The sequence below is a fragment of the Micromonospora sp. NPDC048839 genome (assembly GCF_040649915.1).
Taxonomy (GTDB): domain Bacteria; phylum Actinomycetota; class Actinomycetes; order Mycobacteriales; family Micromonosporaceae; genus Micromonospora.
Genome location: NZ_JBEZGL010000003.1, coordinates 1 through 226,492, shown reverse-complemented (window position 1 = coordinate 226,492; position 226,492 = coordinate 1). Strand labels below are relative to the sequence as shown.

Annotated in this window: 216 protein-coding genes, 4 tRNA genes, 3 pseudogenes and 1 riboswitch (1 of these 224 cut by a window edge); of the genes and pseudogenes, 160 read left to right on the top strand and 63 right to left on the bottom strand. The window is 70.6% G+C overall.

The window, feature by feature from the left end:
- Together AB0C25_RS07060 and AB0C25_RS07055 are read right to left on the bottom strand one after the other, a co-directional pair.
- Positions 1 to 196, bottom strand: partial view of an MFS transporter gene (locus AB0C25_RS07060; RefSeq protein WP_357370443.1) — the beginning only. The gene continues 1,079 nt to the left of window position 1, outside the view; the window shows 196 of its 1,275 coding nt (coding positions 1-196); the start codon lies at positions 194 to 196; its stop codon lies off the left edge, out of view.
- A gap of 75 nt (positions 197 to 271) precedes the next feature.
- The gene (locus AB0C25_RS07055; RefSeq protein WP_357370441.1) at positions 272 to 1,555 is read right to left on the bottom strand and encodes an MFS transporter; all 1,284 of its coding nucleotides are present in this window, start codon (positions 1,553 to 1,555) and stop codon (positions 272 to 274) included.
- A 153-nt stretch (positions 1,556 to 1,708) separates the two neighbouring features.
- Between AB0C25_RS07055 and AB0C25_RS07050 the strand changes: the two genes are divergently transcribed.
- Positions 1,709 to 2,476: a phosphoglyceromutase gene (locus AB0C25_RS07050; RefSeq protein ID WP_357253834.1), complete on the top strand. Its 768-nt coding sequence runs from the start codon at positions 1,709 to 1,711 to the stop codon at positions 2,474 to 2,476.
- Between the two features lie 49 nt (positions 2,477 to 2,525).
- Here the strand turns inward: AB0C25_RS07050 and phoU are convergent, their stop codons facing one another.
- Positions 2,526 to 3,179: a phosphate signaling complex protein PhoU gene (gene phoU, locus AB0C25_RS07045; RefSeq protein WP_357253836.1), complete on the bottom strand. Its 654-nt coding sequence runs from the start codon at positions 3,177 to 3,179 to the stop codon at positions 2,526 to 2,528.
- 204 nt (positions 3,180 to 3,383) lie between these two features.
- Between phoU and AB0C25_RS07040 the strand changes: the two genes are divergently transcribed.
- Both AB0C25_RS07040 and AB0C25_RS07035 read left to right on the top strand, forming a co-directional pair.
- A complete protein-coding gene (locus AB0C25_RS07040) occupies positions 3,384 to 4,667 on the top strand; it encodes an ATP-binding protein (RefSeq protein ID WP_357370439.1) in 1,284 nt (427 codons plus the stop codon).
- A 22-nt stretch (positions 4,668 to 4,689) separates the two neighbouring features.
- Positions 4,690 to 5,373: a response regulator transcription factor gene (locus AB0C25_RS07035; protein WP_039906992.1), complete on the top strand. Its 684-nt coding sequence runs from the start codon at positions 4,690 to 4,692 to the stop codon at positions 5,371 to 5,373.
- A 284-nt stretch (positions 5,374 to 5,657) separates the two neighbouring features.
- Here AB0C25_RS07035 and AB0C25_RS07030 read toward each other — a convergent pair whose 3' ends face one another.
- The 3 genes from AB0C25_RS07030 to AB0C25_RS07020 are packed head-to-tail and all read right to left on the bottom strand — an operon-like array spanning position 5,658 to position 7,074.
- Positions 5,658 to 6,041 carry a type II toxin-antitoxin system death-on-curing family toxin gene (locus tag AB0C25_RS07030; protein WP_357370437.1) on the bottom strand — a complete coding sequence of 128 codons (384 nt, stop codon included), beginning with the start codon at positions 6,039 to 6,041 and terminating at the stop codon, positions 5,658 to 5,660.
- A complete protein-coding gene (locus AB0C25_RS07025) occupies positions 6,041 to 6,241 on the bottom strand; it encodes a CopG family transcriptional regulator (RefSeq protein ID WP_145790112.1) in 201 nt (66 codons plus the stop codon). Before AB0C25_RS07025 ends, AB0C25_RS07030 begins: the two co-directional genes overlap by 1 nt.
- A 35-nt stretch (positions 6,242 to 6,276) precedes the next feature.
- Positions 6,277 to 7,074 (bottom strand): hypothetical protein, encoded by a 798-nt coding sequence (locus tag AB0C25_RS07020; RefSeq protein WP_357371054.1) that lies wholly within the window; start codon positions 7,072 to 7,074, stop codon positions 6,277 to 6,279.
- Between the two features lie 80 nt (positions 7,075 to 7,154).
- Here AB0C25_RS07020 and AB0C25_RS07015 point away from each other — a divergent pair, with 80 nt between their 5' ends.
- Entirely contained in the window at positions 7,155 to 8,099 is a 945-nt protein-coding gene (locus tag AB0C25_RS07015) for a Ppx/GppA phosphatase family protein (RefSeq protein WP_357370434.1), read from the top strand.
- 75 nt (positions 8,100 to 8,174) lie between these two features.
- Positions 8,175 to 8,981, top strand: a complete 807-nt coding sequence (locus tag AB0C25_RS07010; RefSeq protein ID WP_357370432.1) for a sugar phosphate isomerase/epimerase — start codon at positions 8,175 to 8,177, stop codon at positions 8,979 to 8,981.
- Between the two features lie 31 nt (positions 8,982 to 9,012).
- Here AB0C25_RS07010 and AB0C25_RS07005 read toward each other — a convergent pair whose 3' ends face one another.
- From AB0C25_RS07005 to AB0C25_RS06995, 3 genes are read right to left on the bottom strand one after another with little or no spacing between them, the layout of a single operon-like run.
- A complete protein-coding gene (locus AB0C25_RS07005) occupies positions 9,013 to 9,600 on the bottom strand; it encodes a CGNR zinc finger domain-containing protein (protein WP_357370430.1) in 588 nt (195 codons plus the stop codon).
- A 19-nt stretch (positions 9,601 to 9,619) separates the two neighbouring features.
- Positions 9,620 to 10,786, bottom strand: coding sequence for a glutathionylspermidine synthase family protein (locus AB0C25_RS07000; protein WP_357370428.1), 1,167 nt, complete (start codon positions 10,784 to 10,786; stop codon positions 9,620 to 9,622).
- Between the two features lies 1 nt (position 10,787).
- Complete coding sequence (locus AB0C25_RS06995) at positions 10,788 to 11,168, bottom strand: hypothetical protein (RefSeq protein WP_357370426.1); 381 nt, start codon at positions 11,166 to 11,168, stop codon at positions 10,788 to 10,790.
- Here AB0C25_RS06995 and AB0C25_RS06990 point away from each other — a divergent pair.
- The 9 genes from AB0C25_RS06990 (at position 11,167) to AB0C25_RS06950 (ending at position 20,123) form a co-directional block, all read left to right on the top strand.
- On the top strand, positions 11,167 to 12,087 hold the full coding sequence (locus AB0C25_RS06990; RefSeq protein WP_357253855.1) for a proline dehydrogenase family protein: 921 nt from the start codon (positions 11,167 to 11,169) through the stop codon (positions 12,085 to 12,087). The genes AB0C25_RS06995 and AB0C25_RS06990 overlap by 2 nt on opposite strands.
- A gap of 82 nt (positions 12,088 to 12,169) precedes the next feature.
- Positions 12,170 to 13,459, top strand: coding sequence for a hypothetical protein (locus AB0C25_RS06985; RefSeq protein ID WP_357370424.1), 1,290 nt, complete (start codon positions 12,170 to 12,172; stop codon positions 13,457 to 13,459).
- 42 nt (positions 13,460 to 13,501) lie between these two features.
- On the top strand, positions 13,502 to 14,893 hold the full coding sequence (locus tag AB0C25_RS06980) for an efflux RND transporter periplasmic adaptor subunit (protein WP_357370422.1): 1,392 nt from the start codon (positions 13,502 to 13,504) through the stop codon (positions 14,891 to 14,893).
- Positions 14,890 to 15,786, top strand: a complete 897-nt coding sequence (locus AB0C25_RS06975; protein ID WP_357370420.1) for an ABC transporter ATP-binding protein — start codon at positions 14,890 to 14,892, stop codon at positions 15,784 to 15,786. The genes AB0C25_RS06980 and AB0C25_RS06975 overlap by 4 nt, the downstream gene beginning before the upstream one ends.
- Positions 15,783 to 16,967: an ABC transporter permease gene (locus AB0C25_RS06970; RefSeq protein ID WP_357253861.1), complete on the top strand. Its 1,185-nt coding sequence runs from the start codon at positions 15,783 to 15,785 to the stop codon at positions 16,965 to 16,967. The genes AB0C25_RS06975 and AB0C25_RS06970 overlap by 4 nt, the downstream gene beginning before the upstream one ends.
- Positions 16,968 to 17,207: 240 nt before the next feature.
- Positions 17,208 to 17,417 carry a helix-turn-helix domain-containing protein gene (locus AB0C25_RS06965; RefSeq protein WP_110563213.1) on the top strand — a complete coding sequence of 70 codons (210 nt, stop codon included), beginning with the start codon at positions 17,208 to 17,210 and terminating at the stop codon, positions 17,415 to 17,417.
- A gap of 214 nt (positions 17,418 to 17,631) precedes the next feature.
- A complete protein-coding gene (locus AB0C25_RS06960; RefSeq protein ID WP_007465623.1) occupies positions 17,632 to 17,733 on the top strand; it encodes an AURKAIP1/COX24 domain-containing protein in 102 nt (33 codons plus the stop codon).
- Between the two features lie 122 nt (positions 17,734 to 17,855).
- On the top strand, positions 17,856 to 18,929 hold the full coding sequence (locus tag AB0C25_RS06955; protein WP_357370418.1) for an NAD-dependent epimerase/dehydratase family protein: 1,074 nt from the start codon (positions 17,856 to 17,858) through the stop codon (positions 18,927 to 18,929).
- A 114-nt stretch (positions 18,930 to 19,043) separates the two neighbouring features.
- The gene (locus AB0C25_RS06950; protein WP_357370416.1) at positions 19,044 to 20,123 is read left to right on the top strand and encodes a lysophospholipid acyltransferase family protein; all 1,080 of its coding nucleotides are present in this window, start codon (positions 19,044 to 19,046) and stop codon (positions 20,121 to 20,123) included.
- A gap of 5 nt (positions 20,124 to 20,128) precedes the next feature.
- Here the strand turns inward: AB0C25_RS06950 and AB0C25_RS06945 are convergent, their stop codons facing one another.
- From AB0C25_RS06945 to AB0C25_RS06935, 3 genes are all read right to left on the bottom strand, one after another.
- Positions 20,129 to 21,004, bottom strand: a complete 876-nt coding sequence (locus AB0C25_RS06945; RefSeq protein ID WP_357370414.1) for an HAD-IB family hydrolase — start codon at positions 21,002 to 21,004, stop codon at positions 20,129 to 20,131.
- Positions 21,005 to 21,133: 129 nt separating this feature from the next.
- Positions 21,134 to 22,024 carry a DUF5667 domain-containing protein gene (locus AB0C25_RS06940; protein ID WP_357370412.1) on the bottom strand — a complete coding sequence of 297 codons (891 nt, stop codon included), beginning with the start codon at positions 22,022 to 22,024 and terminating at the stop codon, positions 21,134 to 21,136.
- A gap of 279 nt (positions 22,025 to 22,303) precedes the next feature.
- The gene (locus AB0C25_RS06935) at positions 22,304 to 23,260 is read right to left on the bottom strand and encodes an ECF subfamily RNA polymerase sigma factor, BldN family (RefSeq protein WP_357370410.1); all 957 of its coding nucleotides are present in this window, start codon (positions 23,258 to 23,260) and stop codon (positions 22,304 to 22,306) included.
- A gap of 733 nt (positions 23,261 to 23,993) precedes the next feature.
- Here AB0C25_RS06935 and AB0C25_RS06930 point away from each other — a divergent pair.
- Positions 23,994 to 24,248, top strand: a complete 255-nt coding sequence (locus AB0C25_RS06930) for a glutaredoxin family protein (protein ID WP_357253871.1) — start codon at positions 23,994 to 23,996, stop codon at positions 24,246 to 24,248.
- 20 nt (positions 24,249 to 24,268) lie between these two features.
- Positions 24,269 to 24,931: an HAD hydrolase-like protein gene (locus AB0C25_RS06925; RefSeq protein ID WP_357370407.1), complete on the top strand. Its 663-nt coding sequence runs from the start codon at positions 24,269 to 24,271 to the stop codon at positions 24,929 to 24,931.
- On the opposite strand, the gene AB0C25_RS06920 is transcribed toward AB0C25_RS06925, so the two are convergent.
- Positions 24,912 to 25,565, bottom strand: coding sequence for a response regulator transcription factor (locus tag AB0C25_RS06920; protein ID WP_357370405.1), 654 nt, complete (start codon positions 25,563 to 25,565; stop codon positions 24,912 to 24,914). The genes AB0C25_RS06925 and AB0C25_RS06920 overlap by 20 nt on opposite strands.
- 53 nt (positions 25,566 to 25,618) lie before the next feature.
- Complete coding sequence (locus AB0C25_RS06915; RefSeq protein WP_357370403.1) at positions 25,619 to 26,923, bottom strand: sensor histidine kinase; 1,305 nt, start codon at positions 26,921 to 26,923, stop codon at positions 25,619 to 25,621.
- Positions 26,924 to 27,292: 369 nt separating this feature from the next.
- On the opposite strand from AB0C25_RS06915, the gene AB0C25_RS06910 reads away from it, so the two are divergent.
- The 5 genes from AB0C25_RS06910 to hemB are packed head-to-tail and all read left to right on the top strand — an operon-like array spanning position 27,293 to position 33,002.
- A complete protein-coding gene (locus tag AB0C25_RS06910) occupies positions 27,293 to 28,063 on the top strand; it encodes a redox-sensing transcriptional repressor Rex (RefSeq protein WP_357253879.1) in 771 nt (256 codons plus the stop codon).
- Positions 28,060 to 29,457, top strand: coding sequence for a glutamyl-tRNA reductase (locus AB0C25_RS06905; protein WP_357370401.1), 1,398 nt, complete (start codon positions 28,060 to 28,062; stop codon positions 29,455 to 29,457). Before AB0C25_RS06910 ends, AB0C25_RS06905 begins: the two co-directional genes overlap by 4 nt.
- Positions 29,454 to 30,422, top strand: coding sequence for a hydroxymethylbilane synthase (gene hemC, locus AB0C25_RS06900; RefSeq protein ID WP_357370399.1), 969 nt, complete (start codon positions 29,454 to 29,456; stop codon positions 30,420 to 30,422). The genes AB0C25_RS06905 and hemC overlap by 4 nt, the downstream gene beginning before the upstream one ends.
- The gene (locus tag AB0C25_RS06895) at positions 30,419 to 31,999 is read left to right on the top strand and encodes a uroporphyrinogen-III synthase (RefSeq protein ID WP_357253884.1); all 1,581 of its coding nucleotides are present in this window, start codon (positions 30,419 to 30,421) and stop codon (positions 31,997 to 31,999) included. Before hemC ends, AB0C25_RS06895 begins: the two co-directional genes overlap by 4 nt.
- A gap of 19 nt (positions 32,000 to 32,018) precedes the next feature.
- Positions 32,019 to 33,002 carry a porphobilinogen synthase gene (gene hemB, locus AB0C25_RS06890; RefSeq protein WP_357370397.1) on the top strand — a complete coding sequence of 328 codons (984 nt, stop codon included), beginning with the start codon at positions 32,019 to 32,021 and terminating at the stop codon, positions 33,000 to 33,002.
- Between the two features lie 18 nt (positions 33,003 to 33,020).
- Here hemB and AB0C25_RS06885 read toward each other — a convergent pair whose 3' ends face one another.
- Together AB0C25_RS06885 and AB0C25_RS06880 are read right to left on the bottom strand one after the other, a co-directional pair.
- Positions 33,021 to 33,962: a CU044_5270 family protein gene (locus AB0C25_RS06885; protein WP_357370395.1), complete on the bottom strand. Its 942-nt coding sequence runs from the start codon at positions 33,960 to 33,962 to the stop codon at positions 33,021 to 33,023.
- 17 nt (positions 33,963 to 33,979) lie between these two features.
- The gene (locus AB0C25_RS06880) at positions 33,980 to 34,549 is read right to left on the bottom strand and encodes a sigma-70 family RNA polymerase sigma factor (RefSeq protein WP_357370393.1); all 570 of its coding nucleotides are present in this window, start codon (positions 34,547 to 34,549) and stop codon (positions 33,980 to 33,982) included.
- 387 nt (positions 34,550 to 34,936) lie between these two features.
- Between AB0C25_RS06880 and AB0C25_RS06875 the strand changes: the two genes are divergently transcribed.
- Positions 34,937 to 35,440, top strand: coding sequence for a helix-turn-helix transcriptional regulator (locus AB0C25_RS06875; RefSeq protein WP_357370391.1), 504 nt, complete (start codon positions 34,937 to 34,939; stop codon positions 35,438 to 35,440).
- Between the two features lie 88 nt (positions 35,441 to 35,528).
- Here the strand turns inward: AB0C25_RS06875 and AB0C25_RS06870 are convergent, their stop codons facing one another.
- The 3 genes from AB0C25_RS06870 to AB0C25_RS06860 form a co-directional block, all read right to left on the bottom strand.
- Positions 35,529 to 38,807, bottom strand: coding sequence for a lamin tail domain-containing protein (locus AB0C25_RS06870; protein ID WP_357370389.1), 3,279 nt, complete (start codon positions 38,805 to 38,807; stop codon positions 35,529 to 35,531).
- A gap of 93 nt (positions 38,808 to 38,900) precedes the next feature.
- On the bottom strand, positions 38,901 to 39,917 hold the full coding sequence (locus AB0C25_RS06865) for a GNAT family N-acetyltransferase (RefSeq protein ID WP_357371052.1): 1,017 nt from the start codon (positions 39,915 to 39,917) through the stop codon (positions 38,901 to 38,903).
- Between the two features lie 72 nt (positions 39,918 to 39,989).
- Positions 39,990 to 41,498 carry a lytic murein transglycosylase gene (locus AB0C25_RS06860; RefSeq protein WP_357370387.1) on the bottom strand — a complete coding sequence of 503 codons (1,509 nt, stop codon included), beginning with the start codon at positions 41,496 to 41,498 and terminating at the stop codon, positions 39,990 to 39,992.
- Between the two features lie 35 nt (positions 41,499 to 41,533).
- Here AB0C25_RS06860 and AB0C25_RS06855 point away from each other — a divergent pair, with 35 nt between their 5' ends.
- Both AB0C25_RS06855 and AB0C25_RS06850 read left to right on the top strand, forming a co-directional pair.
- A complete protein-coding gene (locus tag AB0C25_RS06855) occupies positions 41,534 to 41,749 on the top strand; it encodes a zinc ribbon domain-containing protein (RefSeq protein WP_357370385.1) in 216 nt (71 codons plus the stop codon).
- 152 nt (positions 41,750 to 41,901) lie between these two features.
- Positions 41,902 to 44,742 (top strand): adenylate/guanylate cyclase domain-containing protein, encoded by a 2,841-nt coding sequence (locus AB0C25_RS06850; RefSeq protein WP_357370383.1) that lies wholly within the window; start codon positions 41,902 to 41,904, stop codon positions 44,740 to 44,742.
- Positions 44,743 to 44,970: 228 nt separating this feature from the next.
- On the opposite strand, the gene AB0C25_RS06845 is transcribed toward AB0C25_RS06850, so the two are convergent.
- Together AB0C25_RS06845 and AB0C25_RS06840 are read right to left on the bottom strand one after the other, a co-directional pair.
- Positions 44,971 to 45,504, bottom strand: a complete 534-nt coding sequence (locus AB0C25_RS06845) for a phospholipase (RefSeq protein WP_357370381.1) — start codon at positions 45,502 to 45,504, stop codon at positions 44,971 to 44,973.
- 181 nt (positions 45,505 to 45,685) lie between these two features.
- Complete coding sequence (locus tag AB0C25_RS06840; RefSeq protein WP_357370380.1) at positions 45,686 to 47,347, bottom strand: family 10 glycosylhydrolase; 1,662 nt, start codon at positions 47,345 to 47,347, stop codon at positions 45,686 to 45,688.
- Positions 47,348 to 47,548: 201 nt separating this feature from the next.
- On the opposite strand from AB0C25_RS06840, the gene AB0C25_RS06835 reads away from it, so the two are divergent.
- Positions 47,549 to 49,045 (top strand): amino acid permease, encoded by a 1,497-nt coding sequence (locus AB0C25_RS06835; RefSeq protein ID WP_357370378.1) that lies wholly within the window; start codon positions 47,549 to 47,551, stop codon positions 49,043 to 49,045.
- A 42-nt stretch (positions 49,046 to 49,087) separates the two neighbouring features.
- Here AB0C25_RS06835 and AB0C25_RS06830 read toward each other — a convergent pair whose 3' ends face one another.
- The 5 genes from AB0C25_RS06830 to AB0C25_RS06810 are packed head-to-tail and all read right to left on the bottom strand — an operon-like array spanning position 49,088 to position 54,859.
- A complete protein-coding gene (locus tag AB0C25_RS06830) occupies positions 49,088 to 50,107 on the bottom strand; it encodes a glycoside hydrolase family 43 protein (protein ID WP_357370376.1) in 1,020 nt (339 codons plus the stop codon).
- A 5-nt stretch (positions 50,108 to 50,112) separates the two neighbouring features.
- The gene (locus AB0C25_RS06825) at positions 50,113 to 50,970 is read right to left on the bottom strand and encodes a carbohydrate ABC transporter permease (RefSeq protein WP_357370374.1); all 858 of its coding nucleotides are present in this window, start codon (positions 50,968 to 50,970) and stop codon (positions 50,113 to 50,115) included.
- Positions 50,971 to 50,980: 10 nt separating this feature from the next.
- Positions 50,981 to 51,946: a sugar ABC transporter permease gene (locus AB0C25_RS06820; protein WP_357253908.1), complete on the bottom strand. Its 966-nt coding sequence runs from the start codon at positions 51,944 to 51,946 to the stop codon at positions 50,981 to 50,983.
- Positions 51,947 to 51,952: 6 nt separating this feature from the next.
- Positions 51,953 to 53,284: an ABC transporter substrate-binding protein gene (locus AB0C25_RS06815; RefSeq protein ID WP_357370372.1), complete on the bottom strand. Its 1,332-nt coding sequence runs from the start codon at positions 53,282 to 53,284 to the stop codon at positions 51,953 to 51,955.
- Between the two features lie 60 nt (positions 53,285 to 53,344).
- Positions 53,345 to 54,859 (bottom strand): alpha-N-arabinofuranosidase, encoded by a 1,515-nt coding sequence (locus AB0C25_RS06810; RefSeq protein ID WP_357370370.1) that lies wholly within the window; start codon positions 54,857 to 54,859, stop codon positions 53,345 to 53,347.
- 147 nt (positions 54,860 to 55,006) lie between these two features.
- Here AB0C25_RS06810 and AB0C25_RS06805 point away from each other — a divergent pair, with 147 nt between their 5' ends.
- Positions 55,007 to 56,014 (top strand): LacI family DNA-binding transcriptional regulator, encoded by a 1,008-nt coding sequence (locus tag AB0C25_RS06805; protein WP_357370368.1) that lies wholly within the window; start codon positions 55,007 to 55,009, stop codon positions 56,012 to 56,014.
- 16 nt (positions 56,015 to 56,030) lie between these two features.
- Here AB0C25_RS06805 and AB0C25_RS06800 read toward each other — a convergent pair whose 3' ends face one another.
- The 3 genes from AB0C25_RS06800 to AB0C25_RS06790 all read right to left on the bottom strand — a co-directional run bounded on the left by AB0C25_RS06800 (position 56,031) and on the right by AB0C25_RS06790 (position 59,057).
- A complete protein-coding gene (locus AB0C25_RS06800) occupies positions 56,031 to 56,756 on the bottom strand; it encodes a methyltransferase domain-containing protein (protein WP_357370366.1) in 726 nt (241 codons plus the stop codon).
- Positions 56,757 to 57,072: 316 nt separating this feature from the next.
- The gene (locus AB0C25_RS06795) at positions 57,073 to 57,381 is read right to left on the bottom strand and encodes a hypothetical protein (RefSeq protein WP_357253917.1); all 309 of its coding nucleotides are present in this window, start codon (positions 57,379 to 57,381) and stop codon (positions 57,073 to 57,075) included.
- Positions 57,382 to 57,419: 38 nt separating this feature from the next.
- Entirely contained in the window at positions 57,420 to 59,057 is a 1,638-nt protein-coding gene (locus AB0C25_RS06790; protein WP_357370364.1) for an ABC-F family ATP-binding cassette domain-containing protein, read from the bottom strand.
- 62 nt (positions 59,058 to 59,119) lie between these two features.
- Here AB0C25_RS06790 and AB0C25_RS06785 point away from each other — a divergent pair, with 62 nt between their 5' ends.
- The 3 genes from AB0C25_RS06785 to AB0C25_RS06775 all read left to right on the top strand — a co-directional run bounded on the left by AB0C25_RS06785 (position 59,120) and on the right by AB0C25_RS06775 (position 60,749).
- Entirely contained in the window at positions 59,120 to 59,890 is a 771-nt protein-coding gene (locus AB0C25_RS06785) for an ROK family protein (protein ID WP_357370361.1), read from the top strand.
- A gap of 99 nt (positions 59,891 to 59,989) precedes the next feature.
- On the top strand, positions 59,990 to 60,358 hold the full coding sequence (locus AB0C25_RS06780) for a tetratricopeptide repeat protein (protein WP_357370359.1): 369 nt from the start codon (positions 59,990 to 59,992) through the stop codon (positions 60,356 to 60,358).
- A 136-nt stretch (positions 60,359 to 60,494) separates the two neighbouring features.
- Positions 60,495 to 60,749 carry a Smr/MutS family protein gene (locus AB0C25_RS06775; RefSeq protein WP_007465523.1) on the top strand — a complete coding sequence of 85 codons (255 nt, stop codon included), beginning with the start codon at positions 60,495 to 60,497 and terminating at the stop codon, positions 60,747 to 60,749.
- A gap of 351 nt (positions 60,750 to 61,100) precedes the next feature.
- On the opposite strand, the gene AB0C25_RS06770 is transcribed toward AB0C25_RS06775, so the two are convergent.
- A complete protein-coding gene (locus AB0C25_RS06770) occupies positions 61,101 to 61,364 on the bottom strand; it encodes a hypothetical protein (RefSeq protein WP_357370357.1) in 264 nt (87 codons plus the stop codon).
- A gap of 372 nt (positions 61,365 to 61,736) precedes the next feature.
- On the opposite strand from AB0C25_RS06770, the gene AB0C25_RS06765 reads away from it, so the two are divergent.
- The 5 genes from AB0C25_RS06765 to AB0C25_RS06745 all read left to right on the top strand — a co-directional run bounded on the left by AB0C25_RS06765 (position 61,737) and on the right by AB0C25_RS06745 (position 65,986).
- On the top strand, positions 61,737 to 62,120 hold the full coding sequence (locus AB0C25_RS06765) for a WXG100 family type VII secretion target (RefSeq protein WP_357371050.1): 384 nt from the start codon (positions 61,737 to 61,739) through the stop codon (positions 62,118 to 62,120).
- Positions 62,121 to 62,131: 11 nt separating this feature from the next.
- The gene (locus AB0C25_RS06760) at positions 62,132 to 63,745 is read left to right on the top strand and encodes an alpha/beta hydrolase (RefSeq protein WP_357370355.1); all 1,614 of its coding nucleotides are present in this window, start codon (positions 62,132 to 62,134) and stop codon (positions 63,743 to 63,745) included.
- Positions 63,746 to 63,837: 92 nt separating this feature from the next.
- Positions 63,838 to 64,263, top strand: coding sequence for a hypothetical protein (locus AB0C25_RS06755; protein ID WP_357370353.1), 426 nt, complete (start codon positions 63,838 to 63,840; stop codon positions 64,261 to 64,263).
- 293 nt (positions 64,264 to 64,556) lie between these two features.
- Positions 64,557 to 65,099, top strand: coding sequence for a hypothetical protein (locus tag AB0C25_RS06750; RefSeq protein WP_357370351.1), 543 nt, complete (start codon positions 64,557 to 64,559; stop codon positions 65,097 to 65,099).
- A 353-nt stretch (positions 65,100 to 65,452) separates the two neighbouring features.
- Positions 65,453 to 65,986 (top strand): SUKH-4 family immunity protein, encoded by a 534-nt coding sequence (locus AB0C25_RS06745; RefSeq protein WP_357370349.1) that lies wholly within the window; start codon positions 65,453 to 65,455, stop codon positions 65,984 to 65,986.
- 106 nt (positions 65,987 to 66,092) lie between these two features.
- On the opposite strand, the gene AB0C25_RS06740 is transcribed toward AB0C25_RS06745, so the two are convergent.
- On the bottom strand, positions 66,093 to 66,425 hold the full coding sequence (locus AB0C25_RS06740; protein WP_357370347.1) for a hypothetical protein: 333 nt from the start codon (positions 66,423 to 66,425) through the stop codon (positions 66,093 to 66,095).
- A gap of 162 nt (positions 66,426 to 66,587) precedes the next feature.
- On the opposite strand from AB0C25_RS06740, the gene AB0C25_RS06735 reads away from it, so the two are divergent.
- Both AB0C25_RS06735 and AB0C25_RS06730 read left to right on the top strand, forming a co-directional pair.
- Positions 66,588 to 66,908, top strand: coding sequence for a metalloregulator ArsR/SmtB family transcription factor (locus tag AB0C25_RS06735; RefSeq protein WP_357370345.1), 321 nt, complete (start codon positions 66,588 to 66,590; stop codon positions 66,906 to 66,908).
- Entirely contained in the window at positions 66,905 to 67,387 is a 483-nt protein-coding gene (locus AB0C25_RS06730; protein WP_357370343.1) for an SRPBCC family protein, read from the top strand. Before AB0C25_RS06735 ends, AB0C25_RS06730 begins: the two co-directional genes overlap by 4 nt.
- A 176-nt stretch (positions 67,388 to 67,563) precedes the next feature.
- Here AB0C25_RS06730 and AB0C25_RS06725 read toward each other — a convergent pair whose 3' ends face one another.
- Positions 67,564 to 69,882: a M28 family peptidase gene (locus tag AB0C25_RS06725; protein WP_357371048.1), complete on the bottom strand. Its 2,319-nt coding sequence runs from the start codon at positions 69,880 to 69,882 to the stop codon at positions 67,564 to 67,566.
- Positions 69,883 to 70,275: 393 nt separating this feature from the next.
- On the opposite strand from AB0C25_RS06725, the gene AB0C25_RS06720 reads away from it, so the two are divergent.
- The 7 genes from AB0C25_RS06720 to AB0C25_RS06690 all read left to right on the top strand — a co-directional run bounded on the left by AB0C25_RS06720 (position 70,276) and on the right by AB0C25_RS06690 (position 79,003).
- Positions 70,276 to 71,475 (top strand): fused response regulator/phosphatase, encoded by a 1,200-nt coding sequence (locus AB0C25_RS06720; RefSeq protein WP_357370341.1) that lies wholly within the window; start codon positions 70,276 to 70,278, stop codon positions 71,473 to 71,475.
- A complete protein-coding gene (locus tag AB0C25_RS06715) occupies positions 71,472 to 73,205 on the top strand; it encodes an ATP-binding protein (RefSeq protein WP_357370339.1) in 1,734 nt (577 codons plus the stop codon). The genes AB0C25_RS06720 and AB0C25_RS06715 overlap by 4 nt, the downstream gene beginning before the upstream one ends.
- Complete coding sequence (locus AB0C25_RS06710) at positions 73,202 to 73,654, top strand: response regulator (RefSeq protein ID WP_007465485.1); 453 nt, start codon at positions 73,202 to 73,204, stop codon at positions 73,652 to 73,654. Before AB0C25_RS06715 ends, AB0C25_RS06710 begins: the two co-directional genes overlap by 4 nt.
- On the top strand, positions 73,647 to 74,456 hold the full coding sequence (locus tag AB0C25_RS06705) for an inositol monophosphatase (protein ID WP_357370337.1): 810 nt from the start codon (positions 73,647 to 73,649) through the stop codon (positions 74,454 to 74,456). The genes AB0C25_RS06710 and AB0C25_RS06705 overlap by 8 nt, the downstream gene beginning before the upstream one ends.
- A 192-nt stretch (positions 74,457 to 74,648) precedes the next feature.
- Positions 74,649 to 75,665: a hypothetical protein gene (locus AB0C25_RS06700; protein ID WP_357370335.1), complete on the top strand. Its 1,017-nt coding sequence runs from the start codon at positions 74,649 to 74,651 to the stop codon at positions 75,663 to 75,665.
- Positions 75,666 to 75,701: 36 nt separating this feature from the next.
- Positions 75,702 to 77,264 (top strand): fused MFS/spermidine synthase, encoded by a 1,563-nt coding sequence (locus tag AB0C25_RS06695; RefSeq protein ID WP_357370333.1) that lies wholly within the window; start codon positions 75,702 to 75,704, stop codon positions 77,262 to 77,264.
- Positions 77,265 to 77,335: 71 nt separating this feature from the next.
- Entirely contained in the window at positions 77,336 to 79,003 is a 1,668-nt protein-coding gene (locus AB0C25_RS06690; protein ID WP_357370331.1) for a serine/threonine-protein kinase, read from the top strand.
- Positions 79,004 to 79,050: 47 nt separating this feature from the next.
- Here AB0C25_RS06690 and AB0C25_RS06685 read toward each other — a convergent pair whose 3' ends face one another.
- Together AB0C25_RS06685 and AB0C25_RS06680 are read right to left on the bottom strand one after the other, a co-directional pair.
- A complete protein-coding gene (locus AB0C25_RS06685) occupies positions 79,051 to 79,683 on the bottom strand; it encodes a TrkA family potassium uptake protein (RefSeq protein WP_357371047.1) in 633 nt (210 codons plus the stop codon).
- Between the two features lie 50 nt (positions 79,684 to 79,733).
- Entirely contained in the window at positions 79,734 to 81,068 is a 1,335-nt protein-coding gene (locus AB0C25_RS06680; protein WP_357370329.1) for a potassium transporter TrkG, read from the bottom strand.
- A gap of 140 nt (positions 81,069 to 81,208) precedes the next feature.
- Here AB0C25_RS06680 and AB0C25_RS06675 point away from each other — a divergent pair, with 140 nt between their 5' ends.
- Positions 81,209 to 82,321 carry a glycerophosphodiester phosphodiesterase gene (locus tag AB0C25_RS06675; RefSeq protein WP_357370327.1) on the top strand — a complete coding sequence of 371 codons (1,113 nt, stop codon included), beginning with the start codon at positions 81,209 to 81,211 and terminating at the stop codon, positions 82,319 to 82,321.
- A gap of 568 nt (positions 82,322 to 82,889) precedes the next feature.
- Here the strand turns inward: AB0C25_RS06675 and AB0C25_RS06670 are convergent.
- Positions 82,890 to 83,120, bottom strand: coding sequence for a winged helix-turn-helix domain-containing protein (locus AB0C25_RS06670; protein WP_139586398.1), 231 nt, complete (start codon positions 83,118 to 83,120; stop codon positions 82,890 to 82,892).
- 747 nt (positions 83,121 to 83,867) lie between these two features.
- On the opposite strand from AB0C25_RS06670, the gene AB0C25_RS06665 reads away from it, so the two are divergent.
- The 6 genes from AB0C25_RS06665 to AB0C25_RS06640 all read left to right on the top strand — a co-directional run bounded on the left by AB0C25_RS06665 (position 83,868) and on the right by AB0C25_RS06640 (position 89,459).
- The gene (locus tag AB0C25_RS06665) at positions 83,868 to 85,067 is read left to right on the top strand and encodes a substrate-binding domain-containing protein (RefSeq protein ID WP_357370325.1); all 1,200 of its coding nucleotides are present in this window, start codon (positions 83,868 to 83,870) and stop codon (positions 85,065 to 85,067) included.
- A gap of 3 nt (positions 85,068 to 85,070) precedes the next feature.
- Entirely contained in the window at positions 85,071 to 85,814 is a 744-nt protein-coding gene (locus AB0C25_RS06660; protein WP_357253952.1) for an ABC transporter ATP-binding protein, read from the top strand.
- Positions 85,814 to 86,539: an ABC transporter ATP-binding protein gene (locus tag AB0C25_RS06655; RefSeq protein ID WP_357370323.1), complete on the top strand. Its 726-nt coding sequence runs from the start codon at positions 85,814 to 85,816 to the stop codon at positions 86,537 to 86,539. The genes AB0C25_RS06660 and AB0C25_RS06655 overlap by 1 nt, the downstream gene beginning before the upstream one ends.
- Positions 86,539 to 87,429 carry a branched-chain amino acid ABC transporter permease gene (locus AB0C25_RS06650; RefSeq protein WP_357370321.1) on the top strand — a complete coding sequence of 297 codons (891 nt, stop codon included), beginning with the start codon at positions 86,539 to 86,541 and terminating at the stop codon, positions 87,427 to 87,429. The genes AB0C25_RS06655 and AB0C25_RS06650 overlap by 1 nt, the downstream gene beginning before the upstream one ends.
- Positions 87,426 to 88,529, top strand: coding sequence for a branched-chain amino acid ABC transporter permease (locus tag AB0C25_RS06645; RefSeq protein ID WP_357370319.1), 1,104 nt, complete (start codon positions 87,426 to 87,428; stop codon positions 88,527 to 88,529). The genes AB0C25_RS06650 and AB0C25_RS06645 overlap by 4 nt, the downstream gene beginning before the upstream one ends.
- A gap of 183 nt (positions 88,530 to 88,712) precedes the next feature.
- Positions 88,713 to 89,459, top strand: a complete 747-nt coding sequence (locus AB0C25_RS06640; protein ID WP_357370317.1) for an SDR family oxidoreductase — start codon at positions 88,713 to 88,715, stop codon at positions 89,457 to 89,459.
- Between the two features lie 58 nt (positions 89,460 to 89,517).
- Here the strand turns inward: AB0C25_RS06640 and AB0C25_RS06635 are convergent, their stop codons facing one another.
- On the bottom strand, positions 89,518 to 90,351 hold the full coding sequence (locus AB0C25_RS06635) for a hypothetical protein (protein ID WP_357370315.1): 834 nt from the start codon (positions 90,349 to 90,351) through the stop codon (positions 89,518 to 89,520).
- A gap of 141 nt (positions 90,352 to 90,492) precedes the next feature.
- Between AB0C25_RS06635 and AB0C25_RS06630 the strand changes: the two genes are divergently transcribed.
- From AB0C25_RS06630 to AB0C25_RS06620, 3 genes are all read left to right on the top strand, one after another.
- A complete protein-coding gene (locus AB0C25_RS06630) occupies positions 90,493 to 92,214 on the top strand; it encodes a BTAD domain-containing putative transcriptional regulator (protein WP_357370313.1) in 1,722 nt (573 codons plus the stop codon).
- A gap of 59 nt (positions 92,215 to 92,273) precedes the next feature.
- Positions 92,274 to 94,394 carry a RecQ family ATP-dependent DNA helicase gene (locus AB0C25_RS06625; RefSeq protein WP_357370311.1) on the top strand — a complete coding sequence of 707 codons (2,121 nt, stop codon included), beginning with the start codon at positions 92,274 to 92,276 and terminating at the stop codon, positions 94,392 to 94,394.
- A 122-nt stretch (positions 94,395 to 94,516) separates the two neighbouring features.
- Positions 94,517 to 95,536 (top strand): hypothetical protein, encoded by a 1,020-nt coding sequence (locus tag AB0C25_RS06620; RefSeq protein ID WP_357370309.1) that lies wholly within the window; start codon positions 94,517 to 94,519, stop codon positions 95,534 to 95,536.
- A gap of 180 nt (positions 95,537 to 95,716) precedes the next feature.
- On the opposite strand, the gene AB0C25_RS06615 is transcribed toward AB0C25_RS06620, so the two are convergent.
- Complete coding sequence (locus tag AB0C25_RS06615; RefSeq protein ID WP_357253694.1) at positions 95,717 to 96,133, bottom strand: helix-turn-helix domain-containing protein; 417 nt, start codon at positions 96,131 to 96,133, stop codon at positions 95,717 to 95,719.
- A 248-nt stretch (positions 96,134 to 96,381) separates the two neighbouring features.
- On the opposite strand from AB0C25_RS06615, the gene AB0C25_RS06610 reads away from it, so the two are divergent.
- Positions 96,382 to 96,840, top strand: a complete 459-nt coding sequence (locus tag AB0C25_RS06610; protein ID WP_357370307.1) for a hypothetical protein — start codon at positions 96,382 to 96,384, stop codon at positions 96,838 to 96,840.
- Between the two features lie 10 nt (positions 96,841 to 96,850).
- Here AB0C25_RS06610 and AB0C25_RS06605 read toward each other — a convergent pair whose 3' ends face one another.
- The 4 genes from AB0C25_RS06605 to AB0C25_RS06590 form a co-directional block, all read right to left on the bottom strand.
- On the bottom strand, positions 96,851 to 98,029 hold the full coding sequence (locus AB0C25_RS06605) for an SAM-dependent methyltransferase (protein WP_357370305.1): 1,179 nt from the start codon (positions 98,027 to 98,029) through the stop codon (positions 96,851 to 96,853).
- Positions 98,030 to 98,117: 88 nt separating this feature from the next.
- Positions 98,118 to 99,824, bottom strand: a complete 1,707-nt coding sequence (locus AB0C25_RS06600) for a DEAD/DEAH box helicase (RefSeq protein WP_357370303.1) — start codon at positions 99,822 to 99,824, stop codon at positions 98,118 to 98,120.
- Positions 99,825 to 100,299: 475 nt separating this feature from the next.
- Positions 100,300 to 100,527 carry a DUF3107 domain-containing protein gene (locus AB0C25_RS06595; protein ID WP_124822399.1) on the bottom strand — a complete coding sequence of 76 codons (228 nt, stop codon included), beginning with the start codon at positions 100,525 to 100,527 and terminating at the stop codon, positions 100,300 to 100,302.
- A 64-nt stretch (positions 100,528 to 100,591) separates the two neighbouring features.
- Positions 100,592 to 101,230, bottom strand: coding sequence for a TetR/AcrR family transcriptional regulator (locus AB0C25_RS06590; protein WP_110563158.1), 639 nt, complete (start codon positions 101,228 to 101,230; stop codon positions 100,592 to 100,594).
- 1,352 nt (positions 101,231 to 102,582) lie between these two features.
- Here AB0C25_RS06590 and AB0C25_RS06585 point away from each other — a divergent pair.
- The 6 genes and pseudogenes from AB0C25_RS06585 (at position 102,583) to AB0C25_RS06560 (ending at position 109,728) form a co-directional block, all read left to right on the top strand.
- Positions 102,583 to 104,703, top strand: coding sequence for a hypothetical protein (locus AB0C25_RS06585; RefSeq protein WP_357371044.1), 2,121 nt, complete (start codon positions 102,583 to 102,585; stop codon positions 104,701 to 104,703).
- A gap of 23 nt (positions 104,704 to 104,726) precedes the next feature.
- Entirely contained in the window at positions 104,727 to 105,701 is a 975-nt protein-coding gene (locus tag AB0C25_RS06580; RefSeq protein WP_357370301.1) for an alpha/beta hydrolase, read from the top strand.
- 5 nt (positions 105,702 to 105,706) lie between these two features.
- Positions 105,707 to 106,561, top strand: a complete 855-nt coding sequence (locus AB0C25_RS06575) for a DUF3152 domain-containing protein (RefSeq protein WP_357370299.1) — start codon at positions 105,707 to 105,709, stop codon at positions 106,559 to 106,561.
- 92 nt (positions 106,562 to 106,653) lie between these two features.
- Positions 106,654 to 107,490, top strand: coding sequence for a DUF3152 domain-containing protein (locus AB0C25_RS06570; RefSeq protein ID WP_357370297.1), 837 nt, complete (start codon positions 106,654 to 106,656; stop codon positions 107,488 to 107,490).
- Between the two features lie 55 nt (positions 107,491 to 107,545).
- Positions 107,546 to 108,794 (top strand): annotated as a pseudogene (gene moeZ / locus AB0C25_RS06565) (adenylyltransferase/sulfurtransferase MoeZ).
- 85 nt (positions 108,795 to 108,879) lie between these two features.
- Positions 108,880 to 109,728, top strand: a complete 849-nt coding sequence (locus tag AB0C25_RS06560) for a squalene--hopene cyclase (RefSeq protein WP_357370295.1) — start codon at positions 108,880 to 108,882, stop codon at positions 109,726 to 109,728.
- Positions 109,729 to 109,744: 16 nt separating this feature from the next.
- Here AB0C25_RS06560 and AB0C25_RS06555 read toward each other — a convergent pair whose 3' ends face one another.
- From AB0C25_RS06555 to proB, 3 genes are all read right to left on the bottom strand, one after another.
- Positions 109,745 to 109,888 carry a hypothetical protein gene (locus AB0C25_RS06555; RefSeq protein ID WP_357370293.1) on the bottom strand — a complete coding sequence of 48 codons (144 nt, stop codon included), beginning with the start codon at positions 109,886 to 109,888 and terminating at the stop codon, positions 109,745 to 109,747.
- 41 nt (positions 109,889 to 109,929) lie between these two features.
- A complete protein-coding gene (locus AB0C25_RS06550) occupies positions 109,930 to 111,174 on the bottom strand; it encodes a glutamate-5-semialdehyde dehydrogenase (RefSeq protein WP_357370291.1) in 1,245 nt (414 codons plus the stop codon).
- A gap of 169 nt (positions 111,175 to 111,343) precedes the next feature.
- Complete coding sequence (proB, locus tag AB0C25_RS06545) at positions 111,344 to 112,453, bottom strand: glutamate 5-kinase (protein WP_357370289.1); 1,110 nt, start codon at positions 112,451 to 112,453, stop codon at positions 111,344 to 111,346.
- Positions 112,454 to 112,514: 61 nt separating this feature from the next.
- Between proB and AB0C25_RS06540 the strand changes: the two genes are divergently transcribed.
- Entirely contained in the window at positions 112,515 to 112,829 is a 315-nt protein-coding gene (locus AB0C25_RS06540; protein ID WP_357370287.1) for an MGMT family protein, read from the top strand.
- Positions 112,830 to 112,874: 45 nt separating this feature from the next.
- On the opposite strand, the gene AB0C25_RS06535 is transcribed toward AB0C25_RS06540, so the two are convergent.
- Together AB0C25_RS06535 and AB0C25_RS06530 are read right to left on the bottom strand one after the other, a co-directional pair.
- Positions 112,875 to 114,089 (bottom strand): hypothetical protein, encoded by a 1,215-nt coding sequence (locus AB0C25_RS06535; RefSeq protein ID WP_357370285.1) that lies wholly within the window; start codon positions 114,087 to 114,089, stop codon positions 112,875 to 112,877.
- Positions 114,082 to 114,645, bottom strand: a complete 564-nt coding sequence (locus tag AB0C25_RS06530; RefSeq protein ID WP_357370283.1) for a SigE family RNA polymerase sigma factor — start codon at positions 114,643 to 114,645, stop codon at positions 114,082 to 114,084. Before AB0C25_RS06530 ends, AB0C25_RS06535 begins: the two co-directional genes overlap by 8 nt.
- 182 nt (positions 114,646 to 114,827) lie before the next feature.
- Between AB0C25_RS06530 and AB0C25_RS06525 the strand changes: the two genes are divergently transcribed.
- Together AB0C25_RS06525 and AB0C25_RS06520 are read left to right on the top strand one after the other, a co-directional pair.
- A complete protein-coding gene (locus tag AB0C25_RS06525; RefSeq protein ID WP_357370281.1) occupies positions 114,828 to 116,219 on the top strand; it encodes an MFS transporter in 1,392 nt (463 codons plus the stop codon).
- Between the two features lie 27 nt (positions 116,220 to 116,246).
- Positions 116,247 to 117,716 carry an aminotransferase class V-fold PLP-dependent enzyme gene (locus tag AB0C25_RS06520; RefSeq protein ID WP_357370279.1) on the top strand — a complete coding sequence of 490 codons (1,470 nt, stop codon included), beginning with the start codon at positions 116,247 to 116,249 and terminating at the stop codon, positions 117,714 to 117,716.
- Positions 117,717 to 117,774: 58 nt separating this feature from the next.
- Here AB0C25_RS06520 and AB0C25_RS06515 read toward each other — a convergent pair whose 3' ends face one another.
- Positions 117,775 to 118,977 carry a hypothetical protein gene (locus AB0C25_RS06515; RefSeq protein WP_357370277.1) on the bottom strand — a complete coding sequence of 401 codons (1,203 nt, stop codon included), beginning with the start codon at positions 118,975 to 118,977 and terminating at the stop codon, positions 117,775 to 117,777.
- A complete protein-coding gene (locus tag AB0C25_RS06510) occupies positions 118,970 to 119,506 on the bottom strand; it encodes a SigE family RNA polymerase sigma factor (protein WP_357371042.1) in 537 nt (178 codons plus the stop codon). Before AB0C25_RS06510 ends, AB0C25_RS06515 begins: the two co-directional genes overlap by 8 nt.
- Positions 119,507 to 119,726: 220 nt before the next feature.
- Here AB0C25_RS06510 and AB0C25_RS06505 point away from each other — a divergent pair, with 220 nt between their 5' ends.
- Positions 119,727 to 120,308: an NADH-quinone oxidoreductase subunit B family protein gene (locus AB0C25_RS06505; protein WP_357370275.1), complete on the top strand. Its 582-nt coding sequence runs from the start codon at positions 119,727 to 119,729 to the stop codon at positions 120,306 to 120,308.
- A gap of 304 nt (positions 120,309 to 120,612) precedes the next feature.
- Entirely contained in the window at positions 120,613 to 121,929 is a 1,317-nt protein-coding gene (locus AB0C25_RS06500; protein ID WP_357370273.1) for a DUF2252 domain-containing protein, read from the top strand.
- A 16-nt stretch (positions 121,930 to 121,945) separates the two neighbouring features.
- Here AB0C25_RS06500 and AB0C25_RS06495 read toward each other — a convergent pair whose 3' ends face one another.
- The gene (locus tag AB0C25_RS06495) at positions 121,946 to 122,992 is read right to left on the bottom strand and encodes a glucose 1-dehydrogenase (protein WP_357370271.1); all 1,047 of its coding nucleotides are present in this window, start codon (positions 122,990 to 122,992) and stop codon (positions 121,946 to 121,948) included.
- A 105-nt stretch (positions 122,993 to 123,097) separates the two neighbouring features.
- On the opposite strand from AB0C25_RS06495, the gene AB0C25_RS06490 reads away from it, so the two are divergent.
- Positions 123,098 to 123,889 carry an NADH-quinone oxidoreductase subunit C gene (locus AB0C25_RS06490; protein ID WP_357370269.1) on the top strand — a complete coding sequence of 264 codons (792 nt, stop codon included), beginning with the start codon at positions 123,098 to 123,100 and terminating at the stop codon, positions 123,887 to 123,889.
- The gene (locus tag AB0C25_RS06485; RefSeq protein WP_357370267.1) at positions 123,889 to 124,851 is read left to right on the top strand and encodes a complex I subunit 1 family protein; all 963 of its coding nucleotides are present in this window, start codon (positions 123,889 to 123,891) and stop codon (positions 124,849 to 124,851) included. The genes AB0C25_RS06490 and AB0C25_RS06485 overlap by 1 nt, the downstream gene beginning before the upstream one ends.
- 244 nt (positions 124,852 to 125,095) lie before the next feature.
- Here the strand turns inward: AB0C25_RS06485 and AB0C25_RS06480 are convergent, their stop codons facing one another.
- Positions 125,096 to 126,115, bottom strand: a complete 1,020-nt coding sequence (locus tag AB0C25_RS06480; RefSeq protein ID WP_357370265.1) for a glutathione S-transferase C-terminal domain-containing protein — start codon at positions 126,113 to 126,115, stop codon at positions 125,096 to 125,098.
- A gap of 116 nt (positions 126,116 to 126,231) precedes the next feature.
- Here AB0C25_RS06480 and AB0C25_RS06475 point away from each other — a divergent pair, with 116 nt between their 5' ends.
- Positions 126,232 to 126,660, top strand: a complete 429-nt coding sequence (locus AB0C25_RS06475) for an ester cyclase (RefSeq protein WP_357370263.1) — start codon at positions 126,232 to 126,234, stop codon at positions 126,658 to 126,660.
- On the opposite strand, the gene AB0C25_RS06470 is transcribed toward AB0C25_RS06475, so the two are convergent.
- Positions 126,641 to 126,886: a hypothetical protein gene (locus AB0C25_RS06470; RefSeq protein ID WP_357370261.1), complete on the bottom strand. Its 246-nt coding sequence runs from the start codon at positions 126,884 to 126,886 to the stop codon at positions 126,641 to 126,643. The genes AB0C25_RS06475 and AB0C25_RS06470 overlap by 20 nt on opposite strands.
- Before the next feature lie 290 nt (positions 126,887 to 127,176).
- On the opposite strand from AB0C25_RS06470, the gene AB0C25_RS06465 reads away from it, so the two are divergent.
- The 8 genes from AB0C25_RS06465 to AB0C25_RS06430 all read left to right on the top strand — a co-directional run bounded on the left by AB0C25_RS06465 (position 127,177) and on the right by AB0C25_RS06430 (position 136,155).
- Positions 127,177 to 127,791, top strand: a complete 615-nt coding sequence (locus tag AB0C25_RS06465; protein WP_357370259.1) for an NADH-quinone oxidoreductase subunit I — start codon at positions 127,177 to 127,179, stop codon at positions 127,789 to 127,791.
- 25 nt (positions 127,792 to 127,816) lie between these two features.
- Complete coding sequence (locus AB0C25_RS06460) at positions 127,817 to 128,377, top strand: NADH-quinone oxidoreductase subunit J (protein ID WP_357370257.1); 561 nt, start codon at positions 127,817 to 127,819, stop codon at positions 128,375 to 128,377.
- Entirely contained in the window at positions 128,374 to 128,736 is a 363-nt protein-coding gene (nuoK, locus tag AB0C25_RS06455; protein WP_357253629.1) for an NADH-quinone oxidoreductase subunit NuoK, read from the top strand. Before AB0C25_RS06460 ends, nuoK begins: the two co-directional genes overlap by 4 nt.
- The gene (locus AB0C25_RS06450) at positions 128,733 to 130,664 is read left to right on the top strand and encodes an NADH-quinone oxidoreductase subunit L (protein ID WP_357370255.1); all 1,932 of its coding nucleotides are present in this window, start codon (positions 128,733 to 128,735) and stop codon (positions 130,662 to 130,664) included. The genes nuoK and AB0C25_RS06450 overlap by 4 nt, the downstream gene beginning before the upstream one ends.
- A gap of 114 nt (positions 130,665 to 130,778) precedes the next feature.
- Positions 130,779 to 132,287: an NADH-quinone oxidoreductase subunit M gene (locus tag AB0C25_RS06445; protein ID WP_357370253.1), complete on the top strand. Its 1,509-nt coding sequence runs from the start codon at positions 130,779 to 130,781 to the stop codon at positions 132,285 to 132,287.
- Complete coding sequence (locus AB0C25_RS06440) at positions 132,284 to 133,771, top strand: NADH-quinone oxidoreductase subunit N (protein WP_357370251.1); 1,488 nt, start codon at positions 132,284 to 132,286, stop codon at positions 133,769 to 133,771. The genes AB0C25_RS06445 and AB0C25_RS06440 overlap by 4 nt, the downstream gene beginning before the upstream one ends.
- 112 nt (positions 133,772 to 133,883) lie before the next feature.
- Positions 133,884 to 134,759 (top strand): zinc metalloprotease HtpX, encoded by an 876-nt coding sequence (htpX, locus tag AB0C25_RS06435; RefSeq protein ID WP_357253621.1) that lies wholly within the window; start codon positions 133,884 to 133,886, stop codon positions 134,757 to 134,759.
- Positions 134,760 to 134,895: 136 nt separating this feature from the next.
- Positions 134,896 to 136,155 (top strand): MFS transporter, encoded by a 1,260-nt coding sequence (locus tag AB0C25_RS06430; protein WP_357370249.1) that lies wholly within the window; start codon positions 134,896 to 134,898, stop codon positions 136,153 to 136,155.
- 297 nt (positions 136,156 to 136,452) lie between these two features.
- Here AB0C25_RS06430 and AB0C25_RS06425 read toward each other — a convergent pair whose 3' ends face one another.
- On the bottom strand, positions 136,453 to 136,947 hold the full coding sequence (locus AB0C25_RS06425; protein WP_357253617.1) for a YajQ family cyclic di-GMP-binding protein: 495 nt from the start codon (positions 136,945 to 136,947) through the stop codon (positions 136,453 to 136,455).
- Positions 136,948 to 137,094: 147 nt separating this feature from the next.
- On the opposite strand from AB0C25_RS06425, the gene AB0C25_RS06420 reads away from it, so the two are divergent.
- Both AB0C25_RS06420 and AB0C25_RS06415 read left to right on the top strand, forming a co-directional pair.
- A tRNA-Tyr gene (locus AB0C25_RS06420) sits at positions 137,095 to 137,178 on the top strand.
- Between the two features lie 873 nt (positions 137,179 to 138,051).
- Positions 138,052 to 139,203 (top strand): AAA family ATPase, encoded by a 1,152-nt coding sequence (locus tag AB0C25_RS06415; RefSeq protein WP_357370247.1) that lies wholly within the window; start codon positions 138,052 to 138,054, stop codon positions 139,201 to 139,203.
- Positions 139,204 to 140,226: 1,023 nt separating this feature from the next.
- On the opposite strand, the gene AB0C25_RS06410 is transcribed toward AB0C25_RS06415, so the two are convergent.
- Entirely contained in the window at positions 140,227 to 140,919 is a 693-nt protein-coding gene (locus tag AB0C25_RS06410) for a GntR family transcriptional regulator (protein ID WP_357370245.1), read from the bottom strand.
- A gap of 272 nt (positions 140,920 to 141,191) precedes the next feature.
- Between AB0C25_RS06410 and AB0C25_RS06405 the strand changes: the two genes are divergently transcribed.
- The 4 genes from AB0C25_RS06405 (at position 141,192) to AB0C25_RS06390 (ending at position 143,599) form a co-directional block, all read left to right on the top strand.
- On the top strand, positions 141,192 to 141,527 hold the full coding sequence (locus tag AB0C25_RS06405; protein ID WP_357370243.1) for a hypothetical protein: 336 nt from the start codon (positions 141,192 to 141,194) through the stop codon (positions 141,525 to 141,527).
- A gap of 91 nt (positions 141,528 to 141,618) precedes the next feature.
- On the top strand, positions 141,619 to 141,864 hold the full coding sequence (locus AB0C25_RS06400) for a precorrin-4 C11-methyltransferase (RefSeq protein WP_357370241.1): 246 nt from the start codon (positions 141,619 to 141,621) through the stop codon (positions 141,862 to 141,864).
- 149 nt (positions 141,865 to 142,013) lie between these two features.
- On the top strand, positions 142,014 to 142,835 hold the full coding sequence (locus tag AB0C25_RS06395) for a GntR family transcriptional regulator (protein ID WP_357370239.1): 822 nt from the start codon (positions 142,014 to 142,016) through the stop codon (positions 142,833 to 142,835).
- Positions 142,823 to 143,599, top strand: a complete 777-nt coding sequence (locus AB0C25_RS06390) for a glycosyltransferase (protein WP_357370237.1) — start codon at positions 142,823 to 142,825, stop codon at positions 143,597 to 143,599. The genes AB0C25_RS06395 and AB0C25_RS06390 overlap by 13 nt, the downstream gene beginning before the upstream one ends.
- Here AB0C25_RS06390 and AB0C25_RS06385 read toward each other — a convergent pair.
- Both AB0C25_RS06385 and AB0C25_RS06380 read right to left on the bottom strand, forming a co-directional pair.
- Positions 143,589 to 144,026, bottom strand: a complete 438-nt coding sequence (locus AB0C25_RS06385; RefSeq protein ID WP_357370235.1) for a hypothetical protein — start codon at positions 144,024 to 144,026, stop codon at positions 143,589 to 143,591. The genes AB0C25_RS06390 and AB0C25_RS06385 overlap by 11 nt on opposite strands.
- A 114-nt stretch (positions 144,027 to 144,140) precedes the next feature.
- The gene (locus AB0C25_RS06380; protein WP_357370233.1) at positions 144,141 to 144,533 is read right to left on the bottom strand and encodes a hypothetical protein; all 393 of its coding nucleotides are present in this window, start codon (positions 144,531 to 144,533) and stop codon (positions 144,141 to 144,143) included.
- A 311-nt stretch (positions 144,534 to 144,844) separates the two neighbouring features.
- On the opposite strand from AB0C25_RS06380, the gene AB0C25_RS06375 reads away from it, so the two are divergent.
- From AB0C25_RS06375 to truA, 62 genes are all read left to right on the top strand, one after another.
- A complete protein-coding gene (locus tag AB0C25_RS06375) occupies positions 144,845 to 145,612 on the top strand; it encodes a tyrosine-type recombinase/integrase (RefSeq protein WP_357370231.1) in 768 nt (255 codons plus the stop codon).
- Between the two features lie 130 nt (positions 145,613 to 145,742).
- Positions 145,743 to 146,456: a DUF6518 family protein gene (locus AB0C25_RS06370; RefSeq protein WP_357370229.1), complete on the top strand. Its 714-nt coding sequence runs from the start codon at positions 145,743 to 145,745 to the stop codon at positions 146,454 to 146,456.
- A 541-nt stretch (positions 146,457 to 146,997) separates the two neighbouring features.
- Entirely contained in the window at positions 146,998 to 147,354 is a 357-nt protein-coding gene (locus AB0C25_RS06365) for a PadR family transcriptional regulator (protein WP_357370227.1), read from the top strand.
- Positions 147,351 to 148,307 carry a hypothetical protein gene (locus AB0C25_RS06360; protein ID WP_357370225.1) on the top strand — a complete coding sequence of 319 codons (957 nt, stop codon included), beginning with the start codon at positions 147,351 to 147,353 and terminating at the stop codon, positions 148,305 to 148,307. Before AB0C25_RS06365 ends, AB0C25_RS06360 begins: the two co-directional genes overlap by 4 nt.
- A 73-nt stretch (positions 148,308 to 148,380) precedes the next feature.
- The gene (locus AB0C25_RS06355; protein ID WP_357370223.1) at positions 148,381 to 148,992 is read left to right on the top strand and encodes a hypothetical protein; all 612 of its coding nucleotides are present in this window, start codon (positions 148,381 to 148,383) and stop codon (positions 148,990 to 148,992) included.
- Between the two features lie 132 nt (positions 148,993 to 149,124).
- Positions 149,125 to 150,318: an epoxide hydrolase gene (locus AB0C25_RS06350; RefSeq protein WP_357370221.1), complete on the top strand. Its 1,194-nt coding sequence runs from the start codon at positions 149,125 to 149,127 to the stop codon at positions 150,316 to 150,318.
- Positions 150,319 to 150,935: 617 nt separating this feature from the next.
- A complete protein-coding gene (locus tag AB0C25_RS06345; RefSeq protein WP_357370219.1) occupies positions 150,936 to 153,392 on the top strand; it encodes a bifunctional diguanylate cyclase/phosphodiesterase in 2,457 nt (818 codons plus the stop codon).
- 93 nt (positions 153,393 to 153,485) lie between these two features.
- Positions 153,486 to 153,558 (top strand) — tRNA-Thr (locus AB0C25_RS06340).
- 24 nt (positions 153,559 to 153,582) lie between these two features.
- A tRNA-Met gene (locus AB0C25_RS06335) sits at positions 153,583 to 153,655 on the top strand.
- Between the two features lie 133 nt (positions 153,656 to 153,788).
- Positions 153,789 to 153,956, top strand: coding sequence for a 50S ribosomal protein L33 (gene rpmG, locus AB0C25_RS06330; protein ID WP_007073056.1), 168 nt, complete (start codon positions 153,789 to 153,791; stop codon positions 153,954 to 153,956).
- Positions 153,957 to 154,080: 124 nt separating this feature from the next.
- A complete protein-coding gene (locus AB0C25_RS06325) occupies positions 154,081 to 154,527 on the top strand; it encodes a MaoC family dehydratase N-terminal domain-containing protein (protein WP_357370217.1) in 447 nt (148 codons plus the stop codon).
- A gap of 1 nt (position 154,528) precedes the next feature.
- Complete coding sequence (locus AB0C25_RS06320) at positions 154,529 to 154,921, top strand: MaoC family dehydratase (protein WP_357370215.1); 393 nt, start codon at positions 154,529 to 154,531, stop codon at positions 154,919 to 154,921.
- A 129-nt stretch (positions 154,922 to 155,050) separates the two neighbouring features.
- Positions 155,051 to 155,123 (top strand) — tRNA-Trp (locus AB0C25_RS06315).
- Positions 155,124 to 155,336: 213 nt separating this feature from the next.
- A complete protein-coding gene (gene secE, locus AB0C25_RS06310; RefSeq protein ID WP_357370213.1) occupies positions 155,337 to 155,729 on the top strand; it encodes a preprotein translocase subunit SecE in 393 nt (130 codons plus the stop codon).
- 39 nt (positions 155,730 to 155,768) lie between these two features.
- Positions 155,769 to 156,491 (top strand): transcription termination/antitermination protein NusG, encoded by a 723-nt coding sequence (gene nusG / locus AB0C25_RS06305; protein ID WP_357370211.1) that lies wholly within the window; start codon positions 155,769 to 155,771, stop codon positions 156,489 to 156,491.
- A 187-nt stretch (positions 156,492 to 156,678) separates the two neighbouring features.
- Complete coding sequence (rplK, locus tag AB0C25_RS06300; RefSeq protein ID WP_088950247.1) at positions 156,679 to 157,110, top strand: 50S ribosomal protein L11; 432 nt, start codon at positions 156,679 to 156,681, stop codon at positions 157,108 to 157,110.
- Positions 157,111 to 157,188: 78 nt separating this feature from the next.
- A complete protein-coding gene (gene rplA / locus AB0C25_RS06295) occupies positions 157,189 to 157,905 on the top strand; it encodes a 50S ribosomal protein L1 (RefSeq protein WP_357370209.1) in 717 nt (238 codons plus the stop codon).
- Positions 157,906 to 157,993: 88 nt separating this feature from the next.
- Positions 157,994 to 158,857, top strand: coding sequence for an ATP-binding cassette domain-containing protein (locus AB0C25_RS06290; RefSeq protein ID WP_357370207.1), 864 nt, complete (start codon positions 157,994 to 157,996; stop codon positions 158,855 to 158,857).
- Entirely contained in the window at positions 158,854 to 159,543 is a 690-nt protein-coding gene (locus tag AB0C25_RS06285; RefSeq protein WP_357370205.1) for a hypothetical protein, read from the top strand. Before AB0C25_RS06290 ends, AB0C25_RS06285 begins: the two co-directional genes overlap by 4 nt.
- Before the next feature lie 342 nt (positions 159,544 to 159,885).
- Positions 159,886 to 160,431, top strand: coding sequence for a 50S ribosomal protein L10 (gene rplJ / locus AB0C25_RS06280; protein ID WP_357370203.1), 546 nt, complete (start codon positions 159,886 to 159,888; stop codon positions 160,429 to 160,431).
- Positions 160,432 to 160,485: 54 nt separating this feature from the next.
- Complete coding sequence (gene rplL / locus AB0C25_RS06275) at positions 160,486 to 160,869, top strand: 50S ribosomal protein L7/L12 (protein ID WP_357370201.1); 384 nt, start codon at positions 160,486 to 160,488, stop codon at positions 160,867 to 160,869.
- Between the two features lie 570 nt (positions 160,870 to 161,439).
- Positions 161,440 to 164,871 carry a DNA-directed RNA polymerase subunit beta gene (locus AB0C25_RS06270; RefSeq protein WP_357370199.1) on the top strand — a complete coding sequence of 1,144 codons (3,432 nt, stop codon included), beginning with the start codon at positions 161,440 to 161,442 and terminating at the stop codon, positions 164,869 to 164,871.
- Positions 164,872 to 164,951: 80 nt separating this feature from the next.
- Positions 164,952 to 168,839, top strand: a complete 3,888-nt coding sequence (locus AB0C25_RS06265) for a DNA-directed RNA polymerase subunit beta' (RefSeq protein WP_357253581.1) — start codon at positions 164,952 to 164,954, stop codon at positions 168,837 to 168,839.
- Between the two features lie 94 nt (positions 168,840 to 168,933).
- Positions 168,934 to 169,302 (top strand): hypothetical protein, encoded by a 369-nt coding sequence (locus AB0C25_RS06260; protein ID WP_357253579.1) that lies wholly within the window; start codon positions 168,934 to 168,936, stop codon positions 169,300 to 169,302.
- A 636-nt stretch (positions 169,303 to 169,938) separates the two neighbouring features.
- Positions 169,939 to 170,310, top strand: coding sequence for a hypothetical protein (locus tag AB0C25_RS06255; RefSeq protein WP_357371040.1), 372 nt, complete (start codon positions 169,939 to 169,941; stop codon positions 170,308 to 170,310).
- Positions 170,311 to 170,806: 496 nt separating this feature from the next.
- Positions 170,807 to 171,181, top strand: a complete 375-nt coding sequence (rpsL, locus tag AB0C25_RS06250; protein ID WP_007465318.1) for a 30S ribosomal protein S12 — start codon at positions 170,807 to 170,809, stop codon at positions 171,179 to 171,181.
- Between the two features lies 1 nt (position 171,182).
- Positions 171,183 to 171,653 (top strand): 30S ribosomal protein S7, encoded by a 471-nt coding sequence (rpsG, locus tag AB0C25_RS06245; protein ID WP_030489583.1) that lies wholly within the window; start codon positions 171,183 to 171,185, stop codon positions 171,651 to 171,653.
- 74 nt (positions 171,654 to 171,727) lie between these two features.
- Complete coding sequence (fusA, locus tag AB0C25_RS06240; protein ID WP_357370197.1) at positions 171,728 to 173,824, top strand: elongation factor G; 2,097 nt, start codon at positions 171,728 to 171,730, stop codon at positions 173,822 to 173,824.
- A gap of 212 nt (positions 173,825 to 174,036) precedes the next feature.
- Positions 174,037 to 175,230 carry an elongation factor Tu gene (gene tuf, locus AB0C25_RS06235; RefSeq protein ID WP_357253575.1) on the top strand — a complete coding sequence of 398 codons (1,194 nt, stop codon included), beginning with the start codon at positions 174,037 to 174,039 and terminating at the stop codon, positions 175,228 to 175,230.
- 350 nt (positions 175,231 to 175,580) lie between these two features.
- The gene (gene rpsJ, locus AB0C25_RS06230) at positions 175,581 to 175,889 is read left to right on the top strand and encodes a 30S ribosomal protein S10 (RefSeq protein ID WP_007073037.1); all 309 of its coding nucleotides are present in this window, start codon (positions 175,581 to 175,583) and stop codon (positions 175,887 to 175,889) included.
- 11 nt (positions 175,890 to 175,900) lie between these two features.
- Positions 175,901 to 176,566 (top strand): 50S ribosomal protein L3, encoded by a 666-nt coding sequence (rplC, locus tag AB0C25_RS06225; protein WP_184178725.1) that lies wholly within the window; start codon positions 175,901 to 175,903, stop codon positions 176,564 to 176,566.
- Positions 176,563 to 177,213 carry a 50S ribosomal protein L4 gene (rplD, locus tag AB0C25_RS06220; RefSeq protein WP_110563096.1) on the top strand — a complete coding sequence of 217 codons (651 nt, stop codon included), beginning with the start codon at positions 176,563 to 176,565 and terminating at the stop codon, positions 177,211 to 177,213. Before rplC ends, rplD begins: the two co-directional genes overlap by 4 nt.
- Positions 177,210 to 177,512, top strand: coding sequence for a 50S ribosomal protein L23 (gene rplW, locus AB0C25_RS06215; RefSeq protein ID WP_007465304.1), 303 nt, complete (start codon positions 177,210 to 177,212; stop codon positions 177,510 to 177,512). Before rplD ends, rplW begins: the two co-directional genes overlap by 4 nt.
- A 12-nt stretch (positions 177,513 to 177,524) precedes the next feature.
- Entirely contained in the window at positions 177,525 to 178,364 is an 840-nt protein-coding gene (gene rplB, locus AB0C25_RS06210; protein ID WP_357253573.1) for a 50S ribosomal protein L2, read from the top strand.
- A 12-nt stretch (positions 178,365 to 178,376) separates the two neighbouring features.
- Positions 178,377 to 178,658, top strand: a complete 282-nt coding sequence (gene rpsS / locus AB0C25_RS06205) for a 30S ribosomal protein S19 (RefSeq protein ID WP_007465299.1) — start codon at positions 178,377 to 178,379, stop codon at positions 178,656 to 178,658.
- Positions 178,659 to 178,699: 41 nt separating this feature from the next.
- Entirely contained in the window at positions 178,700 to 179,158 is a 459-nt protein-coding gene (gene rplV, locus AB0C25_RS06200) for a 50S ribosomal protein L22 (protein ID WP_007465297.1), read from the top strand.
- On the top strand, positions 179,158 to 180,027 hold the full coding sequence (gene rpsC, locus AB0C25_RS06195; protein ID WP_007465294.1) for a 30S ribosomal protein S3: 870 nt from the start codon (positions 179,158 to 179,160) through the stop codon (positions 180,025 to 180,027). Before rplV ends, rpsC begins: the two co-directional genes overlap by 1 nt.
- 3 nt (positions 180,028 to 180,030) lie before the next feature.
- The gene (rplP, locus tag AB0C25_RS06190) at positions 180,031 to 180,456 is read left to right on the top strand and encodes a 50S ribosomal protein L16 (RefSeq protein ID WP_053653940.1); all 426 of its coding nucleotides are present in this window, start codon (positions 180,031 to 180,033) and stop codon (positions 180,454 to 180,456) included.
- Positions 180,456 to 180,692: a 50S ribosomal protein L29 gene (rpmC, locus tag AB0C25_RS06185; RefSeq protein WP_007465283.1), complete on the top strand. Its 237-nt coding sequence runs from the start codon at positions 180,456 to 180,458 to the stop codon at positions 180,690 to 180,692. Before rplP ends, rpmC begins: the two co-directional genes overlap by 1 nt.
- Entirely contained in the window at positions 180,689 to 180,967 is a 279-nt protein-coding gene (gene rpsQ / locus AB0C25_RS06180; protein ID WP_030489590.1) for a 30S ribosomal protein S17, read from the top strand. The genes rpmC and rpsQ overlap by 4 nt, the downstream gene beginning before the upstream one ends.
- Positions 180,968 to 181,064: 97 nt before the next feature.
- Positions 181,065 to 181,433 carry a 50S ribosomal protein L14 gene (rplN, locus tag AB0C25_RS06175; RefSeq protein WP_357253571.1) on the top strand — a complete coding sequence of 123 codons (369 nt, stop codon included), beginning with the start codon at positions 181,065 to 181,067 and terminating at the stop codon, positions 181,431 to 181,433.
- Positions 181,430 to 181,750: a 50S ribosomal protein L24 gene (rplX, locus tag AB0C25_RS06170; RefSeq protein WP_172899047.1), complete on the top strand. Its 321-nt coding sequence runs from the start codon at positions 181,430 to 181,432 to the stop codon at positions 181,748 to 181,750. Before rplN ends, rplX begins: the two co-directional genes overlap by 4 nt.
- Positions 181,750 to 182,316, top strand: a complete 567-nt coding sequence (rplE, locus tag AB0C25_RS06165) for a 50S ribosomal protein L5 (RefSeq protein WP_354944330.1) — start codon at positions 181,750 to 181,752, stop codon at positions 182,314 to 182,316. Before rplX ends, rplE begins: the two co-directional genes overlap by 1 nt.
- A 1-nt stretch (position 182,317) precedes the next feature.
- Positions 182,318 to 182,503 carry a type Z 30S ribosomal protein S14 gene (locus AB0C25_RS06160; protein ID WP_007465272.1) on the top strand — a complete coding sequence of 62 codons (186 nt, stop codon included), beginning with the start codon at positions 182,318 to 182,320 and terminating at the stop codon, positions 182,501 to 182,503.
- Between the two features lie 116 nt (positions 182,504 to 182,619).
- Complete coding sequence (gene rpsH / locus AB0C25_RS06155) at positions 182,620 to 183,027, top strand: 30S ribosomal protein S8 (RefSeq protein ID WP_272613586.1); 408 nt, start codon at positions 182,620 to 182,622, stop codon at positions 183,025 to 183,027.
- A 16-nt stretch (positions 183,028 to 183,043) separates the two neighbouring features.
- Positions 183,044 to 183,586 (top strand): 50S ribosomal protein L6, encoded by a 543-nt coding sequence (gene rplF / locus AB0C25_RS06150; RefSeq protein ID WP_357370194.1) that lies wholly within the window; start codon positions 183,044 to 183,046, stop codon positions 183,584 to 183,586.
- The gene (rplR, locus tag AB0C25_RS06145) at positions 183,583 to 183,972 is read left to right on the top strand and encodes a 50S ribosomal protein L18 (protein ID WP_357080808.1); all 390 of its coding nucleotides are present in this window, start codon (positions 183,583 to 183,585) and stop codon (positions 183,970 to 183,972) included. The genes rplF and rplR overlap by 4 nt, the downstream gene beginning before the upstream one ends.
- A gap of 33 nt (positions 183,973 to 184,005) precedes the next feature.
- A complete protein-coding gene (gene rpsE / locus AB0C25_RS06140; protein WP_007465263.1) occupies positions 184,006 to 184,620 on the top strand; it encodes a 30S ribosomal protein S5 in 615 nt (204 codons plus the stop codon).
- Positions 184,620 to 184,802 (top strand): 50S ribosomal protein L30, encoded by a 183-nt coding sequence (rpmD, locus tag AB0C25_RS06135; protein ID WP_007465262.1) that lies wholly within the window; start codon positions 184,620 to 184,622, stop codon positions 184,800 to 184,802. Before rpsE ends, rpmD begins: the two co-directional genes overlap by 1 nt.
- The gene (gene rplO / locus AB0C25_RS06130) at positions 184,802 to 185,245 is read left to right on the top strand and encodes a 50S ribosomal protein L15 (RefSeq protein WP_357253568.1); all 444 of its coding nucleotides are present in this window, start codon (positions 184,802 to 184,804) and stop codon (positions 185,243 to 185,245) included. The genes rpmD and rplO overlap by 1 nt, the downstream gene beginning before the upstream one ends.
- Positions 185,246 to 185,479: 234 nt before the next feature.
- Positions 185,480 to 186,808: a preprotein translocase subunit SecY gene (gene secY / locus AB0C25_RS06125; RefSeq protein WP_357370192.1), complete on the top strand. Its 1,329-nt coding sequence runs from the start codon at positions 185,480 to 185,482 to the stop codon at positions 186,806 to 186,808.
- Positions 186,809 to 187,462 (top strand): adenylate kinase, encoded by a 654-nt coding sequence (locus tag AB0C25_RS06120; protein WP_007465256.1) that lies wholly within the window; start codon positions 186,809 to 186,811, stop codon positions 187,460 to 187,462.
- An 87-nt stretch (positions 187,463 to 187,549) separates the two neighbouring features.
- The gene (gene map / locus AB0C25_RS06115; protein ID WP_357370190.1) at positions 187,550 to 188,401 is read left to right on the top strand and encodes a type I methionyl aminopeptidase; all 852 of its coding nucleotides are present in this window, start codon (positions 187,550 to 187,552) and stop codon (positions 188,399 to 188,401) included.
- 369 nt (positions 188,402 to 188,770) lie between these two features.
- Positions 188,771 to 189,358, top strand: a complete 588-nt coding sequence (locus AB0C25_RS06110; protein ID WP_357370188.1) for a DUF1707 domain-containing protein — start codon at positions 188,771 to 188,773, stop codon at positions 189,356 to 189,358.
- Between the two features lie 309 nt (positions 189,359 to 189,667).
- Entirely contained in the window at positions 189,668 to 189,889 is a 222-nt protein-coding gene (gene infA / locus AB0C25_RS06105) for a translation initiation factor IF-1 (protein ID WP_007073013.1), read from the top strand.
- Between the two features lie 91 nt (positions 189,890 to 189,980).
- The gene (gene rpmJ / locus AB0C25_RS06100; protein WP_357253706.1) at positions 189,981 to 190,094 is read left to right on the top strand and encodes a 50S ribosomal protein L36; all 114 of its coding nucleotides are present in this window, start codon (positions 189,981 to 189,983) and stop codon (positions 190,092 to 190,094) included.
- Between the two features lie 264 nt (positions 190,095 to 190,358).
- Complete coding sequence (gene rpsM, locus AB0C25_RS06095; RefSeq protein WP_030329917.1) at positions 190,359 to 190,739, top strand: 30S ribosomal protein S13; 381 nt, start codon at positions 190,359 to 190,361, stop codon at positions 190,737 to 190,739.
- Positions 190,740 to 190,826: 87 nt separating this feature from the next.
- Positions 190,827 to 191,234: a 30S ribosomal protein S11 gene (rpsK, locus tag AB0C25_RS06090; RefSeq protein ID WP_030329919.1), complete on the top strand. Its 408-nt coding sequence runs from the start codon at positions 190,827 to 190,829 to the stop codon at positions 191,232 to 191,234.
- A gap of 13 nt (positions 191,235 to 191,247) precedes the next feature.
- Positions 191,248 to 191,874 carry a 30S ribosomal protein S4 gene (gene rpsD, locus AB0C25_RS06085; protein ID WP_357370186.1) on the top strand — a complete coding sequence of 209 codons (627 nt, stop codon included), beginning with the start codon at positions 191,248 to 191,250 and terminating at the stop codon, positions 191,872 to 191,874.
- 98 nt (positions 191,875 to 191,972) lie between these two features.
- On the top strand, positions 191,973 to 192,995 hold the full coding sequence (locus tag AB0C25_RS06080; protein ID WP_007465227.1) for a DNA-directed RNA polymerase subunit alpha: 1,023 nt from the start codon (positions 191,973 to 191,975) through the stop codon (positions 192,993 to 192,995).
- Positions 192,996 to 193,029: 34 nt separating this feature from the next.
- The gene (gene rplQ / locus AB0C25_RS06075; protein ID WP_357370184.1) at positions 193,030 to 193,587 is read left to right on the top strand and encodes a 50S ribosomal protein L17; all 558 of its coding nucleotides are present in this window, start codon (positions 193,030 to 193,032) and stop codon (positions 193,585 to 193,587) included.
- A 67-nt stretch (positions 193,588 to 193,654) separates the two neighbouring features.
- On the top strand, positions 193,655 to 194,485 hold the full coding sequence (gene truA, locus AB0C25_RS06070; protein ID WP_357370182.1) for a tRNA pseudouridine(38-40) synthase TruA: 831 nt from the start codon (positions 193,655 to 193,657) through the stop codon (positions 194,483 to 194,485).
- Between the two features lie 19 nt (positions 194,486 to 194,504).
- Here truA and AB0C25_RS06065 read toward each other — a convergent pair whose 3' ends face one another.
- The gene (locus AB0C25_RS06065) at positions 194,505 to 195,629 is read right to left on the bottom strand and encodes a hypothetical protein (protein ID WP_357370180.1); all 1,125 of its coding nucleotides are present in this window, start codon (positions 195,627 to 195,629) and stop codon (positions 194,505 to 194,507) included.
- A gap of 103 nt (positions 195,630 to 195,732) precedes the next feature.
- Here AB0C25_RS06065 and AB0C25_RS06060 point away from each other — a divergent pair, with 103 nt between their 5' ends.
- The 3 genes from AB0C25_RS06060 to AB0C25_RS06050 are packed head-to-tail and all read left to right on the top strand — an operon-like array spanning position 195,733 to position 199,057.
- Complete coding sequence (locus AB0C25_RS06060; protein WP_357253554.1) at positions 195,733 to 196,338, top strand: methyltransferase; 606 nt, start codon at positions 195,733 to 195,735, stop codon at positions 196,336 to 196,338.
- A 40-nt stretch (positions 196,339 to 196,378) separates the two neighbouring features.
- Positions 196,379 to 198,058, top strand: coding sequence for an ATP-binding cassette domain-containing protein (locus tag AB0C25_RS06055; RefSeq protein WP_357370178.1), 1,680 nt, complete (start codon positions 196,379 to 196,381; stop codon positions 198,056 to 198,058).
- A gap of 54 nt (positions 198,059 to 198,112) precedes the next feature.
- Positions 198,113 to 199,057: an aldo/keto reductase gene (locus AB0C25_RS06050; protein ID WP_357371038.1), complete on the top strand. Its 945-nt coding sequence runs from the start codon at positions 198,113 to 198,115 to the stop codon at positions 199,055 to 199,057.
- A gap of 282 nt (positions 199,058 to 199,339) precedes the next feature.
- On the opposite strand, the gene AB0C25_RS06045 is transcribed toward AB0C25_RS06050, so the two are convergent.
- A complete protein-coding gene (locus tag AB0C25_RS06045; protein ID WP_357370176.1) occupies positions 199,340 to 199,885 on the bottom strand; it encodes a hypothetical protein in 546 nt (181 codons plus the stop codon).
- A 66-nt stretch (positions 199,886 to 199,951) separates the two neighbouring features.
- On the bottom strand, positions 199,952 to 205,795 hold the full coding sequence (locus AB0C25_RS06040; protein WP_357370174.1) for a ThuA domain-containing protein: 5,844 nt from the start codon (positions 205,793 to 205,795) through the stop codon (positions 199,952 to 199,954).
- 311 nt (positions 205,796 to 206,106) lie between these two features.
- Positions 206,107 to 206,216, top strand: a riboswitch (TPP riboswitch).
- On the opposite strand from AB0C25_RS06040, the gene thiE reads away from it, so the two are divergent.
- From thiE to thiC, 7 genes and pseudogenes are all read left to right on the top strand, one after another.
- A complete protein-coding gene (thiE, locus tag AB0C25_RS06035; RefSeq protein WP_357370171.1) occupies positions 206,211 to 206,837 on the top strand; it encodes a thiamine phosphate synthase in 627 nt (208 codons plus the stop codon). It overlaps the preceding riboswitch by 6 nt.
- Positions 206,834 to 208,045 (top strand): glycine oxidase ThiO, encoded by a 1,212-nt coding sequence (thiO, locus tag AB0C25_RS06030; RefSeq protein ID WP_357371036.1) that lies wholly within the window; start codon positions 206,834 to 206,836, stop codon positions 208,043 to 208,045. The genes thiE and thiO overlap by 4 nt, the downstream gene beginning before the upstream one ends.
- Positions 208,036 to 208,236 (top strand): sulfur carrier protein ThiS, encoded by a 201-nt coding sequence (gene thiS, locus AB0C25_RS06025; protein ID WP_357370169.1) that lies wholly within the window; start codon positions 208,036 to 208,038, stop codon positions 208,234 to 208,236. Before thiO ends, thiS begins: the two co-directional genes overlap by 10 nt.
- The gene (locus tag AB0C25_RS06020; RefSeq protein ID WP_357370167.1) at positions 208,233 to 209,012 is read left to right on the top strand and encodes a thiazole synthase; all 780 of its coding nucleotides are present in this window, start codon (positions 208,233 to 208,235) and stop codon (positions 209,010 to 209,012) included. Before thiS ends, AB0C25_RS06020 begins: the two co-directional genes overlap by 4 nt.
- A gap of 143 nt (positions 209,013 to 209,155) precedes the next feature.
- Positions 209,156 to 209,740, top strand: a pseudogene (locus AB0C25_RS06015) (thiamine phosphate synthase); the annotation flags it as partial.
- Positions 209,741 to 209,982: 242 nt separating this feature from the next.
- Positions 209,983 to 210,768 carry a bifunctional hydroxymethylpyrimidine kinase/phosphomethylpyrimidine kinase gene (gene thiD / locus AB0C25_RS06010; protein ID WP_357370165.1) on the top strand — a complete coding sequence of 262 codons (786 nt, stop codon included), beginning with the start codon at positions 209,983 to 209,985 and terminating at the stop codon, positions 210,766 to 210,768.
- Between the two features lie 17 nt (positions 210,769 to 210,785).
- Positions 210,786 to 212,378, top strand: a complete 1,593-nt coding sequence (gene thiC, locus AB0C25_RS06005) for a phosphomethylpyrimidine synthase ThiC (RefSeq protein WP_357370163.1) — start codon at positions 210,786 to 210,788, stop codon at positions 212,376 to 212,378.
- 157 nt (positions 212,379 to 212,535) lie between these two features.
- Here the strand turns inward: thiC and AB0C25_RS06000 are convergent, their stop codons facing one another.
- The 4 genes and pseudogenes from AB0C25_RS06000 to AB0C25_RS05985 form a co-directional block, all read right to left on the bottom strand.
- Complete coding sequence (locus AB0C25_RS06000) at positions 212,536 to 215,874, bottom strand: hypothetical protein (RefSeq protein WP_357370161.1); 3,339 nt, start codon at positions 215,872 to 215,874, stop codon at positions 212,536 to 212,538.
- 77 nt (positions 215,875 to 215,951) lie between these two features.
- Positions 215,952 to 216,260, bottom strand: a complete 309-nt coding sequence (locus AB0C25_RS05995) for a cupin (protein ID WP_007465195.1) — start codon at positions 216,258 to 216,260, stop codon at positions 215,952 to 215,954.
- The gene (locus tag AB0C25_RS05990; protein WP_357371034.1) at positions 216,257 to 217,207 is read right to left on the bottom strand and encodes an LLM class F420-dependent oxidoreductase; all 951 of its coding nucleotides are present in this window, start codon (positions 217,205 to 217,207) and stop codon (positions 216,257 to 216,259) included. Before AB0C25_RS05990 ends, AB0C25_RS05995 begins: the two co-directional genes overlap by 4 nt.
- Positions 217,208 to 217,305: 98 nt before the next feature.
- Positions 217,306 to 217,659 (bottom strand): annotated as a pseudogene (locus AB0C25_RS05985) (ATP-binding cassette domain-containing protein); the annotation flags it as partial.
- A 276-nt stretch (positions 217,660 to 217,935) separates the two neighbouring features.
- On the opposite strand from AB0C25_RS05985, the gene AB0C25_RS05980 reads away from it, so the two are divergent.
- The gene (locus AB0C25_RS05980) at positions 217,936 to 218,967 is read left to right on the top strand and encodes an ABC transporter substrate-binding protein (protein WP_357370159.1); all 1,032 of its coding nucleotides are present in this window, start codon (positions 217,936 to 217,938) and stop codon (positions 218,965 to 218,967) included.
- 97 nt (positions 218,968 to 219,064) lie between these two features.
- Positions 219,065 to 219,913: an ABC transporter permease gene (locus AB0C25_RS05975; RefSeq protein WP_357370157.1), complete on the top strand. Its 849-nt coding sequence runs from the start codon at positions 219,065 to 219,067 to the stop codon at positions 219,911 to 219,913.
- A gap of 226 nt (positions 219,914 to 220,139) precedes the next feature.
- Here AB0C25_RS05975 and AB0C25_RS05970 read toward each other — a convergent pair whose 3' ends face one another.
- A complete protein-coding gene (locus tag AB0C25_RS05970; RefSeq protein WP_357370155.1) occupies positions 220,140 to 221,318 on the bottom strand; it encodes an ABC transporter substrate-binding protein in 1,179 nt (392 codons plus the stop codon).
- A 444-nt stretch (positions 221,319 to 221,762) separates the two neighbouring features.
- Between AB0C25_RS05970 and AB0C25_RS05965 the strand changes: the two genes are divergently transcribed.
- The 4 genes from AB0C25_RS05965 to AB0C25_RS05950 all read left to right on the top strand — a co-directional run bounded on the left by AB0C25_RS05965 (position 221,763) and on the right by AB0C25_RS05950 (position 226,350).
- Positions 221,763 to 224,888 carry a sensor histidine kinase gene (locus AB0C25_RS05965; protein WP_357370153.1) on the top strand — a complete coding sequence of 1,042 codons (3,126 nt, stop codon included), beginning with the start codon at positions 221,763 to 221,765 and terminating at the stop codon, positions 224,886 to 224,888.
- The gene (locus tag AB0C25_RS05960) at positions 224,885 to 225,292 is read left to right on the top strand and encodes a roadblock/LC7 domain-containing protein (RefSeq protein ID WP_007465177.1); all 408 of its coding nucleotides are present in this window, start codon (positions 224,885 to 224,887) and stop codon (positions 225,290 to 225,292) included. The genes AB0C25_RS05965 and AB0C25_RS05960 overlap by 4 nt, the downstream gene beginning before the upstream one ends.
- 88 nt (positions 225,293 to 225,380) lie before the next feature.
- The gene (locus tag AB0C25_RS05955) at positions 225,381 to 225,746 is read left to right on the top strand and encodes a DUF742 domain-containing protein (RefSeq protein WP_088950207.1); all 366 of its coding nucleotides are present in this window, start codon (positions 225,381 to 225,383) and stop codon (positions 225,744 to 225,746) included.
- Positions 225,727 to 226,350 carry an ATP/GTP-binding protein gene (locus tag AB0C25_RS05950; protein ID WP_357112465.1) on the top strand — a complete coding sequence of 208 codons (624 nt, stop codon included), beginning with the start codon at positions 225,727 to 225,729 and terminating at the stop codon, positions 226,348 to 226,350. The genes AB0C25_RS05955 and AB0C25_RS05950 overlap by 20 nt, the downstream gene beginning before the upstream one ends.
- The last annotated feature ends 142 nt before the right edge of the window (positions 226,351 to 226,492 follow it).

The following is a 226,492-nucleotide window of genomic DNA, read 5'->3' as shown; positions in this document are numbered from 1 at the left end:
CACCACCGGCCCCGTACGCGCCGACCACGGTGCCGGCCAGCCCGATGCTCGCTCCGCGTACGTCGGTGAGGTAGAGCGAGAGGAACAGCATGGCGAACGCGCCGGCCCGGTTGATCAGCAGTCCGGCCCAGAGGTACCAGAAGGTGGCGGGAAGCCCGCCCGCGGTGTCGTGCCACCAGCGCCGCAGGGCGTGCACCCGACCTCCATACAGTTCGCTTTCTTAACTGTTCCGAGTGCAGGGTAGGAAATCGGGCCGCCCCGGCGCCAGTCGTCAGGCGGCTGCCTCGGCGGGTTGCGGCGCCCGGCTGGTGTCGACGGGCGCCAGGGCCTCGCCGGATCGGCGCAGCGCGGAGGCCCGCCGCTCCCGTGCCGGTCCCGAGATCAGGTGGGCCACGGCGGTCAGGACGCCGAGCGCAGCGCAGCCGTACCAGAGCGCGTCGTTGCCGACGTGCTCGCGTACCAGGCCGCCGAGGATCGGCGCGCTGGCCCCGGCGATCTGCCAGGACAGGGAGAAGACGCCCTGGTAGCGGCCGCGCAGCTCGGCCGGGGAGAGTTCGGCGATGAGCGTGGAGTTGGACGGCGAGTTGAGCATCTCGCCGACCGTCCAGATCAGCACGGTCAGCCCGTAGAACCAGGGGGTGCCGGCGAACGCGGTCAGCCCGAACCCGACGCCCATCACCACGGACGCCAGCGCGAGCACGTGGGAGCGGCTCCGACCCCGGATCAACCGGGGTACGAAGAGTTGGCCGACCACGATGAGGACCCCGTTGAGCGCGATCACCGAGCCGTAGGTGGCCGGGCTCAGACCGTCGTCGCCCATGGCGATCGGCAGCATCGAGATGTGCTGGAGGAAGACCAGCGCGGCGAACAGGTTGAGAGCCACGAAGCCGAGGTAGACGCGGTCGGTGAGGATCGTGCGTAGGGCGCCGCGCGGGGCGCTCGCCGCGGCGGTGGCGGCGCTGCCGGACTGCCGGGTCTCCGGCACCTTGATGAAGATGATCAGCGCGGTGATCAGCATCGTGCCGGCGTCGACCACGAAGAGCAGCAGGTAGTCGGCCTGCGCGGCAAGGCCGGCGAGGACGGCGGCGCAGGCGAAGCCCAGGTTGATCGCCCAGTAGTTGAGCGAGAAGGCGCGCAGCCGGTCCTTCGCCGGCACCACGTCGATCATCATGGCCCCGAACGCGGGCCGGGCCGCCTCGGCGAACATGCCGAGCAGCAGGGCACCCAGCGCGACAGCCCAGAGGTCGCGGGCCAGGCCGAGGCCGAGCATCATCGCGGCCGCGCCCACGTGGGCGGTGAGCAGTGTCGGCCGGCGACCCCACCGGTCCGCGAGGGTGCCGCCGGCGGTGGTGCCGAATGCCCCGCCGACGCCCCACAGGCCGATCACCAGCCCGGCCTGGGAGGCCGAGAAGCCGCGTTCCTGGGTCAGGTAGATGGCGAGGAACACGAGGACGAACGAGCCGAGCCGGTTGATCAGGGTGCCCGACCACAGGTACCAGAAGGTGGTCGGTAAGCCGCCGGTGGTGTCCCGGAACCAGCTCCGCATCGTCCGCATATGGCGCCCCGCTTGCAAAGTAATGACCGATGTGACTGTCGTGCCTTACAACCCTAGCGGCGGCCGCAGCCGCAGGTCATCCGTGTTTTCACGTGGTGGTCGTCACGACGGCTGCCCGCGTGTCCCCTCGGCGGTTGAGGCAGGATGATCCGCATGACTGCGAGCGAAGGGCCCACCGTCGGGACGCTGGTCCTGCTGCGACACGGTGAGAGCGACTGGAATGCCAAGAACCTCTTCACCGGCTGGGTGGACGTCGACCTGACCGAGAAGGGCGAGCGCGAGGCACGGCGCGGCGGCGAGCTGATGCGCGAGCACAGCCTGCTGCCGGACGTCGTGCACACAAGCGTGATGCGCCGTGCGATCCGCACCGCCGAACTGGCGCTCAACGCCGCCGACCGGCACTGGATCGCGGTGCGCCGGTCGTGGCGGCTCAACGAGCGCCACTACGGCGCCCTGCAGGGCAAGAACAAGAAGCAGACCCTCGACGAGTACGGCGAGGAGCAGTTCATGCTCTGGCGCCGGTCGTACGACACGCCACCGCCGCCGATCGACGACAACGACGAGTGGTCGCAGGTGGGTGACCCCCGCTACGCGCTGCTGCCGACCGAGCTGATGCCGCGTACCGAGTGCCTCAAGGACGTCGTCGAGCGGATGCTGCCCTACTGGTACGACTCGATCGTGCCGGACATCCTGGCCGGCCGGACGGTGCTGGTGGCCGCGCACGGCAACTCGCTGCGCGCCCTGGTCAAGCACCTCGACCAGATCTCCGACGAGGCGATCGCCAAGCTGAACATCCCGACCGGCATCCCGCTGCGCTACGACCTCGACCCGCAGTTGCGCCCACTCACCCTGGGCGGCACCTACCTCGACCCCACGGCAGCTAAGGAAGCCGCCGCCGCGGTCGCCAACCAGGGCCGCTGAGCCGACGACGAAGGCCCCCGGGATTCCGGGGGCCTTCGTTCTGCCTGGTTCAGCTCGCGGAGGGCCCGCTCTGCCCGGTGATCAGGTAGATCACGTGCTCGCCGGCGTTGACCGCGTGGTCGGCGAAGCGCTCGTAGAAGCGGCCCAACAGGGTGGCGTCGATCGCGGTCTCCACCCCGTACGGCCAGTCGTCGCCGAGCAGCACCGCGAAAAGGTTCTTGTGCAGCTCGTCCATGGCGTCGTCATCGCGGTCCAGTTCGCCGGCCAGGTCGGCGTCGGGCTTCGCCAGCACCGAGCCGATCTTCACGGCCATCCGGTCGGCGATCTCGGACATCTCGGTGAAGACCGTCCGCAGTTCGGCCGGGACGGCGGGGGAGGGGTGCCGGCGTAGCGCCGTCTTGGCCACGTGCTCGGCGAGGTCGCCCATCCGCTCCAGATCAGCGGCCACGTGCAGCGCGGTGATCATCGCCCGGAGGTCGGAGGCGACCGGCGCCTGTCGGGCCAGCAGGTCACAGACCCGCTCCTCGACGTGTCGGTAGAGGTCGTCGATCTCGCCGTCCCGCTCGATGACCGTCTCGGCGGCCTGCCGGTCGGCGGTGAGCAGGGCCCGGGTGGCCTGGCGCATGGCGGCGCGGACGCCCTCCGCCATGTCCACCAGCAGTTGGCTGACGATCTGGAGGTCGGCCCGAAACTCGTCGCGCATCATCACGTCCTGTGGTCGGTCGCCGCCGACGGGTGCCGGCGCAGGGGGTTGAGCAGGTGCGACGCCAACGGTATGGGGCGTGGGCGGACCTCGGATGAACCACGGTGAACGACGCCGGACGTGGGGGTGAACACTTCTGGAAGTGAGGGTGGTTCGTCCCGTTCTGTGTGGTAGCCAGGTTAACAATGACCCTACGATCGCCGGGTGGAGTGGACGGTGGCGGTCGTGGTGGCCGTGGCATTGGTGGCCGGATTGGCCGCCGGTCTCCTGCTGCCCCGGTTCCTGCCCTCGCGGGACGGTCGCTCCACGTCGACGGGGAGTGTCAACTCCCGCTCAAGCAGGGGGAGGCCCGCGATAGCCGACGAGCAGCAGGCCGGGCTCGGCCGCCGGACGATCGACTCTCTCCGGGCCGGTGTCGTGGTACTGGACAACGACGACGTCCCTGTGTTGATCAACCCGGCCGCCCGCGCGATGGGGCTTCTGCGTACCGGCAGCACCCCCGGCTCGATCGCCGCGCACCCGCTGATCCGTACCCTTGCCGGCCAGGTGCGACGCACCGGGGTGCGGCGCGAGATCGAGCTGGACCTGCCCCGGGGTCGCGACAGCGCGGGGGAGAACCCGCTCGGCGTGCACCTGCGGGCGATGGGTCTGGGCAACGGCTTCATCGCGGTGGAAGCGGTCGACGTGACCGAGTCGCACCGGCTGACCCGCGTACGACGCGACTTCGTGGCCAATGTGAGTCACGAGTTGAAGACTCCGATCGGGGCGCTCCAACTGCTCGCCGAGGCGTTGCTCGACGCCACCGAGCCGGCCGACGCGGCGGCGCCCGATCTCTCCGAGGACCTGGTGGCCGCGCGCCGGTTCGCCGAGCGGATCCAGCACGAGTCGACCCGGCTGGGTCGGCTGGTGCAGGAGTTGCTGGAGTTGACCCGGTTGCAGGGCGCCGAACCGCAACCGCCACCCGAGCCGGTCGCGCTGGACTGGGTGATCGCCGAGGTGGTCGACCGCACCCGCACCACGGCTTCCGCCCGAGGGGTCGAGGTGACAGTCGACGGTCAGCGGGGCCTCACCGCGTACGGCAGCGACTCCCAACTCGCCACGGCGGTGGCGAATCTGGTGGAGAACGCCATCAACTACTCGGGTGAGGACACAGCGGTACGGGTAACCCTGCGCGGCGACGACGAGCACGTCGAGATCGCCGTCGCCGACCAGGGTATCGGGATAGCCCCCACCGACGTGGCCCGGATCTTCGAGCGGTTCTACCGGGCCGACCAGGCCCGTTCGCGGGCCACCGGCGGCACCGGACTCGGCCTGGCAATCGTGAAACACATCGCGAGCAACCATGGCGGACGGGTCGAGGTGTCGAGCACTCTTGGTGGTGGATCGACGTTCACCCTCCGGCTGCCCGCCAGCCCACCGGACGACCTGCTGGCGACACTGCCGCCGGTTGGGATCGAGTCCGGTCCGGCTGGGCTACGGCAGGTCTGACAGCAATGAAAGGAAATCCCCGTTGAGCCGCGTTCTGGTGGTCGAGGACGAGGAGTCGTTCTCCGACGCCTTGTCGTACATGCTCCGTAAGGAGGGCTTCGAGGTCTCGGTCGCTGCGACCGGCACCGACGCCCTCACCGAGTTCGACCGGACCGGCGCCGACATCGTGCTGCTCGACCTGATGTTGCCCGAGATGTCGGGGACCGAGGTCTGCCGGCAACTGCGGCAGCGGTCGGCCGTGCCGATCATCATGGTCACCGCTCGGGACAGCGAGATCGACAAGGTGGTCGGGCTGGAGATCGGCGCCGACGACTACGTCACCAAGCCGTACTCGCCGCGGGAACTGGTTGCCCGGATCAGGGCGGTCCTGCGCCGGCAGAGCCCGGAGGTGGCCGAGGCGGGGGCGCCGACGCTGGCCGCCGGCCCGGTGCGCATGGACATCGAACGGCACGTGGTGACCGTCGAGGGCGGTGCCGTGCAACTGCCGCTGAAGGAATTCGAGTTGCTGGAGCTGCTGCTGCGTAACGCGGGCCGGGTGCTCACCCGCGGCCAGCTCATCGACCGGGTCTGGGGCGCCGACTACGTCGGTGACACCAAGACGTTGGACGTGCACGTGAAGCGGCTGCGTTCCAAGATCGAGCCGGAGCCGTCCGCGCCTCGTTTCATCGTCACCGTCCGGGGCCTGGGCTACAAGTTCGAGCCGTGATCGGCGTACCCGAAGGGGGTCCGCGCTCGACGCAGGCCCCCTTCGGCGTGTCCGGCTGGCCCGGCCTGTCCGGCTGGCCCGGCCTGTCCAATAAGATTGATATTGCCCGCCCTGCACCATCTTCGAGTGGCTGCTGGGCTCGTGATCGACTCGGGCTCTTTGATGTCGGGGCGTCCGGGCATACCGGATGCCCCGACTTTCATGAACGCGAGTGGATCATGCACGTTGCCCCGCTCGGTCTGGTTCTCCCGCGAAGCACCCAGGTGGACGCGGTCGGGAGCCCCTCAGAACAACTTCTGCAAGGCGGCCGCGATGTCGGCCACCTCCGTCAGCCGGCTCTCCGTCACGCTGATCACCAGGTCGTACGCGAGGTCCTGGTCGACCTCGTCGAGCTGAGCGACGGTCACGGCGTGATTCTGGAGCAGGAAGGCGATCGCCGCGATCCAGCCGATCCGCTTGTTGCCGTCCACGAACGGGTGGTTGTTGACCAACGAGTGCAGCAGCGCCGCGGCCTTGGTCCACAGGTCGGGGTAGGCGTCTTCGCCGAACACGCTCGTCTGCGGCCGGGCCACGGCCGACTCCACCAGGCCGGCGTCCCTGATCCCCACGCCGATCTTGCGGGCGATACTGGCCACGTCGGCGAGCGTGGGGTAGCGGACCTCCGTCATCACTCCGCCAAGCGAGCGAGAAGGGTGGCGTGGCGTTCGATGATCTCGTCGGCGAGGTCGCCGAACTCCTTGGCGTTCCGCCGAGCCAGGTAGTCGTCGATCGCGGTGACGACGACGGCGTGCATCGACCGTGCCTCTTCGTCCGCAACGAGACGGAGTCGCCGTTCACGGTCGTCGTCAAGTCGCAGCGTCATGGCCATGCCGCAAATGGTAGCAAGATTGCTACCAAGATCGGTTAAACCTCGTCGGCGGGGTGGGGGGCGACCATGCCCTGCTTCGTCCGCGCCGCGCACAGCTCGGCCAGCCGCTCGTACGCGGCAGCGCCGATCAGTGCGGTCAGCTCCGGGGCGTACGACAGGTACATCGGCTCGGTGCCGACGTGCGCGTCCGTCGAAGAGGTGCACCACCAGTCCAGGTCGTGCCCACCGGCGCCCCAACCGCGCCGATCGAACTCGGACAGGGTGGAGACCAGCACCTTGGAGTTGTCCGGCCGCTTGACCCAGTCCTGATCGCGGCGGATCGGTAGCTGCCAGCACACGTCCGGCTTGTATTCCAACGGGTGCACCCCGTCGCGCAACGCCTGGCCGTGCAGAGCGCAGCCCCCACCGCCGGCGAAGTCGGCGTCGTTGAGAAACACGCAGGGGCCGTCGGCGCCCTGGGTGGCGGTGCGGCGGGCCGGGTTCTTGCCGTCGATGGTGTCCTCGTCGGTCCAGCTTTTGAACCCGCGCCGGAAGTGCTGCCAGGTCGCCGGGGTGAGCCGCTTGACGGCGTTGCGGACCCGCTTCTCGTCGTCCGAGTCGGTGAAGAACGCCCCGTGCGAGCAGCAGCCGTCGGCGGCCCGCCCGGCGATGATGCCGTGGCAGCCCTTGCCGAAGATGCAGGTCCAGCGGGACAGCAGCCAGGTCAGGTCGGCGCGGATCAGGTGCGTCTCGTCAGCCGGATCGGTGAACTCGATCCACTCCCGCGGGAAGTCCAGTGGCACCTCGCGGCTGCGCGGGTCGCCTGGGTCGTCCACCAGCACACGGAGCTCCATCGTCACCCGGCCCAGCGTACGCGCGGTGTGCGGCGCAGGTCGGCGAGCCGCGCAAACGTGTTGCACCTAGGGTCTTCACCATGCGACTGGGTGTTCTCGACGTCGGATCCAACACGGTGCACCTCCTGGTGGTGGACGCGCACCACGGCGCGCACCCGTGGCCGGCGCACTCCGAGAAGGTGGTGCTCCGGCTGGCCGAGCAGATCGGCCCCGACGGCGCGCTGACCGAGGCGGGTGCCGACGGCCTGGTCAAGGCCGTGGGCATGGCCAAGGCGGCGGCCACCGGCCTGGCGGCCGACGACCTGATCGCCTTCGCCACGTCCGCGGTGCGCGACGCCACCAACGCGGCCGAGGTGCTGACCCGGGTCCGGGACCAGACCGGCGTACGACTCGCGGTGCTCTCCGGCGCGGACGAGGCACGGTCGACGTTCCTGGCCGTCCGGCGGTGGTTCGGCTGGTCGGCTGGTCGGCTGCTGGTGCTGGACATCGGCGGCGGCTCGCTGGAGATCGCCGCCGGCATCGACGAGGACCCGGACGTCGCGGTCTCGCTGCCGCTCGGGGCCGGCCGGCTGACCCGGGAGCGGCTGCGGGTCGACCCGACCAGCGCGGCCCCGCCGTCGGCGGAGACCGTCGAGAAGCTCCGGGAGTACGTGGACGGGCGGCTGGACAAGGTCGTCGACCAGATGACCGAGGTGGGCTGGGACCGGGCGGTCGCCACCTCGAAGACGTTCCGCACCCTGGCCCGACTGGCCGGGGCCGCGCCCTCCGGTGCCGGGCTCTGGGTGCGGCGCAGCCTGACCCGGGCGGGCCTGCGGCAGGTCATCGGGTTCATCCGGCACATCCCACCGGCCCAGTTGATGGAGCTGGAGGGGGTCAGCGCGGGTCGTGCGCACCAGTTGCTGGCGGGCGCCGTGGTCGCCGAGGCGGTGATGCGCCGCCTGGATCTGGACTCGCTCGACATCTGCCCGTGGGCGCTGCGCGAGGGCGTCATCCTCCGTCGACTCGATCAACTCGAACCGATCTGACCCGGCAGCCGGTTTCGGCCGATTTGCCGACGCTCGTCGCAATGACGACAGCGCTGCCGGGCTACGCTGGCTGATGTGACCTCCCGCGTTCCCGTGCTCCTGTCCAGCTCCTCGGTCTTCCCCGAGCCGACCGCCGCGGCGTTCCAACTGGCCGCGGCACTCGGCTACGACGGGGTGGAGGTGATGGTCTGGACCGACGTGGTCAGCCAGGACGCGGGCGCGCTGCGCGGCCTCTCCACGCACTACGGCATGCCGGTGCTCTCGGTGCACGCGCCCTGCCTGCTGGTCACCCAGCGGGTGTGGAGCCCGGACCCGTGGGAGCGGCTGCGCAGGGCCGCCGAGCTGGCCGAGACGCTGGGGGCGCCGACGGTGGTGGTGCACCCACCGTTCACCTGGCAGCGTGACTACGCGCGTAACTTCACCGAGGGGTTGGCCACCGTCGCGGACCGGTTCAACGGGCTGCGGTTCGCGGTGGAGAACATGTACCCGGTCCGGATGGCGGGTCGGCAGTTCGTCCCGTACGTGCCGGGGTGGGATCCCACCGACACCGGCTACCCGTCGTACACCCTTGATCTGTCGCACTGCGCGGCGTCGCACAGCGACCCCCTCGAGATGGCCGACCGGATGGGCGCCGGGCTGGCGCACGTGCACCTGGGTGACGGCACCGGCGAGGGCCGCGACGAGCACCTGGTGCCCGGGCGCGGCACCCAGCCCTGCGGTGAGCTGCTCTCCTCGCTGGCCGGTCGGGGTTTCACCGGGGCGGTGGCGGTGGAGGTCGCCACCCGGGGCGCGAAGAGCCGCGCGGTACGCGAGGCGGACCTGCGTGCCGCGCTGGAGTTTGCCCGTCAGCACCTGACCGCGTCGTCCCCGGTCGACGCCTGACCACGTCCGCCCGCGACGGGCGGCAGCGGGGTCAGCTGACCGGTGAGAGCGAGTCCGCGGCGCTCGTCGGCTGCGGGGCGACAGTCACCTGCTCACCGACCGCCGCCCGCTTGCGGGCCCGGTGCGCCGCCACGTGTGAACGGGTGGCACAGCGCTCCGAGCAGAACCGCCGGCAGCAGTTGGACGACGTGTCCAGGTAGACGTTGCCGCACCGCTCGTCGGCGCAGACCCCGAACCGGGCGCTGCCGTACTCGCAGAGCCAGACCGACAGGCCCCAGACCGCGCCGGCCAGGTATTCGGCACTGACCGAGGCGCCCCGGCTGGTCACGTGCATGTGCCAGTCACTCGAGTCGTGCCCCGAGATGCGCGGCTGCACCGGGAACGCCTCGAGCAGCGCGTTCAGCTCGGTGACCGCCTGGCCGTCCCGCCCCGAGGTGCCGTACTCGAAGACGTCGCGCAACCGTTTCTGGGCCCGCCGGAAGATCGCGACGTCCCGGTCCGCGACCTCGTTGCGCATCCAGGCGTTGTCGTCGGGGAAGAGGGCCCGCAGGTCGTCGAGGTCGTCCAGGCGGGCGTTGACCAGGTCAACGCCGGTCCGGGCGTACGCGTCGAAGTTCACGCCCCCAACGGTAGACGACTCATGCGGTACGCGGCGCGTCGATGTAGTGCGGCAGGAACCGCGCGTAGCCATCGGTGATCAGACTGGCGCTCTCCCGCACACCCACGCCGGCCGACTCACCGTCGACGATCCAGCTGCCCAGCACCATCCGGTTGCCGTCGAACTGCGGCAACGCCCGGAACTCCTGGTACCACCAGCCCTCGTCGCCGTAGATCCCCGGGTTGGTGATCTCCTGCTCGGCGGTGACGATGCGTACCGAGCCGCCCTCCCGACCGAGCAGGGGCTTGGCGACGTACTCCGTCATGCCGCGCGGCGAGTCGAGATACGCCGGCAGCAGATAGTCGTGGTCGGGGTACAGCTCCCACAGGACGGCGAGCAGCGCCTTGTTCGACAGCAGCAGCTTCCACGCCGGCTCGATCCAGGTGGTCGGGGTGCCCGGGGCCAGCGCCGCCGGCCCGTACGGCTCCGCCAGCATCCACTCCCACGGGTAGAGCTTGAAGCAGGTGGTCACCGGGCGGTCGTCGGCGTCGACGAAGCGCCGGCCGTCCCAGCCGATCTTCTGGATGGGCTGCAACTCGACGTCCAGGCCGGCCTGACGGGCGGTCTCGGCGAGGTAGCCGGCGGTCATGTGGTCCTCGCCGGACTCCTCCTCGTTCGACCACAGCACGTGCACCCGGCGTTCGTGCAGCCCGGCCCCGATCTTGGCCCAGGCGCCGACCAGCCGCTCGTGCAGGCTGTTCCACTGGTCCAGCTCCGGTCGGGTCTGCTCCAGCCAGTACCACTGGATGATGCTCGCCTCGACGAGCGCGGTGGGGGTGTCCGCGTTGTACTCAAGCATCTTCGGCGGCCAGGTGCCGTCGTACGCCAGGTCGAAGCGCCCGTAGAGGGTGGGTGGGGCCTCCCGCAGCGACCGGGCGACGGCTTCGGCCGCCCACTCCGGGATGCCGAACTCGGCGTACCGGCGGGTGGCCACCACGTGCTCGGCGGCGGCCACCGACATCCGGTGCAGCTCCTCGGTGGCCTCCTCCAGCCGCAGCACCTCGTCGAGGTCGAAGGCGTACGCGCCGGTTTCGTCCCAGTACGACATCATGTCGCCATCGGGCAGCTCGGTGTCGACGTACACCAGTCCCTGCGCCCGGATCGTGGTGTCCCAGTCGGGTCGGGGCGTGACCCTCTCGCGGCGCACCTCAGCCGCCGCAGGAGGCGAGGTGGGTGCCGAACCCGCCTCGGTCGGGCACGGCGGCAGTGGTCGGCTCCGGGGCGGCCCGGCCGGTGGCCGGGTCGGGGACCCGCATCGCCAACGCGACAGTGTCGCCGCCGCCGACCGGGCCGAGGGCGCAGTCGTCGTCATCGTCGTCGTCAGAGGTCATGTTGCAGCCGGAGAGGGCGAGCGCGAGAGCGGTGAGCGCGCCGAGCTGCACGGAGGCCGACCGTAGCCGGCGGCGGGGGCGTTGGTCCACGGCATCGTTGTAGCCGATGGGCGCCACCGCCGCCGCCCCGCCCCCACCCGGGGCGGCTCTCCCCGCCCCCCGGCGGGGCTCCTGGCAGGGGCGATACGCTCGGCTCATGCTCCGTTCCGTCATCCTCGCCGCCTCCCGGTCATCCCAGGTCGAGCGGCTCGTCGCGACCGCCCCGTACACCCGGGACGTCGTTCGCCGGTTCGTCGCCGGCGCCACCACCGACGACGCGTTGCGCGCGACCCGCGGGCTCGTCGACGACGGTCTCGCGGTCACCCTCGACCACCTCGGTGAGGACACCGTCACCCCCGAGCAGGCCATCGCCACCCGCGACGAATACCTGAAGTTGCTGAAGATGCTCGGTGGCGCCGGGCTCACCCCGCCCGCCGAGGTGAGCGTGAAGCTCTCCGCTCTCGGCCAGATGTTCGACGAGCAGTTGGCGTACGACAACGCGCGGGCGATCTGCGCGGCTGCGGACGCGGCGGGCACCACCGTCACCCTGGACATGGAGGACCACACCACCACCGACTCGACGTTGGAGGTGCTGAGCCGGCTGCGCAAGGACTTCCCGTCCACGGGTGCCGTGCTCCAGGCGTACCTGCGCCGGACCGAGTCGGACTGCCGGGAGCTGTCCTCGGCCGGTTCGCGGGTGCGGCTCTGCAAGGGCGCGTACAAGGAGCCGGAGTCGGTGGCGTACCAGTCGGCCCGTGAGGTGGACAAGTCGTACGTGCGCTGCATGAACATCCTGATGTCCGGCGACGGGTACCCGATGCTGGCCACCCACGACCCGCGGATGATCGCCATCGGCGAGGACCGGGCCCGGTGGTTCGACCGGGGACCGGAGCGCTTCGAGTTCCAGATGCTCTACGGCATCCGCCCCGAGGAGCAGGCCCGGCTGGCCGGCGAGGGCTACACCGTGCGCACCTACGTCCCGTACGGCGACGAGTGGTACGGCTACCTGATGCGCCGGCTCGCCGAGCGCCCGGCCAACCTGGTCTTCTTCGGCCGCGCCCTGATCTCCAAGAAGTAGTTCCTCCGCCCCGGCCGACGGGCCGGACCGATCGGCCGGGGCGGCTTCGCCCCGGCCGGCGAATGGTCGTACCCTTCGGCGGGTGACTGACGGGGTGCAGCAGCCAGCACCACGGCGGCTCTGGCCGCTGTGGACGGTGCTCGTGGTGGTCGTCCTGCTGCTGGGCTGTGGCCTGCCGGCCCTGCTCGTCGCGGGTGTGATCCGGGAGAGTGGCGCGCGGTCCACGATCAGCCGGGCCGGTGCGGCGACGGCCGACGACCCCGCCACCGCGGCGGCCCGCGAGCTGACCGACCGGATGACCGCCCAGCTCGACCGGCAGTCCACGGCGCTGCTCGGCGGCGACCGCGCCGGTTTCCTCGCGATCGCCGAACCCGCCGTGCACGCCGACCTGCGCCGACGCTTCGCGGCACTACGCGGGCTGAAGGTGACCGTCTGGCGGGCCGAACCGAGCGGCCTGCCCGCGCCGATCGTCGGCAAGCCGGGGGAGTGGCGGCTCCTGGTGCGCTTCCAGTACTGCTTCGTCGCCCCGAACTGCCGGCCCAGCCCGGTGCTGATCGGCACCCGGTGGCGGGAGTCCGGCGACCAGCCCCGGTTGGTCGCCATGGAGGAATCCAAATCGGTGGAGACCGGCACCCGACCGTGGGAGATCAGCGACCTGGCCGTGGCGATCGGCGCGCGGACCATCGTCGCCACCACCCCGGCGCTGCGCGGCAAGCTGCCCGGCCTGCTCGCCCAGGCCGAGGCGGCTGCCAAGGTCGCCGACGGGTACACGGTCGCCGGCTCGCCGCCGGACCGCTACCGGATCTTCTACGCCGGCCGTGCCGAGTGGAAACGCTGGTACGGCGGCGACCGGCCAGGGTGGACCGGCGGTTACGCGGTGACCGTGGGCGGTGGCCATCACGAGGTGGTGCTCAACGCCGACGGGCTCTCCAGCAGCGGCACCGACGACCTGCTCCGGCACGAGTTGACCCACGCGGCCTCGCTCCCGGAACGCGGCTACCCGGGCAAGACCACCTGGTGGCTGGTGGAGGGACTGGCCGAGTTCGCGGGCGCCGGCGGGCAGGCGGTCGACAGGTACGAAGGGCTCGCCGAGGTACGCAAACTGGTCCGGGCCGGCTGGGATGGCAAGTTGGCGGGCGTCAACCCGGCCGACGACGCCTCCGCCGACCAGGTCGCCGGCAGCTACGGCGTCGGCTACCTGGCCGTCCGGCACCTCGTCGACAGGTACGGGCCGCAGCGGTTGCTCACCTTCTTCAAGGCCGTGGTGCACGAGCGCAAGACCCTCGAGGTGGCTGCCGAGGAGGCGTTCGGCGAGCAGTGGTCCACGCTGCACGACGAGTGCGTCGCGTACGTCCGCGCCGCCACCGCCTGACGTGCTCGCGGGTGCCGGGACGGCCCGCCGTACCATCGATGCGTGCGCCGCCCTCAGTCAGCTCGGCCGGGCAGCACCGTCCGGCCCCGCCTGCTCGTCGCCCTGACCGCCGCCGCCGTCCTCACCGCCACCACCGCCGCCTCGTGCGGCGATGACGGCCCCGACCTCGCGCTGGCGTCGGCGGCCCGCAACCCGGTCAGCGAGCTGATCGACGCCCCGGCGACCGTCACCGCCCGCGCCGCCGCGACCCTCACCGCCCCCGCCGACGGCTCGCTGGCGAGCCTGCGTGTCCAGCCCGGACAGCGGGTCAAAGCAGGCCAGGTCCTCGCCGTGGTCGACTCGCCCTCGTCCCGACAGCGGCTGCGCCAGGCGAAGGAGGCGTTGGACGCGGCCAAGCGCGCCGGTCGGGGTGTCTCCACGGGCAACCTGACAAGCAGTCGACGGGGCACCGACAAGGCGGCCGACGAGGCGTTCGACGCCGCCCGCAAGGCCGCCGAGAAGATCGCCGACCCGCAGTTGCGAGACGCCCTGCTGACCCAGGTGACGTCCGCGCAGCGGCAGTACGCCGCCGCCGCGCGCAGCGCGGACCAGGCCGTCCGCGCGGTGCAGCGGGGGATCAACGGGCTGAGCTCGGCCGTCGGCGCGCTCTCCGCGGCGCAACGGCTCCAGGCTCAGCAGGCGTACGACCTGGCGAAGGCGACAGTCGACGCGCTGACCCTGCGCGCCCCGATCGCCGGCATCGTGCAGCCGGGCGGCACCCGGGCCGGCGGTGGCGCGACCGGTGGCCTCGCGGGGCTGTTGGAGCAGGCCGGTGGCGCCCAGGCCGCCGGTCTCGACCCGTCCGCGCTGACGTCCAGCCAGGGCGGACCGCCCCCCGGGGTGGACGACGCGGTCGCGGTCGGCGGCCAGGTCACCGCCGGCACACCGGTGCTGACCGTGGTGGACACCGGGCAGTTGGGGCTGCTCGCCGAGGTGGACGAGACCGACGTGCTGCTGGTCAAGGCCGGGGTGACCGCCACCGTCGAGTTGGACGCCGTCAGCGGCGCCAGCTACGACGCGACGGTGCGCTCGGTGGACGTGCTGCCCACCAACTCCGCCCAGGGCGGGGTGACCTACCGGGTGCGCCTCGCGCTGGGCGCCGGAAAGCTGGCCGAGGACGAGCCGGCCCCGACGCCCCGCCCGGGCATGAACGCGATCGTCCACCTGCGGGTGCGTGAGGCCGCCGACGCGGTGACCGTACCCGCTTCGGCGGTGTTCTCCGCCGACGGCCGGGACGCGGTCTGGGTGGTCCGCGACGGCAGGGCCGGGCGGGCGGCGGTCACCGTGGGCGTCCAGGGGTCGGATCTGGTGCAGATCCTCAACGGCGTGCAGCCCGGCGACCGGATCGTGGTGCGCGGCACCGACCAGGTGCGCGACGGCCAGGAGGTGCGGTGACCGACGCCCCGCCGGCGATCGAGGCGGTGGAGGTGTCCCGGACGTACCAACTGGATGGTGTGTCCGTCGAGGCCCTGCGTGGGGTGTCGCTGGTCGTGCGAGCGGGGGACTACGTGGCCCTGGTCGGTCCGTCCGGCTCGGGCAAGTCCACCCTCATGCACCTCCTCGGAGGGCTGGACCGGCCGACCGGTGGCCGCCTGGTGATCGGTGGTCGGGACGTCAACGCGCTCACGCCGCCGGAGATGGCCGCCCTGCGCAACGAGACGATCGGCTTCGTCTTCCAGGCGTTCCACCTGTTGCCGCGCACCTCGGCGGTGGAGAACGTGGCCCTCCCGCTCGTCTACCGGGGCGTGCCGGCGCGGCAGCGTCGGGAGCGGGCGGCGGCGATGCTCGGCCGGGTCGGCCTCGGGCACCGCCTGGACCACCGGCCCAACCAGATGTCCGGTGGGGAGCAGCAGCGGGTGGCGATCGCCCGCGCGCTGGTCACCGAGCCGACCGTGCTGCTGGCCGACGAACCGACGGGCAACCTGGACAGCGTCACCGGTGCGGCGGTGCTGGAGCTGTTGGAACAGTTGAACGTGGAGTCCGGGGTGGCGCTGGTGATGGTCACCCACGACCAGGAGGTGGCGGCCCGGGCCCAGCGGCGGATCACGATGCGCGACGGAGTGGTCGTGGCGGACAGCGACGACCCTCATGATCGACCGCCGTCCGTCGATCCCGGTCGACCTGCGACACTGGTCTCCGCTCCCAGCGCGGAGCCCCGGTCCGCGTCCGGAAGCGGTCCGGGGCACCCGTCCGGTGGCTCCGGTGGCGCCGCCGGAGCCACCGGACGCCTTCCGCAGGAGGTAGACCCGGGCCGGCCTGAGGTCGAGCGGCCGGGGGGCGCGCCGTGAGGGTCGCCGAGGCGTGGCGGGTGGCGCTGGACGCCCTGCGGGCCAACCGGCTGCGCAGCGCGCTGACCATGCTCGGGGTGATCATCGGAGTCGCCTCGGTGGTCCTGCTGGTGGCCATCGGCACCGGCACCAAACAGAAGGTCGAGCAGCAGGTCGAGGGCCTCGGCTCCAACCTGCTGCTGGTCGTGCCCGGCCGGATCGAGGTGGGCAACGCGCCGGTGGTCTCGCCGCTGACCCTGAAGGACGTCGACGCCGTCACCCGGGTGGTCGGCGACCCCGATCGGGTGGCGGTCACCGTCGCCTCCGGGGCGACCGCGCGAGCCGGCGCCCGCTCCGACTTCACCACCGTGCAGGGGGTGCTGGAGACCACCCCGACGGTGTTCACGCGGTCGCTGGCCCGGGGCCGCTACCTCACCGGCACCGACGTGGACACCAGCCGACGGGTGGCGGTGCTCGGCGACTCGGTGGCCCGCACGCTCTTCCCCGACCGGGACCCGCTCGGCCAGCAGGTGACGCTGGCCGGGGTGCGGTTCCGGGTGATCGGCGTCTTCGCGCCGCTCGGGCAGAGCCTGGGCGTCGACCGGGACGACGAGGTGCACGTGCCGGTGACCGCCGCGCAGCGGCTCTGGGGCACCCAGCGGGTGGACGGCATCGCCGTGAAGGCCCCGGACCGGGAACGGATCGACGAACTGGGCGAACGGATCGTCGCGGAGCTGAACCGCCGGCACCCGGACACCGAGTTCAGTGCGGTCACCCAGCAGCAGATCCTCGGTGTGCTCGGCGACATCCTCGGCGTTCTCACCGGCGTACTGGCGGCCATCGCCGGCATTTCCCTGCTCGTCGGCGGTGTCGGAGTCTCCAACATCATGCTGGTGAGCGTTCGGGAGAGGACCCGGGAGATCGGGCTGCGCAAGGCCGTCGGGGCCCGCCCCCGCGACATCGGTGTGCAGTTCCTGCTGGAGGCGGTGCTGCTCACCACGATCGGTGGGGTGACCGGAATGGCGTTGGGCGTGGGCACCGCCCTGCTGATCAACGGGCTGTCACCGATCCCGGCCGCGATCACCTGGTGGTCGTTGGCGCTCGCCTTCGGCGTGTCCGCGGTGGTGGGCATCGTCTTCGGGGTCGTCCCCGCGCAGCGCGCCGGCCGACTCGACCCGGTGGTCGCGCTACGCGCCGAGTGAACAGCGTCGGAGCAACCCGGGACGCCGGGCGGCGTCGGAGCAACCGGGACGCCGGGCGCGGGCGGGGAGGTTCCGGGAGTGTGGATCGGGTGAACGGCGAGAAGAAACATGATCAGTTGTACGAAGGGATCGCGCCGGTCACAGCCGCCCCGCTACCGTACTGGTAACACGCGCGTCGCCGCCCGGCCCGGAGCATCCGTCGGGTTGGCACGCGCCGGGCATGGGATGGGTTGGTGAGCCATGGCCGGGTCACAGTCCGACGGGCGACTGTCGGAGGTCAGGTTCCTGACCGTCGCGGAGGTGGCGACGGTCATGCGGGTCTCCAAGATGACGGTCTATCGCCTGGTGCACAGCGGTGAGCTCACCGCCGTCCGGGTCGGCCGGTCGTTCCGGGTGCCCGAGCACGCGGTGCACGAATATCTCCGGGGCGCTTTCCAAGAGACCGCCTGAGCCGTCGTTCGGCTTCCCGGGTGCCGTCCAACCGGCATCGACGGGGGCGCGTTGGTCCGGCTGAGGCCCTCCGGCTACCCTGGAGCCCGACCGAGACCCCACCGGTGCGCCCCGCCGCCCAGACTGGTCCGGTCCGTTGTCCGCAAGCGGTCGCCGTCGCCACCTGCGTGGTGTCATCCGGTCCGCCCCGCACGTTGTATCGAAAGGCTGTCGTATGGGCTCGGTGGTCAAGAAGCGCCGTAAGCGCATGGCTAAGAAGAAGCACCGCAAGCTGCTGCGTAAGACCCGCGTCCAGCGTCGCCGTCTCGGCAAGTGATCGCCGCCGGGCGCTGAGCCCGGCACTCGGCGGCACTTGCCAAACTGTCGACCCCCGGAGGCTCAGGTGATCAGGCCGTGGTCGTCCCGGCTCGGTCCTTCCTGCCGGGGTAGGTGCGTCAGATGACCCTCGGTGGCACCTCAGGTGCCCCGGGGGTCGTCCTCGTCACCGGGGTGGGTCGCTACCTGGGTGCGCACGTGGCGGCCCGACTGGCCGCCGACCCGCGTATCGAGCGGGTCATCGGGGTCGACGCACCGGACTCCGGCACCGAGTTCACCGATCTGCTGGACCGGGTCGAACGGATCCGCGTCGACCCGGCTTCGCTCGGTGGCCTCCTCGCCGACCTGGACGTCGACGCCGTCGTGCACCTCGCCCTGGTCAGCTCCCCCGACAAGCAGCACGGTGGCCGTTCCGCGATGAAGGACCAGAACGTCATCGGGACGATGCAGCTGCTCGCCGCCTGCCAACGGGCACCCCGGCTGCGCAAGCTCGTGGTCCGCTCGTCGACCGCCGCGTACGGGGTGTCGTTCCGGGACCCGGCGGTCTTCACCGAGGAGACCGAGCCCCGCGAGGTGCCGCGTGGCGGTTTCGGCCGCGACATTCTCGACCTCGAGGGGTACGTCCGGGGTTTCCGCCGCCGCCGGTCCGACGTCACCGCGACGGTGCTGCGTTTCGCCCCGTTCATCGGCTCGACCGCCGACACCACGTTGACCCGCTACTTCGCGCAGCCGTTCGTGCCCACCGTCTTCGGCCGGGACCCCCGTCTGCAGTTCCTGCACTTCGACGACGCGTTGGAGGTGCTGCACCTCTCGATCGTGGAGGACCATCCCGGCACCTACAACGTCGCCGGTCCGGGGGTGTTGTCGCTGTCGCAGGCGATCCGGCGGGCCGGTCGGGTCGCCGTACCGGTGCTGGAGCCGGGTCTCTCCGGTGCCGCCGCGCTGGCCCGCACCATGGGGTTCGGCCGCTACGGCCTGGACCAGGTCGACCTCTTCGTGCACGGCCGGGTGGTCGACACCAGCCAGCTTGAGCAGGAGTACGGCTTCACACCCCGATCGACCGCCGAGGCGTTCGACGACTTCATTCGCGCCCACCACGGTGGGGTGGTGGTCACCCGGGGGCAGTTGGCGGCCGCCGAGCAACTCGTCCTGGACGGCATCCGACAGGTCCGCTCCGCAGTTCGGGAGCGGTCGTGAGCGCGAGGAGTGAGCCGGTTTTGCGAGCCCCGCAGTCGCGAACCGAGGTGGCGTCGTGAGCGCGAGGAGTGAGCCGGTCTTGCGAGCCCCGCAGTCGCGAACCGAGGTGTCAGCATGACCGGGCCGGGGGAGGGGCGCGATCCGCGGGGGGTCGGGCGTTTCGACGTACCGCAGCCGCCGGCGGCGGACGTGGAGCCGGCGCGGCGGAACGGGCATCGACCGGCCGCTCAGGTCGCGCCGACCCCGACGCCGACCGACGAGATCGACACCGCGGCCACCGACGAGCCCGCCAGGGACCCGGTCGACGTTCCGGCGTCGGGTGGCACCGAACCGGCGGTTTCGGACCGGCCGGGGGACCACTGGGACCGCAGGGTCGCGAACGGCCTGGCCTTCCTGCGCCGGCGTCTCTCCGGCGACTACGAGGTCGACGAGTTCGGGTTCGACTCGGAGTTGACCGACGCGGTCTTCCACCCCCTGCTGCGGCTGCTCTACCGGGACTGGTTCCGCACCGAGGTCAGCGGCGTCGAGCACGTGCCCGTCGACGGACCAGCCCTGGTGGTCGGCAACCATTCGGGGACGGTGGCGCTGGACGCGTTGATCCTCTCGGCGGCGTTGCACGACAAGCATCCCGCCCATCGCTACCTTCGGCTGCTCGGCGCCGATCTGGTCTTCCGGATGCCGGTGGTCTCCGAGCTGGCCCGCAAGACCGGTGGCACGGTGGCCTGCAACCCGGACGCCGAGCGGCTGCTCAGCGGTGGCGACCTGGTCGGGGTGTTCCCCGAGGGGTTCAAGGGCATCGGCAAGCTGTACGCCGACCGGTACAAGCTGCAACGGTTCGGGCGGGGCGGTTTCGTCTCGGCGGCGCTGCGCACCGGCACCCCGATCGTGCCGGTTGCCATCGTCGGCGGCGAGGAGATCTACCCGATGCTCGCCGACATCAAGCCCCTGGCACGGCTGCTCAAGCTGCCCTACTTCCCGGTCACGCCGACCTTCCCGTGGCTCGGGCCGCTGGGCATGGTGCCGCTGCCCAGCAAGTGGCTCATCGAGTTCTGTCCGCCGATCCCCACCGCGCACCTGACCGACTCGGCGGACGACCCGCTGGTGGTCTTCAACCTCGCCGACCAGGTGCGGGAGACCATCCAGCAGACCCTGCACACACTGCTGGAGCGTCGACCCGATCCGTTCGGTCCCTGACACACCTAGCCGGCGCGGCGGCGGCGCTGCAACGCCAGCCCGGCGGTGACCGCGCCGACGACCAGCCCGGCTGCCGCGGTGGACGGTACGGCGATCTTGACCGCCCGCCGACCGGTGCGGAAGTCCCGTACCTCCCAGCCGTGCTGGCGGGCCTGCCGCAGCAGGGCGCCGTCCGGGTTGACCGCCACCGCCCGGCCCACGGCGGAGAGCAGCGGCAGGTCGTTGGCCGAGTCGCTGTACGCCGCGCAGCGGGCCAGGTCGAGCCCTTCCACCGCGGCGAGCTGGGTGACCGCCTCGGCCTTCGCCGGCCCGTGCATCAGGTCACCCACCAACCGCCCGGTGTACGCCCCGTCCACCACCTCGGCCACCGTGCCGATGGCACCGGTCAGGCCGAGCCGGGCGGCGATCACGCGGCCGATCTCCACCGGGGCGGCGCTGACCAGCCAGACCCGTTGGCCGGCCGCCAGGTGCCGTTGTGCGAGTTGGTGGGTGCCGGCCCAGATCCGGGGCGCCATCATCTCGTCGAAGATCTCCTCGGCGAGGTGCTCCACGTCGTCGACGCGCCAGCCCTCGACGAAGGCCAGCGCGGCCTCCTTGGCCAGCGACATGTCACCGGCGTGCTCGCGGGCCAACAACCGGAACCGGAGTTGCTGCCAGGCGAAGCGGGCCAGGTCGGCGGAGGTGAAATAGTTGCGGGAGGCGAGCCCACGGGCGAACCAGTAGATCGACGCGCCCTGCATCATCGTGTTGTCCACGTCGAAGAAGGCCGCAGCGGTCGGGTCCGGTGCGGAGGCGACGACCGGGGTCAGGTCGGTCTCGGCCCAGCCCGCGGTGTGCCCCTCGGCGTCGGTGCTGACCGTCACCTTACGGCTGCGCGCCACGCGACTCCCTCCCTCACCGATACGACGGGATACCCCCCAGCGAGGGTAGCCGCCGCCCGCGGTCGACCGGCCGGGCACAGAACGAACTGTGGCGAGGCCGGTCGGACGTGCGGTATAGGGGGTGGGAGGTCAGCGAGCCCCGGGGCAGGTGCTCGGGTCGGGGCCGAGGGTGTCGCTGGCGGTCGGGGCCGGCAGGCCGCAGGCGATCGCCGCGCGCAGCGAGTCCGAGCGCTCCCGGATGCTGTCCAGTAGGCGCAAGGACCGCTGGGTCCGTTCCCGGTCGACGCGGGTGCTCCCGTCGAGCAGACCGCTCACCGCCCGGCGCTGCCCGGTGACGAACGCGTTGAGCGTGTCCAGGCTGCCCGGCTCCGCCCGTTGTGCGGCGGCGGTGGTCAGCAGGCGAACACCCTGCCGGGTGTCGGCGTCCATGTCGTCGAGGACGGCGCTGTAGCCGATCCGGTCGCCGCGCAGCTCGGCGGCCTCGCCGAGTCTGGTCCGGGCGAAGTCCAGGAAGAGTTGACCGCGGCTGATGTCGGAGCTGGCCAGGGCGAGCTGAGCCCGTTCGGTGGAGCGCTTCATGCCGTACAGCGCGTCACCGGGCACCGCGTTCTCGCTGGCGGCGGAGATGCCGGAGACGGCGATGGCGCCGGCGGCGATGCCGACCAGGATCGCGCCCCGGGCTCGGGCCCGCCGGGCGGTGACCGCCGGCAGTAGCCGCCCGCGGGTGGTCGTGGCCGGACGCTTGGTGGCGGCCGGTTCGCTGGCCGCCGGTGTGGTGCCCAGCCCTTCCCGTTCGGCGGTGGCGAGCAGCATCGCCCGCAGGCCGGTCCGGAAGTCCTGGTCCACCTCGACAGTCGGGGGGTCGGTGCTGATCCGTTGGCCCACCGCGACGAGGGGCGCGAGTTGACCGTCCACCCGGGCTCGTACGTGGTGTCGCCGAGCGCCGTTGGCCTCGTCGAGAAGCTGCGCGAAGCGCTCGGCGCGCCGGCGGGAGATGAGGATGTCGTCCACCGCAGGCACCTCCTCTCGCTGGTCACGGCCGGTCGGCCGCCGTCCTTACCGGAGACCGGGCGGCAGTGTGACACCACGGAGGTGAGGCGCCGCCGGCTTGCCGGTCGGACCTCGGTGACCCGGCCTGCCGGGACAACCACCGGTCGCACCCGGAGAAACGCGGCGGACCGTTCACGGGTTACGGGCCTGGCGGGGCGGAAATTACAGAAAGTGATCGTCGTCACCGGGCGGGACCGACCCTGAGCTGCACGGACGTCGATCGACGCCCATCGGTCCCGCCGTCACAAACTACGGCTGGAAGCCGTCCGGGAGCAGCCGGGCCAGGGCGCGTACGGCCCGGTACTGGAGGGCCTTGATGGCGCCCTCGTTCTTGCCCATCGCACGGGCCGTCTCGGCGACCGAGAAGCCCTGGAGGAAGCGGAGCACGATGCACTCCTGCTGCTCCGGGTTGAGCTGCTTCACGGCGGTGAGCAGCGCGACGTTCGTGATGTGCTCCACCACCGCCGCCTCCGGGCTGCCCTCCGGGCCCCGGTCCTCCCGATCGGCGTCGAGCACGTCACCGGTGGTGACCTCCAGTCGGTACCGGCCCGACTTGAAGTGGTCCGCGACCAGGTTGCGGGCGATCGTCACCAGCCAGGCCCCGAGGTCGCGGCCCTGCCAGGTGAAGCTGCCGATCCGCTTGAGCGCACGCAGGAAGGTGTCCGAGGTGAGATCCTCGGCGAGTTGGCGGTTGCCGACCCGGAAGTAGATGAACCGGAAGACGGTGTCCACGTACCGGTCGTAGATCAGGCCGAACGCCTCGGACTCGCCAGCCTGGGCGCGCTCGATCAGCGTCCAGACCTCGGTGGCCGGGTCGGACGGGTCGGGGCGGCTCGGAAAGCCGGTCGGGGTCGTGGCGGTGGCGGCCGGTACCGCCGGGATCACCGCCGTCTCGCCCGCCGCCGGATCGGTGGTCACCGTCGGTGTGTCGCTGACCCGTCGACCCTGCGCCGGCATCGTCGGTCGGGCCGGAACGGCGACCCGGCCGCCGGTCGGCCGTGCGTTCCCGCCGGGCACCACGGGCCGCGGCGGCGGCTCGTTGTGGTGTGGCCGGCTGCGGGTGCGTGGGGCTGTGCCGTCGCCGAGCACGGCGGCGCCGTGTGGTTCGTCGAGTGGGGCACGGGCCGTCGGTCTCTCGTTGACGTGCGAGCGTGCCGGCTGGCCGGTCAGGCCGACTGGACGTTCCGCGTAACCGAAGGTGGTCACCGGGTTACCCCCGTCCCGTCGGTCGCCGGATGGGCCGGTCTGTGCGTCGTCGGGGCGGACCGACCGGGGAGTCGGCCGGGCAGGACGGTCACGGGGGTTGCCGATGGGCGGCAAATCCCCTGGAGGTGCTGGTCCAATGCGCTAACAGGCACGGGGGCCTCCTCGGGCTGAGGGGTGTCGACTCACGGCAAATGGGGTGAGCCGACCCGAGTGATAATAGGGCCAACGTCACCCGCGCGTGGCAAGTCCGTTACACAAGGCGGAAGTATTTCCCGCTCTCTCGGTGCAGTGCCGGACCGGTTGTCCGTCGTGTGCGATTGACTTTCCGTCGCCCCGGTGTTCCTCGGTGGATGCCCTGGTGGGGCGGGTCGGCCGTTCGGTCGAAGCGGTCGCTGCGGGTGGCCGCGCGGGCGTGGCCGAAACGTCTGTGGACGACGCCGACCATCCCATCGGCGGGACTTGATCGGATCACCGATGGCACACCTGATAGTCCCGTGTACGGGACGGTCCCCCCGCGCCGCCCGGGCACCCGTTCGCACCGTCGGTCGTGCCCGGGTCGTCGGCCGCTGTGCCAGACTTGATCACCGCGCCGGCCGAGTCGGCGGTACCGGGTGTGCCGCACCCACGAACCGGCGAGACTGTGCGGGCGTACGTGGTGGCGGCGTCGGCGCGACCGGTGACGATGCCGACCCAACTGCCGGCGAGCGCCGAAAACCCCATACGGAGGTAACCGATGTCCAGTGACGCCCGGCTCGCCCTGATCACCCGACCCGGCTGCCACCTGTGCGACGACGCCAAGGCGGCACTCGACCGGGTGGTGGCGGTGACCGGCGACAAGTGGGTCGAGTGGGACGTCACCGACGACGAGGGGCTGGAGCGGGAGTACGGAGACCGACTGCCGGTGGTGCTGCTCGACGGCAAGGAGCACGGCTACTGGCGGGTCGAGGAGGACCGGCTGCTGCGGGACCTGACCACACCTCAGCTCTGAGCGGTACCTATGGTGCTCTGATGACCTCCGCACCCCCACACCTCGTCTGGGACTGGAACGGCACCCTGCTCAACGACCTCAGCCTGGTGGTGTCCGCCACCAACGTCGTGTTCACGAGCCTTGGTGGGCCGACGGTCACCCTGGACGAGCACCGGGTGCGGTTCCGGCGGCCGATCGCCGAGTACTACGCCGAGGTGCTCGGGCAGGCCGTCGACGACGACGAGTTCGGCCGGCTGGACCGGATCTTCCACGAGGCGTACCGCACCGGGCTGACCACCTGTGAGCTGGCCGCCGACGCGCGCGACGCGATGGCCTCCTGGCCGGGCAGTCAGAGTCTGCTCTCCATGTGGTTCCACGAGGAGTTGGTGCCGACCGTGCACACGTACGGGTTGACCGGCCACTTCACCCGGGTCGACGGCCTGCGGGCCACCGTCGGCGGCGGCCGTAAGGCCGAGTCGCTCCAGTCGCACCTGGCGGAGCTGGGCGTGGACGGCGCCTCGGTGGTGCTGATCGGGGACTCCATCGACGACGCGGACGCCGCGCTCGCGGTGGGCGGTCGTGCGGTGCTCTACACCGGCGGGTTCACGGACCCGGCCCGGCTGCGCGCCGCCGGTCACCCGGTGGCCGACACCCTCCTCGACGCGGTCAACCTGGCGCGGGAGGTCAGTTCCGCAGGTAGGTGAGGACGGCCAGCACCCGCCGGTGCTGCTCGGTGTCCGGCGGAAGCGTGAGTTTGGTGAAGATGTTGCGCACGTGCTTCTCCACCGCGCCGTCGCTGACCACCAGGGCACGGGCGATGGCGGTGTTCGAGCGTCCCTCGGCCATCAGCGCGAGCACCTCACGTTCGCGGGGGGTCAGCTCGCGCAGCGGGTCGTCGCGGCGGCGTCGGGCGAAGAGCTGGCCGACCACCTCCGGGTCGAGCACCGTGCCGCCGGCCGCCACCCGGCGCAGGGCGTCCAGGAACTCGTCGATCGCGGCGACCCGATCCTTGAGCAGGTAGCCGATGCCGCCGCCGGCGCCGCCGGTGGTGGCCAGCAGATCATCGGCGTACGAGACCTCGACGTACTGGGAGAGCACCAGGATCGGGGTACGCGGCACCAGCCGGCGTGCCTCCACCGCCGCCCGCAGCCCCTCGTCGGTGTGCGACGGCGGCATCCGCACGTCGACGATCGACACGTCCGGCTGGTGCTCCACCACCGCCTCGACGAGCGCGTCACCGTCCCCGACGGCGGCCACCACCTGGTGGCCACTCTCGGTCAGCAGCCGGACCAGTCCCTCGCGGAGCAGGACGCCGTCGTCGGCGATCACGATGCGCATGGCTGTGTTGTCTACCACGTCCGGCCCGTCGTGCGGGGGCGGCGCGGGACTGCTCACAGCGGTAGCTCGGCGCGGATCTCGGTGGGGCCGCCGATCGGGCTCACCACCGCCAGTTCACCGCCGGCGGCCCGGACCCGGTCGGCGATGCCGGCCAGCCCGTGGCCCTTGGCCAGGTGTGCGCCGCCCTGACCGTCGTCGCCCACCCGTACCTGGAGGTGGGCGCCCTGCCGGGCGACGGCCACCACGGCCTCGGTGGCCCGCGCGTGCTTGGCGACGTTCGTCAACGCCTCGGACACCACGAAGTAGGCGGTGTTCTCCACCGCCGGGTCGAGCCGCCCGCCGGGAGTGCCGAGCTGCGGATCCACCTGGAGCTCGATCGGGATCAGCCCGCGACCCGCGATCGCGGCCAGGGCGCTGGGCAGGCCCCGGTCGACGAGGATCGGCGGGGCGATGCCCCGGGACAGTGCCCGCAGCTCGGCGAGCGTGTCCCGGGTCTGGGTGACCGCCTCGTCGATGGTCCGGCCGGCGGCCTCCGGGTCGGAGGCGAGCTGCATCCGGGCGCGACTGAGGTCCATGGCCAGGCGGACCAGGCGCTGCTGGGGGCCGTCGTGGATGTCGCGTTCCAGCCGGCGCAGCGCGGACGCCTCGGCGGACACGGCGGCCCGTTTCTGCTCCTCCAGCACGGTGATCCGGTCGCGCATCTCGGCCACCCCGGTCAGCATGGCCTTGGCGAAGCTGGCCTGCAGCAGGGCGCATCCCCGGACCACGATCGGCAGGGTGATCAGGAAGAACACCCCGATCGCGGTGTTCAGGCCGATTCGGGCGGTGGTCGAGTCGCCGAGGCCGAGCAGTTGGGCGAGGTCCTGGTCACCCTCACCGCTGGGGCGGGGCAGGGCCCAGTCGTAGACCCAGTACAGCGAACCGGCGATTGCTCCGGCCCACCAGACCACGGCGACCACGAAGGTGCCGGCCGCCGCGATGAGCCGCAGGATGCCGTGCGCCAGGTCGAGCCAGGACTGGGCGTCCCGCATCGGCACGAAGATCCTTCGCCAGGCGTTCGCGCCCGCCTCGGGCAGTCGGTAGTGCGGCCGGATCCGGGGCTGCCGGAGCACCGCGGGCAGCCGTAGCCGTTCGATGTCGGCCAGCCCGCGGGCGGCGTACAGGGTGCCGCTGAGGATCGGCAGACCGATCACCGTGACCACCAGGCCGATGCCGACCGCGGTGCCGACGATGAGGACGACGAAACTGGCCACCGCCAGAGGCAGACCGAGCAGCACGTAGCCGGAGTCGACGAAGAGTTGGCGGGGAATGCTCGGTGCCAGCGTCGGTGGGTCGCTGGTGGCGGCAACGGCGGTCATGGGCAAAGGCTAGGCATTCCGGCTTCCGGTCCCCATCCCGAAGCCCTGCCTCTCCCCCGTAGTGCTGCCCCTACCACCTGCGGAACGGCCCCGGTGAGGCTCAGCGCGGGATTGGTCAGAGAAGTCGGTATTGAGCAATAATTGCCCGGGCGGCGCGGACGAAAGTCGCTAAATCGATCTTGCGGAATGGAGCTGTTGGTGGAGTCGCGGCACGCAGCGACAAGATCGCGATTTGTGCACGTCTTCACAAGCGCCTACTCTGTGACTCCGACGCGCCCTGCTAGCACAGCCGGCAACCTCGGTCGCCAGCGGGAGTCCATAAGCGGCCGACCAGCGGAGTTGGCCGAGGATCGCACCGCACGGAGTCTCATGAGTCAGCACCGTCACCCAGGCGCGCCCGGCCGCGCCGGTGCCGTACCAGCGCTCCCGGATCTGCCCGAGGCCACCGTCGCTCGGCTCCCGGAATACCTGCGCGCGCTGCACAACCTCGCCGACACCGGGCACGAGACGGTCTCCAGCGAGGAGCTGTCCGCAGCCGCCGGCGTCAACTCCGCCAAGCTACGCAAGGACCTCTCGCACCTCGGCTCGTACGGCACCCGGGGCGTCGGCTACGACGTCACGCTGCTGATCGAGCAGATCGAGAATGTGCTCGGGCTCACCCAACGCCGGGCGGTCGCCCTGGTCGGCGTGGGTAATCTCGGTCACGCTCTGGCCGGCTACGACGGCTTCGCCGGCCGAGGCTTCCGGATCGCCGCACTTCTCGACGCCGATCCCTCCCGGGTCGGCGAAGAGATCAATGGCCTGGTGGTCCGGCATGTCGACGACCTGGCGACGGTCGCCGCGGAGGAATCCCTCGCGATCGGCGTGATCGCCACCCCGGCCGCAGCCGCCCAGCAGGTCGCCGACCAGCTGGTCGCCGTCGGCGTGACGAGCATCCTCAACTTCGCGCCGTGCGTACTCTCGGTTCCGGAGGGGGTCGACGTGCGCAAGGTCGATCTCGCCATCGAGCTGCAGATTCTGTCCTTCCACGAGCACCGCAAGGCGTCGCTGACCGCGCTGCCCGCCACCGGCGGGTCCGCTCTCACGGCCCTGCCGGGCGGGTTCGCGGCCACCGACACCCAGGAGGCGATCGGCACGTGAAACTGCTCGTCGTCGGCGCGTCCTATCGGACCGCCCCGGTCGCCACGCTGGAACAACTGGCCGTGCCTCCCGCCGACCTCACCCGCACCCTGGACCGCCTGGTCGCCCAGCCCTACGTGGCCGAGGCGGTGATCGTCTCCACCTGCAACCGGGTGGAGGTGTACGCCGCGGTGTCCGGTTTCCACGGTGGGCTCGGCGACGTGTGCGCCGTCCTGGCGGAGCAGGCCGGCAGCTCGCCTGCGGCGCTCGCCAGCCACCTGTACGTGCACTACGACACCGCTGCCGTGGAGCACGTCTTCCGGGTCGCCACCGGTCTGGACTCGATGGTGGTCGGCGAGGCGCAGATCCTCGGCCAGCTGCGTGACGCGTACCACTGGGCCACCGGCGCCGACTCGGCCGGCCGCCTGCTGCACGAGTTGATGCAGCAGGCCCTGCGGGTCGGCAAGCGCGCCCACGCCGAGACCGGCATCGACCGTGCCGGCCAGAGCGTCGTCACCGCCGCGCTCGAGCTGGCCGCCGGGCACCTCGACGGCGATCTCGCCGGCCACCCGGCCCTGGTGGTCGGCGCCGGCGCGATGGGCTCGCTGGGGGTGGCCACGCTGTCCCGGCTGGGCGCCGGCCCGCTCACCGTCAGCAACCGGGGCGCCGATCGGGCCGTCCGGCTCGCCGAGTCGTACGGGGCGAGTGCCGCGCCGATGACCGAGCTGGCCGACACCCTCTCCACAGTGGACATCGTAGTGGCCGCCACCGCGTCCACCGAACCGGTCCTCACCCGGGCGGTGGTCAGCGCGGCGCTCGCCGAACGGGACCCGGTCCGGGGTCCGCTGGTCCTGCTCGACCTTGCCGTCCCGCGTGACGTCGAGGACGGTGTCGCCGAGCTGGCCGGCGTCGAGGTGATCGACATCGACCGGATGGCGGCGCTGCTCGCCGACGGTCCGGCCGCCGCGGACGCCGCCGCCGTCGAACGGATCGTGCGCGGCGAGGTGGAGAGCTTCCTCACCTGGCTGCGCGGCGCCGACGTGGCGCCCACCGTGGCCGCGCTGCGCGGCCGGGCCGACGACGTGGTCACCGCCGAGCTGCGCCGACTCGCCCAACGTCGTCCCGACCTCGGCGACGACCTGCGCGCCGAGGTCGCCCGCACCGTGCACCGGGTCGTGCAGCGGCTGCTGCACCAGCCCACCGTCAAGGTCCGCCAGCTGGCCGCGGAGCCCGGTGGCGACCAGTACGCGGCCCTGCTGCGCGAACTGTTCGACCTCGAGGTGCCGCAGACCTCTCCGGTGGACACCGTGCCGGACGTGCTGACCCCCGACCTCGGCATGGCGCTGCCCGGTGTCGACCCGGTGTCCGGGGCCGACGCCACCGAGCCCACCCCACCCACCGGAGGTGTGCGATGACCGCCCCCCTACGCCTCGGCACGCGTGGCAGCGCCCTGGCGATGGCCCAGTCCGGTCAGGTCGCCGAGGCGGTGACCGCCGCCACCGGCCGCCCGGTCGAGCTGGTCGAGGTGGTCACCGCGGGCGATCGCTCCAACGCGCCGGTGCACCGGCTCGGCGTCGGGGTGTTCGTCTCCGCGCTGCGCGACGCACTGACCGCCGGGACGATCGACTTCGCGGTGCACTCCTACAAGGATCTGCCCACGGCTGCCGCCGCCGGGCTGCACATCGCGGCGGTGCCGGCCCGACTGGACCCGCGCGACGCGCTGATCGCCCGGGGCGGCCGGACGCTCGCCGAACTACCGCCCGGGGCAACCGTGGGCACCGGCGCGCTGCGCCGGATCGCCCAACTGCACGCGCTCGGCCTGCAACTCGAGGTCACCCCGATCCGCGGCAACATCGACACCCGCCTGGCGCGGGTGGTCGGCCCCGAGGCCGACCTCGACGCCGTCGTCCTGGCCCGGGCCGGGTTGGCCCGGATCGGTCGGGCCGACGAGATCACCGAGACGCTGGATCCGATGCTGATGCTGCCCGCCCCCGCCCAGGGAGCGTTGGCGGTGGAGTGCCGGGTCGACGACCAGAGCCTGGTCGAGCTCCTCGCGGTGCTCGACCACGCACCGTCGCGAGCCGCGGTCACCGCGGAACGCGCGTTTCTGGCAACCCTGGAGGCTGGGTGCAGCGCACCCGTCGCCGCCTACGCGGAACTCGCCGAGGGCGATACCGGCGATGAGATCTACCTGCGCGGGGCGGTGATCAGCCCGGACGGCACTCGTGACCTCCGGCTGTCCCGCACCGGAACGCCCGCCGACGCGACGGAGATCGGTAAGGCACTCGCCGCCGAACTCCTCGACCTCGGCGCCGACTCGATCCTCGGCCACGATGGACACACCGGCCCGGGGACCCAGCAATTTGGGAGCACAGAATGACCCGCACCCGTAAGCCCGTCGGCCGTATCGCGTTCGTCGGGGCTGGCCCCGGTGACCCTGGGCTGCTGACCCGTCGGGCCCACGACGCCCTGGTCGACGCTGACCAGGTGATCTACGACCGGGGAGTCCCGGAGTCGTTGCTCGCCGTCGTTCGCGCCGAGGCCAGGGACGATGCCGAGTTCACCCCCGCCGAAGGCGCGCCGGGGGACGTGGCGAAGGTGCTGATCTCCGCGGCCCGATCCGGGTTGAACGCGGTGCACCTGGTCGCCGGCGACCCGTTCGGCCACGACTCGGTGGTGAAGGAGGTGCAGGCGGTGGCCCGCACCGCCGCCCACTTCGAGGTGGTGCCCGGTGTCGGCCAGGCCGAGGGTGTGGCCACCTACGCGGGTGTTCCGCTGCCCGGTGTGCGTACCGCCGCCGACGTCGAGGACGTCAGCGCACTGGACTTCGAGGCGCTGGCCGCAGCCGTCGGCCGGGGTTCGCTCGCGCTCGCCGTGGACGCCGGTGACCTCGCCGCCGTCCGGGACGGGCTGCTCTCCGCCGGGGTCGACGGCACCACCGGCGTCGGGGTGACCGGCGACGGCACCGGCGAGACCCAGTACACGACCACGTCGACGGTGGACAGCTTCGTGGCTGCCGCGCTCGGCTTCACCGGCCGGGTGGTGCTCACCGTCGGTGTCGGGGTGGGCCAGCGCGACAAGCTGAGCTGGTGGGAGAACCGCCCGCTGTACGGCTGGAAGGTGCTCGTACCCCGGACCAAGGAGCAGGCCGGCGCGATGAGCGCGCGGCTGCGCGCGTACGGGGCGATCCCGTGTGAGGTGCCGACCATCGCGGTCGAGCCGCCGCGTACTCCGGCGCAGATGGAGCGGGCGGTCAAGGGCCTGGTCGACGGCCGGTACGCCTGGGTGATCTTCACGTCGGTGAACGCGGTCCGCGCGGTGTGGGAGAAGTTCGCCGAGCACGGGCTGGACGCCCGGCACTTCGGCGGCGTCAAGATCGCCTGCATCGGTGAGGCGACGGCCGACGCGGTGCGCGCGTTCGGTATCCAGCCGGAGCTGATCCCCGCCGGGGAGCAGTCCTCCGAGGGGCTGCTCGCCGAGTTCTCCCCGCACGACGAGATCCTCGACCCGGTGGGCCGGGTGCTGCTGCCGCGTGCCGACATCGCCACCGAGACGCTCGCCGCCGGGCTCACCGAGCGCGGCTGGGAGGTCGACGACGTGACCGCGTACCGGACGGTGCGGGCCGCGCCGCCGCCCGCCGAGATCCGGGACGCGATCAAGTCGGGCGGGTTCGACGCTGTCTTGTTCACGTCATCCTCCACCGTGCGGAACCTGGTCGGTATCGCCGGGAAGCCGCACGCGCGTACCGTGGTTGCGGTTATTGGGCCCAAGACGGCGGAGACCGCGACGGAGTTCGGCCTGCGGGTCGACGTCCAGCCACCGCACGCCTCGGTGCCCGACCTGGTGGAGGCGCTTGCCGCCTACGCCGTCGAGCTGCGCGAGAAGCTGGCCGCCATGCCGGCCAAGCAGCGCCGCGGCTCGAAGGTGCAGGGCCCGACCGCTCTGCGCTTCCGGTAGTCGTTCGAGGAGGCCTGCCATGTCGTACCCCGAGATCCGGCCCCGCCGGCTGCGCCGCAACCCGGCGATCCGCCGGCTGGTGTCCGAGACCCGGGTCGACCCGGCCGAGCTGGTCGTGCCGATGTTCGTCAAGGAGGGGCTGAGCGAGCCCCGTGCCATCGGGTCGCTCCCGGGGGTGCTCCAGCACTCCCGGGACTCGCTGCGCAAGGCGGCGGCCGAGGCGGTCCAGGCCGGCGTCGGCGGGATCATGCTCTTCGGCGTGCCGGAACGGCGGGACCCGACCGGCTCCGGCGGCATCGACCCGAACGGCATCCTCAACGTCGCCATCCGCGACGTGGTGGCCGAGGTCGGCGACGCCGCGGTGGTGATGAGCGACCTGTGCCTGGACGAGTTCACCTCGCACGGGCACTGCGGGCTGCTCACCGGAGACGGTGAGGTCGACAACGACTCCACCCTGGCCGCGTACGCCGAGATGGCGGTGGCCCAGGCCGCCGCCGGGGTCGGCATGGTCGGGCCGTCCGGGATGATGGACGGCCAGGTCGGCGTGGTCCGCAAGGCGCTCGACGCCGCCGGGCACCAGGACGTGGCCGTGCTGGCGTACGCCGTGAAGTACGCCTCGGCGTTCTACGGTCCGTTCCGCGAGGCGGTGGAGTCGGCGCTGGAGGGCGACCGGCGCACCTACCAGCAGGACCCGGCCAATCTGCGGGAGTCCCTGCGCGAGGTGGCGCTCGACGTCGCCGAGGGCGCCGACCTGGTGATGGTCAAGCCGGCGCTGCCCTACCTCGACGTGGTGGCGGCGGTACGGGCCGCGGTGGACGTCCCGGTCGCCGCCTACCAGGTCTCCGGCGAGTACGCGATGGTCGAGGCGGCCGCCGCGAACGGCTGGATCGACCGGGAGCGGGTGATGCTGGAGACGCTCACCTCGATCAAGCGGGCCGGCGCGCAGGTCATCCTCACCTACTGGGCTGTGGAGGCCGCCGGCCTGCTGCGCCAGCGCTACTGACCGACCCGCGCCGATCGGTCAGGGCAGTTGCCCCGACCGATCGACGATCGCCATCCGCATGATGGCGGTGCTCGTGTACGGCGACTCCTTGCCATCCCGCACCGTGAGTTGGCGAGTGCCGAGGTAGACGTGGGTCTCCCGGTCGAAGATCAGGTCGACGTGGGCGGCGAACACGCCGGGAGTCCGCAGCGCCACGCCCCGTCGGCCGGCGGCGTCCCGCACCTCGCCGGGCAACACGCTCGCCCCCGGCACTCGGGCCATCGCCTGGAACAGCGCGCCGAGCGACTGCGGCGGCACGTAGCCCTGCAGCATCCACATCCCGTCGCCGAAGATCGTGGTCGGGTCGTTCCGGATGGCCTCCAGGTCCGCGCCGGCGGGTAGATCCAGGGGGATCGGGTGATCCCGCAGGTGCTGCGCCATCTGCTCCGGCTCGGTGGGCAGGCCCTGGAAATAGCCGGGCGGCGGCGGCAGGTGCGAGACGTGGTCGGTTCGCCACTCGTCCGGGCGGCTCTCCAACCGCCGCCGCTGCTGCCAGGTCGGATCGTCGCCGACCGGCACCCAGCGTTGGAGCCGCTCATCGACGTACGGGCCGGCCGCTGGCTCCTCCCGGGAGGTCAGCCGCAGTTCGACGAAGAGGAACTGGCCGGGACGCGCCACCAGGTCGGGCTGCTGCCGGGCCGTGTCCGCGGCTTCGGTCAGGATCTCGGCCGCGCTCGCCGTCGGTGGGGTGTCGCCGACCGTCTGGGTCACCAGTCCGGCGGCGGTCAGCAGGACGACAAGCCCACCGACCCCGGCCAGCCGCCAGCCCGGCCTACGCCACCGTGCGCCCCGTGTCGCACGGACGGTCGTCGGGGCTGCGTCGGCGGCCGGGGCGCTTTCGGTGGTTCGGGCGCCGAGGTGTTCCTTCAGCTCGGCGAGAAGCCGTGCCTCGAAGTTGCCCAGTTGCGGGGTTCTGCTCATGGTGACCTTCCCTCCGATCAGACGAGCGCGGATTCGGACTGTGCGAGAGCGAGGCGTACTGCCCGGCGGGCCCGGTGCACTCGGACCCGCGCGGCGACCGGGGAGATCCCGAGCGCGGCGGCCGCGTCCGTCAGGGACAGGCCGTCGACGGCGACGAGTTCGAGCAGGGCGCGCGTGTGCTCCGGCAGACCGCCGAGAGCGCGATAGGTGCGGCGCGCCAGCGATTCCGCGTCGATGCGCTCCTCGATCCGGGCGATGTCGTCGGCGTCCAACAGCCGTCGTCCCGCCACGAGACCGCTGGCCCGCAGATGACGGGTCGCCCGGCGGTGTTCGGCCGCGATGACGTTGCGGGCCACGCCGAAGAGCCAGGCCAGCTCGTTACCGCGCTCCGGCTGGTAACCGGCTGCGGAGTTGATCACAGCCAGGAACACCTCGGCCGTGAGGTCGGCGGCGGTGTGTGGGTCGTCGACGCGGCGGGCGACGAACCGCCCGATCGTCTCGACGTGTCGGCGGTAGAACCGCTCGAACGCCGCGGGGTCCGTACCGATGGCGGCTAGGTCGTCCCCGCCTGGGCTCGGGCTGCTCACGGGCCGTCCTCTCGTTGGCCGTCCTTACACCCCTTCCTTGGTTCGGCGGCGATACGGCGTTACATCCGCGAGCGCCGCCACCAGTGCTCGGCGAGCGGCCCCCGGGGTAGGGCGGTGCGATGGGGTCGGGGGCGAGGGTAGCCACTGACGACAGCCCAATCAGGGCGTCCCATCTGGGCGACCCGCCCGAGGAGGTCCGGTCCGGCGCCCCCCTCCGCGCCCTTTGCTCTGCTTCAGCGGGCGCAACATTTTTGGCTTCAACTGTTGCGCCCGCTGCAGCAGAGCAAAGGGCGGCCAACTATGTCCCGCCCTGCTTGACTCTCGTGTTATCCACAGCTTTATCCACAGGGGTTGAGTCCAGGTGCTGGCACGGGTGACGGTGGGGGAATGGCGTCGGCGCTTGAATCTCCTCCTCCTCCTGGCCCTACCGTCGGGCGGTTTCCCATCGCCGGTCTGGTTCGCCGCGCACGCCGGATCGTCGGGCTGAGCCAACATCGGATGGCCCGCTTCGCCAAGGTGGCGCCCTCGACGGTGGGACGGGTCGAAGCGGGCAGCCTGACACCAAGCCTGGCGGTACTGCAACGCCTGCTCGGCGCTGGCGGCCTCTACCTGGTAGTGGTGGATCAGGAAGGCCGGATCGTCCAGCCGATGGGCGACTGGGACGACGTCTACGACGGCGCGGGCCGGCGTTACCCCTCGCACCTCGACACCATCCTCGACCCTGAGTCGGGGGAGTGGTGGGGGGACCGCTACGGGCTGGCCCGGCCTCCGGAGACCTACCATCGCAGCTCCGCCGATCGGGAGGCGCGACGGCGGCGCAGCCAGTGGGAGGTGCGAGTGGCGCAGCACCGCAACGTCCCGCCCCCGCCAATGGTCCACGAGTACTACTGACCTCCCGCGTTGACCGGACGGGCGAACGAGGAGCGGCCCGCCGCCCGGGGGAAACCCGGACGGCGGGCCGCCGACGGCACCTGGCGGATCAGTCGTCGTTGGTGATCGTGCCAACCGCGAGCGGGTCGGCCAACCGCAGGCCGGGCACGCCGGCCACCAGCAGCGTCAGCCTCTCGTCCGATTCCCGCCTCCGGTCGCCGCGCACGGTCACCGGGAACGCCACCGACGTCTGCCCGGCGGCCAACACCTTGCACCCGGCGTACGGGTCGAAGTCCGAACCCGACTGCGCGGTGAGGCCGACGGTGGTGGCACAGAGCAGCACCGGCTGGGACAACGGCCGGGACACGGTCGCGGTGAAGGTGAGCTGCCGGGTGCCCTGGTTGCCCTCGACCACCGTCGTGTCGGCGACGGTCAGCGAGGCGCGGGACCGGAACCGGGCCACCTGCGGGTCGTGGTCACTGGAACCCCGTGACCCGTCGCCGGTGAACTCCGCCGGCCAGTCGGCGTTGACGTGCGCCGCGCGCACCTGCACCAGGTCACCGTAGAACGCGTCGTTGACGAACAGGTGGTCGAGGGTCTGCGCGTGCCCCTCGAAGCTGTACGAGTACGCCGACGCCGGCACGTCCGCGACCAGGTTGTCCCACAGGTTGTGCAGACCCACCTCGTACAGCGGCGCGAGCTGGTCCGACGGTGTGGGCTCGCTGCCCGTCGCAATGGGGTCGTCCGGGCGGGGGAAGACGTTCAGGTCCCCGCCGTAGACCACCCGGGCGCTCTGGTCGGCCGCCTCGATCGCGGTGACGATCGCCGCGCCGTAACGCGCCTGCTCCCGCCGCTGCCCGACCCGGCTGTCCGGGCCGGAGGAGTAGTGGTTGCTGAGCGCGTACAGGGTGAACCGCTCGGTCGAACCGGGCGACGCGGCCACGCTGAACTTGCCGAGCTGAGGGGCGCGGGTGAAGACGTTGGTGCCGTCCCGACCGGTCGAGGTGTCCACATCCGCCGGCAGCACCGCGTTGAGGGCCTTCGGGTTCTGCACGTCGGCGTTGGCCGGCAGACCGGCAGCGCGGTACTGGACGGACGGTGCCGAGCCCAGCAGCGGGTCGTCGGCCGTCGCGGCCGTCAGCGACAACCGGTCGGTGCGGTACAGGAACGCTGCGGTGATCCCACGGGCGTCCGCGCCGGTCCGGTCATAGGCCGCGGCGTACGCCGGTCCGCCGGCCGCCGCCACCCCGAGCGCCAACTCCTGGATGCTGTCCGGAGCGCCGTCCGCGTTGTTGGTGTCGCCGCAGCTCAGCGCCGCACCGGAGACCGTGCAGATGTCCTGGTCCTCGGCCTCCTGCACCAGGATCAGGTCCGGCGCGTGCAGGTCCTTGACGATCTGGTCGGCGAGCGCGGCCAGTTGCTCGCGGTACTCCGCCTCGCTGCCCGGCACGTAGTCGAACGGCGGGTCGACACCTGGGCAGCCGGTGTTACCGGTGAAGTCGCAGCCGTCGAACGGGTCGTCGCGGTGGTCGTACAGGTTCTCCACGTTGTAGGTGGCGACGGCCACCTCCTGCGACCGGTCGGCCGGCTTCGGCGGGTTGTTCTTCGACGGGTCGGCCCCGGCGGCGAACTCCGCCCGCTCGACCTGGACGCCGTACTTCTCGAACGAGTAGTAGACCCCGCCCACCGCGTCCGCCCGCAGCGTGTCGAAGGTGTGCGCCGGCGGGAGCAGCGCGGCGCTGTCCCCGGCGGTGGCCTTCACGCCCATACTGCCGAGCAGCGTCCGCTGACCGTTGCCGTCGTCGAAGCGGCGGGTCGGGTCGTTGTCCAGCGGGTGCGAGTCCCGGAAGACCCGCCGGGAGTACGGGTCGGCGCGGTCCAGCAGCGGGTCGTCGCGGTCGACCACCCACAGCTCCGCGTCGGCCGTGGAGGAGAAGACGTCCCGGCCGCTCACCGCGCCGCTGCCCGCGCGAACCCGCATCCGGGAGCCCTCGTGCCGCTCCCAGAAGCGCTGCGCGTCGGTCAGCACGGCCGGCGGCACCGCGTCGGCCACCGCGACCGCGGTGTCCACGGCCAGCCCACCGCCGATCCGGCGGACCAGCGACGCGCCGGAGAGCTGGGTGAAGTTGTAGTACTCCGACACCCGGGCCCGCAGCACGACCTCGTCGCCGACCGCCGGCACGTAACCGCCGATCAGCGAGGTGAACGCGCCCATGAACACGAAGATGCCGTCGGAACTGCTCGGGTCGCCGTCGGTGTCGCCGGTACGGCTCTGCAGGAAGAAGCCGTGCTGCTCCGCGCCGGCCGACGTGCGGGCCAGGGTCAACTGGGTGATGACGCCGCGTACGTCGTACAGCGTGCTGCTCGTGCCGTTGCCGCTCGCCGGTGCGAGCGGCGACCGGTCGGCGGGGCCGGACTCGGTGTCGGTGGTCGGGCCCTGCACCTCACCGACGGTCAACTCCCGGGTCACCTGCACGGCCAGCGCGCAGCTCGCGGTGCCGCCGTCCGCGTCGGTCGCGGTGAGGGTGACGGTGTACGCCCCGGCGGCCAGGTCGGCGCTCGCGTCGATCGTGGCACGGGCGGTGCCGCCGACGCCCCCGGCGGGAGTGAGCGCGGTGCGGGTGATCGAGCCCGCGGACGGGGTCGGGCTGACCGAGGTCACCACCAGGTCGACGATCGTGTCATCGGGGTCGGTGGCGGTGACCTCCCGGCTCGCCGCCGTACCCGCGCTGGTGACCAGTGGGCCGCCGCAGGTCAGCGTGGCCGGGACGTCGACCGGTCCGCCGCCGTCCGCGGTGTGCGCGCCGAGGCCGTCGAAGGTGTCCACCGGGAAGCCGGCCCACTGGGCCGCGGGGTCGAACGCGTCCGTCGGTTCGGTGTCCCCGCTGGTCACGGTCGGCAGTCGGCGCAGGGTGTCGTCCGCGGTGCTGGTGGCGCCCGCACCCCACTCGGTGCCCGGGTCGACGCCCACCTGCCCGATCGAGTCGAGCACGGTGGTGCCCCGGAGCAGTACGACCGCGTCGTCACCGTTGAACAGACTGGCCCCGGTGGTCTGGTCGGCCTGGGCGAGGATGGCGGCCCCGGCCGACGCGCTGGCGAACACGAACACGTCGCCGGCGGCCACGTTCCCGGTCAACGCGATCGTGGTGGCCGTGGTGGAGCCGTTGAAGTAGAGCTGGAGCCGGTAGCCGCCGGCGGCGAGGTCGACGGGGACGCCGGTGCCGTTGAACAGCTCGATCGCCTTGTTGTTCGACGAACCCTCGACGTACTCCGAGATGAACAGATCGGTGGGCGCGGCGCTGGCCGCGGTGGGTGCGACGCCGAGCGCCGTGATGGTCACGGCGGCGGTGGCGGTCGCGAGCGCGGCGAATGAGCGGCGCGGGCGCATAGGGCCTCCACGATGGGTGGATGGGGGTCAACGCACGTTAAGGTGCGCGGTGGTCCACCGTCCATCCCCTAGTGGACAGTTGCGTGAATTCCCTCAGCGTGGGGGATCGAGCCGGTGCACCAGCTCAGCGACGTCGACGCTGTATTCGCACCAGTCGCGGTCCGGCTGGTAGCCCAGCTCGGCGTTGACCTTCAGCATCGCCTCGTTGGCCTGCGCGTTCCAGGTCTGCACCTCGATCAGCTCCGGCTCGGCGGAGCGCAGCTCCAACAGCATCCGGGCCTTGATCGCCCGGTCGATGCCGTAGCCCCGGTGGTCCTGCGCGACGATCGTGTCGTACTGGTCGGCGCGGGTCGGGTGCTGCGCGGGCACCACCACCTCGGTCAGGCCGGCCACCTCGCCGCTCTGCTCGTGTCGGGCGAGCACGATGTACGGTTTCATGCCCCGCCGGTGCAGGGTGTCGAGGCTGTCGCGCAGCCGCTCCGGCTCGTAGGAGCTGGGGCGCAGCTCACCGTCGTCGACGTCGCGCACCTCGGCCTTCGCCCGCGCGTACGCCTCGATCAGGTCGTCCGGTGGCCCACCCGGGAAGAACTCCAGGTGGTAGCCCGCCGCGATGCCGGTGGCCATCTGCGTCAGCTCGGCCCAGTCGACCGCGGTGAGGTCGAGCACGCTGCGCGTCTCCACGTACTCCCGGGTGAAGCCGAGCGACTCGTAGAACCCGACCGCGGGCGTGTCGCCGACCACCTCGACCCCGATCGAACGGAAGCCCTCCTGGTAGACCCGGCGGGCGGCACGCAACACCAGGTCACGACCGAGACCGCTGCGCCGCACCGACGGGTGCACCAGCACCTCGAGCACGCCGATGTCACCGAGGAGCAGCACGTGCACCTGGCCGAGTACCGCGCCCGGGTCGCCGGGGTCGGTCGCCTCGGCCTGGGCGATCCAGGAGATCCGCCGCTCGCCGGGCATCACCTCGGCGAGGTATTCGCGCAATGAGGTCTCCCGCCACGGCGGATCCTGCGGCAGGTCGGCCGCCAGCACCGCGTTCAGCGTGACCAGCAGCGACGCGATCTCGGCGGACGACGCGGTCCTCGGGTCCCACTCGCGCACCATCACCCGTCTAGCTTGCCGCTAACAGAGGCCGGGGGGAAGTGTCCAGTTCTCCAACGTATCGAGACGATCACGTCACGGGCGGCTGGCCCGTCCGTACCGGTTGGCGGTGTCGTAGACGTCCTGGGCGTACCGGCGTACATCGTTGTAGGACAGGATCGCGTTCCACCAGTCGCCCGGGATGCTCAGGTTCCGACCACCCTTGCAGAGGTAGTTACCCGCCGCCAGTGCTGCGTCGTCCAGGTCGTGCGGGTCCTTGAGCCCGTCATTGTCGGCGTCCGCGCCGATCTCCTGCCAGGTGGTCGGGATGAACTGCATCGGCCCGATCGCCCGGTCGAGGGTCAGGTCCCCGTCGAGCACCCCACGGTCGGTGTCGATGATCCGCATCCGGCCGCCGTTGCCGTCCAACGGCAGTCCGATGATCTTCGGTAGCGCCTTGCCGTCCTGCCCCAACCGCGCGCCGTTGGCCGACCCGTGCCCCGACTCGACCTGCCCGATCGCGGCCAGCGTGGTCCAGCTCAGCGCGCAACTGCGGTTCGTCTGGGCGAGCATCAGCTCGGCATAGCCGTACGCCTGCACGGCGACGGCCGGAATATTCACCTTGGCACCGACCTGTTGAGCCCAGCCAGCCAGGGCGTCCGACGGCCGCCCGCCGATGCCGGGTCCGCTGGTGGGCAGTCCACCGCTCGGCATCCCGCCGGTGGGTGGTCCGCCGCTGGGTAGTCCATTGCTCGGTAGTCCACCGCTGGGTAGTCCGCCACCCGGTAGGCCACCTCCGGGCACCGGGCCGGTGGGCAGGCGGGCAGGCGCTCCCGGCGGCACGGTGGGCGTACCGGAGGCGTCGGCCGCGACCGGGCGGGGCGCGCGGATCGTGGCCGGCACGAGCAGGGCGCCCGCCGCCGCGGTCGCGGACACAAGCGCCAGCAGGAAGAGGCCGGGCAGGGTGAGCCGACCACTCGGTCGACGAGCCCAGGCCCGGGTCGCACGGGCGGCCGAGGCTGCCACCTGGCGCGGCGGCAGCCGTACCGCGTGCGCGAACGGCACCCGCCGTCGCCGGGCGGCGCCGGACGCCGGTACGACGGGAATTTCGTCCACACTGGTCTTAGCCACATCCGCGGTGACCTTGGTGACGGGCTTCGTCTCGTCAGCGGACACATCGGGCTTCGCGTCGTCGGCCGGTGCGTCGGTCTTCGTGTCGTCGGTCTTCGGGCTGTCGGTCTTCGTGTCGTCGGTCTTCGGGTCTTCGGTCCTGGGGGCCGCTGCCCGCGTGTCAGCGCTGTCGGCGGCGACCGGAGCGGGCTCGACCGGGTCCTCAGATCCGGCGCCGGCCGCGCCCGGCCCGGTCCTGGGGGCGCCGGTCGGACTGGCCGAGGGGGCGTCGGTCGCTCCGGAGGTGGTGGCAGGTGTGGCCGGCGTACTCGCGGTCCGGCCGCTCAGCCAGGGCCGGCGGGGCCGGGGCACCGCGCGTACCGGGTCGGGCGCGGCCCCCGAGCCTTCGAGTGGCCCGTCCAGCGGCGCGGCCGGTCGTAACGGTTGCACACGCGTGTCGTCCTCGCCGTCCACCACCCGTCGAGTATCACCCATCCTCCGCCGGACGTCAGTTCCCGTACCCTGGGCGCATGCCCCGGTACGAGTTCCGTTGCCGCGCCTGCGGCGACACTTTCGAGGTCAACCGTCCGATGGCGGCTGCCGCTGACCCGGCCGCCTGCCCGCAGGGTCACGCCGACACGGTGAAGCTGCTCTCCGCGGTCGCGGTCACCGGCCGGGGTGGGGCCGTTGGTGGCGCCCCGGCGTCCTCCGGTGGTGGGTGCTGCGGAGGCGCCTGCGGCTGCTGATCGGACCAATTCCCCGCCACCTGGTGGGCTGGTCTTGCCGTGACCGGGTCCGAGTGGCACTTTGAGGCGGCATCTGCCCGACCGTTCTCACGATGCGTTACCGCTCGGACTCAGGCAGCATGAACCCGACGTCACGGGCGGAGGTTCCACGCATGTCGCCACGGATCCAGCTCCCGAGCGGTTGGGTGACCTTCGTGTTCACCGATATCGAGGGCTCGACCCGGCTGGCCCAGTTGCTCGGCCCCGACTACCGTCCGGTGCTCGCCGAGCACCGACGGCTGTTGCGCCGGACGCTGGCCAGCACGGGCGGCGCGGAGCTGCTGACCGAGGGCGACTCGTTCTTCCTGGCCTTCGAGGACGCGGCATTGGCGCTCACCGCCTGCCTGACCGCTCAGCGGGCGCTGTCCAACCACGACTGGCCGACCGCCGAAGCCGCACCCCGGGTGCGGATGGGCCTGCACACCGGTTACGCCGAGCCGCGCGACGGCGACTACGCCAGCCCCGAGGTGCACCGGGCCGCCCGGGTGGCCGCCGCGGCGCACGGCGGGCAGGTGCTCTGTTCGGCGCCCACCGCCCGTCGGGCCGAACCGTTGCCGCCCGGTGCGACCCTGCTCGACCTCGGCCTGCACCGGCTGCGCGGCTTCGACGACCGGGAGCGGCTCTTCCAACTGGTCGCGCCGGGCTTGGAGCGGCAGTTCCCGCGGCCCCGCACCGCCGACGCGGTGGCGCACAATCTGCCGACCCAGGTGACGTCGTTCGTCGGTCGGCAGGCCGAGCGCGTCGAGTTGGGCCTGCTGGTGAAGCAGCACCGCCTGATCACCGTGCTCGGCGCGGGCGGGGCGGGCAAGACCCGGCTCGCGGTGGAGTTGGCCAGCGGGGTCGTCGAGGCGTACCCGGACGGGGTGTGGTTCGTCGACATCGCCGCGGTGACCGACCCGGGGTTGGTGGCGTTCGCGATCGCCGCGGTGCTCGGCCTGCGACCCGAGCCGGGCCGGCCGATGCTGGACACCCTTGTCGAGTACGCGGCCGCCCGCCGCATGCTTGTCGTCCTGGACACCTGTGACACCCAGCCGGCCGCCTGTGCGGAGGTGATCGCGCGGTTGTTGTCCGGCGGCGGTGGTGTGCGGGTGCTGGCGACCAGCCGGGAGTCGTTCAGTCTGCCGGGTGAGGTGGTGTGGCGGATCCCGCCGCTCTCGGTCGACCCCCGCGCGGACGGTGCGGAGAGCGATGCGGTGGCGCTCCTGCTGGACCGTACGGCGGCGGCGCGTGGCGGCCGGCGGCCGGACCCGGCCGAGTCGGCCGATCTCCGCCGGGTGGTGCAGCGGCTGGACGGGTTGCCGCTCGCCATCGAGCTGGCCGCCGCTCGGCTGCGGGTGCTCTCGGTGGGCCAGCTCGCGGAGCGCCTCGACGATGTTCTCGGCACTCTGGACGCCGGTCGGGAGGACCCGGATCCGCCCCCGGTGGAGCGCGGCTGGTCCGGCAACCAGCAGGACACCGTGGACCTGGTCGCCGCGGCGTCCGGGGCGTCGCCACCCACCGCGGCGAGCAGGGCGGTGCAGCGGTCGGCCACGGAACGGCACCTGACGATGCAGGCCACCGTCACCTGGTCGTACCGGACGCTCGGGCCTCGGGCCGCCCGCCTGCTGCGGTGGCTGTCGGTCTTCGCCGGGCCGGTGGACCTGGCGACGGTGGAGTGGCTGCTGGGTGACGACCCGCTGGATCCACTGTCGGTGCTGGTGGACAAATCGATGGTGTTGGCCGAGCCGCGGGCCACCGGCAGCACCTACCGGATGCTCGACCCGATCCGGGCGTACGCGGCGCGGCGGCTGGCCGAGGCGGGTGAGGAACAGGCCGCCCGGAATCGGCATGTGGCCTGGTCGGCCCATGCGGTGGACCGGGCACACCTGGGTCAGGACGGCCGTCCCGTGACGCTGTCGCTGTACGCCCTCGACCCGTTGGCCGGGGAGGTACGCGCCGCGTTGCGGTGGTGCGCCACGGGCGGCAGCGCCCGTGCCGGTCTCGGTCTGGCTGGTGGGCTGGACCAGTGGTGGCTTGAGCGGGGCCTGGCCCGGGAGGGGCGGCTGTGGCTGTTCCGGTTGTACGGGCGGATCGCCGAGACGGGTGAGCGGATCCCGGAGGCGGAGCTGGCGGCGGTTTACCACATGCATTCGCTGCACGCCGGCGCGGACGGTGAGTTCGCCGAGGAGTTGCGCTACTCCCAGCGGGCGGAGGCGGCCGCCCGGCAGGCCGGTGATGCCGGGCTGCTGGCCCGGGTGCTCGCCGGCCGGGCCGCGCCGTTGGTGGACATGGGGCAGCTCGTCGAGGCCGAGCGGGTGTGCCGGGAGGTCATCGACTGGGCGCACGGGCAGGACGTGGTCGGCGAGGCGCTGTTGGCGGTGTTCAGCCTGGCTGAGCTGCTCTGGCGGCGGGGCGCCCTGGGGGAGGCGGCGGATCTGCTCGGGGCGGTCCGGCCGGTGGAGGCGGCCCGCCCGGTGGAGCGGGGTCGGCGGTCGGTGGACATGCTGCTCGGGATGGTCGCGTTGGCCCGGGGCGATGTGATCGCCGCGCACGAGCACCTGCTGGTGGCGCTGCGTTCGCGGATGGGCCACGGCTACCACGGTCGGGCGTGTGACACGTTGAACGCGGTCGCGGTGCGCTGCGCGATCGGCGGGGACCGGTTGACCGCGGCTCGCCTGTTCGGGGCGGCGCAGGCCACCCGGGCGAGCATGCGCGCGACCCCGGGCATCTACGGCGGCTACTGGGCCGAACAGCAGGCCGAGCTGCGCGCGCAGTTGGGCGACGCGGTGTTCGACGACGCGTACGGCGAGGGTGCCGAGTTGGGGCTGGACGAGGCCGCCGCGCTGGCACTGGACGTGGAACACCCGGACCTGGCGGCCGACTCGACCCGCTTCAGCACCGGCCTGTCCCAGCCCCTTCCCCGCCGCCCCGCCGACCCCGACCGCCACCCGGCAACCCGCACCGAACGCGCCTAACCCAACCCCTGCCCAGACCACCCCCACCCCCGCCGTGGTTGATCATGAGGTTATTGCTGCGACACGCCGATGGGACGGGCAATAACTCCATGATCAACGGACGGATCCGGGGTCGGGGGGCGGGGTCGGGGGCGGGACAGGGCCGGGTGGGGGCGGGGGTGGGGTTAGTCGCTGTCGCTCCGCTGCGCGAAGCGGCCCTAATCGGGAGGAAGTGGGTCTACTTCCGAGTTAGGCGCGGGCGGCGGCTTCGGCTTCGGCCTTCATCTTGGCAGCGCGGTCGATGTCGGCCTGCTGGACCGCTGCCACCGAGCCGAAGGTCTTGACCGCCTGGTAGTAGGTCCAGGCCAGGCTGTAGCAGGCCGGTCGGACGACCGTGTTGTACGTGGTGCAGACGCGCTTCAGGTCCGCGTAGAAGGCGCTGTCCAGTCGGGACTTGTTGGCGGGGAACTGGCTGACCGCCTTGTAGTTGCGGTAGCCGAAGTCGTGCCGGTAGCAGCTGAGGCTGAAGGTGAAGCCGAGCGGGTTGTCCGGGCTGGATGAGCAGTAGTCGGTGGACCAGGTGAAGTTGTACTCGGCCCAGGGTGCCCGGTTGACCCGGGCGCTGTTCCAGGAGTTGTAGCTGGAGGCGCTGGTCTGCGTCCAACTCGACAGCACGGACAGCTTCTGGGCGGGGGTGACTGCGGCGGCGGGGGAGGCGATGGCGAGGGTGGCGAGCAGCGCGAGCGCGCCCGAGGCGAACAGGGTGGTGAGACGTCGGGGCACTTGTTACCTCCGCGGGGGTGGGCGGGTGGGACGGGAAGTTACCGGCGGGTCACCGGATGTCGACAAGTTTCGATCAACTGATCAACTGCTCGGTATGTGCCGCGCCAACAATTGGTGACAGGGGCTCAAACAGACGAATGCCCCGGCCACTTGGGGCGACCGGGGCATTCGGGGGAGCGGGTCAGCGCCTGACGAATGCCGGCAGGCTGGTCGGGCTCTCGTTGGCCGACCGGTCCAGCGCGGTCAGCTGGTAGGTGTAGCGCTCACCGGGCACGGCCGAGGCGTCCACCCAGGACTGCGCGTCGCCGGGTGTGGCGCGGACGGTGTCGACCAGGTGCGCGGCGTCCGCCGTGCCGCACCGACCGGGCAGGGTGGTGCCGTCGAACCGGTAGATCGCGTACGAGGTGGCGGTGCCGAGTGGCCGGACACCGTCGGCCGGCTGACGCCAGGTCAGCCGTACTCCGTCGGCCTGTCGGACCGCCCTGGTGACCACCGGGAAGAGCAGTGGTCTGGCCGGCAGGTGCGGCATGGCCGGCACCAGCGCGGGCCGGGAGTAGTGCTCGGCGGCGTAGATGTCGGTGGCGCCGAGCCGGTTGGCCCGCACCTGGACGGCCGAGAAGTGCACGTTGCCCTGCACCTCCGGGTACGACCGGTTGAGCGTCAGGTGGTCGGACAGCTCACGCGGGTTCTGCCAGTACGGCCCGTACGTCGGGTCGCCGCTCTTGTAGTCGGCCTGGCCGATGTAGAGCTGCACGCGGGTGCCGCGCACCGTCTCGGCCCACCACGGGACGAGTCGCGCGTAGTCGGCGGCCGGGTACTGGCCGATGTACCAGTAGAGCTGCGGGACCACGTAGTCGATCCACTCGTGCTTGATCCACGTGCGGGTGTCGGCGGAGATGATGTCGTACGACTGGCTGCCGGTGGTGTCCGAGCCGAGCGGGTCGGCGGCCTTGTTGCGCCAGATGCCGAACGGGCTGACGCCGAACTTCACCCACGGCTTCGCCGCCTTGATCTTGCCGTTCATCTCCTGGATCAGCAGGTTGATGTTGTCCCGCCGCCAGTCCGCCCGGTCGGTGAAGCCCCGGTTGTGCGCGGCGAAGGTGGCGTCGTCGGGCACCTGGTAGGTGCCGCTGGGGTAGGGGTAGAAGTAGTCGTCGAAGTGGACGCCGTCGATGTCGTACCGCTTGACCGCGTCCATCATCGCGGTCTGCACGAACTCGCGTACCTCGGGAATGCCGGGGTTGTAGTAGAGCCGGCTGCCGGCCACGCCGGCCGGCGGGTAGGCGAAGGTCCAGTCCGGGTGCTGCCGCGCCGGGTGGCCGGGCGCGAGTTGGGTGAGGTCGGCGCCGGCGCCGCCGGGGGCCGGCATGGAGACGCGGTACGGGTTGAACCAGGCGTGGAACTCCAGGTTGCGCTTGTGTGACTCGTCGACGAGGAAGGCCAGCGGGTCCCAACCAGGGTCCTGCCCACGGCTGCCGGTCAGGTACTCGGACCACGGCTCGTACGGCGAGGGCCAGAGCGCGTCGGCGGTGGGCCGGACCTGCACCACGACGGCGTTGTGGTGCAGTCGCTGGGCGAGGTCGAGCAGTTCCCGATATTCGGCCTGCTGGGTGGCGACCCGGTCCGGGCTGGTCTGGGACGCCTTGCTGGGCCAGTCGATGTTGACGACGGACGAGATCCACATGGCCCGGAACTGCCGTTTCGGGGTGGCCGGGTCGGTGGCGCAGGTGGCGGTGCTGGTGGTGGCGGCCGCGCTGGGTGCGGCGCTCGCGGGGGTGGCGCTGACGAATGTGCCAAGCAGGGCTGCGACCAGCCCGGCGGCTCCGAGTCGGGTGGCTTTCATGCGGTGTGTCCCTTCGTTGGGGCTCCCGGATGTTTCCGCGGCCTGCGGCAAGATTCGCCGTCGATGTCCGCGTTGCTGGTAGGAAATTTTCACAGTCTGGCCATCGCCGCAAGAGTTCGTGGTTGACCAATCGCGCCGCTGGGTAGCAACGCCGGTCACCGGCCGCCACGGAGGTGGTCGCACGGTGGGAGGGGTGACCAGGTGTCCGTGCTGCGTACGAAACCAATCAAGGACGTGATAGCCCAAGGTGAGGCGGACGGCAGCGACGGCAAGCTCGGCCTGAAGAGACGACTCGGCGCGCTCGACCTCACCGGCTTCGGCATCGGCATCGTGATCGGCACCGGCATCTTCACCCTCACCGGCATCGAAGCCCGGGACAGCGCCGGACCGGGCGTGGTGATCTCCTTCGCCATCGCCGGCGTGGTCGCCCTGCTCGCCGCCCTCTGCTACGCCGAGTTGGCCTCCAGCGTGCCGACGGCAGGCAGCGCCTACACCTACGCGTACGCCACGATGGGCGAGATCGTCGCCTGGATCATCGGCTGGGACCTGCTGCTGGAGTTCGCGCTCGGCGCGGCGGTGGTGGCCCGAGGTTGGTCCGGCTACCTCGCGGAGCTGCTCGACCTGCCGACCCGATGGTTCGGCGAGGAGGGCAGCACGGTGAACGTCGGCGCCATCGCCATCGTGCTGATCCTCGGCATCGTGGCGATCGTCGGCATCCGGGAATCGTCCCGGATCACCAACCTGCTGGTGCTGGTCAAGGTGGCGATCTGCGTGTTCGTGGTGGTGGCCGGTCTGTTCTTCGTCAAGGCCGCGAACCTCAGCCCGTTCATCCCACCGGCCGAGCCCGCCGGGAGCGGCGACGACGGCATCAAGCAACCGGTGACGCAGGCGCTCTTCGGGCTGGAACCGTCCGTCTTCGGCTTCGTCGGGGTGCTCAGCGCCGCCGCCGTGGTGTTCTTCGCGTACACCGGCTTCGAGGCCGTCGCCAACCTGGGCGAGGAGACGAAGAAGCCCAAGCGGGACCTCACCCTGGGTCTGCTCGGCACGCTGCTGATCTCCACCGTGCTCTACATCGGCGTCTCGCTGGTGGTGGTCGGGATGGTGCCGTACACCGAGATCGACCGGGGCGCCCCGATCGCGTCGGCGTTCGAGTCGGTCGGCGCGGGCTGGGCGGCCGTGCTGGTCTCCATCGCCGCGGTCGCCGGCCTGACCAGCGTCATCCTGGTCGACCTGGTGGCGATGGGCCGGATCGGCTTCGCGATCGCGCGGGACGGGCTGATCCCGCCGTCGATCGCGAAGGTGCACCCGCGCTGGGGCACCCCGTACCGGATCTCCGCGATCATGACGGTGGCGGTCGCGCTGCTGGCCGGCTTCCTACCGCTGTCCGCGTTGGCCGACCTGGTCAGCATCGGCGCGCTCTGCGCGTTCGTGCTGGTCTCGATCGCGGTGCCGATCCTGCGTCGCAAGCGCCCGGACCTGGAGCGGCCGTTCCGGGTGCCGTTCTCCCCGGTGCTGCCGATCGTCTCCGCGCTGGCCTGCTTCTACCTGATGCTCAACCTGTCGGTGGAGACCTGGCTGCGGTTCCTGGCCTGGATGCTGCTCGGCGCGCTGATCTACTTCGGTTACGGCTACCGCCGCAACCGGCTGGCCCAGCACGAACCGGCGGTCGCCCCGGCGCCGCGCGAGCCGAGCGCCTGACCGAGGTGCGGAGGGGCCGCGTGGCCCCTCCGCACGATCAGCTCAGGGGCGGGGTTGCGGCGTGGCGGTCGGACCCTTGACCACCGGCTTGCCGTCGACCCAGGTCACCTCGTCGAGCCAGACCTGCCGACCGGGGTCGGTGCTGCCCTCCTGGCCGGGCGGCCAGGCGTGGTAGAGCAGCCAGGTCCGGCCGTCCTTCACGACCATCGAGGCGTGACCGGGACCCGAGGCGGCCTCGGTGCTCCTCAGGATCGGGTTCTCGGCGGCCTTCACGCACGGGCCGGTCGGGCTCTCGCAGACCGCGTACCCCTCCGCGTACTCGGCCCGGTCGTAGGCGTTGGCGGCGAAGAAGAGCAGCAGCCGACCGTCCTGGCGGTGGAAGAACGGCCCCTCGATCAGGGTGCCCTCCCACGCCTCGGTCTGCTTCAGCAGCTTCGTCGGCTCACCGACGAGGGTCAGACCGTCGTCGGCGAGGCGCTGCGACCAGAGCCAGGTGTCCACCCCGATCGCGTTGCCGTCGTTCTTCCACAGCAACCACAGGCTGCCGTCGGTGTCCCGGAACGGGCTGGCGTCGATCGCCCCGCCCAGGTCGGCCTGGCAGATCAGCGGGCCGGCCGCGTCGTCGGAGTACGGCCCCTGCGGCGCGCTGGCCACCGCCCGTCCGACGCACTGCCGGCCCGACTCCCGACCGGCGACCGTGTAATAGAGGGCGAACCGGTCCGGCGCCAACTGGATGACCTCCGGCGCCCAGGTCTTGCCGGCGTCCGCCCAGTCCGGCAACGTCGGCAGCGCGTCCCCGGCCTCGGTCCAGTCGACCAGGTCCGTCGAGGTGAGCACCGGGACGTTGCGGCCGCCGGAGTTGGTGTGGAACAGGTACCAGGTGTCGCCCACCTGGATCGCCTGCGGATCCGGGGCGTCGGTCTTCACGACCGGGTTCGTGAACATGCTGGGGTCGCTCCCGCTGCTCGTGGTGGGGGTGGGCTCGGTGTCGTCGGCGCAGCCCGAAACGAGCAGCGCGGCGGCGAGAACGATCGCCGCCGCGCCACGTCGCCGGGCGGTCATGCGCGTCATCCCTTCAGACCGCTGCGGGAGACGCCCTGGATGATGTGCCGCTGAGCGAGCACGAAGAGGATCAGCACCGGCAGGCTGGCCAGCACCGCACCCGCCATGATCACCGGGTAGTCGGTGACGTACGAGCCCTGGAGCAGGCCCAGGCCCGGCGGCAGGGTGAGCTTCTCCGGGCTGAACAGCACGAAGATCGGCCAGAGGAAGTCGTTCCAGTTGGTGAGGAACGACAGCACGGCCAGGGTGGCCAGGGCCGGCTTGGACAGCGGCAGCACCACCTTGTAGAAGATCTGCCACTGGTTGGCACCGTCCAGCGTGGCGGCCTCCTCCAACTCGTTCGGCAGGGAGAGGAAGAACTGCCGCAGGAAGAAGACCCCGAACGCGCTGGCCGCGCCGGGCACCACCACCACGGCGAGGGTGTCGATCCAGTTGAGCTGGTCGACGATCAGGAAGTTCGGAATGATCAGCGAGGTCGGTGGAATGAACAGCGTCCCGACGATCAGGGCGAAGGTCACCCCACGCCCCCGGAACTTCAGCCGGGCCAGGGAGTACGCGGCCATCGAGGCGGTCACCAGCACCAGCAGCGAGTGCAGCGTGGCGGCCACCATGCTGTTGAGGAACCACCGCAGCACCGGGTTCGCCGAGTTGTTGAGGATCTGCTCGTAGCCGTAACCCGCGAGCGGATTCGGCAGCCAACTCGGCGGGATCTCCTGGGCGGCCGTGTAGGTCTTCAACGAGGTGATGACCATCCACACCAGCGGAACGAGGAAGACCAGGGTCAGCGCGACCAGGATGGCGTAGAGCCCGACCCGGCGCGGCCCCGATCCGGAGCCGTTGGTGGTCGGCGTGGGCGTCGTCATGGCGGTCCCCTCAGTCTTCCTTGTAGCGGAAGAGGCGGAAGTTGGCGATGCTCACGACCGCCAGCAGCAGGGCGAACACGATGCTCATCGCGGCGGCGCGACCGGCGTTGTTGTTGCGCAGGCCCTCCTCGACGATGAACCACACCACCGTGCGGGTCTCCGTGCCGGGCGTCCCCTGGGTGATCAGGAACGACTGGCCGAACATGTTCGCCGAGGCGAGCACGGTCGTCGTGATCACGAAGAGCAGCACCGGACGCAACCCGGGCAGGGTGACGTTGCGGAACCGCTGCCACGCGCTGGCCCCGTCCATCCGGGCCGCCTCGTACAACTCCGGCGAGATGTCCTGCAACCCGGCCAGGTAGATCACCGCGTTGAAACCGGAGGTCCACCACACGGTCACGCCGACCAGCGAGATCCACGCCCACGGCATGTTCGTCACCCAGGGCGTGTCCGACGGCAACCCGACCACGCCGAGGAGCCGGTTGACCAGGCCCAGGTTGGCGTCGAGCAGGAACCGCCAGAGCAGGCCGATCACCGCGACACCCAGCACGTACGGCGCGAAGTACACCGCCCGGAAGAACGTCCGGCCCGGGAAGGAGCGGTTGAGCAGCAGGGCCAACCCCAGCGGTACGACCACCAGCAGCGGCACCGACAGCACCGTGAAGATCGCGGTGGCGCGGATGCTCTGCCACCAGTCGCCGTACACGGCGGAGTCGCTGGAGAAGAGCTGCTTGTAGTTGTCCAACCCGACGAACGGCCGGTTGGGCAGCTGGAAGTCCCACTGGTGCACGCTCAGCCAGAGGCCGAGGATGATCGGCAACAGGCCGAAGACCCCGAACAGGACCAGGTAGGGGGCAAGGAACAGGTATGGCGTCGCCCGTCTGGTCCGACCCGCCGAAGCGGTCCGGCGGGCTTCGTTGGCCGCCGGGGGCGGCGCGTCACCGCGCGCCGCCCCGACCTCGATCACGTCCGCCACTGGTTATCAGCTCCCGTACTTCTTGCGGTTTTCCTCGAGCTGCTTGTTGGCCTTGGCCACGCCCTCGTCGAGCGCCTGCTGCGGCGTCTTCTTGCCGAGCGCGGCCACGTTGAACGAGTCGTAGAAGGTCTTGATGACCTCGCCGAGGCCCGGGGTCGCGGGCGGGAACGCCGCGTACTCCAGCTCGGGGGCGAGTGCCGAGATCTCCGGCAGCGCCTTGAAGTCGGCGCTCTCCCGGACGTCCTTACGGGCCGGGATCTGGCCGCCCTTGGCCCAGTCCAGCGAGTGCTGGCTCAGCCAGTTGATGAAGACCTTCGCGCCGGAGACCTTGTTGGCGTTGTTCGCCCGCTGCTTCACGATCGTGAAGTTGTGCGAGTTGGCCCAGGCTGCCGGCTTGCTGCCGAGCTGGGGGAGCGGGGCTACGCCCCACTGCACCTCGGGGCTCTTCTTCAGATCGTTGATCTGCCAGATGCCGTTGAAGGTGAAGGCGTTCTTGCCACTCTTGAACGCCAGGTACTCGGCGTCCTGCCCGACGTTGGCCGGCGAGTGGCCCTGCTTGACCATGTCGACCAGCCAGGTGCACGCCTCGATCGCCGGGTCGGAGTTGAACGTGGCCTTGGCCACCTCGGCGTCGAAGAGGCTGCCACCCCACTGGTTGAGCAGGGAGTAGAACGTCATGCCGCCGGTGAACTGGAACGGGCTGAGCCAGAAGCCCTGCACGCCCGACTTCTTGAACTCGGCGAGCGCCGCCGTGAAGTCGTCCTTGGTGGTCGGCGGCTTGTTCGGGTCCAGGCCGGCCTTCTGCATGACGGCCTTGTTGTAGTAGAAGCCCAGCGGGTGCATGTCCAGCGGGATGCCGTACCGCTTGTTGTTGTAGAGCCCGCCCTGCCACACGGTGGGCGCGAAGTCCGCCTCGGAGAGCTCCAGGTTCTTGGCCACGTCGTCCAGCTCGCTGATCACGCCGCGGGCGGCGAAGGTGGCGAGCTGGTCCATGTGCATGACCGCGATGTCCGGCCCGTTGCCGGTGGAGGCCGCGCCGGGGAGCTTGTTGTAGTAGTCCTCCCACTGGTACGTGGCCACCGACACCGCGATGTTCTGGTGCTCGGCGTTGAACTGGTTGACGAGCGCCTTGAAGATGTCCCCGTCGCCGCCGGTGAAGCCGTTCCACAGCTTCAGGTCCACCTTGGGGCCGGTGTACTCCTTGCCGCCGTTGCCGGCGGCCGGCCCGGAGGCGTTGTCATCGCCGCCGCCGCAACCCGCGAGGGTCAGCGAGGCCGCAGCGCCGAGTCCGAGACCGAGGCCGAGCAGGCGCCGCCGGCTCATGTCGTTCTGGATCATGCTTTATCTCTCCTTGAGGGGGGACGGTATGAATTGTGCCTGCTCAGCCAGGGGTCACAGCTAGGCGCTGGCCGGGCCGAAGCGGAGCACGCTCCAGGACACGGCGGGCAGGAGCACGGTGCACCGGCCGCCGTCGGGGGTGGGGATCGGTAGGTCCCGAGGCGTCACCCGGTCTGGCTCGGCCTCGGTGTTCGTCGCTGACGGGTCAGAGCCGGCAGCGATGCACTCGAACGACAGACCGGACATACCCGGCATGCCGCGCAGGTCGATCTCCAGCGGGAGATCGGTGGAGTCCCGGTTGACCGCGAACACGGTCAGCTCACCGGTCTCCTCGTCGTGCACGGCGACGGTGTCGAGCACCGGCACGTCCCCGTACTTCTTCGTGTCGTAGTGCGGCGACACCGGCTCGGTGCGCAGCACGGTGCCCCGCGCGTAGCGGGCGGTCAGCGCGAACGGGTGGAAGATGCTCTGCCGCCAGGCCGGGCCACCGGTGCGGGTGCGGATCGGCGCGATCACATTCGCCAGCTGGGCCTGCGCGGCCACCCCGACCCGGTCGGCGTGCCGGAGCAGCGTGATCAGCAGGTCACCGACGACCACCGCGTCGACGGCGGTGAAGGTGTCCTCGATCAGCGCCGGGGCCTCCACCCAGCCGCGCCGGTCCAGGTCGGCCTGGAGGCGGGACTCGTACCAGACGTTCCACTCGTCGAAGGAGATCTTCAGCTTGCGCCGGTGCCGCTGCTTGGCGGCCACGTGGTCGGCGGTCGCGACGACCTCGGTGATGAAGTTGTCCATGTCGACGGCCGAGGCCAGGATGCTGGCCTGGTCACCGTCGGACGGGTCGTAGTAGGTGTGCGCCGAGATGTAGTCGACGTGCTCGTAGGTGTGCTCCAGCACCGTCGCCTCCCACGAGGCGAAGGTGGGCATCCGCCGGTTGGAGCTGCCGCAGGCGATCAGGCTGATCGACGGGTCGATCATCTTCATCGCGCGGGCGGCCTCGGCGGCGACGCGACCGTACTCGTCGGCGGTCTTGTGGCCGACCTGCCACGGACCGTCCATCTCGTTGCCGAGGCACCACAGTCGCACCCCGTACGGATCCTCGGCGCCGTGCTTGCGCCGCAGGTCGGAGAGCTCCGTGCCACCCGGGTGGTTGGTGTACTCCAGCAGGTCCAGGGCCTCCTGCACCCCGCGGGTGCCGAGGTTGACCGCCATCATCGGCTCGACGCCGGCCTCGGCGGCCCAGGTCATGAACTCGTCCAACCCGAACGCGTTGGTCTCGATCGTCTTCCAGGCCAGGTCGAGCCGGCGCGGCCGGTTGCCGACCGGGCCGACCCCGTCCTCCCAGCGGTAGCCGGAGACGAAGTTGCCGCCCGGGTAGCGGACCACCGAGACGCCCAGCTCGCGGGTCAGGTCAAGCACGTCGCGGCGCAGGCCACGGGTGTCGGCGCTGGGGTGGCCGGGCTCGTAGATGCCGCCGTAGACGCACCGCCCCATGTGCTCGACGAAGGAGCCGAAGAGGCGTCGGTCGGCCGGGCCGATGGAGAAGGCCGGATCGACCGTCAGCTGCGCGGTCCGCAAGGGGGTGCCACCTTTCCTCGTGCCGATGCCCGGGTGAGCGCAGTCACCGTTCACCCGGTGTCCACCGTTTCTACAACGTTGTAGGCAACGTTGTAAAGAGCAGGTGACAAGGTAGGGTGCGCTGGGTTACCTCGGGGAGGTTGCGGAGTGCGACACAGACTCAAGGACGTGGCCGAACGGGCCGGAGTGTCGGTGAAGACCGTCTCCAACGTCGTCAACGGCTACGTGCACGTTCGGCCGGACACCCGTGCCCGCGTCGAGGAGGCCATCGCCGAACTCAACTACCGGCCCAACCTCTCGGCCCGCCACCTGCGCAAGGGCCGCACCGGTGTGATCGCGCTGGCGGTCCCGGAACTGGACATCCCGTACTTCGCCGAGTTGGCCCGCTACGTGGTCACCGCCGCCGCCGCTTACGGCTGGACGGTGCTCATCGACCAGACCGGCGGTCGACGCGAACAGGAACGGGTCGTCGCCTCCGGCATCACCGACCACCTGATCGACGGGCTCATCTTCAGCCCGTTGGCACTCACCGCCGAGGACCTGGCCGGCCTGGACGGCACCCCGATGGTGCTGCTCGGTGAGCGGGTCGAGCACGGCCCCGCGGATCGCGTGGTGATCGACAACGTGACCGCCGCCCGGCAGATCACCGAGCACCTGATCGAGCTCGGCCACCGCCGGATCGCGGCCATCGGCTCCCAGCGCACCGACGAGGGCGCGAGCGCCCGGCTGCGCCTGGCCGGCTACGCCGACGCGCTACGCGCCGCCGGACTCGACTACGACGAAACCCTGGTGGCGCCCGCGTCGGCCTGGCACCGCGCCGACGGCGCGGCCGCCATGCGGGGCCTGCTCACCTCCGGCGTACGCCCCGACGCCGTCTTCTGCTTCAACGACACGCTCGCCCTGGGTGCCCTGCGCGCTCTGCACGAGGCCGGCCTGCGGGTGCCCGAGGACGTGGCGGTGGTCGGCTTCGACGACATCGAGGACGGCAGGTTCTCCATCCCCACGCTCAGCACCGTCGCCCCGGACAAGGAGCGGATCGCCGAGCTGGCCGTCGAACTCCTGGCCAACCGGCTGGACGGTGACCGTGCCGCCCCGACGAGAGAGCTCTCCGCCCCCTACCGCCTGGAACTCCGCGAATCCACCCGGACCCCCTGACGTCGGGCCGGGTGGGTCAGTCGAAGAAGCGGGCCAGGTGGGATTTCGCGGCGGTCTCGGCGTCCGGGGGGAGCGGGGTCAGGTCGGCGAAGATCGAGGCGCCGTCGCAGCCGGCGTGCAGGGGATACCAGCGCGGGGTGCCGGGTGGTCGGCCCTGGCAGATCCCCTTGAACGTCTGGACGTCCATCAGCCGGACGTGAGTCGGGTCGGCCACCGCGTTCACGTGCCCCCACCAGGGACTCATCACGTGCAGCACGCCACCTGGACGGAGTACCCGGTGGCACTCGTCCACCAGCGGCAGGAAGTCGATCAGGTGCTCCAGGATGTGCACCGCGAACAGGACGTCCACCGAGTCGTCGGCGAGCGGTAGCGAGCCGGACAGGTCCGCGACGGCGTTCACCCCCGGCGCCGGGTAGATGTCCAGCCCCAGGTTGCTCGACCACTGCTTGGTCGGACCGCACCCGAGGTCCACCACCACGGGCGCCCGCCCGCCGACGCCGACCCGGCACCAGACGCCGTAGACGCCGGCCAGTCGCCCCACCAGGTCCCGCACCAGCCGCAGCTCGGAGGGCTCGGCCACGTCGCCGGTGAGGTGGGCCACCCCCCGGTCGAACCGCACCTCGACCGCCAGGCCCCGCAGCCGGTCGTCGTGCCGAGCCTGGTCCGCCCACGCCTGAGCGAGGGAATCGTCGATCGCCCGCAGCCGGTCGGCCGAGGGTGGAGTCTGTGCCAAAGCGACCATGCGGGCCACCTCCCGCCGCGCGTTACCCGCATTCCCGCCCGATATGCCCCGCTCGTCGGCTCTGGCCCGCTGCGACCGCACGACGCCGACGGGCGGGTCGCAGCCTTGTTGCTGCGGGAGCCCGGCGCGCCGGCCACCACTGTCGCCGCGCCGAGACGATGCCGCATTGAGCGATATACCTGTGAGTCATATTTATGCGCCACAGGTATATCGCTCAACTGGACAACAGGCCCGGACCCCGGTCCGGACGTCGGCCCGGACCCCGGCCCGGACAAGCCGCGTCGACCCGCAGGAGGGCCGGAGTTGGCTGCGAGGGTCAGCCCGAGAGGGTCCGCCGGCCCCCGCGCACCCGCTGGCGGGGTTGCGGGGCGGCGGGCTTCGGCCGCTTCAGGTGGTAGCGGTGCAACTCGTGGTGGCCGGGCAGGGACGGGTCCTCGCTCATCGCGACCAACTCCCAGCCCTGGTCACCAGCCCGGTTCAGGTGGGCCAGCGAGGTGTCGCCGTACGGCGTCACGTCGACCATGGAGCCGTCCGGGCCGTACCAGACGAAGACGACCTCCCAGCCGAGGTCGTTGCTCGCCGCCTGGCGGCGGCGGACCAGCAGGGCGTACTCCCACTTGAGCATGGCGTCATTGTCACCCCGCGCGGCCGCGCGGGCAGGGATCAATCCTCGGCGATCCGCCCGCCGTCCACCCGGAGCCGACGGTTCGTCTCGATGGCGGCCAACATTCGCCGGTCGTGCGTGACGAGCAGCAACGTTCCGGGGTAGGTGGCCAGCGCCGACTCAAGCTGCTCGATGGCGGGCAGGTCCAGGTGGTTGGTGGGTTCGTCGAGCACCAGCAGGTTGACCCCGCGGCCCTGGAGCAGCGCCAGCGCCGCCCGGGTCCGCTCGCCCGGGGACAGGGTGGCCGCCGGTCGCGGCACGTGCGCCGACCGCAGGCCGAACTTGGCCAGCAGGGTCCGCGCGTCCGCCGGCGACATGTGCGGTACGGCCGTATGGAACGCGTCGATCAACGGCGCGTCGCCGAGGAACAGCCCCCGTGCCTGGTCCACCTCGCCGACCACCACCCCGGGTCCGAGCGAGGCGGTGCCGGCGTCCAGCGGAAGCCGCCCCAGCAGCGCGGCCAGCAGGGTGGACTTGCCCGAGCCGTTCGCCCCGGTCACCGCCACCCGGTCCGCCCAGTCGATCTGGAGGTCGACCGGGCCGAGGGTGAAGCCTCCCCGGCGTACCACCGCACCTCGTAGCGTGGCCACGACGGCGCCGGCACGGGGTGCGGCGGCGATCTCCATCCGCAGCTCCCACTCCTTGCGGGGCTCCTCGACCACGTCGAGCCGTTCGATCAGCCGTTCGGTCTGCTTGGCCTTGGCGGCCTGCTTCTCGCTGGCCTCGGCGCGGAACTTGCGGCCGATCTTGTCGTTGTCGGTGGCCTTGCGCCGGGCGTTCTTCACGCCCTTCTCCATCCACCCGCGCTGGGTGCGCGCCCGAGCCTCCAGCCCGGCCTTGGTGTCGGCGTACTCCTCGAAGTCGGCGCGGGCGTGCCGCCGCGCGACCTCGCGCTCCTCCAGATAGGCGGCGTAACCGCCGCCGTAGTGGTTGACCTGCTGCTGCGCCAGGTCCAACTCCAGCACCCGGGTCACCGTGCGGAGGAGGAACTCGCGGTCGTGGCTGACCAGCACCGTGCCGGCGCGCAGCCCGGTGACGAACTCCTCCAACCGCTCCAACCCGGCCAGGTCCAGGTCGTTCGTCGGCTCGTCGAGCAGGAACACGTCGTACCGGCTGAGCAGCAACGACGCCAGCCCGGCGCGGGCCGCCTGACCGCCGGAGAGCCCGGTCGTCGGGTGGTCCAGGTCGACCGCGAGCCCCAGGTCCGCGCTCACCTGCTCGGCGCGTTCGTCCAGGTCCGCGCCGCCGAGGGCGAGCCAGCGCTCCAGCGCGTCGCCGTACGCGTCGTCGGCGCCCACCACCCCGGCGGTGAGCGCCTCGGTCGCCGCGTCCAACGCCGCCTGCGCGGCGGTCACCCCGGTCCGCCGGGCCAGGAAGTCCCGCACCGTCTCGCCCGGCCGCCGGTCCGGCTCCTGCGGCAGGTGCCCGACGCTCGCCGTGGGCGGGCTGAGTCGCACGGTGCCGGCCTCGACCGGCAACAAACCGGCGAGGGTACGCAGCAGCGTCGACTTGCCGGCACCGTTCGGCCCCACCAGGCCGACCACGTCACCGGGGGCCACCACCAGGTCCAGCCCGGCGAAGAGTGGGCGGTCGCCGTGCCCGGCGGCCAGGTCCTTGACGATCATCGTGGCGCTCATCAGAACGGGAGCCTATCCGGCTGCCGGCATACGATCCGACGGGAGCGGGCAGACTCAACGGCGTGGTGACCACACTGGCGATCGACTGTGGCGGCGGGGGCATCAAGGCGTCCGTGCTCGACGAGGCGGGGACGATGCGAGCGCGACCCCTGCGCGTGCCGACCCCGTACCCGTTGCCGCCCGCGCTCTTCGTCCGGACCCTGCTGGATCTCGGTGGGCGCCTGCCAACGGCGGACCGGCTGACGGTCGGCGTACCGGGGATGATCCGGCACGGGGTGGTGGTGACCACACCGCACTACGTGACCCGCAGCGGCCCGCGCACCCGGGTCGACCCGGACCTGCTCGCCGAGTGGTCCGGCTGGGACGCGCGCGGCGCGCTTGCCGACGCGTTCGGGGTGCCGGCGCTGGTGCTCAACGACGCCGAGGTGCACGGCGCCGGGGTGGTCGCCGGCACCGGCTGCGAGCTGGTGCTGACCCTGGGGACGGGGCTGGGCAGCGCGCTCTACGACGGCGGGGTGCTCGCACCGCACCTGGAGCTGTCGCACGCACCGGTGCGGTGGGGCACCACCTACGACACGTACGTGGGTGAGCCGGAACGGCGGCGGCTCGGCGACGCCTTCTGGTCCCGGCGGATCCGGCAGGTGGTGGACGGGCTCCGCCCGGTGTTCCGCTGGGACCGGCTCTACCTGGGCGGGGGCAACTCCCGACTGATCCGGCCCGAGCAACTGGCCCGGATGGGCGACGACGTGGTGGTGGTGCCGAACACGGCGGGGATCGTCGGTGGCGTCCGCGCCTGGGAACTGGCCGCAGGCCGCCGGGACGCGCGAACCTGACGTGATCTCGCCGGATCTCGGCCTCGGGAACAGTCGCCAAACGCCTGACGTTGTGCCAGCGTCGGAACAGGTGACGGTGCGACCCGAGGAGGTGGGCAGATGGATCTTCTGGCGGACTACCGGCGGGCGACCATGTTCTTCGAAACCGGTGACCCGAGCGGGGCGGCCCGACTGCTGGAGCCGATCGTCGACGCCGAACCCGGCAACGCGGCGGTTCGGCAGTTGCTGGCTCGGGCGTACTTCCAGTCGGCCCAGCTCAACCGGGCCGAGGAGCACCTGCGCGAGCTTGTCGAGCGGGACCCGAGCGACCACTACGCGCACCACGTGCTCGGTCGGACGCTGGAGCGGCTGAACCGACACACCGACGCGCTGCGGCACCTGCGGATCGCCGCCGCCATGTACGCGACGAACGACGACTACCGGATCGCGCTGGAGCGGGTGGAAACCCGGGTGGGCGGCACGCGCTGAGCGTGGACGTGCGGGGGCGGTCCTTCGGGGTCGCCCCTTCGTCGTCCAGCGGCCGTACCCTTCCTCGTCCGGCGGGCCGGCCGCCGGGCGTGCCTAGGATGGCGGACATGGGACCTGACCGGGCGGGGGCCGCGGCATGAAGCTCAAGCTGGACCTGCACGAGATCTTCAACAAGGGGCAGGACATCGACCGCGCGTTGCGCGGGATCATGGACGAGGCGGTGGCGAAGAAGGCCACCCTCGTCGAGATCATCCCCGGCAAGGGATCGGGTCAGCTCAAGAAGCGGGTGCTGCGGTTCCTCGACCAGAAGGACGTCAAGCAGCTCTACCACCGCGTGGAAAAGGACTCCAAGAACTTCGGCCGCCTCTTCGTGCACTTCCGCTGGAAATAGCGGCCGCATAGCCTCTGAGCTGCATGGCAGGCCGCTGCGAGGGCCGTTGAACCATGCTTATGCCGTGTCCAGGAGTCCGCGCGGCAGTTGCGGTGGCGAGCTGGTCGCGGTTACCGCGCCTCCGGCGGGGGCGCAACGACTCCGAGATGGTCGGGGGTCCGTCGGCGGGTCGCGGTCCGTGGGTGGTTGCGCTGGCCCATCCCGCCAGCCGGCGACCCGGGCGAGCCGAGCAGACCGCCGACCGGCCCGCCAGCGTCCGTACGTGCGTCAAGGTCCGCTTGACGTGGCGGGCCGGTCGGCGGCCCGCTCCCCAGGAGGGCGGGTCGGCGGCAGACGGGATGGCGCTCAAGGCTAGGGCGACGGGGAGGCGTTGTCTTCGTCTTGCTGATGGACCTTAAGGAGCGCACCTTCCGCCGGGTTTTCCATTTCCGTAGGGTGCCCCCGCGCTTTGTGGGGCAGCGGTTTCCTCAGCGCCTTATTTAGCAGCAACTTATACAGCGGCGTGAGATGGGCGTATATGAGTAAGTTGTCATAATCCGCCTCCTTGTTCATTTCGGTTGCAAGTAACTCGTACTGCTGCTGGTAGAAAGCGTATGCGGCAAGGCATTCAGGCATTCGATACACAATAGCGTGATTGAAGCACTCCGTGAGGGACTCCATGCATGCTCGCGCGGGGATTTGGACCTGTGCCACAGTTATCGATACGAGCAGCGTAGAGCCACAACTCCTTTCGGAATGCAGTCATCACCTCGCGCCGCTTATCAAGCTCCCGGAACATGCGCTCTCGGTTGAAGGAGTCGAGGGTCGATCGCCGACTTAGCCCGGCACCTATCCAAACGCCAGCCAAACCTACGAGACGACGGGCGCGGGCAAGGCCGGACGTCCGTGGACTGCGGTGGACGGTTCGGACTGCTCAGCCCTGCGGCTGGCGCAGCTCAAAGTCGGCTGGTGGTTCTTTCGGGACGAAGAGGTCGTCGTCTGCCGGCAATGCTGCCTTCCCGGTGCTGGGTGCCCCCTGAGGCTGTACTCGCGCTGTTACTTTGTGTCGCGGGGAGGTGGACCGTGGTCGATGAGGTGCGGGTGGACCCAGCCGTCTTGGATGCCCAGGCGCGAGTAGCGCGAGACCTCGGGGAGGCGCTGCGTGGGGACTTGGCGGACGTGGAGCCGGAGTCTGCGCAGGCGGCACGTGATTTGTCGGGATGGCTGACTGGCCAAGCAGTGGCGGATTTGGTGTGGCGCTGGCGCGATGACCTGACGAAGCTCACTGATCAGATGAACGGGATGTCGGAGGGTCTGCGGAGCTGCGCAATGGACTACCGGCACACGGACCGGGCCAGCGCCGAGCACTTCCGAGGGGTGGCCGGGTGGTGACCTTCCGAGTGGTGACCTTCATCGAGCTGCGTGATGCCCAACTGGGCTCGGTGGGCGAGGCGGCGCTGGCATGGCGGTTGTTGGCGCGCCAGGTTGGTGAGCTGGAACGCCGGGTGGTGCATGAGTTGGACGGGCCGTTGAGGGCGTCGGGGTGGTCGGGCGTGGCTGCGGAGGCAGCGTTTCGGCGCCTCAGCGGGGTCGGCGACCAGGTCGAGTTGTCGGCTTTGCAGTCAAGGTTGGTCGCTGCGGTGTTGGGCCGCGCCGCGTCCGAGTTCGTGGATGTGCAGCGGCAGTTGCACGGGGCGTTGGACGCGGTGGCGCTATTGCGCTTGCAGGTAGATGAGACGGGCCGGGTGAGCCCGGGTCTGATCGAAGACTGGCAGCGCCACTCGGAGGAAGGCCAGGCGGACTGGCGGCGCCAGTGTGAGAACGCCCGGATCTACGACGACCTGATCGGCAAGATCCTGGACGAGGCGAACGACCGGGACGCCGAGATTCAGCGAGCACTGCTGCGGCTGCAACCGGACGGCCCGGGTGCGATGGACGTCTACGAGTGGAAGGACGCTGTCAACGACGCGCGCAACATGGCAGCGACGTTCGGCGTCACCGAAGCCGCGATTCCCCGCCCCGGATCGGATCCCGTTAAGGCCAGTGAGTGGTGGCGGGGTCTGACCGAGGATGAGCGGCAGCTGTATCTGACGGCCTACCCCGAACAGGTCGGAGCTGTGGACGGGTTGCCGGCATCGGCGAGGGACGAGGCCAATCGGCTCGGGTTGCGCGCCCACCTCGGCGAGTTGGCGATGGCATCGGCCTACAGCGAACAGGATGAACGCGAAAAGGATCGGCTGAGCAACCTATTGGGTCGGTTGGAGGGCGCGGAGTACGGACCGCCGGGGCAGCAGTTGTTCCTGATCGGCCTCGACAACGCGAACGACGGCAAAGCCATCGTGGCGGTCGGCAACCCGGACGACTCCCGGCACACAGCCGTCGTCGTTCCCGGTACGGGGACGAAGCTGGATGGTATGCGCGGTCAGATTGACCGTGCCCTCGACATCCAAGGCGCCGCAGCGCGATACGCGGGGCCGACCGGCGGACCGGTGTCGGTCGTCGCCTGGCTCGGCTACGACACCCCAGGAATCGACGGCAGCGCGGTGAGCTACCGGCTGTCCAAGGAAGGGGGGCAGGCCCTGGACGGCTTCGTCAATGGCCTGCACGCCGCGCATACCGCCGACAGCAGCCATGTGACCGCGCTGGGGCACAGCTACGGCAGCGCCGTGGTGGGCGAAGCGGCCAGCCGCGGCGATGGACTGGCTGTGAACGACATCATCACCGCGGGCAGCCCCGGCATGCATGTCGACTCCGCCTCCCAACTCCACCTCGACCCGCGCCACGTCTGGGCCGGAGGGGCTGCCGACGACCCGATGACCGGCGCAGCGGGCAGCATTTGGGGCATCCACGACGACGAACCAACCGATCCGAGCTTCGGTGCCAACCGGTACCACGTCGACACGACAGGACACAGCGGCTACTGGAAACCTGAAAGTACAAGCCTCAACAACCAAGCCCGCATCATTGTGGGTATGTATCCCGACGTGACCCTTGACCACGGGAAGGCACCCCAGTGAAGCGGCTTCCTTCCGTCCTGGCAGCCGTCGGGCTCCTCCTCCTGGCCGCCGGCTGCACAGACGAAGAACCCAAAAGCGAGAAGAGCCCTATCTTGCAGACCCGACCGAAAGCCGACGTCGAGCAGGCCACCCGAAGGCACATCGCCGCGATCATCCAGGCGGTCGGCGAAGGTAAGCCGGATCCCAACCCGCCTCAGATCCTGCACGCGCCCTGCGACGGTCCGAACGGGGAGACGGCCAGCGACGGTCGCTACTACGTCAGCGGATTAAGCCACATCACCCTCCCGGGCGAGCAGCACCGGGCGGTGGTCACTCAGGCACGCGACAAGCTCCAGGCTCAGGGCTACCAGGTCGACGAGTACCGCGACCTGCCCACCCCCACTGGCGCCGAACTGCGCCTGTCCGACCCGCAGGACGGCTCCTCGGTCACACTGGCCAGCTCCGGCGATCGGATCTGGCTCGCACTGATCGTCCGGTCGGCCTGCATCCTGCCCCCCGACGGGAACTACCCCGACTGAGGACGGCGTTATGACCTCGTCGGTTGACACCAGCCGACAGCCATCCCCGGGCGGAGGTCGCTCCGGGTCGCCTGTGGGATGGCCATCGACAGCAACGCTGACAGCAACCGCGCCGGACGCCAGCGTGTCGACGAGTGCGGGCATGGACGAAGCTCCGAGCGTGCAGCCGTTCCCGGACCAGCGCAGACGAGGTGTACAGAGCTTGTAAGCGCGACGTCAGGCGGAGAAGCGCCGCGTCGGACAGATGGAAGCTCCCCCCTGTCGACTCGATGGCAGTGGCATCATGTCGATCCATGACAGTGGATTGGGTCGGTGTGGTCAGCACAGGTGCAGTTGGTCTCGCAGGCATCGCCGGCACGGCCTGGGCCGCCGGCCAGCAGAGGAAGTCGACGCGCGAGCTAGCTGTGCAGGCGGTGGCTGTAGAACGTCGACGCTTGCAATCACAGATGCGTCGCGAGGAGTACCTTTCCTACCTGCGCGCACTTGAGTCGGCCTTCGATCTTCAAAATAAGCTCCGGCACGAGTATGCCGCTGGCGGTCTTACGCAGGCCAGTCGTTTGGCAACCGACGCCAAGCTTGTGGAGCTAATCGAGCATGTCGTACGGCTCCGACTTTGTGCCCCCACCCTGATCATCGATATGGCGGACCATCTGCGCAAGGTGGTCGCAACCATGTTCGAGGAGACCATGGTCGACGGCGGTGCGTTGCTGGACACGTATGCGGAGGCGCAGCAGGAATTGACGGACGCGATGCGTACCGACCTCGACCGTCTTGAGCGAGCCATCAGTGAGGTGTCGGGCGACGGTGAGGCATCGAGGAGGCAGCAGGAGCCTTGATCGAGGTTGATGCCGAACGGCGAGCGACGACACAACCGATCTGCTCCCCGACGCGAACCGTTGACGATCGGCAGAGGCCGACAGGTTGAGTCCGCATCCCCCCGGCGGGGGTCGGAGCCTTTGGAGGCACCAAGATCAGGCCGTTTTCCAAGCCGTCTGAGGTGAACCAGCGGCGATCACGGATGACCGTCGATGACCTGTCCAAGCCCAGGTCACAGGGCGTCTCGTCCAGTTTGATCGGCTACCCACGCGCGTTAGATCAATACCGCTGGAAGTAGCGGCGACACTGCGGAAACGGTCTCCCCGAGTCAGCAAGCCACCCGACCAACCGGTATCGGACTACCCTCATCGGCGTGCCCGCTGATGATCTTCCGCTGCCTCCCGCGTTCGACGCGATTACGGCCTGGGCTGGTACAGGGCGGGTGGTGCGTGCCACCGAGCAGGACGTGGCGACGTGGCGGCTTCCCGAGCCGCAGAAGGCCGCGCTGATCTCCTCTGGCGTACCGCTGATCGATGGGCTGGTCGGTGCGGTGTCATTCTCCGCGGAGCCGACGAGGTGCCGGTTGGCGTACGACGACGATCCGCTCTGGGTGTACGGCGCCGCGCCGAGGACCGGTGAGGTGCACCTGTGGTCGTCGGACGGCAGCGCCACGTTCGTCAACTCGACGATCATCCACTGGCTGTGTTCGCTGCACATGGTTGGTAGCTGGCTGACCAGCTCAACCGTCATCGACCGCTGGGACGAAGACGAACAGGCCGAGGGGCAGGCGCTCGCAGAGATCGCCGACCTGTTGGAACGCATCAGGGACCTGGACCCACCCGCGTTCGGGGACGGGGACCACACAGCCCAATTCTGGCCCGGAGTGCTCGACCGGTGGCTCTACTGATCGAGGCGGACGTCTACTGTCGATGATGTGTCGTGACATGCTGCCAGCACATCGCCGATCCCGTCGGCGCGCATCCGTCCCGGTACTCAGCGCGGACCGCTGCTCGTCAGTTCTCCAGAATCGTGGCCACCAGGACGAGGCCGGCCAGTCCGATCACCACGAGCGCGCTCGAAGTCATCAACAGTCTGATGGCGATCTTCCACTGCTGGCGGAAGGGGTAGTAGGCGACTCCGACCGGTCCGGCGAGGACAAGGACGACCATGGGGATCAGGCGTAGCCCGTCAACCGCCCCGGCAACGATCCCGAACACGCCGACAAAGCCGAAGAAGATCGCGGCGTTGGCGACCGCGGAGCGGAAGTTGGCGTAAGCACTTTCCTGTAGGTCGGCGATCGCACCTCGGATGTCCCGCTCCGCCTGCGCCCGCTCCTGAACAGACATCGGTCTGCGTGGTTTGCCTCGGCCCTTGTTGCTCCCCGCGACCATCCGGCGACGATAACAACCACCCGTCGTTCCGGGCTGTCCCCAATCGAGCGCCTCAGGCGGCGTAGCCGATCGGTGATTCGCCTTGACGACGGCATCGGTAAGTCGTAGCTTACGTTCGTGGCTACTTACGGAGTGCACCCGGGCTGGGAGGCCCTGGGCGACCCAAGCCGGCTCGCCATCGTTCAGCGGCTGGCTGAGCGTCCGCGCGCCGTCGGGGAACTGGCAGACGACCTGCCGATCAGCCGGCCGGCCGTGTCGCAGCACCTCAAGGTGCTCAAGGGCGCGGGCCTGGTCGTCGACCAGTCGGTGGGGACCCGTCGCGTCTACCGGCTCAGTCCGGTCGGGTTGGCCGCTCTGCGGGACCAGCTCGACACCTTCTGGCGCCGGGCGTTGGACGGTTATCAGGACGTCGTTGAATCGACCGAGGAGAGTTCATGACGCAAGCAGCTACGGCGGTGGTCCGCCGACAGATCGTCGTCAACGCACCGATCGAGCGGGCCTTCACCGTGTTCACCGAGCGGTTCGGCGACTTCAAGCCGCGCGAACACAACCTGCTTCAGACCCCGATCGCCGAGACCGTGTTCGAGCCGAGGGTTGGCGGTCACATCTACGACCGGGGTAACGACGGCAGTGAATGCCGATGGGCGCGCGTCCTCGCGTACGAACCGCCGACCCGGGTCCTCTTCAGCTGGGACATCGGGCCGACCTGGCAGGTCGAAACCGACCCGGACCTCACCAGCGAGGTCGAAGTCATCTTCGTCGCCGAGACTCCCGACCGGACCCGGATCGAACTGGAACACCGGCACCTCGACCGGCACGGCCCCGGCTGGGAGTCGGTCCGGGACGGGGTCGACAGCGATACCGGATGGCCCCTCTACCTCAGCCGCTACCACTCCCTCTTCGGTGGCGAAAGCTAACGGTGCGACCAAGCCGCCGCAGGAGATGCAGCAAGCAACGGAAGCGGGTGCATGATCGTGCTCGATCCAGGAAAGAGTCCCCTCGCTCGTGGTCGAGGGCACTCTTTCCTGGATCGAGCACGATCTTGGGTGGTCCGGCCGGCCGAGCGCAGCCGGCCGGACCACCGTGTCGTCCGTCAGAAGGGGTACGTGCGGGCGACCGCCAGCATCTCGGAGCTGTGCGACCCGACGACGCCGACCGCCGGCGGCCGGGGGCGGAAGCCGGGCAGCGCGTCCAACCCGTCACTGGCGTCCATGGCCCGCAACGCCACCTGCCCGGCGATGGGCCGCAGGGTCAACGCGACCTCGATGCCCTCGGTGGGCGGGGCGTGGAACACCAGCCCGAAGCCCCACCTGCCCGCGCGGGGTTCCACCGGCACCGCCCGCCCGGCCACCTCGGCCCGCAGGACGGTGGCCGTCGACGTGTCGACGTGCAGGGTGGCGAGCCGGGCGGCCCGCTGCGGGGTGAGCCGCAGACGCAGCGTGCGTTCTCCACCAGACGTGGTGTCGGCCAGCACGTCCAGCTTCGGCGCCGGCAGGTTCGCCGGCTGTGCCGGCCCGGCCCGCAGCTCACCGTCGCCGAGCCCGGGGAAGTCGTCGCCGACGTCCGCCGTCCCGTCCACGTAGCCGTCCGTCCAGGACTGCGGATCACTCTCGTGGCTGAGCCAGCGGGCCTGGCCGGTGCCGGCGTCCATCGCGTACATCAGGTGGGTCGGCGCGGGATGCGCGGCGTCGAACCGGTCGACGCCCAGCCCGACCCCGGCGAGCACCACCGTCGCCACGGCGGCGGCCGTGGCCGGCAGCAGGCCGAACCGGCGGGCCCGCAACGCCCGCAGGCCGCGCTGGCCGCCGGCCTGCGGGTGCAGCAGGTCGACCACCGGCAGGGCGGCCAGGCCGAGCAGCACCGCGACCAGCGCGGCCACCCCGCCCATGCCCATTCCCAGCGCGGGGAAGAGCAGCACCACGGTGGGCAGCAGGATGACCACGCCGACGGCCGCGGCGGCGGTCACCGCCACCACCGGCCACGGCCCGGTCTGCCGGGTACGCAGCGCCACCAGCCCGCCGAGGGCGCCGGCCAGCGCCGGCAGGGTGGTGAGGTACGCCCCGCCGGGCACCGCCACGGCGAGCAGCACCCCGAGCAGGGCCAGCCAGGCCAGCCCGCCCACGGCAAGCGCGGCCGGGCCGATCCGGCGGCGCAGCAGCGCGTACCAGGCGAACAGGATGGCGGCGGCGAGCGCCACGACGGCCAGGCGGTACCAGACCGGGCGGTACGGGTCGAGCAGCTCCGCGTACCCAGGTCGGATCGTGGTGATCGCCAGCCAGAGCAGTTGGGCGGCGACCGGCGCGACCACGATCGGTGCCAGGGCCAGCCCGAAGCCGGCGGCGAGCCGGCCGGTGCTGGCCCGGCCCCGCCGACGGACCAGCCAGCCCAGCGCGACCACCGCGGCCACCGCGAGCAGGGCCAGCGGCAGGGTGAACGTGCCCGGGTAGTGGACCAGCCCGCCGGGGACCGGGAAGTAGGTCGCGTCGTGCCCGGAGCGCAGCTCGGTCAGGTCGGTGCGGCCGAACTCCCGGGCCAGGCCCAGCGCGTTGTCCCCGTGCTGTTGGAGGCTGCCCCGGTCCATGGCTGCCGGCGTGTCCAGCGGCGTGTGGTAGATCGCGCCGCCGTCGATGTACGCCGAGTTCAACCCGACGAACTTCTGGTCCAGGAACGCGGTGAAGTCGGTGTCGTTGGGCAGCGCCCGGTAGATCTCCACCGCGAACGAGGTGCCGACCGGGTGCGGGGCGGCCCGGCCGAAGACGTCCACAAGTTTCGCGTTGTTCCGGGACGTCTCGAACATGATCACCGGGCCGGTGGAGCCCCGCGCCTCCAGGTTGAGCACGACCCCGCCGTCGGCGGCCAGCGGGTGGCTGGCGGCGAACGCGGACGCGCCGCAGAGGCACGCCTCCTCCGCGTCGGTGAACACGAAGACGATGTCGTTGCGGGGCCGCGGACCGGTGCTCAGCGCACGGGCCACCTCGAGGATGGTCGAGGTGCCGGCCGCGTCGTCGTTGCCGCCCGGCCCGGTCTGCACCGAGTCGTAGTGGGCGACCAGGAAGACCCGGCCGGTCGAGTCGGTGCCGGGCAGCCGGGCCACCACGTTGCGGACTCGGGCCAGGGTCGCCCCGCCCGCCGCGCCGCTGAGCTGCCCGGCCTCCGGGGCCACGGTGTCCTGCACCTCGGTCTCCAGGCCCAACCCGCGCAACTGCTGCTCAAGGTGCGCCCGGACCTGGTCGTTGGCCGGGCTGCCGGCGACGTGCGACCGGGCGGCGATCACCTGGACGTCCTCGTACGCCCGGCCGGCGCTGAACTCGCCCACCGGCGCGTCCGCCGGCTTCGGCGTCGGCGTGCGCAGGTCGAGCAGGCTGCCGGCGCCGACGGCGGCCAACGCCACGAGCGCCGCCGCGGCGGCCACGAGCCGCCGGTGCGGCCTGGTCAGCGCACGATCCGCAGGGGGTACGCCCGGAGCAGGACGGGCCGGTGTGCCAGTCGGGGCCGGGGTGGGGGGTGCGCCCACGGAAACTCCTCGGGGGGTGGTGGGGCCTGGGGTGGCACCATCCTGCCCCCCGGCGGTCCCGGATGGCATGGCCGGTACGGCCCCGCACCGATCACCCGCGAGGTTTGTCCGTCGCCGGGCAGTGATGCGCCCCATCCCCGCCCGTGCCGTGGGCATCGTGTTGTGTGCGACCGTTGTCTAATACAGGATCAGCAGGGCACTCGGAAGGAGCCCGACATCACCAGCGAACTCCCGCGTCTCGCGGCGGTGACCCGGCCGCACCGGGGGTCCGGCTCGGCCGGGTCCCCAGTCGTGCCGTACCCGCATGGTGGCCTGGCGCGGCACGCCAACCTGCCGCCGGGTGAACGGTTGCGGGTGCTGCTGGTGGAGGACGACGAGGGCGACGCCTTCCTGGTCGGTGAGCTGCTCGCCGAGACCAACTCGATGATCGACCTGCTGGTCGCCACCAGCCTGCGAGAGGCGCGGCAGCGGATCAACGACGTCGACTGCGTCCTGCTCGACCTGGGCCTGCCCGACGCGCAGGGGCTGGACGGGCTGCGTCAGGTGCTGGAGATGTCCAGCGGCGCCGCGGTCTGCGTGCTGACCGGCCGCTCGGACGAGCACCTGGGCGTCGTGGCGGTCGCCGAGGGCGCACAGGACTACCTGGTCAAGGGCCAGGTCGACGGGGTGCTGCTGACCCGGGCGCTGCGCTACGCCGTGGAACGCAAGCGCGCCGACGAGAACGCCCGCCGGCTGCGGGAGGTCGAGCTGCGGCAGGCCGAGTCGGCCCGCCTCGAACGCGGCCTGCTGCCCCAGCCGCTGATGACGACCGACCAGGTGGCGGTGCACACCTTCTACCGGCCCGGCCGGCACGCCGCCCTGATCGGCGGGGATTTCTTCGACGTGGTGCAGACCCGTCCGGACCGTCTCGACCTGATCGTCGGTGACGTCTGTGGGCACGGGGTGGACGAGGCCGCGCTCGGCGTCGAGCTGCGGGTGGCCTGGCGGGCGCTCGTGCTCGCCGGAGTGCCGGACGACGAGGTGCTGCCCGCGCTGGAGCAGGTGCTGATGAGTGAGCGCCGCCTTCAGGAGATCTTCGCGACGGTGGCCACCACCAGGCTGGACCTGGACGCCAACCGCGCGACAGTCCGACTCGCCGGGCACCCGCCGCCGCTGCTGCTCGCCGGCGGCCGGGTCGTCCCGGTGCCCGCGCCCGGTGGCCGACTGCTGGGCGTACGACCCCGCCGGCCGATCGCCTACGACCTGGAGTTCGACACCGATGACTGGTCCCTGCTGATGTACACCGACGGGCTCATCGAGGGGCGGGTGGGAACGGGCAACGATCGCCTCGACGTGTTGGGGCTGAGTGGGCTGCTCGGCGAGCCGGCCAACCGTTCGGTGTCGCTGCCCGAGCTGCCCGCCTGGCTGGTCGGCCGGGCCGAGCGGCTCAACGGCGGCGCGCTCGCCGACGATGTGGCCATGCTGCTGGTGAGCCGCGGTGGTGGCCGGTGAAGCCGGTGGTCGGCGGCTGGAGTCTGCGCCGCCGGGTCATCACGCTGCTCACCGTCGTGGGGGTGCTGCTGATTGCCCTGGCCGGCGCGGAGGCCGCGATGGCCGCCCGCAACCGCACCCAGATCGACGCCGTCCTGAACGAGACCGGCCCACTTCGGGTCCAGTCCCAGGAGTTGCTCAACGCGCTGCTCGACCAGGAGACGGCGATCCGTGGGTACGCGGTCAGCGGTGACCCGGACGACCTGAACCCCTACCGGGAGGGTCTCGCCCAGGAGCAGAGCGTCACCGTCTCGATGCGGGCGCTGCTCGACGACTACCCGCAGATCAGCCAGGAGCTGCGCACCGTCGAGGAGCGCATCACGCAGTGGCGGCAGTCGGTGGCCGAGCCGGTGATCGCCACCACCGAGCGGAGCGGCACCAGCGCGGGCCAGGCACTTGTCACCGAGCAGGCCCGGCAGCAGTTCGACGAGGTGCGCACGGCGGTCAACGACCTCCAGGGGGAGGTCCTGGCCGCCCGGGAGCAGACCGCCGACAACGTACGGACCAGCAGCAACGTGCTTGTCGTGCTGCTGATCGTCGCCGCCCTGGTGGTGGTCGTGGCCGGCGCGGTGCTGCTGCTCTCGCTGGACCGGATGGTGATCCGGCCCCTGACCGGCCTGGCCACCCAGGTCCGCGAGGTCGCCGAGGGCGACTACCAGCACCGCATCGCCACCACCGGCCCGCCGGAGTTCATCCAGCTCGGCGACGACGTGGACGCGATGCGTCAGAAGATCGCCGCCGACCTGGCCGAGGTGCGGGCTGCCCGCGAGCGGATCGAGTGGGTCAACAGCCAGCTTCAGAAGCAGGCCGAGGAGTTGACCCGGTCCAACCGTGACCTGGAGCAGTTCGCGTACGTGGCCTCGCACGACCTGCAGGAGCCGCTGCGCAAGGTGGCCAGTTTCTGCCAGTTGCTCCAGCGTCGCTACGCCGGGCAGCTCGACGAACGGGCCGACCAGTACATCGCCTTCGCGGTGGACGGCGCCCAGCGGATGCAGCGCCTGATCAACGACCTGCTCGCGTTCTCCCGGATCGGCCGGCTCACCACCGGCTTCGTCGAGGTCGACCTCAACAAGGTGATGGGCGACGTGGCCGGCCAGACCGAGGCCGCGCGGCAGTACGCCGACGCGGAGCTGACCTGGACCGACCTGCCGGTGATCTCCGGTGAGGAACCGCTGCTCACCAACCTGCTGGCCAACCTGGTCAGCAACTCGATCAAGTTCCGCCGGGCGGATGTGCCGCCCAGGGTGCACGTCTCGGCGCGGCTGGTGGACGCCGAGTGGGAGATCACCTGTCAGGACAACGGCATCGGGATCGAGCCGGAGTTCGCCGACAAGATCTTCGTGATCTTCCAGCGGCTGCACTCGAAGGACGCGTACCCGGGCACCGGCATCGGGTTGGCCATCGTCAAGAAGATCGTCGAATATCACGGGGGTCGGGTCTGGGTGGACACCGACGTGCCGGAGGGCACGGCGATCCGGTTCACCCTGCCGGCGCTTCCGGCGGACCTGGAGGCGGCTGCCGCCGCCGACTCGTCGGAGCAGCCGCAGGCCCTGCCGGCGGGCGACGCCACGCCCTCGAACGAGACTCCGGCAGCGCCGACCGAGCAGTCCGACTCCTCGGACCGGCCGGACCGGGCCGACGAGCCGCCGGAAAGCGGTAGAACGGGTGACATGAGGGAGACGGTGGGATGACCGCGCCGGCGGATGGCAAGAGCCCGATCGAGGTCCTGCTGGTCGAGGACGATCCGGGTGATGTGCTGATGACCCAGGAGGCGTTCGAGGAGCACAAGCTGCGCAACCGGCTGACCGTCGTCTCCGACGGCGCCGAGGCGCTGGCCTACCTGCGCCGGGAGGGCCAGTACGCGGACGCGGTGGCGCCCGACCTGATCCTGCTCGACCTCAACCTGCCCCGGCGCGACGGCCGGGAGGTGCTGGAAGAGATCAAGAACGATCCGGAACTACGTCGGATCCCGGTGGTGGTGCTCACCACCTCGCAGGCCGACGAGGACATCCTGCGCAGCTACCAGCTGCACGCCAACGCCTACGTGACCAAGCCGGTGGACTTCGAGCGCTTCATCTCGGTGGTCCGCCAGATCGACGAGTTCTTCGTCAGCGTGGTCAAGTTGCCGCCGCGTGGCTGACACCCTGCTCGACGACGTCGGCGACCTCCTGCGGGAGGCCGCCGACCAGGTCGTGCTGCCGTTGTTCCGCAAACTCGACGACGCCGACGTGTCGGAGAAGGCGCCTGGCGAGGTGGTCACCGTCGCCGACCGCCGGGCCGAGGAGCTGCTCTCGGCGGGCTTGCGCCGACTGCGGCCCGGCTCGACGGTGGTCGGTGAGGAGGGTGTCGCCGACGACCCGGGGTTGCTGCGGCACCTGCGTGACGCCGGTGACGTCTGGCTGGTCGACCCGGTCGACGGCACCGCCAACTTCGCTGCCGGTCGCCGGCCCTTCGCCCTGATGGTGTCGTTGCTGAGCGACGGGCAGCCGGTCGCCGGCTGGATCCTCGACCCGCTCGCCGACACCCTCGCCGCGGGCTGGGCGGACGACGGCACCCTGCTCAACGGCCGGCCGGTGGCGGGCACCATCCCGGTGCCGCCGCTCGGCGAGCTACGCGGTGCGGCGATGACCCGGTTCCTGCCGCCGGAGACCCGCGACCGGGTCCGGGCCGGCGGTCGGCGGCTCGGCGAGCTGCTGCCCGGCCAGCACTGCGCCGGCCGGGAATACCTGGACATCCTCACCGGCGAACAGCAGTTCGTCCTCTTCTGGCGCACCCTGCCCTGGGATCACGCCCCGGGCACCGTGCTGGTCCGCGCGGCGGGTGGCGTCGCCCGCCGGTTCGACGGCGTCGACTACCACCCCGCCGACGACGGCCACGGTCTGCTCGTCGCGGCCAACGAGCAGGTCTGGACCGAGGTGCGCGACGCCCTTCTCGCCCCCTGACCCGGGCACTGCGCGACGGTGCCGGAACGCTCCGTCGACATCGGGGCGTTCCCGGCGTCGGGGGGCTGGTCAGCGGCTCACCGTCCGGTATCGTGACGGCGGTCTCCGCCAGCAGGCCGCCGACCGGCGCCGGCGGGGACGCCGCCGCGCAGTTGTTCACCGGGGGCCGGCGGTCGACGGAAGGACGCTTTCGTGCCCAGGACCAGGCTCGACCCGCGGCTCGGTCGCCGCACCCTGCTCACCCTGCTCGCCGCCGTCGCCCTGGTGCTCGGCGGTGCCGCCGTGCCGGCGTACGCCGAGCCCGGTGAGGGTGGCAGCAAGAAGCTGCAGGACGCGTTGGAGTTGACCGCCAAGGGGCACATCGAGGCCAAGGCCAAGCTCGACAACTCCAAGCGCCGCCAGACGGCGTTGACCGGCGAGTTGACGGCGATCGAGGGTCGCATGGGTGGGCTCACCGCCCAGGTGGGCGAGGTCGCCGCACAGTCCTACCGGATCGGTCGGCTCGGGCCGGCGTCGATGCTGCTCAACACCGCCACGCCGCAGGCATTCCTGGAACGCGCGAGCGATCTCGACCTGATGGCCCAGCGGGACAGCAAGCGGCTGCGTGCTCTCGTCGCAGCCCGGCAGCAGGCGCAACAGGCCAAGGTCGCCATCGACGCCGAGGTCCGCGAGCAGCAGAAGCAGCTCGCCGTGATGGCGAAGAAGAAGAAGGAGGCCGAGGCGGCGCTCGCCGAGGTCAGCTCGGGCAGCAGCAACGGTTTCAGCGGAGGCAGTTCCGCCTCCGCAAAGCCCGCCCCGCGTAACTCCGACGGGTCCTGGCCGTCGGAGTCCTGCTCCGTGAAGGACCCGACCACCTCCGGCTGCATCACCCCGCGCACCCTCAACGCGCTCAAGCAGACCCAGGCGGCCGGCTACAAGCGGCACGTCTCCTGTAAGCGCAGCGGTGGCGGCGGCGAGCACCCGAAGGGACGGGCCTGCGACTTCGCCGCGGCCACCAACGGCTTCGAGGACCGCAACGCGACAGGCGGCGACAAGGCGTACGGCGACAGCCTGGCCGCCTGGCACGTGCGCAACGCCGACCGGCTGGGCGTGCTCTACGTGATCTGGTACCGGCAGATCTGGCATCCCGGCACCGGGTGGCGTTCGTACAGTGGCAGCGGCAGTCCCGCCGCGTCCCACACGAACCATGTTCATCTCTCGATGTACTGACCACAAGCACCAGCTTCGCTGCGTACCATCGCGACGATGAGTTCCCCAACGCCCGACGTCGCGGCCCCGCCGGCCGCCGCGGCCCCGTCCGAGCCGATCACCGGCCGGGCGCTGCCTAACGGCCTGGCCGCCTTCCTGGTCTTCTTCTCCAGCGGTGCCGTGCTGGTGCTGGAGACCGTCGCGCTGCGCCTGGTCGGCCCGTACGTCGGGGTGACCCTCCAGGTGACCAGCTCGGTGATCGGTGTCGCGCTGGCCGCGATCGCCTACGGGGCGTGGACCGGCGGCTGGCTGGCCGACCGGCGCAACCCGCGCGGCCTGCTGGCCCCGGCGCTCGTGCTGGCTGGCATCGCCACCGCCGTCACCCTGCCCGTCGTCCGGTACGCCGGGGAGGTGCTGCGCGGTGGCGCGGCCAGTGGCATCCTGCTCCTCGTCTCGCTTGCCGTGTTCGTGCCGGCCGCGCTGTTGGCGGCGGTCACCCCGCTGGTCGTGAAACTCCAGTTGGCCGACCTGCGCCGCACCGGCCAGGTGGTCGGTCGACTCTCCGGGATCGGCACCCTGGGCGGCATCACCGCCACCCTGCTCACCGGCTTCGTGCTGGTCGCCGCCCTGCGCAGCACTGTCATCCTGGTGACCCTGGCGGTCGCCCTCGGGTTGGCCGGCATCGGCCTCGGCTGGTATCTGCGCCGGCAGGAGCCCACCGAACTGCCCGGTCCGGCCCGGACCCGGGCCGCGCTGGCCGTGCTCGGCCTGGCCGGGGCGGGCCTCGCCACCGTGGCACCGAACCCGTGCGACATCGAGACGGCGTACCACTGCGCCCGGGTCACCACCGACCCGAACCGGCCCACCGGCCGGACGCTGCTGCTCAACTCGGCCCACCACTCGTACGTGGACCTCGCGGACCCGAAACACCTGGAGTACGCGTACACGAAGTGGATCGGCGCCGTCGCGGACGTCGCCGCGCCGGCCGGTCAGCGGCTGGACGCGCTGCACCTGGGCGGCGGCGGATTCACCGTGCCGCGCTACCTGACCGCGACCCGACCGGGCACCGGGAACGTGGTGTTCGAGATCGACGGTGGGCTGGTCGAGCTGGGCGAGCAGGAGCTGGGCGTACGGACCGGGCCGGAGCTGCGGGCGGTGGTGGGCGACGCCCGGATGCTCGTCGGCGACGAGCCGACGGACAGCCGTGACCTGGTGGTCGGTGACGCGTTCGGTCACCTGGTGGTGCCCTGGCACCTGGCCACCCGGGAGATGGCGGCCGAGGTCCGGCGGGTCACCCGCCCCGGCGGTGTGTACGTGCAGAACGTCATCGACTACCCGCCGCTGCGGTTCATCCGCGCCGAACTGGCCACGGTGGCCGCCGAGTTCCGGCACGTCGCGCTGATCGCGCCGCCGGAGGCGCTCGCCGAGGAGCAGGGCGCCAACTTCCTCATCGTCGGCTCCGACGCGCCGCTGCCGCTGGAGGCCGTGCGGGCTCGACTGGCCGAGGTGGACCCGAAGGTCAGCCTGCTCTCCGGCACCGAGCTGACGGACTTCGTCGGCGGGGCGCTGGTGTTGACCGACGACTACGCCCCGGTGGACCAACTGCTGGCCACCGCCTGATCGAGTGACAACTCTGACCGATTCCGACACTGCAGGTGTAGGACGTTTGATCCTGGGCAACAACGGTCACCATGGGTGGTGGGGACCGAAACGGCGCGCAGCTCCTCGATGAGCGGTACCGACTGATCGAGCAGCTCGGCGCGGGCGGCATGTCGGTGGTGTGGCGCGGCTACGACGAGGTGCTCGGCCGTCAGGTCGCGGTGAAGGTGCTGGCCTCCAGGCTGGCCAGCGACCGCGCGTTCCGCCACCGGATCCGGATCGAGGCGCAGGCCGCCGCACGCCTCTGCCACCCCAACATCACGAACGTGTACGACTACGGCGAGTCCGAGCAGGTCGGTCTGACCGTGCCGTACGTGGTGATGGAACTGGTCGACGGCGCCTCGCTGGCCAGTCGACTGGGCCGGGAGACCCAACTGCCCTGGCGGGAGGCGGTCACGATCGGCGCGGAGGTCAGCTCGGCGCTGACCACCGCGCACGCCCGCGGCGTGGTGCACCGCGACGTCACCCCGGGCAACGTCATGCTCACGTCGACCGGGGTCAAGGTGGTCGACTTCGGCATCTCCGCGCTGGTGGGGGAGAGCGAGAAGGGACCGGACGGCGCGCTGCTGGGCACTCCCGCGTACCTCGCCCCGGAACGGCTGGACAACGGCCAGGTGTCCCCGGCCACCGACGTGTACGCCGTCGGGCTGCTGCTCTACCGGATGCTCACCGGCCGGCTGCCGTGGCGCGCCACCACGACCACCCAGATGTTGCGCGCACACATGTACAACGAACCGGAACCGATGCCCGCCGTCGAGGGGCTGCCCGACGAGGTGACCGAGCTGGTACGGCGCTGCCTGGCGAAGCGGCCCGCCGACCGACCGGCCACCGCCGAGGTGACCCGGATCCTCGCCGACGCGGCCGGGATGCTCGCGGCGGTGCCGGTCTCCCCGGCCGGCGGACCCCTGGACCCGGCCCTGCTGAGCACTGCGCGTACCACGATCCTGCCCTGGTCGGCGGCAACCGACGCGTTGCCGCTGTCGCGTACCCGCAATCGGGACCGGCGAGTCCGGCAGCGGGTGACCCGGCGTCGACGGGTGGAGGCCGGGGTGGCCGCCGTCGGGCTGATCGCGGTCACCGGGGCGATGTGGGGCTTCACCTCACGCAGTCCGGCCAGCGGCGAGGGGCGGCCGACGACCGAGGCGCGGATGGGTCTGCCGGCGAAGGTGCCGTGCGAGGTGGCGTACGCGCTGCGCACGGACTCCGGCACCGACTTCGCCGCGGACCTGACGCTCACCAACACCGGCGACCAGGAGTTGCGGGACTGGGCGATGAGCTTCAGCTTCCCCGGCCAGCAGACGGTGACGAAGTCGGAACCCGCACCCGTGTACCAGCAGGGGAGCACCGTGGTGGTCCGGCCGGCGGAGCAGCGCACCACGTTGGCACCCGGTGCCGCCGAGAAGCTCACCCTCACCGGGACGTACAGCGGGGCGAACCCGCTGCCGGTGGAGTTCCGACTCGGAGAGGTGGCCTGCGGGGTACGCGTTTCCGGGGTCGCCGGCAGTGCCCCGTCCACGGGGGTCGCCGGCAGTGCCCCGTCTGCGGCCCCGCCGAGCCAGGCGGTCACCCCGGCTAAGGCCCCGCCGAAGAAGGCGACGGCACCCAGCGGCTCCGGCGGTGGCGCCGCTAAGGCGAAGCCTCCGAAGGGTCCCGCCAAGCCTGGCCACGGCAAGGGGCCGGGTGGTCCGGGAAAAGGGTGACAGCCCCGGAGGGGCGCCACGGCGGGCCGCCGCACCGGAGATGACGGTCAGCGGCGTCCCGCGAACCGTTGCACCTGGTCGATGCCACCCTCCACCACCAGCACCCCACCCTGGGCCAGCGCCGTGTCGTCCGAGGCGTACCGGAAGCGCTCGCCGGGCGCCTTCGCGCCGATCACCCGGACCCCGGATCGCTCCTCCGGACGCAGGTCGAGCAGGGTACGCCCGACCAGCGACTCCGGCACCCGGACGGTGGCGATCGCGAAGTCGTCGTCGAACTCGATGAAGTCGAGCAGCCGGCTGACGATCAGATGCGCCACCCGGTCGCCGGTCTCCGCCTCCGGGAAGATCACGTGATGCGCGCCCACCGACGACAGGATCTTGGCGTGTTTCTGCGAGGTGGCACGTGCCCAGATCTGCGGCACACCCAACTCGACCAACGCCAGCACGGTGAGGACGCTCGCCTCCACCGACGCCCCGATGGCCACCACGGCCCGGCCGAAGCTGGTGACGCCGAGCTGCCGCAGTGCCCCATCCTCGGTCGCGTCGGCCTGGACCACCCGGTCGAGCTGGTCCGAGAAGCGCTGCACCTGGTCCGGGTTACGGTCGACGGCCAGCACCTCGCGGTCCATCCGGGTGAGCGACGCGGCCAGATGGCAGCCGAATCGACCCAACCCGATCACCACGATGCCGCCGCCGTCCGATCGTCTCGACACCTCGACCCTCCTCGCTCCTAGCCGACAATTGGTTGTTCCTGGGGGTAGCGGTAGAGCCTGCGCCGGGTGTTCAGGGCGATTGCCGACCCGAGGGTGAGCGGCCCGACCCGGCCGATGAACATCAGCACGGTCAGCACCAGTTGACCGCTGGCCGGCAGTTCACTGGCGAGACCTACGGTGAGCCCGGTGGTGCTGAACGCGGAGGTGACCTCGAACAGGGCGGCGACGAACCGCACGCCCTCGGTGAGCAGCAGCAGGAGCATGGTCCCGGCCGTGACCAGCGCGACGCTGAGCAGGGCCACGGTCACCGCCTGCCGCTGGCTCGCGGTGGCCACCCGGCGGTGCCCGACCGTCACGTCGGGCTCGCCGCGCAACTCCGCCCAGATGGTGAACGCGAGCAGGAAGAACGTGGACACCTTGATGCCGCCGGCAGTGCTGGCGCTGCCGCCGCCGATGAACATCAGCACGATCAGCAGCGGATAGCTCTCCTCCTGTAGGGCGGCGATGTCCATGACGCTGTAGCCGCCGGTGCGGCTCAACGCGATCTGGGTGAACGACGCGAGCACCTTGCCTCCGGCGTCGTACGAGCCGATGGTGCTGGCGTTTGTCCACTCGGCGGCGAGCAGGCCGGCGAAACCGAGCAGCAGCAGGGCGATGCTGCCCCAGATGGTCAGCTTGGTGGCCACCGCCCAACCCGCCGGCTTGCGCCACTCTCGGACGGCCTCGAACAGGGCGGGAAACCCCAGCCCGCCGACGATGGCCCCGAACGCCAACGGCAGTGACACCCACGGATCGCGGTCGAAGGCCAGCAGGCCGTCGGTGTAGAGCGCGAAACCGCCGTTGTTGAAGGCCTGGATGGCGTGGAATACGCCCGACCAGAGCGCCCGCCCGGGCGGGTAGTCGTACGCCCACCAGAGCCGACCGGCGACCAGAGCGGTCAGCACGGCCTCGCAGGCGAAGACGGTGATCGCGATCCGGCGCAGCAGCCGGCCCACGTCACCGATGCCGAACTCCGCCGTCTCAGCCTGCACCAGCAGCCGGTTGCGCAGGCCGAGCTGACGCGAGACCACCAGGATGACGAGCGCCGCCGCGGTGAGGATGCCGAGACCGCCGAGCTGGGTGAGCAGGGTGATCACCAGCAGTCCCCAACCGGACCAGTAGTTGGGGGTGTCGGTGACCGCCATGCCGGTGACGGACACGGCCGAGGTGGCGGTGAAGAGCGCCGTGACCAGTGGCGGGCGCTGGTGATCGATGGTCGCCCACCGTGCCATGAGCAGCCCGGCACCGAGCAGGATCGGCACCAGGAAGGCGAACGGCACCAGCCGCACGGGGTTGCGGAAAAACCGGCGCACCAGACAATCTTCCTTTTCCGCCCGTCGCCTGGCGCGGGAACGCGCATTCCGGAGATTCACCTTCCGGCCAGCCATCGACCAACTGCCGGTCAACCCGGGGCGGTCTGCTGAAGCGGCTTCCCCCGACGACAGGAGCCGCGATGCGACGTACCCTTCCGACCCTCGGCCTGGCCGGCGTGCTGCTCGCGGCCGCCGTGGCCGTGCCCACCATGGCCGAGGCCGGCCCGGCGACCGACGCCGACCGCTCCCGGGCGAACGACCGGCCGATTGTGATCGCTCACCGGGGCGCCAGCGGCTATCGGCCGGAGCACACGGTGGAGGCGTACCGGTTGGCGATCCGGATGGGCGCCGACTACATCGAGCCGGACCTGGTATCCACCTCCGACGGGGTGCTGGTCGCCCGGCACGAGAACGAGATCTCCGGTACCACCGACGTGTCGACGCACCCGGAATTCGCGGCCCGCAAGGCGACGAAGACCATCGACGGTGTCGCCGTGACCGGCTGGTTCACCGAGGACTTCACCCTCGCCGAGTTGAAGACGCTGCGAGCCAAGGAGCGGCTGCCGCAGGTCCGCGTGGCGAACACCGCGTTCGACGGCCGCTTCGAGGTGCCCACCCTCCAGGAGGTCATCGATCTGGCCCGGACCGAGGGGCGGGCACGGGGCCGCACCATCGGCATCTACCCGGAGACCAAGCACCCCACCTACTTCGCCTCGATCGGCCTGCCGCTGGAGGAGCCGCTGCTGCGGGTGCTGCGGCAGAACAAGCTGGACCGGAAGAACTCGCCGGTCTTCATCCAGTCGTTCGAGACGGCCAACCTGCGCCGCCTGAGCAAGCTGACCGACGTCAAGCTGGTTCAACTGCTCGACGCGACCGGCCGCCCGTACGACTTCACCGCCGCCGGCGACACCCGCAGCTACCAGGACCTGGCCACGCCGGCCGGGCTGAAGTGGATCGCCGGGTACGCCGACGGCATCGGCGCGAACAAGAACCTGATCGTGCCCCGCGACGCCACCGGCGCCCTGCTCGCCCCCACCAACGTGGTGCGCGACGCGCACCGGGAGCGGCTGCTCGTGCACTCCTGGACGTTCCGCGCGGAGAACCAGTTCCTCCCGGTCGACTTCCGGATCGGCACCGACCCGAACGGACGCGGCGACATCACGGCCGAGTACGAACTCTTCCTCGGCCTGGGCCTGGACGGCGTCTTCAGCGACCACCCGGACACCGCCGTCGCCGCCCGCGCCGGCCTCTGACCCGCCCGCGCCGGCCTCTGACCTCTTCCGCGCCGGCGCCTGACCTGTTCCGCGCCGGCGCCTGATCCATTTCGAACGTCGGCTCGGAGCTGATCCGCTCCGAGTCGACCACCGGGCCGACCACGCCCGGCCCGACCGCTGGCCCGTCGTCCGCCACCCGGACGACGGGCCAGCGGCACGTCCGGGACACCGCTCGCAGATCGCGTTGTATCGGGGTTGGCGCAGGGCTGCGACTGCTCTTGGCGATGTTGCGCCCGGGATCGTGTTGTGTCGAGGGTTGGCGCAGGGCGAGGTCCGCTCCTGACGGTCTCACTCGCAAGATCGTGCTCGATCCTGGATTGAGTGGTGTCCCCGCGCGTCCGGGGCCACTAGATCCATGATCGAGCACGATCTTGAGGGGCGAGTCGGGCTTCGAGAGCCGCAAACTTCGCTGATGTTGCTGTGTCGGGGCGGGCTGAGGCAGCAACTTCACCGATGTTGCTGCCTCGCCGCCGGTTGAGGCAGCAGCATCGGGCAAGTTGCGCAGATCTTGACCGCTGGGCGTCCCGGGATGCGCTCGGGTGGAGTGCTAACGGCCGGGGTGCTCGGCGACGTAGGTGCCGCGGCCGGGCTGACCGGTGATCAGCTCGCGGTCGTGGAGCAGTGAGAGCGCCCGCGAGGCGGTGTTCATGTGCACTGCGTAGCTCTCGGCGAGTTCCCGAGTGGACGGCAGCTTGTCGCCCGGCTTCAGCTCGCCGCTCTTGATCTTCGCGGCGATCTCGTTGGCGATGCGACGATATGGGGCTTCTGCGGTGGGCATGGTGAAGACTCCGGTCGGTTCGGCGTCTTCGATCATGCCGGCCTGCACCAGTTACTGCAACAGGTTGTGGTGTTGCTGCTTCACATCGTCGACCTACACAAGTAATTGGTGTAGGTTGCTGGTGTCCGGCTCCGGTTGGTTCGGCAAACCCTCGGGGTGTGGGCGTGAGATGGGTTCCGCGTTCGTACTGCCGACGAGGGCTGCGGGTGTGGGGCCGGGCGGTCCGGTGTGCGTCCCCTACCCGCACACCGGACCGCCCACCAGGCCAACGCAAGGTGGTGATTGTGGGCGCGACGCGGGAACGGTTCGTTGTGCATCTGCCGGTGGTCGCGGAGGACCTGTCGGGAGCGCTGCGGTTCGCTCGGGCGATCACGCGGGCGCTGGGTTTCCTCGCCGACGTGGACCGGGCTGAGACGACGGTGTCGGAGGAGGATGCTCAGTGCGTACGGCATCGGGTTTTCTGTGACAGCTTGCTCGGTGGTCGTCGGCGGTGTCCGCGCCCGGCCGACCACGACGGGCCCTGCGGTTGACCGGGCGGGCGGGTGGCGCGAGGCGACACATCCGTCGGGTGGTCCGTAGGGGTTTGGGCCATCGGGAGGGTGGGGCTCCCGAGTGGCGGTGCGGCCCGTTGTAACCCCCGGCCACCTCATTCCCGTTACTTGTGTGTTTCCGCCACATAGCTCGTGGGTGACGTCACTTCTAGCGTGAGCCGACAACACAGCATCCTGTCCTCACCCTGGAGTCGCGATGACGGTCCGGCACACGCGGCGGGCGTTCCTCTCCGCCGCCACGATGATGGCTGCGGCACTGGCCGCCACGGCCTGTGGTAGCCCGCAGGACACCGCCACCGGCGGCGGCGACAACGCCGCGCCGGTCAAGGTCGGTCTGGTGTACTCCCAGTCGGGAGCCCTGGCCAGCTACGGAAAGCAGTACATCGAGGGGTTCAAGGCGGGGTTGGACTTCGCCACGAAGGGCACCGGCAAGGTCGGTGACCGGCAGATCGAGCTGACCGAGGTCGACGACGCGGGTGACCCGGCCAAGGCGGTCTCCGCCGCGAAGGACCTGATCGGCAAGGGCACGAAGATCATTGCTGGTTCCACCGCCTCCGGCGTGGCGCTTCAGGTCGCGCCGATCGCGGCGCAGAACAAGGTCCTGTTCATCTCCGGCCCGGCCGCCACCGACGCGGTGACCGGCGCGAACAAGTACACGTTCCGTTCCGGGCGGCAGTCCTACCAGGACGTGGTGACCGCCAAGTCGTTCATCGGGGACCCGACCGGCAAGAAGGTCGTGGTCTTCGCCCAGGACGGCGCGTTCGGCGACGCCAACGAGGCGGCCGTCAAGGCCGTCATCGGCAGCGCGGGTGCCAGCGTGAGCAGCGTCCGGGCGCCGGCCAGCGCCACCGAGTTCACGCCGTTCGCCAGCCAGATCAAGGCGGCCAAGCCGGACCTGCTCTTCGTGGCCTGGGCCGGCACCACCGCCCCGGCGATGTGGCAGAGCCTCGACCAGCAGGGCGTGCTCTCGTCCACCACTGTCGTCACCGGCCTGGACATCCGCTCGTCCTGGCCCACCTTCGGCGCGGCCGGCACGAAGATCTCCTTCCTGTCGCACTACTTCGACGGTGCCAGCGACACCGAGGCCAGCAAGGCGCTGAAGGCCAAGGTCAGCACCATCGACCTGTTCCACCCGGACGGCTTCGCCGCCGCCCAGATGGTGGTCCGTGCGGTGCAGGAGGGCGGGGACGACGTCGACAAGATGGTCACCGCCCTGGAGGACTGGAGCTTCGACGGGGTCAAGGGCAAGATGACCATCCGGGCCGCCGACCACGCGCTGCTCCAGCCGATGTTCCAGGCCAAGCTGACCGGCAGCGGCACCGAGTTCACGGCGACCGCGCAGAAGAGCCTCACCGGTGACGAGACCGCGCCGCCGGCCGTGGCCATGAAGGGCTGAGCCATGCTCGCCACCCGCGGTCTGACCTGGCGGATCGGTGAGGTCGCCATCGTCGACAGCGTCTACCTCGACCTCGCGCCCGGGGAGTTCCTGGGCGTGATCGGGCCGAACGGCGCCGGCAAGACCTCACTGTTCAACCTGATCACCGGCCTGCGCCGGGCCACGGAGGGCCGGGTCGTCCTGGACGGGCAGGACATCGGGGAACTCCCGCCGCACCGGCGGGCACGCCTCGGGCTGGGCCGTACCTTCCAGGCGTCCTCGGTCTTCGGCTCGCTCAGCGTGCGGGAGAACGTCCGGCTCGCCGTGCAGGCGCACCGCGGGGGCTCGATGGCACTGTGGCGGCGGGCGGCGGCCGACCGGGAGGTCGCCGCCGCCGCCGACACGGCACTCGACCGGGTCGGCCTCGCCCACCGGGGTACGGCCCTCGCCGGCACCCTGGCCCACGGCGAGAAACGCAAGCTGGAGATCGCCCTGCTGCTCGCCGGCGAACCGCGGGTGATGCTGCTGGACGAGCCGATGGCCGGGGTCAGCGCCGAGGACGTACCCGAGCTGGTGGCCGTGATCAAGTCGTTGACCGGCGACAGCGGCCGGGCGGTGCTGATGGTCGAGCACCACATGGACGTCATCCTGGAGTTGGCCGACCGGATCGCCGTCATGCACCACGGCGCGCTGCTGGCCTGCGACACCCCGGAGACGGTGATGGCGAACCCCACGGTGCAAGAGGCCTACCTGGGGGAGTCGCTCTGATGGAACCAGTTCTCACGGTAGAGGACCTGTCGGTCCGGATCTCCGGGCTGCACATCCTGCAGGGGGTGTCGTTCACGGTCGCGCCGACCGGGGTGACCGTCCTGCTCGGCCGCAACGGTGTCGGCAAGACCACCACGCTGCGCGCGATCGTCGGCCTCACCCCACCCGCCGGAGAGGTCCGCGGCACTGTCCGGATGGGCGCGCAGAGCCTGCTGGCCCAACCCACCCACCGGCTGGTCCGCGGTGGGCTCGGCTACGTGCCCGAGGACCGGTGCGTGTTCGCCGGCCTCACCGTCGCGGAGAACCTGCGGCTCGCCGAGCGGCGCGGCACCACCCCGGCGTACGACAAGGTCTTCGCGCTCTTCCCGGAGCTGGACCGGCGCGGACGGCAACGGGCGGGTTCGCTCTCCGGTGGGCAGCAGCAGATGCTCGCGATCGGGCGGGTGCTGCTCAACGACAACCGGCTGCTGCTGGTCGACGAGCCGACCAAGGGGTTGGCGCCGAAGGTGGTGACCGAGGTGGCCGAGGTGTTGGAACGGGTCGCGGAGTCGGTGCCGGTGCTGCTCGTCGAGCAGAACCTGGCGGTCGTACGCCGGCTGGCCCGCGACGCGGTGGTGCTGGCCGCCGGCAAGGTGGCCTGGACCGGCGACGCCCACGAGCTGCTGGTGGAGACGGCGCTGACCAAGTCGCTGCTCGGGGTGGGCTCGGCGGAGGTGAGTCACTGATGGGCACCGTGATCCTGTTGGCGTTGACCGGGCTCGGCCTGGCGGCGCTGTACTTCCTCGTCGCGTCCGGCCTGTCGCTGGTCTTCGGCCTGGCCGACGTGCTCAACTTCGCGCACGGGTTGTTCCTGGGTGTCGGCGCGTACGGCACCTGGTGGGCGGCGGGCAACCTGCCGGGCGCGGGTGCCGACGGGTTCGGCTTCGTGTTCGCGGTCGCCTTCGGGGTGGCCGCCGGCACGCTGGTGGCGATCCTGGTCGAGTTGGTGCTGATCCGCCCGCTCTACTCCCGCACCATCGAACAGGTGCTCGTCACCGTCGGCCTGTCCCTGGCCGGGGTGGCGTTGTTGCAGGCCACCTGGGGTGCGGATGCCCGGCCGTTCCCGCGTCCGGACTGGACCCGGCAGGTGACCGGCATCCTCGGCGCGCAGGTGCCCAACGGTGGCCTGCTGCTGATCATCGCGGCGGTGCTGGTGCTCGGCGCGATCCTGGCGTTCCTGCGCTGGACCCGGTACGGGCTGGTGATCCGGGCCGGCGTGGAGAACCGGGAGATGGTGACCGCGCTGGGCATCGACGTGCGCAAGGCGTTCACCCTGGTCTTCGCGATCGGTGGGGCGGCCGCCGCGCTCGCCGGGGCGCTCGGTGGGGTCTACTTCGGCACCGTCTCGCCCGGCCAGGGCAGCTCGCTGCTGATCTTCGCGTTCATCGTGGTGGTGATCGGTGGGATGGGCTCGGTGGTCGGCTCCGCGTACGCGGCGGTCGTGGTCGGGCTGGTGCAGCAGTTCGTCAACTACTACGGCACGTCCGGGCTCGGCGACATCTGCGTGGTCGGGCTGCTGGCCGTGGTGCTGCTGCTGCGCCCGCAGGGCATCGCCGGAAAGGTGGCAACGGCATGACGGTGATCGACGCGCCTCCCGCGCAGGTGCCCGACGAGTTGACCCCGCAGCGGGGGCGGTGGCACCGAGTGCGCCCGTTTTTGCCGCTGGTCGCGGTGGTGGTGCTGGCGATCCTGCCGTACTCGACGATCTCCCTGCCGGGGATCTTCGAGGGGCCGGTCAACTCGCCCGGCACCCTGCAACTGCTCGCCATCTGCCTGATCTTCGGCGGGTTGGCCGCCGGGTACGACCTGCTCTTCGGGCGGACCGGCATGCTCTCCTTCGGGCACGCGCTGTACTTCGCCGCCGGCGTGTACGGCACCGACATCCTCATCACCCGGGCCGGTCTGCCGCTGTGGCAGGCGGCGCTGTTGACGATCACCGGCGGGACGATCCTCGCCGCTCTGCTCGGCGCGGTGGCGCTGCGGACCGTGGGCATCGCGTTCGCCATGGTCACCTTGGCCTTCGCCCAGGTCGGCGCGATCCTGGTGGCCCGGGACTTCGGCGGGCTCACCGGCGGCGAGGAGGGTCTGCCGCTGGACGTGTCCGGGCTGCCGGCCGGCCTGGTCGGGGTGACGAACACCGTCAACCTGTACTGGCTGGCGCTCGCGTACCTCACGCTTGTGGTCTTCGTGGTGCACCGGGTGAGCGGGTCGCCGACCGGTCGGGTGCTCGCCGGGCTGCGTGACGACGAGCGGCGGATCGGTGTGCTGGGGCTGGACCCGTACCGCTACAAGCTGGTGGCGTTCACCCTCGCCGGCGGACTGGCGTCGGCGGGCGGGGTGGTCTACGTCCTGATCGTCGGCGGCGCGTCCCCGCACATCACCTCGTCCGAGCTGACCCTGTCGCTGCTGGTCATGGTGGTGCTCGGCGGGCCGGGCACCCGGTGGGGGCCGGTGCTCGGCGGCGTCCTCTACATGTACCTGGACCACCGGCTCACCGCGTTCGGCACGAGCGACGCGGTGGACAACCTGCCGGCCGTCCTCAGCCGTCCGCTGAGCCAGCCGCTGTTCGTCCTGGGCACGGTCTTCATTCTGGCCGTCTACTTCTTCCCAGGAGGCCTGACCAGCCTGGCCCCCCGCCTGTCCCACCTGACCAAATCCCTCCGCCCCCCGCGCTAACTCGGAAGTAGACCCACTTCCTCCCGATTAGGGCCGCTTCGCGCAGCGGAGCGACAGCGACTAACCCCACCCCCTTCGAGCCCGCCTGCACCCCGTCGATCATGGAGTTATCGCCACGACACGCCGTGGCGGATGGCGATAACGTCATGATCGACGGGGCTCTGTGAATGGGGAGGCACTGAGATGGGACAGCGGGTTGCTGTTGTCAGCGGGGGTGGGACCGGGATCGGGGCGGCCGTTGCCGGTTCACTTGTCCGGGACGGGTACGACGTTGTGATCGTCGGGCGGCGCGCGGACGTGTTGTCGGCCGCCGCCTCGCAGATCTCGGTCGACTGCGGGCGGCCCGACGCCGTGACCGCCGTGACCGCGGACCTGACCGAGCCGGAGCACCTCGACCGGGTACTCGCGGCGGTCGCCGGCCGGCCGGTCGACGTGGTGGTCAACAACGCCGGCGGCTACCTGGGCGGGGACACCTCCACGTTGGAGGGGACCGCCGCGCACTGGCGGGCCAACCTGGACGCCAACGTGCTCACCGCCGTGCTGCTGACCGAGGCACTGCGGCCGGTCCTGCGTCGGCCCGGCGGGCGGGTGATCCTGGTCAGCTCGATCGCCGCCCAGCGGGGCGGCGGTGGGGCGTACTCGGCCGCGAAGGCGGCCCTGCACGGTTGGGCGTACGACCTGGCCGCGAAGCTCGGCCCGGATCAGATCACGGTAAACGTGGTGAGCCCCGGTTATGTCGCCGAAACCGAGTTCTTCGGCGACCGGATGACCGCCGAGGGGCACGCGCAGCGGGTGGCGGCGACCCTGGTCGGACGGGCCGGGCTGCCGGACGACATCGCCGAGGCCGTCCGCTATCTCGCGAGCCCGGCCGCCGGATACGTCACCGGCCAGGTCCTCGGCGTCAACGGGGGCTCGGTCCTCGGCCGCTGACCACACGAACGCAGGAGGGCGGCGACCCCCGTTGGTCGCCGCCCTCCTACGTCGTGGGTCAGCCGTTCAGCAACTCGTACGCCATCGGTGGCGCCTTCGTCGCGGCGGCGCCGGTCGGCACGCTGATCTTCGGAGTGGAGCCGTAGTCGGCGTAGTTGACGACGTAGTCGTACGCCTTCGCCTTGCCGGCGGCCGGGATCTTCAGCGTCAGCGAGGTCAGGTTCTTGTCCGCGCCGACGACCGCCGTGAACGGCACCTTCTTGCCGGCTTCGCCCAGCGCCACCGCCTCGCCGTCGTCGAACGCCTTCGCCGCCTCCCCGGCGCTCACGTCGATGAACCCGACGTACGTACCGGGGCTCTGCTCCTCGACCGAGGTGGCCGCCTCGATGAGCGGACCGGCGTTGCCCTGGTCCGCACCGTCGTAGGTCGGGATGCCAGCGCTGTCGGAAAGCTTGGTGCGGTCCAGCTTCATCCACTTGTCCGGGAACTTCGGCAGCCCCGCCTGCCCGGTCAGCTTCGCCTTCATCCACAGCTCGTCGGCGATGATCAGCACCGACATCTTGACGGTGATGCCCTCCGAGCCGGGCGCGATCGTGCTGTTCACCTCGATGCCCTTCGCGTCCGGGTCGACCCGCCCGCTCAGCGTGCTGGACGAGTCCTTGCCGGTGAACCGGAACGCCCCCTCGGTGCCCTCCGGAACGGATTCCAGGAGCACCTGCTTCGGGTCGGCGGTCGGGCTGGCGCTCGGGCTGTCGCTCGGGTTGCTCCGCGGTGCCGAGGCCGGTCCGCCCGTGGGTCCGCACCCCCCGAGCAGGGTGGTCGTGGCCAGCATGGCGGCGATCACGCCGACCGTGCGGCGGGTGGTGCTCGCGGTGCCCGTTGCCTGTGTCATCACATTCTCTTTCTCGCTGCGTGGCTGGTGCCGATGACCATGTTGTCGGCAGGCACGGCGGTGCGGCTGCCGATATGCTGCCGTCCGGCTGCCGGGCACTGCCGTCCGGCGCTGCCGGAGGTGTCAGGAGCGGGAATACGCATGTCAGCAACGCTGCGTTTCGAGATCCTCGGGCTTCAGCGGGCCTGGTACGCCGACCGCGAGATCGACCTCGGTCCCGGCAAACAGCGTGCTGTGCTGACCGTGCTGCTGCTCTCCGCGGGCCGTCCGGTGTCCACCGGGCAGATCGTCGAGGCGGTCTGGCCGGAGGATCCACCCGCTAACGGCCCCAACGTGGTGCAGAAGTACGTCGCCGGGTTGCGCCGGGTGCTGGAGCCGGAGCGGTCGCCGCGTACGCCGGGCCAGGTGTTGAGCCTGACCGATGCCGGGTACCTGCTCCGCGTCGATCCGGACGCGGTCGACGCGGTCCGCTTCCAGCGGGGGATCCACCGCGCCCGGCAGCGACGGGCCGAGGGCCGTGCCGCCGAGGCGTTGACCGAACTGGCCACCGCCCTGGCGCTCTGGCAGGGCGAGCCGTTCACGGGCTTCACCGGGCCGTTCCTGGAGGCGGCCCGGCAACGGTTGATCGAACTGCGGGCAGTGGCATTGGAGACCCGCGCCGACCTGATGCTGGACCTCGGCCGGCACCGGGAGATGGTCGGGGAGCTGGTGGAGTTGGTGGCGGAGTTCCCGGTCCGGGAACGACCGCGGCACCAACTCATGCTGGCGCTCTATCGCAGTGGGCGGCAGGCGGAGGCGCTCGCGGCCTACCGGGAGTTCGGCGACCTGCTCCGGGAGGAGTACGGCATCGGGCCGGGCGAGGGGCTGCAGGCACTGCACCGGCGCATCCTCTGCTCCGACCCGACCCTCACGGTGGCGAAGCCGTCGAGCGAGCCGGAACTGCGCCGACCCACGCCGGCTCCCAGCCCTCGCCAACCAGCCGACCCACCCGCGCCGCCGGCGGTGTCACCGCCGCCCGTGTCACCGCCGCCCGTGTCACCGCCGCCCGCGCCAACGCCGCCCAGCCCGCCCGGGTCGCCGGGTGTCGCGGTCACCCCGCAGCCCGTTCCGTACCCGGTCGCGGTGCCCCCGGGCGGGCATCCGTCCCGGACCACCCGGGGGCAGTCGGCCCCGAGCTGGCTGAGTGTCAGCGTGACGATCGTCGGCACGCTGACCGCGGTGTTCTCCTTCGGTCTGCTCACCTGGCTGGTGGTGCTGTTCTACGCCAGTTGGCGGCGAAGCTGGCGCAACGGGCTCATCGGTGTGGGTTATCTGTCGCTGACCGCCACGATCATCGCGATATTCGGCAACAGCGACTCGGAGGAGATGAGCGACACCGAGGGTCTCCTGATCGTGGCCTGGTTGCTCGTCTGGCTAATCGGGGTCGTGCACACGATCCTGCTCAACGGCGCGCTCTGGTCGGCCCTCACCAGTCGGATCGCGGGGTCGCCTCCGCCGGTGGTCGACGACCGTCGGGTCCGTCGTGAGCAGGCCCGCTACCTGCTCTACCACTACCCGGCGGCGCGGCAGGAGCTGCACATCGGCCGGCCCGACCTGTACCGCACCTTCGACGACGGCGGCCTGGTGGACGTCAACGCGGTCGGGGAGCCGACGATCGCCGAGCTGCCCGGAATCACCCCCGGGCAGGCGCGGCAGGTGGTGATGGACCGTTGGCTCCGTGGCCCGTTCGGCTCGATGGAGGACCTGGCCGGCCGGTGCCTCCTCCCGCCGGTGCTCACTGACTCCCTGCGCGAGCTGCTCATCTTCTTCCCCCCGCCGGCCGTGCCCGCCCCGCCCGCGGCAGCGCCCGGCCGGATCGAGTGAGGCGACCCGCACAGCGCGCGACGGGCAGGGACGTCTCCCGTTGCTGGTAGAAATGCCGGATGGGCGACGAGTGGGCGGCGGTACGGGAACGGGCCGAGGCGGTGCTGCGTCGGCTGGCCGGCGACCACGCCCGGCTGCGCGAAGATCAGTGGCGGGCGATCGAGGCACTGGTTGTCGACCGGCGGCGGGTGCTCTGTGTGCAGCGCACCGGTTGGGGCAAGTCGGCTGTCTACTTCGTGGCCACCGCCCTGCTGCGAGAGGGCGGCGAGCACGGCCCGACCGTCATCGTGTCGCCGCTGCTGGCGTTGATGCGCAACCAGGTCGAGGCCGCCGCGCGGGCCGGCATCCGGGCCCGCACGATCAACTCGGCGAACCTCGACGAGTGGGACGAGATCACCGCCGAGATCCAGACCGGTGCGGTGGACGTGCTGCTGATCAGCCCGGAGCGGCTCAACAATCCGGACTTCCGCGACGGCGTGCTGCCGAAGCTGGCCGCGACCACCGGGCTGCTGGTGGTCGACGAGGCGCACTGCGTCTCCGACTGGGGGCACGATTTCCGCCCCGACTACCGGCGGCTGCGCACGTTCCTCGCCGAGCTGCCCGAGCGCACGCCCGTGCTGGCCACCACCGCCACCGCCAACACCCGGGTCACCCAGGACGTGGCGGAGCAGTTGGGTGACGCCCTCGTCCTGCGCGGCACCCTGGACCGCGAGTCGCTACGCCTCGGTGTGCTCGACCTGCCCAGCCCGGCGCACCGGTTGGCCTGGCTCGCCGACCACCTGGACCAGCTGCCCGGCTCGGGCATCGTCTACACGCTGACCGTGGCGGCAGCGGGGGAGACGGCCGAGTTCCTGCGCTCCCGCGGCTACCCGGTGTCCTCGTACACGGGGCAGGTCGAGGACGCCGACCGGCGAGCCGCCGAGCAGGACCTGCTCGACAACAAGATCAAGGCGTTGGTCGCCACCAGCGCGCTCGGCATGGGCTTCGACAAACCCGACCTGGGCTTCGTCGTCCACCTCGGCGCACCCCCCTCACCGATCGCGTACTACCAGCAGGTCGGCCGCGCCGGCCGCGCCGTCGAGCACGCCGAGGTGCTGCTGCTGCCCGGTGCCGAGGACGCGGCCATCTGGCGCTACTTCGCCTCGCTGGCGTTCCCGCCGGAGCAGCAGGTGCGTGCCGTGCTGGCCGCGCTGCACACCGACCGCCCGCTCAGCACCCAGGCCCTCGAACCCCTCGTCGACCTGCGCCGGACCAGGTTGGAGTTGATGCTCAAGGTGCTCGACGTGGACGGCGCGGTCCGCCGGGTGCGCGGCGGCTGGCTCTCCACCGGAGAGCCCTGGGTCTACGACGAGGCCCGGTTGCGCCGCGTCGCCGAGGCACGCACCGTCGAGCAACAGGCCATGCGGGAGTACGCGACCACGCCCAACTGCCGGATGCGGTATCTGCGGGAGTGCCTGGACGACGCCGGGGCGGCCGACTGCGGGCGGTGCGACAGGTGCGCCGATCCGATCTTCGTCGCCGACGTGTCGACGGCCGCGCTCGCCGCCGCGCAGACGTTCCTGGGTCGACCTGGCGTGGAGATCGCCCCCAAGAAGCTCTGGCCGACCGGCTTGGACGCGGTGGGCGTACCCCTCAAGGGCCGGATCGCCCCCGCGGAGCAGGCGCTGCCGGGGCGGGCCGTCGGGCGTCTCTCGGACCTCGGCTGGGGTGGCCGGCTGCGCGACCTCGTCGGCCCGGAGGCGCCGGACGCGCCGGTGCCCGACGACGTCGTCGGGGCCGTGGTGGAGGTGTTGAAGGCGTGGGCGCACGGCGACGACCCGTGGCCGCGCCGGCCGGTGGGTGTGGTCGCGGTGGGTTCCCGGCGACGGCCCCGGCTGGTCGGCTCGCTGGCCGAGCGGATCGCCGCCGTGGGCCGGCTGCCGCTGCTCGGCGAGGTCACCCCGGCCGGTCCGGGTGGGCCGGCCGGTCCGCGCGGCAACAGTGCCCAACGGGTACGCGCGCTGCACGACACGTTCACCGTGCCGGCCGACCTGGCCGACGCCGTGGCCGGCCTGGACGGCCCGGTGCTGCTCGTCGACGACCTGGTCGACTCGGGCTGGACGATGACCCTGGTGGCTCGGGCACTGCGCCGGGCGGGCGCGCCCGACGTGCTCCCGCTTGCCCTCGCCGTGGCCGGCTGACCTGCTGGACCGCTGCGCGCACGTCGGTGCGGGATAGTTCCCGGGCGGCGGCGAATGCGACGGTCGCCACGCCGTCCGGGCGTCGGCCTGGGGTGGTCCGTCGCGGCGGTACGGTGGGCGGCATGACCGACCAGCGCCCCGTCGCCGTGCCGGTGGTGCCTGACCAGGTCCCCGACGCGGTGGTGGTCTCTGCCCGGGCCTCCGATCCGGCGGTGGTGTCTGACTACGTCTCCGCCGCACCGGATCGGAGCACACTCCGGCTGGCGTTGGTGGTCGGCGGGCTGGTGCTGGCGGTGCTGCTCGGCTTCGGCCTCGGCCGGCTGAACACCAACGGTGCCGCCACCGGCAGCCCGTCGTTGGCCGCCGAGCACACCGACCCGCCGGGCGTCGCACCGCACAACCACGGCTCCGCCACGACCACCGATCAGGGCGCGGCCACCGAGCCGGGCGGGCTGGCGGTCAGCGCGGCCGGGTTCACCCTGGCCCCGCTGGTCACCGAGTTCGCGGCGGGTCGCCCCGATCAACTCCGCTTCCAGGTGCGCGACGCGCAGCGCCGGCCGGTCACCCGGTTCGCCATCGTGCACGACAAGCCGCTGCACCTCATCGTCGTCCGGCGGGACCTGACCGGTTACCAGCACCTGCACCCGACGATGGCGGCGGACGGCACCTGGTCGGTGCCGTTGACCCTCGCGCAGCCCGGCGTCTGGCGCGCGTACGCCGACTTCACCGTGGTCGCCGACAACGGCGCGCAGACCGCGGTGACCCTCGGCGCGGACCTGGTCGCGCCCGGCGACTACCAGCCCCGGTCGCTGCCCGCCCCGGCCACCTCGACGACGGTGGACGGCTTCACCGTCGGCTACCAGGGGACTCCGCAGGCCGGGGCGACGGTGCCGGTGACCTTCCGGATCGAGGGCGCCGGCGGTGCCGCCCCGCTGGAGCGGTACCTCGGGGCGTACGGGCACCTGGTGGCGTTGCGCGAGGGCGACCTCGGCTACCTGCACGTGCACCCGGAGCCGGATCTGGTGGACGGCCAGGTCAAGTTCTGGTTGACCACCCCCGGTCCAGGCCGCTACCGCCTCTACCTGGATTTCCAGGTGAACGCCGAGGTCAAAACCGCCGAATTCACCCTAACCGTCCCCTGAGCGCGCCCCCACGGCCCCCACGGCCCCCACGGCCCCCGCCCCGGCTCCTGGTGATCACGAGGTTATTGCTCCGACACGCCGTGGTGGGTGGCAATAACCTCATGATCAACGGCCCGAGCGCGAGGGTGGGGGAGCGCGGGCGAGGGGGCGGGTGCGGAGCGGCGCGGGGTGCGGAGTGGGTTAGCCGGCTCGGCGGATTGGGCGGCGGGCCAGGTAGCGCAGCAGGTCGCGGATGTGGTGCTTCTCCTCGGCGGGGACCGTCGGGTCGGCCAGCCGGTCGAGGATGGCTCGGACGTCGGCCTCTACCGGGCCGTCGTCGTGACGTCGGCGGGGAGTGGGGCCGGCGTCGGGCAGGCCGAGCGCGCGGAACGCGGCGGCGACCGGCAGGTCCAGTGCGGCACAGAAGCCGCGCACCTTGGCCAGCTCGGGGTAGTCCTGCCAGTCACCGGCCAGCCAGCGGAACACGGTGGAGCGACCCACACCGGTGTGCGCGGCAAGATCGGTCACGGTCCAGCCACGGTCGTCGCGGGCGTCGTCGATGGCGCGCCGGACGAAGCGGGCGAAGGCCATTTGCGGTGTTACGTCGGCTGATCCCATCCCTGCGTGTCTTCCCCCCTGCCGGAGCACCGGGACGATGCGCCTTCCGAGGGTAGTACGCCCGGGGCGCGAAACAATTGACTGAGCGCACAAACTGTCCCGTGGACGAGACTTTTCTCTGGAAGCCTCTGTGCAGAACGAAAATTGCATCGAGCGATCACTGTCGTTCTTCCATTAGGCTCGGTGCCCGCCCCGGCCTGGCGTCTGAACGCCAGCCATGTTCGACCGGACCACCGCCGAGGAGCACCATGGCCGAATCGAGCCGCCCCCAGCCGTACCAGCCCGGTGCGGTAAGCCTCTTCTTCGTCGCCAAGGCTGGCGTCTTCGCCGCCGGGTTCTGGATCTGGCTGCTGGTCCTGGTGCTCCGCACCGACTCCGTGACCGGCCAACACGTGCTGGCGGCCACCGGTGCGATCACCACCACGCTCGTCGGCGTGATGCTGGGCGCCCGGATGGCGTTGCAACACAACGCCGCCATCCGGCACGCGGAGATGAAGAAACTGCTTGTCGACATCTCCTGGAACGCCTTCGCGGCCGCCGGCAACGCCGAGAGCACGGGCAAGGTGGTGCCGTTCCCCACCGTCCCGGCCGACGGCGGATGGGCCGGTCAGCGGAGCGGTGGCGAGCGGGTGACGGTCCTCGACCGTGGCGCCGGCGAGCGCACCGGTGGCCGGGATCGCGGCGGCAACGGCGAACGGCGTCGTTAGGGCGTGTCGACTACGTCGTCGCCGGCTGCCGGTCGGTCGGCTGCCGGTCGGCGGCCAGCAGGGTCTCCAGCCGGGGTGTGACCCGCCACTGGTCCACCAGCTCGCGGTACTCCTCGCGCTGCGGTCCGGTCGCCTCGGCACCGGTGCGTCGGGCGCGGATCAGCAGGTTGCGGGGCGTGTGCTGGGAGTCCACGAACTCCACCACCTCGGTCCGGTAGCCGTGCACCCGCAGCAGTCCGGCCCGCAGCGCGTCGGTGAGCACGTCGGCGAAGCGCTCCCGCAGGATGCCCTGCCGGGTCAGCAGCTCGTACGGTGTCGGGGTCGGATGGGCGCGGAGCTGCTTGGCCAGGTCGTGGTGGCAGCACGGTGCGGCCAGCACCCAGCGGGCCCCCCAGCGCACCGCGCGGGCCAGCGCCTCGTCGGTGGCGGTGTCGCAGGCGTGCAGCGCCAGCACCAGGTCGGGGGCGGGGTCGACGACGGCGTCGGCGATCGTGCCGGCCACGAAGCTGATCCGGTCGGCCCAGCCCAACCGTTGCGCCAGCTCGGTGTTGCGCCGCCGCTGGTCCTCCCGGACGTCCACACCGACCAACTGCACGTCGAGCCCACGAGTCGTCAGGTAGCGGTACGCGGCGAACGTCAGGTAGGCGTTGCCGCAGCCCAGGTCGACCACCCGGAGCGGACCGGTCAGGTCGTCGGGCAGGGTCGCGGCCAGCGCGCGCAGGAACGCGTCCACCTGACGGCGCTTGGCCGCCGAGCCGCCGATCTCGGAAAAGATCGGGTCCCCGGGGTCGAGCAGGTACTCCTTCGCCCGATCATTTCCCGCGGGTGCCGCTGCCGGACGGGCGGCCGCGGCCCGGTGCACCTGCGCCTCACCGGACTTGGTCACCCGTAGTTGCAGCGTCGCCACGGTCGTCTCCACGTGCCAGTTGCCGAACGGCTCGGCCAGCAGTTCGTCGACCGCCGCAGCGGCCTCCGGGCCGGAGGCGAGGTTGCGGGTGTACGGGCGAGCACCGTCGGACGTGGTGATCTGCATGCGCGGCCCGGCCTTGAGCGTTACCGGCCGTAGTTCCGCCCGCTCGACGGTGGGACGGCGCCCGCGGCGGCGTCCGGCGGCAACCGCCCGGGTCAGCGCGGGGTCGAGCAGCAAGGCTCGAACCTCGGTCAGGGCGGCTTCCAGTGATTCCGGCATCGTTCCATTCCCGGCAGGTGGGGTGGGAGAAGGGAACATCCCCCGCACCGCGCGAGGCGGTGCGGGGGATGTCAGGTGTTGCTGGTGGTCAGTCGGCTGTCGCTTCGGCCGGCGTACCCGCATCGGAACCGCCACCACGGCGGCGCCGACGGCGGCGCGGCTTCGACGGCTCGCCGTCGGACGCGGCGGCTGGCTCGGTGGGGCCGGCGTCGGCGGTGATCACCGCGGTCGGCTCGCCCACGACCGCCTCGCCGGCCCGGCGGCGACGCCGACGGCGGGGGGTACGGGTGCCTTCCTCAGCCGCGTCGCCGACGGGCGCGTCGGCAACGGGCGCGTCGGCGACGGCCGGCGTGCCGGCGTCGGAGCGGTCCCGACGACCGTCTCCCCGACCACGGCGCTCGCCTCGCCCCTCACCACGGCTCTCGCCGCGTCGCGGGCTCCGGCCGCCACCGCTGTCGCCCCGGCGGGAGCGGGTCGTGCCACCCAGATCTTCTTCGATCTCGGCGGACAGCCCGGCCCGGGTGCGCTCGGCCGTCGGCAGGGTGCCGCTGACCTCGGTCGGGATGTGCAGGTCGGTGTAGAGGTGCGGCGACGTGTGGTACGTCTCCGGAGGCTCTGGCATCTCCAGACCGAGGGTCTTGTCGATGATCCGCCAGCGCGGCATGTCGTCCCAGTCGACGAAGGTCACCGCGACGCCCGTCGCGCCGGCCCGGCCGGTACGACCGATCCGGTGGGTGTAGGTGTCCTGGTCTTCCGGGCAGTCGTAGTTGATGACGTGGGTGACGCCTGTGACGTCCAGCCCGCGGGCCGCCACGTCGGTGGCGACCAGGATGTCGATCTTGCCGGCCCGGAAGGCGCGCAGTGCCCGCTCGCGAGCACCCTGGCCGAGGTCACCGTGCACCGCGGCGACCGCGAAGCCGCGGAAGTCGAGGTCCTCGGCGACCCGGTCGGCGGCCCGCTTGGTACGCGTGAAGATCATGGTCAGCCCACGCCCCTCCGCCTGGAGGATGCGCGCCACCACCTCGACCTTGTTCATCGAGTGGGTGCGGTAGACCAGCTGCTGGGTCTGCGGCGACGGACCGGTCTCGGCGGTGTGCCCGGCGTGGATCGTCATCGGCTGGCGCAGGAAACGCCGCGACAGGGTGACGATCGGGTCCGGCATGGTGGCCGAGAAGAGCATCGTCTGGCGGTCTTCCGGGAGCATCGCCAGGATCTTCTCGACGTCGTCGAGGAAGCCCAGGTCGAGCATCCGGTCGGCCTCGTCGAGGACGAGTGCGTGCACCCGGTCCAGTCGGAGGTGCTTCTGCTTCTGCAGGTCCATCAGCCGACCGGGGGTGCCGACCAGGATCTCGACGCCCTTGCGCAGCGCGTCGATCTGCGGCTCGTACGCCACGCCGCCGTAGATCGGCAGCACCCGGACGCCACGCGTCCGGCCGGCGGCGGCCAGGTCCTTGGCGACCTGGATGCCCAGCTCACGGGTGGGGACGACGACCAGCGCCTGGGGGACGCCGTCGCTGCCCTCGCCCGGGGCGAAGACCCGGTCCAGCAGCGGTACGCCGAAACCGAGGGTCTTGCCGGTGCCGGTGGGCGCCTGACCGATCAGGTCGACGCCGCGCAGCGCGATCGGGATCGCGTACTCCTGGATGGCGAAGGCGCGGGTGATGCCGGCCGAGGCCAGGGCCTCGACGGTCTCGGCGCGGGCGCCGAGGGCGGCGAACGTGGGGGCCTCCGGTCGGACCGGGGCGGTGGGGGCCAGTTCCTGGCCGTCCAGCAAATCTTGAGTCAGGTCGCTCATGTGGATGTGGGGGTGCCCTCTCGTGGGTGCGCCCGTCATGTCCTCAGGGCGCGTTCGGTATGACGCGGGCCACACGGTCGGCGGCAGATTGCCGAGCCGGACCGGGCCGCACGCGCGCCGCGGGCTGAGCTTCGATCAGATCGGCGCCCACGGCAACTGCTCCATGCTACCTGAACAGGCATGGCTTCGTCCCGATTCCCGGTCGGCCAGGCGACACGCGGGGGCAATGATTGTGACCTGCGTCATAGATGCGTCGGCGGGACGTACCCCGCGCGAGTCACCGACGCGGCGCGGGCGTCCGGGCCGGGGTCGTGCGACGTCATCCGAGAGAGGTGCGGCAAACCCGAACAGGTCGCCGCATCCAGTCAGGCCCGGCGCGGCACCGCGCGGCGGGTACGCCGGCCGGAACCGCCGAGCACCGATGCCGGCCCGCGGCAGGTGGCCCCACGCCTACCTGCCGCGATGGCCGGCCCGGTCAGCGGACGGTGAAACCGACCGCCCGGGACGACGCCTCGGCGATCTCGACGTAGGCGACCTTCTCGATCGGCACGATGACCCGTCGGCCCTTCTCGTCGGTCAGGGAGAGCGTGCCGCCGTTGCCAGCGAAGGCGTCGGTCACGATCTGCTCGATCTCGGCCGGCGACTGCGCGCTGTCTACTACCAGCTCACGCGGCGCGTACTGCACGCCGATCTTGACCTCCACTGTGCCTCCTCAACTGGGGCGAAAGAACCGCCCTGCGAAGGCTATCCGATCACGGGGTCGGCGGTCAGGCTGACTCACCTTGCAGCGGGAAGCTCGCGATGCCCCGCCAGGACAGCGCGGCCACCAACGCCTCGGCCTCGGCCTTCGGCACCTGCCGGCCGCCGGCCAGCCAGAACTGTGCGGCCGTCTCCGCCGCGCCGACCAGCCCGGAGGCGAGCAGCTCGGCGTGGGCCCGGCTCACCCCGGTGTCCGAGATGATGGTGTCGGTGATCGCCGCGATGCAGCCCTGTTCGACCCGCTCCACCCGCTGTCGCACCGCCGGGTCGTTGCGCAGGTCCGACTCGAAGACGAGGCGGAAGGCTTCGCTCTCGTGGTCGACGAAGTCGAAGTACGCGCGTACCGACGCGCCGACCCGCTCCTTGTTGTCGCTGGTGCCGCGCATCGCATCCTGCACCTGAGCGACGATGGCGTCACAGTGCGTGTCGAGCAGCGCCAGGTAGAGATCCATCTTTCCGGGAAAGTGTTGGTAGAGCACCGGCTTGGAGACCCCGGCCCGCTCGGCGATGTCGTCCATCGCGGCGGCGTGGTAGCCCTGCGCGACGAACACCTCCTGCGCCGCAGCGAGAAGCTGCTTACGGCGCGCGGAGCGGGGCAGGCGGGTGGGCCGGCCGGCGGTCTGTGCACCGTTCCCCGCAGCGGTCATGGGATCCTCCGAGTTCTCCGTACGAGCCGGCATTTTCCCCCCAGACCGGGCGAAGCCCGTGACCCCCGTCGTGGAAATGGCCCGCCGCTGTAACTTATCGCCACTCTCGGCACACGGTAGCCTCAGCGGGGGCGACCAAGGAGCGCGCGGTGAGTGAAACAGGGCAACCCGGAGCCGCCACCCCGGGAGAGCACGGTGACGGAACGGGTCAGCACGACGACCCGGGCCGTCCCGTCAGCGGGTGGGCGCCAGCGACGGGCGGGTGGTCCCGAGCCGCCGATCGCGAGGATGCCCGGGACGAGGCGCCGCGCTGGCAATCCGATCCCGCCGCTGGCTGGCGCGCCTCGTCCAGCCGACACGGCGACCTGCCAGCGCCCCTGGTGGGGCTGCCGGGTGACCTCGATCCGCCGACCCGCGCCAACGGCCACCACGCCAATGGCGTGCACCATCCGGACGACGCCAACGGCGTCCACCCTCCCGGTCTCGAACCACCCGCCGGCCGCCCCGCGCCGGTGAGCGCTCCGCCGGGGTTGCCCGACGAGGGTCGGCCCGAGGCGACCGGCGACCGGCTGGTGGTGCCCGCCCAACGCCCCGCTCCGCCACGGGAGCAGGGTGCCGGCGAGCCCGACAAGGGCACCGCCGCACGCTCCACCGTCGATCCGGCCGCCGCGCACCGGGCTCGCTGGGCCGAGCCCGGCCTGCCGACCTCCGCGCCGCCGGCCGTCCAGGTGCCGCCCGTCGGCACCGCCGCGTCGGGTTTCGAGGTGCCGCCCGGCTTCCGCGCGCCGACCAGCGAGCGGCTGGCCGCCGACGAACCGGCCGCGCCACGAGACTGGCGGGACCCGCTCGCACCCGGGCGGCAGGCAGCGCCGGGGCCGGCCGGGCACGCCGACGCGGCCGAGCCGGGTCGGACCGCTGGCGTCCCCCGACCAGGCGAAACACACCGAGCCGGCGAGTCGCCGGCCATCGAGCCGGACTGGTCCGGACCGAACTGGAACCGTCCGAGCTCCGGCGGCGGATGGGCTCCGCCCTGGTCCCGCTCCGACGACGAGCCGGCCGCTCCCAAGGCCCGGGACGAGCCCGCGCCGAGTTGGGTCGCCGAGCCGCACCTGCCGTACGAGCCGCTGCGCGCCGAGTCGCCCCGCCCGTACGAGCCGGTGCGTGCCGATCCGCCCCGCGCGTACGACGTCCCCGGCGGTGGGTCCGGGTCCGACGCCGCGCCGGCGCACCCCAGCGGGCAGAGCACCCCGCCGCCGTCCGAGCGCCCGTCCTGGGTCGCACCGCCCACCGTTCCGCCCCGGGCTGTCGACGCGGACGCGTCCCCCACCAGCGGACCACCGGTGTCGTCAGGCATGGCACCACCGGTCGTCGATCGCCTCTCCTGGGCCGACGGTCCCACGCCGACCAGCGGTCCGCCCGCCGATCGCCCCTCCTGGGCGGGGTCCGGCGCACCTCGCACGGACCGCCCGTCCTGGGCCGGCGGCTCCGACCCCGCGCCCACCAGCCCGGCGCCGGCGCGGCCGTCCTGGGCTGGCGGCTCCGAGGCGGCGACGAGCGTCCCGCCGGTACGGCCGTCCTGGGCTGGCGGCTCCGAGGCGGCGACGAGCGTCCCGCCGGTACGGCCGTCCTGGGCTGGCGGGTCCGACCCCGCGCCCAGCAGCCCGACGTCAGCGCGGCCGTCCTGGGCCGGAGAGGCCGATCCGACACCGCCCAGCGCCCCGCCGACGCGGCCGTCCTGGGCCTCCGGAGCCGTGCCGGCCGACGCGCCACCTCCGGCCCCGGCCGGGCCGCCTCCCACGCTTACCGACCCACCCCCGGCCCCGGCAGGCCCGCCCCTGGTGGCGGAGCGTCCCTCCTGGGTCGGCGGTTCGCCGACGGCGAGCAGTTCCCCGACCGAGCGGCCGGACTGGTCCGAGGGCCGGATCCCCGCCACCCCCGCCGAGCGCCCGTCCTGGCCAGCCAGCCATTCGCCAAGCGCTGCCGGCGGCGGCGAGGTGGGCGAGACGTCCCGCCCGCCACGGCCCGAGCCCCGGCCGGTCGCGCCGTTCCGGCTCCGGCCGGCGGCACCCGAACCGCCCGGGCCGTCTCCCGTCGAGCCACCCCGGGCGAACGCCCCGTCGGCCGCCGACACCACGTCGGCCTCCACCAGCGCGGCTCCGCCCTCCGCCACGAGCGGGGCCGAGCGCCGTGACCGGTCCCCAGCCGTTCCCACCTCGCCCTACGCGGCTCGCCGATCCGCCCCCGACCCGACGTCGTCGACCGAGCCGGCCGACAACGGCCGGCAACCAGACCCGAGGGCGGTGGTGCTGCCGCAGCGCGTCCCCGCGGAACCGGACGTGCCCGTCGTGCCGGAGCCGCCAGCCGTGGAGCCACCCGCCGAAACCCCGGAGGTCGCCCGCATCGCCACCCACCTTCGCCGTGACGACGAACCAGCCCCACTCCGGGAGCGCCCCGAGGGGTTTGACGTCAACGCCATCCTGGACGCCGTTCGGGAGGTCGCCGGTGTCCGCGACGCGGCGCTGCGCCGTACCCCGGCCGGGGCGCACAGCCTGCGCCTGGACCTGGCCGACGGTGCCGATCCGGCCGAGGTGAGCCGACAGGTGGCCCGGCTGCTCCAGGAACGGATGGGACTGGCCGCCGCCCCGCAGAACGTGCCCGGCGTGCCCAGTACGCCACCCCCGCCGGTTCGCCGACGTCTGGCCGAACCGCGACCTGCCGAACGGCGTACGGCGGAACCCCCCGGCGCGGCCCCGCGCGACGCAGGTCCGGACGCCCGTACCGGTGAGGTCCGGGTGGCCGAGACGACCGCACCGCAACGTCCGTCGGGCGCCTCGGGAGAGGCCACACCGGCAGGCCCGGAGCAGTGGACCGGTACGGACACCTCGCGCCGCCGCCGGCCGAACGCGCCGCACCGGGGTCGCGCCACCGTCGAGGAGCCCGGATCGGTCTCGGCCGCGCCGGCCGGTGCCGCGACCGGCAGCCCGGCCACGCTCGGCACGTCGTACTCCGGTGGTCAGGTGACCACGACGGAGTCGGCGCCGTCCCGACCGCTGGACACCGGCGGCGTGCCGGGGCCGCGGGTGGTGATCGACCACGTGCAGGTGAGCACGTTCGGCCTGGACGCGAACGTGGAGGTCCGGCTGCTGGCCGACGACGACAGCGCCTCCGGGTACGCCACCGGGCCGGCGGTGGACGGCTACGTGCTGCGGCTCTGCGCGGTGGCGGCTGCCGCCGCGGTGGACGAGTTGCTGCGGGGCACCGACAACGCCGAGCGGGGGCGCTGCTTCGTCGAGCACGCGGCGGTGGTGCCGTTCGGCAACTGCGAGGTGGCCACGGTCGTGGTGCTGCTCGTCTGTGCGGGCTGGGTCGAGCAGCTGGCCGGCTCGGCGCTGGTCGCCGGTGATCCCCGGCAGGCGGTGGTCCGGGCGACGTTGGCGGCGGTGAACCGTCGACTGGAGGCGCTGCTGTCCTGAGTGGTCCGAGGCAGACTGGACCGATGAGACGCGCCACCCTCTGGCCCGACCATCTGCTCCCCGATCATCACGTTCCACCGCCCTGGCCGGGCCGGGAGGTCCGCCTCGACGGCCGGGTCACGTACGTGCGGGACACCCCGGCCACCGCCGCCGGAGCGGAACCGGCGCTGTACGTGCACGGGCTGGGCGGGTCGTCCCAGAACTGGACCGACCTGGCCGGGCTGCTCGCCGACCGGCTGGACGGTCAGGCCATCGACCTGCCCGGCTTCGGCCGCAGTGAGCCGGGTCCCCGCTACACCATCCCGGCCTTCGCGGATCTGGTCGTCCGCTGGATCGAGCACTCCGGTCGCGGCCCGGTGCACCTGTTCGGCAACTCGCTGGGCGGCGCGGTCGCGGTTCAGGTCGCCGGGCTCCGGCCGGACCTGGTACGTACCCTCACCCTGATCTCCCCGGCCCTGCCGTTTCTGGACTTCCGCCGCTCGTTGCAGGGGCGGATGCTGCCGGTGCTCGCCATCCCGCGGGGCGAACGGCTGGTCGCCCGGCACCTCACCCAGCTCGCTCCCGAGGTGATGGCCCAGCAGGTGCTGGAGGCGTGCGTCGCCGACCTGAGCCGGATCTGCGACCAGCGTCGGGCCGAGGCGTTGGAGGAGATCCGGGTGCGGTACGAGGCGGAGCACTACGCCGCCGCGTACGTCCGGACGTTCCGCGGACTGGTCTCCAGCTTCCTGCGGGCGTACCTGCCGGGGTCGGGTTCGCTGTGGCGTCTCGCCGAGGCGGTACGCGCACCGACCCTGGTGGTGGGTGGCCGTCAGGACCGCCTGGTCGACGTGCGGGTCGCGCCGCAGACCGCCCGGGTCATCCGGGACAGCCGGTTGATGATGCTCGACGGCGTCGGTCACGTGGCGCAGTTGGAGGTGCCCCGCCTGGTTGCCCGGGCGGTGGTCGGCCTGCTCGCCGAAACGGAGGACACCGCGGGGCGGCCTGATCTGGCAGGCTGACCTGGATGCCCAGCTCAGCCCACCTCCCCGGTCGCCGTCAGCGACGCCTCGCGCTGCTCGCCCAACTGGTGGCGGTGGTGTTGGCGGTCGGCGCGGCGGTGACCGTGATCGCCGAGGGGCCGGGTGGGCATCCGCGCGCCGGTCGGCTGGCCGCCGACGAGGTCGTCACTCTGCCGCCGCTGGTGGCCGCGCCGCTGCCGCCGTCGGTCGACCCGTCGCCCTCCGCCGCTGTCGCGTCGAGTCCGTCCCCGGTGCTGCGGGCGCCCGGCGCGGTCCCGAGCGCCGGCACCGGGAGGTTCGGCTACGACGCCCGTTCCGGCCCGGTGCTGGGTCGCGCGGGTGAGCTGCGGCGGTACCGGGTCGCGGTGGAGTCGGGCAGCGACGAGACCGCCGGGGACTTCGCGCAGGCGGTTCAGGTGGCGCTCGCCGGGCCGGGCAGCTGGGTCGACAGCGGCAGGCTACGGATGCAGCAGGTCCCGGGGGACGCGCCTCGCGACTTCACCATCTACCTGGCCACCGCCCGCACGGCGGGTCGGATGTGTGCCGACGGCGGGGTGGACATCCGGATCGGGGGTCGGCCGTACACGTCCTGCCGGGCACCCGGCCAGGTGATCATCAATCTGGATCGGTGGCGGCTGTCCGTGCCGCACTTCGTGTCGGCCCGCGTGCCGCTGGACGTCTACCGGACGTACGTGGTCAACCACGAGGTCGGTCACCAGTTGGGGCACCGGCACGAGCGCTGCCCGGGTGCGGGTCGGCCAGCGCCGGTGATGATGCAGCAGACGCTCTTCCTCAACGGGTGCCGGGTCAACCCGTGGCCGTACCTCGACGGACGCCGCTACGCCGGCCCCGCCCTCTGAGTGAGCGGCCGACCGACGTACACCATCAGGCGTCTTGCGTGAATAGCGGCAAAAACGGAGATATGCCCGAATAATCTGGCAGGCTCAACGTCATGACGCCGTCGTCCCCTTACGGCCCGCCCTCGTCGCCGCCCGACCGGCCCGGCCGGTCGGCGTACGAAGGCGCACGTCCCACGCTCACCCGGATGCGCCGGCGACGTCGCCGCACCCTGCTGCTCGGGATGCTCGCACTCGTGCTCGCCGGCGGCATCGGCACGACACTCGACCGGGGCGACGAACGGCCGGCCGACACTCCCACCAACACCCAGGGCGAGATGGGCCACGGGGGTGGGGCACCCGTGCACCCGGCGCCCACCAGCTACCCCTCGGTCGGAGCCGGACGCTTCACGGCGGCCGACGGTGCGACACCGGTGCACGGCACGGACGGGCCGCTGCGCCGTTACCGGGTCGTGGTCGAACGCGGCACCGGCCAGGACGCCGCCGCGTTCGCCGCCAAGGTGGACGAGGTGCTGGCGGACCCGCGCAGTTGGATCGCCTCCGACGAGTTGCGGGTGCAGCGGGTGGCCGACGCCGGGGCGGCGGACTTCACCATCTACCTCGCCACCCCGGTCACGTCGGAGCGGATGTGCGCCGAGGGCGGGTTGACCACCGAGCGTTACACCTCCTGCCGCCTGCCCGGCCAGGTCATCATCAACCTGGCGCGCTGGATGGAGGCGGTCCCCGACTACGGCGCTCCGCTGGACACCTACCGCACCTACGTGATCAACCACGAGGTGGGCCACGAGTTCGGCGAGGAGCACGAGGCCTGCCCCGGCCCGGGGGAGCCCGCGCCGGTGATGCAGCAGCAGACGTACGGCCTGCACGGCTGCGTCGCGAACGCCTGGCCCTACCTCGACGGCCGTCGCTACGCGGGTGACATCGTCCCCTGATCGGCCGGGTCGTCGGTTATTCCCGCTCCCGCATCGCGGACCAGTGTCGTCCCTCATGGCCGAGCGGGGCTCCCGCGAGCAACAATGGCGCGGTTCACACCGCCGATCCCGGGGAGTCCACCGTGTCGTTGCCCCCGCTCGTCGAGCCCGCCGCCGAGCTGACAGTTGACGAGATCCGCCGCTACTCACGCCACCTGATCATCCCGGACGTCGGGGTGACCGGGCAGAAGCGGCTGAAGAACGCCCGGGTGCTCTGTGTCGGCGCTGGTGGCCTCGGGTCGCCCGCCCTCATGTACCTCGCCGCGGCCGGGGTCGGCACGCTCGGCATCATCGACTTCGACACCGTCGACGAGTCCAACCTCCAGCGTCAGATCATCCACGGCGTGTCCGACATCGGCCGGTCCAAGGCCGAGTCCGCCGCCGCGTCGATCCGCGAGATCAACCCCCTGGTCCAGGTGGAGATCCACAACACCGCGCTGGACCGGGAGAACGTCCGGGAGATCTTCGCCCAGTACGACCTGATCGTCGACGGCACCGACAACTTCGCCACCCGTTACATGGTCAACGACGCGGCCGTGCTGCTCGGCAAGCCGTACGTTTGGGGCTCGATCTACCGCTTCGACGGCCAGGCGTCGGTGTTCTGGGCCGAGCACGGCCCGTGCTACCGCTGCCTCTACCCGGAGCCGCCGCCGCCCGGCATGGTCCCCTCCTGCGCCGAGGGTGGCGTGCTCGGCGTGCTCTGCGCGTCGATCGGCTCCATCCAGGTGAACGAGGCGATCAAGCTGCTGACCGGTATCGGTGAGCCGCTGGTCGGTCGCCTGATGGTCTACGACGCCCTGGAGATGGAATACCGCAAGATCAAGGTCCGGAAGGACCCGAACTGCGCGCTCTGCGGCGACAACCCGACGGTCACCGACCTGCTGGAAGACTACGAGGACTTCTGCGGCGCGGTCTCCGAGGAGGCCCAGGAGGCGACGCTCGACGCGACGATCACCGCGCTGGAGCTCAAGGAGTGGCAGGACGCCGGCAAGGACATCTTCCTGGTCGACGTACGGGAGCCCGCCGAGTACGAGATCGTCCGCATCCCGGGTGCCACCCTGATCCCCAAGGGCGACATCATCTCCGGCGAGGCGCTGGCGAAGCTCCCGCAGGACAAGCAGATCGTGCTGCACTGCAAGTCCGGCGTCCGTTCCGCCGAGGCGCTCGCCGCGCTCAAGGCGGCCGGTTTCCGCGACGCCGTGCACGTCCAGGGCGGTGTGCTCTCCTGGATCAAGCAGATCGATCCGTCGCTGCCCGCGTACTGAGCGACGACCGGGGCCGGCGGCGGGCCACTCACCCGCCCCGGCCTCGGCCGATTCTCCGAGGCGCGACGACCTTTACGCAGGTAGCGTGACCGCCGTGGTGGATATGGACGCCGCTATCGGCTTCGTCGTGGCGCACGGGGACGCGGTCGACCGCGCGCGTCTCTCCCGGCTGCGCACCGGTGCCGGTGTGCCGGACGCGGTGCTCGACGCCGCCGAGGCCGGGCAGACGCCCGACGGCGGCTGGCCCGCCATCCTCGACGGCGCGGTCGGGTCCGTCGACGCGACCTGCTTCCGCCTGGCCGAGCTGGACGACCTCGGTGCCCTCGGCCGCCCGGCGGCCCGGCACGCGCTGGACTGGCTCGCCGCCTCCCAGTTGCCCGACGGCGGCTGGGACGAGGACCCGTCGCTGGCCGACCTCGCCCCGGAGTGGGCGCGGCCCGGCGACCCGGAGGCCCGTCTCTACCTCACCGCCAACGCCGCCTTCTGGCTCAGCGTGGGCGGGCTGGACGCCCGGTCCGCCGGGCCGCTGGACCACCGGGTCGGCGGGTCGTACGCCCGGGTGGTGCAGGCCGCCGCGCAGGCGCTCGCCGCGCAGCTCGCCCCGGACGGCCGTTGGCCCTCCTTCGTGCCGGCCGGTTGGCTCAGCGCGGCCGTGCTGCACCGGCAGGAGATGTACTACGAGTCCGCGTTGATCCAGTCGGTGCTCGCCGAGCGGATCCCGCAGCTGTCCCCGGCGGACGTGGCCTGGCTGGCCGGGACACTGCGCCGGGTCGACATGGGCGAGGAGCACTGGTTGCTGGTCGCGGCCCGTGAGCGGCTCACCAGGACCCAGCGCAGCGACGGCGGCTGGGACAGCGACGACGGTCACCAGTTCGACGTGCACACCACACTGCGGGCGATCCGGGCCTGCCGGGCGGTCGCGCCGACCGGCTGATCACCTGCGGCGTCGGTCAGGACGACAGGCCGGCGGTGATCAGCAGACGTCGCCAGTTGTCGGCGTACTCGCCGGCCTGCCTGCCCCTGGTGAGCCGCCGGTCGCGGATGCCGGGGCCGAGGACGGTCGCGACCAGGTCGGGGTAGCCCGGACCGAACACCCGCTCGTTGCAGAACGTGGCGAGGTCGGGAGCGAGGACGGTCAGCCGCGCAGGTGCCCGTCTCCGGTGACCACGTACTTCGTCGAGGTCAGCTCGGGCAGGCCCATCGGGCCGCGGGCGTGCAGTTTCTGGGTGGAGATGCCGATCTCCGCGCCGAAGCCGAACTCGCCGCCGTCGGTGAAGCGGGTGGACGCGTTCACCATCACCGCGGCCGAGTCCACCCGCGCGACGAATTCGCGGGCCGCGCTCGCCGAGTCGGTGAGGATCGCCTCGGTGTGCCCGGTGCCGTAGCGGCGGATGTGCGCGACGGCCGCGTCCAGCGACTCGACCACCGCGACCGCGATGTCGGCGGACAGGTATTCGGTGGCGAAGTCCTCCTCGGTGGCGGGGACCACTGCGGCGGAGTACGCGGCCACCTCGGGGGAGCCGTGCACGGTCACCCCGGCCTCGGCGAGAGCGGCCAGCATCGGCGGCAGGAACGCGTCGGCGACGCTGGCGTGCACCAGCAGCGACTCGGCGGTGTTGCAGGTGGACAGGCGCTGCGTCTTGGAGTTCAAGGTCACCGCGACGGCCCGCGAGATGTCGGCGGCGGCGTCCACGTAGACGTGGCAGTTACCCACCCCGGTCTCGATCACCGGCACCGTCGACTCCTCGACGACGGTGCGGATCAGCGACGCGCCACCGCGCGGGATGAGCACGTCGACGAGCCCTCGGGCGCGCATCAGCTCCTTGACCGAGTCGCGGGAGCTGGCGTCGAGCAACTGCACCGCGTCGGCCGGGAGCCCGGCGCCGCCGACCGCGTCGCGCAGCACCGCGACCAGCGCCGCGTTGGAGTGCGCGGCCGAGGACGACCCGCGCAGCAGGGCCGCGTTGCCAGACTTCAGGCAGATCCCGGCGGCGTCCACCGTCACGTTCGGCCGCGCCTCGTAGATGATGCCGACCACCCCGAACGGCACCCGGACCTGGCGCAGCTCCAGGCCGTTGGGCAGGGTGGACCCGCGCACCACCTCACCGACCGGGTCGGGCAGCGCGGCCATCTCACGTAGCGCGTCGGCGATGCCGGTCACCCGACCCGCGTCGAGCGCGAGCCGGTCCAGCACGGCCGCGCTCAGCCCGGCCTCCCGGCCGGCCGCCAGGTCCGTCTCGTTCGCGGTCAGGATCTCCGGGGTACGCACCACGAGCGCGTCGGCCATCGCCACCAGGGCGGCGTCCTTGACCGTACGCGTGGCCACCGCCAACTCGGCGGCGGCGTCCCTCGCCCGTCGCGCCTGCTCGACGACACTCATGCCACCACTCCGCTGCGCTCCGTGCCGCCCTGAGTCACCAACGCCCTGCGTCGATGATTCGCTCGCTGACGCTCACTCATGCCACCACTCCGCTGCGCTCCGTGCCGCCCTGAGGCACCAACGCCCTGCGTCGATGATTCGCTCGCTGACGCTCACTCATGGTTGCCCCCTAGAGCAGGACGAGGTCGTCACGGTGGACGACCTCTCGTTCGTACGCCGGGCCCAGCGCCGCGGCGAGTTCGGACGTGGAGCGGCCGAGCAGCCCCGGCAGCTCCACCGCGTCGTAGTTGACCAACCCACGGGCGACCGACGCGCCGGCGGTGTCGACCAGGTCCACCGGGTCGCCCGCGGTGAAGGTGCCGTCCACGGCGGTGATGCCGGCGGGGAGCAGCGACTTGCGCCGCCCGACGACGGCCGCCACCGCGCCCGGGTCGAGGTGCAGCCGCCCCCGGGGTGACGTGGCGTGGGCCAGCCAGAACAGGCGGGCTGTCGGGCGTTGCCGCTGCGGGTGGAACAGGGTGCCGACCGGTTCGCCGGCCAGCGCCTGCGTGGCCAGGTCGGCGGCGGTGAGCACCACCGGGATGCCGAAACCGGTGGCGATCCGGGCGGCCTCGACCTTTGTCACCATGCCGCCGGTGCCGACACCGGACCGGCCGGCCCCGCCGATGGTGATCCCGGCGAGGTCCGCGTCGCCGTGGACCTCGGTGATCCGGGTCGACTGCGACTTGGTGGGGTCGCCGGTCCAGAGCGCGTCGACGTCGGAGAGGAGCACCAGCAGGTCGGCGTGCACCAGCGCGGCGACCAGGGCGGCCAGTCGATCGTTGTCGCCGAACCGGATCTCCTGGGTGGCCACCGTGTCGTTCTCGTTGACGATCGGCACCGCCCCCAGGTCGAGCAGCTTGCGCAGTGTCCGGTACGCGTTGCGGTAGTGCGCCCGCCTGGTCACGTCGTCGACGGTGAGCAGCACCTGCCCGACGGTGCGGCCGTGCCGGGCGAAGCTGGTCGCGTACCGGCCGATCAGGAGGCCCTGCCCGACGCTGGCGGCGGCCTGCTGGGTGGCCAGGTCGCGCGGGCGTCGGGGCAGCCCGAGCGGGGCGAGGCCGGCGGCGATCGCGCCGGAGGAGACCAGCACCACCTCGCGGCCCTCGCTGGTCAGCCGGCCGAGGGTGTCGACGAGCGTGTCGACGCGCTCGTCGGCCAGCCCGCCGGTCGCGGTGGTCAACGAGGAAGATCCGATCTTGACGACGACCCGCCGGGCCGCCGTGACTGCGTCGCGCACGCGACCATTCTGCGTGGTCACGGCCGCACCGCCCGGCGGCCTTCCCATATGGTGGCGGATTGTGACTCCTGACGAGTACGTCGAGGCGGTGCTCGACCTGGTCGAACGGATCCCGGAGGGCCGGGTGATGTCCTACGGCGCGGTGGCCGACGCGCTCGCCGAGCGTTCGGGTCGCGCCTCGGCGCGGCTGGTGGGCAACATCATGGCCCGCCACGGCGGCTCGGTGCCCTGGCACCGGGTGGTGACCTCCGCCGGCCGGCTGCCGCCGGGGCACGAGCGGGAGGCGCGGTCCCGGCTGCGCGCCGAGGGGGCGCCGCTGCGCGGCGAGGGCGTGGACATCGCGGCGGCCGGATGGTCGCCGCAGGAGAGGCCGTGACGACGGGCGGAACGTGATCGGCGTCCGGCGGAACGTGGTCGCTGTTCAGAACTGGATGGGGGACGGCACCGTGTTGTCGTCTGGTTTGAGGTCGGGCCACGTGCGGTCCTGGGCGTCGCCGTGCAGGACGAGGAAACTCCGGGTGGAGGCGTCGGCACCCGGCTGGACAGGTATCAGTTGGACGAACGTGTAGCGGCGCGACTCACCCGCCGGTACGCCGGGTAGCAGACACCCCAGTTCATCCGTGTCCGACAGCTTTGCCGGTTTGCATCGGGCCCAGTCTCCGCCCGCCCGTTCACCACGTTCGATGTTGTGAAACGCGACCTGCGGCGCGTCGACCGGGCCGGCGTTGGTGACCGTGAACACCAGGGTGAGTTCACGTCGGGTGTCCGCACCGGGGACCTCGGCCAGTTCGTGGGTCATGCTCACCCTCAGGTCGGTGAGCCGGGGATCCGGGCCGAATTTGGTGGGGCCGTCGGTCTGCTCGAACCGTTGCCCGTTCCACTCGTACGTCCGCACCTGTTCGCGCCGGATATAGTCGGGGATCTCGCAACACGGCACGATGTCGGCCACCGTCACCTGCACCGAACCAGTCGAGGTGATCTCCGCCGCGAGGATGTCCTTGAACTCGTCGTCGGTCCGGACCACTCGGCCCACCGTCACGATCCGGTCGTCGGAGTTCCGCTCGAAGGCCACCACCTGCTTCGCCGACGCTTCGCCGTACCGGCAGGCGACGATGGCGATGGTCTCGTCGGCTCCGTCGCCATCGACGTCGCCGTACTCGAACTCGTTGTCGGCCAGCTCCGACACGTAGGTCTTCTTCGTGTTGGTCTTCAGTCGGACGTCCGAGATGGTGCAGCCGCCCTCCGCCATGCCCGACGGCCAGTTCGGCAGGTCGACAGTTGTGGCGAGCAGTTGCGCCCGACTTATTCGTCCATTCGGGCCGGTCGGGGCGGTCGGTGTCGGCGTCTGCGTCGGCGACCCGGTCGGCGTGGGCGTCGGCGGCGCCGACGTGGACGGGGTCGGCGGTGGGACGGACTCCACCGGCACCGGCGGAGTCCGGTCGGCGTGCAGCGCGGCGTTGACGACGACGGGGGTCACCCCCAGGACGACGGCAGCCGCCGCGGCGGCTGCCGTCATCCGTCGCCGTCGGCGCAGGAGCTGCCGGGCCTTGTCGGGACCAGGACCGGCGACCTGGCTGATCACGTCGTTGCGGTACGCGCCGAGCCGCTCGCGTAGCAGCGGGTCGAGGTCAGACATCGCGTACCCCCTCGGTGTTCTCGTCGAGCAGCGCGGCCAGGGCGTTCCGGCCTCGGTGCAACCACGACTTGACGGTGCCCTCGGCCACCCCCTCCTGCGCGGCGATCTGGCTGACCGACAGGTCGGCCAGATAGTGCAGGATGACCGCGCGGCGATGGTTGGGCGGCAGTTGCGCCAGCGCCGCGTCGATGGCGACCCGGTCGGGTGTCGGCCCGGCCACCTCGGCCTCGGTGCGTCGTTGTCGCAGCAGGTGGTCCCGGGCGGTACGCAGGCGTCGCCAGCGGCTGTGTGCCAGGTTCCAGGCGACCTTGCGAACCCAGGCCACCGGGTCGTCGTAGCGGACCAGACGGTCCCAGCGGGCCAGCGCTCGGTAGAACGCCTCCTGGGCCAGGTCCTGGGCGTGGCCCAGATCCCCCGTGTACGCCGACAGTTGGGCGGTCACGCTGCCGAAGTGCGCGTGGTAGAAGTCGTCGAAGGTGATCGTCGTCTCGACCGCCGAACCGGCCGTTCGTACCGCCGGTGGCCGATTGGCGCGGGAGCCCATCGTTGACGTCACTGTCCCTCCCCCGTGACCGCCAGGCTGATCTGCCCTCGGCGGTGGTAACACTCCAGAACTGCGGATGCGGTTGCGGCTTCACTGCCGGCAACCTGACTTGTTAGATGCCTGCGGCGGGCCGGCAGTTCATGACCGCAGGAGGGGATGTGTCCGCCACCGTAACGTGAGTAATATTCGGCCCCATGAAAACGCCGCCGGGCGCCGGCTCGCTGCCTCGACGGGTGCACGCCGGCTATGCGCTCGGCTCCCTGGCCACCGGTGCGTTCGGCACCGTGCCCGGTCTGCTGCTGCTGCCGTACCTGACCGACACGCTCGGTGTGGCCGCCGGGCTGGCCGCTCTGCTGGTGCTCCTGCCGAAGGCGTGGGACGTGCTGGTCAACCCGGTCGCCGGTCGGATCTCCGACCGCACCCGGTCGCCCTGGGGCGCGCGCCGGCCGTACCTGCTCGTCGGCGGCCTCGCGCTCGCCGTGCTGTTCGCGTCGATCTTCGCGGCGCCGTTCGGCAACGGCTCGGCCGCCGCCGCGTACGTGGCGTTCGCCTTCCTGCTCACCGCCACCGCGTTCGCCTTCTTCCAGGTGCCGTACGTGGCGATGCCGGCGGAGTTGACCGACGACTACGCCGAGCGCACCAGGTTGATGACCTGGCGGATCGCCGTGCTGGCGCTGGCCATCCTGGTCTCCGGCGCGATCGCTCCGCTGGTGGTGACCGCCGGCGGGGACGGTGTGGCCGGACACCGGTGGATGGGCCTGTTCGTGGCGGTGCTGATCGCCCTCGGTGCCCTGGGCGCGTTCTTCGGCACCCGGTCCGCGCCGACCGGCGCGGTGGGCGGCAGCGAGCCCACACTGCGCGCCCAGCTCGCCGTGGCCGGGGCCAACCGCCCGTTCCGGGCGCTGCTGATCTGCTTCGTGGTGCAGTCCGCCGGGGTGGCGACGATTCTGGCCGGGGTCAACTACTTCGCGGCGCAGATCCTGCGCGACGAGCAGAGCGGGCCGACCCTGCTCTTCGTCTGCTTCGTCGGGCCGGCGCTGCTGGTGATGCCACTCTGGACCCGGGTCGGTGCCCGGCTGGGTAAGCGGACCGCCCTGGTCGTCGGCTCGCTGATCCTCGCCGCCGGGGCGCTCGCCCTGGCCGCCGCGCCGGTGCTGCCGCCGGTCGCGGTCTACCTGGTGGTCGCGGTCATCGGCGTGGGGTACGCCGGACAGCAGGTCTTCGCGTTGGCGATGCTGCCGGACTGCATCGCGTACGACACGGCGCGCACCGGCCGACGGCAGGCGGGTGTCTTCACCGGCCTGTGGACCGCCGGGGAGACCTTCGGCCTGGCGCTCGGCCCGGGCATCTACGGGCTGGTGCTCCAGCTTGGCGGCTACGTCTCCTCCGACACCGGCTCGGCGGCGGCCCAGTCCGACACGGCGAGACTGGGCGTGCTGCTCGGCTTCACGATCATCCCGGCGCTGCTGGTGGCTCCGCCCGTCCTCCTCCTGCGCCGCTACACCCTGACCCCCGCCGCGCTGGCCGCCGCCACCCGCGCCGGACGGGTCGATCATGGAGTTGGCGTGGGGGACGAAAGCCGTTGACCGTCACGAGAAGGGCACGATGACTCCATGATCGACGAGAGTAGGGTCTTGCCTCCCGGGATTGCCGCTGACGTCGCGCTCTCCGAGGTACGCCAGTTGCGCGCCGGCGACCGGCCGACCCACGGAGGGCAGCTGTTCGCGTACGTCTACGACCCGGCGGTGCCGGGGCTGGACGAGTTGGCTGCTGCCGCGCACCGCGAGAGCGCACACGTCAACGGGCTGGACCCGACCGCCTTCCCCTCGCTGCTGGCCATGGAGAACGCCCTGGTCGGCGCCGCTGGCCGGGTGCTCGGCGCCGGTCCGGGCACCACTGCCCCGGACGTCGTCGGCAGTGTCACCAGCGGCGGCACCGAGTCGCTGATCCTCGCCGTCAAGACGGCCCGGGACGCGCACCCGGAGATCGCCGCGCCCCGGATCGTGGTGCCGTCGACCGCGCACGCCGCGTTCGCCAAGGCGGCGCACTACCTGCGGGTGGCGCTGGACGTCGTGCCGGTGTCCCCGGACAGGCTGCGTCCCGATCCGAGCGCGATGGCCGCCGCGATCCGCCCGGAGACGGTGCTTGTCGCCTGCTCCGCGCCGTCGTACGCGCACGGCGTGGTGGACCCGGTCGCCGAGATCGCCGCCGCGGCGGCCGCCGCCGGGGTGCGCTGCCACGTGGACGCCTGCTTCGGCGGCTGGACCCTGCCCTACCTGCGCCGCCTCGGCGAGCCGGTGCCGGCGTTCGACTTCGCGGTTCCCGGGGTCACCTCCATCTCGGTGGACCTGCACAAGTACGCGTACGCGCCGAAGGGGGTGTCAGTGCTGCTGCACCGCGACGCCCGACTGCGTGCCCCGCAGTACTTCGCGTACGCCGACTGGCCCGGCTACACCATGATCAACCCGGTGATCGCGTCCACCCGTTCGGGCGGACCGATCGCCGCCGCGTACGCGACGCTGCGGCACCTCGGCGACGACGGCTACCTGCGGCTCGCTGACGTCACCCGGGACGCGGTCGCCGGACTGGCCGACGCGGTCCGCGCCGTCGACGGGCTGCGGCTGATGGCCGAACCCGAGTCCACGGTGGTCTGCTTCACCGCCACCGAGGGTGGTCCCGACCTGTTCGTGCTCGTCGACGAGCTGACCGCGCGCGGCTGGCACACCCAACCCCAGCTGTCGTACGCGGGACTCCCGGCCAGCGTGCACCTCACGGTGACCGCCTCGGTGGCGCCCCGGGTGGCCGAGTTCGGGCCGGACCTGGCCGACGCGGTGGCCGCCGCGCGCGCGGCCGGTCCGGTGGCCCTCCCGCCCGAGTTGGTGGCATTGGCGACGTCGCTGACGCCGGACGCGCTCACACCCGAACTGGTCGCCGGGCTCGCCGGCGGGCTCGGGCTCGGTGGTGGCGACGCGCCGACGGACCGGATGGCGGTGGTGAACACGCTGCTGGACGCCGCCCCGCCGGCGCTGCGGGAGCGGCTGCTCGTCGAGTTCGTCGGGCTGCTGCAACGTCCCACCTGGTGACACCGCTCGGTCCGGTCTGCGCCCCGGATGGCGGCAGACCGGACCGGACCGGGCCGGCTCAACGGTAGGTGATTTCTACAGAGTTGTCCGGCTCGTAGACCTCCTCCACGAAGTCGAAGTTCGCATCCATCGGCCGCACGTCCACCTCGGCCTTGCCCGTACCGACCGTGGTGTCCGCCGCAACGCGGAAGCCCAGCGTCAGCAGAACCTCCTTGCCGTTGCCGAGCCCGTTGAGGTCGCAGGTCACCGGCTCCCGCGTCGTCTCCGGGTCGTTGCGGCAGGCCGCCCAGCCAGCGCCATCCGGGCGGACCGCCGTCGGCAGGCCGAGCCGCAGGGCCACGTAGGCGGCCAGCCCGGTCGTGTTGCGGACGCGCACGGTCACCGTGCCGACCCGGGAGCCGTCCGGCGCGTCGGCCAGCACCAGGTTCGTGGCGGTGACGACAAGGTTGACGTCGTGTCGGTTCGGACCAAAGGTCGTCGGCCCGGAGACCTGGGCGAAGGCGTCACCCCTCCAGCGGTACCCCCGCCACTGCCGTTGCGACCACTCGGCGTTCCAGCCGCCCCCGGGCGCGATGTCACCGACCTGTACGCGGACCGTGCCGTCGCCCACCACGTCGAGTGCGAACAGCCACTGCGGCTTGTCGATGGTGGTCGCGACCACCCGGCCGAGCGTCACCACCTTTCCCTCCTCGTCCCGGTCGAAGGCGACCACCTGCATCGGCCCCCTGGTGCCGAGCACGCACTGCACGAGCGCCACCGTCTCCACCGCCCCGTCCCCGTCGACGTCGCCGTGGTCGAGCGCCACGAGCCGGTTGACGCCCTCGCGATCGTCGCCGCTGAGCCGCGTCTGCGACGTCGGGCAGCCCGGTCCGGCCCGCCACGCCGGCAGGGTCACCGACGCGCCGAGCAACTGGGTCCGGCTGATCCGGCCGTCCGGCACGGGCGTCGTCGGGCTGGCGCTGGTCGCGGAAGGGCTGGGAGTGGAGGTGGTCGAGCCGTTCGGCGTGGGCGACGCCGAGATGCTCGGCGTCGGCTCGACCGGACCGGGCCGGTGATCCGGTCCGTTCAACGCCGCGTACCCGAGGGCCGACCCCCCGAACAGCGCGAGCGCCGCCCCGGTGGTGGCCACCAACCGCCGACGGCCGCGGCCTCGCACCGTCCGCCGGACGGCGGCCGGCCCGGGCACCTCGACCTCTTCCAGCACGGTACGGCGGTAGCGGGTGAACTCTTCGCCCAGGCCGAGGGCCTCCTGCTCAGACATCCCGCACCTCCTCGTTGCTGTCGCGTAGCTGGGTGGCGAGTGCGGCCCGACCCCGGTGCAGCCAGGACTTGACCGTCCCCTCGGCGACCTGTTCCTGAACGGCGATCTCCGCGACCGTCAGATCGGCGAGGTAGTGCAGCACGACGGCCCGCCGCTGCTTCGGCGGCAACGTCGCCAGCGCGGATTCGAGGGCCACCCGGTCCGGACTGGGTTCCGGGGCATGGGTCTCCCGCTGCCGCAGCAGCCACGTCTGGGCGGTGCGCAGCCGCCGCCAGCGGTTGTGGCCGAGGTTCCAGGCGACCTTGCGTACCCAGGCCAGCGGGTCCTCGTATCCGACGATCCGGTCCCAGCGAGCGTACGCCCGGCAGAACGCCTCCTGGACCAGGTCCTGCGCCTGCCCACGGTCACCCGTGTACGCGGTCAGCTGCACCACCAGGGCCCGGAAGTGGGCGTGGTAGAAGTCGTCGAAGACCAGCTCTGCCGGCGTGGAGGTTGTGCCTTCCGCTGGGTCCGGTGGGCGTCCACCCACCCGCACGTCTCTCGTCACAAGCACTCGTCCTCCCCGTGGTGGCCACCGGCGGTGCGTTCGCCAGCACCAGTCACACCAGCGGGTGTGACGGCGGGTTGCACGTCGGTTGGCGTCGATTCGCTGTCTGGTCCGGGACATCGGGCCGCGCGCTCGGGCTGGTCACCGCCGGACCGCGAGGACGTCGCCTGTGATTCACTGTCGATGAGGAGAGGGGGCGCTCGTGCAGCTACCGGGAGTGCTCGGTGAGCCGATCCGGTTCGTGCTGAACTGGGGCCGCCGCTACTCGCTCTGGGTGTTCAACTTCGGCCTGGCCTGCTGCGCGATCGAGTTCATCGCCACCAGCATGGGTCGGCACGACTTCATCCGGCTCGGGGTGATCCCGTTCGCCCACGGCCCCCGCCAGGCCGACCTGATGGTGGTGTCCGGCACGGTGACCGACAAGATGGCTCCGGCGATCAAGCGGCTCTACGACCAGATGCCCGAGCCGAAGTACGTCATCTCGTTCGGCGCCTGCTCCAACTGCGGCGGCCCCTACTGGGACTCGTACTCGGTGACCAAGGGCGTCGACCAGCTCATCCCCGTCGACGTCTACGTGCCCGGCTGCCCGCCCCGGCCGGAGGCTCTGCTGCACGGCATCCTGCGTCTGCAGGAGAAGATCGCCGCCGAGCAGTCCGGCATCGGCGGTGTGCCACAACGGGATCTGCTGGCCGCCCCGCTGGACGCCCCGCCCCGCGAGGCCGCCGCCCCGCGCTCCGTCGACTCCCTCACCGCCCCACCGGTACGCCCACCCACCGCGACCTGACGACGTCGACCGCACGCTCGTCAGCTGTCGCCCAGCGACAGCGTGCCGCCGGCGGTGAACAGGGTCCCCGTTTTCTTGAGCATGAAAATCTGGTCCTCCCGTGAAGGCAGCCGGAGCGGAACGCGCCCGCTACCAGATAGACGTCAGCGAACCCACGGTTTGGTTGCCCTGGCACGACCGTCAATTCGCGTTGATCCAGAATCGGCGATGCGATACCCCGTCGCCCCTCGCCTCAACCCGCCGGCGGTGGGGCAATGCGGTTGTCCGACGTACGGGGTGGCCGGGCAGGGCTAGCCTGCGCAGCATGACCAGCTCAGTGGACCAGCGGTCCACCCACATCGTCGACGTGCTCACCGAGGAGTTCGGCGCGTCCATGGCGATCGACCCGGCCGCCTTCCGCCGCAAGTTCCGCAAGATGGCTGCGTCTCCGTTCGCCTTCTACCGGGGCAGCGCCGCGCTGTTCTACGCCGACCAGCTCGGCGACTTCGCCGACGACCGGTTCCTCGACGAGCGGACCAGCCGGGTGTGGATCCACGGTGACCTGCACGCGGAGAACTTCGGCACCTACATGAACGCCTCCGGGCAACTCGTGTTCAACGTCAACGACTTCGACGAGGCGTACGTCGGGCCGTTCACCTGGGACCTGCGCCGGCTCGCGGCGAGCGTGGCGCTGCTCGGCTACGGCAAGGCGCTCTCCGACTCGTCGATCGGCGAACTGGTCGCCGGCTTCGCCCGGTCGTACCTGACCGAGTTGCGGGCGATCGCCGCCGGCGGCGACGACGCGATCGGCTCGATCACCCTGGAGAACGCCGACGGGGTGCTGCGGCGGGTGCTCCAGCAGGCCCGGCTCAACACCCGCGTGGACCTGCTCGCCACGCAGACCACCATCGACAACTACGAGCGGCGGTTCTCCATCGGTGACGGGGTGTTCGAGGTCGACGACGCCACCCGGGACCGGGTGCGCGCCGCCTTCCAGGACTACCTGGGCACCCTGCCGTCCGCCTCGACGCAGCTCCGGCCGGTGGCGGCGCGGATCAAGGACGTGGTGCTGCGCAAGGGGGTGGGCATCGGGTCGGCCGGGCTGCCGTCGTACAACCTGCTGCTGGAGGGGCACACCCAGGCCCTGGAGAACGACGTCGTCATCTACATGAAGCAGGCGCAGGTGCCGGCCGTGGCGCGGTACGTCACCGACGAGTCGGTCCGCGGCTACTTCCAGCACCAGGGGCACCGGACCGCCGAGTCCCAGCGGGCGTTGCAGGCGCACGCCGACCCGTGGCTGGGCTTCACCCAGTTGGACGGGGCCGGCCAGCTCGTCGCCGAGGTCTCCCCGTACGCCGCGGACCTGGACTGGTCGGACGTGAACGAGCCGGAGGAGTTGACCGGGGTGCTCGTCGACCTCGGCCGGGCGGTGGCCCGGATGCACTCGGTCGCCGACGACGAGTCCAGTCACGACCTGGTGGACTACTCCACCGAGGAGGCGATCGTCGCCGCGGTGAACGCCGACGAGTCGGGCTTCGTCACCCACCTGGTGGATTTCGCGCACGCGTACGGGGTGCGTGCCCGGCAGGACCACCAGCTCTTCGTCGACCTGTTCCGCAACGGCCGGCTGCCGGGCATCTGAGTGGGCGGGGCGGCGCTCAGGACGCGAACTCCAGCACCACCTTGATGTCGTCCGGCCCGGGGGTGTACGCGTCGGCGTACCGGTTCACCGGCACCCGGCGGGTGATCAGCGACTCCAACCAGACCTGGTCGGCGCGGGCCAGCGCCTGCGCGGCCATGTTCCAGTGCCTCCGGTTGGCGTTCACCGAGCCGAAGACCACGTTGTTCTCCAGCACCAACGCCCGGTTGAGCGCACCGGCGTCGAAGTCGATGCTCCGACCACCGCTGGACACCCCGGCCAGGCAGACGATCCCGGTGGGGGCCGCCTTGCACATGACGTCGAGGACCACGGTGGGAGCGCCGGTGCACTCGATCACCACGTCGGGTTCGAAGGGCAGATCATTGACCGGCACCGTGTGGTAGGTGGCACCGAGCCCGGCGACCAGCTCCGGCTTCGGCCCGTCGGTGTTCCGGTCCAGCACGTGGACGGTCAGGCCACGCTGGGTGCCGAGCAGGGCGGCCAGCAGCCCGATCGGCCCGGCCCCGGTCACCAGGACCGTCTGCGGCTGCCACTCGGCCCGGTGCCCGATCCGCTCGATGTGGTCCCAGGCCTTCGCCACCACACTTGTCGGCTCCAGCAGCACGCCCACCTGGGCCAGCGCCGGGTCGAGCGCGACCGCGAACCGCGGTTCGACCCGCCAGCGGTCCCGGGCGAACCCGGCCAGTGCCTTGATGCCGTGCTCGGTGTACTGACCGTTACGGCACATGTCCCACTCGCCGACCGCGCAGTTCGAGCAGGGCACCGGGTCGGGATACCGGACGATCCCAGCCACCAGGTCACCGGGTTGCAGGGTGCCGCTGGAGTCCTCGATCACCCGGCCCAGTGACTCGTGCCCGATGACCAGGCGGTCGGCGCCCGGCGGCGCCTCGCCGTACTCCCCGGCGATGATCTCGTGGTCGGTGCCGCAGATCCCCACCGCCAGCGCCTCGACCAGGACAGAGCCCTCCTCGGCAGCCGGCTCCGGCTGATCCTCAACGAGGCTCAGCGAGTTGGCGACCCCGGGTTTCACAGTCACAGCGCGCACGTCCTCATCTTTCCCCGCCGAGGGCCGCGCCGCTCCCGAAGCCGGCAGATCACCGGGCCTCGGCGGCGGCCAGGCGCGGACCCGACCGGCACTAGGATCAGCGACATGACTCCCGAAGCCCTCGGCGCTCGGCTGGTCGCGCTGCTCGCGCCGGTTGCGGCGACCCCGTCGGTCTCCGGCGGGCAACGGTTCGCCCGCGCCACCGTGGACGTCCCTCCGGACAGCTGGCTCACCGCGGTCCGTGCCGCCCGCGACGACGACACGTTGGCGTGTGACTTCTTCGACTGGCTCTCTGCGGTCGACGAGCTGACCGACGGCTTCGACGTGGTGGCGCACCTCTGGTCGACGCGGCTGCGGCACGGCGTGCTGCTGCGTACCCGGCTGCCGCGCGACGCGCCCACCGTCGCCTCGGTGGTCGACGTCTACCCGGGCGCCGCCTGGCACGAGCGGGAGACACACGAGATGTTCGGCATCGACTTCGCCGGCCACGGGGACCTGCTGCCGCTGCTGCTGCCGCCGGAGTTCGAGGGCCACCCGCTGCGCAAGGAGTTCGTGCTCGCCTCCCGGGTTGCCAAGCCCTGGCCGGGCGCGAAGGAGCCGGGCGAGTCCGAGGCCGGTGGCGGACGCCGGCCGATCCGCCCGCCGGGCGTACCCGCTCCGGGCGAGTGGGGGACCACGCCCACCCCGGCCGGCGCCGGTGGCGTGGGGGAGGGTCCGCGCGGCGGCACCCCGGCCCGCCCGGCCGGTGAGCGTCCGGCGCGGCCCGCCCCGGGGACCCGTCCGGCGCGTACTCCCCGGTCTGCCCCGCCCGCCGACGGCCCGGCCGCCGACGGGGCGGGCGCAGCCGACCCGCCGGCCCGCGACGGCCGCACCGACGACGACGGGGGTACGACCTGATGCCGCTCTGGGTGGAGCTGGTGCTGCGGGTGGGTGGCGTGCTCGTCGCGTTCCTCACCCTGCCGTTGCTTGTCGGCCAGGCCGAACACAAGGTGATGGCGCACATGCAGGGCCGGCTCGGTCCGATGTACGCGGGTGGCTTCCACGGCTGGGCCCAGTTGGTCGCGGACGGGGTCAAGTTCGTGCAGAAGGAGGACGTGACCCCGCGCGACGCCGATCGGGCGGTGTTCCGGCTCGCCCCGGCGGTGGCCCTGGTGCCCTACCTGCTGGTGCTGCTGGTCATCCCGCTCGGCCCGAACGACCTGGTCGGGCAACCGCTGGACATCGGCCTGTTCTTCGTGCTGGCCGTGGTCGGTGTCGGCGTGGTGGCGGTGCTGATGTCGGCGTGGGCGTCGGCCAACAAGTACAGCCTGCTGGGCGGGCTGCGCGGGGCGGCGCAGTTGCTCGGCTACGAGTTGCCGCTGGTGCTGGCCGCCGCTTCGGTGGCGATGGCGGCGGGCACGCTCAGCCTGTCGGGCATCGTCGAGGCGTGGCAGCCGTGGTGGCTGCTCTGGCAGGCACCCGCGATGATCGTCTTCTTCGTCGCCGGGCTGGCCGAGATCCGCCGGCCACCGTTCGACATGCCGGTGGCCGACTCGGAGTTGGTCTTCGGCTACATGACCGAATACACAGGTCTGCGTTTCGCGTTCTTCCTGCTCGCCGAGTACGTCGGCATCGTGGTGATCGCCGCGCTGACCACTGTGCTGTTCCTCGGTGGGTGGCAGGGTCCGTTCGCCGACGATCAGCTGGGCTGGCTCTGGACGCTGCTCAAGATCTTCGCGGTGTCCTTCGTGATCATCTGGCTGCGGGTGTCCTACCCCCGGCTACGTGAGGACCAGCTCCAGCGCCTCTGCTGGCTTGTGCTGGTGCCGGCCTCCCTGGCGCAGTTGGTCCTCACGGCAGCCGTCCGCATCGCCCTGTGAGGCTGCGGGATCACCCTCGCGGACCCCATCGCGGCGTCGATCGCGACACGAGGTTCTGACGCTGACGCCTGACGTCCGACGCCCGACGCCCGACTGGGGACCACCCCGTGTCGACGCCCTTTGCTCTGCTTCAACCCACGCAACACTTCTGCCACGAAAGTGTTGCCTGGGTTGAAGCAGAGCAAAGGCGACTCGAGCATCCCCACCACCCGGCCGCCTCGCCTGAGCAGCGAGGGTCGCTGGCTCAGCGCAGCGGGGTGTGGGCCGGGTCGACCGGCTCGGCCGGGGGCGGGGGCGGGGTGCCGTCGCCGAAGGGGCGGCCACCCAGGGCCTCCCGACCGTGCGGGGTGATCCAGTTGGACAGGTCGGGGCCGAGCGGCACGATCCCGGTCGGGTTGATGTCGCGGTGCACCTCGTAGTAGTGCCGCTTGATGTGGTCGAAGTCGATGGTGTCGCCGAAGCCGGGGGTCTGGAACAGATCCCGCGCGTACGCCCACAGCACCGGCATCTCGCTCAGCTTCTGCCTGTTGCACTTGAAGTGGCCGTGATACACCGGGTCGAAGCGGACCAGCGTGGTGAACAGCCGCACGTCGGCCTCGGTGATGGTGTCGCCGACCAGGAAGCGCTGGTCGGTCAGCCGCTCGGTCAGCCAGTCCAGCCGGTCGAAGAGCCGGTGGTACGCCTTGTCGTACGCCTCCTGGCTGCCCGCGAAGCCGCACCGGTAGACACCGTTGTTGACGTCCCGGAACACCACCGCGTTGACCTCGTCGATCTGCGCCCGCAGGTGTTCGGGGTAGAGCTGCGGGGCGCCCTCGCGGTGGTACGCGCCCCACTGCGTGGACAGGTCGAGGCTCATCTGCGCGTAGTCGTTGGTCACCACCTGCCCGGTCGACACGTCGACGATCGCCGGCACGGTGATGCCACGCTCGTACCCGGGGAAGCGCTTGAAGTACGCCTCCTGGATGCGCTCGATGCCGAGCACCGGGTCCCGGCCGCCCGGGTCGAGGTCGAAGGTCCAGCTCCGGGCGTCGTGGGTCGGCCCGGCCACCGCCATCGAGATGGCGTCCTCCAGGCCGAGCAGCCGGCGCACGATGATCAGACGGTTGGCCCACGGGCAGGCCCGGCTGACCGCCAACCGGTAGCGGCCGGGCTCCACCGGGTACCCGTCGCGCCCGTCCTCGGTGACCCGAGTGGCGATGTACCGCTGGTCGCGGGTGAACTCAGCACCCGGCTCGACGTACTTCCCGCCTGTTTCCTCGCCCACGTCACCCTCCGGTTCGTCGCCGCCTCCGTCCCATCCTCGCGGATCTTCCGCCGGACCGTGCGGTGCGGCGCAACCTGGCCCGTTCCGGGGCCGGACGGCCCGGTTACCCTGCCGGGATGACGGATGTGGAGGCGGCGGCCCGGCGGTTCATCGCCGATGTGTGGAACGCGCGCCGGGAGGAGTCCGCGTACGAGTTGATCGCCGAGGAGTGCCCGGGGCTGGGCGGCACCGGGCCGGAGGCGACGCTGGCCTGGCACCGGGAGCGGCGGACGGCCTTCCCGGACCTGCGCTACAAGATCGTGGACGTGGTGGCGGCCGGCGAGCGGGTGGCAGTGCACTGGCGGGCCGCCGGTACGCATGCCGGGCAGTTCGGGCCGGTGCCGCCGACCGGGCAGGTGGTCAGCTACTCCGGCGCGACGTTCCTGCGCTTCGACGCGGTGGGCCGGATCGTCGAGGTGTGGAGCAGCACCGAGCTGTTCCAGTTGCTGCAACAGCTCGGCGTCGAGATGCTCCCCCCGACAGTCGTCAGCGGACCCGGGGCGTGATCCGCTCCAGCGAGATGTCCATCTCCCACGGCTCCGGCACGAGGATGCCATCGGTGAGTCGGGCCTGCTCGACGTAGACCTGCTTCATCGGGTCGAGCTTGTGGCTGTGCACGACGATGCCGGACTCGGTCTCAATGCGCCAGAAGTAGGGGATGTCAGCCTCGGCGTAGAGAGCGGGCTTGAGTACCCGATCGATGCTGCGAGATGCCTCCGAGACGATCTCCACTACCAGCAGCTCTCCAGCATGGCCGAGCCCAGCATGAGCGCGAGGGACTGATGGAGTCGCGTGGGGGAGGGCGACATGAGTAGGTTTCCGTCCAGGATCTCGGGGCGAGGGCGGCCGTCACCGGGCAGGGCGTCCAAGGCGTCGGTCGTCCACTCGCCCGGCGGCGGAACATCGTCGTGCAGCGCGGCGGTCATCGACGGGCCCTTTCCGGTGCGTTCGTTCTCCCCACGACCACGGTACCGCCGTCGACCTGTGGGTGGTGGTCGCGCGCGCCGGGGCCACAGGGCAGGATGGTCGACATGACCCACCCCAGCGAGCACGGCGACCCGGCCGGCGCCAGCGGCGCGCGCGGCCTGCCCGGCGCGGGCCTGGTAAAGGGGCTGGCGGTCACGCTCAAGACGATGACCAGCCGCTCGACCACCCAGCAGTACCCGGACGTGGCCCCCGACCTGCCGCCACGCTCGCGTGGCGTGATCGCGCTGTCGGAGGAGAACTGCACGGTCTGCATGCTCTGTGCCCGGGAGTGTCCGGACTGGTGCATCTACATCGACTCGCACAAGGAGGAAGTGGTGGTGCCCGGCGCCGCCCGCCCCCGCCAGCGCAACGTGCTCGACAAGTTCGACATCGACTTCTCGCTCTGCATGTACTGCGGCATCTGCATCGAGGTCTGCCCGTTCGACGCGCTCTACTGGTCACCCGAGTTCGAGTACGCCGAGTACGACATCAAAGACCTGCTGCACGACAAGGAACACCTCGGCCAGTGGATGGCCACCGTCCCGGCGCCACCCGCGCACGACCCGAACGGGGAGCCGGCCAAGGAGGAGACCGCGGCCGCCCGCAAGGCCGTCGCCGCACGTCCGGCCCCATCGGTACGCCCCGACGCCGACCAGGACCCCGCGACGTGACCGCCCGAGCCGGAGAGGCCGCCCGGTGACCGGCGCGGACGTGCTGCTGCTCGCCCTCGGCGCGGTGGCGGTCGGCGCGGGCGTGCTGGTGGTGACCACGAAACACCTGGTCCGGGCGGGGCTCTACCTGGTGGTGTGCCTGGGCGCGTTGGCCGGTGACTTCCTGGTGCTCAGCGCCGAGCTGGTGGCCTGGGTGCAGGTGCTGATCTACGTGGGCGCGGTGGTGGTCCTGCTGCTGTTCGCGGTGATGCTGACCCGGGCGCCGATCGGCGCGTCCGACGACCTGGATCGGCCCGGCTGGCCGGCCGCCCTGATCGGTGGTGGCGCCGGGCTGGGGCTGACCGTCCTGCTCGTCGACGCGTACCGCTGGAGCACCGTCGCGCTGCCCGCCGCGGGCACCGCCGAGCGGCTGGGTGAGCAGATCTTCCAGTCCTGGGTGCTGCCCTTCGAGGTGCTCTCGGTGCTGCTGCTGTCCGCCCTGGTGGGCGCGATCGTGCTGTCCCGGCCGGACATCGGCCGAGCTGGCCCGCAACGCGACGGCGGGACAGCCGACCTGGTCGACAGGTTGCCCGGGGGACGCCGGTGAGGCCGGTCATCCCGTACGTCACCGCCGCGCTGCTGTTCGGCCTGGGCGTCTACGGCGTGCTGCGCCGTCGCAACGCGGTGCTGGTGCTGATGTCTGTCGAGTTGATGCTCAACGCGGTCAACCTGATCCTGGTCACCGCGGACACCACCGCGCGCGCCGTGCTGCCGCACTCCGGGCAGGTCTTCGCGCTGTTCGTGATCGTCCTCGCCGCCGCCGAGATCGGGGTGGGGCTGGCGATCGTCCTCCAGCTCTACCGGCTGCGGGCCACCGTCGCCGTCGATGACGTGCCGCTGACCGAGCCGGCGCAGACCGTCGGCGGGCGCGAGCCAGCCGTCCTGGACACGGAGGGGGGCCGGTGACCGGGCTGCTCGGGGCACTGCTGCCCGCCGTACCGCTGGTCGCCGGCCTGGCCGGTCTGCTGTTGCCGCCGGCCCCGCGCCACAACGACACGACAGGCGGCGGCCGGGCCCGACAGGTGGCCGTGGCGCTCGGCGTCGCCGGGGCGGCCGGTGCGTTGGCGCTGGCCGTCGCGCTGCTGCTCACCGTCGACGGGCCGACGGAGACGTCGACCACCTGGGTCGACGTCGGCGGGCTGGTGGTGACGCTTGGCGTACGGCTGGATGGTGCCGCCGCGCTTGTCGCGGTGGCGGTCACCGTGGTCGCCCTGGCCGTGCAGGTCTACTCGATCGGCTACCTGAGGCGCGGTCCGCACGACGACGTCGACGTCGATCACCGCTACCCGCCGTACGCCGCGCAGATCAGCATCTTCACCGGCGCCATGCTGCTGGTGGTGGTCGCCGGCGACCTGATCATGCTGCTGGTCGGCTGGGAGGTGATGGGCCTCTGCTCGTACCTGCTCATTGCCCACGACCGCCGACTGGCCGGCGCCCCCGCCGCCGCGATGAAGGCCTTCCTGGTGACCCGGGTCGGTGACGTCGGGTTCCTGCTCGGCATCGCGTTGCTGGGCGTGTCGACGGGCAGTTTCCGGATCGCCGACGTGCTCGCCCACGACCACTCCAGCGCGACGTTGACCGCCGCGGGCCTGCTGCTGCTTGCCGGAGTGGCGGGCAAGAGTGCACAGTTCCCGCTGCACACCTGGCTGCCGGACGCGATGGCCGGCCCGACGCCGATCTCCGCGCTGATCCACGCCGCGACGATGGTCGCCGCCGGGGTGTACGCCGTGACCCGGCTCTACCCGCTGTTCACGGCCGCGCCGGTGACGCTGACGGTGCTGGGGGTGCTCGGCGCGATCACTCTCCTGCTCGGCGCGCTCGCCGCCACCGCCCAGGACGACATCAAGCGGGTGCTGGCCTGGTCGACGGTGTCCCAGTTGGGCTACCTGACCGGCGCGCTGGCGGTCGGCTCACCGGCGGCGGCGCTGTTCCACCTGCTCACCCACGCCGCGTTCAAGGCGTTGCTGTTCCTCGCCGCGGGCGCGGTGATCCACGCCGTGGGCACCACCCTGATGTCGGAGATGGGCGGGCTGCGGCGCAGCATGCCTGTGACGTTCTGGTGCACGGTGGTGGGCCTGGGCGCACTGGCCGGGGTGCCGCCGCTGGCGGGCTTCTGGAGCAAGGACGGCGTGCTCACGGTGGCCGAGTCCGCCGCGCTGGAGGGCACCGGCCCGACCCCGTCGTGGGTGGGCTGGATCGTCTGGATCGTCGGGCTGGTCGGCGTCGCCGTCACCGCCTGGTACGCCGGCCGGCTGCTGCTGCGTGCCTTCTTCGGCACGCCACGCCTGCCGCTGGTCCGGCCGCACGACCCGCCCGCGTTGCTGCGCTGGCCGGTGCTGCTGCTGGCCGTGCCGGCCGCGTTGCTCGGTCTGGTGGGGTTCGTCGGGGCGTTCACCGATCGGCTCCGGTTCCCCACCGTCCCGGTGGCGGGCTCCGAGGACGGCCTGGTCCACCTGGGGCCGGAGGTGCTGCTTCCGCTCGCGTTTTTGCTGGTCGGGGCGGCCCTGGTCACCCTGGGGTGGCGTCGGAACCCGGCCGCCGACCCGGCGGCCGCGCTGGGTCCGCTGCGGCCGGTCTTCGCCCGCGCGTTCCGGCTCGACGACGTCCAGCACACCCTCGTCGTACGCCCGGTCCGCGCGCTGGCCCGCGTCACCCGCGCGGGTGACGAGGTGGTGGTGGACGGTGCCGTCGAGGGCAGCGGGCGAGCCGCGACCGGTCTGGGCGCGGGGCTGGCCGCGCTGCACCGGGCGGCGCTGCCCCGGGCCGCCGCCGGCGTGCTGGCCGGTGCGCTGCTGATCGGGCTGGCCGCCACCCTGATCGGAGTTATCCAGTGAGCGCGAGGAGTGAGCCGGGTTTGCGAGCCCCGCAGTCGCGATCGAAGGCGGTCCAGTGAGCGCGAGGAGTGAGCCGAGTTTGCGAGCCCCGCAGTCGCGATCGAAGGCGGTCCAGTGAGCTTTGGGCAGGTGTTGCTGGTTGCCGTGCTGGCGGTGCCGGCGTTGGGTGCGGTCGCGGTGGCGGCGACGCCCCGGGATCGGGCGGCCCGGCTGGTCGGGACTGTCGCGGCGGCGTTGACCCTGCTGGCGGCGGTGCCGCTGGTGTTCGACCGTCGTAACTGGCTGGTCTGGTCGGGTGACGAGCCGGCGGTGCTCCCGTGGCATCACCTGGACCTGCCCTGGGTGCCCGGTCTGGAGTTGCGCTTCCACCTCGGCGTCGACGGCATCTCCTGGCCGCTCGTGGTGTTGACCGCGCTGCTCACGCTGCTCTGCTGCGCGTACACGATGTGGCGGGTGCCGGACGGCGGCAGCGGCCGGGCGTTGGTCGCGCTGCTGTTGGTGGTCGAGGTGGGCATCCTGGGTACCTTCCTCGCCCTGGACCTGGTGCTGTTCTTCCTCTTCTTCGAGGTCGTCCTGCTGCCGATGTACGCGATCATCGCCGGTTGGGGCGGCGCGGACCGGCGTCGGGCGGCCCGCAAGTTCGCGCTCTACACGCTCTTCGGTTCGGTGTTGCTGCTGGTCGGCGTGTACGTCGTGGTCGCGGCCACCGGCACCGCCGACGTGCTGGCGTTGACCGGCGGCGCGGGGATGTCCAGGGGCACCCAGTTGGCCGCGTTCACCCTGTTCGCGGTGGCGTTCGCGGTGAAGAGTCCGCTGTGGCCGCTGCACTCCTGGCTGCCCGACGCGCACACCCAGGCCCCCACGGTGGGCAGTGTCGTGTTGGCCGGGGTGCTGCTGAAGATGGGCACCTACGGTCTGATCCGGGTGGCCGTGGGGGTGGCGCCGGAGGGTGCCCGCTGGGCGGCGCCGGTGCTCGGCGTGTTGGCCGTCGCCGCGATCCTGGTCGGTTCGCTCGTCTGTCTGGCCCAGACCGACGTGAAACGGCTGATCGCGTACTCCAGCGTGGGGCACATGGGCTTCGTGCTGCTGGGCGTCGCCACGCTGACCACCGTCGGCATCCAGGCGGCGTTGATCGGCAACGTCGCTCACGGCGTGATCACCGGCCTGCTGTTCTTCCTGGCCGGTGCGGTGAAGGATCGTACCGGCACGGGCACCCTCGCCGAGTTGTCCGGGCTGCGGGAGACCGCGCCCCGGCTGGCGGGCCTGCTCGCGTTCGCGGCGATCGCGTCGCTGGGCCTGCCCGGGCTGGCCGGCTTCTGGGGCGAGGCGTTCGCGGTGATCGCCGCCGTCCAGGTAGGTGGCCCGCTCTGGACCACCCTCGGGGTGCTGGCGGCGGTCGGTGCGGCGCTCACCGCCGCGTACTTTCTGCGCCTGCTGCGCCAGGTCACCCACAATCGGCCGAGTGTCGCCGTCGGTCGGGTCGGCCCCGGCCTGGCCGGTGCGGAGCTGACCGCGTGGGTGCCGCTGGTGCTGCTCGCGTTGGCGATCGGGCTGGCCCCGACGTTGGTCCTGGGCGTCGCCGAGGCTCCCGTCGACGCCCTGATCGAGGTGGTCAAACCATGACCGGCGTGCAGAGCGTGGACAGCGTCGCGCTGTTGCCGGCCTACCTGGCCGCCGGCACCGCCGTGCTCGTGCTCGTCACCGACCTGCTCCTGGCCCGGCCTCGGGCCACCATCGCGGTGGCGGCGCTCGGCGCGCTCGGCACCGCCGTCGGCGCCGCCCTGGTCGGCGCGGCCGGGGAGCGGCGGACGTTCTGTGTCGGCGCCGACTGCTCCTGGATCTTCGGCGGCCGGGCCGCGCTGGTCGGCGCGGTGGTGGCGCTGCTCACCCTGGGCGTGCTCGGGCTGTCCGTGCCGGCGCTGCGGGCTGGGCGGTCGCCGGTGGGGGAGTACTGCTTCCTGCTGGCCTGCTCGATGACCGGTGGCGTGGTGCTCGGCGCGGCGGGCGACCTGATCACGTTGATCGTGGCCCTGGAGACGCTGACCCTGCCGCTGTACGTGCTTGTCGGCCTGCGGCGGGGCAGCCTCGCCAGCGCCGAGGCGGCACTCACCTTCTTCGTGGTCAGCGTGGTCGCGACCACCATCACGCTGCTCGGCGCGGCGCTGCTGTACGCGGTGACCGGCGGGCTGCACCTGGATCGGCTCGGCGCGCTGCTCGCCGAGCGGCCGGAGCTGCGGGACCTGCCGCTGACCACCGCGGCGGTGGCGTTGCTGCTTGTCGGGTTGGCGTTCAAGGTGGCGGCGGTGCCGTTCCACGCCTGGGCGCCGGCCACCTACGACGGGGCGCCGCTGCCGGTGGCCGCGTACCTGTCCACGGCGTCGAAGCTGGGTGGCCTCGTCGCGCTGCTCGCCGTCGTGCAGCGAGCGCTCCCACCGGAGCAGACCGGCCCGGTGCTCGCGCTGCTCGCGGTGCTCACCATGACCGTCGGCAACCTGGTCGCGCTGCGCCAGCGGCGTACCGTCCGGCTGCTCGCCTGGTCGTCCGTCGCGCAGGCCGGCTACATCCTCGCCCCGCTGGGAGCGTTGGCGCTGGCCGCCGGCCGCACCGACGAGGCACGCTCCGCCGCGTACGCCGCCGCAGTGGCGTACGTCGTCTTCTTCGTGGTGTTGGAGCTGGCCGCGTTCGCCGGGGTCACCGCGTTGCGGCCGGCCGGTGCGGACGGCGGCACGCTTGACGACCTGCGCGGGGCGGCCCGCCGGCACCCGTGGCGGGCTGCGGCGCTCGGTCTCGCGCTGGTGGGCCTGGCTGGCCTGCCGCCCGGGCTGGCCGGCCTGTTCGCGAAGGTGACAGTGGTGCGGGCGTTGCTCGACGGTGGGGCGGCCTGGCTGGCGCTGGTGGTGGCGCTGAACGCGGTGATCGGGCTGGCGTACTACCTGCGGGTCACCGCCGCCCTCTGGACGCCCACGCTCCGCTCTGCCCCGAATGGCGGCGGCATTGCTGCCGTACCCCTGGTGGGTGTGGTGGCCGTGGTGCTGGCGGTGACGACGGTGGCCGCCGTGGTGCTGGGTTTCGCCCCGCAGTTGGTGCTCGACCTTGCCGGCCGCTGACCTGCGAATTCCGGTCTCAGTGAACTCTCAGCGTTGAGACGGATGGTTGGCGGGTACCGGGTTGTTGCACCGGTCAGCGGATCCCGGCGATCCGTGCACCGAAGGAGAGATCGTGCACCACAACCGTCTGAAGACCGCCGCACTGCTCGGCCTGCTCTCCGCGCTGATCCTCGCGGTGGGCTACGGGTTCGGTGGCAGTGGCGGCCTGGTCATCGCCGTCCTCATTTCACTCGTCATGAACGGCGTCACCTACTTCTACTCCGACAAGCTCGCACTGCGCTCGATGGGTGCGCAACCGGTCACCGAGGCACAGTTCCCCGAGTTGTACCGGATGGTGCGGGAGTTGGCGACCGACGCCCGGCAGCCGATGCCGCGCCTGTACGTCAGCCCGACCGCGCAGCCCAACGCGTTCGCGACGGGTCGTAACCCGCAGCACGCGGCCGTCTGCGTGACCCAGGGCATCACCGAGATCCTCGACTACCGCGAGCTGCGTGGTGTGATCGGGCACGAGTTGTCCCACGTCTACAACCGGGACATCCTGATCTCCAGCGTGGCGGCCGGTCTGGCCAGCATCATCACCCTGCTGGCGAACCTGGCCTTCTTCATCCCGCTGGGCGGCGGGGACGACGAGGATCGGCCGAACCCGGCCGTGCTGCTGCTCACCCTGATCCTCGGCCCGATCGCGGCCACGGTCATCCAGTTGGCGATCAGCCGGAGTCGCGAGTTCCAGGCGGACGCCTCGGGCGCCGAGTTGAGCCGTGACCCGCTGGCCCTGGCCAGCGCGCTCCGCAAGATCGACGCGGTGGCCCGCCGCCGGCCGTTGCCGGCTCAGGGCCAGCTCACCAGCACCGCGCACCTGATGATCGCCAACCCGTTCCGGGGTGGCGGCATGGCCGCGCTCTTCTCCACCCACCCGAAGATGGAAGACCGCGTCGCCCGGCTGGAGCAGATGGCCGCCAACGCGGGGCCTGTGCAGTTCCAACGCTGACCCGCTGATTCACCGCCTCCGCCCGTACCCGCGCACGCCGGGTACGGGCGGAGTGCCGTATTTCGGTTGTCTGCCGGCACAGCGGTCGCGTTAGGGTCGTAACGGCTCACGCTCATTACATCTCTGGAGGTTTCCGGTGGCCGCGCTGCGTCAGTACCTCGGTGTCTGGCGGATTCCCGGCGCCCCGATGCTGCTGATCCTCGGCATCGTCGGGCGGCTCGGTATCGGCATGACCCCGCTGGCGCTGCTGCTGGTGGTCGAACAGGTGACCGGGCGATACGCGCTGGCCGCCATCGCGGGCGGAATCTACGCAGTCGCCGGTGCCGCCCTCAGCCCGGTGGCCGGGCGGATCGCCGACCGGGTCGGCCCCAGCCCCGTCCTGCTGGTCACGGCCGTGGCTCACCCGCTGGCGCTCATCGGGCTGCTGCTGGCCAGCCGCTCGGGCGACGACGCGCTCCCCGCCATCTACCTCGCCGCAGGCGTGGCCGGCGCCACCTACCCGCCGCTCACCGCCGCCATCCGCGGCGCCTGGAACGACCTGACCGGCCCAGGGTCCGGCCGCTACCCCCTGCGCAACACGGCGCTCGCCGCCGAGACCTCACTGTTCGAAATCGTCTTCGTACTCGGCCCGCTGCTCGTCGCCGGCTTCGTGCTCATCGCCGACGCGGCGGCAGCGCTGATCGGAGCGGCAGTGGTCACCCTGGTCGGCACCACCGCCGTGGCCCTCGGCCGGGTGATGCGCGGTTGGCGTCCGCACCCGCGCGAGCACCATGCCCGAGGGCTCGGCCCGCTGCGGGTCGCCGGCTTCCCCGCCCTGCTGGTCTGCGTGGCCGGCCTGGGCATCGCCTTCGGCGCCGCTGGGGTGATCGTCCCCGCGTACGCGAGCGGCCACACCACCGGCGACCCGGAGAGCCTGGCCGGCCTTCTCCTGGCCGTGTGGGGAATCGGCAGCGCCATCGGCGGATTCTGGTTCGGCGTCCGCAAGCCGGCGAAGAACATGACCCGGCAGTTCGCCCTGCTGCTCGCCGCGCTGGCCGCCACCTTCGCCGTGTTCGCGGTGATGCCCACCCCGCTGGCGCTGGGCGTCGCCCTGATCGTCGGCGGAGCGACAATCGCGCCCGCGCTGACCCTGGAGAACACCCTGGTCGGCCGGATCGCCCCAGCCGGCATGCTGAACGAGGCGTACACCTGGGTGGTCACCGTCGCGGTCGCGGCGAGCGCGGCCGGCGGCTCGGTGGCCGGCCTGATCGTGGATCACGCCGGTGGCGTCCGGTGGGCGTTCCTGTTCGCCGGGGCGGCCGTCGCCGTCGGGGCCGCGGTCGCCGCCCTGCCCGCCGGGCCCATCGCCCGCGCCGAAACCACAGCGGTACGCGCCGAAGACCTCGTCCCGGTCTGACCCGCCCCGACCCGGAGGCGCGGGTCGTTCTTGACCCTGGCCTTTGCTCGCGCGCTGCTCGGCGGCAGAGATGGCGTCACCCCACCGTCGGACTTGAGTGCGGCGGTCGCGGTCGAAGAGGGCCGCGAGGCGTGGCGCGGTCACGCCTGCTGCGCCGCGCGCCCCTCGGCCCGCCTCAACCGCCCACGGCGACCCGGTCACACCCGCGGGTGCCGACTCGGCCGCTCGTGCTGTCCGCGAGGGAAACAGGCGCGGACGTACGCCTGCACGTCCGCAGGGTTTCTGCGGTCGGGCCGCCTACCGGTAGTTGTCGAACTGGAGGGCGACGCCGAAATCCTCGCCCTTGAGCAGCGCGATGACGGCCTGGAGGTCGTCCCTCTTCTTACCGGTGACGCGCAGCTGGTCGCCCTGGATCTGCGCCTGTACGCCCTTGGGGCCCTCGTCGCGGATCTTCTTGCTGATGGCCTTGGCCTTGTCCTGCTCGATGCCCTCGACAACCTTGCAGTCGATCTTGAAAATCTTGCCCGACTGGCGCGGCTCGCCGGCGTCCAGCGCCTTCAGCGAGATGTTCCGCTTGATGAGCTTCTCCTTGAACACGTCCAGTACGGCACGAACGCGCTCCTCGGTCTCCGCCTGAAGGCCGATCGCCTCCTTGCTGGACCAGGAGATCTCCGCCCCGGTGCCGCGGAAGTCGAACCGAGTCGTGAGCTCCTTCGCCGCCTGCCGGACGGCGTTGTCGACCTCCTGGTGGTCAACCTTGCTCACAATGTCAAACGACGGGTTCGCTGCCATGTTTCTGCTCCTGCTGTCCGGCGGTCTGGGCCTGCCGTCGGCCACCGACCAGCGGCACGACCCCCTGACCGTACCCGGTTGCGTCGGCACCGGGGGGAGCCGCTATCCTTGCTTCCGCCGCCGCGTTACGACGCGGTGGGGTGCCCTGGCGGGTTGCCCGAGCGGCCAATGGGAGCGGACTGTAAATCCGTCGCGAAAGCTTCAGAGGTTCGAATCCTCTACCCGCCACCAGGTGCAGACACGGCCCCTGACCAGCAGGAATGCTGATCGGGGGCCGTTGTCGTTTGTCTGACGGGGTCCGGCTGAGTCCAGCCGATGATGACTGGTTGTGGGCAGATGGTGGGCAGGTCGATCTTGCCCCTCAGGGCTCCTCCGGCCTGCGGACGCTCGCGCTCTGGGGTAGTTGCCGGCTCGGCGCGAACCGTGCCTGGAGCGACCGGCTGAGGGCTGCTGGTGGGGTTCGCTGGCTGCGGGGCTAGGCCGGGGGCAAGCCAGTCCCGGGGTTGGACTGGCGCGGCAGTCGGAAGCCTCGGCCCTCGATCAGGTTGACCTGCCGGCTTCCGTGCCGCCTGGCCGTGGTCATGGCGCGTCTGGATCCGTCGACTTCGGGGCGGCGGTCCGGCGGCAGTCGGTGGCTCTCCGCCCCGGCGCCGGAGGCGACCGGGGCGGCTTGCCGCCGGCCGGCTCACCGCCCGCGCCGCGCGGAGCGCGGCGCCTTGATACAGAAGAGAGCATTTCGGCAGTAATTGAGTCGACTCTCCCCCTCTCAAGATCGGGCCATATCGGAGAAGGCCGCTTGAGCTGAGTCTCCTGAGTGAGTGGGTTGGGTACCTTGGCCCCGCAGTGGCATATTGACGACACAGCTACACCTTTTCGGTTGGTGTCTTCTCATGTAAAGTCACCCCAAAAATCTGAAGGGTGCGAGGAACTATGCGGCAGATCCGCCGATTTTCGGTCGAAGGACTTTTCGATAGCTCGCTTGCGCATGAGATCACCTTCTCGAAAGAGGGCCGCGTAACAATTATCTCCGGACCGAACGGTGTTGGTAAGACGCACACCCTAAGGCTAATTCACGCTATTCTGAGTCTGAATACCAACAGTCTCATGAGGATTCCCTTTGAAGTGGCCCGGATTAGATTCGCGGATGGGCGCTCGTTGTCCGCATTCCGCCACCCTCAGGAACGTGGTCGAGGAATTCGCCTAATCCTCGAGGGTGAGGGCCCGCGCGGTGGCAGGCTGGGGAGGGCTGAACTCCTCTCTGATCCGGTTTACGAGATAGCGCTCGATCGCTTTGTGCCCGACGGTGACGGGAAATTTCTAGATCGAAGAACCGGCCGCATTGTCACAGCCGCATTCTTGGACGATTATGTTCAGCACATGCGAATGAGGCAGAGGCGGGGTGCAATAAACGAGCAGCCTGCACTGTTCGGTGAGGATGTCCTAGCGGACCACGGGTGGCTTGGCGATCTGATCGAAAACCGCAACCCAATCTTTATCGACACCAAGCGGCTGGATACCCCTCAGGCGAAAGGGGGATCCGACGGTCCTCCTACCTCTCGGTCTCGCATTGACGAATACATCGAACAGGTTAAGGTTCAAGTAGCAGACGCTAGGCGGGCCTCTCTGGCGGTTACTCAGGAGTCAGATCAGACCTTTGCAAAAAGAGTCCTGAACCGATCAAAGAAAGTGATTCGCGGAGAAGACCTTAAGAGGCGATATGAGGACATCGCCGAACGAAGTGCGGAATTGTATAGAAGTGGCCTTTCGCAAACCTTGGTTGATGTGCAGTTTCCATCGAGTGCGGTCGACGAGACCGAGACACGAGTACTTTCGATTTTCATCGATGACTGGCAAAGTAAGTTGGAGCCACTGCTGCCTGTCAATGAAAAGCTCAAAGCGTTGCAGCGGATCGTTAACGATAAGTTCATTGGGAAGAGGCTCAGGCTCGACAAGACTGGGGCCTTGATCTTCGTTGCGACTAGTGATGAATCTGTCATCCCTGTAACGCTACTCTCCTCAGGGGAGCAGCATATTCTCGCGCTTTTTACAATGTTGCTTTTCTCGGCCCAGCCCGCCTCGGTTGTCCTCATTGATGAGCCAGAAATATCCCTTCATGCCGCTTGGAAGCACGCATTTCTAGACGACATTACCGAGGTCGCGAACATTGCTGACTTGCAGATTATCCTAGCAACACATTCAAGCGGGATAATTAACGGGCGTTGGGACTTGGTTCAAGAGCTCGGATCGAGTAGGTGAATCATGGTCTCATCGATTAGGTATTACGACCGAGTCGCCGATCGAATCAGGCAGCACCGACAGGCGGATGCGCGGCCTGTGGTCGTCGTGGAAGGGCCCACCGACGCGCGCTTTCTCCGGGCAGGATTCGATGACATGTATGTCATTTTTCCTACGGGCACTCGCAGTAGTGCTCTAGAGACGACAGAGCAGTTGGTCGCGTGGGGGATTCAAGGTGCCGCTTGTGTAGTGGATCGCGACTTTGACGGCACTGTAGCCGAGAAAGAAGGAAGTGATCTACCAGTATTCACTTACGAGAATGCAGATCTTGAGGCGATGATTTCTCATACGGACGCCTTTAGTGTCATGATCTACGAAATTGGTAGCGAGAAGAAGATTAAAGACTTGGGTGGGCCGGGCATTTTGGCAGGCTTGGTTCAAGAGGTGGCAGTGCCGGTGGCCCGACTACGTGCAGCGAACTGCAGGAATGGGTGGGGGTTGGCCTTTGACCAAGTTGATTTGGCCAGCAAGGTGGCGTTAAGGACCCTTATCTTCAATCTGAACGGTTACTGCACGGCTCTGCATCAAGCGAGTCAAGATCCGCCACCCATCGCAACGCTAATTTCAGTTGCGGATGGCTCTACTCCACTCGGGCCGGAACCTTTGTGTCCTCGCGGTTCTTCGCCGTACTACCGCGGACGGGACTTCCTGACCGTTGCGGGAGTCGGTCTGAGACACCAGTTTGGCTCTTGCCAAAAGGCTGCTACTGACGGCGAGCATTTGGCTGGTGTGATTAGGGCGATTGCGTGCAAGGCAGTCGGGAGCTCATCCTGGGGTAAAGATTTGCGGCATTTCATCGATGGCTTACAGCAGACGCGGACTTCCCGAGTTCCGAGGCCCCGGTAATAAACCGCTGCGGTTCGTGCTGCTTCTCCCTGTCGGGCGGGGCGGCATTCCGCCCGCCGCGTCATGCGGGCGACCTTGATGGTTCGTCTGCCGGCCGGCGGGCGCGGCAGCCTGCGGGTTGCGGCCCAATGAAGCATCTCACTGCTCCGTCCAGTATCGCCTTGTGACGGTTTGAACGATTCCGTGTCGTCGGGAAACGCTTTCTTGTTCAATCAATGAGGCCCCGACCTCTATTCCGAACAGTGCAGCAAGATCGTGGTCGGCAGGGACCACGCGTCGTCGGGTGTCCGATTCAGTGCCGTCTTCTGGCCCGTCTGTGCGATGGGCTGGCATTGCCGACGTCCCTCGGCCGTGTTCGGTAACCACCAAGCCTGCCTGGCGTAGTGCAGCTATTGCCTGACGAATCGTGCCACGTGCTGCCCTGAACTCGCCGGTGAGTGCGCCCTCGGTCGGTAGCAGAGCTCCGGCCGGGATGACGCCGCTCTCGATGCGTTTCCTCAGCTCGTTGGCGATGACGCGGTAGCGGGGCTGTCCGTAGTGCGGGGTGGGCACCTGCTCACCGTACCTGGCACTTGTCTTACCAAGTGCCAACCAAGTGACCTGTTTCGACGTATAGACAACTCGTCCACTTGTAGATACGTTTCCTGGTGTGCGGCTGGGGTGACGGCTCGTATCAGGGGTGGTCTCGCGTCGGCCCTGGTCGCACCTGATGCGCGGCGTCCTGTCGGACCGGTTGCGGTAGCCGCGCGTACAAGTTGGCTCGGCGATACCCGACCCGTCCGGCGTCGGACGGTGCGCCGTGCCTTCATCCGGGCCGGTGGCCGGCTGCATTCCCCCGTGGCTGGCCACCGGTCCCCGTCTACCTGTGGAGGTGCGATGTCTGGCTCTCATCGTCGGCACCATTGGCTCTCGTCCTGGTGGTCTCGGAGGCGCCCAACCGCCCGGCGTGCCAGCAGCATCGGTCGGTCGAGTTCTCGCGCGCCTTCTACGACCTCCTCGCCGCGGTGGTCAGCGGGCGCCACCCAGCAATTGCCTGTGCTCCGGTATGCGCCCCTAATGACACGGGCCCAGCTCTTCCGAGGCAACGGCGGGCGGTGGCTGCGATGAGTCGTGCGAACAAGCCGGCTGCGGTCACCAGCCATCCGGACTGGTGCGCCCCGGAGCGCTGCGGCTACCTGGTGCCGCCCGTGATGACGCACATGGCCCGCCGTCATCGCGGCCCCATGCAACGGGTCGGCGAGAGCCGGGCGGGCGGGCTCGTCGTCACGTACCTCATCAGCAGTGAGGCTCTGGGTGGCCCCACGGTCGGTGTCCACGTGACGTGCCGAGCCGGGAACGCCTGGGCGGAGCTGTCCTTGCCGCAGGCAGCCCAACTGGTTGAGCAACTTCGCGGATCCCTGGCCCAGGCCACTGGGCAGCAGGGGGCCAGCGATGAGTGAGGGTGCCGCCAGCCCAGAGAGGCCGTCGCCGTCGTCGGTCGCGCCGGTCGTGTGCCCGGTCTGGTGTCGAGGCTGTGGACCGAACGACCCGATGCACCGCGGGCTTCTCTCCACCATCGGACGGGAGCGGACCGGCTGGGTCACCGTCCAACTGATCGTCGACCGGTTCGCCCGCCGGGACCTGGCCGTGAAGCTCGATGCGACCCGATACGGCGGGACGCAGACCGTGCTTCTTTCGCCCGCGCAGGTGGACCGGCTCATCGACGAGCTGGTGTACGCCCAGCTGGAGATGCTGACACCGGCAGATGGCGGCGAGCGGGCCGGAGAGACGGGGTAGACGCCAACACCCGTCGGGGCTCAGCCGTTCCTCGTACTCCTGGCCTGCGTCCCGCGCGGCCACCGCGAGCAGCGGTAGCAGTGCCGCCGGTTCCTGAGCGGCCTGCCGGCGGGACCACCTGGCAGACGTTGGAACGTCTAGGGGGTACGGTGACCGGTGTGCAAGGCCGGGACTGGCGCCCTCGCTACCTGCAACTCGCCGAAGAGTTGCGGGCGAAGATCGTGAGCGGCGAACTGGCCCCCGGCACCCTGATGCCCAGCGAGACCGAGTTGGCCGACACCTCGGGCCTGTCGCGCACGAGCGTCCGCAACGCCATTCGGCAGCTTCGGGAATGGGGCCTGGTCCGGGCGGAGCAGGGGCGCGGCACCTACGTGCGGGCCCCCCGCCAGCGGGTGCGCCGTCGCAACACCGAGCGGTACCAGTGGGAGAAGGATCGCGTCCTGCTCGACGAAGACGAGCGGCTGAAGACTGGCGCCACCGAGCATGACACCGGCCTGACCGTCGACGACCTGAAGTTCCACGCCGAATATTCGCGGGTGGAAGCGGATGCGGAGATGGCAGCGGCCTTGCAAGTCGAGCCGGGCACTTCGCTGCTACGCCGGGTCTACTGGACGTCCTCGCGGCATGAGAACGCGCCGCTGACCGTGTCGTACTCCTACCTGCCGTACGACCTGGTGGCCGCGAACCCGGACCTGCTCGATGCGGGCAAGGAGCCGTGGCCGGGCGGCACGCAGCACCAGCTCTACACGCTGGGCGTCGAGTTGGACAGGATCGACGACGAGATCCGCGCTCGCCCTCCGTCGCCCGACGAGGCCGAGTTGCTGGACATCGACCCCGGCGTCTCCGTGCTCACCGTCCGGAAGACCTCGATCGACACCACGGGTCGCGTCGTTGAGGTCGCCGACGTGGTGATGCCGGGCGACCGCACCGAGCTTGTCTACTCCCACAAACTCCAGCGGTGGAGAACTTGACCCAGCTCGTCTCGGTCATCACCCCGGTCCACGCGCCCAGCATCGAGCACCTGCCTGGCGCCTACGAGTCGTTGGCCAAGCAGGAGATGCCTGATGGTTGGGACTGGGAATGGCTCGTCCAGGAGGACGGGCAGACCGGCGCCCTGGTCGACGCGCTGCCTGACGATCCCCGGATCAGTCTGGGCACAGGCCGACCCGGTGGGCCTGGTGTTGCCCGTACCCTCGCGCTTTCCCGAGTCTCCGGGGCACTCATCAAGGTGCTGGACGCCGACGACCAGTTGACTCCCGGCGCGCTCGCCCGGGACATCGCCGCGTTCGACGCGCACCCGCAGATCGGCTGGACCACCTCGCGGGTACTCGACCTGCTGCCCGACGGCTCGACCGCCGGATGGGACAAGGACCCGGCCGGCGGGGTCATCGACCGCGGTTCGGTCCTAGCGTTCTGGAAGGCCAACGACTACCGGGCATCGGTACACCCGGCGACCCTTTGCCTGCGCCGGGATCTCGTCCTTGCCCTGGGCGGCTGGATGGCGCTGCCCGCCTCCGAGGACACCGGCCTCCTGCTCGCCGCGAACGCGGTCACTGCGGGCTACTTCACCCGGGAGTACGGCCTGCTCTACCGCAAGTGGCCCGGCCAGGTGACCAGCCAGGCCGCGCACCGGGAACCGGCCGAGTACCGGGCGCGGATGAGGATCATCGAGGCCCGAGCCAACGCCCTGGCCTCGATGATCCCGAACGGCTTCGGCGGCAGCGCTACGGCGTAGCCTCGTGCCCCGGCATCCCGTGGGTACGCCGCCGCTCCTTCATCTCCGCCTCGAAGATGTGCCGCCGACCGCCGGCCAGCTTCTCCCGCGCGTCCCGCTCGATTTCCTGGAACGTGGCGTAGTAGCCGTCGTCGAACTCCTCCACGATCTGGAACGTCCAGCGGCCAGGTAGCACGTTTCGCCCCAACAGCTCGTGCTCGACCCGGTCGGCCGTCTCGTCGTGCCCGGCCTCGCGAAGCAGATTTACCATCCGGTCAAGGGTGAGATCAGCGCCGCCGACGAGTTGGTGCGCCGAGTAGAGGTGCCCTCGCACCCGATGGATCGTCTCCAGAGCCTTGTTCAACTCGCCCAACGCTTCGACGGTCGCGTCGTCGACACCCGCCGGCCGTGAGTCTTCCTTATCCATTGAATGCGCATGGCGATGCATTGGCTTAGCCTGTCCAGTAAGCCTGTTATTGCGCGCTTGCCCCACGCAGGCAGTGCAGCTGCAATGAAGTCTGGAGCTGCAGATGCTCGCGCCAAGGTGTCGAGTGCCGGTACCTCACTCCCAAATCAAAAAACTGACCTCAAGCACGCATATCTCCCCCGTGAATCGCTCGCGTTCCCGCTCGCTAGTGAGATACTTTTCGCACATGCTTATCTTTGATACCACCAGCTTGCCGTAGCGGCCCTCGCTGGTTCGTGCGCAGAACGAGGATTCCGGCTTCATTTGAGAAGTCGCAACTAGCGATGACCAGGCGGCCTCGGGGATTTGGGTGCAGCCATGCAGGGATGGTGGGCCATTCGTCAAGGAAGCAAAAGTTGCTCCATTGGCCCCGCCTAAGGAGTTGGCGGTAAGCACGAGATCTGTATCGTCTTTAAGATCGTAATGCAACTGGTTTTCATCCATCTCCCAGTAGTTATGTTTTATAAAATTGTTACCATGTTCATCCATGTTTTGGAGCCGAGGACTACCGCTGCTATGTGTTACTTCCCGCCTCGGCGCTCCCGATGGATCGGCGGGCGCATTATCGCTGCTTGAAATCACAGAAGGTGCGGGTGGGCTCGTGTCTGTGCTCTGAGGGAAAGAGGGGTTCGACCCTACGGTTGTCGCGGTGGTCGGTTGAAGTGACGGAGGGGGCGCTGGGTCAGGCTTGACCGGAAAGAGCCACGCAATCAAGGCGACAAGAGCACTGAAAAGCCCTACCACGGCCCCGATGCCGGCCCACTCGCCTCTCCCTAGATGCTGGCGGAAGCGCCCGCTCTGTGGCGGTTCGCGACTATCGCTCACGATCAACCTCACTCCACACGCGACAGACTCACAACTTAGCGTCGCGTGATCGCCCCTGGCGCCCCGGCAAACGGGCCGACAAGGTCACCGCGTTCTTCGGCTGCCTCTACTACGCGGGGATGCGGCCCTCGGAAGCCGCGGACCTACGGCGGGAGGACTGCGATCTTGCCGGCGGGTGCGCCGACTGCGGGGCCGACTTCGACGACCTGGCGGCGGTCAAGCCTTCCCGGTCCTGCGACCACGAGAAGATCGAATATCGCTGGGGCCGCCTGGTGCTCGCCGGCACCTCGCCGCGCGCCGGGTCGCACTGGACCGATGACGGCGGTTCGCACGAGCGGCGCGGACTCAAGCACCGGGGGAGGGCGGAGACTCGTACGGTCCCGATCCCGCCCCGGCTCGTCGAGCTGCTGTGCGCGCACGTCGAGAATCACGGAGTCGGCCCGGACGGTCGGTTCTTCCGGGGCCTGCACGGTGGGCCGCTGTCGGAGTCGGTCTACGACCGGTGGTGGAAGCTCGCCCGCGAGAAGGCGTTGACGGAATCGCAGGTCGCCTCGCCGCTCGTCCGCCGGCCCTACGACCTGCGGCACGCGGCGGCCTCGCTCTGGCTGAATGCCGGCGTCCCGCCGACGGAGGTCGCCCGGCGTTTGGGCCACGGTGTCGCCGTCCTGCTCCGCGTCTACGCCAACTGCATCGACGGGGGAGACGACACGATGAACGACAAGATCGGCGACGCGCTCGGATGACTCGCCCGCCCGCCAATCTGACTGGCACTGCGGTGTCGGGCCAGAATGTCCGAGTGATCGTCACAGGAGCGTTGCCTTACGCGACGCCGTCGGCGTTGGGTCTGGTCGCAGTCCTACTGGTGGTTATCAAGTGACGGAGCTGGTGGCCCAGGGCAGACGGTCGGTGCAGCGTAAGGTGACTCCCCCGGTTCTGGCTGGGTCCGCAATGGGGATGGCGGCCTTCATCGCCGACCTCGTGCCGGAAACCGTGGGTAGGTTTCTCGTGCCAGCCTTCAGCTCGGGATTCGCCTGGGGCATGGTGGCCCTCGTCGTGAGCTACTACGTCCCGACTCTGAGGTCCGCCCTCGCCGCTGGGGTGGGCACACTCGCCCTGGCAACCCTGACCTACTACGGCCTCATCGCCTCACTGAGCCGGCAGTGGCTCAGCGGTTCGGCGCCACCACCGGACGGGTTCGGCTCCATCATGCGCGCGTCGGCCCTCTGGCTGGCTGGTTCGTTGTTTGGCGGATTGGTGCTTGGGTACCTCGCCCACGTCTTCAGGACGGGCACTACCCGCAACGCCGGGATTGCTCTCGGCGTAGCGCTTGGGCTGCTTGCCGGGGAGGCGGCCTACACCGTCCTGCACATGGCGTTCGTCTGGGTCGGTCCCATGGATTCCTTCGTCTGGACGAGGCTGGGGACGGCAATGGTGCAACTTCTCCTTGCGGCAGTAGCCGCGCTCGTTGCGTTACGGCTCCGCCGGCCACCGGTCTCACTGCGGGTCTTCTTGATGGCCGCCGCGGTGTCGACGGTGGCGAGCATCGCGAGTTGGCATCTCATCGACTCGGTTCGGATGACGCTGTAGCCGCGAGCGGCGTCCTGGGAGCAAAGCTCCATCCGTGGGCAGATGGTGGGCGGCTCTCCCTTGGACGGGCGATTGGAAGGCAGAAACGGCAGCTCAGTGACTGTGCCCCAGCCAAGATCACGGACGCCCTGCAAATCCGTCGCAAAAGCTTCAGAGGTTCGAATCCTCTACCCGCCACCAGGTGCAGACGCGGCCCCTGACCAGCAGAGATGCTGATCGGGGGCCCTTGTCGTTGATCTAGTCTGGGGCGCACTTCGCTGATGTAGGTACGCCGTGGGCAAGCGAGTCCCACGGTTGGACTGGCGCGGCGGCCGTAAGCCCAGACCCTCGGCCCCAGTTCACCCGTCCTGCTTCCGCACCGCCTGCCGCGATCGTGTCGCCTGGCTGACACGCCGGCCAGGCCCGTGGCGCAGACAAGTGTGGCCCTGGGCGCGGGACGATGCAGGCGACAATGACGATCTCAACGAGCAGTGATGCTCCGTGTGCCGAGCGATGAGTTCCATCTTGACCTATACGTCGATGATCTGCTTATGTTGATGTCATGACTAAGCCATCCGCGCCGATGCGTGAACCCACCTATTTCATCCTCGCCGCGTTGCAGGACGAGCCGTTGCACGGCTACGCCATCGTCAAGCGCGCGCTGGAGTTGTCCGACGGGCGAGTGCGGTTGACGACCGGCACGCTGTACGCCGCGCTGGACCGGCTCACCGGCGAGGAGATGGTGCGGGTGGCCGAGGAGACGGTGGTCAACGGTCGCGCCCGTCGCACGTACGAGTTGACGGAGCGCGGGTTGTCCGCGCTGCACGAGGAGGCCGCGCGGCTGATCGCCGCGGCTCGGGTCGTTCGAGACCGTTCCGTACGGTCGGCGGCCGCGACTGTTCGGACGGCGCCGGCATGACCGGCCTGGAGCGCCGCTACCGGTGGCTGCTGCGCGCGTACCCGCGGGCCTACCGGCAGTACCGCGCCGACGAGATGCTGGAAACGCTGCTGGTCGCGGGCGAGACGGACCGGAGGCACCCGAGGCTCCGGGAGTCCCTCGCGCTCGTGGTGGGAGGTCTGCGGGTCCGCTCCGGTGTGGACCGGCTCGGCTCCGGGGAGGCCCTGCGGTACTCCGCGCTGCGACTGACCACGCTGTCGCTGCTCGTGTGCGGCGTTGCACTCGCGGCTCTGCCTCTCCTGTGGCGCTTGTGGATGCTGGTGCCGGGTGAATCCGCCAGCTTCGAGTATGAGGGGAGTCTGGTCACGCCCGCATTGCTGCTTCTCGCTCTGGCGGCTGCGGCCTGGGCTCGTTACCGTCTCGCGCTCGCCATGACGATCGGCGCCTTCGGCGCGGAGATCTGGTACGCCGTGGCGAATGAGCCGTGGTATCTGGAGCCGTGGGCGGGGCTTGACACTCTGCTGGGGGTTCGGACGGGTCTCTACCTGCCCATGCAACCCTCGATGTGGGCGTGCGAGATGGCCGCACTGACGATGGTGCCGCTGCTTCGGGCGCGCCAGTCACGGGCGGCGCGGCCATGGATCTGGCTTGTCGTCGTGGCAATGACCACCGCCGTCGTGACGCCTAATCCGCTCAATGGCTGGGTCAACCAGTTGACCCTGCCGGTCATCGTCGCCGCGGGGCTGGTGGCGGCTCTCGTGGGCGCGGCGCTCGATGTGCGGATATCGATCGCTGCCAGCGCAGTCCTCCTGGCGCTACTCCTGCCCATGGTGGCCGACAAGCAAAACCATTGGGTGCTTTACGGTCTGGAGGAGTTCGGGCCGCGAGACGTTCTTCTCGGAGCCGTGCTCGGTGTTTTGGCAATCAACATCGCGGTCAGCCGATTGGCCGCCCGGCGGCAAGTCGCCCTCTGAGCAGCGTGGCATCCGATGATCGCGGAACGCAGGAGGGGCGGGCCGACGGGAGAGTGAGCCATAAGCTGGCGCGATGGTGGCGGAGCGTGCAGTGATCGACCTGGATGACCACGAGCGCCAGCCGGCGGCGTACGATCCGGGCCGCTTCATGCCCAGGTCGAAGGTGGTTGTGCGGCTGGTCGCCGTCTTCCTGGTCGGCGCTGTGCTCGGTGGTGTCGGTGTGAACGAGCTGCGAGCCTCGCAGGCAGAGCGGGAACGTGCCGCTTCGGTCTCACTCGTGGCCCTCGCTGCGTCTGCCGGAGGCGGAGGCTTGGACGTCGAGGGCGTCCTGCGGTTGGAGGGGCAGCTCGCGGTGATCAACACCGGTCCGGCGCCGATCACGGTCGTCGCGGTAGTCGGGCAACGACCCGGCGCTGAGGTGCATGGCACCGGCAGGTCTGTGGTGTTACGTCCCGGTGGCACCGGCTGGGTCGAGGTCAAGCTCCGCTTCGAATGCGCGACCGCGTTCGGCAGCGAGCCGCTGTCGGTGCGATTGTCGGTCGAGACCGCCGACCGGCAGGCGAGAGAGGTCACCTATCCCGTCGCTCTGGCCGGAAGCGTCTGGCACCTCAATGCTGAACGACCGTGCGAGTACCTCGCGCGGGAGGGTTCAGCGCGCCAGCAGGTGGACAGCCCCGGCAGCTAGGCCACCGGAGTCCGTCCGACGGTGCCTGAATTGTCGTTTCTGTCCGCTCCCGGTTGGCCCGCTGCGAGACTGGCTGCTGCCCGCTCCGCCGGAGCGCCGGCACCGGTCGTCCCAACCCGGCAGGTGGAGAGCATGTCCGACAACGAGATCCGTCCCTTCCGGCTCGACACGCCGGAGGAAGCAATCGCGGACCTGCGCCGCCGGATCGCGGCCACCCGCTGGCCGACCCGGGAGTTGGCCACCGATCGCTCCCAGGGCGTGCAGTTGGCGACGGTCAAGGAGCTGGCCCGCTACTGGGCGGCGGAGTACGACTGGCGCGCGTTCGAGACGAAGCTGAACGCCTTACCGCAGTACACCACCTACATCGACGGCGTCGAGATCCACTTCATTCACGTGCGGTCGCAGCATGAGGATGCTCTGCCGATGATCATTACGCATGGCTGGCCGGGCTCGGTCGTGGAGCTGCTCGGGGTCATCGGTCCGCTCACCGATCCGACCGCGCACGACGGTCAGGCCGAGGACGCCTTCCACCTCGTCCTGCCGTCGCTGCCGGGTTACGGCTTCTCGGGCGAGCCAGCCGAGCTGGGCTGGGAGAACGGGCGCATCGCGCGGGCGTGGGCGGAGCTGATGAACCGCCTCGGTTACGCGCGCTACGTCGCCCAGGGGGGCGATGTGGGTGCCGCCGTCACGGACGCCATGGGCCGCCAGGCGCCTGCGGGGCTGCTCGGCATCCACGTCAACCTGCTGGCCGGTGCGATCGGCATCAAGGACCAACTGCCGGCGGAGTCCGCGCAGGAACGTGCCGCGCACGACGCGCTCAACCTGTTCACGATGGATGGATTCGGCTACTTCCTGGAGCAGACCACCCGGCCGCAGACGGTCGGCTACTCCCTGCTGGACTCACCCATCGGGCTGGCGGCCTGGATGTTCGACCACGACACCGACAGCTACCACAAGATCTCCCGAGCGCTCGTCGATGGCGAACCCGTGGGCGGTCTCACCCGGGACACGATCGTCGACAACGTCACGCTGTACTGGCTGACCGGCACCGGTGCCTCGTCCGCGCGGTGGTACTGGGAGTTCGGACGGTTCCTGGCGGCGTCCGCCGCGGCCGGCCAGGCTCCGCCGCCGGTCACGGTTCCGGTCGGGTTCACCACGTTCCCCGGCGAGATCTGGCCTGCCCCGCGCAGTTGGGCGGAGACGGTCTACCCGGGCCTCGCGTACTTCAACGAGGCCGATCGTGGCGGCCACTTCGCCGCGTGGGAGGAGCCGGAGACGTTCGCCGTGGAGCTGCGGGCGGCGTTCCGGGCGCTGCGCGAGTCCTGAGCCCCAACCGGCGCGCTCACCAGATAGACGACAGTGACCTGTTGCCGCGACGTAGCGACGAGTAGTGTGCGTACGGATGGCGGGGCGACAGTTCAATTCAACTGTTACGTCTAGTAGGTGCGCTTTCTCTACTAGGTCGTTTCTTGGGCATTCCCACCGGGGTTGATCAGCGGATGGTCTGGCCGGACGTTGTGCCCGCCCGGCCGAGCGGGTCGGCTCGCGGGTCGGTTGGCCCGATCGCGGGTGGGGAGCTTTCCTGGCGGACGTCGCTGTGGCACCATCGTGGAATCTCCACCCCGCACAGCCCCCTGCTGACAGGAGTTCCCAATGTCTGGTCGAAAGTTTGGCCGGCTGCGTATGGCGTCGCTTACCCTCGCCGCGCTGGCCGTTGGCGTCCTAGGTGCCCAACTCGTCGGCGACTTCCAGTCCACCGCCGCCGAATGGGGCGCACCCACTGGCCACAGCGTTTCGGTTCCGAGTGGAGCGCAGTCCGTCGTCTCCCGGTGACCCCGGTGCGGCGATGACGTAAGCGATGACAGGGCGGTGCGGTGTCACCTAAGGCTGTCCGACGTCGTACGACCGAACATGCCTGGCTGATCACGGCTCCACTCGCCGGGATGGCGTTGGTGGGATGTCTGGTCATCGCCCTGTCGGTGCCGAGCCGCCTGGAGGACTGGCCGATTGCTGTGGCGCTGCTGGTGGTGATGGTTGCTGCCGGGATACCAACGCTCAGCATGGTCGCCCGCCGCCAGGCGGTCGTGGTGACGCTCGTCGACATCCCGCTGGTGCTCGTGGCGTACTGGTTGTCGCCGCTCCTCGTGGTCGTCGTCGCCACGGCAGCCGAACTCTTCACCCAGATGCAGCGCGGCTACGCCCCGCCGAAGTTCTGGTTCAACGTCGCCCGGGCGGCGGCCGGCAGTTCGGTGGCCGGCCTGGTGCTGGCCACCGTGCCGCATCAGGACCGAGTAGGCCCTGCGACCTGGGGCGTGCTCTTCGCCGCTGTCACGGCCAATACGCTCGTCAGCGTGGTCTCGGTGGTCGGCGTGATCACGCTCCTGCAGGGCTGGCAGGGCACCCGGGATACGGCGCGCACGGCCGTTCAGGTCCTGCTGACCACGGTGCTGAACGTGGCGATCGGGCTGATCATCCTCATCGTGCTGACGAGGACGCTTTGGTCGAGTCTGCTCCTGCTGGCCCTGGCGGTGGCCGGCGTCCTGCTCTACCGCTCATACTCACAGTTCATTCGGCAGCACCGCACCCTGGGCGACCTGTACGAGCTGACCCGGGCGATGAGCGAGTCGGGTCAGAACGGAAACCTGACGGACGCGCTGCTCGGCCGGGTCCGTTCTCTCATGCAGGCGGAGTACGCCACGCTGTGGCTTCCGGCGCAGGGCCGGCACCCGGAGGTCCTGCTGACCGCACGCCTCGACGACCGGGGTCTGCTCGACGTCGCCCCGACCCCGCCGGTGATTCGGGAGAAGACGCGTGAGTCGGGTCGGACGGTCGCTCTCGGTCGGGCCTTCGGCGGTGACCCGACGCTGCGGTCCGCGCTGGCCGACTCCAAGGTCAAGGACGTCATCGCGGTGCCCCTGCGTTCCGGGCAGGCGGTGATCGGCACGCTGGAGGTGGCCAACCGGCTCAGCGACGTGGGCCACTTCGCTCCGGCTGACATCCCCATCTTCGAGACCGTGGCGGCGCATGCCGCCGTCGCCCTGGAGAATTCGCGGCTGGTCGACAGGCTCCGGCACGACGCGTATCACGACGCGCTGACCCGGCTGCCCAACCGCCGGCGGATCACCGGCGCGCTCGCGGAGTCGTTCACGATCGCCGCCCCCGGCGAGGTGGTGGCACTGCTGCTCTTCGACGTGGACGGGCTGCGCCAGGTCAACGAGTCCCTGGGGCACGCGGCGGGGGACAAGGTCCTCGCCGAGGTCGCCAGCCGGTTGCGGGCCAGCGCACCGTCGTCGGCCCTGGTCGGCCGCGCGGGTGGGGACGAGTTCCTGGTGACGCTGCGGTTGGAGAGCGCGGAGGCGGCGCTCGAGCTGGCCGCTCAACTACGCGACCAGATTCGTGACGAGATGGTCTTCGACGCGCTCACCCTCGACGTGAACACCGCCGTCGGGGTGGCCGTGCACCCCGATCACGGCAGCGACGCGGCGACCCTGCTGCTGCGGGTCGACCTCGCGGCCACGGCGGCCAAGTCGGTGCCGGGCAGCGTGCAACTGTTCAATCCCGCACTGGAGTCCCGATCGTTGCGCCGGCTGGGTCTGGCGGGCGATCTGCGCCGCGCACTGGATCAGGACGAGCTGGAGGTCTACTTCCAGCCCAAGGTGACGCTGCGGGATCGGCGCCTGGTTGGTGTCGAGTGCCTGGCCCGCTGGGAGGATCCGACGCACGGCACAGTCGCTCCCGAGGACTTCGTGGCGGTGGCCGAGCACACCGGCCAGTTGAGCAGGCTCACCGAGGTGGTCCTCCGCGAGGGGCTGCGCCGCAGCCGGGACTGGGCGCTGGCCGATCAGCCGCTGCCGATCGCGGTCAACATCGCCGCTCGTACGCTCACCGACCGGCATTTCCCGGACCGGGTCCAGGAGTTGCTGACCGAGTACGGGGTGCCGGCGCAGCGGCTGACCCTGGAGATCACCGAGGCCGGGGTGCTGGACGGCACCGACCGGCCCATCCCGACCCTTCAACGGCTGCGTGACCTGGGTGTCCGGCTGTCGGTCGACGACTTCGGCACGGGCGACTCGTCTTTGGCGCACCTACGTCGGCTGCCGGTGCACGAGGTGAAGGTGGACCGCTCCTTCGTGCAGGGCATGGCAACCGACCCGGGTGACCTGGCCATCGTCAACGCCGTGGTGACCCTCTCCCAGCAGTTCGGCCTGGCGGTGGTCGCCGAGGGCGTGGAGAGTGAGCTGACCCTGGAGCTTCTCCAGGACATCGGCTGTGAGATCGGGCAGGGCTTCCTGTTCAGCCGGCCGCTGCCGTACGAGCGGCTGGCCGCCTGGTTCGGCGCTCAGGTCGAGCCGGAATCGATCTCCAGCGGGGAGCTGCCGCGCCTTCGCGTGGTGCCCTGAGCAGGTCGAAGACGATCACCGGGGATCCGATTTCACCTGTCGACCCGGGCCGTGTACTCTTACTTCTGCGCGCCCCACGGGGAGTTCGCGCAGGCCCCCTTAGCTCAGTCGGCAGAGCGTCTCCATGGTAAGGAGAAGGTCTACGGTTCGATTCCGTAAGGGGGCTCGAGGGTTCAGCTGGACCCATCGCAGCGGTGTAGCTCAGATGGTAGAGCAAGCGGCTCATAATCGCTGTGTCGCCGGTTCAAGTCCGGCCACCGCTACTCTCGTCTTCCGGGCTCGTTGCCGGTGGTCGTAAGAAATGGGCGCTTCCGGCGCCCACTTTGCATGTCCGCGCTGTCAGCGTCTAGGCTGGCGCGTCGTAGTTGTTTCCGTTAGCGAGGAAGGCACTCCGCCGTGGCGAAGGCTACCGATGTCCGGCCGAAGATCACTTTGGCGTGTGTGGAGTGCAAGGAGCGCAACTACATCACGCGCAAGAACCGGCGCAACGACCCCGACCGCATCGAGCTGAAGAAGTTCTGCCCGCGCGACGGTCGGCACACGGTCCACCGCGAGACCCGCTGACTGCTGGCCGGCCTCAGCCGGTCGCTGTCGAAGCTTTCCAATCGCCGATCTGACCGGTTTGGCGCGGCTCCGCCGCCGCCTACCGATCAGGTCGGCGATTGGGCTTTCCGTGTAGGTTCGCGGCATGTCCCTGGACCCTTCCTTCGTCGGCCGGACCTATCCGCCGACCGCCCCCTACCAGGTGGGCCGAGAAAAGATCCGCGAGTTCGCCAGCGCCATCGGCGCCACCGACCCGGCCCACCACGACCCGGCGGCCGCGCGGGCGATGGGCCACCCCGACGTGGTGGCCCCGCCGACCTTTCCGGTGATCGTGACGATGGCCGCGAGCAGCCAGATCATCGAGGACCCGGCCCTGGGTGTCGACTACAGCCGCCTGGTGCACGGCGACCAGCGGTTCGCGTACACCCGGCCGGTGGTCGCCGGCGACGAGCTGGTCTGCGTCAACACCATCGAGGACGTCAGCACCAGGGGTGGGCACGGCTTCCTGACCACGCGCACCGACGTGAGCACCGTCGGCGGGGATCCCGTGGTCGCGGTCTGGGCCAGGTATGTCATTCGCGGGGAGGAGTGAGATGGAGTTGCCGGCACAGACGTTTCAGGTGACCCGTGCGGACCTGGTCCGCTACGCCGGCGCCTCGGGCGACTTCAACCCGATCCACTGGAGCGACCGGGTGGCCACCAAGGTGGGTCTGCCCGGGGTGATCGCCCACGGCATGTTCACCATGGCGCTGGTCGGTCGGGCGGTCACCGAGTGGGCCGGGTCGCCGGACGCGGTGGTCGAGTACGGCGTGCGTTTCACCCGGCCGGTGGTGGTCCCCGACGACGACCAGGGGACCGAGATCGAAGTCACCGCGCGGGTCCGTGAGGTGACCGAGGACGGTCTCACCCGACTTGAGGTGACCGCCACCTGCCTGGGCGAGAAGGTGCTCGCACAGGCGCGGGCAACCATCCGGACGGCGCGCTGAACCGAGCCCGCCACGCGTGGCGGAGAGACCGGTTGGGAAAGTCGGGCGGGTACCCGTACACTGGTCCGCCGTGGGGCAAGTGACCCCTGCTCGGTCGTCTGTGGCCGCGTGGGGCGAGTGTTGCCACATAGGGGTGTAGCTCAATTGGCAGAGCAGCGGTCTCCAAAACCGCAGGCTGCAGGTTCAAGTCCTGTCACCCCTGCGCCTCAGGCCTGACCGTTCCCGTGGGTCGCGCCGCCAGCTTGGCGGCGTCCGGCCCGTGGTGGTGGAATCGGCGGGGTGGTTCCGAGGCAATCGGGCCCTCCGGACGATCCACCGGCCGCGGCCCGTCGCGGGACGGTTGGGTCCGGCCGGCGTGACCAGCGCCGCGTACGCCACTCGGCGTGCGACCCCAGATTCCGCGACGGAGGGCGAAGTGGCCGACAACAAGCGGCGCGGCGAGGACGCCGGCGACGATCGTCTGGACGACGATGTCGTCGACGAGGTTGCCGACGACGACGCCTCCAGCGCGGACGAGCCGGATTCCCGGGGAGGCACCGCCACGCGGTCCCGTGCCCGGGCGGAGTCGGCGGACAGCCGGCCGACCACGCGGTCGGAAACGGGTCGGGTGGGCGTGTTCGGCCGCATCGCCCGGTTCTTCCGCGAGGTGGTAGCCGAACTGCGTAAGGTCATCTGGCCGACCCGCAAGGAGTTGCTGACCTACACCGCCGTGGTGGTGGCGTTCGTCGCGGTGATGCTGACGATCGTGGGTGTGCTGGACTTCGGCTTCGCCAAGGTCGTGTTGTTTGTCTTTGGCAACTCGGACTGACCGGCTGCCTCCAGCCGATAGTGATGGAAGTGAGCGAGCGTGCCTGAGTACGACGAGACCGCCGGACCCGTGGACGAGCAGTCCACGGTCGCGACGGCGGCTGGTGACGAGTCGATTGAGGCCGCCAGCGAGCCGGAGTTTCCCACGACCGAGCCCGCGCCGGACGAGGATTTCGACCCCGTCGCCGAGTTGAGGCAGAAGCTGCGCTACGCGCCGGGTGACTGGTACGTCGTGCACTCGTACGCCGGGTACGAGAACAAGGTCAAGACCAACCTCGAGACCCGGATCACGAGCCTCGACATGGAGGACTTCATCTACCAGGTCGAGGTGCCGACCCGGGAAGAGGTCGAGGTCAAGAACGGCAAGCGTTCGCAGATCCAGGCCAAGGTCTTCCCGGGCTACATCCTGGTCCGGATGGAGTTGACCGCCGAGTCGTACTCGTGTGTCCGGAACACCCCGGGCGTGACCGGCTTCGTCGGCGCGACCGACCGGGCCGACCGGCCGGCTCCGCTCTCGCTCGACGAGGTGCTGAAGTGGCTGGCGCCGGCCGTCGAGACCGAGCAGAAGAAGTCGAAGCCGGAGATCAAGGTCCTCGACTTCGAGGTGGGCGACTCCGTCACCGTCACCGACGGCGCGTTCGCGTCGCTGCCGGCCACGATCAGCGAGATCAACGCCGACCAGCAGAAGCTCAAGGTGCTGGTGTCGATCTTCGGTCGCGAGACGCCGGTGGAGCTCAACTTCAACCAGGTCGCCAAGATCTGATTGGTCGTCGGCGGCGGGTCCGACCCGCCGCCGACGTCGGCGTACGCCCTCCCGCTCGACCTCGGCGGACGAGTGGGCTGCGGCCTGCGCTACTCTTGAATGTCGCCGCTGTCGCACCGCGCTGACCGTGCGCGCTCCGAGGGCGGCGACAGCCGCATTTTCCCAGCTCCAAGCCCCAGGAAGTGACATGCCTCCGAAGAAGAAGCTCGTCAAGACGTTCACGCTTCAGTTGCCGGCGGGCCAGGCCACGCCGGCGCCGCCGGTCGGCCCCGCGCTGGGCCAGCACGGCGTGAACATCATGGAGTTCTGCAAGTCCTACAACTCGCAGACCGAGTCCCAGCGGGGCGACATCGTTCCCGCCGAGATCAGCGTGTACGAGGACCGTTCCTTCACGTTCGTGCTGAAGACCCCGCCCGCTGCCCGGCTGCTGATCAAGGCCGCCGGTGTGCAGAAGGGTTCGGGTGTTCCGCAGTCCGAGAAGGTCGGCTCGGTCAGCCGCGCCCAGCTGCGTGAGATCGCCGAGAAGAAGATGGCCGACCTCAACGCCAACGACCTGGCCCAGGCCGAGAAGATCATCGCCGGCACCGCCCGGTCGATGGGCATCACCGTCAACGACTGACGTCGGCCCAGGCCGTCGATCCGACCGTGGGAGGGCCCGCGCCGAGCGGCCCGCCAGAGACCACAGGAGTAATCAGCAATGCAGCGCAGCAAGAGCTACCGCAAGGCCGCCGATGTCATCGACCGGTCGAAGCTCTACACCCCCGCCGAGGCCGTGAAGCTGGCCAAGGAGACCACGAACGTCAAGTTCGACGCCACGGTCGAGGTCGCCATGCGCCTCGGCGTCGACCCCCGCAAGGCGGACCAGATGGTCCGCGGCGTGGTCAACCTGCCGCACGGCACCGGTAAGACCGCCCGCGTGATCGTGTTCGCCAGCGGCGCGAAGGCCGAAGAGGCCGCTGCCGCGGGTGCGGACGAGGTGGGCACCGACGAGTTGGTCGCCCGGATCCAGGGTGGTTGGCTCGACTTCGACGCGGCGATCGCCACGCCGGACCAGATGGCCAAGATCGGCCGGATCGCGCGGATCCTGGGCCCGCGCGGTCTCATGCCGAACCCGAAGACCGGCACGGTGACCATGGACGTCACCAAGGCGGTGCAGGACATCAAGGGCGGCAAGATCACCTTCCGGGTGGACAAGCACTCCAACCTGCACCTGATCATCGGTAAGGCCTCCTTCACGGAGAGCCAGCTGGTGGAGAACTACGCTGCGGTGCTCGACGAGGTGCTGCGTGCCAAGCCGTCCGCGGCCAAGGGCAAGTACCTCCGCAAGGTCATCGTGACCTCCACGATGGGTCCGGGTGTTCCGGTCGACCCCAACCTGGTCAAGAACCTCACCGGGGACCCCGCCGACGCCTGAGCCGACAGATCGCTCCACCGGGGCGCCGCCACGACAGTGGCGGCGCCCCGACGCGTCCAGGCCCTACGGTGTGGCACCCTCTATCCCTATGCGGCTGGAGAACGTCTGGTTGCGGTACCACAGGCGTGGGCCGTGGGTGCTGCACGACGTGGACGTGCGGATCGGTCCGGGCGAGGTGGCTGTCGTTCTGGGTCGCAACGGGGCGGGCAAGTCGACACTGCTCCAGGTGGCCGCGGGGGTGCTCCGGCCCGACCGGGGGCGGGTCACCGACCGTCCGGCACGGGTGGGCTGGGTGCCGGAGCGTTTCCCCGCCGACCAGCCGTTCACCGTGACCCGCTACCTGACCGGGATGGCCCGCGCGGCGGGGCTGGGCGCGGCGGCGGCCGACGAGGCGGTGGCCTCCTGGACCGACCGGCTCGGGTTGTCCGCCTTCCGCTCGGTCCGGCTGCCGGAGCTGTCCAAGGGCACCGCGCAGAAGGTGGGCCTCGCCCAGGCGATGCTGCGTCCACCGGGCCTGCTGGTGCTCGACGAGCCGTGGGAGGGGCTGGACGCCACCACCCGCGAGCTGGTGCCCGAGCTGATCGCCGAAGTGCTCGCTGCCGATGGTGCCGTGCTGGTCAGCGACCACCGCGGCGAGACGGTCCGGCTGCCGACCGCGCGCCGCTGGTCGGTGGCCGACGGGACAATGACCGAGGAGACGTCGTCGGCGGACGAGACGTTCTCGGTGGTCGAGGTCGCGGTGCCGACCGCGCGGGTCGCCGGCACCGTCGCCCGGTTGCGCGCCGAGGGCCACCACATTCTTCGGGTACGCGCCGACGCCTCCACCCCCGCACCGCAGGCTCGTCCCGCATCGACCGGCCCGACCCGCCCGGACGGGGCGCGGGCGGCCGAACAGCCCACGGCCGCCGAGGGCGTCCACACCGTCGAGCAGGCAGCGGAGGAGGCCCGGTGAACGCCCTGGTACGGATGCGGCTGGCCGGCCTCCTGCGGACCGGTCGGGCGTTGGCTCCGCTGCTCGCCGGCCTGATCGTGCTCGGCACGCTCTACGGCGGCGGCCGAGCCCAGCCAGCGGAGGCGTACGGCGTCTCGGCCGTGGTGCTCTTCCCGGTGCTCGCCTGGCAGACCAAGATCCTGCTCGACGTCGAGCCGGACGTGCAACGCCGGCTGGCCCAGGTGACCGTCGGGGCGGCCCGCGAGCGGCTTGCCGGGCTCCTCGCCGCGGGGGTGGCGGCGCTGCCAACGGTGGCCGTCGCGCTGCTCTTTCCGTGGCTGGTCGGCGGGGTCACCGGCCCGGTGGAGCCGGGGGACCGGTCGATCCCGGTCGGGCTCGCGCTGGGGCTGTGGGCGCACCTGCTCGCCGTACCCGCCGCGGTTGCCCTTGGTGCGTTGGCCAGCCGCGCGTCGGTGGGCGGTGCCGCGTACGGCGTCGCGGTGCTGACCCTCGGCGGTGTCGGCGCGGTGGTGCTCGGTCTGAGCGATTCGGTGGCGCCCTGGTTGGCACCGCCGATCATGGCCGCCGCCCGCACCACCGGAGGCGACGCGGCCGCGCTCACCCTGCTGGGGTTGACCGGGTGGGCGCTGGCCTGGAGCGCCGCGGTCGTCGGCGGCTACCTGTGGCGGCGGCGGGTCCACGGCTGAGCGGCGCCGGCGTCGGTGACGTGGCTCACCAGGTGCGATTTGGTGCTGGTGGCCGGGGCGCGTAGTCTTCAACCGTCATCCGTGCTCTCATGGATGACGGAACCACCCAAAGACCGCTGGTCACCGTGCCACGGCACGGTCGAAGGTCCCGCGACAACGGGCGACCCGCGTAGGGCGGCAAGCGTAACTCGGCAGTGAGACATGGTCCGCCGACTGTGTTGATCCGCCGGCCCTCGCCCCGTGCGCCCTGCGCCGGGGCTTTTTCGTTGTCGTGCTGCCTCCGCCCCCGTTCCGGCTTCGGCTGGGACAGGGACCAGCCTCGAGTAACGAGAGAGGAGGGACATGGCGGACAAGCCAATCCGGGCCGACAAGGCCACGGCCGTCGCTGAGCTGACCGAGAGTTTCCGCAGCGCAGGCGCCACCGTGCTGACCGAGTACCGCGGTCTGACGGTTTCCCAGCTCACCCAGCTTCGGCGCACGCTCGGCGCCGAGACCAGCTACACGGTCGCGAAGAACACGCTGGCGAAGCGCGCAGCGACGGACGCGGGCATTACCGGCCTCGACGAGCTGTTCACCGGTCCTACCGCGCTGACTTTCGTTTCGGGCGACGTCGTCGAGGCGGCGAAGGGGCTTCGCGACTTCGCGAAGGCCAACCCGAAGCTCGTCATCAAGGGCGGTGTCTTCGAGGGCAAGGCCATTTCCGCGGCCGAGGTCACGAAGCTCGCCGACCTGGAGTCCCGCGAGGTGCTGCTGGCCAAGCTGGCCGGCGCGATGAAGGGCAACCTGAGCAAGGCCGCGGCCCTGTTCCAGGCCCCGCTGTCGAAGACCGCACGTCTGGCGGCCGCACTGCAGGACAAGCGCGAGAAGGAGGGCGCCGAGGCGGCCTGAGGCCTCCACGGCGCACCAGTTCTTACTTAACAGAATCAGGAAAGGACGCCAGATATGGCGAAGCTCAGCACCGACGAGCTGCTCGACGCGTTCAAGGAGATGACGCTGATCGAGCTCTCTGAGTTCGTGAAGCAGTTCGAGACGACCTTCGAGGTCACCGCCGCGGCTCCGGTCGCGATGGCTGGCCCGGGCGCCGCCCCGGCCGCCGCCGAGGCCGCCGAGGAGCAGGACGAGTTCGACGTCATCCTCGAGGCTGACGGCGGCAAGAAGATCCAGGTCATCAAGGTCGTGCGTGAGCTGACCGGCCTGGGCCTCAAGGAGGCCAAGGACGCGGTCGAGTCCGCGCCGAAGGCCATCCTGGAGAAGGTCAACAAGGAGACCGCCGAGAAGGCGAAGGCCAAGCTCGAGGGTGAAGGCGCCAAGGTCACCCTCAAGTGACCTGAGCTTCACCTGCGCGTACCTGGCTCGTGAGCCGGGACACGATCGCATCGCGGCGGGCGGTGATCCGACACGGATCGCCGCCCGCCGTGTTTGTGGTTCCGGAGCCGACCTGCCCCTGAGCTGGGCACCGATGGCCACACCTGTCGATCCGGACGCGCCTGGCGGGTCGCCCTCCGGTGGGAAAGAAGAGCCGACCCGGATACCGGCCCTTGACGCGGCCCCGGGCTGCCAGGCACGCTGGCACCAGCAAGACACCGCGCTTGCGACGGCCACGACGTGGGTATGACAGCGGCGGCACCATCGGCCGCGTCGACCTGAGCGGCCCAGTGGGGACGTTGCGTTCCGAGCGGCCCGGCAGACCCCGGTTCACGGGGGCCGAGGCACGTTCCGCAAACGACCTGCGGGGTGGGCTGGACAGCGGTTAGCCTCTCGGCTACACTGCTAGTTTGCGCTGCCTTCCGACTTGACCCCTGCTCGGAAATGTCCGTTTACGGATATTTCTGGTGGGGTCATTGGAGTGCACGCGTACCAGCCGTTCTGCAGCACCGGTCCTCGGAAGGACGCATCTTGGCAGCTTCCCGCCCTGCGAAGACCAGTCGTACGTCGAGCGCATTCGCTCCCCGCCGAGTTTCATTCGGCAGGATCACCGAACACCTCGAGGTCCCCAACCTCCTTGCCATCCAAAACGAGTCCTTCGACTGGCTCGTGGGCAACGAGGCTTGGCAGGGCCGGTCGGCGGACGACCCGCACGCACGCTCGGGTCTCGCGGAGATCCTTGAAGAGATCAGTCCCATTGAGGACTTCTCCGGCACCATGTCGCTCTCCTTCTCGGCGCCGCGCTTCGACGAGGTCAAGGCCTCGATCGAGGAGTGCAAGGAGAAGGACCTGACCTACTGCGCTCCGCTCTTCGTGACCGCGGAGTTCACCAACAACACCACTGGCGAGATCAAGAGCCAGACGGTGTTCATGGGTGACTTCCCGATGATGACGCCCAAGGGCACCTTCGTCATCAACGGCACCGAGCGCGTCGTGGTCAGCCAGCTCGTCCGGTCCCCGGGCGTGTACTTCGACAAGCAGCCGGACAAGACCTCCGACCGCGACCTCTCCAGCGTCAAGGTCATCCCGAGTCGGGGTGCCTGGCTGGAGTTTGACATCGACAAGCGCGACACGGTCGGCGTACGCATCGACCGCAAGCGTCGGCAGGCCGTCACGGTCCTGCTCAAGGCCATCGGCTGGTCGGCCGAGCGGATCCGTGAGCGGTTCGGCTGGTCCGAGCTGCTGATGACCACGCTCGAGAAGGACCACATCGCCGGCCAGGACGAGGCCCTGCTCGACATCTACCGCAAGCTGCGCCCTGGCGAGCCGCCGACGCGCGAGAACGCCCAGACCCTGCTCGACAACCTCTTCTTCAACCCGAAGAGGTACGACGTCGCCAAGGTCGGGCGCTACAAGTTCAACAAGAAGCTCGAAGTCGCCGTGCCGATCACCACCGGCACGCTGACCGAGGACGACATCGTCGCCACCGTGGAATACCTCTGCCGGCTGCACGCCGGTGAGGACGGCTACGAGGCCGACGACATCGACCACTTCGGCAACCGGCGCCTGCGTACCGTGGGTGAGCTGATCCAGAACCAGGTTCGGGTCGGCCTGTCCCGGATGGAGCGGGTCGTCCGCGAGCGGATGACCACGCAGGACGTCGAGGCGATCACCCCGCAGACCCTGATCAACATCCGCCCGGTGGTGGCGGCGATCAAGGAGTTCTTCGGGACGTCTCAGCTGTCCCAGTTCATGGACCAGACCAACCCGCTGGCGGGTCTGACCCACCGGCGCCGGCTGAGCGCGCTCGGCCCGGGTGGTCTGTCCCGGGAGCGGGCCGGCTTCGAGGTCCGCGACGTGCACCCGTCCCACTACGGCCGGATGTGCCCGATCGAGACGCCGGAAGGCCCGAACATCGGTCTGATCGGCGCGCTGTCCACCTTCGCCCGGGTCAACCCGTTCGGCTTCATCGAGACGCCGTACCGGAAGGTCGTCGAGGGTCGGGTCACCGACCAGATCGACTACCTGACCGCGGACGAGGAGGACCGGTTCGTCAAGGCCCAGGCCAACGCGCGCCTGAAGGCTGACGGCACGTTCGCCGAGGACCGGGTGCTCTGCCGTCGTAAGGGCGGCGAGACCGAGGACGTCATCCCCGGTGCCGTCGACTACATGGACGTCTCGCCCCGGCAGATGACCTCGGTCGCGACCGCCATGATCCCGTTCCTCGAGCACGACGACGCCAACCGGGCACTGATGGGCGCGAACATGCAGCGCCAGGCGGTGCCGCTGGTCAAGGCCGAGGCGCCGCTCGTGGGTACGGGCATGGAGTACCGGGCCGCGGTCGACGCTGGCGACGTGGTTGTCGCCGAGGTCGGCGGCGTGATCGAGGATCTCTGCGCCGACTACGTCACCATCCACCAGGATGACGGCCACCGCCGGACGTACCTGCTGCACAAGTTCCGCCGCTCCAACGCCGGCTCCTGCGTCAACCAGAAGCCGGTGGTCTTCGAGGGCGACCGCGTCGAGGCCGGTCAGGTCATCGCCGACGGTCCGTGCACCGACGAGGGCGAGATGGCACTCGGACGCAACCTGCTGGTGGCGTTCATGTGCTGGGAGGGTCACAACTACGAGGACGCGATCATCCTGTCGCAGCGCCTCGTGCAGCAGGACGTGCTCACCTCGATCCACATCGAGGAGCACGAGGTCGACGCTCGGGACACCAAGCTCGGCCCGGAGGAGATCACCCGCGACATCCCGAACGTCAGCGAGGAAATGCTCGCCGACCTCGACGAGCGCGGCATCATCCGGATCGGTGCCGAGGTCGTTCCCGGCGACATCCTGGTCGGCAAGGTCACGCCCAAGGGTGAGACCGAGCTGACCCCGGAGGAGCGCCTGCTCCGCGCGATCTTCGGTGAGAAGGCGCGTGAGGTTCGGGACACCTCGCTGAAGGTGCCGCACGGCGAGACCGGCACGGTCATCGGTGTGCGCACGTTCTCCCGCGAGGACGGCGACGAGCTGCCGCCGGGTGTCAACGAGCTGGTCCGGGTCTACGTCGCCCAGAAGCGCAAGATCCAGGACGGCGACAAGCTCGCCGGCCGGCACGGCAACAAGGGTGTCATCTCGAAGATCCTGCCGATCGAGGACATGCCGTTCCTGGAGGACGGCACCCCGGTCGACATCGTGCTCAACCCGCTCGGTGTGCCGAGCCGGATGAACATCGGCCAGGTGCTGGAGACCCACCTCGGTTGGGTCGCCAAGACCGGTTGGAAGGTCGAGGGCGACGACACCGACTGGAAGCGTCAGCTCCGCTCGATCGACGCGCACGAGTCCGAGGGGGACACCAATGTGGCCACCCCGGTCTTCGACGGTGCCCGCGAGGAGGAGATCTCCGGTCTGCTCGAGTCGACCCTGCCCAACCGGGACGGCAAGCAGCTGATCGGCCGCACCGGCAAGGCGCAGCTGTTCGACGGTCGTTCCGGCGAGCCGCTGCCGGACCCGATCGCGGTCGGCTACGTCTACATCCTGAAGCTCAACCACCTGGTCGACGACAAGATCCACGCTCGTTCGACCGGTCCGTACTCGATGATCACGCAGCAGCCGCTGGGTGGTAAGGCGCAGTTCGGTGGTCAGCGTTTCGGTGAGATGGAGTGCTGGGCGATGCAGGCGTACGGCGCCGCGTACGCCCTGCAGGAGCTGCTCACGATCAAGTCCGACGACGTGCTCGGCCGGGTGAAGGTCTACGAGGCCATCGTCAAGGGCGAGAACATCCCGGAGCCGGGCATCCCGGAGTCGTTCAAGGTGCTGCTCAAGGAGCTGCAGTCGCTGTGCCTCAACGTCGAGGTGCTGTCCAGCGACGGTGTGGCCCTGGAAATGCGCGAGACCGACGACGAGGTGTTCCGGGCCGCTGAGGAGCTGGGCATCGACCTGTCCCGGCGCGAGCCGAGCTCGGTCGAAGAGGTCTGAGGTGAGTGGTCGGGGGCCGGCTCGCCGGCTCCCGACCCCACCCGAGAATTAGCAGTACAGACGACGACATAGGGGACATAGTGCTCGACGTCAACTTCTTCGACGAGCTGCGCATTGGTCTCGCCACCGCCGACGACATCCGTCAGTGGTCGCATGGCGAGGTCAAGAAGCCTGAGACGATCAACTACCGCACCCTGAAGCCGGAAAAGGACGGGCTCTTCTGCGAGAAGATCTTCGGTCCGCAGCGGGACTGGGAGTGCTACTGCGGTAAGTACAAGCGCGTCCGGTTCAAGGGCATCATCTGTGAGCGCTGCGGCGTCGAGGTGACTCGCTCCAAGGTCCGTCGTGAGCGGATGGGGCACATCGAGCTCGCCGCTCCGGTGACCCACATCTGGTACTTCAAGGGCGTGCCGAGCCGGCTGGGCTACCTGCTGGACCTCGCCCCCAAGGACCTCGAAAAGATCATCTACTTCGCCTCGTACGTCGTGACGAGCGTGGACGCGGAGTCGCGTCACCGTGACCTCTCGACGATCGAGAACGAGATCCTGGCCGAGAAGCGGCAGTCCGAGAACAGCCGCGACTCGGAGATCGAGAAGCGGGCCGCCAAGCTCGAGGCCGACCTGGCCGAGCTGGAGGCCGAGGGTGCCAAGGCGGACGTCCGGCGCAAGGTCAAGGAGGGCGGAGAGCGCGAGATGCGCCAGATCCGCGACCGGGCCCAGCGCGAGATCGACCGCCTGGACGAGGTGCTGGACACCTTCCGCAAGCTGGAGCCGAAGCAGCTGGTCACCGACGAGCTGCTCTACCGCGAGCTGCGCGACCGGTTCGGTGAGTACTTCACCGGTTCCATGGGCGCGGAGGCCATCAAGGCGCTGGTCCAGAACATGGACCTCGACGCCGAGGCCGAGAGCCTGCGGGAGACCATCCGGTCCGGCAAGGGTCAGCGGAAGATCCGGGCGCTCAAGCGACTCAAGGTCGTCGCGGCGTTCCTGAACACCCGCAACTCGCCGCTCGGCATGGTGCTGGACTGCGTCCCGGTCATCCCGCCGGACCTGCGCCCGATGGTGCAGCTCGACGGTGGTCGGTTCGCGACCTCGGACCTGAACGACCTGTACCGCCGCGTGATCAACCGGAACAACCGCCTCAAGCGACTGATCGACCTCGGCGCGCCCGAGATCATCGTCAACAACGAGAAGCGGATGCTCCAGGAGGCCGTCGACGCGCTGTTCGACAACGGCCGTCGCGGTCGGCCGGTCACCGGTCCGGGTAACCGCCCGCTCAAGTCGCTGTCCGACATGCTCAAGGGCAAGCAGGGCCGGTTCCGCCAGAACCTGCTGGGCAAGCGCGTCGACTACTCCGGCCGTTCGGTCATCGTGGTCGGCCCGAAGCTCAAGCTGCACCAGTGTGGTCTGCCCAAGCAGATGGCGCTGGAGCTGTTCAAGCCGTTCGTGATGAAGCGGCTGGTCGACCTCAACCACGCACAGAACATCAAGTCCGCCAAGCGGATGGTCGAGCGTCAGCGCCCGGTCGTGTGGGATGTGCTGGAAGAGGTCATCGGCGAGCACCCGGTGCTGCTGAACCGCGCGCCGACCCTGCACCGCCTGGGCATCCAGGCCTTCGAGCCGCAGCTGGTCGAGGGCAAGGCGATCCAGATCCACCCGCTGGTCTGCACCGCGTTCAACGCCGACTTCGACGGTGACCAGATGGCGGTGCACGTGCCGCTGTCCGCCGAGGCTCAGGCCGAGGCGCGGATCCTGATGCTGTCGTCGAACAACATCCTCAAGCCGGCCGACGGCAAGCCGGTCACCATGCCCACGCAGGACATGGTCATCGGCCTGTACCACCTCACCCACCTCACCGCCGGTGAGAAGGGCGAGGGCCGGGCGTTCAGCTCGGACGCCGAGACGCGGATGGCCTTCGACAACGGTGAGCTGCACCTGCAGGCGCCTGTGAAGATCCGCCTGCGTGGTGTGGTCGGTGTCGACAACGGTGCCGGCGCCGAGGCGTGGACCGCTCCGGAGGGCTGGGTCGAGGGTGACCCGCTGACCGTGGAGACCACCCTGGGTCGGGTGCTGTTCAACGAGACGCTGCCGCAGGGCTACCGCTTCGTGAACTACGAGATCCGCAAGGGTCAGCTCTCCGCGATCGTCAACGACCTCGCCGAGCGCTTCCCCAAGGTGGCGCTGGCCGCCACCCTGGACGGGCTCAAGGAGGCCGGTTTCCACTGGGCCACCTGGTCCGGCGTGACGATCGGCATGGAGGACGTCATCGCTCCGCCGCGCAAGGCGGAGATCCTGGCGAAGTACGAGAAGGAAGCCGACCAGATCGACAAGCAGTACCAGCGTGGTCTGATGACCGCCGAGGAGCGTCGCGGCGAGCTCATCACGATCTGGACCAAGGCGACCAACGAGGTCGCCAAGGAGATGGACACCGCGCTGCCGCAGGAGAACCCACTGTGGAAGATGATCAACTCGGGTGCTCGCGGTAACCTGCTCCAGCTCCGGCAGATCGCCGCGATCCGCGGTCTGGTGGCCAACCCGAAGGGCGAGATCATCCCGCGGCCGATCAAGGCCAGCTACCGGGAGGGTCTGTCCGTGCTGGAGTACTTCATCTCCACGCACGGTGCCCGTAAGGGTCTCGCCGACACCGCGCTGCGGACCGCCGACTCGGGTTACCTGACCCGTCGTCTGGTGGACGTCTCGCAGGACGTCATCATCCGCGAGGAGGACTGCGGCACCGACCGGGCGATCCCGATGCAGATCGGCGAGAAGCTCGACGGCAAGCTCGTCGTCCACACCCACGCCGAGACCAGCGTGCACGCCCGGACCCTGGCCGACGACATCAAGGGGCCGGACGGCACCGTGGTGGCCGAGCGCGGTCAGGACATCAACTCCATCGGGGTCGACAAGATCGTCGCCGCCGGCGTGGAGACGGTCCGGGTGCGCAGCGTGCTCACCTGTGAGTCGAAGCTGGGCGTCTGCGCGGCCTGCTACGGCCGGTCGCTGCCGACCGGCAAGTCGGTCGACATCGGCGAGGCGGTCGGCATCATCGCCGCCCAGTCCATCGGTGAGCCCGGTACGCAGCTGACGATGCGTACCTTCCACACCGGTGGTGTCGCTGGTGAGGACATCACCCAGGGTCTGCCGCGTGTGCAGGAGATCTTCGAGGCTCGGGTCCCGAAGGGTAAGGCGCCCATCGCCGACACCCCGGGTCGGATCCGGATCGAGGACGGCGAGCGCTCGCGGAAGATCATCGTGGTGCCGGACGACGGCAGCGAAGAGATCGTCTACGACAAGATCTCGAAGCGGGTCAAGCTCCGTACCCACGACGGCGGTCACGTCGCGGTCGGCGAGAAGCTGACCGAGGGCACCATCGACCCGCACGAGCTTCTGCGGATCATGGGTCCGCGGGCGGTCCAGGTCCACCTGACCAGTGAGGTCCAGGAGGTCTACCGCTCGCAGGGTGTGCTCATCCACGACAAGCACATCGAGATCATCATCCGCCAGATGCTCAAGCGGGTGACGGTCATCGACTCCGGCTCGACCGAGTTCCTGCCGGGTGTGCTCGTCGACCGGGCGCTGTTCGAGTCGGAGAACCGCCGGCTCGTCTCGGAGGGCGGCGAGCCCGCCGCCGGTCGTCCGGTGCTGATGGGTATCACCAAGGCCTCGCTGGCCACCGACTCCTGGCTCTCGGCGGCCTCCTTCCAGGAGACCACCCGGGTGCTGACCGACGCTGCGATCAACTCGCGCAGCGACTCGCTGGTCGGCCTCAAGGAGAACGTGATCATCGGAAAGCTCATCCCGGCCGGTACGGGCATCAGCAAGTACCGCAACGTCCGGGTCGAGCCGACCGAGGAGGCCAAGGCCAAGGTCTACTCGATGACCGGGTACCCGGAGACCGACTACGGCTTCGGTCCGGCCAGCGGGCAGGCCGTGCCGCTGGACGACTTCGACTTCGGGTCGTACCGCTAAGCACCAGTCACACGACGAGGCCCCCGGTGAAAGCCGGGGGCCTCGTCGTGTCCGTGCCCACCCACCCCTGGGCCGAGTTCGGCATGATGGGGGGATGACGACCGCACCCGGGCAGGTGTCCGTCGCGCAGCAGGGCCTGCGCCACCCGTTGGACCCGGATCCGGCCCGCGCCACGAAGGCTCGGGCGGTCTTCGCGCTCGGGCTGCTCGGCCTGCTGACCGGGTTGTTCATCGGCGGGGTGGTGCCGGCGACCGTGGCACTGCAACTGGCGCGGCAGGCGCGCCGTGAGGCGTACTCCTCGGGGGGTTTCCTGACCGGCGGCAGTTGGCTGCGGCGGGGGGAGCGGATGGCCTGGACCGGCCTGGTGCTGGTCGCCGTCAGCGTGGTGGCCGTGGTGGTGATCGGCGTGGTGCGGTTGGCCGGTGCGCCGTTCGGTCACGACTACCCGGCGAACATGGACTGAGCCGCCGCGCCCGGAGTTGGCGCCGGTACCCCCGGCGGTAGCCTGGCCGGTGTCCGCCGCGCGGCGGTGGCGGCCTTTCGACAGGAGGACCTCGTGACGGATCCGGCGCGGCCCCCTGCCGACGAGCCGGCCGGCCAGCCGGCGTCGTCCGAGCTGACGCCGTCTGAGGCCACCCAACCGGCCCCGAGCAGCGAGCCGCAGCCACCCGCGCCCACGCCGGGTTGGGCGCCGCCGACCTCCGCCGCGCCGCAGCCCGGCTGGGGTACGACCGGTCCGCCCGACGCCGGCCAGCCGTACCCGGTCTCCGGGGTGCCCACCCCGGCACCGCCGGGTTGGGGTCCGCCGCAGTCCGGGGCTGCCGTGCCCTACGGGTGGGGTCCACCGCAGCCTGGTGTGCCGGCGGGTTGGGGTCCACCGCCTGGTGTGCCGGCGGGTTGGGGTCCACCGCCTGGTGTGCCGGCGGGTTGGGGTCCGCCGCAGTCTGGGCCGGGTTGGGGTCCGTCGTCCGGGCCTGGTGTCCCGGCGGGCTGGGGTCCGCCGTCGTCCGGTCCCGCACCCGGTTGGCCCGGGATGCCGGGTCATCCGGTTCCGCCACCCACCGACGCCCAGCATCTGCCGCCGAAACGGGTGGAGGCGGTGCCGGGCACCCCGTTCGGGGTCGTACATCTGGAGGTGGCCCCGGTCACGTCGGGGTTGGCCATCGGATCCCTGGTGGCCGGCATCGCGTCGATCCTGGTGTCGTTGCTGGTGATCTGCTTCGGAGTGGCCTTCGCGAACGATGGCGGGGCCTGGGCCTCCGGAGCGTTCGCCGTCCTCGGGTCGCTGGCCGGCGTGGGAGCAGTCGTCATCGGTCTGCTCGGCCGGCGGCAGATCCGTCGTCCGGCCGCGCCCCCTGCGGTCCGGTTCACCGGGCGAGGGCTTGCGGTGGCCGGAATCAGTTGTGGCGCAGCGGGGGCACTGCTCAGCCTCCTGGGTCTCGGCCTTGCGCTGCTGCTCACCCTGACCTGAGGCTGGTCCCGGCGCTCGACCCGTATCTGCCCGCTTGCCGCTGCCCGGCCCGGGGCCGACGGGTGGTCCCGCGGGGGAGCCGGTACACTTGTGTCTGTAGGTGCCCATCGCGGGCGACGGGGCAGGACGAGATTCGGCCGGCGGGTGTACGACAGTCGCCGGACCCTTCCGTTTTGACCTGGGCGGTTGTGGTAGGTACTCTTTCCCCTTGTGCCCGGGCATGCCCGGGCAACTCGTGCGTGCGCTGTTTCCGGATCCCGGACGGCGGCACGACAAGCCAAGGATCCGGGGCGGGGCGACCCGCGCGCCGGTGACACAAACCCGATCGCACGCGCAAGCGTCCGCAACGGGACCGCGGAGAGGCGACACGCCCGACCGCGGGTGCCGGGGCCTCCGTCAGGTGGCCCAGGTCGGAATGTAGGAGAGCCGGTCAGCAGGCCGGCTAACGAGCAGACGGCGCGGCCGCGAATGCGGCCGAAGGGAGCGGAGAAACCCGGTGCCCACGATCCAGCAGCTGGTCCGAAAGGGCCGCCAGGCGAAGACGACCAAGACCAAGACCCCGGCGCTGAAGGGTTCCCCTCAGCGGCGCGGCGTGTGCACCCGCGTGTACACCACCACCCCGAAGAAGCCGAACTCGGCGCTGCGCAAGGTCGCTCGCGTGAAGCTCAGCAGCCAGATCGAGGTGACGGCCTACATCCCGGGCGTCGGTCACAACCTCCAGGAGCACTCGATCGTGCTCGTGCGTGGTGGCCGGGTGAAGGACCTCCCCGGCGTGCGTTACAAGATCGTTCGCGGTTCGCTGGACACCCAGGGTGTCCGCAACCGCAAGCAGGCGCGCAGCCGTTACGGCGCGAAGAAGGAGAAGAGCTGACATGCCGCGTAAGGGACCCGCTCCGCGGCGGCCACTGGTCGCTGACCCGGTGTACAACTCGCCGCTGGTCACCCAGCTGGTGAACAAGATCCTGCTGCGCGGCAAGCGGCAGCTCGCCGAGACCATCGTGTACGCGGCCCTCGAGGGCTGCCGCGAGAAGTCCGGCACCGACCCGGTCGTCACCCTCAAGCGGGCGATGGACAACGTCAAGCCGACCCTCGAGGTGCGTAGCCGTCGTGTCGGTGGCGCCACCTACCAGGTGCCGGTCGAGGTCCGCCCGACCCGGGCGACCACTCTGGGCCTGCGCTGGCTGGTCACCTACTCTCGCGCGCGGCGTGAGAAGACCATGGTCGAGCGGCTGATGAACGAGCTGCTGGACGCGAGCAACGGCCTCGGTGCCGCCGTCAAGCGGCGCGAGGACACGCACAAGATGGCCGAGTCGAACAAGGCCTTCGCGCACTACCGCTGGTAACACCCTGGTTCCGGCGCCTCCGGGCGCCGGAACCGCCACCAGTTGTGTCGAGACGACGATAAGTAGGGATTGAAGTGGCCGCCGCAGACGCGCTCGCCAAGGTACGCAACATCGGCATCATGGCGCACATCGATGCCGGTAAGACCACGACCACCGAGCGGATCCTGTTCTACACCGGCATCACGTACAAGATCGGTGAGGTCCACGAGGGCGCTGCCGTCATGGACTGGATGGAGCAGGAGCAGGAGCGTGGTATCACCATCACCTCCGCTGCTACCAAGTGTGAGTGGAAAGACCACACGATCCAGATCATCGACACGCCCGGCCACGTCGACTTCACGGTCGAGGTCGAGCGGTCGTTGCGGGTCCTGGATGGTGCCGTCGCGGTCTACGACGGTGTCGCCGGCGTGGAACCGCAGACGGAGAACGTCTGGCGGCAGGCCGACAAGTACAACGTCCCGCGGATGTGCTTCGTCAACAAGCTCGACCGGACCGGCGCCGACTTCTTCCGCTGCGTGCAGATGATGATCGACCGGTTGAACGCCACCCCGCTGGTGCTCCAGATCCCGATCGGGCTCGAGGGTGACCACATCGGTGTCGTCGACCTGATCGGCATGCGCGCGCTCACCTGGCGTGGGGAGACCCAGAAGGGTGAGGACTACGCGGTCGAGGAGATCCCGGCCGATCTGGCCGACTCCGCTGCCGAGTGGCGCGAGAAGCTGATGGAGACCCTGGCCGACGTCGACGACTCGGTGATGGAGAAGTACCTGGAAGGCGAGGAGGTCTCCGTCGAGGAGATCAAGTCCGCCATTCGGCGTGCCACCATCGCCGGCAAGGCCAACCCGGTGCTCTGCGGCTCGGCGTTCAAGAACAAGGGCGTTCAGCCCATGCTCGACGCCGTTGTCGACTTCCTGCCGTCGCCGCTCGACGTTCCGGCGATCGAGGGTACGGCCACCGACGGCGAGACCCCGTTGCTGCGGAAGCCGTCCAACTCGGAGCCCTTCTCCGGCCTGGCGTTCAAGATCCAGACGGACAAGCACCTCGGTAAGCTCACCTACGTGCGGGTCTACTCCGGCACGCTCGATTCCGGTTCCCAGGTGGTCAACTCCACCAAGGACCGCAAGGAGCGCATCGGCAAGATCTACCAGATGCACGCCAACAAGCGGGAAGAGCGTCCGTCGGCGCAGGCCGGCGACATCATCGCCGTGCAGGGTCTCAAGCAGACCACCACCGGCGACACTCTCTCCGACCCGGCGAACCCGGTGATCCTGGAGTCGATGACCTTCCCGGAGCCGGTCATCTCGGTGGCGATCGAGCCGAAGACCAAGTCCGACCAGGAGAAGCTGGGCACCGCCATCCAGCGCCTGGCCGAGGAGGACCCGACCTTCCGCGTCCAGCTGGACGAGGAGACCGGTCAGACGGTCATCTCCGGCATGGGTGAGCTGCACCTGGACATCCTGGTCGACCGGATGCGCCGCGAGTTCAACGTCGAGGCCAACGTCGGCAAGCCGCAGGTGGCGTACCGCGAGACCATCCGCCGCAAGGTGGACAAGGTCGAGTACACCCACAAGAAGCAGACCGGTGGTTCCGGCCAGTACGCCCGCGTGATCGTGAGCGTCGAGCCGCTGCCGCTGGACAACGACTCGCCGACCTACGAGTTCGCCAACGCCGTCAGCGGCGGCCGGATCCCCCGGGAGTTCATCCCGTCGGTGGACGCCGGTGCGCAGGACGCGCTGCAGTACGGCATCCTGGCGGGCTTCCCGCTGGTCGGCGTGAAGCTGACCCTGCTGGACGGCCAGTACCACGAGGTCGACTCGTCGGAAATGGCATTCAAGATCGCCGGCTCGATGGTGATGAAGGACGCGGCCCGCAAGGCCGATCCCGCGTTGCTCGAGCCGATGATGGCCGTTGAAGTCACCACTCCTGAGGAGAACATGGGTGACGTCATCGGTGACCTCAACTCCCGCCGCGGCATCATCCAGGCGATGGAGGAGCGCAGCGGCGCCCGCATCGTCAAGGCTCTGGTGCCGTTGTCGGAGATGTTCGGCTACGTCGGCGACCTGCGGTCGAAGACCCAGGGCCGGGCTAGCTACAGCATGCAGTTCGACTCCTACGCCGAGGTTCCGCAGAGCGTCGCGAGGGAGATCATCGCCAAGGCAACGGGCGAGTAACGCCCTGAGCAGGTGATTCGTGGTTGGTCGCGGGTAGGTTCGCCCGCCTGCGGCCACCACGATCGGATCGCGTGAGACCGGGCCTGTAGGCTTCATCGCCGCAGAACCCACAAAGGCTCTCCGACCGTCAGGTCGGAAAGGCTGTCGACAGAGTCCTAAGCGCCGACCGGCGCGCCGGGCGTACGAACCAAGAAGTCCACAGGAGGACACCAGTGGCGAAGGCTAAGTTCGAGCGGACTAAGCCGCACGTCAACATCGGCACCATTGGTCACATCGACCACGGTAAGACGACGCTGACGGCGGCCATCACCAAGGTCCTGCACGACCAGTTCCCGGACCTGAACCCCTACACGCCGTTCGACGAGATCGACAAGGCGCCGGAGGAGAAGGCCCGCGGCATCACGATCTCGATCGCGCACGTCGAGTACCAGACCGAGGCGCGGCACTACGCGCACGTCGACTGCCCCGGCCACGCGGACTACATCAAGAACATGATCACCGGTGCCGCGCAGATGGACGGCGCGATCCTGGTGGTCGCGGCGACCGACGGCCCGATGCCGCAGACCCGCGAGCACGTGCTGCTGGCCCGTCAGGTTGGCGTGCCGTACATCGTCGTGGCGCTCAACAAGAGCGACATGGTCGATGACGAGGAGCTCCTGGAGCTCGTCGAGCTCGAGGTTCGTGAGCTGCTCTCCTCACAGGAGTACCCGGGTGACGACCTGCCGGTCGTTCGGGTTTCGGCGCTGAAGGCCCTCGAGGGTGACCCCGAGTGGACCGGCAAGCTGCTGGACCTGATGACCGCGGTCGACACCTCGATCCCGCAGCCGGAGCGCGAGGTCGACATGCCGTTCCTGATGCCGGTTGAGGACGTCTTCACGATCACCGGTCGTGGCACCGTCGTCACCGGTCGCGTGGAGCGCGGCGTTCTCCTGCCGAACGAGGATGTTGAGCTCGTCGGTATCAAGGAGAAGAGCTTCAAGACCAAGGTCACCGCGATCGAGATGTTCCGGAAGACCCTGGACGACGCTCGCGCAGGCGAGAACGTCGGCCTGCTGCTGCGTGGTACCAAGCGCGACGAGGTCGAGCGCGGCATGGTCGTCGTGAAGCCGGGCTCGAACACCCCGCACACGGAGTTCGAGGCGACGGTCTACATCCTCTCCAAGGAGGAGGGCGGCCGCCACACCCCGTTCTTCCAGAACTACCGTCCGCAGTTCTACTTCCGGACCACGGACGTCACCGGTGTCGTCACCCTTCCCGAGGGCACCGAGATGGTCATGCCGGGCGACAACACGTCCATGTCGGTGAAGCTGATCCAGCCCATCGCCATGGAGGAGAACCTCAAGTTCGCGATCCGCGAGGGTGGCCGTACCGTCGGCGCCGGGTTCGTCACCAAGATCATCAAGTGAACTAGGTAACCCCGATTAGACCCGCCGCCAGTCGTGCGGCATACTAGTCAGGTTGCGTAACGACAGTTCGTCGCCTGTGTTCGGCTTTCGCTGAACCTCCGGGTGGCGAGTCAGTCGAGCGTAGGGTGGTTGGCGGCCCAGTCGCCAACCACCCTCGCACGGCGTTCAGGTCGCGGTAATGCGATCGGCGCCTTGACCCACCGCGCGGTCAGCACCACTCCGGAACCACGGGGCGGAGCCCGGCCCGAGGGCGCGACACGCCCGACCGCGGGGGTCGGCGAAGTGGGCCTGTGCCAGCCGGCACAGGCGCCCGCAACACAGCGGCATCGAGAGAAGGAACAGAAGCCACCATGGCGGGACAGAAGATCCGCATCCGGCTCAAGGCCTATGACCACGAGGTCGTCGACTCCTCGGCTCGGAAGATCGTCGAGACGGTGACGCGCACCGGGGCGCAGGTCGCGGGCCCGGTGCCGCTGCCCACGGAGATCAACCGTTTCTGCGTTATCCGCTCGCCGCACAAGTACAAGGACTCGCGCGAGCACTTCGAGATGCGCACGCACAAGCGGCTGATCGACATCATCGACCCGACCCCGAAGACGGTCGACTCGCTCATGCGCCTCGACCTGCCGGCTGGCGTCGACATCGAGATCAAGCTGTAGGGACCGGACAAATGGACAGGCAAGTCAAGGGGATCCTGGGCGCCAAGCTCGGCATGACCCAGGTCTGGGACAACAACCGTGTTGTTCCCGTGACCGTGGTCGAGGCCGGCCCGTGCGTCATCAGCCAGGTTCGTAGCGCCGAGAAGGACGGTTACTCCGCGGTCCAGCTGGCCTACGGCACCATCGACCCGCGCAAGGTCAAGAAGCCGATCAGCGGGCACTACGCCAAGGCGGACGTGGCGCCGCGCCGGCACATCGTCGAGCTGCGCACCACGGACGCCGGGGAATACTCGCTCGGCCAGGAAGTCACTGTCGAGGAGTTCCCGGCCGGCGTCACCATCGACGTCACCGGCAAGACCAAGGGCAAGGGCTTCGCCGGCGCGATGAAGCGGCACGGCTTCCACGGTCTGGGCAGCAGCCACGGTGTCGAGCGCAAGCACCGCTCGCCCGGTTCCATCGGCGCCTGCGCCACCCCGGGTCGTGTCTTCAAGGGCACCCGGATGGCCGGCCGGATGGGTGGCGTTCGCTACACCGTGCAGAACCTGACCGTCCAGGCGGTCGACACCGAGAACAACCTCCTGCTCGTCCGGGGTGCCATTCCTGGCCCCAAGGGCGCGCTGGTTCTGGTCCGTACCGCGGCCAAGATCAAGGTGAAGAAGGGCGGTGCGGCCAAGTGACCACCGTTGACGTGCGCACCGTCGAAGGCACCACCAGCAGCTCCGTCGAGCTGCCGGCGGACATCTTCGACGTGCAGGCCAACGTCGCGCTGATGCACCAGGTCGTGGTGGCCCAGCTCGCGGCGGCCCGACAGGGCACGCACAAGACCAAGACCCGCGCCGAGGTTGCTGGTGGCGGCAAGAAGCCGTACAAGCAGAAGGGCACCGGTCGCGCCCGGCAGGGCTCGATCCGCGCGCCGCAGTTCGCCGGCGGTGGCGTCGTGCACGGTCCCGTGCCGCGCGACTACAGCCAGCGGACCCCGAAGAAGATGAAGGCCGCCGCTCTGCGGGGTGCCCTCTCCGACCGGGCCCGCGCCGGGCAGGTGCACGTCGTCGAGGCGTTCGTCTCGGGCGAGAAGCCGTCGACCAAGGCCGCTCTGGCCACGCTGACCAAGCTCACCGAGGCCCGTCGGGTCCTGGTCGTGCTGAGCAGCACCGACGAGCTGAACTGGGTGTCGCTGCGCAACGAGCCGCGCGTGCACCTGATCGAGTCCGGCCAGCTGAACACGTACGACGTGCTGGTGGCCGACGACGTGGTCTTCACCAAGGACGCCCTGGACGAGTTCCTGGGCGTGCCCGCCGAGACCACCGAGGAGGGTGGCAAGTGAGCACGATCGCCGACCCGCGCGACATCATCGTGGCGCCGGTCGTCTCGGAGAAGAGCTACAGCGAGCTGAACCGGAACTGGTACACCTTCCTGGTGCACCCGGACGCGAACAAGACCGAGATCAAGATCGCTATCCAGCAGATCTTCAACGTCCGCGTCCTGACGGTCAACACGCTCAACCGCCAGGGTAAGCGCAAGCGCACCAAGACCGGCTTCGGTCAGCGCAAGGCGACCAAGCGGGCGATCGTGAAGCTGGCTGACGGTGACCGCATCGAGGCCTTCGGCGGCCCGGTCAGCTGAGGGGTGTAGACAATGGCTATCCGTAAGTACAAGCCGACGACGCCGGGCCGACGTGGCTCGAGTGTCGCTGACTTCGCCGAGATCACCCGGTCCACGCCGGAGAAGTCGCTGCTGGTTCCGCTGCCGAAGAAGGGCGGGCGTAACGCCCACGGCCGGATCACCACGCGGCACCACGGCGGCGGTCACAAGCGCCAGTACCGTCTGATCGACTTCAAGCGGGTCGACAAGGACGGCGTGCCGGCGAAGGTCGCTCACATCGAGTACGACCCGAACCGCACGGCGCGCATCGCGCTGCTGCACTACGCCGACGGCGAGAAGCGGTACATCATCGCGCCGAAGGACCTGAAGCAGGGCGACCGCGTCGAGTCCGGACCGGGCGCCGACATCAAGCCGGGTAACAACCTGCCGCTGCGCAACATCCCGGTCGGTACCACGGTCCACAACGTGGAGCTGCGTCCGGGTGGCGGGGCCAAGCTGGCCCGGTCCGCCGGCGTCGGTATCCAGCTGCTCGGCCGCGAGGGCGCGTACGCGACCCTGCGTATGCCGTCCGGCGAGATCCGGCGGGTGGACGTTCGCTGCCGCGCAAGCGTCGGCGAGATCGGCAACGCCGACCAGTCGAACATCAACTGGGGCAAGGCCGGCCGGATGCGGTGGAAGGGCAAGCGCCCGACCGTCCGTGGTGTCGCCATGAACCCGGTCGACCACCCGCACGGTGGTGGTGAGGGTAAGACCTCCGGTGGTCGCCACCCGGTCAACCCGCAGGGTAAGCCCGAGGGCCGCACCCGCCGTAAGGGCCAGCCGAGTGACCGGCTGATCGTCCGCCGCCGCTACGCCACGCGTAAGCGCGGCTGAGGGAGATAAGACATGCCTCGCAGCCTGAAGAAGGGCCCGTTCGTCGACGACCACCTGCTCAAGAAGGTGGAAGTACAGAACGACAAGGGCTCCAAGAACGTGATCAAGACCTGGTCGCGGCGTTCGACGATCATCCCCGAGATGCTGGGGCACACGATCGCCGTTCATGACGGACGCAAGCACGTCCCGGTGTTCGTGACCGAGGCGATGGTCGGGCACAAGCTCGGCGAGTTCGCGCTGACCCGCACGTTCAAGGGTCACGAGAAGGACGACCGGAAGAGCCGTCGGCGCTGACGCCGCGGGCATACGGATAGAGGGAACAAGGGGTTACAGCGATGCCAGGAAAGGGCGACGCTCCGGTGCTTCCGGGCGCGCGGGCGGTTGCGCGGCACGTGCGCATCTCGCCGATGAAGGCGCGCCGGGTGGTCAACCTCGTCCGCGGCCTGCCCGCGAAGGAGGCGCTCACGGTGCTGCAGTTCGCGCCGCAGGCTGCGAGCGAGCAGGTGTACAAGGTGCTCGCTAGCGCGATCGCCAACGCGGAGAACAACGAGCGGCTGGACCCCGACGCGCTGCTCGTCAGCGAGGCCTTCGTGGATGAGGGCCCGACGATGAAGCGGTTCCAGCCGCGGGCGCAGGGTCGGGCGTACCGAATCCGCAAGCGCACCTGCCACATCACCGTGGCGGTCGAAGCGGTCGCGCCGGCAGCGCCGAGGAAGGCCGCGGCGAAGAAGGCCGCCCCGGCCACGGAGGCCGCACCGGCCGAAGCGCAGAGCAAGACGGAGGACGCCGAGTAATGGGTCAGAAGGTTCACCCCACTGGGTTCCGGCTCGGCATCTCGACCGACTGGAAGTCCCGCTGGTTCGCGGACAAGCTCTACAAGGACTACATCGGCGAAGATGTCAAGATTCGCCGGATGATGTCCAAGGGCCTCGAGCGTGCCGGCATTTCCAAGGTCGACATCGAGCGCACCCGCGACCGGGTTCGGGTCGACATCCACACCGCCCGGCCGGGCATCGTCATCGGCCGTAAGGGTGCGGAGGCCGACCGGATCCGCGGCGAGCTTGAGAAGCTCACCGGCAAGCAGGTTCAGCTGAACATCATCGAGGTGAAGAACCCCGAGTCGGACGCTCAGCTGGTCGCGCAGGGCGTGGCCGAGCAGCTGTCCAGCCGGGTCAGCTTCCGTCGGGCGATGCGCAAGGCCATGCAGTCGGCGATGAAGAACCCGGTCTGCAAGGGCATCCGGGTTCAGGTCTCGGGCCGCCTCGGCGGCGCCGAGATGAGCCGGACCGAGTTCTACCGTGAGGGCCGGGTTCCGCTGCACACGCTGCGGGCCAACATCGAGTACGGCTTCTTCGAGGCCCGTACCACGTTCGGCCGGATCGGTGTGAAGGTCTGGATCTACAAGGGCGACGCCGTCCCGGGCCGGGAGGCTCCGGCCGAGGCCGGTCCGTCCCGCCCGCGTCGTGGTGAGCGTGGCGACCGTCCCGAGCGTCCGCGTCGTGGCCGGTCGGGTTCGTCCGGCACCACGGCCGGTGGCACCGAGGCCGGGCGGGCTGCTGCGACCACCATCGCGCAGCAGGCCGAGACGCCGAGCGGCGAGCCGGTGGACAGCGCAGCTGTCGCCGCCGCGGCTGCTCCGGCAGAAACGCAGCAGGAGGGCTGACAGATGCTGATGCCGCGCAAGCCCCCGAAGGGCTTCCGCAAGCCGCACCACCCGGACCGCAGTGGCGCGTCCAAGGGTGGTAACCGGGTGGTGTTCGGCGAGTTCGGGATCCAGGCTCTCGAGCCGGCGTACGTGACGAACCGGCAGATCGAGTCGGCACGTATCGCGATGACTCGCCACATCAAGCGTGGTGGCAAGGTCTGGATCACGATCTTCCCGGACCAGGCCCTCACCAAGAAGCCTGCCGAGACCCGGATGGGTTCCGGTAAGGGTTCGCCCGAGTGGTGGGTCGCCAACGTCAAGCCGGGGCGGGTTCTCTTCGAGATGTCCTTCCCCAACGAGCAGACCGCGCGAGAGGCCATGCGTCGCGCGATCCACAAGCTCCCGATGAAGTGCCGCATTGTTACGCGCGAAGTGGGTGAATCCTGATGGCAGCGGGCGTTAAGGCGACCGAGCTGCGTGAGCTCTCCGAAGAGGAGCTGGTCACGAAGCTGCGGGAGGCCAAGGCGGAGCTGTTCAACCTCCGCGTGCAGGCCGCAACCGGGCAGCTGGACAACAACCGGCGGTTGCAGGTCATCCGTCGGGAGATCGCCCGGATCTACACGATCATGCGTGAGCGCGAGCTGGGGCTCTCGGCCGCGCCGACTGAGGTGACTGCATCATGACCGAAGAGACCGCCACCGCCGCCGCGCGGTCGCGCCGCAAGGTCCGCGAGGGCCTGGTGATCAGCGACAAGATGGACAAGACCGTCGTCGTCGAGGTCGAGGACCGGGTTCGGCACGCGCTGTACGGCAAGATCATGCGCCGTACGGCCAAGCTGAAGGTGCACGACGAGCAGAACGCCGCTGGCACCGGTGACCGGGTTCTCATCATGGAGACCCGGCCGCTGAGCGCCACCAAGCGTTGGCGGATCGTGGAGATCCTGGAAAAGGCCAAGTAGCGAAGGCTCGAGCTCGCCCGGCGTTGCGTCGGGCGTAGGTTCCGCCAGGCTCCGGCCGCTACGGCGGCCGGAGAACCGGCAGACATAGGAGATAGACGTGATTCAGCAGGAGTCGCGACTGCGCGTCGCCGACAACTCGGGTGCTCGGGAGATCCTGTGCATCCGGGTTCTCGGTGGCTCGGGTCGGCGCTACGCGAGCATCGGCGACGTCATCGTGGCCACGGTCAAGGACGCGATCCCGGGTGCCGGTGTGAAGAAGGGCGACGTCGTCAAGGCGGTCGTCGTTCGCACGGCCAAGGAGAGGCGTCGGCCGGACGGCTCGTACATCCGCTTCGACGAGAACGCCGCCGTCATCATCAAGGACGGCGGGGACCCGCGTGGTACCCGCATCTTCGGCCCGGTGGGCCGGGAGCTGCGGGACAAGCGGTTCATGAAGATTATTTCCCTCGCGCCGGAGGTGTTGTGACCGTGAAGGTCAAGAAGGGCGACACGGTCGTCGTCATCGCCGGCAAGGACAAGGGTGCCAAGGGCAAGGTCATTCAGGCCTACCCGCGGCAGGACAAGGTCCTGGTCGAGGGCGTGAACCGGGTCAAGAAGCACACCCGCATCAGCACCACCCAGCGTGGCGCCAAGACCGGCGGCATCGTCACTCAGGAGGCCCCGATCCACGTCTCGAACGTGCAGGTCCTGGACTCCGACGGCAAGCCGACCCGCGTCGGTTACCGGATCGACGACAACGGCCAGAAGGTCCGCATCGCGCGCAGCACCGGTAAGGACCTGTGATGACCACGGCTACCGAAAAGACCCTGCCGCGCCTCAAGGAGCGGTACCGCAACGAGATCGTGGCCCAGCTGCGCGAGCAGCACAGCTACGGCAACCCCATGCAGGTGCCGCGGCTGGTCAAGATCGTCGTCAACATGGGTGTCGGCGAGGCTGCTCGCGACGCCAAGCTGATCGACGGCGCGGTCCGCGACCTCGCCACGATCACCGGCCAGAAGCCGCAGGTGCGGCGGGCGACCAAGTCCATCGCGCAGTTCAAGCTGCGTGAGGGCATGCCGATCGGTGCGAAGGTGACCCTTCGCGGCGACCGGATGTGGGAGTTCCTGGACCGGCTGCTGTCCATCTCGCTGCCGCGTATCCGCGACTTCCGCGGTCTGGACGGGCGCAAGCTGGACGGGCACGGCAACTACACGTTCGGTCTGACCGAGCAGTCGGTGTTCCACGAGATCGACCAGGACCGGATCGATCGCCAGCGGGGCATGGACATCACGGTGGTCACGACCGCCACGACCGACGACGAGGGCCGGGCGCTGCTCAAGCTCCTGGGCTTCCCGTTCAAGGAGAACTGAGATGGCCAAGAAGGCGCTGATCATCAAGGCGGCCGCGAAGCCGAAGTTCTCGGTTCGCGCGTACACCCGCTGCCAGCGGTGCGGGCGTCCGAAGGCGGTCTACCGCAAGTTCGGGCTCTGCCGGGTCTGCATCCGGGAGATGGCTCACCGCGGTGAGCTGCCGGGCGTGTCCAAGGCTTCCTGGTAAGGGCGACCGCGTCCCGGCCGTCGGCCGGGAACTCCTGCACCGATTAAGTACTGCTCTTCGCCGTAGGCCCGGGGCTGATGCCCCGGGAACCCCGGCGAGAAAGGCTGACGAAATCCATGACGATGACCGACCCGATCGCAGACATGCTCACGCGTCTGCGTAACGCCAACCAGGCGTACCACGATCAGGTGAAGATGCCCTACTCCAAGATTAAGGCGAACATCGCCGAGGTCTTGAAGGCCGAGGGTTACATCGCCACCTGGTCGGTCGAGGAGCCCGAGGAGGGTGCCGTCGGCAAGCGACTGGTCGTCGAGCTGAAGTACGGCCAGAGCCGCGAGCGGAGCCTGGCCGGCATCAAGCGCGTGTCCAAGCCCGGTCTCCGGGTGTACGCCAAGTCGGACGGGCTCCCGCGGGTGCTCGGTGGGCTGGGCGTGGCGATCATTTCGACGTCCCAGGGGCTGCTGACCGACCGGCAGGCCCGCAAGCGGAGTGTTGGCGGGGAAGTCCTCGCCTTCGTCTGGTAACGGGAGACTGGTAGAAATGTCGCGAATTGGACGTAAGTCGATCCCGGTACCGGCCGGCGTCGACATCACGATCGACGGGCAGACCGTCAAGGTCAAGGGCCCCAAGGGCCAGCTTGAGCACACCCTCGCCGAGCCGATCACGGTCGAGCGGGCCGAGGATGGGCAGCTGGCCGTCAACCGGCCAAACGACGAGCGCAAGGCCAAGGAGCTCCACGGCCTGAGCCGTACGCTGGTTGCCAACATGATCGTCGGGGTCACCGAGGGCTACCGCAAGAGCCTGGAGATCGCCGGCACCGGTTACCGGGTCACCGCCAAGGGTTCGGACCTCGAGTTCGCGCTCGGGTTCTCGCACCCGGTGGTCGTCCCCGCCCCGGCGGGCATCACCTTCACGGTGGAGCGGCCGACCCTGTTCCACGTGGCTGGCATCGACAAGCAGCAGGTCGGTGAGGTCGCCGCAAACATCCGGAAGATCCGCCCGCCGGAGCCCTACAAGGGCAAGGGCGTGAAGTACCAGGGCGAGGTCATCCGCCGCAAGGCCGGAAAGGCAGGTAAGAAGTGAGCGCCACGCTGCTCAAGCGCCGCCGCGGCGTCGCCGCCAAGCGCGCCGTTGGGCGTGCGCGTCGGCACTTCCGCGTCCGCAAGAACGTCAGCGGTACGTCCGAGCGTCCGCGCCTGGTCGTCACCCGTTCGCTGCGGCACATGGTCGCCCAGATCGTCGACGACACCAAGGGTCACACCCTGGCGTCGGCGTCGACCCTGGACGCCTCGCTGCGCGGTACGGAGGGCGACAAGAGCGCCCTCGCCGGCAAGGTGGGCGCACTGCTCGCCGAGCGGGCCAAGGCCGCCGGCGTCTCCAAGGTCGTCTTCGACCGCGGCGGCAACCGGTACGCGGGGCGAGTCGCCGCGCTTGCCGACGCCGCCCGCGAAGCCGGGCTCGAGTTCTAACAACCCCGTCACGAGAGATAAGGAAGGCTGCTGATGCCAGGTCAACAGCGCCGTGGCGGCGGGTCCGGTGGCAACGAGGGTGGTCGCCGCGACAACCGCCGTGAGGGCGGCCGCGGAAACGCGCCCGTCGAGAAGACCCCGCACCTTGAGCGGGTCGTCGCGATCAACCGCGTCGCCAAGGTCGTGAAGGGCGGTCGTCGCTTCAGCTTCACCGCCCTCGTGATCGTGGGCGACGGCGACGGCACGGTCGGCGTGGGCTACGGAAAGGCCAAGGAGGTGCCCGCGGCCATCGCCAAGGGTGTCGAGGAGGCCAAGAAGCACTTCTTCAAGGTCCCGCGGATCGGTCAGTCGATCCCGCACCCGGTGACGGGTGAGGACGCCGCTGGCGTCGTGCTGCTCAAGCCGGCCTCGGCCGGTACGGGTGTCATCGCCGGTGGTCCGGTGCGCGCCGTGCTGGAGTGCGCCGGGATCCACGACGTGCTCTCGAAGAGCCTCGGCTCCTCGAACCCGATCAACATCGTGCACGCCACCGTGGCGGCCCTGAAGGGGCTTGAGTCCCCCGAGCAGGTCGCGGCGCGTCGTGGTCTGCCGGTGGAGGACGTCGCGCCGGCCGCCATGCTGGCGTCGCGTGCGGGGGTGGCGCGCTGATGGCACGTCTGAAGGTCACCCAGCTCCGGTCCGGTATCGGGACCAAGCACAACCAGCGTGAGTCGCTGCGTTCGCTCGGTCTCAAGCGGATCAACGACGTGGTGGTCAAGGAGGACCGGCCCGAGATCCGCGGCATGATCTTCACTGTGAGCCACCTCGTGAAGGTCGAGGAGGTCGAGTAATGACGATCAAGGTTCACCACCTGCGCCCGGCGCCCGGTTCCAAGACCGCGAAGACCCGTGTGGGTCGCGGTGAGGGTTCCAAGGGCAAGACCGCCGGTCGCGGTACCAAGGGTTCCAAGGCCCGGAAGAACATCTCGGCGGCGTTCGAGGGTGGGCAGATGCCCATCCACATGCGCCTTCCGAAGATGAAGGGCTTCAAGAACAAGTTCAAGGTGGTCTTCCAGGTGGTCAACCTGGACCGACTCGCTGAGCTGTTCCCGAACGGTGGTCAGGTCGGCCCGCTGGAGCTGGTTGAGTCCGGTGCGGTCCGCAAGGGTCACCCGGTCAAGGTCCTCGGCACCGGGGACCTCGGCGGAGTGGCGCTCCAGGTGACCGCGCACGCGTTCAGTGCGTCGGCCAAGGAGAAGATCGCCGCCGCCGGTGGCTCCGCCACCGAGCTGTAAGGCGTACCACCCATGGCGCCCGTCCAGTTGTGAGCAACTGGCGGGCGCCATGGTCTGCCTGAGGTCTCAAGTGCCCGGTAACATCGGAATCGATTTATGTAGTCGGGCGCATCTGCCCGGACCGGGGTCGGACTGTTAGAGTCCCATCCCAGCCATGGATTGCGGGCACTCGCCCGTGATCCACCCTCACCCGCCAGGGATCACCGGCGGCCCGCCTCGCGCAGGAGGAAGAAGTTGCTGTCCGCCTTTCTCAGTGCGTTCCGTACGCCTGACCTGCGCAAGAAGCTGCTGTTCACAGTAGGCATCATCGCGGTCTACCGGCTGGGTGCGACGCTCCCCAGCCCGGGCGTCTCGTACGGCAACGTGCAGAAGTGCCTCGACTCCATCTCGGGTGACACGACGGGCCCGCTGAATCTGCTCAACCTCTTCTCCGGCGGAGCGCTGCTACAGCTCTCGGTCTTCGCGCTGGGCATCATGCCCTACATCACCGCGTCGATCATCCTGCAGCTGCTGACCGTCGTGATCCCCCGGCTGGAGCAGCTCCGCAAGGAGGGCCAGGCCGGCCAGGCGAAGATCACGCAGTACACCCGCTACCTGACCCTCGGGCTCGGTGTGCTGCAGGCCTCGGCGTTCGTGGCGCTGGCCCGCTCGGGCCAGCTGTTCCAGAACCGCTGCGACCAGTACCCGATCATCCCGACCGGCATCGGCATCCCGGACTGGCTGACCCTGACCATCCTGGTGATCACCATGACCGCCGGCACCGGCATGGTCATGTGGCTCGGTGAGCTGATCACCGACCGGGGCGTCGGCAACGGCATGTCCGTCCTGATCTTCACCTCGATCGCGGCCCGGCTGCCCGGCGAGGGCTGGAACATCAAGCAGAGCCAGGGCTGGGGCAAGTTCGCCCTGGTCATCGCGCTGGTCCTGGTGGTCATCACCGCGGTCACCTTCATCGAGCAGGCACAGCGTCGGATTCCGGTGCAGTACGCCAAGCGGATGATCGGCCGGCGAATGTACGGCGGCACCTCGACCTACATCCCGCTGAAGGTCAACCAGGCGGGTGTGATCCCGGTCATCTTCGGCTCGTCGCTGCTCTACCTGCCGCAGCTTGCCCTGCAGTTCTTCGACCAGAACGATCCGGGCAAGACCCAGGCGTGGATCCAGAACAACCTGGTCAACCCGAGCAGCCCGATCTACATCTCGGTCTACTTCCTGCTGATCATCTTCTTCACGTACTTCTACGTCTCGATCACGTTCAACCCGACCGAGGTCGCGGACAACATGAAGAAGTACGGCGGGTTCGTGCCGGGCATCCGGCCGGGCAAGCCGACGGCCGACTACCTGGACTTCATCCTCAGCCGGATCACCCTGCCGGGCGCGCTCTACCTCGGCGTCATCTCGATCCTGCCGAACTTCTTCTTCATCTGGCTGGACGACCAGCAGTACCAGAACTTCCCGTTCGGTGGCACCGCTGTGCTCATCATGGTCGGCGTCGGTCTGGAGACCGTGAAGCAGATCGAGAGCCAACTCATGCAGCGGAACTACGAAGGGTTCCTGCGGTAGATGAGACTCGTTCTGGTTGGCCCGCCGGGTGCGGGTAAGGGCACGCAGGCTGAGTTCGTCGCTGCGCACCTGTCGGTACCCAAGATCTCGACCGGAGACATCTTCCGCTCGAACGTCACCCAGGGCACGCCGCTCGGCGTCGAGGCGAAGCGCTACATGGACGCAGGCGAGCTGGTTCCGGACGAGGTAACCATCAACATGGTCCGGGACCGGCTGGCCGAGCCCGATGCCAGCGAGGGCTTCCTGCTCGACGGCTTCCCGCGGACCACTCCGCAGGCGGCCGCCCTGGACAAGCTCCTCGCCGACCTGGGCACCGCGCTGGATCTGGTCCTGGAGCTGGTGGTCGACGACGACGAGGTGATCCGGCGGCTCTCCGGTCGGCGTACCTGCCGGGGTTGCGGCAAGATCTGGCACGTCGAGTTCGACGCCACCACCCGGCCGGGTATCTGCGACAGGTGCGGCGCCGAGCTGTTCCAGCGCGACGACGACAAGCCGGAGACGATCGCCACCCGGCTTCGTGAGTACAGCGAGAAGACCGCGCCCCTGGTCGACTACTACGGCGCTCAGGGCAAGCTGGTCGGGATCGACGCCACCGGCCCGGTGGAGGACGTCACCACCCGGGCCATCGACGCACTGCGGTCGTACGGCGGCTGAGGTCCTGCCGGACCACGGCGGATAGAGTGCGAACAGCGGGGTACGCATGACGTGCCCCGCTGTTCGGCAACGAAAGGTAATCGCTCCATGCGTCGTCCCCAGCTGGACATCCAGCTGAAGACCCCTGACCAGATCGAGAAGATGCGGGCCGCCGGTCTGGTGGTCGCCGAGGCGCTCCGCCGGATGCGGGAGGCTGTCGCCCCCGGCGTGAGCACCGCTGATCTGGACGCCATCGCCGAGTCGACCATCCGCGAGGCGGGTGGTGTGCCGTCGTTCAAGGGCTACCACGGTTTCCCGGCGTCGATCTGCTCCTCGGTCAACGAGCAGATCGTGCACGCGATCCCGTCGCCGACGCAGGTGCTTCAGGCTGGTGACCTGATCTCGATCGACTGCGGCGCGGTGCTGGACGGGTGGCACGGCGACTCCGCCATCACCGTCGGGGTCGGCGACGTCAACCCGGCACTGCTGAAGATGGCCGAGGTCGCCGAGGACGCCATGTGGGCCGGCATCGCCGCCGCCGCCCGCGGCGCGGCCAGCGGCAAGGGCCGGCTCACCGACATCTCGCACGCCGTGGAGAGCGCCGTTCGCAAGGGCGGCCGCTACGGCATCGTCGACGGCTACGGCGGGCACGGCATCGGCACCGAGATGCACCAGGACCCGCACGTGCTCAACCACGGCCGGCCGGGCAAGGGTCCACGTCTGGTGCCGGGCATGGCGTTGGCCATCGAGCCGATGATCACGATGGCGTCCCCGCGTACGGTCGAGTTGGCCGACGGCTGGACGGTCGTCACCCGGGACGGCTCGATCGCGGCGCACGTCGAGCACTCGATGGCCCTGCTGCCGGACGGCGTGTGGGTCCTCACGGCCTTCGACGGCGGCCGCGCTCGCCTGGGCGACCTGGTGACCGCCCGCCAACCAGCAGCCTCCACCACCCCCTAAGCCCCACCCCCAACCCAACCCACCCCCACCCCCTGCCCCACCCAACCCCCTGCCCCACCCAACCCCCACCCCCGCCCGGCCCCGTCTCGTCCCGTTGATCATGGGGTTATCGGCACGACACGCCGCTGTCCCGAGCTATAACCCCATGATCGACCGGCGACCGGCGACCGGCGACCGGCGACCGGCGACCGGCGACCGGCGACCGGCGACCGGCGACCGGCGACCGGCGACCGGGGACCGGGGACCGGCGACCGGCGACCGGCGACCGGGGACCGGGGACCGGGGGTCGGCGGCCGAGGGCCGGGGCCGGTGGGTGGGGGTGGTTTTGGTGGGGCGCGGGGCTGGCTTGGGAGTGGCATGCTTGCCGGCATGGACGGGCGCGACGGAATGCGAGCCGCGGACGCGGACCGTGCGGCGGTGGCCGAACGGTTACGGGTCGCCCTCAACGAGGGGCGACTGGACCTGCACGAGTACGACGAGCGGTTGCAACGGGCCTACGCGGCCCGCACGTACGCCGAGTTGGAAGCTCTGCTCACCGACCTGCCGCCGGTGACGCCGTCGCAGTCGTCGGTCCTGGCGCCGGCGGCGGCCGGTGGGCCGGCCGTCAGCCCGCCGGCCGGCCAGCCCGACCAGGTACCGACCGGTGACGCCACGGCACGCTGGTTGGGTGAGTTGTGGCTGCCGTACCTGAAGGTGATCGCCATCGTGGTGGCCATCTGGGCGGTGACGTCGGTGCTCAGCCAGCAGCTGCTCTACTTCTGGCCAGGTTGGGTGGCGGGACCCTGGGGTGCGGTGCTGGTGGTGCGTACGGTCACGGGGTTGGCCGGGGGAGAGCCCCGGCGTCAGGCGATCGAGCGGGCGCGGCGGCGGCAGCGCAAACGGGCGAAGCGGGAACGCCGGCGGGAGCTGCGTTCCGGTGAATCCGACGAACGCGACGATCCGCAGCCGGCTGGCTGACCACCGGCGGCGTCGCCTCGGGCCGGGGGTGGTCAGGGTCACCGATCCGCAGGCGATCTCTCGGAGATCATCTGGCCCTCGGGTGGGGCTCAGCACCTGACCCGGCGGCGTGTTGGGTGGCCGGTTTGGCGTGCGACTGCAGGCCGGCGTACACTTTCAGATCGGCGCACAGCGTCCACTCCGGCATGCCCACCCTGCGCTTCGGTGGGAGCTGGAGCCGCGGCTGGCGCGGTCTTCTGGTTCTGATCAGATTTCCGTGTAAGACGTTGTGGGCCGCCCGGAGCAATCGACGTCAGGACAGCGGAGGACATGCCGAAAAAAGACGGAGCCATTGAGATCGAGGGTCGGGTCATCGAGCCCCTGCCGAACGCCATGTTCCGGGTGGAGCTCGCGAACGGCCACAAGGTGTTGGCTCACATCAGCGGCAAGATGCGGCAGCACTACATCCGCATCCTTCCGGAGGACCGGGTCGTCGTCGAACTCTCGCCGTACGACCTGACCCGCGGGCGCATCGTCTACCGCTACAAGTAGTCCTGACGACGGCCGGGAAGTCCCGTGTCTGTCTTCGACGTCCGGTGTCGCGTAGAGCGCGTCCCTGGGCCAGATGGGAAGTAAGGCAACCGTGAAGGTCAACCCGAGCGTCAAGAGGATCTGCCAGAAGTGCCGGGTTATCCGCCGGCACGGCCGGGTCATGGTCATCTGCAGCGACCCGCGCCACAAGCAGCGCCAGGGCTGACTCAGCCGTCCGGCCGGAACACGGCCGGGTGGTGTTGGTCCAGGCAGTCCGCAGCGACACACACATCACACATGCTCGTCCCAGCCGCGAGCGGTACGCCAGACGTACCTCTGCGTGGCTGACCCCCGGTCGGAGGCCGGGGCCCGCTCGGGCAGCGACCGATCCCGGTCGCCGGCGCTCACCGCGTCGGAAAGACGGGACGGCCGGTAGCGGGGTGGGACGGGTCCACACCTCCGCCACACATCACGAGGAGTACGCCCGCACATGGCACGTCTAGTCGGCGTGGATCTCCCCCGCGAAAAGCGGTTGGAGATCGCGCTCACCTACATCTTCGGGGTCGGTCGTACCCGCGCCCTGGAGACACTCGCCGCCACCGGCATCTCGCCGGACAAGCGCGCTCGGGACCTCACGGACGAGGAGCTCGTGCAGCTCCGCGACCACATCGAGGGCAACTACAAGGTTGAAGGCGACCTGCGCCGCGAGGTCGCCGCTGACATCCGCCGCAAGGTCGAGATCGGCTGCTACGCCGGCATCCGGCACCGCCGGGGCCTGCCCGTGCGTGGCCAGCGGACCAAGACCAATGCACGGACCCGCAAGGGCCCGAAGCGGACCGTCGCCGGCAAGAAGAAGCCCGGCAAGAAGTAGTTCTTGACCGGATGACGGGGTCGGCCGCCGCCGAGGCGGGTCAGGCCGCAACCCGATCCGGAAAGTCAACTAGGAGCGCACAGACTTATGCCACCGAAGGCTCGTGCCGGAGCCGCTGTAAAGAAGGTCCGGCGCAAGGAACGCAAGAACGTCGCCCACGGGCAGGCGCACATCAAGAGCACGTTCAACAACACCATCGTGTCCATCACGGACCCGACCGGTGCGGTCATCTCCTGGGCCTCCGCTGGCCAGGTGGGCTTCAAGGGCTCCCGCAAGTCGACTCCGTTCGCCGCGCAGCTGGCCGCCGAGGCTGCCGCGCGTCGCGCCATGGAGCACGGCATGCGCAAGGTCGACGTGTTCGTCAAGGGCCCCGGCTCCGGCCGGGAAACCGCCATCCGTTCGCTGCAGGCCGTGGGCCTCGAGGTCGGCCAGATCGCCGACGTCACCCCGCAGCCGCACAACGGGTGCCGTCCGCCGAAGCGTCGCCGGGTCTGAGAGGTAGAGAGAGATGGCTCGTTACACCGGTGCAGACTGCCGCCGTTGCCGGCGGGAGAAGATGAAGCTGTTCCTCAAGGGCAGCAAGTGCGATGGTCCGAAGTGCCCGTTCGAGTCCCGGCCGTTCCCGCCCGGGCAGCACGGCCGCGGCCGCACGAAGGAGACGGAGTACCTGCTCCAGCTCCGCGAGAAGCAGAAGGCCCGTCGGGTTTACGGCGTGCTGGAGAAGCAGCTCCGCGGTTACTACGAGGAAGCCGTTGGCAAGCAGGCGAAGACCGGTGAGGTCCTCCTGCAGATCCTCGAGTCGCGGCTGGACAACGTCGTTTACCGGGCCGGCTACGCCCACTCGCGGGACATGGCCCGCCAGCTGGTCAAGCACGGTCACTTCACGGTGAACGGCAAGAAGGTCGACATCCCGTCGTACCGCGTCAAGGAGCACGACATCATCGAGGTTCGGGGCAAGAGCAAGGAGCTCACCCCGTTCATCGTCGCGCAGGCTCAGGCCGGCTCGAAGACGGTTCCGGCGTGGCTTGAGGCCATCCCGAGCCAGATGAAGGTGCTCGTGCACTCCCTCCCGGCCCGGCAGGTCATCGACACGCAGGTCCAGGAACAGCTGATCGTCGAGCTCTACTCCAAGTAGTCCGAGCTCGTTCGGTGGTCCGCCCTTCGGGGCGGGCCACCGGAACAGTTTGTGTCGTGGGCGTCAAATAGCGGGCGCCCCGGAAGAGAAGAGAAAAGATGCTCATCAGTCAGCGGCCCTCCCTCTCCGAGGAGTCGATCAACGAGACCCGGTCGCGGTTCGCCATCGAGCCGCTCGAGCCGGGCTTCGGCTACACCCTGGGCAACTCGCTGCGGCGCACGCTGCTGTCGTCGATCCCGGGCGCGGCCGTCACCTCGATCAAGATCGACGGTGTCCTGCACGAGTTCACCACGATCCCCGGTGTCAAGGAGGACGTGGTCGAGCTCGTCATGAACATCAAGGAGCTGTGCGTCAGCTCCGAGCACGACGAGCCGGTCAGCATGTACCTGCGCAAGCAGGGCCCGGGCGACGTGACCGCGGGCGACATCCAGCCGCCGGCCGGCGTCTCGGTGCACAACCCGGATCTCAAGCTCGCCACCCTCAACGGCAAGGGCCGGCTCGACATGGAGCTGACCGTCGAGCGGGGCCGGGGCTACGTGACGGCGGCGCAGAACAAGCAGTCCGGCGCCGAGATCGGCCGTATCCCGGTCGACTCGATCTACTCGCCGGTGCTGAAGGTGACCTACCGCGTCGAGGCGACCCGTGTCGAGCAGCGCACCGACTTCGACCGGCTGATCATCGACGTCGAGACCAAGCCGTCGATGGGTCCGCGTACCGCGCTGGCCTCCGCCGGTTCGACGCTTGTCGAGCTGTTCGGGCTGGCCCGGGAGCTGGACGAGACCGCCGAGGGCATCGACATCGGGCCGTCCCCGCAGGACGCCCAGCTGGCGGCGGACCTGGCCCTGCCGATCGAGGAGCTGGACCTCACCGTCCGCTCCTACAACTGCCTCAAGCGCGAGGGCATCAACTCCGTTGGTGAGCTCATCGGGCGTACCGAGGCCGACCTCCTCGACATTCGCAACTTCGGTCAGAAGTCGATCGACGAGGTCAAGATGAAGCTCGCCGGGATGGGTCTCGGGCTGAAGGACTCGGCTCCGAACTTCGACCCGGCGCACGTCGTGGACACCTTCGGCGAGGCCGACTACGACACCGACGACTACCGCGAGACCGAGCAGCTCTAGTCCGCGCTGCCGCCACAACTGAGGAGCACCAAAAATGCCCACGCCCACCAAGGGCCCCCGCCTCGGCGGCAGCCCCTCGCACGAGCGGCTGATGCTCGCCAACCTGGCGACCGCGCTGTTCCAGCACGGCAAGATCCAGACCACCGAGACGAAGGCCCGTCGGCTGCGTCCGCTGGCCGAGCAGCTCATCACCAAGGCCAAGCGCGGTGACCTCGCCTCGCGGCGGCGGGTGCTGGGTGTCGTCAAGGACAAGGACGTGGTCTACGCCCTGTTCGACCAGATCGCGCCCCGGTACTCCAACCGCCCCGGCGGTTACACCCGGATCGTGAAGACCGGTCCGCGCAAGGGTGACAACGCGCCGATGGCCATCATCGAGCTGGTGGAGGAGCTTCAGGTCGCCGAGCCCAAGGTGAACAAGAAGACCGCCGCCCGCAAGGCCGCGCAGCAGGACAAGGTCGAGGCGCTCGCGCCGGCCGACGAGACCCCGCAGTCGGCCTCGACCGACCAGGACTCCGAGGCGCCGGTGTCGGCGTCCGGTGACACCGACGCCGCCCGCGAGGACAGCGACGAGGCCACCGAGAACAAGGCCTGATCAAGGGCAACGTCGGGCCCGGCACCCCATCGGGGTGCCGGGCCCGATCCGTAACAGGAGGTACGAGGTGGACGAGCGGATCCGGCTGCGGCTGGATGTCTCGTACGACGGCACGGACTTCTCCGGCTGGGCCGCCCAGCCGACCCGGCGCACCGTCGCGGGTGTGCTCGTCGAGACCCTGGACCTGGTCCTCGGCGCCGGCGCGGTCACCGGGCTGACGGTGGCCGGACGGACCGACGCGGGAGTCCACGCCACCGGGCAGGTCTGCCACCTGGACCTGCTGGTCGACGTGTGGCGGCAGCACGAGGGGCGGCTGCTGCGTCGGCTGGCCCGGCTGCTCCCCACCGACGTGCGCGTCCGGGCGATGACCGAGGTGCCGGCCGACTTCGACGCCCGATTCTCGGCGACCTTCCGGCGCTACGAGTACCGGGTCACCGATGCGCCCTTCGGCGCCGAGCCGTTGCGCCGGCACGAGGTGCTGGCCTGGCCGAAGCCGTTGGACCTGGCGGCGCTGAACGCCGCCGCGGCCGGGCTGGTGGGGGAGCACGACTTCGCCGCGTACTGCCGGCGCAAGGAGAACGCGACCACGTTGCGCGAGGTGACCCGGCTGGACTGGCGCCGTGATCCGGACGGCATCCTGGTCGCCACCGTGCAGGCCGACGCGTTCTGTCAGGCGATGGTGCGCAGCCTGGTGGGGGCGATGCTGGTGGCCGGGGACGGTCGCCGTCCGGTCGAGTGGCCGGGCAGCCTGCTCACCCGTCAGGACCGCTCCAGCGAGGTGACGGTGGCTCCCGCGCGTGGGCTGACCCTGGTCGCCGTCGGCTACCCCGCCGATCCGTCCGAGTACGCCCGCCGGGCCGACCTCACCCGTCGACTGCGGGTCCCGATCGAGGGCTGACCGCCGACGGTGGCGGGGCTCACTCCCCGGGCAGCTCGCCGTCGCCGCTGCCGGCGGTGGATTCCGGTGTCGGCGGGACGACTGTGGGTTCCGGCGTGGGCAGGACGGTGGTGGGTTCGGGCGTCGGCGGGGCGGTGGTGGGTTCCGGTGTCGGCTGGGCGGCGGTGCCACCGTCGGCCCGCTGTTGCAGGACTCCCCGGCTGAGGTGCAACTCGATCATGTCGAACAGGATCTCGCGCACCGTGGTGTCGCCCGCCTTGATCGTCGCCCCGTCCGCGCGGACGACAAGCGCGTACGCCAGGTAGTGGCCGCGTACCTGCCAGCCGACCCGGGCGGGGGCGCTGGTCAGCACGTCGGTGCCGTCGCTGTCGCCGGCGGTGAGGCCACGGAACCGGCCCTTCCGCTCGTCGAGGAGTGGGCGGATCCGGTCCCGGGCCCGTTCCGCGCTGACCTTGTCGGTGAGGTTGAACAACCCGGCGGTGACCAGGTGGTCGCCGTCGGGCGTCCGCAGTGTGGCCCGGACGACCTGGTTGCAGCCGAGGAGGGCCAGCAGGTCGGCGACCTCGCCGGTGGCGGCGACGGCGCAGCTTCCGCTGGATTGCGTCTTGAGCACCTGGTAACTCGGCTGGCCGTCGGTGAGTGTCAGCTCCTTGCCGGGGAAGAGTTCCTTGGCGGTGAGCGGGGCCTGGTCGGATTCCCGGGAGTCGAGTGCCGGTCGTTCCGGTCCGGCGGTTGCCGGGACGTAGTTCGGCTGGTTCGTGGGGTTGGCCGCCGGCTCCCCGTCGCGCTCGTCGAGCAGCGCGGCGGCGCCGAGGCCGCAGAGTGCGAGCAGCACCAGGACGGCCGCACCGCCGATCAGCACCTGCCACAGCCGGCCGTTCCCGCGCCCGGCTCCGGGCTGCGTGGCGGTGGCGGAGGTGTAGACCTGGCTGCGGGGCTCCTCGGGCGCGATGTGGGCACGGGTCGGCGCCGCCTGCGTCGACGGCAGCGCGAGCTGGTTCGCCCGGGGCAGCGACGGTGTGGGGAAGCGGGACGGAGAGGGCCCGGCCGGCGGGGGCGGACCGGCGCCGAACACCGACAGGTCGGACCCGGTCTCCGGGTACTCCTCGAAAGCGTCCTCATCGGACTCGTACCGATACACCATGTCGCCCAGAGTAGGAGTGATTGTCCCTTTAGGGGGTAATATCGGGTAAATGTGTGCGTGGGTCGCGTCATGGCGGGCCCGGACCGGTGCGAGAATTGCCGGCGTGACCGGCGACCACTACTTCAGCGCTCAGCCCGCCAGCGACGCTCCGCCGCGCGAGGTCGAGTTCTCCGTCGCCGACCGCGACTACCGGCTCGCCTCGGCCGGCGGCGTCTTCTCCGCCAGCCGCCTCGACCCGGGCACCGCCGTACTCCTGCGCAAGGCCGAGCTGCCCGCCGCCGACACCGCCGGCGACCTGCTCGACCTCGGCTGCGGTTTCGGCCCGATCGCGTGCGTGCTGGCCGACCTGGCACCGGCGAGCACGGTCTGGGCTGTCGACGTCAACGCCCGCGCCCGCGAGCTGACCGCCGCCAACGCGGCCCGGATCGGAGCCGCCGACCGGGTCCGGGTCCACGCCCCGGACGACGTGCCGGCGGACACCCGGTTCGCGCAGATCTGGTCCAACCCACCCATTCGCATCGGCAAGGACGAGCTGCACGAGCTGCTGCTGCGCTGGCTGCCCCGGCTCGCGCCGGACGGCGTCGGCTGGCTGGTCGTCGCCCGCCACCTCGGTGGCGACTCGCTGCAACGCTGGCTCACCGAGCAGAGCTGGCAGGTCGAGCGGTACGCCAGCCAGAAGGGCTTCCGGGTGCTGCGGCTCACCCGGTAATTGGATGTCCCTCCCGCCCTCGCTGGGGCAGGATCCCGGCGTGGGATACGTGGATGTGGCAGCGGTCGGGCACGTTCTGCCCGACGGTCGGGAACTCTTCGCCGACGTGTCGTTCCGGGTGGGTGAGGGCAGCAAGGTCGCCCTGGTCGGGCCGAACGGCGCGGGGAAGACGACCCTGTTGCGGATGGTCGCCGGTGACCTGCCGGTGCGCAGCGGCGCCGTCGCGCGGGCCGGTGGCCTGGGCGTGATGCGGCAGTTCATCGGCATGATCGGCGACGAGTCGACGCTCGCCGACCTGGCGTTGTCCCTGGCCCCGCCGTCGCTGCGCGACGCCGGCCGCCGACTCGCCGAGACCGAGGCGGCCATGCGGGCGGCCGAGGCCCACGGCAAGTTCAGCAACGCGGCGGGCAAGGCCCAGTTGGCGTACGCCGACGCGCTCGGCGCCTGGGGCGAGGCCGGCGGGTACGACGCCGAAGTACTCTTCGACACCGTCGCGACGATCGTGCTCGGCCAGCCCTGGGACGCCGTCCGAGACCGACCGGTGCGCACCCTCTCCGGGGGCCAGCAGAAGCGGTTCGCGTTGGAGTTGCTGCTGCGCGGCCCGGACGAGGTGCTGCTGCTCGACGAACCGGACAACTTCCTCGACGTACCCGGCAAACGCTGGCTGGAGGCGCGACTGCGCGAGTCGACGAAGTCGGTGCTCTACGTCTCGCACGACCGCGAGCTGCTGGCCCAGAGCGCCGACCGGGTGGTGGCCGTCGAGGGTGGCAGCGCCTGGGTGCACCCGAGCGGCTTCGCGAGCTGGTACGAGGCTCGGGTGGCTCGCCACGCCCGCCTCGACGAGCTGCGTCGACGCTGGGACGAGGAGCACCAGAAGCTGCGCGAGCTGATGCTGATGTACAAGCAGAAGGCCGCGTACAACGACGGGTTGGCCTCGCGCTATCAGGCCGCGCAGACCCGGCTGCGCAAGTTCGAGGAGGCCGGGCCGCCGCCCGTACCCCCGAAGGACCAGGACATCCGGATGCGGCTGAGCGGCGGACGGACCGGCAAGCGCGCGGTCGTCTGCGAGCAGCTGGAGCTCGACGGCCTGACCTTCCCCTTCGACCTGGAGATCTGGTACGGCGACCGGCTGGCGGTGCTCGGCGCCAACGGCACCGGCAAGTCGCACTTCCTGCGGCTGCTGGCCCGGGGCGGCACCGACCCCGACCCGGCCAACGGACCGGTCGACGGGGCGGGCGCGCTCGCGCCGGTGGCACACGACGGTACGGCCCGCCTCGGCGCCCGGGTCCGCCCCGGGCACTTCTCCCAGACCCACGACCGACCGGAGCTGATGTCGAAGACGCTCGTCGAAATTCTGTGGCGGGGTGACGAACACCGTCAGGGAATGGACCGGAACGCGGCGATGGGGGTGCTCAGCCGCTACGAGCTGGCCGCACAGGGCGACCAGCGCTTCGGCACGCTCTCCGGCGGTCAACAGGCCCGGTTCCTGGTGCTGCTGCTGGAACTGTCCGGAGCGACGCTGCTGCTGCTCGACGAGCCCACCGACAACCTCGACCTGGCCAGCGCGGAGGCCCTCGAAGCCGGCCTGAACGCGTTCGAGGGGACGGTGATCGCGGTCACCCACGACCGCTGGTTCACCCGCTCCTTCGACAGGTTCGTGCTGTTCCGAGGCGACAGCGAGGTGGTGGAGACCCCGGAGCCGGTCTGGGACGTGGGCTGAGCGGTCCGTGGGTCCGCCGCGGCCGACCGGCATAGGGTGGATCACGTGACTGACATGACCTATCGCCGGCTGGGCGACTCCGGGCTCGTGGTGTCCGTGGTCGGCATCGGCTGCAACAACTTCGGCCGCAAGCTCGACCTCGACGGCACCCGCGCGGTGGTGGACGCCGCCCTGGACGCCGGGATCACCCTGTTCGACACCGCCGACATCTACGGCGAGCCGCAGGGCAGTTCGGAGGAGTTGCTCGGGCAGGCGCTCAAGGGCCGCCGGGACGACGTGGTGGTGGCCACCAAGTTCGGCATGGACATGTTCGGCCTGAACGGGCCGGACTTCGGCGCCCGGGGTTCGCGGCGCTACATCGCCCGCGCGGTGGAGGCGTCGCTGCGCCGGCTCGGCACCGACCACATCGACCTCTACCAGATGCACGAGCCCGACCCGGGCACCCCGATCGACGAGACCCTCGCCGCCCTGGACGACCTGGTCCGCGACGGCAAGGTGCGCTACCTGGGCAACTCCAACTTCGCCGGCTGGCAGATCGCCGACGCGGACTGGGTGGCCTCGTCCAACGGCCGCTCCCGCTTCATCAGCGCGCAGAACCACTACAGCCTGCTGGAGCGCTCGGTCGAGACCGAGATCATCCCGGCCTGTGACCGGTTCGGCCTCGGCATGCTGCCGTTCTTCCCGCTCGCCAACGGGCTGCTCACCGGCAAGTACAAGCGCTCGGGTCAGCCGCCGGCCGGCAGCCGGCTCTCCGGCGGTGGCCGGTACGCGGAGCGGCTCGCGGCGGCCGACTGGGACACCATCGAGGCGATCGAGGCGTACGCGGCCGAGCGGGGCGTGAGCATGCTCCAGGTGGCGATCGGTGGGCTGGCGGCCCAGCCGGCGGTGACCTCGGTGATCGCCGGTGCCACCACGCCCGACCAGGTACGCGCCAATGCCGCCGCCGGCACCTGGGAGCCCAGCGACGAGGACCTGGCGGCGCTGCGCGCCATCCTCTGAACGAGCCGCGACGCACGCGCTGGCCTGATCCGGCCGGCCGCGCGCTGGGTGGCCGCGCGCTGGGTGGCCGCGCGCGCCGCCCGGTGATCCACTCGCGTTCCTTGGAATCGGGCTGACCCGCGGCCCGGGAGGCCCCGACTTCAAGGACACCGAGTCGATCACGGGCCGCTCGGGGCGGTCACGGGCCGCTCGGGGCGGTCACGGGCCGCTTGGGACGGCAACGGGCCGGGCCGCTCGTGGCGGCCCGGCCCGGTTGTCGCGGTGGTGCTGGGTGGCTGTCGGTCAGTCGTTCGGCGTGTCGGTGCGGCGGCGGCCGAACAGCATGGCCACCCCCATCGCCCCGGCGACGAGGACCAGGCCGGCCGCCGCGAACGGCCACCAGCCGGCACCCGCCCCGCCGCCGCCGTCAGTCGGCTCGTTGACCGCCACCGGCTTGGGTGCCGGCGGAGACTGCGCGGCACGGGCCTGCACCGTGGCGGTGGCCTTGCCCGGCAGGGGAGCCGGGGAGTTCACAGTCACCTTCCACGTGCCGGCAGTGAGCAGCTTTCCGCTGCTGTAGAAGCCCTGCCCCTCGGGCTGCGGCTCCAACTGCACCGGGCCGACCTTCTGCCCGTCCGGGCCGGTGGCGGTGAGCACCAACCGCACCACCCGGTCCAGCCGCCGGCCATCGGCGTAGGTGGCCTGGATGGTGACTCCCTCGGCCCCGTCGCCGGCCACCGTCAGCTTGAGTTTGTCGGCCCGGGCGGCCGCCGGGGCAGCGGACAACAGGGTCAGGGCCAGCCCGGCGAACACGGCGGCCAACACCTTGCGGATAACCGTCACGGACATCTCCTCGACTACGAATGAGGGAGGCCCCTCCCCGACGCCGAAGCGTCGGGGAGGGGCCTCGTCGGATCAGAGCTGGCGACCGGGTGCCAGCCGGGTGACATCGCCACCGAGCCGCCCGGTGCCCTTGACCGGTTCGCCGTCGTTCGCCTTGACGCCGGCCTTGCTGGCCGCGCCGCCGAGACGAACGATCATCGCGTCGGTGTCCCGCACCAGGACATCCCTGACCTCCGCCTCAGCCACCAGGGTGGCGTCGGCGGCGAGCGTGCGGAACGCGGTCAACTGCTTGATCGCCTTGTTGTCGTTGCCGGCAGCCTCGGCCTGACGGGCCGCGTCGAGCTTCGCCGTCAACTGCTTGTGCGCCTTGGCCGAGAGCCGACCCGTCGCCTTGAACCGGTCCAGCAGGTTCTGCATGTCCCGGAACGAGGTGGTGACGAAGAAACGGACCGCCGAGGTGGTCTCGTTGCCCGCCTTGTCGGTCGCGGTCACGGTCAGCTCGTGCAGGCCGAGCGGCAGCTCGTACATGGCCTGCAGGGTGCCGCTGGTGTACGCCTGACCGTCGAGCTTGCCGACCACCGTCGCGATGCCCGAGGTCGGGTCGACAGCCTGCCAGGACACCCGAACGTCCTGGCTGTCTCCGTAGAGCTGGCCGTCGGCGATCCCGGACACCAGCAGCGTCGGCTTGGTGCCGTCGATGCGTACCACCGCCGACTTGAGCGTCTCGACGTTGCCGGCCTTGTCGGTCGAACGGAACAGCAGCTCGTGCTGCCCGTCACCGGTCACCTCGACCGGCGTCGTGTACGGCGTCCACGCGCCACCGTCCAGCGACCACTCCACCGTCTTCACGCCGGAACCGGCGTCGGTCGAGGTCAGCACGACGGGGATCGTCCCGTCGTGCCAGCCGGCGTCGTTCGCCGGAGCGAACGTCGCCGAGGTCACCGGCGCGGTGGCGTCGATCTTGGCGGAGACGGTCTTCGTCTCCTCCACGTTGCCGGCCTTGTCGGTCGAGCGGAACCGCAGCTCGTGCTCGCCGTCGCCGGTGATGGCCACCGGTGCGGTGTACGCCGTCCAGGTGGTGGCCCCGTCCAGCTGGTACTCCGTAGTGGCGAGACCGCTACCGCCGGCCTCGTCGGCACCGGTGAGCGTGACCGTCACCGGCCCGGTGTACCACCCGTCGGTCGGGGTGCCGGAAACCGCCGCCGTCGTGACCGGAGCGGTCTCGTCGGCGACCTTCGTGCTGAGCCGGAAGTAGTCGAACGAGGCGGTCTTCGACGCCGTCTGGTTGGCGCCGAGGGTGAACAGACCGACCTTCGGGGTGGCCCCGACCGCACTGTTGGTCAGTGCCTCCAACGCGGTCCAGGTCGCTCCGTCCGCCGAGTACGACGCGGTGAACGTGTTGCCCGTGCGGGCCAGCCGCAGGTGCCACACGGCCGAGGTGAGGCTGGTCGCCTCCGGCTGCGGGGTCTGCACCACCCCGGCGATCTCGCTGCGGAACTCGATCCGCCGCGTCACCGCCTGGCCGGCCTGGTTGTCCGCGATGAAGTCGAACTTGACGTAGTTGTCGTCATCCGCCTGCACGAGCAGACCGGCCTGCTGGTACTGCTCGTTCAGCAGGCTGCCGTCGACCTTCGTCTCCAGGGTCCAGTCGCCGGTCGGCGCGGTCTGGAGGATGAAGTTCTTCGGCCCGGTGTTGTCGGTGCCGTAGATGTCACCGTTGGGCACGTCGATCCGCAGCGCGCCTCCGGAGACCCGGTAACCAGCGGGGTCTTCCCGCGTGACGGCGTCCCACCGGCACTTGTCCAGCGAGCTGCCGGTGAACTCGTCCGACGGCTCGACCGGGCCGGCCGGAGCGTCCGGCGTGACCACGAACGAGTCGAAGGCCGCGTCCACAACAGGTGCCTCGGTGCCACCGTTGAGGGCGAAGACCCCGATCCGCGGGTTGGTGATGCCAGCGAGCGCGGCCGAACGGCCAACCGGGGTGAAGGTCTGCCCGTCGCCCGAGGCGGACGCGGTCAGGTTCGTCCCGTCGCTGGTGATCCGCAGGTACACGGTGTCACCCGCCGGTGCGTTGGTGGCGTCGGCGGCCTCGTTGCGCGGCGTGGCGGCCGTCTCCCGGATGAACTCCACCCGCCGGCTGCCGTTGTAGAGCAGGTCCACCTTGGCGTAGTTGTCGTCGTCGCCGTACACCAGCAGGCCGGCCTGCTGGTAGTTGGCCGTGACCGGCAGGGTGACCTTGGTGGTCATCTCCCAGGCGCCGGTCGGAGCCGCCTGGAGCACCAGGTTGGTGGCGTCGTTGCGAGCCCCGTAGAGGTCACCCACCCCGGTGGGCAGCCGCAGCGCGCCCCCACTGAGCGAGTAGAGCTGGTTCTCCCGGACCACGCTGGTCCAGCGGGCCTTGTCGAGGCTGTTGCCGTTGAAGTCGTCCGAACGCGCCCCGAAGCAGGACGTGTCCGGAGCGTCCACCCGCACCGGCACCGTGGCGTACGCCTTGGCGCCCTTGCTGTCGGTCACCGTGAGGGTGGCCGTGAAGGTGCCCGGGTTGGTGTAGGTGTGGCTGGCGTCCAGGGTGGTCGCCGAGCCGCCGTCACCGAAGTCCCAGGCGTACGTCAACGGAGTGTCGCCCTCGGCGTCGGTGGCCGTGCCGTCGAAGGCGACGGTGACCGGCGCGGTGCCGGTGGCCGGGGTGGCCGTGGCACTGACCGCAGGCGGCGCGTTCTCGGTGACACCGCGGCCGACGAAGTCCATCCAGTTGACGTTGAACAGCGAACCCGTTCCGCCGTTCGGATCGCGGGCCACGAAGTACAGCGAACCGCTCGCGGCACCGGTGACCGGCGCGCTCACGTCCGTGTACGTCTGCCACGCCCCGGTCGACGGCACGACGGCCGTGGCGACCACCGGTCCGTCAACCGCACCGGCGCGGACCTCGATCCGACCGCCGGCGGCGGCCGAGGCGGCCCGGAACCGGATCTCGGTGATGTTGGTCAGGTCCGCCGGAGCGACCGACCACCAGTCACCGTCCTCGATGAACGCGATGCTCTGGCCGCCACCCGCGGTGTCGGCCCCGGCCTCCCGCTGCACGCCGGCGTCTCCGCCGCCGGTGCTCACCGGCGTCCGCCCGGTGGCGGTGAAGTACTCGGCCTGCTTCTGCTTGGGCTGCAGGATCTCGATCTGCCGACCGGTGAGCGCACCGGCGCCGCCGGCACCACCCTCGTCGGTGTAGGTGGCCTCGAAGACCGCGAAGACGTTCGCCTCGGCGCCGTGCCCGGAGGCGAGCGACGTCTGGACGGTGCCGGTGCAGCCGGTGTGCTGCTCCAGCGGGTGGGCGTGCTCGTCGTGACCGAGCAGCACCTGGAGGTTCACCTTGGCGCAGTCGATCTGCCCGTCCTCGGGGTCGGTCACCTTGATCGTGTACTTGACCTGGTCACCCCAGTTGAAGAAACCACCGTCCGGCGGGAACTCGATGGTGACCGTCGGGGCGGTGTTGCCCACGGTGACCGGCACGTTGGCCACCGCGGTACGGCCCTTCGGGTTGGTCACGGTGAGCTGGGCGGTGTAGTTGCCCGCCGTCGCGTAGGTGTGCGTCGGGTTCGCCTCGGTGGAGGTCTGCCCGTCGCCGAAGGCCCAGGCGTAGGTGAGCGCGCCACCGTCCGGGTCCCGGGAGCCGGCGCTGGAGAACGTGACGGTCAACGGCGCCGGACCCGAGGTGGGGTTGGCGGACGCCGCCGCGATCGGCGCGCGGTCACCGGCGGTGTAGTCGATCCGGTAGACGCCGGAGTTGTCGTTGTTGCCGCCGAAGCCGCTGCCCCACTCGATCAGGTACAGCGCGCCGTCCGGGCCGAACTCGAAGTCCATCGGCCGGATCATGCTCATGCCGGTGAGCAACTGGTTGATGTCCACAAGCGACTTGCCGTCGGCGGTCACCTGCATCGTGTACATCTTGTTCTGGTTCCACTCGCCGAGCAGCGCCTTGCCGTCGTAGTAGGCCGGCCACTTGCGGGTGGAGTTGAGGTTGGGGTCGTACCGGTAGGCCGGGCCGCCCATCGGCGCGCCACCGCCACCGATCTCCGGGTACCGCGCGTCACCGGCGTAGCCGTAGTCGACGGTGGCCGGGACGACCGGCGGGAGGTTGGTCAGGCCGGTGTTGTTCGGCGAGTTGTTCACCGGCGCCGCGCAGTCGAACTTCGCGCCGCTCGGGCCGGACGGGAACGTGTAGTCGTTGTACGCCTCGTTCGTGCCCGTGCAGTACGGCCAGCCGTAGTTGCCGGGGGTGACGATGTTCCACTCGACCAGACCGCGGGGGCCCCGGTCCGGGTTGTTCGCGTTGGCGTCCGGCCCGTAGTCCCCGACGTAGAGCGTGTCGGTCTTCGGGTCGGTGCCGATCCGGAACGGGTTGCGGAAGCCCATCGCGTAGATCTCGGGACGGGTCTTCTCGGTGCCCGGCGCGAAGAGGTTGCCGGTCGGAACGGTGTACGTCCCGTCGTCCTCCGGGTGGATCCGGATCACCTTGCCGCGCAGGTCGTTGGTGTTCGCCGACGTGCGCTGCGAGTCGTAGTCCTGGCGGCCCGGTCGCTCGTCGAGCGGCGAGTACGCGTTCGACTCGAACGGGTTGGTGTTGTCACCGGTGGCCAGGTAGAGGTTGCCGGCGCTGTCGAAGGTCATGCTGCCGCCCGCGTGGCAGCAGGTGTTGCGCTGCGTGTCGACCCGCAGCACCTGCTTCTCGCTCGCCAGGTCGATGGTGTCGCCGGTCACCGTGAACCGGGACAGCAGGTTGCGGGTGACGTTGTCGTTCGGGGCGTAGTAGAGATACACCCACTTGTTGGTGGCGAAGTCCGGGTCGAGCCGGATGCCGATCAGGCCGTCCTCGTTGCCGGTGAAGACGTCCAGGTCGACGGCGGTGACGGTGTTGCCGGTGTCCGGCTTGATGATCTGCACCCGGCCGTCGCGCTCGATGTAGAAGACCCGCCCGTCGGGGGCGATGTCCAGCTCCATCGGGTTGCTGGTGTTGCTGTCCAGGGCGATCTTCTCGAAGTTCGAGGTCTTCGTGGCACCGCAGTCGGCGTCCTCGACACCGGCCGCGGTACGGATGCCGCCGAGCAGGTGGGAGAGGAACTCGGGCTCCGCGAACGACTCCCGGGTGTGCCCGCCGCCGGTGTACCAGGAGCGACCGCCGTCGAAGTCCTGACACCAGGAGGTCGGGTGGTCGGCGCCCATCGCGCCCGCGCCCGGGGTGTAGGTCTTTTCGTCCAGGCTGGCCAGCACGTGCACGTCCGGCCGCGGGTTGGTCTGGAAGTTGTACCACTCGTCGAACCGGGACCAGCGGTCCGGCAGTTCGGCCGTGGACGGGTGGGCGTGGTCCTCCACCTTCACCGTGGCCTGCTGGTTCTGCGGGTGGTTGGCGAAGTACGCGCCGACCAGGTCGCCGTACCAGGCCCAGCTGTACTCGGTGTCCGAGGCGGCGTGGATGCCGACGTAACCGCCGCCGGCCTTCACGTAGCGCTCGAACGCCGCCTGCTGCTCGGCGTTGAGGACGTCACCGGTGGTGGAGAGCCAGATCACGGCCTTGTACTTCGCGAGGTTGGCGTCGCTGAACGCGGCGCCGTCCTCGGAGGCGTCCACGGTGAAGCCGTTGGTGGCGCCGAGCTGTTGGATGGCGGCGACACCGGTGGGGATGGAGTCGTGCCGGAAGCCGGCGGTCTTGGAGAAGACCAGGACCGAGAAGGGATCGTCGGCGGCCTTCTGGGGCGCCTTCGGCGCCACCTGGGTGACCGGGGTTCCGGCCGCTGCCTCCCGTGGGGGGACCTGCGCGGCGGCCGGCGCGGCCTGCGCGGGCGTGCCGAACAGGCTTGTCGAGGCGAGGGCAAGGGAGATGAGGGTTGCGGTGATTGGTACGCGGGCACGACGAGAACGGGACACGCCGCCTCCTGTGTCGTAGTGACGGAGATCGCGGGAGTCGGCTCGCCGAAGGCCGTCCCTGGTGGAGTCGGTGGTCGCACCGTGCCAAGGTGCCCCCACCGACATTTTGTCGAATCGCTAAACAAATTAATTCGACTGGCTCGATGTCCGGCAAGATGCCGGCGGGTAACGGTTCTGCAACGGCAGGCGACATTCCGAACAGGACTGCATGAACCGCCACACAGATCTAGCTCGATTCGGTGCGTTCCGGCCCACCGGCCGCCGCCGAACCTCGCCTTGGCAGACCGACGGATCTGTCGTACGGTGACACGCAAGTAACCCACGGGAGCCCGGTGTACCGGGCTGAGAGGGGGGCTGACAGCCCCCGACCGTCGAACCTGATCCGGGTAATGCCGGCGCAGGGAGGAGAGTTGCCGTGCCGTCCCTGGGGCGACTGCATCTGATCACCGACACCCGACCCGGTCGGGACCCGCTCACCGTGGTTCGGGCCGCCCTCACGGTGGCCCGCGCCGACCTGGTCGTGCAGGTCCGGGTCGAGGACTCCGCCACCGACCGCGAGGCGTACGAGCTGGCCCGGCGGGTGCTGGCGCTCTGCCTGTCGTACGAGGCGATTTGCCTGGTCAACGACCGGCTGCACGTGGCGCTGGCGGTGGGCGCGGCCGGCGGACACATCGGAGCGGACGACCTCCCGGTGGCCGCCGCCCGTCGGGTGCTCGGCCCGACCGGTGTGCTGGGAGCCACCGCCCGCGCGCCACAGACAGCGACCGAGGCCGTCGCGGCGGGAGCCACCTACCTGGGCGTCGGCCCCTGCCACCCCACCAGCACCAAGACCGGCCTGCCGGACCCGATCGGACCGGCCGGGATCCGCGCGGTGGCCGACGCTGTCGACGTGCCGGTCATCGCGATCGGTGGCGTGACCGCCGCCCGGGTACCGGAGCTGCGGGCCGCCGGAGCGTACGGGGTGGCCGTGGTCGGTGCGGTGTCCGCCGCCGCCGACCCGGCGCGGGCGACCGCCACGCTGATCGAGGCCCTGACGTGCTGACCGGCCGGTCGGAGTCGGCGCCGTCGACCGACCGGACCCGGCCGGACGTGGCGGTGGTCGGGGCGGGGCCGATCGGGCTCGCGATCGCCTGGCGCTGCGCCGCCCGTGGGCTGCGGGTGGAGGTGCACGATCCGGCACCCGGCTCGGGGGCGTCAGCGGTGGCCGCCGGCATGCTCGCCCCGGTCGCCGAGGCGACCTTCGGTGAGCGGCAGCTGACCGAGCTGCTGCTGGCGTCCGCCGCCCGCTGGCCCACCTTCACCGAGGAGTTGACCGAAGCGACAGGCGCCGACATCGGCTACCGCACCGAGGGCACCCTGCTTGTCGGGTTGACCGGCGACGACCTGGCCGAGGCGCGCCGGCTGTGGGCGTACCAACAGGGGTTGGGCCTGCCGGTGACCCCACTGCGCCCCAGCGAGCTGCGCGACCACGAACCGGCGCTCGCCCCGCGGGTGCGCGGCGGCGCGCTCGCGCCCACCGACCACCAGGTCGACCCCCGGCTGCTGGTGCCGGCGCTACGCACGGCCGCGCAGCGGGCCGGCGCGGTGCTGGTGCCGCACGGTGTTCGACATCTGTCCGACGTGGACGCGCATGTCACGGTTGTCGCCGCCGGCTGCGGTTCCGCCGCACTCACCGGCCTGCCCGTGCGGCAGGTGAAGGGCCAGATCCTCCGGCTCCGCGCGCCCGGCGGCGTCGCGCCGGGCTTCCGGCACGTGATCCGGGGGTACGCCGACGGCGAGCACGTCTACCTGGTGCCCCGCGCCGACGGTGAGGTCGTGCTCGGTGCGACGGTCGAGGAACGGTCGGACACCACGGTCACCGCCGGCGCTGTGCAGCGGCTGCTCCGCGCCGGGGTGGACCTGCTGCCCGAACTGGCCGAGTACGACCTGGTCGAGGCGGTCGCCGGGCTGCGCCCAGGAACCCCGGACAACGCGCCGATCCTCGGGCCCCTGCCCGGGCGGCCGGACGTGCTGGCCGCCACCGGTCACCACCGGCACGGCATCGTGCTCACCCCGATCACCGCCGACCTGATCGCGGACCTGGCGCTCACCGGCGTACCCGATCCGCTGCTCGCGCCCTTCCGGCCGGACCGGTTCGCCGGCGCGGCAGCGGACGGCGAGCCCGTCACGACCGTTCGGCCGGAGCGGTTCGCCGGCGCGGCGGCGGACGGCGGAACCGAACCGACGATGAAGGGGGACCTGTGGAGTTGACGGTGAACGGGACCGGACGAAGCGTCCCGGGTGAGATGACCGTGGCCGGCCTGGTCGGTGTCGTCGCCCCGCAACCCCGGGGAGTGGCCGTCGCGGTGAACGGCGAGGTGGTGCCCCGGGCGGGCTGGGCGACCACGGCGCTGCGCGACGGTGACCACGTCGAGGTGCTCACCGCGGCGCAGGGCGGGTGAGGGGCGTGTCGTTCGAGCTGGGTGGGGAGACGTTCACCTCGCGGCTGATCCTCGGCACCGGTGGTGCGGCCAACCTGCACGTGCTGGAGCAGGCCATCCGGGCGTCCGGCACCGAGCTGGTCACCCTGGCCCTGCGTCGGGTGGACACCGCCCCGGGCACCGCTGGCGGGCTGCTGGACCTGCTGGAACGCTGCGGGGTACGGCTGCTGCCCAACACCGCCGGCTGTTACACCGCCACCGAGGCGGTGAAGGTGGCCCGGCTGGCCCGGGACGCGTTCGACACCGACTGGGTGAAGCTGGAGGTGATCGGCGACGAGCGGACGCTGCTGCCCGACGGGGTGGAACTGCTCCGCGCCGCCGAGGAGTTGGTCGCCGACGGCTTCACCGTGCTGCCGTACACGAGCGACGACCCGGTGCTCGCCCGCCGTCTCGCCGACGTGGGCTGTGCCGCGGTGATGCCGGCCGGCTCCCCGATCGGTTCGGGGCTCGGTATCGGCAACCCGCACCACATCCGGCTCATCCGGCAGGGTGTCGACGTGCCGGTGATCCTCGACGCCGGCATCGGCACCGCGTCCGACGCGGCCCTGGCCATGGAGTTGGGCTGCGACGGGGTGCTGCTGGCCAGCGCGGTGACCCGGGCCGCGGACCCGGTGGCGATGGCCACCGCGATGCGGTACGCGGTCGAGGCCGGCCGGCTCGCGGCCGGCGCCGGCCGGATCGAGCGCCGTTTCCACGCGCTCGCGTCCACCCCCGACGAGGGAAGACCCGACCTGTGACCGGCGTGCTGCCGCCCGCAGGCGCGCTGCCGCCCGCAGGCGCGCTGCCGCCCGCAGGCGCGCTGCCGCCCGCAGGCGTGCTGCCGCCGGGAGATCTTGGAAGCAAACTGCCCCGGGAGGGGCCGATTCCTTCCAAGATCTCGTTGGGGACCGTGCCGTCGGGGGTTGTCGTTCTGACCGATCGTCGGCTGGTTGCTCGCGGTGGGATTGAGCGGGTTGTTGCGGGTGCTGTGGCCGGGGGAGTGCGTTGGGTGGTGCTGCGGGAGAAGGACCTGCCCCGCGTCGAGCGCGCCGCCCTCGCCGCCGGCCTGCGGGCGATCCTCGCCGACGTCGGCGGGACCCTCGTCGTGGCCGGCCCCGACCCGCTCGGCGGCGACGCCGTCCATCTGCCCGCCGCCGGCCCGTACCCGCCACCGACCCACCGCCTGGTCGGCCGCTCCTGCCACGACGAAATCGAGCTGGACCGCCTGACCACCGAGCACTACGCCACCGTCTCCCCGGTCTGGCCCACCAGGACGAAACCGGGATACGGCCCATCCCTGGGACCGGACGGCCTGCGGAAGCTGATCGAGTCAAGCCCCGTGCCGCTGCTGGCCCTGGGCGGAATCGAAACCCCAGAACAGGTAACCGCCTGTGTCCAGGCAGGAGCCGTAGGGATGGCGGTGCTGGGCGCAATCATGCGAGCACAAAACCCCACCGAGGCAGCAGCCGCCCTGACCAGCGCCTTCCAAGAGGCGGTCACGCCTGAGCTGACCCAAACCCGCCACGGAGGCACCGGGTCTCCACGCACGGGGCTGCGGCCGACCGTGCCCACGCAGGGATCAAGCCTGACCGCCCGGAGTGGGCACGGTCGGCCGCAGCCCCAAACCGCAACCAACGACGGCCAAACCGCAACCAACGACGGCCAAACCGCAACCAACGACGGCCAAACCGCAACCAACGACGGCCAAACCGCAACCAAGGAGGAGAAGTGACACCGAGCACCATCCTCACCATCGCCGGCTCAGACTCCGGCGGCGGCGCGGGCATCCAGGCCGATCTCAAGGTCTTCGCGGCGCTGGGCGCGTACGGCACGAGCGTCCTCACCGCGGTCACCGCGCAGAACACCAGGGGTGTCGATGCCGTGCTGCCGCTGCCGCCGCGCACGGTGACCGAGCAGCTGGAGAGCGTACTCACGGATTTCACCGTGTGCGCGGTCAAGACGGGGATGCTCGGCACCCCGGCGGTCGCCGACGCGGTGGCCGAGGCCGCCCGGGACGGTCGACTGCCGCAGCTCGTCGTCGATCCGGTGCTGGTCGCCACGAGTGGACACCGGCTCGGTGTGGTGGGCGCGGTGGAGCGGCTGCTGCCGTACGCCCGGGTGGCGACGCCGAACTGCGCGGAGGCCGCGGCCATCACCGGACGCCCGGTGGACGACGTGGCCGGGATGGTCGTGGCCGCCGAGGCTCTCGCGGCCGGCGGCCCGGAGTACGTCGCTGTCACCGGCGGTGACGTGGACGGTGGCGAGGCGGTCGACGTGCTGCACGGCGGCGGCGTGACGACGCTGCTGCGGGCCCCTCGGGTGGACACCCGGCACACCCACGGCACCGGGTGTTCGTTCTCGGCGGCGATCGCCGTGCGGCTCGCGCTGGGCGATCCGGTGCCGGCGGCGGTAGGGGCCGCGAAGGAGTACGTGCTCCGTGCACTGACCGGCGCACGGGGTTGGGAGCTGGGCGCGGGGCGTGGACCGCTGGACCACTTCGGCTGGTCCGCTTGATCACCAGGGAGGCTGTCATGCAGGCACGAGGCAAGGTGTACGTCGAGGGTTCACGGCCGGATGTCCGGGTGCCGTTCGCGGAGGTGGGGCTGACCGGGGATCTTCCGCCGGTGCGGCTCTACGACACGTCCGGTCCCGGGTCGGACCCGGAGGTGGGGTTGCCCGCGTTGCGCGGACCGTGGATCGCCGAGCGGGGTGACGTGGCGCCGGCCCGGGGCGCGGGCACGCCGCTGGTCGGGGTGGACGGTCGCCGTCCGACTCAGCTCGCGTACGCGCGGGCGGGGGTGGTGACGCCGGAGATGGAGTTCGTGGCGATCCGGGAGAACGTCGACCCGGAACTGGTCCGGTCCGAGATCGCCGCCGGCCGGGCGGTGCTGCCGCTCAACGTGAACCACCCGGAGTGCGAGCCGGCGATCATCGGCAAGGCGTTCCTGGTCAAGGTGAACGCCAACATCGGCACCTCGGCGGTCAGCTCGTCGGTCGCCGAGGAGGTGGAGAAGCTCACCTGGGCCACCCGCTGGGGCGCGGACACCGTGATGGACCTGTCCACCGGGAAGCGGATCCACGAGACCCGCGAGGCGATCGTGCGGAACTCGCCGGTGCCGATCGGGACGGTGCCGATCTACCAGGCGTTGGAGAAGGTCGACGGCGACCCGGTGAAGTTGAGCTGGGAGGTGTTCCGGGAGACCGTGATCGAGCAGGCCGAGCAGGGCGTGGACTACATGACGGTGCACGCCGGGGTGCTGCTGCCGTACGTGCCGCTGGCCGTGGACCGGGTCACCGGGATCGTCTCCCGGGGCGGCTCGATCATGGCGGCGTGGTGCCTGGCGCACCACGAGGAGAACTTCCTCTACACCAACTTCGCGGAGCTGTGTGCGCTGCTCGCGCGCTACGACGTGACGTTCTCGCTCGGCGACGGGCTGCGTCCCGGTTCGATCGCCGACGCCAACGACGAGGCGCAGTTCGCCGAGTTGCGGACGCTCGGTGAGCTGACGAAGGTCGCCTGGGAGCACGACGTGCAGGTGATGATCGAGGGACCCGGTCACGTGCCCATGCACAAGATCAAGGAGAACGTGGACCTTCAGCAGGAGTGGTGCCACGAGGCGCCCTTCTACACGCTCGGCCCGCTGACCACCGACATCGCGCCCGCGTACGACCACATCACCTCGGCGATCGGCGCCGCCATGATCGGCATGTTCGGCACCGCGATGCTCTGCTACGTCACGCCGAAGGAGCACCTCGGCCTGCCGGACCGGGACGACGTGAAGGCGGGCGTGATCGCGTACAAGATCGCGGCCCACGCGGCGGACCTGGCCAAGGGGCACCCCGGCGCGCAGGACTGGGACGACGCGTTGTCGAAGGCGCGGTTCGAGTTCCGCTGGGAGGACCAGTTCAATCTCTCGTTGGACCCGGAGACCGCACGGTCGTACCACGACGCGACGCTGCCGGCCGAGCCGGCGAAGACGGCGCACTTCTGCTCGATGTGCGGCCCGAAATTCTGCTCCATGAAGATCACGCAGGAGCTCAAGGAGTACGCGGCGCGCGGCATGCAGGGCAAGTCGGAGGAGTTCCTCTCCGGCGGCGGCAAGGTCTACCTGCCGCTGGCCTGACCTGCGCCAGGCCGAGCGCGGCGAACCCGCCGTCCCCGAGGTGATCCACTCGGGTTCACTGGTATTGCGGTATCCGGGCGGCTAGGACAGCCCGAATCCAATGAACCCGAGTGGATCAGGCGCAACCGACCGGGGTTCCGGCCCGCCGACCGGTGGGTCAGTCGCGGTGGTGCCGGCCGGTGGAGCGCAGCGAACGTCGGCCGCTCTCCTGCTCGGGCTCGTTGTCCGACACCGGCTTGCCCAAACCGGCGACCCAGTCGACGAACTCCTCGTCCTGGGTCGGCAGGGCCTCCGTCGCGTCTGACGTCTCCGCACCCTTCTCGTCGCTCCGGGACCTGTTGCGGCGGAACAGCCCGCCGAGCCGTCCGCGCCGGGAGGGTTGCTCGGCCACCTTCGCGTCGGTGCTCGCCGGGTCGTCGGTGCTCACCGGATCGCTGGTGTTGGCGGGGTCGGCGGTGCTCGCCCGGTCGCCAGTGGTGGCCGGGCCGCTGGTGCGTGCCCGGTCGTCGGTGCTGGTCGGGCCGCTGGTGTTGGTCGGGCCGCCGGTACCGGTGGGCGCGCCAGCCCAGCCCGGCACGACCGGAGATTCCGCCGGCACCGGATGCCTGGTCGGAGCGGCCAACTCGTTGGCCACGTCCGGCACGGTCGTCGCCGGCCGGGTTGTCGAGCTGTCCGGCGACCCCGTCGGGGCGGCGCGGCGGCTGGTGTCGAACGCGTTCCAGGTGCCGGCCCGGCTCAGATCCGGCAGCGGTACCCGGTGCCGGGGCTTCGGTGCCTGCCCGGTCGGCTCGTCCGGCCCGGTAGGCGGCTCCGCTGCGGTGGCTCCCGGCTCGGACGCCTGTGGTGGCACCGCTGCGGTGGCTCCCGGCTCGGACGTCTGTGGTGGCACCGTCCAGGCCGGGGTGACCGACCAGGACGACGGCGCCGGCGCCCAGCGGACCGTGTCCGGGCCGCTGGCGACGGGACCGTCTTCGGCGGGCCGCGCGCTGGTGGTCTCGCCGGCCCCGGCGGCAGCCGATCCTCCGGCCGGTTCGGCCGGTTCGGCCGGTTCGGCCGGTTCGGCCGCACGGAAAACGGTGGGGCCGGTGCCGCCGACGTCCGGGGTACGCGGCGGATCGACCGCCTCTGCCCTGGTACCGGCCGGGGTAGCCGGCGCCCCGGTCGGACCGGTGGTGCTCGGGATGGGGGCGAATGCCGGACCGGTGGTGGTCGGGACGGGTGTCTTCGTCGGACCGGTGGTGGTCGGGACCGGTGTGCTCGTCGGACCGGTGGTGGTCGGGACCGGTGTGCTCGTCGGACCAGTGGCGGTCCGGGTCACGGGGGTTCTCGTCCGACCGGTTCTGGTGGTGGGGGCCGCTGCTTCCGTGGAGGTCGCGGTGGTCGGGGTGGCCTCGGTGGTCGGGGTGGCCCCGGTGGTCGGGGTGGCCCCGGTGGTCGGGGTGGCCTCGGTGGTTGGGCCGGACGTGGTGTCCCGGTCCTCCCTGTCCGGCACGGCAGTGCCGGCACCCGGCTCGGCGGAGGTCGCCGACCCCGACGTGCTGTCGGCGGGGTTGGTGGTGGCGTCGAGCGGGCCGGCCTTCGGCTTGCGGGCTCGACGCGGCTTGACCGTCAACGGTGCGTCGGCCGTGCCAGGCTCGACTCCGCCCGTGTCGGTGGTTGCCGTGGTGGCCGCGCCCGTGTCGGTGGTCCCGGTGCTGTCCCTGGTCGCGTCGGTGGTTGCCGTGCTGGCCCTGTTCGCGTCGGCAGTGGTCGCGCCGGCAGTTGCCGTGCTGGCCGCGCCCGCACCGGCCGCACCGGCCGCGCCCGCACCGGCCGCGCCCGCACCGGCCGCGCCCGCACCGGCCGCGCCCGCACCGGCCGCGCCGGCACCGGCCGCGCCCGCGCCGGCGGTGCCGGCACTCGGCGTGCTCGTGCTGGCGAGGCCCGTGCTGGGTGTGCTCGCACCGGCCGTTGCCGCGCCGACGCTGGGCGTGTCCGTGCTGGGCGTGCCCGTGCTGGGCGTACCCGTGCTGGGCGTACCCGTGCTGGGCGTGCCCGTGCTGGCGGTGCCGGGGGTGGGCGTGTCCGTGCTGGTTCGGGCCGTGCTGGTCGGGGCGGAGGTGGCGGTGTCCCTGCGGGTGGTGCGTCCGCCGGTCCGTGCACCGCTCGTGTCCGTCGCGGTGGGGACGGTCGGGGCGTCGGCTGCGGGACCACCTGTCGGGGTGGCGTCGGTCGGGCTGCCGGCGGCGGGGGAGATCGGCGCGGACATCGCCGCGGTCTCCGCCGGAGAGGTGACGTCGTCCCGGCTCGCCGTGGGCGTCCGCCTCCCGGCGGTGAACTCACCTGTCGGATCGGTCAGCCAGGCTGCCGACGTCGCCGGAGCGACAGGCGTCGTACCGTGCTGGCCGCTCGCGGTTGTCGTGGGCCAGTCCCAGTGGGCCGGCACGGTGCGGACGCCGTCGGAGCCGTCCGCGGCACGCGGACCTGAGGCGGTGTCGGCCACCTGCCCGCCTACCAGTACCCCGCCGGTCGAGGGTGCGTCGGTCCGCTCGGCGGCGTCCGGGTCGTTCACCGGACTCGGCGACGCGGCGTTGGGCAGGGCCGGGCCGGTGGGCAGCGGGCGCAGGATGGCGCTGGGTTCGATCGCCTGCGAATCCGGGGTGCGAGCGCTTGTCGGCCAGCGCAGCAGCGCGGCGGCGGCTGCGCCGAGCGCGCCGGCGAGGATCGCGATCAACGAGCCGTAGTAGGGATTCACCTGGTAGCGGTCCACGGAGTCGCCGGGGCCGGCGGTCAGGTAGGCGAACGCCACCAGCACCGGACCGGCCACCCCGGTCGCCCCGCTGATCAGGGGCTCCTGCCCCCGCCAGCGAGCCAACCCGGCGGTCGCGGCCCCGGCCAGCAGCGCCACGATGGGCAGCAGGAGCAGCGCCAGCCGTTGGGCGGTGGAGTCGCTCAGCCAGCTTGGCTCGAGCACACCGAGCCGGACGGTCGGCAGCGGGCCGGCCGTGCCGAGCGACGGCAGGACGGAGATCAGCGCCAGCAGCCAGACCACGCCGGCCACGGCCGTCATGTTCCAGCCCAGCTCGGGCCGGAGCAGCACGGCGATCGCGGCGCCCGCCCCGATCACCGCGCCCAGTACGGCGCAGATGCCCACCGCCCAGACCGGGTCGACGGAGATCAGCTCCGCGGCGCGGGCGGGCTGCATGCAGAGCGGGGCGATGACGGTGGCGCCGAGCGCGGCCGCGCCGCCGATCGCCAACTGTCGGCCGGTGCTGGCCGCCGGAGCATCGCTGCGCGCGAGGCGTCCGGTCAGGACAGCACCGACGACGGCGGCGTTCGCGGCGAACCAGCCCACCCAGACGAGCTGGGCGGGCCACTGGTTGACGGTCGTACCGGTGAAGGCGCCGGTCAGCCGGACGATGCCGAAACCGTACGCGACGCCGAGCTGGCCGGCCCCGGCCAGCACGCTCACCCCGAGCGCCGTGAGCAGCAGTCTGCCCCAGGTCCGAAAGGCCATGTCCGGCACGTTACGCACCCCGTACACCCGACCGCCACCGGCGCGCCGCGCGGCGCGTCGGCTCGCGTTCGGCGGGTCTACTTGAGTTCGACCAGTCGGGCCAGGTAAGTCGTGTCTCCGACATTGGTGAGCATGTGTACGGCTCCGGGGTCGCGGTAGACGACTCCGCCGGTGGGCTCGTCGGCGTCGATGCGCGTGCCGTCGATGGTCTGTACGACGTTCTTCGCGCCCTCGATCGCCACCACCAGGTACGGGTGGTCATGCCGGTGCAGCGGTTGGCGCTCACCCGGCTCGAGCCGGATGTGCCAGACCCGGACCCGGTCGTTCTCGTACACGATCTCCTGGCCCACCGGCCCGAGTTCGGTTCCGTCGATCACGTCGGTCATCGTTCTCCGTCCAGTTGGGGGAGCACCTCGGCGGCGATCAGCTCAAGGTGGTCGAGGTCTGCGAAGTCGATCAGGCGCAGGTGGACGCGGGTGGCGCCGATCGCGGCGAACTCGCCGATCCGCTGCGCGAGCTGCGCGGGGGAGCCGACCACCGGGTCCTCCGGCGGCAGCGCGCTCTTCTCGTGCAGAGGTGCGGCCCGCCGCTGGGCCTCGGCGTCGGTGCGGCCGATGGCCACGACGAGCCCGGCGGAGAGCACCAGCGGCGGACGACCGGACTCCGTCCGACCGGTGCGCTCGCACGCCTCACGCACCCGGTCGAACGCTGCGGCGGTGTCCGCCACGGACTTGAACGGCATGTTGAACTCGTCGGCGTACCGGGCGGCCAGCTCGGGGGTGCGCTTGGGGCCGCGTCCGCCCACGATGATCGGCGGTCCGGGCACCTGCACCGGCTTGGGCAGGGCTGGCGCGTCCACCAGGCGGTAGTGGTCGCCGTTGAAGCTGTAGGTCTCCCCGGCCGGGGTCCGCCACAGCCCGGTGATCACCTCAAGCTGCTCGGCCAGCCGGTCGAAGCGCTCGCCGACCGGCGGGAACGGGATGCCGTACGAGGTGTGCTCGCGTTCGTACCAGCCGGCGCCGATGCCCAGGTCGACCCGGCCGCCGCTCATCTGGTCGACCTGAGCGACCATCACCGCGAGCGGGCCGGGCAGGCGGAAGGTGGCCGACGTCACCAGGGTGCCGAGCCGGATCCGCTCGGTCTCCCGGGCCAGCGCGGCGAGGGTCAGCCAGGCGTCCGTCGGGCCGGGTAGGCCCGGGTCGGCGCCCATCGACTGGTAGTGGTCGGCGCGGAGGAAGCCCTCGTACCCGCAGGCCTCGACCAGTCGGGCGAACCGGAGCTGCGTGTCGTAGCTGGCGCCACGGTTCGGCTCGGTGAAGACCGACACCCGCATGTTCATCGTCCTTCCGCGCCGGCCGTGGCCGGCTGGTCGCGTTCCATCAGCAGCTCGTGCAGGTCGGCGCTGACGCGTGCGACATCGGCCCGGTGGGCGTCGAGCAGTTGCCGGGCGCGCTCGCGGTGCTTGGCACGGCTCCAACCGAAGATCTCCACCGGCAGCAGGACGTTGTCCAGCACGGTGCGCCAGGGCAGTAGTGCCGGCTTCTGGAACAGCATGGCGATGTCCTGGCGGGGACGGGAGATTGGCGTGCCGGCCACGGTGATCTCACCGGCGGTCAGCGGGAGCAGCCCGGCGATCAGGCGCAGCAGTGTGGATTTGCCGCAGCCCGAGCGGCCGAGCACCGCGACGAACTCACCCTCGGCGACGTCGAGGTCGATCCCGCGCAGCGCCTCCACCCGGCGAGATCGGCCCTCGAAAATACGGGACACCCCGGCCAGTTGGATCATCTCCGGCGGACCTCCGCTGACTGGACGGTCAGGATTCCGGCAAAGGCTAGCCGGACTGTGCGTGTATCGCACCGTCTGGGGTGGTCAGAAGGTTTTCCCGTTCTGCAACGGGATGGGGCTGGCGTCACAACCGTCGATTTCTCGTACGCTGTGTGCCCGCGATCAGTCCCCTCACCGTGGCGGTGCCCGGCTTCCACCCCTCCCCCCGGCCCGGCCCGTCACGACAACCCCTCCGGTGGCCCGTCGGCCCCGGCTGGAAAGGACACGGTGCCACTCATGAGCAGGCTGACACGTACGGTCGCTACCGCCGCGCTGGCCACCGCCCTCGCCCTTGTCTCCGCCTGCAGCAGCGGGTCGGATTCGGCCGACGACGCCAAGGGCGGCGACAGCGGGACGCTGGAGAAGATCACCTACCTCACCTCCTTCGGCCACTTCGGCCGCGACTCCTACGCCTGGGTGGCGAAGGAGAAGGGCATCTTCAAGGAAGCCGGCTTCGACGTCGAGATCAAGGCTGGTCAGGGCACCGGTGGCGTGATCCAGACCGTCGTCGGTGGCCAGGCCGACTTCGGCCCGATCGACCTCACCGGTGGTCTGCTCCAGTTCGGCAACGGCCAGGCGAAGGACTTCACCGTGGTGGCCGCGATCCAGCAGCGCACCATGGCCGGCATCGCCTCGCTCGAGGGTAGGAACATCGCCTCGCCGAAGGACCTGGAGGGCAAGAAGCTCGCCGACACGCCCGGGTCCGTGGTCCGCAATCTCTTCCCGACGTACGCCCGGCTCGCCGGGGTGGACGCGAGCAAGGTGACCTGGGTCAACGGTGAGGCCCAGGCACTGATCGGCACGCTCGCCTCCGGCGCGGTGGACGGCATCGGCCAGTTCGTCGTCGGTCAGCCGACCATCGAGGTGGTGGCCAAGAAGAAGGCAGTCATGCTGCCGTACAGCAACGTGATGCAGGACCTCTACGGCAACGTGCTGATCACCTCCTCCAAGATTGCCAAGGAGAAGCCCGAGATGGTGAAGAAGTTCACCGCGGCGTTGCTCAAGGGCCTGGAGTACAGCTTGGCCAACTCCAAGGAGGCCGGCGAGATCCTGAAGAAGAACGTCGACGCCGCCAACGCGGTCGCCGCCGCCGCCGAGCTGGAGCTGATGGCCGCGTACGTCCGGTCCGGCAACACCGGCACCGCCCTCGGCATCCTGGACAGCGGCCGGGTCGCCACGAGTATCGCGCTCCTGCAGGGTGCTGGCGCACTCAAGCAGAACATCACCCCCGAGCAGATCATCGACTTCAGCCTCGTGCCGAAGGCCTGATCGGGTCGTCACCGGGGGTACGTCCCGCCGCTCTCCGGTGGGGCATACCCCCGTCGCTCGTCGGCTCACGGGGGCCGTGGATTTCGAGGAGGACGCGATGACCGAGGTCCGGTCGGTGGACCCGGCGGCACCCGCACCCGCAGGCGGCGGATCCGAGGCGGCGCGGGCGGGTCGCGGTGCCGGGCTCCGCGCCGGGGCGATGCTGCTGCCCGCTGCCGGCCTCCTGGTCGCCCTGGCGGCGTGGTGGCTGATCGCCCGGCTGCAACTGGTCCATCCCGCGGCTCTGCCGCCGCCCGGCGACGTCCTCACCGCGCTCGTCGACAAGCCCGCCCAGATGCTGGAGCACACCTGGGCCACCATGCTGGAGATCCTGATCGGCTTCGCGCTGTCGGCGGCGGCCGGTGTCCTGATCGGGCTCTCCCTGGCCAGCTCCGGCACGGTGGAGCGGATGTTCACCCCGCTGTTGGTCGCGGTGAACGCGGTACCGAAGATCACGCTTGGCCCGTTGTTGGTGGTGGCGCTCGGTTGGGGTCAGAAACCGATCCTGACCATGGTGTTCCTGCTCTGCTTCTTTCCGATCGTGCTCTCCACCGCGACCGGGCTCACCACCACGCCTGCTGACCTGGCCGAGTTGGTGCGCTCCTGGAACGCCTCCCGCTGGCAGGCGTTCCGCACGGTGCGCTTCCCGGCCGCGTTGCCGCAGATCTTCGTCGGGCTCAAGGTGGCCATGCCGCTGGCCGCGATCGGCGCGGTGATCGGTGAGTTCCAGGCCGGCGAGGGTGGCCTCGGCTACGTCATCACCCAGTACGCCGGAGTCGGTGACACCGCCACCGCGTGGGCGGCGATCATGTTGGTGGCGTTGGTGAGCATTCTGCTCTACTGGGCGCTCCTGCTGATCGAACGGATTGCCCTGCCCTGGGTGAGAGATACCACCAGCAGCCGCTAACCCACCAAGAGCAAGATCAATGACCAGCACCAAGACGCAAGCCAAGATCAACACTAAGAAGCGCGAAGGGTCGACCCCCCACTCAGGAGGCCGGCCCGTTCCATCGACGCTGCTGGCGGCCGACCGTGCCCGGCGGAGGGATCAAGCCTGACCGCCCGGAGTCGGGCACGGTCGGCCACACCCCCACCGGCACCCGATGAAGCGCCGGAACCACAAGGCCCGAGCGTTACCCCGCCAGCCGCCAACGGCCGTTACGGGCGACAAGCGTGGTGAGCGCCTGCGGCATCAGCCCGCTGTGGTTGTCCGGCGTCATGCGGATCGGGCCGGACAGGCCGTCCATCTGGGACGTTTCGAGTACGTCCCGAATGCCGTCACGGTCCACCTTCCCGACGTCGCCACCAGCGCGAAGTTCCGCGTCGGCGATCAGCTGGACGGCGTCCGCCGCGAAGGATGAGGACCCGTTGTAGCCGCCGAAGCGTGCGGTGTAGTCCTGGAACCACTGCCGCCGCGCCGCCTTGGCCGGGGTGGTCGCGATCACGTCGTCGATCACCATCGTCTGGGTGAAGATCAACGTAGCCCGTTCGGTCACCCTGGCCGCCGCGCCGAGGAAGAGGTCGCCCGCCGCGCCCGCGTCGAAGAAGAGCGACCCGCGGAAGGTGGTCTCAGCGGCGCTGGTGGCGGCCAGTGTCGCCTGCTCCGGCGAGGTCCAGAAGACCAGCGCGTCGGGCTTGCCCGAGGCGAGCTGTTGGATCTGCTGGCTGACGTCGGTGTCGGTGGTCTTGACCGGCTGCTCGCGGAACGTGATGTTGACCTTGTCCAATTCGCTCTTGAGCGCGGTCGCGCCCTCCCGGCCGTAGGCGTCGTCGCTGACGAGCGCTCCCACCTTGCGGATGTTGTTGCGGCGCAATTCGTTGGTGAGTGCGGCAGCGCTGTCCGCGGCGTTGGGGCCGAGCTTGAACACGTAGCGCCGTTCGGCGACCGGGCTGGCTATCGCACCGGAGGCGGCGAGGGCAATGGTGGGGATCCGCTTGTCGTTGATGGTTCCGACCGCGCCGACCGCGCATTCGTTGCAGCCGCCCATGACGATGGCGCTGACCTGGGAATCGCTACTGAAGTCGGCGATGTTGCGGAGCGACTCGGCGGCGTCGGAACGGTTGTCTTTCACCTTTAGCTGGATTTTCCGGCCGTTCAGTGCTCCGGACGAGTTCAACTGATCCCTCTTCAGTTCGAGGGCCCGCTGGTACGTCTGGCCAACTGTGGCCGCGGCGCCGGAGAGCTCGAGATCGGCGGCGATCACGATCGGACTCGTGTCCTGCTCGGCACCGCCAAACTGGCAGCCGGTGAGTGTGGTGGACACTACGGCCGATGCAAGCGCCGCGATGGTCGCGGAGCGGATGGGGCTCAACTCAGTCCTCCAGGTGCGGGCGCGGGCGCTGCCCGGTCACCGCCGCTAATCCGTCCTCAGTGGAGGACGGGATCTCCTCTGCCGTACGGTGTGCGCGAAGCCTGCAAAACCTTGCCAATGGCCGGGGCTGTGGTCAAGCGCGGACCGCGGTAGCCTTTTCGGGACGCTCATCCCACATGCTGGCGTAACGCAATGTTTGCAAAAGCTCACTCTGCATGCATCTGTGACCACTCAGGAGTTACATGCCCTGTTCAGGGGCTTGCGGAAATGAAGGTATCAGTTGCCCGGATCACGGGGTGCGCTCAGTCCGACCCTTTCCTGCCTCACTGCGGCTTCCCAAACAGGATCATCTCTGATGAAATCGCGGCCGTGCCGCGCGTGGTCCCCTCCGCTAACGGCATGGCTCGGTGGGGCAGGCGGGGGAGAAACGACGGAGGCGATGTCGTGAGCACCGGAACGACGACCCTGCCCGCGCTCGGCAACAGCGCTCGGCCCACGCGCCGGCTGATGCCAAGACTGCGCGACGCCCGGATCCGGTCCAAGTTGGCGTTGATCCTGGTCGTCCCGGTGGCGGCGGTGATCGCGCTGGCCACGGTCCGTCTGATCGCCGTGGGTGAGGGAGCCTTCGACGCCACCCGAGCCCGGTCGCTGACGGCCCTTTCTCTCGACGTCAGTGCGCTCACCCAGGACCTCCAAGCCGAGCGAATGGCCGCGGCCGCCTACCTGGCCGCCCCACAACAGCCGGCTGACGCGTACAACCTACGGGTCCGCCAGACGCAGCAGCAGGTCGACGCGTACCGCGCCGAGCGGGGCCGGATCGGCGACGTGCCGGCGGCCGTGCGCGACCGTCTGGCCGTCATCGACGGCCACCTCGCCACGCTGGACGGCACCCGGCAGAAGGTGCTGGACCGCCGGCAGATGGCAGTCGCCGAGGCCGTGCTCCGCTACGGGGTCATCCTCACCGACCTGGTCGCCTACGGTGACGGCCTGGCCCAGCTGCCCGGCGACGAGAGCCTGTCGGACAGCCGCCGTGCGGTCGCCGCCTTCGCCCGTGCCAAGGCTGCCGTCGCCGAGGAGGAGGCGGTCGCCTTCACCGCGCTGACGGGGGGCCAACTCGACCCGGAGCAGTTCTCTTCCTTCGTGGCCACGCTGACCAGTCAGCAGGAGGCCCTGGTCGCCTTCTCGCTGGCGGCCGACCCGGTGCAACGTGCCCTGGTCGACAGCGCCGTCTCCGGTGACGCGGTCGGCCTGGCCGACCGGGTCGCCACCGACATCACCCGATCCGTCGGGCAGCGCCCGTTGGTCACCGCGCAGAACGCCACCGCCGCCATCGGCGCCCAACACGACCTGATGCGCTGGGCTGAGATCCAACTGCAGGACCGGCTGCTCCAGCAGGCCGACGAGGCGCGCTCGGATGTCATCCGGCAGGCCGTGATCGAGTCGATCCTGGTGCTGCTGACCCTGATCATCGCCGTGTCGCTGGCCGTGGTGCTGGCCCGCTCGCTGAACCACTCGCTGCACCGGCTTCGTGAGGGTGCCCTTTCGGTGGCCAACCACGACCTGCCCGATGCGGTGCGGCGGCTGCAGAACATGGGCAGCGTGGGCGACGGTGGGGTGGACGAGATCGTCCGCCAGGTTCGGGACCCGATCCAGCTCAACAGCCGCGACGAGGTCGGCCAGGTGGCGTCGGCCTTCAACGTCGTCCACCGGGAGGCGGTGCGGGTCGCCGCCGAGCAGGCCGCGCTGCGTACCAGCGTCTCGGCGATGTTCCTCAACCTGGCCCGCCGCAGTCAGACCCTGGTCGACCGCATGATCGGCGAGCTGGACGCGATCGAGCGCGGCGAGGAGGACCCGAAGCGGCTCGCGCGGCTCTTCGAGCTTGACCACCTGGCCACCCGAATGCGCCGCAACGACGAGAACCTGCTGGTCCTGGCCGGCGCCGACTCCGCGGTGCCGCGTCGCGACGACGCGCTGGTCGTGGACGTGCTGCGCGCCGCCCAGTCCGAGGTGGAGCTGTACAACCGCATCGAGTTCGGGACGGTGGACACCGACATCTCGGTCGCCGCCCACGCCGTCAACGACGTGGTCCGTCTCGTCGCCGAACTGCTCGACAACGCCACCCGCTTCTCACCGCCGAACACCACGGTGGTCGCCGACGGTCGCCGGATCCGCGACTATGTCCTGATCCAGATCGAGGACCGCGGGCTCGGCCTCACCGACGAGCAGCTCGACTCGCTCAACCGCAGGCTGGCCGCACCGCCGAGCGTCGACGTCGCCGCGTTCCGGCTGATGGGTCTGGCCGTGGTCAGTCGGCTCGCCTCCCGTTACGGCATCCGGGTGGAGCTGCGCCGCAACGTCGAGGGTGGCACCGTCGCCCAGGTGACGTTGCCCGCCGCCACCGTGGTGCTGCCCAGCAACCGGGGCCGCGAGCAGGTGCTCACCCGGCCGCGTCAGCCGATGGCCGTGGAGCAGACGCCGCTCACCCCGGCCGGTCACACCGAACAGTTCGCCGGTGCCGCGACCTCGGCGGCGACGCTGCCCGACCAGTGGCGCACGAGCACGCCGGCCCCCGCCCAGTGGCAGTCGCCGCTGGAGTCGCGGGACACCACCCCGGCCGTACAGGCGGGTGGCTACGGCGGCCCACGCTCGGCCATGCCATCCGTACCCGCCGCCCCGGCACCCGCCGCCCCGCTCCCGCCGGCCCGGCCCGCCTACAGCAGCGGCGCGGGCGCTTCGCTGGGCAGCCCGACCGTGGCCTACCCGACCGTCGACCCGCTGCCTCGGCGTGGATCCACCGCGGGTGCCGCGGACGGAGCGGATGGGCGTGGCGTCCAGGGCCTCCCGGTCGGTCCGGTCGCTGGCGCTGGCGCGGTGGCACCGCCTCCCGCGCCGTCGGTCCCCGCCGCGCCGGCCAGCTCCCGGCCCGACTTTCCCGCCGAGGCGCCGATCTTCCGGGAGATGGAGGCGGTCTGGTTCCGGTCGCACGGCGACGACGCCACCGCAATCTTCACCCGCCCCAACTTCGACGAGCCACCAGCGCCCGCCGCCGCTCCGGCCGACACCGGCCTGCGCACCGGCAACGGCGGCCAGCCGAGCGCCGCGTCCGTGCCGGCCGCGCCGCCGGCCCGACCGAAACTGCCGACCCGTACCCCGGGCAGCTCCGACGGCACGGCCACGCCGGGCGCCGGAGGTCTCGGTACCACCATGGACGGGTTCGGAGCACGGCCATCGGAGCCACCGACGTACAACCCGCCCTCGGCCCGCCAGGCGGCTCCGGCCGCGCCCGCCTCCGACCCGGAGGCCTGGCGGACGGCGGCGGACGAGGGCTGGTCCCGGGCCAGCCGGGCCGCCGAGCCGGCTGCGGCCGGGACCACCCGCTCCGGGTTGCCCAAGCGGGTGCCGCAGGCACAGCTCGTGCCGGGTGGCATCGAGCCGAAGAGTGGCCGGGACCGCAGCCGGCGGACCCCCGATGAAGTACGCGGTCTGTTGTCGGCCTACCACCGCGGTGTACAACGTGGTCGGACGGCCGGAACGGACCTGAACAGCACCTCGACCAAGGAGAGCCGATGAACAGGCCAGCTGCCATGCAGGACATGGGTTGGCTGCTCACCAACTTCGCCGACAGCGTGGCGGGCATCGCCCACGTGGTGGCGGTGTCCGCCGACGGGCTCCTGCTCGCGTCCTCCCGGGATCTGCCGGGGGACCGGGCCGACCAGCTCGCCGCGATCACCTCCGGTGTGGTGAGCCTGACCGAGGGCGCTGCCCGGATGTTCAGCGCGGGTGGGGTGTTGCAGACAGTCATCGAGATGGACAGCGGGTATCTCTTCCTGATGTCGATCAGCGACGGTTCGTCGATGGCCGTGCTGGCCGCGCGCAGCTGCGACGTGGGCCAGGTCGGCTACGAGATGGCGTTGCTGGTCGAGCGGGTGGGCGCCGCGCTGGTGCCGCTGCCGCGGGACGCGGTGCGCTCCTAGCACCGGAAGACGGCGCTCGAGCCGCGCGCCGAAGCAGGGACGACGCGGGCGCCTGGGGACTCTACAGTGGACACGGAGGTGATCGGGGATGGACCAACGGCGCGTTGACCCGCGTGGCGCGCTGGTGCGTCCGTACGCGGTCACCCGTGGTCGGACCGAACCTCGTCAGGACATCGCCCTCGAGGCAGTCCTCACCGCGTCTCTCACCCAGGTCGCCGAGTCCCGCTTCGCCGGGCACGACAAGCACCGCATCGCCACGGTCTGTGAGGGCCGAGCACAGTCGCTGGCGGAGATCGCCGCGTACACCCGGATGCCGCTTGGCGTCGCCCGGGTGTTGGTCGCCGACATGGTGGCCGAGAGCCTGCTGACGTTACACACTGCTGCTCCCGCCGAGGGGTTCGAGGAGCGGATGGAACTGCTTGGAAGGGTGCTAAGTGGACTTCGCAGGCTATGACCCCGCTGGGGGGCGGCCAGGCCGGGGAATCGTCTCCGCGAAGATCGTCGTCGCGGGAGGCTTCGGCGTCGGCAAGACGACACTGGTCGGGGCGATCTCCGAGATCACACCGCTGACCACCGAGGCGTTGATGACCGCGGCAGGTGTCGGCATCGACGATCCGTCAAAGGTCCCGGGCAAGGAGACCACCACGGTCGCCATGGACTTCGGCCGGATCACGATGGCCCAGGACCTGATCCTGTACCTCTTCGGTACACCCGGTCAGACCCGGTTCTGGTTCATGTGGGACGAGATCATCCGAGGTGCGGTCGGTGCCGCCGTGCTCGTGGACACGCGCCGGATCACCGACGCGTTCGCCCCGCTCGACTACTTCGAGAACCGCAACCTGCCGTACGTGGTGGCGCTGAACCGGTTCGACGGCGCTCCCCAGTACGAGCTGGAGGAGGTCCGCGAGGCGCTGGCCATCTCGCCGCAGGTGCCGTTGGTGATGACCGACGCCCGGCACCGGGACTCGGTCAAGCAGGTGCTGGTGACGGTCGTCGAGCACGCGATGCTGCGGCTCCAGTCCGAGCACGGGCGGGGCTTCCCCACGCCGGTCGGCTGATGCGTCGTGTCACGGCCGGCGCACACCGGCCGGCCGTGACACACGCCCTAGGGCGTGTGTCAAAGTCCTCGGTCGAGCCGAGGCGGAGTCCAGACGGCGGTCCGGCAAGGCGGAGATTGGCCCGGATACCGGTGTTGTATCC

Bases quoted from the DNA above. Each gene is read 5' to 3' on its own strand.
- AB0C25_RS06675 (WP_357370327.1), top strand. From the start codon at position 81,209: ATGCGACGTACCCTTCCGACCCTCGGCCTGGCCGGCGTGCTGCTCGCG.
- AB0C25_RS06840 (WP_357370380.1), bottom strand. From the start codon at position 47,347: ATGAAAGCCACCCGACTCGGAGCCGCCGGGCTGGTCGCAGCCCTGCTT.
- AB0C25_RS06535 (WP_357370285.1), bottom strand. From the start codon at position 114,089: ATGTCTGACCTCGACCCGCTGCTACGCGAGCGGCTCGGCGCGTACCGC.
- rpsE (WP_007465263.1), top strand. From the start codon at position 184,006: ATGCCAGGTCAACAGCGCCGTGGCGGCGGGTCCGGTGGCAACGAGGGT.
- AB0C25_RS06855 (WP_357370385.1), top strand. From the start codon at position 41,534: ATGCCCCGGTACGAGTTCCGTTGCCGCGCCTGCGGCGACACTTTCGAG.
- AB0C25_RS06730 (WP_357370343.1), top strand. From the start codon at position 66,905: ATGACGCAAGCAGCTACGGCGGTGGTCCGCCGACAGATCGTCGTCAAC.
- AB0C25_RS06065 (WP_357370180.1), bottom strand. From the start codon at position 195,629: ATGGTGTATCGGTACGAGTCCGATGAGGACGCTTTCGAGGAGTACCCG.
- rpsK (WP_030329919.1), top strand. From the start codon at position 190,827: ATGCCACCGAAGGCTCGTGCCGGAGCCGCTGTAAAGAAGGTCCGGCGC.
- AB0C25_RS06655 (WP_357370323.1), top strand. From the start codon at position 85,814: ATGGAACCAGTTCTCACGGTAGAGGACCTGTCGGTCCGGATCTCCGGG.
- AB0C25_RS06750 (WP_357370351.1), top strand. From the start codon at position 64,557: ATGACAGTGGATTGGGTCGGTGTGGTCAGCACAGGTGCAGTTGGTCTC.
- rpsM (WP_030329917.1), top strand. From the start codon at position 190,359: ATGGCACGTCTAGTCGGCGTGGATCTCCCCCGCGAAAAGCGGTTGGAG.
- rpsC (WP_007465294.1), top strand. From the start codon at position 179,158: ATGGGTCAGAAGGTTCACCCCACTGGGTTCCGGCTCGGCATCTCGACC.
- AB0C25_RS06290 (WP_357370207.1), top strand. From the start codon at position 157,994: ATGCGGCTGGAGAACGTCTGGTTGCGGTACCACAGGCGTGGGCCGTGG.
- AB0C25_RS07025 (WP_145790112.1), bottom strand. From the start codon at position 6,241: ATGGCCATGACGCTGCGACTTGACGACGACCGTGAACGGCGACTCCGT.
- AB0C25_RS06860 (WP_357370387.1), bottom strand. From the start codon at position 41,498: ATGGGTGATACTCGACGGGTGGTGGACGGCGAGGACGACACGCGTGTG.
- AB0C25_RS06645 (WP_357370319.1), top strand. From the start codon at position 87,426: ATGACGGTGATCGACGCGCCTCCCGCGCAGGTGCCCGACGAGTTGACC.
- rplB (WP_357253573.1), top strand. From the start codon at position 177,525: ATGGCTATCCGTAAGTACAAGCCGACGACGCCGGGCCGACGTGGCTCG.
- rplA (WP_357370209.1), top strand. From the start codon at position 157,189: ATGCAGCGCAGCAAGAGCTACCGCAAGGCCGCCGATGTCATCGACCGG.
- rpsH (WP_272613586.1), top strand. From the start codon at position 182,620: ATGACGATGACCGACCCGATCGCAGACATGCTCACGCGTCTGCGTAAC.
- AB0C25_RS06955 (WP_357370418.1), top strand. From the start codon at position 17,856: ATGACCCTCGGTGGCACCTCAGGTGCCCCGGGGGTCGTCCTCGTCACC.
- rplV (WP_007465297.1), top strand. From the start codon at position 178,700: ATGCCAGGAAAGGGCGACGCTCCGGTGCTTCCGGGCGCGCGGGCGGTT.
- AB0C25_RS06615 (WP_357253694.1), bottom strand. From the start codon at position 96,133: ATGGGATCAGCCGACGTAACACCGCAAATGGCCTTCGCCCGCTTCGTC.
- AB0C25_RS06620 (WP_357370309.1), top strand. From the start codon at position 94,517: ATGACCGACCAGCGCCCCGTCGCCGTGCCGGTGGTGCCTGACCAGGTC.
- rplE (WP_354944330.1), top strand. From the start codon at position 181,750: ATGACCACGGCTACCGAAAAGACCCTGCCGCGCCTCAAGGAGCGGTAC.
- AB0C25_RS06710 (WP_007465485.1), top strand. From the start codon at position 73,202: ATGACCGCGCCGGCGGATGGCAAGAGCCCGATCGAGGTCCTGCTGGTC.
- rplC (WP_184178725.1), top strand. From the start codon at position 175,901: ATGGACAGGCAAGTCAAGGGGATCCTGGGCGCCAAGCTCGGCATGACC.
- AB0C25_RS06000 (WP_357370161.1), bottom strand. From the start codon at position 215,874: ATGGCCTTTCGGACCTGGGGCAGACTGCTGCTCACGGCGCTCGGGGTG.
- AB0C25_RS06050 (WP_357371038.1), top strand. From the start codon at position 198,113: ATGACCTATCGCCGGCTGGGCGACTCCGGGCTCGTGGTGTCCGTGGTC.
- thiC (WP_357370163.1), top strand. From the start codon at position 210,786: ATGCAGGCACGAGGCAAGGTGTACGTCGAGGGTTCACGGCCGGATGTC.
- phoU (WP_357253836.1), bottom strand. From the start codon at position 3,179: ATGCGCGACGAGTTTCGGGCCGACCTCCAGATCGTCAGCCAACTGCTG.
- AB0C25_RS06605 (WP_357370305.1), bottom strand. From the start codon at position 98,029: ATGCCGGAATCACTGGAAGCCGCCCTGACCGAGGTTCGAGCCTTGCTG.
- AB0C25_RS06930 (WP_357253871.1), top strand. From the start codon at position 23,994: ATGTCCAGTGACGCCCGGCTCGCCCTGATCACCCGACCCGGCTGCCAC.
- AB0C25_RS06825 (WP_357370374.1), bottom strand. From the start codon at position 50,970: ATGACGACGCCCACGCCGACCACCAACGGCTCCGGATCGGGGCCGCGC.
- AB0C25_RS06110 (WP_357370188.1), top strand. From the start codon at position 188,771: ATGGACGGGCGCGACGGAATGCGAGCCGCGGACGCGGACCGTGCGGCG.
- AB0C25_RS06485 (WP_357370267.1), top strand. From the start codon at position 123,889: ATGCCGCTCTGGGTGGAGCTGGTGCTGCGGGTGGGTGGCGTGCTCGTC.
- AB0C25_RS06895 (WP_357253884.1), top strand. From the start codon at position 30,419: ATGACCCGCACCCGTAAGCCCGTCGGCCGTATCGCGTTCGTCGGGGCT.
- AB0C25_RS06355 (WP_357370223.1), top strand. From the start codon at position 148,381: ATGGTGGCGGAGCGTGCAGTGATCGACCTGGATGACCACGAGCGCCAG.
- AB0C25_RS06850 (WP_357370383.1), top strand. From the start codon at position 41,902: ATGTCGCCACGGATCCAGCTCCCGAGCGGTTGGGTGACCTTCGTGTTC.
- AB0C25_RS06260 (WP_357253579.1), top strand. From the start codon at position 168,934: ATGACGACCGCACCCGGGCAGGTGTCCGTCGCGCAGCAGGGCCTGCGC.
- rpsD (WP_357370186.1), top strand. From the start codon at position 191,248: ATGGCTCGTTACACCGGTGCAGACTGCCGCCGTTGCCGGCGGGAGAAG.
- AB0C25_RS06580 (WP_357370301.1), top strand. From the start codon at position 104,727: ATGAGACGCGCCACCCTCTGGCCCGACCATCTGCTCCCCGATCATCAC.
- AB0C25_RS06910 (WP_357253879.1), top strand. From the start codon at position 27,293: ATGAGTCAGCACCGTCACCCAGGCGCGCCCGGCCGCGCCGGTGCCGTA.
- AB0C25_RS06600 (WP_357370303.1), bottom strand. From the start codon at position 99,824: ATGAGCGACCTGACTCAAGATTTGCTGGACGGCCAGGAACTGGCCCCC.
- AB0C25_RS06515 (WP_357370277.1), bottom strand. From the start codon at position 118,977: ATGTCTGAGCAGGAGGCCCTCGGCCTGGGCGAAGAGTTCACCCGCTAC.
- AB0C25_RS06770 (WP_357370357.1), bottom strand. From the start codon at position 61,364: ATGCCTGAATGCCTTGCCGCATACGCTTTCTACCAGCAGCAGTACGAG.
- AB0C25_RS06780 (WP_357370359.1), top strand. From the start codon at position 59,990: ATGGATCTTCTGGCGGACTACCGGCGGGCGACCATGTTCTTCGAAACC.
- AB0C25_RS06365 (WP_357370227.1), top strand. From the start codon at position 146,998: ATGACTAAGCCATCCGCGCCGATGCGTGAACCCACCTATTTCATCCTC.
- AB0C25_RS06870 (WP_357370389.1), bottom strand. From the start codon at position 38,807: ATGCGCCCGCGCCGCTCATTCGCCGCGCTCGCGACCGCCACCGCCGCC.
- rplQ (WP_357370184.1), top strand. From the start codon at position 193,030: ATGCCCACGCCCACCAAGGGCCCCCGCCTCGGCGGCAGCCCCTCGCAC.
- AB0C25_RS06650 (WP_357370321.1), top strand. From the start codon at position 86,539: ATGGGCACCGTGATCCTGTTGGCGTTGACCGGGCTCGGCCTGGCGGCG.
- AB0C25_RS06415 (WP_357370247.1), top strand. From the start codon at position 138,052: ATGAGGATTCCCTTTGAAGTGGCCCGGATTAGATTCGCGGATGGGCGC.
- rplP (WP_053653940.1), top strand. From the start codon at position 180,031: ATGCTGATGCCGCGCAAGCCCCCGAAGGGCTTCCGCAAGCCGCACCAC.
- AB0C25_RS06440 (WP_357370251.1), top strand. From the start codon at position 132,284: ATGACCGGCGTGCAGAGCGTGGACAGCGTCGCGCTGTTGCCGGCCTAC.
- AB0C25_RS07050 (WP_357253834.1), top strand. From the start codon at position 1,709: ATGACTGCGAGCGAAGGGCCCACCGTCGGGACGCTGGTCCTGCTGCGA.
- AB0C25_RS06830 (WP_357370376.1), bottom strand. From the start codon at position 50,107: ATGACCGCCCGGCGACGTGGCGCGGCGGCGATCGTTCTCGCCGCCGCG.
- AB0C25_RS06915 (WP_357370403.1), bottom strand. From the start codon at position 26,923: ATGACCGCCGTTGCCGCCACCAGCGACCCACCGACGCTGGCACCGAGC.
- rplL (WP_357370201.1), top strand. From the start codon at position 160,486: ATGGCGAAGCTCAGCACCGACGAGCTGCTCGACGCGTTCAAGGAGATG.
- hemC (WP_357370399.1), top strand. From the start codon at position 29,454: ATGACCGCCCCCCTACGCCTCGGCACGCGTGGCAGCGCCCTGGCGATG.
- AB0C25_RS05995 (WP_007465195.1), bottom strand. From the start codon at position 216,260: ATGACCGACGTGATCGACGGAACCGAACTCGGGCCGGTGGGCCAGGAG.
- hemB (WP_357370397.1), top strand. From the start codon at position 32,019: ATGTCGTACCCCGAGATCCGGCCCCGCCGGCTGCGCCGCAACCCGGCG.
- AB0C25_RS06380 (WP_357370233.1), bottom strand. From the start codon at position 144,533: ATGGATGAACATGGTAACAATTTTATAAAACATAACTACTGGGAGATG.
- AB0C25_RS06740 (WP_357370347.1), bottom strand. From the start codon at position 66,425: ATGTCTGTTCAGGAGCGGGCGCAGGCGGAGCGGGACATCCGAGGTGCG.
- AB0C25_RS06345 (WP_357370219.1), top strand. From the start codon at position 150,936: ATGGCGTTGGTGGGATGTCTGGTCATCGCCCTGTCGGTGCCGAGCCGC.
- AB0C25_RS06925 (WP_357370407.1), top strand. From the start codon at position 24,269: ATGACCTCCGCACCCCCACACCTCGTCTGGGACTGGAACGGCACCCTG.
- AB0C25_RS05955 (WP_088950207.1), top strand. From the start codon at position 225,381: ATGGACCAACGGCGCGTTGACCCGCGTGGCGCGCTGGTGCGTCCGTAC.
- AB0C25_RS06465 (WP_357370259.1), top strand. From the start codon at position 127,177: ATGGTCGACATGACCCACCCCAGCGAGCACGGCGACCCGGCCGGCGCC.
- AB0C25_RS06550 (WP_357370291.1), bottom strand. From the start codon at position 111,174: ATGAGTGTCGTCGAGCAGGCGCGACGGGCGAGGGACGCCGCCGCCGAG.
- AB0C25_RS06160 (WP_007465272.1), top strand. From the start codon at position 182,318: ATGGCCAAGAAGGCGCTGATCATCAAGGCGGCCGCGAAGCCGAAGTTC.
- AB0C25_RS06800 (WP_357370366.1), bottom strand. From the start codon at position 56,756: ATGGTCGCTTTGGCACAGACTCCACCCTCGGCCGACCGGCTGCGGGCG.
- AB0C25_RS06045 (WP_357370176.1), bottom strand. From the start codon at position 199,885: ATGTCCGTGACGGTTATCCGCAAGGTGTTGGCCGCCGTGTTCGCCGGG.
- rplK (WP_088950247.1), top strand. From the start codon at position 156,679: ATGCCTCCGAAGAAGAAGCTCGTCAAGACGTTCACGCTTCAGTTGCCG.
- AB0C25_RS06500 (WP_357370273.1), top strand. From the start codon at position 120,613: ATGACCAGCTCAGTGGACCAGCGGTCCACCCACATCGTCGACGTGCTC.
- AB0C25_RS06525 (WP_357370281.1), top strand. From the start codon at position 114,828: ATGAAAACGCCGCCGGGCGCCGGCTCGCTGCCTCGACGGGTGCACGCC.
- AB0C25_RS06585 (WP_357371044.1), top strand. From the start codon at position 102,583: ATGGCACCACCGGTCGTCGATCGCCTCTCCTGGGCCGACGGTCCCACG.
- AB0C25_RS06795 (WP_357253917.1), bottom strand. From the start codon at position 57,381: ATGCTCAAGTGGGAGTACGCCCTGCTGGTCCGCCGCCGCCAGGCGGCG.
- AB0C25_RS06640 (WP_357370317.1), top strand. From the start codon at position 88,713: ATGGGACAGCGGGTTGCTGTTGTCAGCGGGGGTGGGACCGGGATCGGG.
- AB0C25_RS06670 (WP_139586398.1), bottom strand. From the start codon at position 83,120: ATGCCCACCGCAGAAGCCCCATATCGTCGCATCGCCAACGAGATCGCC.
- AB0C25_RS06950 (WP_357370416.1), top strand. From the start codon at position 19,044: ATGACCGGGCCGGGGGAGGGGCGCGATCCGCGGGGGGTCGGGCGTTTC.
- AB0C25_RS06665 (WP_357370325.1), top strand. From the start codon at position 83,868: ATGACGGTCCGGCACACGCGGCGGGCGTTCCTCTCCGCCGCCACGATG.
- map (WP_357370190.1), top strand. From the start codon at position 187,550: ATGCGTCGTCCCCAGCTGGACATCCAGCTGAAGACCCCTGACCAGATC.
- AB0C25_RS06475 (WP_357370263.1), top strand. From the start codon at position 126,232: ATGACGGATGTGGAGGCGGCGGCCCGGCGGTTCATCGCCGATGTGTGG.
- AB0C25_RS06660 (WP_357253952.1), top strand. From the start codon at position 85,071: ATGCTCGCCACCCGCGGTCTGACCTGGCGGATCGGTGAGGTCGCCATC.
- AB0C25_RS06400 (WP_357370241.1), top strand. From the start codon at position 141,619: ATGCACCGCGGGCTTCTCTCCACCATCGGACGGGAGCGGACCGGCTGG.
- rplO (WP_357253568.1), top strand. From the start codon at position 184,802: ATGACGATCAAGGTTCACCACCTGCGCCCGGCGCCCGGTTCCAAGACC.
- AB0C25_RS06350 (WP_357370221.1), top strand. From the start codon at position 149,125: ATGTCCGACAACGAGATCCGTCCCTTCCGGCTCGACACGCCGGAGGAA.
- AB0C25_RS07020 (WP_357371054.1), bottom strand. From the start codon at position 7,074: ATGGAGCTCCGTGTGCTGGTGGACGACCCAGGCGACCCGCGCAGCCGC.
- AB0C25_RS06625 (WP_357370311.1), top strand. From the start codon at position 92,274: ATGGGCGACGAGTGGGCGGCGGTACGGGAACGGGCCGAGGCGGTGCTG.
- AB0C25_RS05960 (WP_007465177.1), top strand. From the start codon at position 224,885: ATGAACAGGCCAGCTGCCATGCAGGACATGGGTTGGCTGCTCACCAAC.
- AB0C25_RS07030 (WP_357370437.1), bottom strand. From the start codon at position 6,041: ATGACGGAGGTCCGCTACCCCACGCTCGCCGACGTGGCCAGTATCGCC.
- AB0C25_RS06385 (WP_357370235.1), bottom strand. From the start codon at position 144,026: ATGCATCGCCATGCGCATTCAATGGATAAGGAAGACTCACGGCCGGCG.
- AB0C25_RS06765 (WP_357371050.1), top strand. From the start codon at position 61,737: ATGCTGCCTTCCCGGTGCTGGGTGCCCCCTGAGGCTGTACTCGCGCTG.
- AB0C25_RS06405 (WP_357370243.1), top strand. From the start codon at position 141,192: ATGAGTCGTGCGAACAAGCCGGCTGCGGTCACCAGCCATCCGGACTGG.
- rpsJ (WP_007073037.1), top strand. From the start codon at position 175,581: ATGGCGGGACAGAAGATCCGCATCCGGCTCAAGGCCTATGACCACGAG.
- rplF (WP_357370194.1), top strand. From the start codon at position 183,044: ATGTCGCGAATTGGACGTAAGTCGATCCCGGTACCGGCCGGCGTCGAC.
- AB0C25_RS06410 (WP_357370245.1), bottom strand. From the start codon at position 140,919: ATGCAGCCGGCCACCGGCCCGGATGAAGGCACGGCGCACCGTCCGACG.
- AB0C25_RS06965 (WP_110563213.1), top strand. From the start codon at position 17,208: ATGGCCGGGTCACAGTCCGACGGGCGACTGTCGGAGGTCAGGTTCCTG.
- AB0C25_RS06520 (WP_357370279.1), top strand. From the start codon at position 116,247: ATGATCGACGAGAGTAGGGTCTTGCCTCCCGGGATTGCCGCTGACGTC.
- AB0C25_RS07015 (WP_357370434.1), top strand. From the start codon at position 7,155: ATGCGACTGGGTGTTCTCGACGTCGGATCCAACACGGTGCACCTCCTG.
- AB0C25_RS06080 (WP_007465227.1), top strand. From the start codon at position 191,973: ATGCTCATCAGTCAGCGGCCCTCCCTCTCCGAGGAGTCGATCAACGAG.
- rpsQ (WP_030489590.1), top strand. From the start codon at position 180,689: ATGACCGAAGAGACCGCCACCGCCGCCGCGCGGTCGCGCCGCAAGGTC.
- rpmC (WP_007465283.1), top strand. From the start codon at position 180,456: ATGGCAGCGGGCGTTAAGGCGACCGAGCTGCGTGAGCTCTCCGAAGAG.
- AB0C25_RS06695 (WP_357370333.1), top strand. From the start codon at position 75,702: ATGAGTTCCCCAACGCCCGACGTCGCGGCCCCGCCGGCCGCCGCGGCC.
- rpsG (WP_030489583.1), top strand. From the start codon at position 171,183: ATGCCGCGTAAGGGACCCGCTCCGCGGCGGCCACTGGTCGCTGACCCG.
- AB0C25_RS06775 (WP_007465523.1), top strand. From the start codon at position 60,495: ATGAAGCTCAAGCTGGACCTGCACGAGATCTTCAACAAGGGGCAGGAC.
- AB0C25_RS05975 (WP_357370157.1), top strand. From the start codon at position 219,065: ATGACCGAGGTCCGGTCGGTGGACCCGGCGGCACCCGCACCCGCAGGC.
- AB0C25_RS06635 (WP_357370315.1), bottom strand. From the start codon at position 90,351: ATGACACAGGCAACGGGCACCGCGAGCACCACCCGCCGCACGGTCGGC.
- infA (WP_007073013.1), top strand. From the start codon at position 189,668: ATGCCGAAAAAAGACGGAGCCATTGAGATCGAGGGTCGGGTCATCGAG.
- AB0C25_RS06920 (WP_357370405.1), bottom strand. From the start codon at position 25,565: ATGCGCATCGTGATCGCCGACGACGGCGTCCTGCTCCGCGAGGGACTG.
- AB0C25_RS06875 (WP_357370391.1), top strand. From the start codon at position 34,937: ATGGCGTCGGCGCTTGAATCTCCTCCTCCTCCTGGCCCTACCGTCGGG.
- AB0C25_RS06995 (WP_357370426.1), bottom strand. From the start codon at position 11,168: ATGAGCCGAGCGTATCGCCCCTGCCAGGAGCCCCGCCGGGGGGCGGGG.
- AB0C25_RS06630 (WP_357370313.1), top strand. From the start codon at position 90,493: ATGTCAGCAACGCTGCGTTTCGAGATCCTCGGGCTTCAGCGGGCCTGG.
- AB0C25_RS06360 (WP_357370225.1), top strand. From the start codon at position 147,351: ATGACCGGCCTGGAGCGCCGCTACCGGTGGCTGCTGCGCGCGTACCCG.
- rpmD (WP_007465262.1), top strand. From the start codon at position 184,620: ATGGCACGTCTGAAGGTCACCCAGCTCCGGTCCGGTATCGGGACCAAG.
- AB0C25_RS05990 (WP_357371034.1), bottom strand. From the start codon at position 217,207: ATGCGGGTGTCGGTCTTCACCGAGCCGAACCGTGGCGCCAGCTACGAC.
- AB0C25_RS06325 (WP_357370217.1), top strand. From the start codon at position 154,081: ATGTCCCTGGACCCTTCCTTCGTCGGCCGGACCTATCCGCCGACCGCC.
- rplJ (WP_357370203.1), top strand. From the start codon at position 159,886: ATGGCGGACAAGCCAATCCGGGCCGACAAGGCCACGGCCGTCGCTGAG.
- AB0C25_RS06690 (WP_357370331.1), top strand. From the start codon at position 77,336: ATGGGTGGTGGGGACCGAAACGGCGCGCAGCTCCTCGATGAGCGGTAC.
- AB0C25_RS06885 (WP_357370395.1), bottom strand. From the start codon at position 33,962: ATGAGCAGAACCCCGCAACTGGGCAACTTCGAGGCACGGCTTCTCGCC.
- AB0C25_RS07055 (WP_357370441.1), bottom strand. From the start codon at position 1,555: ATGCGGACGATGCGGAGCTGGTTCCGGGACACCACCGGCGGCTTACCG.
- AB0C25_RS06990 (WP_357253855.1), top strand. From the start codon at position 11,167: ATGCTCCGTTCCGTCATCCTCGCCGCCTCCCGGTCATCCCAGGTCGAG.
- AB0C25_RS06570 (WP_357370297.1), top strand. From the start codon at position 106,654: ATGACGCCGTCGTCCCCTTACGGCCCGCCCTCGTCGCCGCCCGACCGG.
- AB0C25_RS05980 (WP_357370159.1), top strand. From the start codon at position 217,936: ATGAGCAGGCTGACACGTACGGTCGCTACCGCCGCGCTGGCCACCGCC.
- AB0C25_RS06610 (WP_357370307.1), top strand. From the start codon at position 96,382: ATGGCCGAATCGAGCCGCCCCCAGCCGTACCAGCCCGGTGCGGTAAGC.
- AB0C25_RS06960 (WP_007465623.1), top strand. From the start codon at position 17,632: ATGGGCTCGGTGGTCAAGAAGCGCCGTAAGCGCATGGCTAAGAAGAAG.
- rpsS (WP_007465299.1), top strand. From the start codon at position 178,377: ATGCCTCGCAGCCTGAAGAAGGGCCCGTTCGTCGACGACCACCTGCTC.
- AB0C25_RS06790 (WP_357370364.1), bottom strand. From the start codon at position 59,057: ATGAGCGCCACGATGATCGTCAAGGACCTGGCCGCCGGGCACGGCGAC.
- AB0C25_RS06575 (WP_357370299.1), top strand. From the start codon at position 105,707: ATGCCCAGCTCAGCCCACCTCCCCGGTCGCCGTCAGCGACGCCTCGCG.
- AB0C25_RS06490 (WP_357370269.1), top strand. From the start codon at position 123,098: ATGACTCCCGAAGCCCTCGGCGCTCGGCTGGTCGCGCTGCTCGCGCCG.
- AB0C25_RS06865 (WP_357371052.1), bottom strand. From the start codon at position 39,917: ATGGTGCGCGAGTGGGACCCGAGGACCGCGTCGTCCGCCGAGATCGCG.
- AB0C25_RS06425 (WP_357253617.1), bottom strand. From the start codon at position 136,947: ATGGCAGCGAACCCGTCGTTTGACATTGTGAGCAAGGTTGACCACCAG.
- AB0C25_RS06320 (WP_357370215.1), top strand. From the start codon at position 154,529: ATGGAGTTGCCGGCACAGACGTTTCAGGTGACCCGTGCGGACCTGGTC.
- AB0C25_RS06815 (WP_357370372.1), bottom strand. From the start codon at position 53,284: ATGATCCAGAACGACATGAGCCGGCGGCGCCTGCTCGGCCTCGGTCTC.
- AB0C25_RS06120 (WP_007465256.1), top strand. From the start codon at position 186,809: ATGAGACTCGTTCTGGTTGGCCCGCCGGGTGCGGGTAAGGGCACGCAG.
- AB0C25_RS06590 (WP_110563158.1), bottom strand. From the start codon at position 101,230: ATGACCGCTGCGGGGAACGGTGCACAGACCGCCGGCCGGCCCACCCGC.